At 43.5% G+C, this 230,686-nt stretch carries 195 protein-coding genes, 6 tRNA genes and 1 other RNA gene (1 of these 202 running past the window's edge); 133 read left to right on the top strand and 69 right to left on the bottom strand.

The window, feature by feature from the left end:
- The 14 genes from mraY to D6V41_RS04650 form a co-directional block, all read left to right on the top strand.
- On the top strand, positions 1–270 hold the end of the coding sequence (gene mraY / locus D6V41_RS04715; protein WP_136250328.1) for a phospho-N-acetylmuramoyl-pentapeptide-transferase. It extends 813 nt beyond the left edge of the window; only the last 270 of its 1,083 coding nucleotides appear in the window; its start codon lies off the left edge, out of view; its stop codon occupies positions 268–270.
- 10 nt (positions 271–280) lie between these two features.
- Positions 281–1,759, top strand: a complete 1,479-nt coding sequence (murD, locus tag D6V41_RS04710; RefSeq protein WP_136250327.1) for a UDP-N-acetylmuramoyl-L-alanine--D-glutamate ligase — start codon at positions 281–283, stop codon at positions 1,757–1,759.
- Positions 1,756–3,108, top strand: coding sequence for a cell division protein FtsW (gene ftsW, locus D6V41_RS04705; protein ID WP_136250326.1), 1,353 nt, complete (start codon positions 1,756–1,758; stop codon positions 3,106–3,108). Before murD ends, ftsW begins: the two co-directional genes overlap by 4 nt.
- A complete protein-coding gene (murG, locus tag D6V41_RS04700; RefSeq protein ID WP_136250325.1) occupies positions 3,101–4,264 on the top strand; it encodes an undecaprenyldiphospho-muramoylpentapeptide beta-N-acetylglucosaminyltransferase in 1,164 nt (387 codons plus the stop codon). Before ftsW ends, murG begins: the two co-directional genes overlap by 8 nt.
- Positions 4,261–5,841 (top strand): UDP-N-acetylmuramate--L-alanine ligase, encoded by a 1,581-nt coding sequence (gene murC / locus D6V41_RS04695; protein WP_136250324.1) that lies wholly within the window; start codon positions 4,261–4,263, stop codon positions 5,839–5,841. The genes murG and murC overlap by 4 nt, the downstream gene beginning before the upstream one ends.
- The gene (locus tag D6V41_RS04690) at positions 5,834–6,781 is read left to right on the top strand and encodes a D-alanine--D-alanine ligase (protein ID WP_136250323.1); all 948 of its coding nucleotides are present in this window, start codon (positions 5,834–5,836) and stop codon (positions 6,779–6,781) included. The genes murC and D6V41_RS04690 overlap by 8 nt, the downstream gene beginning before the upstream one ends.
- A 21-nt stretch (positions 6,782–6,802) precedes the next feature.
- Positions 6,803–7,636, top strand: a complete 834-nt coding sequence (locus D6V41_RS04685; protein WP_136250322.1) for a cell division protein FtsQ/DivIB — start codon at positions 6,803–6,805, stop codon at positions 7,634–7,636.
- Between the two features lie 14 nt (positions 7,637–7,650).
- Positions 7,651–8,880: a cell division protein FtsA gene (gene ftsA / locus D6V41_RS04680; protein WP_136250321.1), complete on the top strand. Its 1,230-nt coding sequence runs from the start codon at positions 7,651–7,653 to the stop codon at positions 8,878–8,880.
- A 69-nt stretch (positions 8,881–8,949) separates the two neighbouring features.
- Entirely contained in the window at positions 8,950–10,080 is a 1,131-nt protein-coding gene (ftsZ, locus tag D6V41_RS04675; RefSeq protein WP_136250320.1) for a cell division protein FtsZ, read from the top strand.
- 121 nt (positions 10,081–10,201) lie between these two features.
- Entirely contained in the window at positions 10,202–11,131 is a 930-nt protein-coding gene (lpxC, locus tag D6V41_RS04670) for a UDP-3-O-acyl-N-acetylglucosamine deacetylase (protein WP_136250319.1), read from the top strand.
- Positions 11,132–11,486: 355 nt separating this feature from the next.
- On the top strand, positions 11,487–12,359 hold the full coding sequence (locus D6V41_RS04665) for a M23 family metallopeptidase (RefSeq protein ID WP_136250318.1): 873 nt from the start codon (positions 11,487–11,489) through the stop codon (positions 12,357–12,359).
- 219 nt (positions 12,360–12,578) lie between these two features.
- Positions 12,579–15,293 carry a preprotein translocase subunit SecA gene (gene secA, locus D6V41_RS04660; protein ID WP_136250317.1) on the top strand — a complete coding sequence of 905 codons (2,715 nt, stop codon included), beginning with the start codon at positions 12,579–12,581 and terminating at the stop codon, positions 15,291–15,293.
- A 217-nt stretch (positions 15,294–15,510) separates the two neighbouring features.
- Positions 15,511–15,909, top strand: a complete 399-nt coding sequence (gene mutT / locus D6V41_RS04655) for an 8-oxo-dGTP diphosphatase MutT (RefSeq protein ID WP_136250316.1) — start codon at positions 15,511–15,513, stop codon at positions 15,907–15,909.
- A gap of 50 nt (positions 15,910–15,959) precedes the next feature.
- Positions 15,960–16,679 (top strand): aspartate/glutamate racemase family protein, encoded by a 720-nt coding sequence (locus D6V41_RS04650; protein ID WP_136250315.1) that lies wholly within the window; start codon positions 15,960–15,962, stop codon positions 16,677–16,679.
- 9 nt (positions 16,680–16,688) lie between these two features.
- Here D6V41_RS04650 and D6V41_RS04645 read toward each other — a convergent pair whose 3' ends face one another.
- The 7 genes from D6V41_RS04645 to D6V41_RS04615 form a co-directional block, all read right to left on the bottom strand.
- The gene (locus D6V41_RS04645; RefSeq protein ID WP_136250314.1) at positions 16,689–16,976 is read right to left on the bottom strand and encodes a type II toxin-antitoxin system RelE/ParE family toxin; all 288 of its coding nucleotides are present in this window, start codon (positions 16,974–16,976) and stop codon (positions 16,689–16,691) included.
- Positions 16,966–17,214, bottom strand: a complete 249-nt coding sequence (locus tag D6V41_RS04640; protein ID WP_136250313.1) for a ribbon-helix-helix domain-containing protein — start codon at positions 17,212–17,214, stop codon at positions 16,966–16,968. Before D6V41_RS04640 ends, D6V41_RS04645 begins: the two co-directional genes overlap by 11 nt.
- Positions 17,215–17,284: 70 nt before the next feature.
- Positions 17,285–18,202: an aspartoacylase gene (locus D6V41_RS04635; protein WP_136250312.1), complete on the bottom strand. Its 918-nt coding sequence runs from the start codon at positions 18,200–18,202 to the stop codon at positions 17,285–17,287.
- Entirely contained in the window at positions 18,199–18,459 is a 261-nt protein-coding gene (yacG, locus tag D6V41_RS04630; RefSeq protein ID WP_136250311.1) for a DNA gyrase inhibitor YacG, read from the bottom strand. The genes D6V41_RS04635 and yacG overlap by 4 nt, the downstream gene beginning before the upstream one ends.
- A 150-nt stretch (positions 18,460–18,609) precedes the next feature.
- Positions 18,610–19,362, bottom strand: a complete 753-nt coding sequence (gene zapD / locus D6V41_RS04625) for a cell division protein ZapD (protein WP_136250310.1) — start codon at positions 19,360–19,362, stop codon at positions 18,610–18,612.
- A gap of 19 nt (positions 19,363–19,381) precedes the next feature.
- Positions 19,382–20,032 carry a dephospho-CoA kinase gene (gene coaE / locus D6V41_RS04620; RefSeq protein ID WP_136250309.1) on the bottom strand — a complete coding sequence of 217 codons (651 nt, stop codon included), beginning with the start codon at positions 20,030–20,032 and terminating at the stop codon, positions 19,382–19,384.
- 78 nt (positions 20,033–20,110) lie between these two features.
- Positions 20,111–20,986: a prepilin peptidase gene (locus D6V41_RS04615; protein ID WP_136250308.1), complete on the bottom strand. Its 876-nt coding sequence runs from the start codon at positions 20,984–20,986 to the stop codon at positions 20,111–20,113.
- Positions 20,987–21,244: 258 nt separating this feature from the next.
- Between D6V41_RS04615 and D6V41_RS04610 the strand changes: the two genes are divergently transcribed.
- Positions 21,245–21,658 carry an Ohr family peroxiredoxin gene (locus tag D6V41_RS04610; RefSeq protein ID WP_136250307.1) on the top strand — a complete coding sequence of 138 codons (414 nt, stop codon included), beginning with the start codon at positions 21,245–21,247 and terminating at the stop codon, positions 21,656–21,658.
- A gap of 81 nt (positions 21,659–21,739) precedes the next feature.
- Here D6V41_RS04610 and D6V41_RS04605 read toward each other — a convergent pair whose 3' ends face one another.
- From D6V41_RS04605 to nadC, 4 genes are all read right to left on the bottom strand, one after another.
- Positions 21,740–22,630, bottom strand: a complete 891-nt coding sequence (locus D6V41_RS04605) for a DMT family transporter (RefSeq protein ID WP_136250306.1) — start codon at positions 22,628–22,630, stop codon at positions 21,740–21,742.
- A gap of 391 nt (positions 22,631–23,021) precedes the next feature.
- Positions 23,022–24,233 carry a type II secretion system F family protein gene (locus D6V41_RS04600; protein ID WP_136250305.1) on the bottom strand — a complete coding sequence of 404 codons (1,212 nt, stop codon included), beginning with the start codon at positions 24,231–24,233 and terminating at the stop codon, positions 23,022–23,024.
- 70 nt (positions 24,234–24,303) lie between these two features.
- Positions 24,304–24,729, bottom strand: coding sequence for a pilin (locus D6V41_RS04595; RefSeq protein WP_136250304.1), 426 nt, complete (start codon positions 24,727–24,729; stop codon positions 24,304–24,306).
- Between the two features lie 251 nt (positions 24,730–24,980).
- Positions 24,981–25,841 carry a carboxylating nicotinate-nucleotide diphosphorylase gene (gene nadC / locus D6V41_RS04590; RefSeq protein ID WP_136250303.1) on the bottom strand — a complete coding sequence of 287 codons (861 nt, stop codon included), beginning with the start codon at positions 25,839–25,841 and terminating at the stop codon, positions 24,981–24,983.
- A gap of 199 nt (positions 25,842–26,040) precedes the next feature.
- Here nadC and ampE point away from each other — a divergent pair, with 199 nt between their 5' ends.
- The 5 genes from ampE to lpdA all read left to right on the top strand — a co-directional run bounded on the left by ampE (position 26,041) and on the right by lpdA (position 35,123).
- Positions 26,041–27,042 (top strand): regulatory signaling modulator protein AmpE, encoded by a 1,002-nt coding sequence (ampE, locus tag D6V41_RS04585; RefSeq protein WP_136250302.1) that lies wholly within the window; start codon positions 26,041–26,043, stop codon positions 27,040–27,042.
- A 112-nt stretch (positions 27,043–27,154) separates the two neighbouring features.
- Positions 27,155–27,937 (top strand): GntR family transcriptional regulator, encoded by a 783-nt coding sequence (locus D6V41_RS04580; RefSeq protein WP_136250301.1) that lies wholly within the window; start codon positions 27,155–27,157, stop codon positions 27,935–27,937.
- 402 nt (positions 27,938–28,339) lie between these two features.
- Positions 28,340–31,036 carry a pyruvate dehydrogenase (acetyl-transferring), homodimeric type gene (gene aceE, locus D6V41_RS04575; RefSeq protein WP_136250300.1) on the top strand — a complete coding sequence of 899 codons (2,697 nt, stop codon included), beginning with the start codon at positions 28,340–28,342 and terminating at the stop codon, positions 31,034–31,036.
- A gap of 12 nt (positions 31,037–31,048) precedes the next feature.
- Positions 31,049–33,130: a dihydrolipoyllysine-residue acetyltransferase gene (gene aceF / locus D6V41_RS04570; RefSeq protein WP_136250299.1), complete on the top strand. Its 2,082-nt coding sequence runs from the start codon at positions 31,049–31,051 to the stop codon at positions 33,128–33,130.
- A 571-nt stretch (positions 33,131–33,701) separates the two neighbouring features.
- The gene (lpdA, locus tag D6V41_RS04565; RefSeq protein WP_136250298.1) at positions 33,702–35,123 is read left to right on the top strand and encodes a dihydrolipoyl dehydrogenase; all 1,422 of its coding nucleotides are present in this window, start codon (positions 33,702–33,704) and stop codon (positions 35,121–35,123) included.
- Positions 35,124–35,191: 68 nt separating this feature from the next.
- Here lpdA and D6V41_RS04560 read toward each other — a convergent pair whose 3' ends face one another.
- Entirely contained in the window at positions 35,192–36,430 is a 1,239-nt protein-coding gene (locus D6V41_RS04560; RefSeq protein ID WP_136250297.1) for a DEAD/DEAH box helicase, read from the bottom strand.
- Between the two features lie 202 nt (positions 36,431–36,632).
- Here D6V41_RS04560 and rnpB point away from each other — a divergent pair.
- The 15 genes from rnpB to D6V41_RS04485 all read left to right on the top strand — a co-directional run bounded on the left by rnpB (position 36,633) and on the right by D6V41_RS04485 (position 52,683).
- Positions 36,633–37,002: RNase P RNA component class A (gene rnpB / locus D6V41_RS04555), an RNA gene on the top strand.
- A gap of 116 nt (positions 37,003–37,118) precedes the next feature.
- Positions 37,119–37,958, top strand: coding sequence for a PEP-CTERM/exosortase system-associated acyltransferase (locus D6V41_RS04550; RefSeq protein ID WP_136250296.1), 840 nt, complete (start codon positions 37,119–37,121; stop codon positions 37,956–37,958).
- 105 nt (positions 37,959–38,063) lie between these two features.
- Positions 38,064–38,924 (top strand): crotonase/enoyl-CoA hydratase family protein, encoded by an 861-nt coding sequence (locus D6V41_RS04545; protein ID WP_136250295.1) that lies wholly within the window; start codon positions 38,064–38,066, stop codon positions 38,922–38,924.
- 2 nt (positions 38,925–38,926) lie between these two features.
- Positions 38,927–39,514: a gamma-glutamylcyclotransferase gene (locus D6V41_RS04540; RefSeq protein ID WP_136250294.1), complete on the top strand. Its 588-nt coding sequence runs from the start codon at positions 38,927–38,929 to the stop codon at positions 39,512–39,514.
- Positions 39,515–39,616: 102 nt separating this feature from the next.
- Entirely contained in the window at positions 39,617–41,176 is a 1,560-nt protein-coding gene (locus D6V41_RS04535; protein WP_136250293.1) for a bifunctional GNAT family N-acetyltransferase/carbon-nitrogen hydrolase family protein, read from the top strand.
- Between the two features lie 84 nt (positions 41,177–41,260).
- Positions 41,261–41,497, top strand: coding sequence for a type II toxin-antitoxin system Phd/YefM family antitoxin (locus D6V41_RS04530; protein WP_136250292.1), 237 nt, complete (start codon positions 41,261–41,263; stop codon positions 41,495–41,497).
- Positions 41,484–41,840 (top strand): type II toxin-antitoxin system RelE/ParE family toxin, encoded by a 357-nt coding sequence (locus D6V41_RS04525; RefSeq protein ID WP_136250291.1) that lies wholly within the window; start codon positions 41,484–41,486, stop codon positions 41,838–41,840. Before D6V41_RS04530 ends, D6V41_RS04525 begins: the two co-directional genes overlap by 14 nt.
- 313 nt (positions 41,841–42,153) lie before the next feature.
- A complete protein-coding gene (locus D6V41_RS04520; RefSeq protein WP_136250290.1) occupies positions 42,154–42,684 on the top strand; it encodes a polysaccharide biosynthesis/export family protein in 531 nt (176 codons plus the stop codon).
- A 22-nt stretch (positions 42,685–42,706) separates the two neighbouring features.
- Entirely contained in the window at positions 42,707–45,037 is a 2,331-nt protein-coding gene (locus D6V41_RS04515; RefSeq protein ID WP_136250289.1) for a GumC family protein, read from the top strand.
- Between the two features lie 287 nt (positions 45,038–45,324).
- Positions 45,325–46,581 carry an efflux RND transporter periplasmic adaptor subunit gene (locus D6V41_RS04510; RefSeq protein WP_136250288.1) on the top strand — a complete coding sequence of 419 codons (1,257 nt, stop codon included), beginning with the start codon at positions 45,325–45,327 and terminating at the stop codon, positions 46,579–46,581.
- Between the two features lie 88 nt (positions 46,582–46,669).
- Positions 46,670–47,392 carry an ABC transporter ATP-binding protein gene (locus tag D6V41_RS04505; protein ID WP_136250287.1) on the top strand — a complete coding sequence of 241 codons (723 nt, stop codon included), beginning with the start codon at positions 46,670–46,672 and terminating at the stop codon, positions 47,390–47,392.
- Positions 47,393–47,400: 8 nt separating this feature from the next.
- Positions 47,401–48,714, top strand: a complete 1,314-nt coding sequence (locus D6V41_RS04500; RefSeq protein ID WP_136250286.1) for an ABC transporter permease — start codon at positions 47,401–47,403, stop codon at positions 48,712–48,714.
- A 9-nt stretch (positions 48,715–48,723) separates the two neighbouring features.
- On the top strand, positions 48,724–49,929 hold the full coding sequence (locus D6V41_RS04495) for an ABC transporter permease (RefSeq protein ID WP_136250285.1): 1,206 nt from the start codon (positions 48,724–48,726) through the stop codon (positions 49,927–49,929).
- Between the two features lie 67 nt (positions 49,930–49,996).
- Positions 49,997–51,337 (top strand): sigma-54-dependent transcriptional regulator, encoded by a 1,341-nt coding sequence (locus D6V41_RS04490; protein ID WP_136250284.1) that lies wholly within the window; start codon positions 49,997–49,999, stop codon positions 51,335–51,337.
- On the top strand, positions 51,337–52,683 hold the full coding sequence (locus D6V41_RS04485) for a sensor histidine kinase (RefSeq protein WP_136250283.1): 1,347 nt from the start codon (positions 51,337–51,339) through the stop codon (positions 52,681–52,683). The genes D6V41_RS04490 and D6V41_RS04485 overlap by 1 nt, the downstream gene beginning before the upstream one ends.
- 12 nt (positions 52,684–52,695) lie before the next feature.
- On the opposite strand, the gene D6V41_RS04480 is transcribed toward D6V41_RS04485, so the two are convergent.
- Together D6V41_RS04480 and D6V41_RS04475 are read right to left on the bottom strand one after the other, a co-directional pair.
- Positions 52,696–53,340, bottom strand: a complete 645-nt coding sequence (locus D6V41_RS04480) for a response regulator (protein ID WP_136250282.1) — start codon at positions 53,338–53,340, stop codon at positions 52,696–52,698.
- Positions 53,333–54,463 (bottom strand): sensor histidine kinase, encoded by a 1,131-nt coding sequence (locus D6V41_RS04475; RefSeq protein WP_136250281.1) that lies wholly within the window; start codon positions 54,461–54,463, stop codon positions 53,333–53,335. Before D6V41_RS04475 ends, D6V41_RS04480 begins: the two co-directional genes overlap by 8 nt.
- A gap of 211 nt (positions 54,464–54,674) precedes the next feature.
- Between D6V41_RS04475 and D6V41_RS04470 the strand changes: the two genes are divergently transcribed.
- Positions 54,675–55,436: a hypothetical protein gene (locus tag D6V41_RS04470; RefSeq protein ID WP_136250280.1), complete on the top strand. Its 762-nt coding sequence runs from the start codon at positions 54,675–54,677 to the stop codon at positions 55,434–55,436.
- Between the two features lie 131 nt (positions 55,437–55,567).
- On the opposite strand, the gene D6V41_RS04465 is transcribed toward D6V41_RS04470, so the two are convergent.
- From D6V41_RS04465 to D6V41_RS04450, 4 genes are all read right to left on the bottom strand, one after another.
- Complete coding sequence (locus tag D6V41_RS04465; protein ID WP_241664425.1) at positions 55,568–55,972, bottom strand: TerB family tellurite resistance protein; 405 nt, start codon at positions 55,970–55,972, stop codon at positions 55,568–55,570.
- Between the two features lie 85 nt (positions 55,973–56,057).
- Positions 56,058–56,981 carry a WYL domain-containing protein gene (locus tag D6V41_RS04460; protein ID WP_136250279.1) on the bottom strand — a complete coding sequence of 308 codons (924 nt, stop codon included), beginning with the start codon at positions 56,979–56,981 and terminating at the stop codon, positions 56,058–56,060.
- A 107-nt stretch (positions 56,982–57,088) separates the two neighbouring features.
- Positions 57,089–57,994: a histone deacetylase family protein gene (locus D6V41_RS04455; protein WP_136250278.1), complete on the bottom strand. Its 906-nt coding sequence runs from the start codon at positions 57,992–57,994 to the stop codon at positions 57,089–57,091.
- Positions 57,995–58,145: 151 nt separating this feature from the next.
- Positions 58,146–59,570 carry an undecaprenyl-phosphate glucose phosphotransferase gene (locus D6V41_RS04450; RefSeq protein WP_136250277.1) on the bottom strand — a complete coding sequence of 475 codons (1,425 nt, stop codon included), beginning with the start codon at positions 59,568–59,570 and terminating at the stop codon, positions 58,146–58,148.
- Between the two features lie 724 nt (positions 59,571–60,294).
- On the opposite strand from D6V41_RS04450, the gene D6V41_RS04445 reads away from it, so the two are divergent.
- The 5 genes from D6V41_RS04445 (at position 60,295) to D6V41_RS04425 (ending at position 65,936) form a co-directional block, all read left to right on the top strand.
- Positions 60,295–61,506: an outer membrane beta-barrel protein gene (locus D6V41_RS04445; RefSeq protein WP_136250276.1), complete on the top strand. Its 1,212-nt coding sequence runs from the start codon at positions 60,295–60,297 to the stop codon at positions 61,504–61,506.
- Between the two features lie 27 nt (positions 61,507–61,533).
- Positions 61,534–62,088 carry a polysaccharide biosynthesis/export family protein gene (locus D6V41_RS04440; protein ID WP_136250275.1) on the top strand — a complete coding sequence of 185 codons (555 nt, stop codon included), beginning with the start codon at positions 61,534–61,536 and terminating at the stop codon, positions 62,086–62,088.
- A 73-nt stretch (positions 62,089–62,161) separates the two neighbouring features.
- Positions 62,162–64,417, top strand: coding sequence for a GumC family protein (locus D6V41_RS04435; RefSeq protein WP_136250274.1), 2,256 nt, complete (start codon positions 62,162–62,164; stop codon positions 64,415–64,417).
- On the top strand, positions 64,414–65,142 hold the full coding sequence (locus D6V41_RS04430) for a tyrosine-protein phosphatase (protein ID WP_136250273.1): 729 nt from the start codon (positions 64,414–64,416) through the stop codon (positions 65,140–65,142). The genes D6V41_RS04435 and D6V41_RS04430 overlap by 4 nt, the downstream gene beginning before the upstream one ends.
- A gap of 68 nt (positions 65,143–65,210) precedes the next feature.
- The gene (locus D6V41_RS04425; protein ID WP_136250272.1) at positions 65,211–65,936 is read left to right on the top strand and encodes a VpsP family polysaccharide biosynthesis protein; all 726 of its coding nucleotides are present in this window, start codon (positions 65,211–65,213) and stop codon (positions 65,934–65,936) included.
- Here D6V41_RS04425 and D6V41_RS04420 read toward each other — a convergent pair.
- The 4 genes from D6V41_RS04420 to D6V41_RS04405 all read right to left on the bottom strand — a co-directional run bounded on the left by D6V41_RS04420 (position 65,903) and on the right by D6V41_RS04405 (position 70,806).
- Complete coding sequence (locus D6V41_RS04420) at positions 65,903–67,366, bottom strand: O-antigen ligase family protein (RefSeq protein ID WP_136250271.1); 1,464 nt, start codon at positions 67,364–67,366, stop codon at positions 65,903–65,905. The genes D6V41_RS04425 and D6V41_RS04420 overlap by 34 nt on opposite strands.
- A 79-nt stretch (positions 67,367–67,445) precedes the next feature.
- On the bottom strand, positions 67,446–68,063 hold the full coding sequence (locus D6V41_RS04415) for a hypothetical protein (protein WP_136250270.1): 618 nt from the start codon (positions 68,061–68,063) through the stop codon (positions 67,446–67,448).
- A gap of 91 nt (positions 68,064–68,154) precedes the next feature.
- Positions 68,155–70,104 carry an EAL domain-containing protein gene (locus D6V41_RS04410; protein ID WP_136250269.1) on the bottom strand — a complete coding sequence of 650 codons (1,950 nt, stop codon included), beginning with the start codon at positions 70,102–70,104 and terminating at the stop codon, positions 68,155–68,157.
- Positions 70,105–70,155: 51 nt separating this feature from the next.
- Positions 70,156–70,806 (bottom strand): transglutaminase-like cysteine peptidase, encoded by a 651-nt coding sequence (locus D6V41_RS04405; RefSeq protein WP_136250268.1) that lies wholly within the window; start codon positions 70,804–70,806, stop codon positions 70,156–70,158.
- Between the two features lie 247 nt (positions 70,807–71,053).
- Between D6V41_RS04405 and D6V41_RS04400 the strand changes: the two genes are divergently transcribed.
- The 8 genes from D6V41_RS04400 to D6V41_RS04365 all read left to right on the top strand — a co-directional run bounded on the left by D6V41_RS04400 (position 71,054) and on the right by D6V41_RS04365 (position 80,108).
- On the top strand, positions 71,054–71,836 hold the full coding sequence (locus D6V41_RS04400; RefSeq protein WP_136250267.1) for a WecB/TagA/CpsF family glycosyltransferase: 783 nt from the start codon (positions 71,054–71,056) through the stop codon (positions 71,834–71,836).
- Positions 71,837–71,839: 3 nt separating this feature from the next.
- Positions 71,840–72,946 (top strand): glycosyltransferase, encoded by a 1,107-nt coding sequence (locus D6V41_RS04395; RefSeq protein ID WP_136250266.1) that lies wholly within the window; start codon positions 71,840–71,842, stop codon positions 72,944–72,946.
- Positions 72,939–74,039 carry a glycosyltransferase gene (locus D6V41_RS04390; protein ID WP_136250265.1) on the top strand — a complete coding sequence of 367 codons (1,101 nt, stop codon included), beginning with the start codon at positions 72,939–72,941 and terminating at the stop codon, positions 74,037–74,039. The genes D6V41_RS04395 and D6V41_RS04390 overlap by 8 nt, the downstream gene beginning before the upstream one ends.
- On the top strand, positions 74,036–75,277 hold the full coding sequence (locus D6V41_RS04385) for an O-antigen ligase family protein (RefSeq protein WP_136250264.1): 1,242 nt from the start codon (positions 74,036–74,038) through the stop codon (positions 75,275–75,277). Before D6V41_RS04390 ends, D6V41_RS04385 begins: the two co-directional genes overlap by 4 nt.
- Complete coding sequence (locus D6V41_RS04380; RefSeq protein ID WP_136250263.1) at positions 75,274–76,287, top strand: glycosyltransferase; 1,014 nt, start codon at positions 75,274–75,276, stop codon at positions 76,285–76,287. The genes D6V41_RS04385 and D6V41_RS04380 overlap by 4 nt, the downstream gene beginning before the upstream one ends.
- Positions 76,287–77,564 (top strand): UDP-N-acetylglucosamine 1-carboxyvinyltransferase, encoded by a 1,278-nt coding sequence (locus D6V41_RS04375; protein WP_136250262.1) that lies wholly within the window; start codon positions 76,287–76,289, stop codon positions 77,562–77,564. The genes D6V41_RS04380 and D6V41_RS04375 overlap by 1 nt, the downstream gene beginning before the upstream one ends.
- Before the next feature lie 2 nt (positions 77,565–77,566).
- A complete protein-coding gene (murB, locus tag D6V41_RS04370) occupies positions 77,567–78,535 on the top strand; it encodes a UDP-N-acetylmuramate dehydrogenase (RefSeq protein ID WP_136250261.1) in 969 nt (322 codons plus the stop codon).
- A 223-nt stretch (positions 78,536–78,758) separates the two neighbouring features.
- Positions 78,759–80,108 (top strand): asparagine synthase-related protein, encoded by a 1,350-nt coding sequence (locus D6V41_RS04365; protein ID WP_136250260.1) that lies wholly within the window; start codon positions 78,759–78,761, stop codon positions 80,106–80,108.
- Positions 80,109–80,205: 97 nt separating this feature from the next.
- On the opposite strand, the gene D6V41_RS04360 is transcribed toward D6V41_RS04365, so the two are convergent.
- The 8 genes from D6V41_RS04360 to D6V41_RS04325 all read right to left on the bottom strand — a co-directional run bounded on the left by D6V41_RS04360 (position 80,206) and on the right by D6V41_RS04325 (position 91,234).
- Complete coding sequence (locus D6V41_RS04360) at positions 80,206–81,051, bottom strand: sulfotransferase domain-containing protein (RefSeq protein ID WP_136250259.1); 846 nt, start codon at positions 81,049–81,051, stop codon at positions 80,206–80,208.
- Between the two features lie 66 nt (positions 81,052–81,117).
- On the bottom strand, positions 81,118–82,551 hold the full coding sequence (locus D6V41_RS04355) for an oligosaccharide flippase family protein (RefSeq protein WP_136250258.1): 1,434 nt from the start codon (positions 82,549–82,551) through the stop codon (positions 81,118–81,120).
- A gap of 161 nt (positions 82,552–82,712) precedes the next feature.
- A complete protein-coding gene (locus D6V41_RS04350) occupies positions 82,713–83,318 on the bottom strand; it encodes a hypothetical protein (RefSeq protein ID WP_136250257.1) in 606 nt (201 codons plus the stop codon).
- A gap of 169 nt (positions 83,319–83,487) precedes the next feature.
- On the bottom strand, positions 83,488–84,192 hold the full coding sequence (locus tag D6V41_RS04345) for a sulfotransferase family 2 domain-containing protein (RefSeq protein WP_136250256.1): 705 nt from the start codon (positions 84,190–84,192) through the stop codon (positions 83,488–83,490).
- 16 nt (positions 84,193–84,208) lie between these two features.
- Positions 84,209–86,311 (bottom strand): right-handed parallel beta-helix repeat-containing protein, encoded by a 2,103-nt coding sequence (locus D6V41_RS04340; protein WP_136250255.1) that lies wholly within the window; start codon positions 86,309–86,311, stop codon positions 84,209–84,211.
- A gap of 135 nt (positions 86,312–86,446) precedes the next feature.
- Positions 86,447–87,097 (bottom strand): hypothetical protein, encoded by a 651-nt coding sequence (locus tag D6V41_RS04335; protein WP_136250254.1) that lies wholly within the window; start codon positions 87,095–87,097, stop codon positions 86,447–86,449.
- A gap of 188 nt (positions 87,098–87,285) precedes the next feature.
- The gene (locus D6V41_RS04330; RefSeq protein ID WP_136250636.1) at positions 87,286–88,713 is read right to left on the bottom strand and encodes a mannose-1-phosphate guanylyltransferase/mannose-6-phosphate isomerase; all 1,428 of its coding nucleotides are present in this window, start codon (positions 88,711–88,713) and stop codon (positions 87,286–87,288) included.
- Between the two features lie 136 nt (positions 88,714–88,849).
- Complete coding sequence (locus D6V41_RS04325; RefSeq protein WP_136250253.1) at positions 88,850–91,234, bottom strand: bifunctional diguanylate cyclase/phosphodiesterase; 2,385 nt, start codon at positions 91,232–91,234, stop codon at positions 88,850–88,852.
- A gap of 274 nt (positions 91,235–91,508) precedes the next feature.
- On the opposite strand from D6V41_RS04325, the gene D6V41_RS04320 reads away from it, so the two are divergent.
- From D6V41_RS04320 to D6V41_RS04275, 10 genes are all read left to right on the top strand, one after another.
- On the top strand, positions 91,509–92,066 hold the full coding sequence (locus tag D6V41_RS04320) for a heme NO-binding domain-containing protein (RefSeq protein ID WP_136250252.1): 558 nt from the start codon (positions 91,509–91,511) through the stop codon (positions 92,064–92,066).
- Positions 92,067–92,088: 22 nt separating this feature from the next.
- Positions 92,089–94,059: a response regulator gene (locus tag D6V41_RS04315; RefSeq protein WP_136250251.1), complete on the top strand. Its 1,971-nt coding sequence runs from the start codon at positions 92,089–92,091 to the stop codon at positions 94,057–94,059.
- Positions 94,053–95,288 (top strand): response regulator, encoded by a 1,236-nt coding sequence (locus tag D6V41_RS04310; protein WP_136250250.1) that lies wholly within the window; start codon positions 94,053–94,055, stop codon positions 95,286–95,288. The genes D6V41_RS04315 and D6V41_RS04310 overlap by 7 nt, the downstream gene beginning before the upstream one ends.
- 151 nt (positions 95,289–95,439) lie before the next feature.
- Positions 95,440–95,922, top strand: coding sequence for a GbsR/MarR family transcriptional regulator (locus tag D6V41_RS04305; protein WP_241664423.1), 483 nt, complete (start codon positions 95,440–95,442; stop codon positions 95,920–95,922).
- Positions 95,923–95,933: 11 nt separating this feature from the next.
- A complete protein-coding gene (locus tag D6V41_RS04300) occupies positions 95,934–97,067 on the top strand; it encodes an efflux RND transporter periplasmic adaptor subunit (protein ID WP_136250249.1) in 1,134 nt (377 codons plus the stop codon).
- A gap of 1 nt (position 97,068) precedes the next feature.
- On the top strand, positions 97,069–100,230 hold the full coding sequence (locus D6V41_RS04295) for an efflux RND transporter permease subunit (protein ID WP_136250248.1): 3,162 nt from the start codon (positions 97,069–97,071) through the stop codon (positions 100,228–100,230).
- Positions 100,231–100,416: 186 nt separating this feature from the next.
- Positions 100,417–101,241 (top strand): phytanoyl-CoA dioxygenase family protein, encoded by an 825-nt coding sequence (locus tag D6V41_RS04290; RefSeq protein WP_136250247.1) that lies wholly within the window; start codon positions 100,417–100,419, stop codon positions 101,239–101,241.
- Between the two features lie 133 nt (positions 101,242–101,374).
- Positions 101,375–103,294, top strand: a complete 1,920-nt coding sequence (locus D6V41_RS04285; RefSeq protein WP_136250246.1) for an endo-1,4-beta-xylanase — start codon at positions 101,375–101,377, stop codon at positions 103,292–103,294.
- A 437-nt stretch (positions 103,295–103,731) separates the two neighbouring features.
- A complete protein-coding gene (locus D6V41_RS04280; protein WP_136250245.1) occupies positions 103,732–106,941 on the top strand; it encodes a S8 family serine peptidase in 3,210 nt (1,069 codons plus the stop codon).
- Positions 106,942–106,997: 56 nt separating this feature from the next.
- Positions 106,998–107,534, top strand: coding sequence for a PEP-CTERM sorting domain-containing protein (locus D6V41_RS04275; RefSeq protein WP_136250244.1), 537 nt, complete (start codon positions 106,998–107,000; stop codon positions 107,532–107,534).
- A 76-nt stretch (positions 107,535–107,610) separates the two neighbouring features.
- On the opposite strand, the gene D6V41_RS04270 is transcribed toward D6V41_RS04275, so the two are convergent.
- Positions 107,611–110,496: an ATP-binding protein gene (locus D6V41_RS04270; RefSeq protein WP_136250243.1), complete on the bottom strand. Its 2,886-nt coding sequence runs from the start codon at positions 110,494–110,496 to the stop codon at positions 107,611–107,613.
- Positions 110,497–110,783: 287 nt separating this feature from the next.
- Positions 110,784–110,860 (bottom strand) — tRNA-Ile (locus tag D6V41_RS04265).
- 228 nt (positions 110,861–111,088) lie between these two features.
- Here D6V41_RS04265 and D6V41_RS04260 point away from each other — a divergent pair.
- From D6V41_RS04260 to D6V41_RS04230, 7 genes are all read left to right on the top strand, one after another.
- The gene (locus D6V41_RS04260; protein WP_136250242.1) at positions 111,089–111,418 is read left to right on the top strand and encodes a hypothetical protein; all 330 of its coding nucleotides are present in this window, start codon (positions 111,089–111,091) and stop codon (positions 111,416–111,418) included.
- Between the two features lies 1 nt (position 111,419).
- Positions 111,420–111,812, top strand: coding sequence for a CidA/LrgA family protein (locus D6V41_RS04255; RefSeq protein ID WP_206663234.1), 393 nt, complete (start codon positions 111,420–111,422; stop codon positions 111,810–111,812).
- Positions 111,802–112,518 carry an LrgB family protein gene (locus D6V41_RS04250; RefSeq protein WP_136250240.1) on the top strand — a complete coding sequence of 239 codons (717 nt, stop codon included), beginning with the start codon at positions 111,802–111,804 and terminating at the stop codon, positions 112,516–112,518. Before D6V41_RS04255 ends, D6V41_RS04250 begins: the two co-directional genes overlap by 11 nt.
- 130 nt (positions 112,519–112,648) lie before the next feature.
- The gene (locus D6V41_RS04245) at positions 112,649–113,641 is read left to right on the top strand and encodes a response regulator (RefSeq protein ID WP_136250239.1); all 993 of its coding nucleotides are present in this window, start codon (positions 112,649–112,651) and stop codon (positions 113,639–113,641) included.
- A 2-nt stretch (positions 113,642–113,643) separates the two neighbouring features.
- The gene (locus D6V41_RS04240) at positions 113,644–114,144 is read left to right on the top strand and encodes a hypothetical protein (RefSeq protein WP_136250238.1); all 501 of its coding nucleotides are present in this window, start codon (positions 113,644–113,646) and stop codon (positions 114,142–114,144) included.
- Between the two features lie 50 nt (positions 114,145–114,194).
- Positions 114,195–116,036, top strand: a complete 1,842-nt coding sequence (locus tag D6V41_RS04235; protein WP_136250237.1) for an Lcl C-terminal domain-containing protein — start codon at positions 114,195–114,197, stop codon at positions 116,034–116,036.
- A gap of 11 nt (positions 116,037–116,047) precedes the next feature.
- Positions 116,048–116,581: an Lcl C-terminal domain-containing protein gene (locus D6V41_RS04230; protein WP_168710964.1), complete on the top strand. Its 534-nt coding sequence runs from the start codon at positions 116,048–116,050 to the stop codon at positions 116,579–116,581.
- Here D6V41_RS04230 and D6V41_RS04225 read toward each other — a convergent pair.
- From D6V41_RS04225 to D6V41_RS04190, 8 genes are all read right to left on the bottom strand, one after another.
- Entirely contained in the window at positions 116,564–117,151 is a 588-nt protein-coding gene (locus tag D6V41_RS04225) for a PqiC family protein (protein ID WP_136250235.1), read from the bottom strand. The genes D6V41_RS04230 and D6V41_RS04225 overlap by 18 nt on opposite strands.
- Positions 117,151–118,767, bottom strand: a complete 1,617-nt coding sequence (gene pqiB, locus D6V41_RS04220) for an intermembrane transport protein PqiB (RefSeq protein WP_136250234.1) — start codon at positions 118,765–118,767, stop codon at positions 117,151–117,153. The genes D6V41_RS04225 and pqiB overlap by 1 nt, the downstream gene beginning before the upstream one ends.
- Positions 118,768–118,770: 3 nt before the next feature.
- A complete protein-coding gene (locus D6V41_RS04215) occupies positions 118,771–119,514 on the bottom strand; it encodes a paraquat-inducible protein A (protein ID WP_136250233.1) in 744 nt (247 codons plus the stop codon).
- Positions 119,504–120,229, bottom strand: coding sequence for a paraquat-inducible protein A (locus D6V41_RS04210; RefSeq protein ID WP_136250232.1), 726 nt, complete (start codon positions 120,227–120,229; stop codon positions 119,504–119,506). The genes D6V41_RS04215 and D6V41_RS04210 overlap by 11 nt, the downstream gene beginning before the upstream one ends.
- Positions 120,230–120,291: 62 nt before the next feature.
- Entirely contained in the window at positions 120,292–121,443 is a 1,152-nt protein-coding gene (gene hemW / locus D6V41_RS04205; protein ID WP_136250231.1) for a radical SAM family heme chaperone HemW, read from the bottom strand.
- A gap of 54 nt (positions 121,444–121,497) precedes the next feature.
- A complete protein-coding gene (rdgB, locus tag D6V41_RS04200) occupies positions 121,498–122,106 on the bottom strand; it encodes an RdgB/HAM1 family non-canonical purine NTP pyrophosphatase (protein WP_136250230.1) in 609 nt (202 codons plus the stop codon).
- The gene (srmB, locus tag D6V41_RS04195; RefSeq protein ID WP_136250229.1) at positions 122,103–123,326 is read right to left on the bottom strand and encodes an ATP-dependent RNA helicase SrmB; all 1,224 of its coding nucleotides are present in this window, start codon (positions 123,324–123,326) and stop codon (positions 122,103–122,105) included. Before srmB ends, rdgB begins: the two co-directional genes overlap by 4 nt.
- Before the next feature lie 80 nt (positions 123,327–123,406).
- On the bottom strand, positions 123,407–124,624 hold the full coding sequence (locus D6V41_RS04190) for a multifunctional CCA addition/repair protein (protein ID WP_136250228.1): 1,218 nt from the start codon (positions 124,622–124,624) through the stop codon (positions 123,407–123,409).
- Between the two features lie 170 nt (positions 124,625–124,794).
- Between D6V41_RS04190 and D6V41_RS04185 the strand changes: the two genes are divergently transcribed.
- Positions 124,795–125,706 (top strand): ExeA family protein, encoded by a 912-nt coding sequence (locus tag D6V41_RS04185; RefSeq protein WP_136250227.1) that lies wholly within the window; start codon positions 124,795–124,797, stop codon positions 125,704–125,706.
- Positions 125,699–127,075, top strand: coding sequence for a general secretion pathway protein GspB (locus D6V41_RS04180; RefSeq protein ID WP_241664422.1), 1,377 nt, complete (start codon positions 125,699–125,701; stop codon positions 127,073–127,075). Before D6V41_RS04185 ends, D6V41_RS04180 begins: the two co-directional genes overlap by 8 nt.
- A 12-nt stretch (positions 127,076–127,087) precedes the next feature.
- On the opposite strand, the gene D6V41_RS04175 is transcribed toward D6V41_RS04180, so the two are convergent.
- The 9 genes from D6V41_RS04175 to D6V41_RS04135 all read right to left on the bottom strand — a co-directional run bounded on the left by D6V41_RS04175 (position 127,088) and on the right by D6V41_RS04135 (position 139,538).
- Positions 127,088–128,305, bottom strand: coding sequence for an HD-GYP domain-containing protein (locus D6V41_RS04175; protein ID WP_136250226.1), 1,218 nt, complete (start codon positions 128,303–128,305; stop codon positions 127,088–127,090).
- An 88-nt stretch (positions 128,306–128,393) separates the two neighbouring features.
- A complete protein-coding gene (leuD, locus tag D6V41_RS04170) occupies positions 128,394–128,993 on the bottom strand; it encodes a 3-isopropylmalate dehydratase small subunit (RefSeq protein ID WP_136250225.1) in 600 nt (199 codons plus the stop codon).
- A 125-nt stretch (positions 128,994–129,118) separates the two neighbouring features.
- The gene (gene leuC / locus D6V41_RS04165) at positions 129,119–130,519 is read right to left on the bottom strand and encodes a 3-isopropylmalate dehydratase large subunit (RefSeq protein WP_136250224.1); all 1,401 of its coding nucleotides are present in this window, start codon (positions 130,517–130,519) and stop codon (positions 129,119–129,121) included.
- An 89-nt stretch (positions 130,520–130,608) separates the two neighbouring features.
- On the bottom strand, positions 130,609–131,697 hold the full coding sequence (gene leuB, locus D6V41_RS04160; RefSeq protein WP_136250223.1) for a 3-isopropylmalate dehydrogenase: 1,089 nt from the start codon (positions 131,695–131,697) through the stop codon (positions 130,609–130,611).
- Between the two features lie 2 nt (positions 131,698–131,699).
- Positions 131,700–133,250 carry a 2-isopropylmalate synthase gene (gene leuA / locus D6V41_RS04155; protein ID WP_136250222.1) on the bottom strand — a complete coding sequence of 517 codons (1,551 nt, stop codon included), beginning with the start codon at positions 133,248–133,250 and terminating at the stop codon, positions 131,700–131,702.
- Between the two features lie 310 nt (positions 133,251–133,560).
- Entirely contained in the window at positions 133,561–134,121 is a 561-nt protein-coding gene (locus D6V41_RS04150) for a CHRD domain-containing protein (protein ID WP_136250221.1), read from the bottom strand.
- A gap of 189 nt (positions 134,122–134,310) precedes the next feature.
- Positions 134,311–136,527 carry a malate synthase G gene (locus D6V41_RS04145; protein WP_136250220.1) on the bottom strand — a complete coding sequence of 739 codons (2,217 nt, stop codon included), beginning with the start codon at positions 136,525–136,527 and terminating at the stop codon, positions 134,311–134,313.
- Between the two features lie 155 nt (positions 136,528–136,682).
- Positions 136,683–137,630 carry a LysR family transcriptional regulator gene (locus D6V41_RS04140; RefSeq protein ID WP_136250219.1) on the bottom strand — a complete coding sequence of 316 codons (948 nt, stop codon included), beginning with the start codon at positions 137,628–137,630 and terminating at the stop codon, positions 136,683–136,685.
- Positions 137,631–137,936: 306 nt separating this feature from the next.
- On the bottom strand, positions 137,937–139,538 hold the full coding sequence (locus tag D6V41_RS04135; RefSeq protein ID WP_136250218.1) for an isocitrate lyase: 1,602 nt from the start codon (positions 139,536–139,538) through the stop codon (positions 137,937–137,939).
- 624 nt (positions 139,539–140,162) lie between these two features.
- On the opposite strand from D6V41_RS04135, the gene D6V41_RS04130 reads away from it, so the two are divergent.
- The gene (locus D6V41_RS04130; protein ID WP_241664421.1) at positions 140,163–141,620 is read left to right on the top strand and encodes an alkaline phosphatase; all 1,458 of its coding nucleotides are present in this window, start codon (positions 140,163–140,165) and stop codon (positions 141,618–141,620) included.
- A 37-nt stretch (positions 141,621–141,657) separates the two neighbouring features.
- Here the strand turns inward: D6V41_RS04130 and D6V41_RS04125 are convergent, their stop codons facing one another.
- The 5 genes from D6V41_RS04125 to D6V41_RS04105 form a co-directional block, all read right to left on the bottom strand.
- Entirely contained in the window at positions 141,658–142,365 is a 708-nt protein-coding gene (locus D6V41_RS04125; protein WP_136250217.1) for a VC0807 family protein, read from the bottom strand.
- Between the two features lie 186 nt (positions 142,366–142,551).
- Positions 142,552–143,841 carry a glutathionylspermidine synthase family protein gene (locus D6V41_RS04120; RefSeq protein ID WP_136250216.1) on the bottom strand — a complete coding sequence of 430 codons (1,290 nt, stop codon included), beginning with the start codon at positions 143,839–143,841 and terminating at the stop codon, positions 142,552–142,554.
- A 20-nt stretch (positions 143,842–143,861) separates the two neighbouring features.
- Entirely contained in the window at positions 143,862–144,455 is a 594-nt protein-coding gene (locus tag D6V41_RS04115; protein WP_136250215.1) for a DUF1190 domain-containing protein, read from the bottom strand.
- 33 nt (positions 144,456–144,488) lie between these two features.
- Positions 144,489–144,905 (bottom strand): DUF350 domain-containing protein, encoded by a 417-nt coding sequence (locus tag D6V41_RS04110; protein WP_136250214.1) that lies wholly within the window; start codon positions 144,903–144,905, stop codon positions 144,489–144,491.
- A gap of 24 nt (positions 144,906–144,929) precedes the next feature.
- On the bottom strand, positions 144,930–145,985 hold the full coding sequence (locus D6V41_RS04105; protein WP_136250213.1) for an ion channel: 1,056 nt from the start codon (positions 145,983–145,985) through the stop codon (positions 144,930–144,932).
- Between the two features lie 313 nt (positions 145,986–146,298).
- Here D6V41_RS04105 and queA point away from each other — a divergent pair, with 313 nt between their 5' ends.
- A complete protein-coding gene (queA, locus tag D6V41_RS04100) occupies positions 146,299–147,336 on the top strand; it encodes a tRNA preQ1(34) S-adenosylmethionine ribosyltransferase-isomerase QueA (protein WP_136250212.1) in 1,038 nt (345 codons plus the stop codon).
- Between the two features lie 173 nt (positions 147,337–147,509).
- On the opposite strand, the gene D6V41_RS18135 is transcribed toward queA, so the two are convergent.
- Positions 147,510–147,656 carry a hypothetical protein gene (locus D6V41_RS18135; RefSeq protein WP_168710963.1) on the bottom strand — a complete coding sequence of 49 codons (147 nt, stop codon included), beginning with the start codon at positions 147,654–147,656 and terminating at the stop codon, positions 147,510–147,512.
- 259 nt (positions 147,657–147,915) lie between these two features.
- On the opposite strand from D6V41_RS18135, the gene D6V41_RS04095 reads away from it, so the two are divergent.
- The 9 genes from D6V41_RS04095 to D6V41_RS04055 all read left to right on the top strand — a co-directional run bounded on the left by D6V41_RS04095 (position 147,916) and on the right by D6V41_RS04055 (position 156,873).
- Positions 147,916–149,631, top strand: a complete 1,716-nt coding sequence (locus D6V41_RS04095; RefSeq protein WP_136250211.1) for a hypothetical protein — start codon at positions 147,916–147,918, stop codon at positions 149,629–149,631.
- A gap of 87 nt (positions 149,632–149,718) precedes the next feature.
- On the top strand, positions 149,719–150,825 hold the full coding sequence (tgt, locus tag D6V41_RS04090; RefSeq protein ID WP_136250210.1) for a tRNA guanosine(34) transglycosylase Tgt: 1,107 nt from the start codon (positions 149,719–149,721) through the stop codon (positions 150,823–150,825).
- 119 nt (positions 150,826–150,944) lie between these two features.
- The gene (yajC, locus tag D6V41_RS04085) at positions 150,945–151,286 is read left to right on the top strand and encodes a preprotein translocase subunit YajC (protein WP_136250209.1); all 342 of its coding nucleotides are present in this window, start codon (positions 150,945–150,947) and stop codon (positions 151,284–151,286) included.
- Positions 151,287–151,355: 69 nt separating this feature from the next.
- Positions 151,356–153,200 carry a protein translocase subunit SecD gene (secD, locus tag D6V41_RS04080; RefSeq protein WP_136250208.1) on the top strand — a complete coding sequence of 615 codons (1,845 nt, stop codon included), beginning with the start codon at positions 151,356–151,358 and terminating at the stop codon, positions 153,198–153,200.
- A gap of 10 nt (positions 153,201–153,210) precedes the next feature.
- Positions 153,211–154,155: a protein translocase subunit SecF gene (secF, locus tag D6V41_RS04075; protein WP_136250207.1), complete on the top strand. Its 945-nt coding sequence runs from the start codon at positions 153,211–153,213 to the stop codon at positions 154,153–154,155.
- A 151-nt stretch (positions 154,156–154,306) separates the two neighbouring features.
- On the top strand, positions 154,307–155,047 hold the full coding sequence (locus D6V41_RS04070; protein WP_136250206.1) for a tellurite resistance TerB family protein: 741 nt from the start codon (positions 154,307–154,309) through the stop codon (positions 155,045–155,047).
- 65 nt (positions 155,048–155,112) lie between these two features.
- On the top strand, positions 155,113–155,742 hold the full coding sequence (locus D6V41_RS04065) for a YceI family protein (RefSeq protein ID WP_136250205.1): 630 nt from the start codon (positions 155,113–155,115) through the stop codon (positions 155,740–155,742).
- Between the two features lie 5 nt (positions 155,743–155,747).
- Positions 155,748–156,329 (top strand): cytochrome b, encoded by a 582-nt coding sequence (locus tag D6V41_RS04060; protein WP_136250204.1) that lies wholly within the window; start codon positions 155,748–155,750, stop codon positions 156,327–156,329.
- Positions 156,330–156,345: 16 nt separating this feature from the next.
- The gene (locus D6V41_RS04055; RefSeq protein WP_136250203.1) at positions 156,346–156,873 is read left to right on the top strand and encodes a YceI family protein; all 528 of its coding nucleotides are present in this window, start codon (positions 156,346–156,348) and stop codon (positions 156,871–156,873) included.
- A 56-nt stretch (positions 156,874–156,929) separates the two neighbouring features.
- On the opposite strand, the gene D6V41_RS04050 is transcribed toward D6V41_RS04055, so the two are convergent.
- Positions 156,930–157,730: an inositol monophosphatase family protein gene (locus D6V41_RS04050; protein WP_136250202.1), complete on the bottom strand. Its 801-nt coding sequence runs from the start codon at positions 157,728–157,730 to the stop codon at positions 156,930–156,932.
- Positions 157,731–157,866: 136 nt separating this feature from the next.
- Here D6V41_RS04050 and trmJ point away from each other — a divergent pair, with 136 nt between their 5' ends.
- The 19 genes from trmJ to D6V41_RS03955 all read left to right on the top strand — a co-directional run bounded on the left by trmJ (position 157,867) and on the right by D6V41_RS03955 (position 176,168).
- The gene (gene trmJ, locus D6V41_RS04045; RefSeq protein WP_136250201.1) at positions 157,867–158,697 is read left to right on the top strand and encodes a tRNA (cytosine(32)/uridine(32)-2'-O)-methyltransferase TrmJ; all 831 of its coding nucleotides are present in this window, start codon (positions 157,867–157,869) and stop codon (positions 158,695–158,697) included.
- 3 nt (positions 158,698–158,700) lie between these two features.
- Positions 158,701–159,528 (top strand): serine O-acetyltransferase, encoded by an 828-nt coding sequence (gene cysE / locus D6V41_RS04040; protein ID WP_136250200.1) that lies wholly within the window; start codon positions 158,701–158,703, stop codon positions 159,526–159,528.
- Positions 159,529–159,698: 170 nt separating this feature from the next.
- A complete protein-coding gene (gene iscR, locus D6V41_RS04035; RefSeq protein WP_136250199.1) occupies positions 159,699–160,178 on the top strand; it encodes a Fe-S cluster assembly transcriptional regulator IscR in 480 nt (159 codons plus the stop codon).
- Between the two features lie 12 nt (positions 160,179–160,190).
- Positions 160,191–161,414 (top strand): IscS subfamily cysteine desulfurase, encoded by a 1,224-nt coding sequence (locus tag D6V41_RS04030; protein WP_136250198.1) that lies wholly within the window; start codon positions 160,191–160,193, stop codon positions 161,412–161,414.
- A gap of 56 nt (positions 161,415–161,470) precedes the next feature.
- Positions 161,471–161,851 carry a Fe-S cluster assembly scaffold IscU gene (gene iscU / locus D6V41_RS04025; protein WP_136250197.1) on the top strand — a complete coding sequence of 127 codons (381 nt, stop codon included), beginning with the start codon at positions 161,471–161,473 and terminating at the stop codon, positions 161,849–161,851.
- Positions 161,852–161,912: 61 nt separating this feature from the next.
- Entirely contained in the window at positions 161,913–162,236 is a 324-nt protein-coding gene (gene iscA, locus D6V41_RS04020; protein ID WP_136250196.1) for an iron-sulfur cluster assembly protein IscA, read from the top strand.
- A gap of 121 nt (positions 162,237–162,357) precedes the next feature.
- Complete coding sequence (hscB, locus tag D6V41_RS04015; protein WP_241664420.1) at positions 162,358–162,882, top strand: Fe-S protein assembly co-chaperone HscB; 525 nt, start codon at positions 162,358–162,360, stop codon at positions 162,880–162,882.
- A 51-nt stretch (positions 162,883–162,933) separates the two neighbouring features.
- Complete coding sequence (gene hscA, locus D6V41_RS04010; protein ID WP_136250195.1) at positions 162,934–164,811, top strand: Fe-S protein assembly chaperone HscA; 1,878 nt, start codon at positions 162,934–162,936, stop codon at positions 164,809–164,811.
- Positions 164,812–164,826: 15 nt separating this feature from the next.
- Positions 164,827–165,165, top strand: a complete 339-nt coding sequence (gene fdx / locus D6V41_RS04005; RefSeq protein ID WP_136250194.1) for an ISC system 2Fe-2S type ferredoxin — start codon at positions 164,827–164,829, stop codon at positions 165,163–165,165.
- Between the two features lie 152 nt (positions 165,166–165,317).
- Complete coding sequence (gene ndk / locus D6V41_RS04000) at positions 165,318–165,749, top strand: nucleoside-diphosphate kinase (protein WP_136250193.1); 432 nt, start codon at positions 165,318–165,320, stop codon at positions 165,747–165,749.
- Between the two features lie 178 nt (positions 165,750–165,927).
- Positions 165,928–167,121, top strand: a complete 1,194-nt coding sequence (gene rlmN, locus D6V41_RS03995) for a dual-specificity RNA methyltransferase RlmN (RefSeq protein ID WP_136250192.1) — start codon at positions 165,928–165,930, stop codon at positions 167,119–167,121.
- A 56-nt stretch (positions 167,122–167,177) separates the two neighbouring features.
- Positions 167,178–168,530, top strand: coding sequence for a type IV pilus biogenesis/stability protein PilW (pilW, locus tag D6V41_RS03990; RefSeq protein ID WP_136250191.1), 1,353 nt, complete (start codon positions 167,178–167,180; stop codon positions 168,528–168,530).
- The gene (locus D6V41_RS03985) at positions 168,523–169,686 is read left to right on the top strand and encodes a RodZ domain-containing protein (protein ID WP_136250190.1); all 1,164 of its coding nucleotides are present in this window, start codon (positions 168,523–168,525) and stop codon (positions 169,684–169,686) included. Before pilW ends, D6V41_RS03985 begins: the two co-directional genes overlap by 8 nt.
- Positions 169,687–169,732: 46 nt before the next feature.
- Positions 169,733–170,863, top strand: coding sequence for a flavodoxin-dependent (E)-4-hydroxy-3-methylbut-2-enyl-diphosphate synthase (gene ispG, locus D6V41_RS03980; protein ID WP_136250189.1), 1,131 nt, complete (start codon positions 169,733–169,735; stop codon positions 170,861–170,863).
- 123 nt (positions 170,864–170,986) lie between these two features.
- Entirely contained in the window at positions 170,987–172,258 is a 1,272-nt protein-coding gene (hisS, locus tag D6V41_RS03975; RefSeq protein ID WP_136250188.1) for a histidine--tRNA ligase, read from the top strand.
- Positions 172,259–172,446: 188 nt separating this feature from the next.
- Complete coding sequence (locus tag D6V41_RS03970; protein ID WP_136250187.1) at positions 172,447–173,085, top strand: YfgM family protein; 639 nt, start codon at positions 172,447–172,449, stop codon at positions 173,083–173,085.
- Positions 173,075–174,298 (top strand): outer membrane protein assembly factor BamB, encoded by a 1,224-nt coding sequence (gene bamB / locus D6V41_RS03965; protein WP_241664419.1) that lies wholly within the window; start codon positions 173,075–173,077, stop codon positions 174,296–174,298. The genes D6V41_RS03970 and bamB overlap by 11 nt, the downstream gene beginning before the upstream one ends.
- 9 nt (positions 174,299–174,307) lie before the next feature.
- Positions 174,308–175,753 (top strand): ribosome biogenesis GTPase Der, encoded by a 1,446-nt coding sequence (gene der / locus D6V41_RS03960; protein WP_136250186.1) that lies wholly within the window; start codon positions 174,308–174,310, stop codon positions 175,751–175,753.
- A 40-nt stretch (positions 175,754–175,793) separates the two neighbouring features.
- Positions 175,794–176,168 (top strand): PH domain-containing protein, encoded by a 375-nt coding sequence (locus D6V41_RS03955; protein ID WP_136250185.1) that lies wholly within the window; start codon positions 175,794–175,796, stop codon positions 176,166–176,168.
- A 76-nt stretch (positions 176,169–176,244) separates the two neighbouring features.
- Here D6V41_RS03955 and D6V41_RS03950 read toward each other — a convergent pair whose 3' ends face one another.
- Together D6V41_RS03950 and xseA are read right to left on the bottom strand one after the other, a co-directional pair.
- Complete coding sequence (locus D6V41_RS03950) at positions 176,245–177,423, bottom strand: hypothetical protein (RefSeq protein WP_136250184.1); 1,179 nt, start codon at positions 177,421–177,423, stop codon at positions 176,245–176,247.
- Between the two features lie 145 nt (positions 177,424–177,568).
- Complete coding sequence (xseA, locus tag D6V41_RS03945; protein ID WP_136250183.1) at positions 177,569–178,978, bottom strand: exodeoxyribonuclease VII large subunit; 1,410 nt, start codon at positions 178,976–178,978, stop codon at positions 177,569–177,571.
- Positions 178,979–179,097: 119 nt separating this feature from the next.
- Here xseA and guaB point away from each other — a divergent pair, with 119 nt between their 5' ends.
- The 5 genes from guaB to D6V41_RS03920 all read left to right on the top strand — a co-directional run bounded on the left by guaB (position 179,098) and on the right by D6V41_RS03920 (position 189,024).
- On the top strand, positions 179,098–180,567 hold the full coding sequence (gene guaB / locus D6V41_RS03940; RefSeq protein WP_136250182.1) for an IMP dehydrogenase: 1,470 nt from the start codon (positions 179,098–179,100) through the stop codon (positions 180,565–180,567).
- Positions 180,568–180,689: 122 nt separating this feature from the next.
- A complete protein-coding gene (guaA, locus tag D6V41_RS03935) occupies positions 180,690–182,267 on the top strand; it encodes a glutamine-hydrolyzing GMP synthase (protein WP_136250181.1) in 1,578 nt (525 codons plus the stop codon).
- 161 nt (positions 182,268–182,428) lie between these two features.
- A complete protein-coding gene (locus tag D6V41_RS03930) occupies positions 182,429–186,538 on the top strand; it encodes a hypothetical protein (RefSeq protein ID WP_136250180.1) in 4,110 nt (1,369 codons plus the stop codon).
- 158 nt (positions 186,539–186,696) lie between these two features.
- The gene (locus D6V41_RS03925; protein WP_168710962.1) at positions 186,697–187,941 is read left to right on the top strand and encodes a YjgN family protein; all 1,245 of its coding nucleotides are present in this window, start codon (positions 186,697–186,699) and stop codon (positions 187,939–187,941) included.
- Between the two features lie 3 nt (positions 187,942–187,944).
- Positions 187,945–189,024 (top strand): M48 family metallopeptidase, encoded by a 1,080-nt coding sequence (locus D6V41_RS03920; RefSeq protein WP_136250178.1) that lies wholly within the window; start codon positions 187,945–187,947, stop codon positions 189,022–189,024.
- A 16-nt stretch (positions 189,025–189,040) separates the two neighbouring features.
- On the opposite strand, the gene D6V41_RS03915 is transcribed toward D6V41_RS03920, so the two are convergent.
- From D6V41_RS03915 to folD, 6 genes are all read right to left on the bottom strand, one after another.
- Positions 189,041–190,030, bottom strand: a complete 990-nt coding sequence (locus D6V41_RS03915; RefSeq protein WP_136250177.1) for a phospholipase A — start codon at positions 190,028–190,030, stop codon at positions 189,041–189,043.
- Between the two features lie 22 nt (positions 190,031–190,052).
- On the bottom strand, positions 190,053–190,892 hold the full coding sequence (locus D6V41_RS03910; protein WP_136250176.1) for an MBL fold metallo-hydrolase: 840 nt from the start codon (positions 190,890–190,892) through the stop codon (positions 190,053–190,055).
- An 8-nt stretch (positions 190,893–190,900) separates the two neighbouring features.
- Positions 190,901–192,607: a proline--tRNA ligase gene (locus D6V41_RS03905; RefSeq protein WP_136250175.1), complete on the bottom strand. Its 1,707-nt coding sequence runs from the start codon at positions 192,605–192,607 to the stop codon at positions 190,901–190,903.
- 235 nt (positions 192,608–192,842) lie between these two features.
- Positions 192,843–193,538 (bottom strand): tRNA (N6-threonylcarbamoyladenosine(37)-N6)-methyltransferase TrmO, encoded by a 696-nt coding sequence (gene tsaA, locus D6V41_RS03900; RefSeq protein ID WP_136250174.1) that lies wholly within the window; start codon positions 193,536–193,538, stop codon positions 192,843–192,845.
- Positions 193,539–193,615: 77 nt separating this feature from the next.
- The gene (locus D6V41_RS03895) at positions 193,616–194,167 is read right to left on the bottom strand and encodes a DUF1415 domain-containing protein (RefSeq protein WP_136250173.1); all 552 of its coding nucleotides are present in this window, start codon (positions 194,165–194,167) and stop codon (positions 193,616–193,618) included.
- A gap of 3 nt (positions 194,168–194,170) precedes the next feature.
- A complete protein-coding gene (gene folD, locus D6V41_RS03890) occupies positions 194,171–195,046 on the bottom strand; it encodes a bifunctional methylenetetrahydrofolate dehydrogenase/methenyltetrahydrofolate cyclohydrolase FolD (protein WP_136250172.1) in 876 nt (291 codons plus the stop codon).
- Positions 195,047–195,365: 319 nt separating this feature from the next.
- Between folD and D6V41_RS03885 the strand changes: the two genes are divergently transcribed.
- The 12 genes from D6V41_RS03885 (at position 195,366) to D6V41_RS03830 (ending at position 204,924) form a co-directional block, all read left to right on the top strand.
- Positions 195,366–195,442, top strand: a tRNA-Pro gene (locus D6V41_RS03885).
- 26 nt (positions 195,443–195,468) lie between these two features.
- Positions 195,469–195,545: transfer RNA gene (locus D6V41_RS03880), tRNA-Arg, on the top strand.
- Positions 195,546–195,585: 40 nt separating this feature from the next.
- Positions 195,586–195,661 (top strand) — tRNA-His (locus D6V41_RS03875).
- Between the two features lie 26 nt (positions 195,662–195,687).
- Positions 195,688–195,772, top strand: a tRNA-Leu gene (locus D6V41_RS03870).
- Positions 195,773–195,787: 15 nt separating this feature from the next.
- Positions 195,788–195,864 (top strand) — tRNA-Pro (locus D6V41_RS03865).
- An 85-nt stretch (positions 195,865–195,949) separates the two neighbouring features.
- Entirely contained in the window at positions 195,950–196,168 is a 219-nt protein-coding gene (locus D6V41_RS03860) for a hypothetical protein (RefSeq protein ID WP_136250171.1), read from the top strand.
- Positions 196,169–196,449: 281 nt separating this feature from the next.
- Positions 196,450–197,754, top strand: coding sequence for a trigger factor (tig, locus tag D6V41_RS03855; protein WP_136250170.1), 1,305 nt, complete (start codon positions 196,450–196,452; stop codon positions 197,752–197,754).
- 87 nt (positions 197,755–197,841) lie between these two features.
- Positions 197,842–198,465: an ATP-dependent Clp endopeptidase proteolytic subunit ClpP gene (gene clpP, locus D6V41_RS03850; protein ID WP_136250169.1), complete on the top strand. Its 624-nt coding sequence runs from the start codon at positions 197,842–197,844 to the stop codon at positions 198,463–198,465.
- 40 nt (positions 198,466–198,505) lie between these two features.
- Positions 198,506–199,786 carry an ATP-dependent protease ATP-binding subunit ClpX gene (gene clpX / locus D6V41_RS03845; RefSeq protein ID WP_136250168.1) on the top strand — a complete coding sequence of 427 codons (1,281 nt, stop codon included), beginning with the start codon at positions 198,506–198,508 and terminating at the stop codon, positions 199,784–199,786.
- A gap of 115 nt (positions 199,787–199,901) precedes the next feature.
- On the top strand, positions 199,902–202,247 hold the full coding sequence (lon, locus tag D6V41_RS03840; RefSeq protein WP_136250167.1) for an endopeptidase La: 2,346 nt from the start codon (positions 199,902–199,904) through the stop codon (positions 202,245–202,247).
- Positions 202,248–202,521: 274 nt separating this feature from the next.
- Complete coding sequence (gene hupB / locus D6V41_RS03835; RefSeq protein WP_136250166.1) at positions 202,522–202,794, top strand: nucleoid-associated protein HU-beta; 273 nt, start codon at positions 202,522–202,524, stop codon at positions 202,792–202,794.
- 243 nt (positions 202,795–203,037) lie between these two features.
- Positions 203,038–204,924, top strand: coding sequence for a SurA N-terminal domain-containing protein (locus D6V41_RS03830; protein WP_136250165.1), 1,887 nt, complete (start codon positions 203,038–203,040; stop codon positions 204,922–204,924).
- Between the two features lie 453 nt (positions 204,925–205,377).
- Here the strand turns inward: D6V41_RS03830 and rpsT are convergent, their stop codons facing one another.
- Positions 205,378–205,641: a 30S ribosomal protein S20 gene (gene rpsT / locus D6V41_RS03825; protein ID WP_136250164.1), complete on the bottom strand. Its 264-nt coding sequence runs from the start codon at positions 205,639–205,641 to the stop codon at positions 205,378–205,380.
- A 279-nt stretch (positions 205,642–205,920) separates the two neighbouring features.
- Between rpsT and murJ the strand changes: the two genes are divergently transcribed.
- From murJ to D6V41_RS03770, 11 genes are all read left to right on the top strand, one after another.
- Positions 205,921–207,480, top strand: a complete 1,560-nt coding sequence (gene murJ / locus D6V41_RS03820; RefSeq protein WP_136250163.1) for a murein biosynthesis integral membrane protein MurJ — start codon at positions 205,921–205,923, stop codon at positions 207,478–207,480.
- Between the two features lie 155 nt (positions 207,481–207,635).
- Positions 207,636–208,589, top strand: coding sequence for a bifunctional riboflavin kinase/FAD synthetase (ribF, locus tag D6V41_RS03815; protein ID WP_136250162.1), 954 nt, complete (start codon positions 207,636–207,638; stop codon positions 208,587–208,589).
- A complete protein-coding gene (gene ileS, locus D6V41_RS03810; RefSeq protein WP_136250161.1) occupies positions 208,582–211,422 on the top strand; it encodes an isoleucine--tRNA ligase in 2,841 nt (946 codons plus the stop codon). Before ribF ends, ileS begins: the two co-directional genes overlap by 8 nt.
- Positions 211,415–211,924 (top strand): signal peptidase II, encoded by a 510-nt coding sequence (gene lspA, locus D6V41_RS03805; RefSeq protein ID WP_136250160.1) that lies wholly within the window; start codon positions 211,415–211,417, stop codon positions 211,922–211,924. Before ileS ends, lspA begins: the two co-directional genes overlap by 8 nt.
- The gene (gene fkpB / locus D6V41_RS03800) at positions 211,917–212,360 is read left to right on the top strand and encodes an FKBP-type peptidyl-prolyl cis-trans isomerase (protein ID WP_136250159.1); all 444 of its coding nucleotides are present in this window, start codon (positions 211,917–211,919) and stop codon (positions 212,358–212,360) included. The genes lspA and fkpB overlap by 8 nt, the downstream gene beginning before the upstream one ends.
- 18 nt (positions 212,361–212,378) lie before the next feature.
- Positions 212,379–213,323: a 4-hydroxy-3-methylbut-2-enyl diphosphate reductase gene (gene ispH, locus D6V41_RS03795; RefSeq protein ID WP_136250158.1), complete on the top strand. Its 945-nt coding sequence runs from the start codon at positions 212,379–212,381 to the stop codon at positions 213,321–213,323.
- 169 nt (positions 213,324–213,492) lie between these two features.
- A complete protein-coding gene (pilV, locus tag D6V41_RS03790; RefSeq protein ID WP_277750965.1) occupies positions 213,493–214,131 on the top strand; it encodes a type IV pilus modification protein PilV in 639 nt (212 codons plus the stop codon).
- Positions 214,131–215,000, top strand: coding sequence for a PilW family protein (locus tag D6V41_RS03785; protein WP_136250156.1), 870 nt, complete (start codon positions 214,131–214,133; stop codon positions 214,998–215,000). The genes pilV and D6V41_RS03785 overlap by 1 nt, the downstream gene beginning before the upstream one ends.
- Positions 214,997–215,560 (top strand): pilus assembly PilX family protein, encoded by a 564-nt coding sequence (locus D6V41_RS03780; protein ID WP_136250155.1) that lies wholly within the window; start codon positions 214,997–214,999, stop codon positions 215,558–215,560. Before D6V41_RS03785 ends, D6V41_RS03780 begins: the two co-directional genes overlap by 4 nt.
- 14 nt (positions 215,561–215,574) lie before the next feature.
- The gene (locus D6V41_RS03775) at positions 215,575–219,711 is read left to right on the top strand and encodes a PilC/PilY family type IV pilus protein (RefSeq protein ID WP_241664418.1); all 4,137 of its coding nucleotides are present in this window, start codon (positions 215,575–215,577) and stop codon (positions 219,709–219,711) included.
- A gap of 64 nt (positions 219,712–219,775) precedes the next feature.
- Complete coding sequence (locus tag D6V41_RS03770; RefSeq protein ID WP_179952537.1) at positions 219,776–220,234, top strand: type IV pilin protein; 459 nt, start codon at positions 219,776–219,778, stop codon at positions 220,232–220,234.
- Between the two features lie 520 nt (positions 220,235–220,754).
- On the opposite strand, the gene D6V41_RS03765 is transcribed toward D6V41_RS03770, so the two are convergent.
- Entirely contained in the window at positions 220,755–221,318 is a 564-nt protein-coding gene (locus D6V41_RS03765; RefSeq protein ID WP_136250154.1) for a GspH/FimT family pseudopilin, read from the bottom strand.
- A gap of 135 nt (positions 221,319–221,453) precedes the next feature.
- On the opposite strand from D6V41_RS03765, the gene nadE reads away from it, so the two are divergent.
- The 3 genes from nadE to D6V41_RS03750 all read left to right on the top strand — a co-directional run bounded on the left by nadE (position 221,454) and on the right by D6V41_RS03750 (position 223,684).
- Complete coding sequence (nadE, locus tag D6V41_RS03760) at positions 221,454–222,287, top strand: ammonia-dependent NAD(+) synthetase (RefSeq protein ID WP_136250153.1); 834 nt, start codon at positions 221,454–221,456, stop codon at positions 222,285–222,287.
- Positions 222,288–222,629, top strand: coding sequence for a P-II family nitrogen regulator (locus D6V41_RS03755; protein WP_136250152.1), 342 nt, complete (start codon positions 222,288–222,290; stop codon positions 222,627–222,629).
- 356 nt (positions 222,630–222,985) lie between these two features.
- Complete coding sequence (locus D6V41_RS03750) at positions 222,986–223,684, top strand: hypothetical protein (RefSeq protein ID WP_136250151.1); 699 nt, start codon at positions 222,986–222,988, stop codon at positions 223,682–223,684.
- A gap of 283 nt (positions 223,685–223,967) precedes the next feature.
- On the opposite strand, the gene D6V41_RS03745 is transcribed toward D6V41_RS03750, so the two are convergent.
- Positions 223,968–224,453 (bottom strand): FKBP-type peptidyl-prolyl cis-trans isomerase, encoded by a 486-nt coding sequence (locus tag D6V41_RS03745; protein WP_136250150.1) that lies wholly within the window; start codon positions 224,451–224,453, stop codon positions 223,968–223,970.
- 19 nt (positions 224,454–224,472) lie between these two features.
- Positions 224,473–225,435 (bottom strand): tRNA-modifying protein YgfZ, encoded by a 963-nt coding sequence (gene ygfZ, locus D6V41_RS03740; RefSeq protein ID WP_136250149.1) that lies wholly within the window; start codon positions 225,433–225,435, stop codon positions 224,473–224,475.
- Positions 225,436–225,608: 173 nt separating this feature from the next.
- Between ygfZ and D6V41_RS03735 the strand changes: the two genes are divergently transcribed.
- Positions 225,609–225,869 (top strand): FAD assembly factor SdhE, encoded by a 261-nt coding sequence (locus D6V41_RS03735; protein WP_136250148.1) that lies wholly within the window; start codon positions 225,609–225,611, stop codon positions 225,867–225,869.
- Positions 225,870–226,438: 569 nt separating this feature from the next.
- On the top strand, positions 226,439–227,362 hold the full coding sequence (locus tag D6V41_RS03730) for a MaoC family dehydratase (RefSeq protein ID WP_136250147.1): 924 nt from the start codon (positions 226,439–226,441) through the stop codon (positions 227,360–227,362).
- Between the two features lie 47 nt (positions 227,363–227,409).
- On the opposite strand, the gene nadB is transcribed toward D6V41_RS03730, so the two are convergent.
- Complete coding sequence (nadB, locus tag D6V41_RS03725; protein WP_136250146.1) at positions 227,410–229,023, bottom strand: L-aspartate oxidase; 1,614 nt, start codon at positions 229,021–229,023, stop codon at positions 227,410–227,412.
- A gap of 189 nt (positions 229,024–229,212) precedes the next feature.
- Between nadB and rpoE the strand changes: the two genes are divergently transcribed.
- Together rpoE and D6V41_RS03715 are read left to right on the top strand one after the other, a co-directional pair.
- Entirely contained in the window at positions 229,213–229,791 is a 579-nt protein-coding gene (gene rpoE, locus D6V41_RS03720) for an RNA polymerase sigma factor RpoE (protein WP_136250145.1), read from the top strand.
- A 292-nt stretch (positions 229,792–230,083) separates the two neighbouring features.
- A complete protein-coding gene (locus D6V41_RS03715) occupies positions 230,084–230,683 on the top strand; it encodes a sigma-E factor negative regulatory protein (protein WP_136250144.1) in 600 nt (199 codons plus the stop codon).
- Positions 230,684–230,686 lie beyond the last annotated feature (3 nt).

Here is a 230,686-nt window from a genome sequence, read left to right as displayed (position 1 = left end):
GCGCTTGGCGGTACTTTAGGTGTATTAGCCGTTTTAGTTAGGCAGGAAATTGTCTTAATTATTATGGGCGGCATTTTTGTGGCCGAAACGCTATCGGTCATTTTACAAGTAGGCAGTTTTAAAATGCGTGGAAAGCGTATTTTCAGGATGGCACCGATCCATCACCATTACGAACTAAAAGGATGGCCCGAGCCCCGTGTGATTGTTCGTTTCTGGATTATTTCACTAATTCTTGTGTTGGTTGGCTTAGCCACACTAAAACTGCGATAGGCAAACAACAATGACCGCGCTCGCTGAATCCAGCTCTTTAAACACTCAATATCATGGCCGCCATTTCGCCTTGGTAGGAATGGGTGTGAGCGGAAAAGCCAGCGCCAGGTTTTTACTTAGCCAAGGCGCAAAAGTGACAGTTTTTGATAAACAGGCTTTAAACCGCGAAATCCTCATCAAAGAGCTTTCAATCGGGCAAGCGAAAGAAAACGCTTTTCACTGCGAACTACTTTTGCCCAACAGTCAATTAGCTGACTATGATCACATTGTATTAAGTCCGGGTATCGATCCAAAGCAAGCGCCACTTTCCCAGTTCATCGCCACTGAAAAACTAATAAGCGATTTGGATTTATTTGCAGCTCACAATCATCTGCCCTGCATTGGTATAACTGGCTCAAATGGCAAAAGCACCGTGGTTGATATGTTGCGCTGTACGTTAAATGCCTGCGGTTTAAACGTTGCCCTGGGAGGTAACTTTGGGGTTGCCGCCCTGGATTTACTGAATCAGGACGCAGACGTTGTAGTATTAGAATTATCCAGTTTTCAGTTGGAAATTACGCAATCACTACCCTTGAATGTGGCGTGTATTTTAAATGTCACGGAAGATCACATCGACAGACATCAAAGCCTTGAAAATTACGCCAAAGCCAAGCAGCGTATTTTTGAGCACGCGCAAAAATGCATTGTAAATCGCGATGACCACTTAACGTTCCCTCATCATTCATCCGAGAGTGCAGTGAGTATTTTACCAAGCTCAACGAAGTCACGCGGGAATTCAATGAATTCAGAAATTTGTGTGAGCGTTTCGCAAATAAACACAGAAGAATACGACAGTGACTTTGCTGACTCGGGGCATTTTTACCAAGACGCACAAGGTATCTATTTAAATCACACCAAATTAATTGATGCTTCAAGTTTACACTTACCTTTGCCCCACCTGATGTTTAACATGCAGGTGGTACTTGCTGTTCACTATGCCATGCAGTTGCCCATAGCCCCTGCGCTTGCTGCCTTAAAAGCTTATAAAGGCTTGCCTCACCGATTTGAGTTGATTGGGGAAAATGCTGAACTTCGATTTGTAAACGACTCAAAAGCAACAAATCCCGGTGCATGTGCCGTTGCGCTTAAATGTGTTGAGGCATTAAATTGGCCGACTATTTTAATCGCAGGAGGAGATGCAAAAGGTGCGGATTTGCAATCTTTAAAAAGCCTGTTTGAAAGCGCACTCAGTGCATGCATTGTGTTTGGCAAAGATGCGAATAAGCTCATCGATATTTATCCTGAAGCGCACAAGGTAAAGGATTTAAATGAGTCATTCGCCCTGGCCCTTAGCCTTGTGCGCCAGATGTCAGAAACAAACAGTTCACATGCACAGCAGCAACAACCGTATACGATTTTGTTGTCTCCTGCTTGCGCCAGTACGGATATGTTCCGCAATTACGAGCAGCGCGGTGAGCTGTTTAGACAGCTTGCTCTGGGGGTGTTATGAAATCGGATACTTCCACTTTAGCAAAGCTTTTTTCGCAAAAACACGATGGGTCAGATGTTTCATCTCCAAGAGCTTATCATTTGCCGCTTGTTTTGATTGCGGTAGCACTTTTCTCAATTGGTTTTGTGATTGTAACGTCAGCTTCAATGCCTATCGCAGACCGCTTGCATGATAACCCCTTTCACTTTGCCATAAGGCACTTGGTCTACATCACCATTGCGATTATTTCTGGCATGATTGTGCTAAACATTCCCATGCAGTTTTGGCGCGTAGCCAACCCTTATTTGCTATTTGTGGCGATTGGCCTACTCATTGCTGTTTTATTAATTGGGCGCAATGTCAACGGAGCAACCCGTTGGATTGTTGTGGGTCCAATCACGGTGCAGGCCGCAGAGCCCGCCAAGCTGTTCTTTTTTTGCTATTTAGCAGGATATCTGGTGAGGCGTTACGAGCAGGTCACCGAAACGATAAAAGGATTTGGAAAACCGCTCTTGGTATTTTTCCTGTTTGCCACCTTGCTATTGTTTCAACCTGATCTTGGCACCGTGATTGTTATGTTTGCCACCACGCTTGCATTACTGTTCTTGGCTGGCGCCAAGCTTTGGCAGTTTTTTGCCATCGCCTTCGCAGGCTTATCAGCGGTTGTAACACTCATTGTATTTTCTGAATATCGTATGCGCCGTATCACCGCATTTTTAGATCCATGGGCAGACCCCTTCGGTACTGGATATCAGCTCACGCAGTCTCTAATGGCTTTTGGTCGCGGTTCCTGGTTTGGGCAAGGGCTTGGCAACAGCGTACAAAAACTCGAGTTCTTACCTGAAGCGCATACCGACTTTATTATGGCCATCCTCGCTGAAGAACTTGGTTTTTTTGGTGTACTTCTTGTTTTGTTACTCATTCTGGCGATGGTGATATTTTCTCTCAGAATTGGCAGCAAAGCCTTGGCTAATGAGCGGCCTTTTGACGGATTTATCGCCTACGGTATTGGTATTTGGTTCAGTTTTCAGACCGCGGTCAATATTGGCGCCAGTTCAGGGATATTGCCCACTAAGGGCCTAACGCTTCCGCTTGTAAGCTACGGCGGCTCCTCAATTATTATTATGACCATTGCCCTTGCAATTCTGATCCGGATAGATTTTGAAATGCGAGTGGATGGTGTGCAGGCAATATCGCAGAAAAAGCGCGGCAATAAAAACAGCAGTAAGCGAGCGCGCCTGGCTTTGAAACGTGCAAAAGCGGAAAAGACCGCAGAAACGCACGCTGAATTTATGGATGAAGCTGATTCAGATTCACATACGGGTTTACGTGCAGGTTTAAATGCAGAGAACGGAGCGAGTTATGGCTGATAAAGCTACGGTCGCTTCAAAGGCGAATGCCACGCAAAGAACACAAAATAAAACTATTGTCATAATGGCAGGGGGGACGGGTGGACATGTCTTTCCTGGCTTGGCAGTTGCAGATGAACTCAGCGCTCGAGGGTGGCAAATCGAATGGTTTGGTACTGAGGATAAAATGGAAGCACAAGCGGTTCCTAAACATGGCTATCGCATTCACTTTTTACCCATCAGTGGTTTGCGAGGAAAAGGGATTGTTCGCAAATTAATCATGCCTTTTATGCTATTAAAAGCAGTGTTAAAAGCTCGCCAGATTTTAAAGCAACTCAAGGCAGACTTAGTACTTGGCATGGGTGGATACGCAAGCGGCCCGGGTGGCATAGCGGCTTATACCCTGCGCTTACCGCTGGTATTGCATGAGCAAAATGCTGTGTTTGGAATGACAAATCGTTACCTTTCAAAAATAGCTGACGAAGTTCTCTGTGGCTTTGATGTGAGTATCAATCAAGCGCAGTCAAAAGCACCAAAACGCTGTCGCTTTGTTGGCAATCCCATTCGTGCCTCTTTCTCAGAAGTGTCAGAATTATCAATTCGTAAACACACGTCGCGCAAGCCTGTAAATATACTGGTAGTTGGCGGAAGTTTGGGTGCACTTGCACTTAACGAACAGTTGCCTCAAATATTTACAGATCAACATGCGCACACACCCTTGGCCATCAAGCATCAAAGCGGTAAAGGAAAGTCTCAGGCACTTATTGAACGTTATCAATCACTCGGTCTTGATGCAGAGGTACTTGAGTTCATTGAAGATGTTCAAGCAGCTTACGACTGGGCAGATCTTGTCATCTGTCGTGCTGGCGCCCTTACGGTGGCTGAAGTAGCTGCGGCCGGACGACCTGCCATTTTTGTGCCTTTACCGATTGCTGTGGATGATCATCAAAGTATGAATGCAAATTATCTTGTGATGCAAGAAGCCGCATTTGTTGTGCAGCAAAAGCAGTTAAAGCAAGAGCTGCCAATGCATTTAAAAATACTTTGTGAAAATGAAGCACTGCGCAACGATATGGCTAAAAAAGCACGGAGCCTGGCGAAAATGGACGCAGCAAAACATGTTGCAGACCTTTGTGAATCTCTTGCTGAACAAGATACTAAGGAGGGCAGTCAATGAGTGTAAAAGCCTTGTCAAATACTGCGCTTGAGGCTGCCAGGCATAAAATGCGCTCCGTTGACACCATTCACTTTGTTGGCATTGGCGGTGCGGGAATGGGCGGAATTGCCGAAGTCATGTTAAATCTGGGATATCATGTTACAGGATCAGACGCCGTTCACAGCAATATGACTAAACGCCTCTCAGGTTTGGGTGCCAGCATTTTCTTTGAACATAAGGCAAGTCATGTTGAAAACTGTGATTTAGTGGTTGTATCCAGTGCGATAAAAGCAGATAACCCCGAAGTGTTAAGAGCCAGCGAGCTTCGTATACCCGTTATTCGCCGGGCGCAAATGCTGGCCGAGTTAATGCGTTTTCGCTACGGCATTGCTGTTGCCGGCACGCACGGAAAAACGACCACCACCAGTTTACTGGCTACCATTTATTCGCAGGCTGAGCTTGATCCTACATTTGTAATAGGCGGTTTGCTCAATAGTGCAGGCACTAATGCAAAGTTAGGCTCAAGCAAATACCTGATCGCCGAAGCAGACGAATCAGATGCGTCGTTTTTACACTTACAGCCAACCGTTTCCATTGTAACCAATATAGAAGCCGATCACCTTGAAGCATACGAAGGCGACTTTACTAAAATGCAGCAGGCCTATATTGAATTTTTGCATAACCTACCGTTTTATGGGCTGGCCGTCTTATGCGGAGACGATCCTGTTATTCAGGAGCTGCTACCTAAAATTGAGCGCAAATATATTACTTATGGCTTGGAGCCTCACAATGATATTGTGATCAGCGACATTGTTTATGGGGTGAATAGAAGCCAGTTCACGGTACAGAGAAAAAACACGCAAGCTCCTCCTTTGCGCGTAAAGCTGAGTCTTCCTGGCGTCCATAATGTATTAAATGCCACAGCTGCCATAGCCGTGGCGAGCGATGAAGGTATTGCAGATCAAGACATGCTTGCTGCTTTAGCCTCATTTGGTGGTATCGGACGACGTTTTCAGCATTTAGGCGACTTTAGTTTAAATATCGGTTCTGCCAATCAGTTACAAAGTCCATTGTCTGCTACAGAGCAAAATGTTGAGAGCACTATACAAGTCACATTAATGGATGATTATGGACATCACCCAACCGAGGTGGCAATGACTATCGCCGCTGCAAGGAGTAACTGGCCTGAAAGACGATTGCTTATGGTTTATCAGCCTCATCGATATACCCGTACACGCGACCTATATGAGGAATTTGTAGAAGTGCTATCTGATGTGGACGTTTTATTGTTATTGGATATTTACGCAGCCAGTGAGAATCCTATCGACGGTATTGATAGCAAAACCTTATGTCGGTCTATTCGACAGCGCGGAAAAGTTGATCCTGTTTATGTAGGTGAACCTGAACATTTGTATACAGTGCTGCCCGACTTGTTGCATGATCAGGATGTGCTGTTTATGCAAGGTGCAGGTAACATCGGTACGCTAGCTCAAGGGCTGGCAAGCGCATTCAGCAGAATGGAAACTCGTCATGACGATTTATCCGGATTAACACAATTTGCAGAGCAAAAGCTTAAGAGAGACAAGCGCGATGATTGAAATGCACGATGCGAGCGTTTATGGAAAAGTGGCCGTTTTACTGGGTGGTGACTCAGCGGAACGAGAAGTCAGTCTCGCGTCTGGCCGGGCGGTGTTAAGCGCGCTTTTAGAAGCCGGCATTGATGCCCATCCCTTTGACCCCGCAGAGCGCTCAATCCATGAATTGCTTAGCGATAATTTTGAGCGGGCCTTTATTATTTTACACGGCCGCGGCGGTGAAGATGGCGTGATGCAAGGCGCTTTGGAACAGCTAGATATCCCATATACGGGAACGGGCGTACTGGGCTCAGCGCTTGCGATGGATAAAGTCTTATCTAAACTGGTTTGGTCTGCTCGCGATCTGCCAACCGCCGACTATCGAGTGCTCGATAAACAAACCTTCAATGCAAACGAATGTGCCCAAATCCTCGAGGATTTAGGCGGTAGCGTCATGGTCAAGCCCTCACATGAAGGCTCAAGCATCGGCATGGCAAAAGCTAATAATGCCGAACAATTGGCTCGCGCCGTAGAGGATGCCTTTAGCTACGATGACAACGTGCTGGTTGAAGCCTACATTAACGGGCCCGAATACACTGTCGCAATTCTTAATGGACAGGCGTTGCCTTCCATTCGCATGACATCGCCAAATGTATTTTATGATTATGAAGCCAAGTATCAGACCAACACAACGCAGTATTTTTGTCCATCGGGCTTACCTATGGCGCAAGAGCAACAGTTAGCGCGCCTTGCACTTACCGCGTTTGAAGCACTTTCTGGTAAGGGCTGGGGAAGAGTGGATGTAATGCGTGATAATAACGGTAATTTTTTTCTGCTCGAATCAAACACCGTTCCGGGCATGACAGAAAAGTCACTTGTGCCAAAAGCGGCGAAGCAGGCGGGGATCAGTTTCACGCAATTGGTGATCAACATTTTAAATGAAACGCTTGAGAATCAAAAATAACCAGCAAGGCAAATTGAACGAATGGCAAATGAGCTAAGCGTAAATACAAACACACAGCAGTATGAGGAGGACAAAGTATCTCTCCCTGTAGGCCTGACTGTGTTTGTTATTGTTATTGCTTTGCTGATATACGGCGCCTACAAAGCTTATGAGTGGCTGCAGGATGAGCAGCAATTACCTGTGCAGTCTATTGTATTTACGGGAGAGCTGAGCATGATTTCGCCCGACTGGTTAGAAACCTTAATCAGAGAAAGCAATAGTGGCAGTTTTTTTGCTATAGATGTTAATGAAGTGCACCAACTGGTTGAATCACAAGCGTGGGTGTACAGCGCATCAATTAGAAAGCGCTGGCCAAGTAGCCTGTATATTCACATAGTGGAGCAAAAGGCGGTTGCTCAGTGGAACGATGACATGCTTTTGAATAAATATGGTGAATCGTTTGACGGAATATCGGCACTTAAACAACAGATTAATGCTGCCTCAGAACAGGAGGAATCTCAACTGGAGATTCGTCTGCCGAAGTTATTTGGGCCAGGCGGAAGTGAAAAAACAGCTCTGACTGGATATCAGCATATGCGAGCGCTTTTACGTGCCAGTGGACAAAAAATTAAGATGTTAAATTTGAGCGAACGATTTGCCTGGACGGTGAAACTCGAGAACGGCATCACGCTCAATTTAGGCAGACAGGAATATATTAAGCGATTACAAAGATTTATCGATGTATTTCCGCTACTAAAAGATGAAAAAAAAGCAATAAATTATATAGATTTGCGGTATGATACAGGACTGGCAGTGGGATGGGCAGATGCCTTCCCGATTTCTGCAGCTGATACCGATAACAATACGAACAATTAAGGTGGTTATTCAGCGTGTCTAAGGCGTTAGAAAGAGATCTCATAGTCGGACTCGACATTGGCACAAGCATGGTCAAAGCTGTGGTAGGTGAAATCCTGCCTGACGGTCATTTGAGCATTGTTGGCGTGGGTGAGCATAAATCCCGTGGCATGGAAAAGGGCGGCGTAAACGACCTTAACCTGGTCGTTCAATCCGTTCGTAATGCAATTGAGCAAATGGAGTTGATGGCCGATTGCCATGTATCAAGCGTATTTATGTCCATAAGCGGTCGCCATGTGCAGTGTCAAAATGAGACGGGCATGGTGCCTATCAACAATCAGGAAGTTACGCAAGATGATGTGGATAACGTTATTCACGCGGCACGTTCGGTACCAATGGCTGCAGAGCGAAAACTGCTGCATGTATTACCACAGGAATTTGTGATTGATGTACAGGAGGGAATTAAAAATCCCATCGGCATGTCGGGCGTGAGAATGGTAGCAGCCGCACATATTATTACTTGTGCGGACGATATGGCAAAAAATATGGTGAAATGTATTGAAAATTGTGATCTCATAGTAGATCAGACCATCTTCAGTGCGTTAGCCTCGTCGTACGCAGTGTTGACGGACGATGAAAAAGAACTCGGTGTATGTGTTGCGGATATTGGTGGTGGGACCATTGATATCGTGATTTACACAGACGGTGCGATTCGTCATACTGCGGTAATACCGCTTGGTGGCAATCAAATCACAGGCGATATTGCGAAAATATTTCGCACGCCAATGAATAACGCCGAGCAGATAAAAGTGAATTATGCTTGTGCGCTAAAAGATATGGTAAGCATGGAGGAGACCATTGAAGTCCCTAGTGTGGGCGGACGCCCATCTAGAGGAATGTCTCGCCATACCTTGGCCGAAGTCATCGAGCCGAGATACCATGAATTACTTGAAATTGCGTATGAGCAAATCAAAGCCAGTGGATTTGAAGATCAAATCGCCGCTGGTTTAGTTATAACCGGTGGTACTGCCAAAATGGAAGGGGCAGTGGAGTTTGCAGAAGAAGTGTTTCAAATGCCAGTAAGAGTAGGAAAACCACATTCTGTTAAAGGGCTTGCTGAATATGTTGACGATCCAAGTTACGCCACAGCAGTAGGTCTTTTACAATATGGAAAACAAAATTCTAATAATAAGAAAGCACCATCAAAAAATGGTGACGAGAGCGTGTTAAAGCGCATACAAAGTTGGTTTAAAGGTGAGTTTTAGGGGACCTTTAAGCGCTAAATCAATATAAAACCTGTGCGCACAGGTTTTTAAAGGTATCGGAGAATTATAATGTTCGAACTGATGGATAATCCAAGCGACGAAGCCGTCATCAAAGTTGTTGGTGTTGGCGGAGGCGGCGGCAATGCTGTTGAGTACATGGTATCGCAAGTCATAGAAGGTGTTGACTTTATTGCCATGAATACTGACGCGCAAGCCTTAAAAAATTCTACTGCATCAGTCAAACTGCAAATAGGCAATGAACTCACCAAAGGCCTGGGTGCAGGTGCAGATCCAAATGTTGGCCGCGAGGCCGCACAAGAAGACAGAGAAAAGATTCGTCAAACCCTTGAGGGGGCTGATATGGTCTTTATCACTGCAGGTATGGGCGGTGGCACAGGTACAGGTGCTGCGCCAGAGGTCGCGAAACTTGCTAAAGACATGGGTATTTTAACGGTTGCAGTTGTTACCAAACCTTTCCCGTTTGAAGGGAAAAAACGTGCCGAATTTGCTAACCAAGGGATCGCCGAATTATCTAAATATGTCGATTCTTTGATTACCATTCCAAACGAAAAGCTGCTCAAAGTCATGGGCCGTGGTACGCCATTGCTTCAAGCGTTTAGTGCAGCTAACGATGTACTTCGTGGTTCTGTTCAGGGTATTGCAGAGCTTATCACCCGCACCGGTCTTGTTAACGTTGACTTTGCCGATGTTAAAACCGTTATGTCAGAGATGGGCACAGCGATGATGGGAAGCGGTATCGGAAAAGGCGAAGACCGAGCAGAGGAAGCGGCTGAAGCTGCGATTGCCTGTCCACTACTTGAAGACATCGATTTGTCTGGCGCGCGCGGTATTTTGGTAAATATCACAGCGGGAATGGACTTTGCGATCGATGAGTACGAAACCATTGGTAATGCAGTTAAGGCCTTTGCTTCTGAGAACGCAACCGTTGTAGTTGGAACCGTAATTGATCCTGAAATGACAGACGAGGTGCGAGTAACGGTAGTCGCAACAGGTATAGGTGCTGAACGAAAGCCTGATATCACGCTTGTGGACAATGATCGAACGCCGCAGCGTGCAACAGGAACTGATAGCGCTTCGCCAATTAGTGCGCCTAGAGGTCAAAAAGCAGAAGAAGAGTCACCATCAGGTGAGCTTGAATATCTTGATATTCCTGCATTTTTGAGAAGACAGGCAGACTAACTGGTCTGAACAGACTAAAATATCGTACAAAGTGCTTGAAAAATAAAAAACCCTTTGTGTTCAAGGGGTTTTTTGTTACACTTTTATGAATTTATCAAATTAATTACGAAAAATTACTAAAATGCTCAAACAGCGAACCATCAAAACCGCCGTTACGGAAACCGGCATAGGTTTGCACAAGGGACGCAAAGTGCGCATGACATTACGACCTGCACCGGCTAATACTGGTGTTGTCTTTCGTCGCATCGATTTAGATCCGGTTGTTGATATTCACGCAAACGCCCGAGACGTCGCAGATACTACATTGTGTACCTGCATCACCAACGAGGCCGGCCACTCTATTCACACGGTTGAGCATTTGGCTTCGGCATTGTCAGGTCTTGGTATAGATAACATTATTGTTGAAGTTGACAGTCATGAACTCCCTATACTTGATGGTAGCGCTAGTCCTTTCATTTTCTTGCTTCAAAGCGCAGGCATTGAAGAACTAGATGCGCCAAAACGATTTATTAAAATCAAACGAACGATTCGCGTCGAAGATGGTGATAAATGGGCAGAATTTAGACCGTACAATGGCTTCAAGGTTGATTTTGCTATTGATTTTGATCATCCGGCTATTTCTCAAACGCGTCAGCATTGCGTATTAGATTTTTCTAAAGATTCTTATGTGGATGAGGTGAGCCGAGCAAGAACCTTTGGCTTTATGCGCGACTTGGAACTGATGAATTCTATGAATCTGGCGCTTGGCGGCAGTATGGATAATGCAGTGGCGCTTGATGAGTATCGCGTACTTAATCCGGAAGGCTTGCGTTATTCCGATGAATTTTTAAAACATAAAATTCTTGATGCAGTAGGCGATTTGTTTTTAGGCGGTCACAATTTAATTGGTGAGTTAGTGGCTTATAAAACCGGTCATGGCCTTAACAACAAACTACTTAATGCTATTCTGGATGCAGAAGACGCCTGGGAATATGTTGAATTTGAGAATGAAGACAGCCTGCCAATCAAATATATAGAATCTGGCTCTTCCTTTGGAATGAAGTTTGCTTAATTTTGCTTAATAGTTAGACAATTTAAAAAAGCGTCTTTTTAGTGGCGCTTTTTTTATGGTATTTTTCGACGCACTAAAACTTCATCATCTAAGGCGTCGATAATAATTAACTATATGAAAATTCTGACAAAAATATTTGAGCTTCATACATTTGTGTATGCGCCGATATAAGTAAGATATAAAAAGACACTTTGATTTTATATTTTTGCTGTTTAGTATAGGCGCCGATATAAATCGTAAGGGCTTTATTAAATTTTTGAATTTGACGTAGTAGCGCGCTAGTGGCTATGGCACTGGATTAGCGCCGCTAGAGTTCGGGTTTAATAGATAACACATTTCGATAGGCAGTTAATGAATGAACATCACTATCCTCGTTAAAGGAAAGCGCACCCGTATCGCTAAGCGACTTTCGCTTCGCCGCGTGGTTAGTGCCTTTGTGCTTCTATCGCTTGTTTTGCTCGTTTCCAGTCGAAGCACAGAATCGGTATACGAAAATCAAATTCGCCTGAATGTGGTTAAAACCGGACTTGAGCAACAAATCGCTCGTGTTTCGCAGTTAGAAAACGCAACGCATGAGCAAGTTGCAGAGCTTGTTCAGCAAATAGCTGGTATGCGAGCAAAAATTGATTACTTAGACACCGTCAGCCACAGTATTGCTGAAAAAAACGGCCTAACGACTGACGACTTTACCCTGCCGGAAGAAATAAAATCACCATTGGACGCACCTGAATCGTTAAGTGCTGCCATGCACGATATGCAACAAGCGCTGGAATTTAAAGTTCAGCAAATAGAAGCCCTTGAAACTATTCTTATTGGACTCAATATAGAACAAGAGAGTAAGTTAGCGGGCCGACCTGTTGCCAAGGGTTGGTTGTCATCTTATTACGGTATGCGAAAAGACCCGTTTTCAGGTCGACCTGCCATGCACAAAGGGGTCGATTTTGCGGGTAAAACGGGTTCTGGTGTTATTGCAACGGGCGCAGGGATTGTGACGTGGGCGGGAGAACGCTCTGGCTATGGCAATCTTGTTGAAATTGACCATGGTAATGGTCTTAAAACGCGATACGGGCATAACGATGTTATCCAGGTCTCGATGGGAGACGTGGTCACCAAAGGTCAGGTGATTGCACTTATGGGCAGTACGGGTCGCTCAACAGGCGCCCATGTTCATTACGAAGTGTTAAAAAACGGAAAACAAGTTGACCCTTTGCCCTACGTGTACCGCTAGTTATCTGCGCTTAGGTTGCTGTAATAGCCTTATATGCGTGAGTTCTTTCCTTACTCTCCCTAGTTTCTTGTCAGCTTTTAAATACCTAGCACAGTAAATGCCTCGGGTGTGACGAAAAGCAACTTTTTATCAAGAACGATAAGCACTTGTGTTTTTTGGTAAGCTTTTTTGTTACCATGACGCGTTTTTTAAATACACGAATTTGGATGTTCCATAAGCATGTTTGCAAGTATCTTTAAAAAAGTTTTTGGCACGCACAACGATCGCCTGCTGAAAAAAATGCAAAAGTCTGTTGTCGCGATTAACGCCCTAGAATCAGAATTTGAAGCCCTAAGCGATGAAGCATTAAAAGCGAAAACCGATGAGTTTAAGCAGCGCATTGCTGATGGTGCTAAACTCGACAGCCTGATTATCGAAGCTTTTGCAGTGGTTAGAGAAGCAAGTAAACGCGTATATGGTATGCGTCACTTTGATGTGCAAATGCTCGGTGGTTTAGTGTTGCACCAAGGTAAAATTGCAGAAATGCGTACCGGTGAAGGAAAAACCCTGACCGCGACTTTACCCACCTATTTAAATGCACTTACTGGGAACGGTGTTCATGTTATCACCGTCAACGATTATCTTGCCAGGCGAGATGCGGACTGGAGCCGGAGCTTATTTGAATTTTTAGGCCTAAGCGTAGGGTGTAACGTCCCGGGTATGCAGCAGCAAGAAAAGCGTGAAGCCTACAATGCGGATGTGACCTACGGAACAAATAACGAATTTGGCTTTGACTATCTGCGCGATAATATGGCCTTTAGTCCACAAGATAGAGTGCAGCGACCGCTAAGCTATGCAGTAATCGATGAAGTTGACTCTATCCTGATTGATGAAGCTCGAACCCCTCTGATTATTTCAGGCGCTGCCGAAGATAGCTCAGAGCTATACAAAAAAATAAATACCATCATTCCGCATTTAAACCAGCAAGAAAAAGAAGACGAAGAAGACAATCACGGCGAAGGTCACTTTACGGTAGATGAAAAAGGGAAACAGGTTCACTTAACCGAAAATGGTCAGCTATTTGTTGAAGAGTTGCTGCAAAAAGAAGGGCTTTTGCCTGACGGTGAATCTTTATTTGCCGCCGCTAATATTCCACTTCTTCACCATGTGAATGCGGCTTTGCGTGCCCACAAGTTATTTACCAAAGATGTCGATTATATTGTTAAAGATGGCAAAGAAATTGTCATTGTTGATGAGCATACAGGACGCACAATGGAAGGGCGGCGCTGGTCAGAAGGTTTACACCAGGCGGTTGAAGCAAAAGAAGGCGTAAATATTCAAAATGAAAACCAAACGCTAGCATCTATTACCTTCCAAAATTACTTCCGCCTTTATGACAAACTTGCCGGTATGACCGGTACAGCAGATACAGAAGCCTTTGAATTTAATCACATCTACGGCCTTGAAACGGTTGTCATTCCAACCAACAAGCCCATGATCCGCAAAGACTTTGCTGATCGCATCTATTTAACTGCGCAGGAAAAATACGAAGCGATAGTTGAAGATATCAAAGATTGTGTTGAGCGTGGCCAGCCGGTATTGGTAGGAACAGTATCCATTGAAAACTCTGAGTTACTGTCCAAGATACTTAAAAAAGAGAAAATCAAACATAAAGTACTGAACGCGAAGTTTCATGCTCAAGAGGCTGAAATTGTGGCGCAAGCCGGGATGCCTGGCGCTGTAACCATTGCGACCAACATGGCAGGTCGGGGAACCGATATTGTTCTAGGTGGTAATTTACAGGTTGAACTTGAGGCGAAAAACGATCCTAAGCCAGAGACAATCGAAAAACTCAAAAAGCAATGGCAGGAGCGTCACGATGCAGTGCTCGAAGCTGGCGGTTTACACATTATCGGTACAGAACGTCACGAATCTCGCCGAATAGATAACCAGCTTCGTGGTCGTTCAGGCCGTCAGGGAGATGCGGGCTCCTCTCGTTTCTATTTATCTTTAGAAGACCCATTAATGCGTATTTTCGCTTCTGAGAAAATGGGCGCAATGATGAAGCGTTTAGGTATGGAGAGAGGCGAGCCTATTGAGCATCCATGGGTATCTCGCGCGATAGAAAATGCACAGCGCAAAGTGGAAGGCCGTAATTTCGACATTCGTAAGCAATTGCTTGAATACGACGATGTTGCCAACGATCAACGTCGTGTAATTTATGAACAGCGCAACGAACTCTTAGACGAAGGTGATATAGGCAAAACCATTGTTAACGTTCGTAAAGACGTAATGGATACCGTTATTAGTCAGTATATTCCGCCGCAGTCTCTGGAAGAAATGTGGGATGTTGAAGGGCTTGAAGAACGCCTTAAAGGTGACTTTAGCCTGGATTTACCGCTTCGTAAAATGCTGGATGAAGATGACAAACTTTATGAAGAAAAGCTTCGCGAGTTTATCCTTGAAAAAGCAGAGCAAGCTTACAACGCGAAAGAGCAAACGGTTGGCGCACAGGTGCTGCGCCAGTTTGAAAAAGCAGTGATGTTGCAAACGCTTGATACGCATTGGAAAGAGCATTTAGCGTCGATGGATTATTTGCGTCAGGGTATACACTTGCGCTCTTTTGCACAAAAAAATCCGAAGCAAGAATACAAGCGTGAGTCGTTTGAGTTGTTTTCAACTATGTTAGATAACCTCAAAATTGAAGTGATCAGTATTTTGTCTCGCGTTCAGGTTCAAGAGCAAAAAGACGTTGAAGCGGTTGAGGCGCAGCGTCGCCGACAGGAAGCAGAGCAAATTGCTGAACACAAGGCCGCTCCATCGCAAACTGGACAAGGCGAGCAACCTGAAAAACCACAAACGGTACAAAGACAAGGACCGAAAGTAGGGCGCAACGATCCATGCCCATGTGGCTCAGGCAAAAAATACAAACAATGTCACGGTAAATTAAAATAAGGGCACACACGCAGGCTTGTTCGCGGCTGTTCAAATAAAGAAGAGGGGGGTGAGCTGTCAAAGACGCTTTTCGCCATCCATGGCCGCTTGACCAAAGGCGTCCATGCCTTTGGACACTTTGACAGCTCACCCCCCTCTTTTTTATTAAAACAGCCGCTAAGTAATTTCTCAGATTGTTTTAAACCATGCTAGTTATAGTCAGAAATAGGGTGTTTAAGTGAAGTATATTGATGTGGCGGTTGGTGTAATTTACCGAAACCGCCATTTTTTTATCTGTAAACGTAATGCCGAGCAGCATCAAGGCAATAAATGGGAATTTCCCGGTGGCAAGGTCGATGCCGGAGAGTCCCCTGAGCAAGCATTGCAACGAGAGTTGGAAGAGGAAGTTGCGATACAGACTACCGATTTTGAAACCTTAATTAATTTGGAATTCGAATATCCCGACAAACAAGTGCGTTTACATGTATTTTTAGTGAAAGATTTTAACGGCACTGCAAAAGGTGCAGAAGGACAGGAGGCTGGATGGGTCTCGGCTGAGCACTTGGCAAACTATGATTTTCCAGAGGCTAATGTTTTAATTTTGGATAAACTCCGGGAAGTCAATCTGATTGATTGATTTTCTTTTATAAGCCTGTTGTAGACTTTTTTTACTATGAGCAACTTACTATGAGAAGTGCACGCCCAACAAAAATGAAAACCATTGGTATTTTAGGTGGAATGAGCGATAAAGCCACGATGGAATACTATAGGTTTATTAATGCTCAGGTAAACGAGCGACTTGGGGCTTGGGAAATTGCTGAAACGCTTATCTGCGGTGTTAATTTTGGTAACATTGAATACTATGTGCGTAACAATGCCTGGGAAGAGGCGCGTTCGTATATAGAATCGAAAGCCATGCAGCTTGCTAATGCGGGAGCTGATGTGATTGTCTGCGTCTCAAATACTATGCATAAAGTGCTTGATAATATTGAAGCGCAAACAGGAGTTCCATTTATCCATATCGCCAAACCTACTGTAGAGGCCATTCAGGCGCAGCGTTTGAAAAAAATCATTTTGCTTGGCACGCAACCTGTCATGAAAGCTGATTATGTCAAACAGGAATATCATCAAGCGGGTATTGAAATTGTAGTACCGGGGGAAGCTCAGCAAACTGACATTGACCGGATTATTTTTGACGAACTCGTTAAAGGCAGATTACTTGAGAGTTCAAAGCAGTTTTACATCGATACCTGTTTGTCGTTACAAAAGTCCACTGGCGCGCAAGGCGTGATTTTAGGTTGTACTGAAATATTGTTACTTATTAGTCAAAGCGATTTTGCAGAATTGGCTGTTTTCAATACCACCGAACTGCACGCCAATGCGGCGGTAGATTTTGCCCTTTCCTAAAAACAAAAACTAGGGCCTATTTTCGTATTTCACAAGAGCCATAATCTCGACTGTTTTATCGACGATGCGATAATAAATGGCGTGCTTTCCGCAAACGCTTCGCCTATAGCCTGCTTTTATTTCATCAACCGACCTGAATAAATATGGGTTTTCTGATAAAAGCTGAAAGTGTTTTAAAAGTGAGTCAAAGTATTGGTCTGCTTGCTTTTCACCCCACTTGTAAAAGCCCTCGATGTAAATAGCATCTAGATCTTGATCAGCCTCATTGGAAAGAACACATTGATACTTATCCTTCATTCTGATTCAAGCGCCGTTTGGCTTCCCTTCGTACTTCATCGGGACTACGACTGCTAAACCCACTTTTTTCAGCTTTTGCTAATTTTGCTCGCAATAACTCCAATTCCTCCTGCTCTTTTCGTGCCTTGCGAATAAGATCATTTATCACCTCGCTCTTGGAGCTAAATTCTTGGCTGGATACTTGCGCTTTCAGCCATTCGTCATTTGGTGAAGAGAGTGTGATGCTTTGACGAGACATTTTGAAACCTTAAAAGAGTTGATGTTGATGCAATCATGCACCAACATCGCATCAGCATCAAGGATAAACACTAAAACAAGATCTTATCGGCAGTAGCAAACGCTAAATTTAGCCTGTCGTAGGCAGCTTCGCCAATAAAGTGTGGGTAGACCGTCTCGCCATCCCAGAGCACTTCTGACTCGTCTAAATGCAAAAAGCAAGGCTTACCCTTGTTTAAGGGTCTAAAGTCTCTAGCGTCTAGAGCTGGGTGGATCATCGCATTTCGCTGGCCAGAATCATCAACAGGATAAGGCATTTCACCTGTTAATTTAAATGCCTCGACTTGAGCTAAACCTGACAGCAATTCCTTTTGTTCACTCTCTTTCTTTCTACTCTCAGTGAAAAGCGCAATAAATTTAAGCACATGTTCTGTCATTTCAAGCGTTTGCTGATAAACCTCGCCTCTTAAAGTGCCTTGAGGTTGAGGTCCTACTTCAATCATCACGCTTTTTTTAGCAAGCGTGCAAAAGTAAGGATGGGCAAGATAGTCAACATGGTCTTCCACCAAAATAACGGCGCTTGGCATTTCCTTTTTCACATAGCGTGCTAGCTGGCGGTTAAAATCATCGCTTTCAAGCACGATGAGTGTAGGTCCCATATTGCTTGTGGTGTTATGAATATCAATCAAAAAATCGATTTTTGGTGTTTGTTTTGGGCCAAAGCGCTGGTTAAGCGTTTGCGCGAGTGCATGTTCATGCAGTGTAGTCTCATTCGATTGCTTTTGATAAATAGCAAGCTTTTCCAGCGAAAACTGACGATTGAAATCTTCGTCAATGAAGCGAACCCGTTTTTCGATGGCCAGCTCATTGACCAGTAAAAAATCCAGAGAGAAGCTTTCTGCATGTTGCTTTAGCTTACTATCGTCCTGCATCCAGTGTTTAACTGCATACACACCCGATAATTCGTTGCCATGCGTGCCGCCACAAACTAAAACCGACTGAATATTCATGATTTAAAAAAGTCATCCTCTTGCTGTGAAAGCATCGCCTCAATATTTTCAATGTCGTCAGCACTCAAACCAAATTCGGTTTCAGCATTGCTGTCTTTACCCGCCGGAATTGCATTTTCTTCATTGGCCCACTGACCTAAATCAATCAGTTGACATCGTTTAGAACAAAAAGGGCGGTAGGGAGATTTTGCATCCCAGATGACTTTTGATTTACAGGTGGGGCAGGTAACCTGTGTTGCTGATTTACTTGTTGTCATTATAAACCTGAACTCAAGATGTTTTTTAAGATACCTATTTCAAGATAACTCTTTCAAGATAACTAGTTCAAGAAACCTGTTTCAAGATAACTGTTTCATGATAACTCTAAAATATCTTACGTGTAGAATAAAAGAGAGCGAAAGCTCAAACTAACAGCATGCAATTTCAAATTCAATTTTGTCTGCAAGTGCGCCTGTGCTGCCTTCTTCAGGAAATAAGGCCATAAATTTAATGCCATAGCGATATTTATTGCCGCTTAATACCGGATAATAGCCTTGCGTATTATCGCATTTGATGCGTATCAGTTCGATTTTATCTTCCACGTTCCCCTGATAAAAACCGTTTTTAGCTTCAACGGTGCTGTAGCGCCCGCGTTCACGCAAAAATGACAGCAGCATTTGCACGCTGTGCTCAACAAGCTGCAAATGCGCCCGCCACTGCTGTACGTTTTTATGCTTAATTTCGTCAGCTTGCTTTAGCCAGCAAAATAAACTGGGTAAATCAAAGGTAGTGGCACCGCCGGGGATGGCAAAACGCTGACGAATATTATTCAAAAACTTTTCTTCGCGGATGCCCGAGCCGAGTTTTTTGTTTGTTTTAATTTCAGCCGCTAATCGATGAATGGTTTGTAAGGCTTGCTCAAGCGCAGAGCTATCAATATCAGGATGCTGTGACCAATAAACCAGGTTCTTTTCCTGCAAATCAAGATCGCGCACAAAATCGGTGCGTAAATCCAAACGCTCAATGAGATCAATGAGGTCAAATAGAACTTCAAAAAAGTGTAGGTACTGAAACTCATTTTTAGCGTTTTCAACTTCATTAAGTTGCTTGAACAATTGCTCTAAACGTAAGTAGTTTCGCACCTTCTCGCAAAGTGGAAATTCGTATTTTGCAATCGTCATTTAGCTCTCCTGAATATTATTATTTTTGTTTTACGTGCTGTGCGAGATTGACGTAAAGATTATGTAAGTTTTCCACTTGCTCAACAAGTGCCAGTTCGTTGCCATTATTGTTGACCACATCGTCGGCAACTGCAAGCCTCTGCTGCCTGCTTGCCTGATTCTTCATAATAGCTTGGATGGTATTTTTAATCGCTTGTTCATTTTCAGTTGAAAGAGACTTGGATTTTACCTTATCGCGCTGGCTGGCTCGTTCAAGTTGAATTTGCTCATCCACATCCACCACAAGCACTCTATCTACCAGATGTTGCAACTGATTTTCAACAAGTAAGGGGATGGAAAGAATCGAGTAGATTGAAGATGCCGCCTGGGTTTGCGATATCATTTCGTCGCGGATAAGCGGATGCAGCAGGCTATCTAAAAAGCGTTTATCAGCAGGGTGAGAAAACACCCGCGTGCGTAGGGCATTGCGATCTAAAGTGCCATCTACCAGTAAAATCTCTTCGCCAAAGCGGTCTACTATTGCATCAAGACCCTTGGTTCCTGGCGCGACGACTTCTCTTGCTATCACATCAGCATCAACGACAACAATGCCTTTTTGGGCAAATAAATCGGTTACCGTGGTTTTACCAGAACCGATACCGCCTGTGACGCCAACTACAAACTGACTCATTTAAATCAATACTTAATGAATGAATAAGCATAATCATACTGAGTAAACGCGCCAACTGCGAGGATTTAAATTTATGCTTTAAATCAAAGTATTCAAATACCAAGCGGCAATGTCATTTCCGTATAGCACGGTTAAATAACCCGCTGCAGCAAGATAAGGCCCAAACGGAATGGCCAAAGACGTGCCTTTTCGCTGTGCGATCATCAAACCTATCCCCACAACCGCGCCAACCACTGAAGAAAGCAAAATAACAATAGGTAAATGCTGCCAGCCAACCCAAGCGCCTATAGCTGCCAAAAGTTTAAAGTCGCCAAAGCCCATGCCTTCTTTACCCGTGGCAAGCTTGAATAACCAGTACACGGTGAAAAGCGATAAATAGCCGGCTACTGCACCATAAACCGCGTCTACTAACTGAGTGGGCTCAAATACCGCAATAACCAGCAGGCCAAGCCATAAAAAGCTCAAGGTGAGCGTGTCGGGTAAAAGCATTTCATCTATGTCGATAAATGTCATTGCCACTAAGAGCCATGTTCCAAAAATAAAGGCCAGAGTGAATGGCGAGTAACCCAGTTGATAAGCGGCAAGGGCACTTAATACGGCGGTTAATAATTCAATGGCAGGATATCGAAATGAAATAAGCGCCTTGCAAGCGCTGCATTTGCCGCCTAAAAACAACCAGCTTAATACGGGAATATTTTCCCACGCGCGAATTTTGTGATTGCATTTAGGGCATCGCGAGTCTGGTTTGATGAGATTAAAGGTCTCGTGTTTTTGGGATTCAGCCTGTTCGCCTTTGGCATCGCTTTGATATGCCTGAACCTCAGCTTCCCATTCTCGCTTCATCATCACAGGTAGTCGATAAATAACTACATTTAAAAAGCTACCTACTAAAAGACTGAGCACAAAGGTAAAGCCTATAAAGAAAGTAGGTGACTGTTGAATGAGTTCGATCATGTTAATCCTGTGATGGCCTTGTAAGAAAATCTCGTTCTTATATTAACGGCAAATCAAAGCGATAGTGTAGTCCACATTCATTTTAAATCCCTCAACTTAGCGCTTTGCGCATTTAAGCTTTCATGTGGTGATAAATTGAGAACAGGAAAATTTCAGCGCATTGCGAGTCATTTAAATGCTCGAGCAGTTCAACAAGGATCTTTACGGAGTAAACCACAGTATGAAACCTTAACGTTCAAAATAAAAATCGGAGAGTTAATGAAAACTTTATATTCAACCACATCGACAATCACCGGTGGCCGTGCCGGCAAGGCAAGCTTAAGCGATAGCGATTTAAAAATTGATATGGCACCACCCGGTGGAGGTGGCAAAGGGAACAATCCAGAGCAATTATTAGCAATTGGCTATGGAGCCTGCTTTGACAGCGCGCTTGGTGTTGTAAAAAAAATTGAAAAGGCCTCCTTTACCTCGCGCACGCAAGCAACAGTTGAGCTGCTTCAGGGCGACGAACATGAATATAAACTTGGCATAAAAATTCACGTTATTGGCCAAAATACGGATTTATCTGCAGATGAGTTTCAGGCGATTGTTGAGAAAGCGCACGAAGTATGTCCGTACTCAAAAGCGACACGCAACAATATCGACATTGAAGTGAGTTCAGAAATTGAGTGAGAAGCGCAATTAGAAGCCAAAATGGTCAGCATGGACAGTTTAGCCTGCTGACCTTGTATCTAAAGCTATAGGCCGAAATTTTTAAGCCTTTCTCAACAACAACAATACTGAAATAAGCACGAGAACAAATCCACTCCATTGAAGCAGATCAAGTTCGAGGCTGAGTAAAGAAACTTCTAAAACCAGTGTAAGAAGGGGCGCAAGCGCAATCAGGCTTGCGGCCACCGTTGCAAGGGTGCGGTCAAACACCTGATACAGCGCAACGGCAAAGACCCCCATACATGCGCCAGCCACTAAAACCCATAGCCAGGTTTGCCACTCAGTTGTTGCTATGCTGGTAAACATCCATGGGACTAGCAGAAAAAGAACCAATACACCGCCTAGGGCACGACCAAATGCGATAATTTCAGGCTGTAAATCTGATAATGCTTTTTTGGCAATGACGTCGCTAATGCCTATAAGTGGTAAGGTTGCCAAAAGCGGCCAAAATGTCCAGTTGAGTGAAGCAAGGCCAGCATCAGGCTGAACATTCACAAGCAATAATCCAATAAAAATTAAGCCAATCCATAGGTAGCTCAATACATTTAAGCGCTCATGCAAAATCAACCTTGCAGCGATTGCTGTTGCAACCGGATAGGCTGATTGAAATAAAGCGCGATTAGATGCGCTCGCCTCGATCATGGCGATAATACCCAATAAGGGCACAAGACCAGAACCTAGCGCGCCAACCACCAATACCGCACGCCAATCTTTTTTTGATAGACGCTTTAAATCAACAAGCTGCTTTTTTGCAGTAAGCCATATAAATACAAGCACACCTGAAATAAGCGTAGTGGAAAACGCAATTAACAACGCAATTGACAAAGCAGCGTCGCCCTCATCAAGCGCCATTTTTTTAGCTAATGGCGTGATGCCAAGCGCAAGCACTGCAGCAAGTAGCCAAAAAATTAATGTGACAAGTCGAGCGCTCATAAAACAATCCTGTTAAGTTTATGAATATTCGTCGTTTTCACGAGGCACATTAAAAAAAAAGGGATTATTATCGTGTAAATAAGATGCAGTCAAAATACCCCTCCGAGTTTATTTAAATATCAGCCCTTTACCGGCTATTCACTAAAGTGCTTATTCATAGTATAGCAGTATCAGATTATTACGTATTTGCCACAAACGCTGACTTAATCAAAGTGATGCTTGTGTTATCGTGAGGTAATAAACATAGAATAATTCAGCTTTTGGAGCTTAGGTTATTTTTAAGATGCTTAAAAAAACGAGGTGTGTAATTTAGCAACCCGCTTAGTTAAGCGGGTTGCTTGTATTAATAAAGATATGAGTTGCCAGCTGGGCTAAATTTTGATTTGGTAATTTAAACAACCGCGCCCATTTGGAAGATAGGTAAGTACATGGCGATAATTAAACCACCAATGACCACACCTAAAACCGCCATAATCATTGGTTCTAAAAGAGCGGTTAAGCCATCAACCATATCGTCTACTTCAGCTTCATAAATGGTGGCGATTTTGCTCAGCATCTCATCTACCGAGCCTGATTCTTCACCAATGGCAACCATTTGTGTCACCATATCAGGAAAAACCGCCGTTGCGCGCATAGCCACATTCATTTGAATACCGCCCGCAACCTCTTTACGAATATATTGAATGGCATCACGATAAACCGCATTACCAGATGCTCCTGCGGCCGAATCGAGTGCGCCAATTAACGGAACACCCGCAGCAAAGGTGGTAGATAGAGTTCGGGTAAAGCGAGCAATTGAGGCTTTTTTCAGTATTTCACCAATGACCGGGATTTTAAGTACATAGGTATCAACCCCGTCTCGCAGTTTTTGTGAGTTGCGGTGGGCTCGCACAAAAAGAAAGCCTGCTGCCCCCATACCTGCACCGATATAAATGCCATAGCTTTGCACAAAGTCAGAAATATTTAGAACAAATTGAGTAAATGCTGGCAATTCAGCGCCAAAACCTGCAAATATGCTTTCGAATTGCGGTACAACATAGATAAGCAGGATGATAGTAACGATAAAAGCGACTACCAATACTGCTATTGGATAAAACATCGCTTTTTTAATTTTAGATTTAAGAGCTTCTGCTTTTTCTTTGTAGGTAGCTATTCGGTCATAAACTGTCTCAAGTGAACCTGATTGCTCACCGGTTTCTACGAGATCACAATATAAATCATCGAATTGAAGAGGATATTTTCTGAGTGTGGTATTCAGTGGATTGCCGGATTTTACTTCTCCAGTGATATCAGCCATCATCTTTCGCACAGCGGGTTTATTATGGCCCTGTCCAATCATTTCAAGGCTTTGAATTAGCGTAACACCTGCATTGAGCATGGTAGCGATTTGGCGAGAAATAATTGAAATATCTTGGGCACTCGCCTTTTTATCGCCGAGCTTAAAAAGTGGCTTAGGTTGTTTCCGGACCGATTTTGCTGAAATACCTTGGCGTCTTAATAAATTTTTTGCCTCAATTACGTTTGTAGCAGATATTTCGCCTTTCGTTTTTTTACCGTTTCGGTCGGAACCTTGCCATACAAATGTTTCTGCAACTTTAGCCATTGTTTACCCTCATTCAACATGGGAGATAAAAAAGCCCAGCGAGCTGGGCTTTGTAGAAGATAAGCTTTAATTAATCGCACTGAGTTGCAGGCACACAGGTTTCAGCCCATGTAAGCTCGCCAGTTGCAGCTGTGTAAGTAGGCGTAAGTGTGTAGGTTGGGTCTTCTCCACCAATTTTATTGTTTGTGCGGCCTGTTATGCTGATCACGCCATTCTCAACGTCAACGCCAACCACGTCGTCGCTAGCAGTAGTAGTTCCAGGGATTGATTCTTCACCAGAATCACAAAGGTCAATATCAGCCGTCAACTGAACACAAATTGTAACAGCAGAACGAGCAGAAGTTGACGCTGTTTTTAGTTCAGAGAACTTAGCACGGTCTGTGTAGTTCTGATAAGCTGGCAATGCGATTGCAGCAAGAATACCGATGATTGCAACAACAATCATTAGTTCGATTAAGGTAAAACCTTTTTGAGCAGATTTGTTAAATTTAGACATGGTGTACATTCCTCATAGTGCGTTGCTAACGCGTCAATTTCAAAGTTAAATTACTTAAACTAAGCAAGTTATTACTAGCTACGAAATAATGGCTGCAAAAGACAAGTCGTGAACAACACTCTCTCCTCAACCTCGGAAACGATTATAAAACCATCAACCAAGTTGTGAAGTATGCAAGCGCATACTTAAGTGTATGTTTTCAAACAAGCGTTTCGTGTTGCTTAGCGCCTTTATAATTTAAGTGTTTGAAATTACTCAATTAAAAGCGATAAGTCTAATGCCTTAACATGCTTTGTTATTGCACCAGACGACACGTAATCCACTCCAGTACTTGCTAATTCCAGCAGTCTTTCGTCAGTAATATTGCCTGAAACTTCAAGTTTACAACGCCCGTTGGCAATAGAAACTGCCTCTTTTACTTGTTCGTTGTTGAAATTATCAAGCATTACTATATCGGCGCCTGCTGAAATAGCTTGATGAAGTTCATCAAGATTTTCTACTTCAACTTCAATAGGTTTACTTGGGTTCATAGCGCGTGCTTTATTCACAGCATTGCTTATGCTGCCGCAGGCCTTTATATGATTTTCTTTTAATAAGTATGCATCATATAGCCCTATGCGGTGATTTTTTCCGCCGCCACAAACTACTGCATATTTTTGGGCTTGTCTATAACCCGGTATGGTTTTTCGCGTGTCGAGCAAAGAAGTTCTACTTTCGGCTAGTATAGCGGCATAGCGCTTGGTTGTGCTTGCCGTTCCGCTTAAAAATTGCAGGAAGTTAAGTGCGGTTCGCTCAGCGCTTAATATTGCTCTTGCTTTGCCTTTTATTTTAACTAATACATCATTAGTTGACAGTTCATCGCCATCCTGTTTCAGCCATTCAAGTTCGATGGCTTCGTCTATTTGTTTAAATGCTTCGGTGGCCCAGGCAACGCCGCAAAGCACGCCTGCTTCACGAGTTATAATATAAGCGTGGGCAAAACTTGTTTCGTCAATCAGCATCGCGGTAATATCATTGAGCGGATTGACATAGCCGCCCAAGTCTTCTGAAAGGGCGGCACGCACGTCGTCAGCAATGTTTAAATCATAATTTGAAAGCATCGTAGAAGGCATATACAAACTTACTCAGTAAAATTTTGCGAAGAGTTTACATGACTAGCTTGCTGAGCTTAAGTTTCTTTTACTATAAAAACGCAATTCTTGCTTGAACCCCGGCACCTTGAGTGCGATGCTCAGCGATAAGCATTGATCAAATGCGCATAGCACATATACTTAAGGCTACGTGTGTTGACTAACATAAGTTGAGTAAACCTTGACCTTATTTGCCTTATTAATAGTAATGGCGCTAGAGCGCGTTACCACAAAGTCCAAGCAATTTCACATTGCAAGCTTGGCTGAGTCCTATTTTAGTTTTTTGCAGGAAAAAAACTGGATAAAGGCTAACGCCGGCCTAGTCTCGGTGATCCTAGTTGCAGCAGTTCCTCCCTTTATTGCCTGGTTGTTAGTGGAATACTTACCTGCATTAATCGTTTTCTTCCTTTACTTAGTAGTACTTTGGGTTTGCCTCGGATGTCCGGTCACCCGCAAAACCTATAAACGCTATTTAGAGGCGGCACATCGAGAAGACTTTCAGGCTTGTCAGCTTCATAGCATGGAATTTGGAAATGAAGGCGGTGAGCTTACCAATGTAGGTAAACAGTTGGTGCTGGTCAATTATCGTCAATATGCATCGGTCATCTTGTTTTTCATATTTTTGGGTATTCCCGGCGTAATTTTTTATTCCCTGGTAAAAGAGTGGGTATTTTTTAACAAGCGCATGGCAAACGTTAGTGCGCAAAACGCAGCTACGTATGATGAGAAAGTACATGATGAGACGGCGCATGATAAGAAAGTGCACGATGAGCAAGCATGCGCCGTAGGTGAGTCTGCGCACAGTAGCGAGTTTAATAAACCGGTTGAAGAGGATATTGATATAGACAGAGCAGAGGTTGAAGTTGTGCAGGTAAATCAGGAACATACTGATGCGGCAAAGTTACTTTTTGTTCTTGACTGGATACCGGTACGAATTACGGCCTTTGGATTTTTAGTGGTTGGGCATTTCTCAAACGCGCTTTCTGCCTGGTTTGAGATAATGACCGATGCCTCTGTTTCTGCCTACGATGCTTTGGCGCGCGTGTCAAAAGCGGCTGAAGATGTGGGTGATTGCGATGCGCATTTAAATGAACCGCTGCAATTGGTGAAACTGGTTAAGCGAAACATAGTGTTTATATTAGTTGCCTTATCTTTACTCACAATGGTCGGAGTAGTTGCCTAAACGCTTTACGTTTAGATAAAACTTGCCTACAATGCTTTGGTTAATTGGTATTACCAATATTCTGAATTTGCATTCGGGTCTGAAAATTCAACTTTAATTTTAAGGTAAGTGAATGATTAAGCAGGCAAAAATATCTGACATGATCACCGAGCGTCTTGAATCGATGATCTTGGACGGCACGCTGACCGCCGGCGAAAAGCTATTGCCTGAACGTATGCTCGCTGAAAAATTTCAAGTATCACGCCCATCTCTTCGCGAAGCCATCCAAAATCTTACTGCAAAAGGCTTGATTGAACGCAAGCAGGGCGGCGGCACCTTTGTTACGAAAAGTTTAAATAAAGCAATGACCGATCCGCTGATGGAATTGGTTGCCACTCGACCCGAAACGCAATTTGATTTATTAGAGTTCAGGCACGCACTAGAAGGCATGGCAGCTTACTATGCGGCACTACGTGGGCAGGAAGATGATTACAAAGCGATAACCGACTCTCTGTATGCTTTGCAAACGCTGAGCGGAGAATCGAGTGAGGTTGAAGCTGCTGAGATTAAAGCCACCAGGGAAGCAACAGCGCTATCTGATTTTTATCTGACGATGGCGAAGGCATCGCATAATATGGTGCTGCTGCATGTTATGCGCACGATGCAACCTATGTTGGTTGACAATATCCAGCGAAACTTTGCGATGCTGCGAGCTGGCGCTGAAGATATCAACAGCGTAGAGCAAAAAATACAGCAGCAAAGAAAGGATATTGTTGATGCTATTGTAAAGCGCGACCCGATAATGGCACGCTCTGCATCGCATAAGCATTTGGAATATATTGAGAAAACTTTGTTGGACATTAATCAACGCAACGCGAATGTTCAACGAAGCTTAAGAAGACTAATAAACGAATAAAAACCGTTTTAACGGTTGTAAGTGCTGTAAAGATTTAAGGGAGAGGAAGTACTGCGGTTAAAAAGTCGCTTGAACCCATCCATGGGGCGCTCGACTGCCGACATCCATGTCGGCAGACGCTTTTTAACCGCAGTACTTCCTCTCTTAACTTAAATCTTCGCAGCATTATATTTAAAACACGGTTTGATTGGAGGTAGTGGTTAGCTCAGGTTAAGTACATTGTATAAAGAGGGTAGTGATTCGCTTAAAAAAGCCTCGTCGGCAAGGATGCCGACGTGGAGCCCCATGGATGGGTTTATGCGTCTTTTTTAAGCGAATCACTGCCCTCTACAATGTATTTAACCTGAGCTAAACCAAACCAGAGCCAAAACAAACCCTTGAACAAGAGAATAGGACATAACTATGGCTGACAACGGCAACAACATTGGGGCAGGTAGCACTCGTCAAGATATTGACCCGCAAGAAACCAATGAATGGTTAGACGCACTTGAGGCGGTGCTTGAAGAAGAGGGCGTGGATAGAGCGCACTTTTTACTCGAGTCGCTGATTGAAAAAGCACGACGCAATGGCGCTCATTTGCCGTATGACGCAACGACCGCTTATATAAATACTATTCCGGCAGGCCAAGAACCAACCATGCCTGGCGATCAAACCATTGAAACGAAAATTCGCAACGCTATCCGCTGGAATGCGATCATGATGGTACTGCGCGGTTCGAAAAAAGACCTAGAGCTTGGTGGGCATATTTCCAGTTTTGCCTCCTCAGCCATGCTTTACGATGTTGGCTTTAATCATTTTTTCCGAGCGCCAACTGAAGATAACGGCGGCGATTATTTGTTTGTACAAGGTCATGCATCGCCAGGCATCTATTCTCGTGCATATATTGAAGGGCGCTTGACTCAGGAACAGCTCGATATGTTCCGTCAGGAAGTGGATGGTAAAGGTTTATCTTCTTACCCTCACCCTAAATTAATGCCCGACTTCTGGCAATTCCCTACTGTATCGATGGGCCTGGGCCCTATGCAGGCAATTTATCTTGCACGCTTTTTAAAATATTTGACCAACCGTGGATTGAAAGATTGCTCCAATCAGCGCGTATGGTGCTTTATGGGAGATGGCGAGGTAGACGAGCCAGAAAGCTTGGGTGCAATTGGTTTAGCCTCGCGTGAGAACCTCGATAACCTTACCTTTGTTATTAACTGTAACCTGCAGCGTCTTGATGGTCCTGTTCGTGGTAACGGCAAAATCATACAGGAGCTCGAGGGCGTATTCCGCGGCGCTGGCTGGGAAGTGATCAAAGTGATTTGGGGTCGTTACTGGGATCCATTGCTCGCACGCGACACATCAGGCAAATTACTTGATGTAATGAATGAGACCGTTGACGGCGAGTATCAAAACTACAAAGCCAAAGGCGGAAACTACACGCGCGAGAACTTCTTTGGCAAATATCCGGAACTTAAAGACATGGTCGCCAATATGTCTGATGAAGACATTTGGCGCTTGAACCGTGGTGGTCATGATCCGGTTAAAGTCTATGCGGCTTACAAACGCGCAACCGAAACTCAGGGGCGTCCGCAAGTTATCCTGGCTAAAACCGTAAAAGGGTATGGCTTAGGCGCAGCCGGTGAAGGTAAAAACATCGCGCACAACGTTAAGAAAATGGATATCGAGTCGGTCAAAGCGTATCGTGACCGCTTTAACATTCCCTTATCAGATGCAGAATGCGAAGACTTAAAATACTTCAAATTTGATGAAGACAGCCCCGAATATAAATATTTGAAAGAAAAGCGAGAAGCCTTAAAGGGCTACATGCCAGTACGTCGCCCTAAATCAAGCGAAGAGCTACCGGCTCCACCTTTAAAAGCCTTTGAAGCCATCACCAAAGGTTCAGGAGATAGAGAAATCTCTACTACGATGGCCTTTGTGCGCGTACTTACTGTAATGCTTAAAGACAAGCAAATGGGCGACCGTGTCGTGCCAATTATTCCGGATGAAGCACGTACCTTTGGTATGGAAGGCTTGTTCCGCCAGGTGGGTATTTATTCCAACTCGGGTCAAAAATACGTGCCGCAAGATAAAGACCAGGTGGCCTATTACCGGGAAGATAAAAAAGGGCAAGTTCTTCAGGAAGGCATTAATGAGTTAGGTGCAATGTCATCGTTTGTGGCGGCAGGTACCTCATACTCGCTTAACGACCTTCCTATGTTGCCGGTGTATATCTATTACTCCATGTTTGGTTTTCAGCGAGTTGGCGATATGGCCTGGGCCGCGGGCGATTCACAGTGTCGCGGCTTTTTAGTGGGCGGTACCGCAGGACGCACTACGCTAAACGGTGAAGGTTTGCAGCACCAGGACGGTCACAGCCACATTCAGGCAGGGCTTATTCCAAATTGCGTCAGCTATGACCCAACTTACGGATATGAAGTTGCTGTTATTGTGCAAGATGGTATTCGCCGCATGCTCAGTGAGCAGGAAAATGTGTTCTTCTATCTTACTGTAATGAATGAAAACTACATTCAGCCAGAAATGCCAAAAGGCTGTGAAGACGGTATTCTCAAAGGCATTTATCTTTTGGATAAAGTCGGTACAGCCAAGTCCAAGAAAAAGGTAAAACTCTTGGGAAGCGGAACCATTTTAGTGCAAGTGCGCAAGGCGGCCGAATTACTGCACGATAAATATGGTGTGGCTTGCGAGGTATACAGCGCCACTTCATTCAATGAGTTAGGACGAGACGGTATAGATTGCGACAGACACAACATGCGCAACCCTAAAGCGAAAGCAAAAGTACCTTATATTACTGAAGTGCTCAACGATGGTTTTGATGGACCAACGATTGCGGCAACCGACTACATCAAGGCATATGCAGAGCAGGTTCGTCCGTTTGTTCCAGGTTCTTACCGCGTCTTAGGCACCGACGGATTTGGCCGCTCAGACAGCCGCGAAAATTTGCGTCGTCATTTTGAGGTTGATGCAAACCATGTTGCATATGCTGCACTTTATGAACTATTTAAACAGGGTGATTTAAGTGAGAAAGATTTGATGTCTGCTCACAAAGAGTTAGAAATTGACCCTGATAAAATTAACCCACTTTACGCGTAAGGAGACATAACAATGGCAAATTTAGTTGATGTAGTCGTACCTGACGTAGGCGAAGATGAGGTTGAAGTTATTGAGCTTTGTGTTGAAGTAGGGCAAGACGTTGAAGCAGAAGATGCGTTTGTTACCGTTGAAAGCGACAAAGCCAGTATGGATATCCCTATTCCCTTTGCTGGCACAGTAAAGGAAATATCTGTCAAAGTAGGCGATAAAATTAAACAGGGTGACGTTCTCGGTAAAGTGGAAGAAGCGGGTTCAGGCGACTCTGAATCTGACTCTGCTGAATCTAACTCAAACAACGCCGATGAATCGACGAGCAGTAGTAGCGCATCTGAGAACACGTCTGAAAAAACAGCAGAAAGCGCTCCACAAGCGTCGGAAGCATCAGGCTCAAACTCAGGTTCTAAAGGCTCCGGTGGCAGCTCGACTATCGAAGTCACCGTTCCCGATATTGGTGATGCCACAGACGTTGAAATTATTGACGTACTGGTGAAAGAAGGTGACAGCGTTGCAGAAGAAGATGGCCTTATCACGCTTGAAACCGACAAAGCAACAATGGATGTGCCTTGTCCTCAAGCAGGTAAAGTCAAAGAGCTCAAAGTAAAAACTGGGGATAAAGTCTCTGAGGGCTCATTGGTGCTAATTCTCGAAGTAGAGGGTGCTGATTCTGGCTCTGCTGAGCGTTCAGATTCGTCACAAGCTGAATCTTCGGATAAACAAGACTCCGGGCAAGAGGCAAGCGCTGAAAATAAACCTTCAAATGCCGGTGGCGGCGCTAAAGTAATTGATGTCACCGTCCCTGACATCGGCGATGCCACAGATGTGGATGTAATTGATGTGCTCGTTAAAGCAGGCGATAAGGTTGAAGCAGAAGACGGCTTGATTACTCTTGAGACAGACAAAGCCACAATGGATGTACCTGCCCCTGAAGCCGGAACGGTGAAAGAAGTGAAGCTTAAAACGGGTGATAAAGTCTCAGAGGGTTCGCTTGTTTTAACGCTTGAAGTAGCTGGTAGCTCTGATAATGCTGAGCAAGCCGCTGAGGATAAAGAAGCGCCAAAGCAGGCTGAGTCATCGTCAACATCGACTGATTCTCAAAAACAGGAAAGTGCGCAAAAAGCGCCTCCTGTGCCGCATCATCCATCGGCAGGCACAAAAGAAAAAACAGGTGTTGTGCATGCATCACCCTCTGTACGTCGCCTGGCGCGCGAGTTTGGTGTAGACCTTACCCAGGTTCAAGGCTCTGGCCGTAAAAATCGTATCTTGAAAGAAGATGTTCAGTCTTATGTGAAGTACGAACTATCGCGACCTAAAGTCACTGCTGGCGCAACTGCTGCACAAGGCGCAGGAGGCTTGCAAGTCATTGCGCCACCTAAGGTTGATTTTAGTAAATTTGGTGAAGTGGAAGTTAAGCCGCTTACGCGTATTCAAAAGCTCTCAGGGCCTAACCTGCATCGTAACTGGGTGACAATACCGCACGTAACGCAGTTTGAAGAAGCTGACATCACTGAACTGGAAGCGTTTAGAAAAGAACAAAACGCAATCGCAGATAAGCGCAAGTTGGGCGTAAAAATCACGCCACTGGTGTTTATGATGAAGGCGGTTGCTGATGCGCTTAAACATTACCCAACATTTAACTCGTCCTTGTCGGAAGATGGCGAATCTTTGGTAATGAAAAAGTACTATCACATTGGTATTGCGGTAGACACACCAAATGGATTGGTTGTGCCGGTAGTGCGCGATGTTGATAAAAAAGGCGTGATGGATATATCAAAAGAGCTAATGGACATCAGTGCAAAAGCGCGAGATGGCAAGTTAAAGTCTGCGGATATGCAAGGCAGTTGCTTTACTATTTCAAGCTTGGGCGGTATTGGCGGTACAGCATTTACGCCAATTGTGAATGCGCCAGACGTGGCAATTTTGGGTGTCTCGAAGTCTGAGATAAAACCAAAGTGGGATGGTAAGGAGTTCCAACCTCGATTAATGTTGCCACTGTCTTTAAGCTACGATCATCGCGTAATTGATGGTGCATTAGCAGCAAGATTTGCGGTACACCTAGGCGAGTGCCTGGCAGATATCCGCCGCATTTTGCTTTAACGCTGGGCTGGGTTTTCGGAGGCTTTAGACCGAAGCGAGGGCCGGTATTTTCGCAAGACGCTTCGAGCCCATCCGTGGGACGCTTAACCACAGGCATCCATGCCTGTGGATACTTGCGAAAATACCGGCCCTCGCTTCGGTAGCGCTCCGAAAGCCAGCCACGATCAGCGATTTCTCGGCGATGAATTGCGCTGGATAGAAGAGGTTTGGGAACTTATAAGCGTCCAGAGGCGAGGGTACGTTTGAATTACACAGGGAATGTGAGGGATTGCATTTTAAAGCGCCTGAACGTATGCGTGTGAATTGCGCAGGGAAAGAGAGGCTTTGCATTTTGTAAGCGTCCAAAGGCAAGGATGCCTTTGGTCGAGCGACCCATGGATGGGTTCAAGCGCCTTACAAAATGCAAAGCCTTTCTTTCACAAAAAAGCAATTCACCAGCACTACAGCAAAAAGCGATGAAGTTTTGGCGTAAACGGGTTCAAAGTTAGTATCGAAATGCCGTACAATAGGCGGCATTGCAACCGCAGTGACATGATGCGTGCGGAAATATAAACAAAAAATTGAGGTCATAATGAGCGAGATAAAAACGCAATTAGTGGTACTTGGTGCAGGTCCTGGCGGATATTCAGCCGCGTTTAGAGCTGCTGATTTGGGCATTGAAGCCGTAATTGTGGATGCAAGAGAAACCCTTGGTGGTGTTTGCTTAAACGTCGGTTGTATTCCATCAAAAGCATTATTGCATGTTGCAAAAGTCATTCAAGAAGCAAAACACCTGTCAAAGCACGGCGTTTCATTTGGCGAGCCAAGCTTCGACCTTGATAAAATACGCGATTACAAAGATGGTGTTGTTGGTCAACTTACCAAAGGCTTATCTGGCATGTCAAAAATGCGCAAAGTTAAGCATGTAGTCGGCTATGGAAAATTCACAGGCGCAAACACCCTTGAAGTTGAAGGTAAAGACGGTAAAACGACCATCACCTTTGATAACGCGATTATTGCCGCAGGTTCAGAGCCAGTTACCTTGCCCTTTATTCCTCATGACGACGAGCGCGTAATTGACTCTACCGGCGCGCTTAAAATGAAAGACATTCCTGAAAAAATGCTGGTGCTCGGTGGCGGCATTATCGGCTTGGAAATGGGAACGGTTTATCATGCACTGGGCTCCAAAATCGATGTGGTTGAGTTTTTAGACCAGCTTATGCCTGCGGCTGATAAAGACATTGTCAAAGTTTACATGAAAACCATTAAAGACAAGTTCAACACCATGCTTGAGACCAAAGTGACAAATGTCGAAGCCAAAAAAGATGGTTTATATGTCACCTTTGAAGGAAAACAAGCGCCTAAAGAACCTGTACGCTACGATCGCGTGTTAGTTGCGGTTGGCCGTAAGCCAAATGGTAGCCTGGTTGCAGCTGAAAAAGCGGGTGTAAAAGTTGATGAGCGAGGCTTTATCAATGTAGATAAGCAAATGCGTACCAACGTTAATCATATCTACGCCATTGGTGATTTGGTTGGACAACCCATGCTTGCGCACAAAGCGGTTCATGAAGGTCACGTGGCCGCAGAAGTGATTGCCGGTAAGAAGCATTACTTTGATCCTAAGTGCATTCCTTCAGTAGCTTACACTGAGCCAGAAGTTGCCTGGGTAGGCTTAACTGAAAAAGAAGCAAAAGAACAAGGCGTGAGCTATGAAACTGCCACCTTCCCTTGGGCAGCTTCAGGTCGTGCGATTGCCTCTGATGCTACCGACGGTATGACAAAACTGATTTTTGATAAAGACTCCGGTCGCGTGATTGGTGGCGCATTAGTGGGAACTAACGCAGGAGAAATGCTGGGTGAGATTGGCCTGGCTATCGAAATGGGTGCAGATGCTGAAGATGTTGCATTAACCATTCATGCACACCCGACTTTAAATGAATCAATTGGTCTTGCTGCTGAAATTTTCGAAGGCAGCATTACCGACATGCCAAATCCAAAGGCTAAGAAAAAGTAACACACGCTAGCTACACTCAAAACCCCTGCATTCGCAGGGGTTTTAAAATTCAAGTTTTGCAACTTCACTTACATAGACCGTTTGACATGCTCTCCAGCTCTTAGCCGTTTAGGCTTTCTAGGCTTTTTAGGTCGTTTCGGTTTGGTTTTGAGTTTAACATCAGGCAAGGCCTGTGAGGCTGGAAATGCATCAAGCGTTTTCTTCTCAATCTTTAAGTTTATCAAACGCTCAATACTTGCCAGTTGTTTCGCTTCATCAGCGCTGACTAAAGAAATCGCTAAACCAGACTTGCCAGCCCGACCTGTTCGGCCAATGCGATGGACATAATCTTCTGCAACATGCGGTAGGTCAAAATTGACTACATGCGGTAACTGCACAATATCAATGCCTCGCGCCGCTATGTCGGTGGCAACAAGCACCTGGATTTTATCCGCTTTAAAATCTGCAAGGGCTCGCGTTCTGACATTTTGACTTTTGTTGCCATGAATGGCAGCCGCTGTAATGCCTTTTTTGTTCAGTTGAGTGGTAAGACGATTTGCACCGTGTTTGGTGCGACAAAACACCAAAACCTGAAACCACTTTTCTTGCTGAATAAGATGAATAAGCGCTTTAGTCTTGCTGGTTTTATCAAGCGTATAAACTAACTGGTCGATGCGCTCAACAGTTGTATTTGGAGGCGTAACGGAGATCTCAACGGGATCGTTTAGCAAGCCCCGAGCAAGACTTCTAATATCTTCTGAAAACGTGGCTGAAAAGAGCAAGTTTTGTCTCGTCTTTGGTAACAAGGCCAGAATGCGTTTGATGTCTTTGATAAAGCCCATATCGAGCATTCTATCGGCTTCATCAAGCACCAGTATTTCAATTTGCTCAAAGCGGATAGCATTTTGCTGGTGTAAATCCAGCAATCGCCCGGGAGTGGCAATAAGCACATCGGTGCCGCGTCGAAGCTTCATCATTTGCGGATTGATTTTTACGCCGCCAAACACGAGATTGTAATTTAGCTTTAACTCTCCCCCGTAATTTTCTACGCTTTGAGCGACTTGAGCAGCAAGTTCTCGAGTGGGGGTAAGCACGAGCGCTCGTGCGCAGTTTGGCCGCGCTTTATTTGCGCTTTTTGTAAGACGTTGTAATAAAGGAAGCGAAAAGCCGGCAGTTTTGCCTGTTCCGGTTTGCGCAGCTGCCATCACGTCTTTTCCCTCAAGGATGGGGCGTATAACCTTTTCCTGAATGGGCGTGGGTGTCGAATAACCTTGTTTTTCAAGGGCGTTTAATAAGGTTGGAATTAATCCAAGATGTGCGAATGTCATGTTTATAGGTATCTAAAGAGAAGCAAGAGAAGAGTTTGGCAAATAGCGTTTTTTTTTAAAAAGCAACTTAACGCAACTATCTACCATAACTAAAGAGACGCGAGCATACAGTAAATTCTTGTTTTTAGCTATACATCGCTAAAAAAGCTGAAAATAGAAATAAATCAAGAAAGCACTCACACTTTGTTTTATACTCATGCGAAGAGTCAGCCAGACAGTCGCTGCTTGTGCATGCTTGCATGCACAAGGGGAGGAAAGTCCGGGCTCCATAGGGCAGGGTGCCAGATAACGTCTGGGCGGCGTGAGCCGACGACAAGTGCAGCAGAGAGGAGACCGCCTGTGGCAACACAGGTAAGGGTGAAAGGGTGCGGTAAGAGCGCACCGCGTTTCTGGTAACAGTAAACGGCAAGGTAAACTCCACCCGGAGCAAGACCAAATAGGTTCTCATATGGCGCGGCCCGCGTTGAGAACGGGTAGGTTGCTTGAGCCAGTGAGCGATTGCTGGCCTAGACGAATGATTGTCATTCTTTGCAAAAAGAATACAGAACCCGGCTTACCGGCTGACTCTAATTTTTATTCAAAGTGAACGCTTACTCGCAATTTGCGTCATATCTTATAATAGTCGCTTAATTTCTATCACTAGCAACGAGCACGAACCAGGTTGCTTTACTTGACTCTCAGGTGAATCATGGACTATGCGAATACTGAATTTCCATCACAAAAAATGGCGTTTAAAAAGCCCGCGCAATCGCTGAAACGCGTCTTAAAACCGATAAAGTTTTATATAAAATCCAGAACGGTCGCAAAAACGTTTTTCAATTATTTTGACGTTCGCTCTGAACTTTCTGAATCAGAGAAAGAAGCAATGTACGCGCTTAGGCACAAGGTTTATTGTGAAGAGCTTGGGTTCAGGTTTGCATCACATGCTAATAAAGAATCGGATATTTACGATAATCATTCCAGGTTTTGCATTGTAAAACACACTAAAAGTAAAAAGTTAGTTGGGGCAGTCAGGCTAGTTGAAAGCTTTAAGGCGTCAGAGAAACTGCCTATTGAAGATACATGTAATACCTTTTATGACGATTGTCATTGTTTACCTCACCATTTTAAAAGAGAGGAAATTGCTGAGGTTTCTCGACTAGTTGTCACGCCCGAGTATCGCAAAAATACTTTTAAAAATCGCGCGAGTGCAAAACACTTAGCAAATATTTCCAGTTTTGGCGATCTTGATGCCGGAGAATTTACTGACAAGCATGAATTACGAAATTTTAAGTATATAGCTGTAGCGTTGTACTTAGGTGCCATGGTCTTATCACAGCGCACAAAACGTAAGCATTTATTTATTATCACTACGCCAAAATTGGCACAAAGCCTTGCCTGTTTTGGGATCCAATTAACGAGAATCGGTTATGCCTTTGAATATCAGGGCTACAGAGCGCCGTATTACATTGATGTCTCGAAAACCGAAAAACGCATTCACGGCGGGTTTAAGCGCTTGCTTAGGGTTATTCAAACATCCATGCTATGACTACCCTTTAACACCTAAAAAAATAATTCACTATTTATAAACTTAATTGGCACTTATGCGAAGGCTCTCTATGATGGGTATAGTCCCAATTGTAGGAGCCTGTTTATGTCTACTTTAAAAAAAGCGCAGTACAAGTGCTTTGAACTAAGCGTTGAAAATCAGATTGCGCATATTAAATTGAGTCGTCCAGAGCAACTCAATTCAATGATTCCTGAGTTTTGGACGGAGTTACCCCAACTCGTTCGCGAACTGGATGATTCTGGTGAAGTGCGGGTGATTGTGATTTCGAGCACTGGTAAACACTTCAGTGCAGGCATGGACTTGTCGGTGTTCACTAATATGGCAAAAGATTTTAAAGGGGAGCCTGCAAGGCGCGCAGAAAAAATGCGTCGCTCTGTTTTGGCACTTCAAGATGCCTTTAATGCATTAGAGCAAGCCCGCATGCCGGTGTTATGTGCCATTCAAGGTGGCGCAATTGGCGGTGCCGTAGATATGATAAGCGCTGCTGATTGCCGTTATTGTACAAAGGATGCATTTTTTACTATCAAAGAAACGCAGATCGGGATGACCGCAGATGTTGGTACCTTACAAAGACTGCCGCACTTAATTCCTCAGGGTTTAATGCGAGAGTTGGCGTTCACGGGGCGCAACTGGCAAGCTCACGAAGCACTCGAATGCGGTTTTGTCAATCAAGTGTACGAAGATGCCTCATCGATGCTTGAGGGCGTGATGGAAGTCGCTAAGGTAATTGCGGGACACTCCCCAATGGCAGTGTCTGGTTGCAAGCAAATGATTAACTACACGCGCGATCACAGTGTTACAGACAGTTTAGAGTATATGGCAACGTGGCAAAGTGGTATGTTCCAAATGCCTGATATTATGGAAGCTATGCAAGCGCAGCAAGAAAAGCGCGGACCAAGATATGATGATTTGCTGCCTAGAAATACCTTACTTTCAAACGATTGAATATGTCGTCTCTTTATTCAACTAAACACATAAACAAGCAGCGCTTAAAGCTGGATAAGCAAAAACCAGTGTGGTTATTCGGATATGGGTCAATTATTTTTAAAGTTGACTTTGCCTATATAAAGTCATCAAGAGCCTATCTATCAGGCTGGCAGAGGCGTTTTTGGATGGCAAGCCAAGATCACAGGGGAACGCCTACCGCTCCCGGACGAGTACTAACGCTTGAGCCAAGTCCGCGAGCACGATGCTTTGGCATGGCGTACCAAATTGAACATGATGTGCTGGAGGCGCTCGATCATCGAGAGCAGAATGGATACCTGAGGCATCATAAAAATATCGAGCTTGAATCGGGTGAACAGGTTAATGCTCTGGTGTATCTTGGCGATCCTGAAAGTCCGGTCTATAAAGAAGAGCATGATTTGAGCAAACTCGCTGAGCACATCTGTAAAAGCAAAGGTCCAAGTGGTGAAAACAAAGACTATGTATATGAGTTGGCACAGGCGCTTCGCATGCATGGCGAAAATGACAGCTATGTATTTGAGCTGGAGCAAAACCTTAAGATTTTAGACGCCTCAGATGAGTATCACTAGCGTTTACTTGTTTCATACTTTTTGGGATAGTAGCGCTTCTGTTGTTTTGAAACTGTACGACCCAAAATCACCTTACTAAAATTTCGTCATCAGGAGAACTGTGTGAGCGACGACAAATCGTCTAATAATATTGAAGATACCGAACACCATTTAGAATTACGCCACCTTACGCTTGAAGATTTTGACGCGATAAAAGCCTTAATGAATATCGTTTACAAGAATGATGGCGGAGCCTTCACCAAAAAGCGATATCAGGCGCAGATCAATACCTTCGCAGACGGGCAAATTTGTATCGAAGATAAAGGCAAAATTGTGGCAGCTGCCTTTTCGGTGATTGTTGATTATGAAAAGTTTGGCGATAAACACACTTATGAGGAGATTACTGGTGATGCCTACATCACCACGCATGATCCAAAAGGAGACGTGTTATACGGCGTAGACTTTTTTGTCGACCCGGCATATCGAGGGCTTCGCTTAGGTCGACGACTATATGAAGCTCGTAAAGAGCTTTGCCGAAATTTAAATCTTAAAAGCATCATGGCCGGTGGCCGTATTCCTAACTACTCACGCTATGCGCAAGAGATGAGCCCTTACGAGTACATTGAAAAAGTTAAAGAGCGAGAGATTTACGACCCTACACTGTCGTTTCAAATGAATAATGGCTTTGAAGTTAAACAGGTACTCAAAGCCTATTTACCCGAAGATAACGCTTCGCTTGGCTATGCCACGTTATTGCAATGGCATAATATGTACTACGATGCCGAGCAGCCATCTTTGCTTGAAAGCAAGTATTCAAGCGCTCGTATCGGCTTGGTGCAATGGCAAATGCGGTATTTCAACAATGTGGCGGAGCTGCTTCAGCAGGTTGAATACTTCGTTGATGCCTTATCTGATTACAAGTGTGATTTGGCGGTTTTACCGGAGTTTTTTAATGCTCCGCTGATGGGCTTGAGTGAATCTGAAGCCCCCATCGACGCCATCTGGCATTTAGCAGAATATACCGAAGAGTTACTTAGCGCCATTTCTGAGATGGCTATCAGCTACAACATCAATATTGTTGCCGGCTCTATGCCTTTAATAGAAGATGATGAGCTCTTTAATGTTGCTTATTTATGTCATCGTGATGGCCGCGTTGAGAGTCAATATAAACTTCACCCCACGCCATATGAGAAAAATGGCTGGCTGATGAAAGGCGGCGATAAGCTTACGGCGTTTGAAACTGACTTTGGCAAAATTGGCATTTTGATTTGCTACGACGTGGAGTTTCCGGAACTTTCTCGCTTGTTGTCAGAAGAAGAGATTCAAATTCTGTGTGTACCTTTCTGGACTGATACTAAAAATGGCTATCTTCGAGTCAGACGCTGCGCTCAGGCTCGCGCGATAGAAAACGAGTGCTATGTTGCTATTGCAGGTAGTGTGGGCAATCTTCCAAAAGTAGACAATGTGGATATCCAGTACGGACAAACCGCCGTGTTTTCACCTTCAGATTTTGCCTTTCCGCATGATGCGATTGTGTCAGAAACTACTCCCAATACGGAAATGATGCTAATTGTGGATTTAGATCTGGATAAGCTTACAGAGCTCAAAAATGAAGGATCGGTACGCAACTATTTAGATAAGCGACGAGATTTATATCGGGTTCAATGGATTGGTGAAAAGTAGCGGTTTTGTTGACAGGGCTTAATTTGGTGCTATATTCGGTCTTTACATGTTCAGTGCTAGACTGGTCAATATGAAAGGTGAATAGTGAAAACAACAACGGTCACTTATTTAAAGGAAAATGCGAACAATTTAGGAGTAGAGGAGCCTTTGATGATTACAAAAAATGGAAAGCCTGCGTATGTAATCCAAAGTGCCAGTGACTACAACTATCAACAAGACCGCCTAGCCCTGCTGAAGCTACTTATGCTTTCTGAAAAATCCGGAAAAGAAAAGGGATATCTATTGCACGAGGAAGTGTTTAAACGCAATGAGCAAGGATAAACAAGCTTTAAGTAGCTTCAAGCTTGTCTATACGCCTTTATTTGTAAACACATTAGCAAAGCTACAGTATTTTCTCAGCGCCAATTATTCTGAAGAATTAGCTTTAAATACACTAAACGAAATAGAGCAGAAAATTAGAGAAGTATTGCATCCTAATCCATTTTTAGGCGCTGTTATTCCGGAGCTTCAAGAAATAGGTATATGCAGCTATAGGAAATTTATAATCGATAAACACAATGTGCTCTTTTATAAATTGGAAGATAAGTCTCTAATTATATTAGCTATTATGGATATGAGACAGAATATAAATGACGTTTTGTATGATGCGCTTATTGCTTATTAATTGCGACAGCTCATTTTTACCCAATCTTGATAGTCAGTGAAATCATTCATCCTGCCTGCCTGTCTGCCAGCTTAAAATCCATAATAATCATAGTCTTGTGACCCAGGCGAACACCTGCTTAAATCAAGCCTTTCATATTTACGACATTGTCGTTAGTATATTCACTAACACGGAGTGTGGTATCCAAGTATGCGTTATTGTGCGCTATTTTGCGTAAGTCGCCGTTTGGATTCTGTGTAGTTTACGTTTAATGCTTCAGGCACTGTCTGTGGCGAATTTCTAACCTACACATGCTACAAAAGAGGGAGATTCAGTGGAAAGCTATAAGACAGCGGTCTTTATCTTGCTATTTTGCTTAAACGCAATGAGCGTTAACCTAGCTGGTGCACAAGAACAAAAAAAGCTTACACTGTCTTACGGTGACATCGTCTCAGTAAAGGTTATCGATGAACCAGAGTTAACGGTAAACAAATATCCTATATCTGAATGGGGCACAATCGAAGTGCCGCTCTTAGGATCAGTTGATTTAAAAGGTAAAACGGCCGCAGAAGCCGAAACGCTAATTACAGAGCGCTTTTTAGCGGATTATTTAAAACAGCCTGAAGTCGAATTTACTGTAAACCAGTATCGCCCTTTTTTCGTGGTGGGGGCAGTGCAACAACCTGGCAGTTATCCTTACGTTGAAGGAATGACCGTGCAAGCTGCAATTAACACAGCTGGCGGATTCACTGAAAACGCAACTCGCAATGCAATCTCGTTACTGACTGAAACCAGCCTCACTGGGCCGGTTCAAGCAGGCTTAAACGATGATGTGCTACCCGGTGATGTAATCACTATCGAGTAAACGTTTTATATGGAAATTAACAGTGAACACAGAATTAAACGCGATGCGCGCGCACAGACCATTTCATACATCGCGCAAGCAAACAAACAAAGTTGGCGGCTTTACACAGACACTTAAAGACGCAAAATGGTTGGTTTCCCTTTCAGTTTTAGTGATAGGGGGTTTGGGTATTGGTTTAGCTTTGTATTCAACGCCAAGCTACAAAGCTAGCGCAAAGCTAGTGGTAGTCGAGCCTATTACCGTTGCTACGGTCTCGTCACCAAGCGAAACAGAAGCGCTTGATAGTGCGTTTTACAATACACAGCTCGAAATTCTGCGCTCCAAAGGCGTACTTTTAGATGTAATTAAAGCCTTGTCGCTCACAGAGCGGTTTAAAAATAATACAGATTTATTAGACGCTTACCCGCCTTTAATTCCTGAGCAGATAAGCAAGCACCGACTTGTTGCTTCTATTCTTCAATCAAAACTTGAACATGTAACATCAGGGCTCACTGTTGCAGAACTGCAAAATCATATTGTTGATAAACTTAGAAATAGTCTTAGCCTTGAATGGGAAGAGGGCAGTCAGGTCATTTCGCTTCAGTTCCAGTCAAAGGATGCGCAGTTTGCGAGCGAGTTTATTACCGCTTTGGTGCGCGTCTATTCAGAGTTTGGCTTAAACGCGAGCTTGCAAGAAATCGAAAATACAGAGACTTGGCGACGTAATCGAATTGAGGAGTTACGTCTTCAACTCGAAAACGCCAAACGCAGATTAGCCATCGTAGAGGAGCAACAGGCGCAGCTGTCGCTAGAGTCGCCAGAAACGCCAGAAACGCCAGAAACGCCAGAAGCAACCGCTAGAGCACAATCAATAGTCGCGGCAGAATCTGCAAGTGATCAAGGCAGTGATACTGGTATTTCTCAAGGCGACTTCGAGAGGCTGAATCAGCGCTTTGAAGCTTTACAAGCGGGCGATCTTTTTGTAGAAGAATTCTACGCTTTGGCTCCTATAAGCGATGATCCGGTTGTTTCTCCTTTGCTTTTAGAACGCAAAGCCCTTGAAGATACCCTTGAGTTGTACTTTCCAAGATACAAAGAAAAGCATCCAAAAATGATCGAACTTCGCAATGCGTTTGAAAAAATTGACCGGCAGCTTATCGACGCAAGCAGCGATTATTTAGCAAGAGTACAGGCGAAAATTCAGCCTGAACAAGCTGTGGCCGACGATTTAAGTGAAGGGGCTGAAACACCAGATGAGTCTGCAATAAGAGATTCAAGCGCAGCCGCACCATCAGCCGATTTTATTGAACAAACGATTAGAGAGTTGCAGGATGAAGTCGCTTCAAATCAACGCTTGTACGACAGTTTTCTTAAGCAATCTGAAACACTCAATTTGAGCAAGGAAGCTTCAGCGCCAAGCGTGAAAGTGATTGAAAGTGGCGAGGTACCTCAGGCAAGTAGCATCAATAAACCAATCATTGCCCTTTTGTTTATTGGTCTTGGATTAATTTTCGGCGTTTTCTTAGCTTACTTAAAGGCGCAATTTTTCTATCGCCTGAAATCTGACAAACAAGTGAAAAGTAAGCTCGGATTGCAAAACTTGGGTCAATTGGGCTTGCGACGATCAAAAGACAGCGCCGCTTTGCCGGAGCTTAATTATTTGATTAAGCCACACTCAAGCTTTGCTAAAAGCATAGACAGCATACGCTCAAAATTACTAAGTGACGATATTGATAATCCGCCCAAAGTCATGCTGATAAGTTCTGCCAATCCAGGCGAGGGCAAATCTACGCTCGCTTTAAATTTAGCTGCATCTCTGGGCCAGGTAGGCAGAACCCTGCTGATAGAAGTAAATTTGCGCGCGCCGTGTATTAGCGATGTATTAAAAACGCCACCCTATTCAGGCTTGACAGATGTACTCACAAATACCATTGATTCACAAGAGGCAATATTTAAAGTATTGGGGCCAAGTGATATCAGCATTTTAAGCTGTGGCTCCCTGCCTGATGAACCTTTGAATATCATCAAATCAGCAAAATTTGCCACACTGCTAGATCATTTCAGAAACGAGTTTGACTTTATTCTGTTAGACGGCCCAGCCGCGCTTTCCTTTTCAGATGTAGACTATCTGCTCCCTTACGCAGACGGCATTATTTTAACTGCTTTTAGTGGTCAAACACTGATTAAAGACAGTAAGCGAGTGGTTGAGCACTTCAAGCAGCATCATGGAAAAATACTCGGCTGCGTATTAATGCATCTACTTAAGAAAAACGGTGTTAACCGAAAACGTTCGACAAGAGCGCATCCAACACGAACACACGCTGCAAATCCACAATGGCAAAACAAATCAGGCCCGCTTAACGCTCAGCAGTAAGCTCAATTACTACTGTCCGCTTCGGACACTTAAAGTGTCCGGGGACAAGCTTGATATACCACGTTTTTTAGAAATTATATAAAAATCAATTGATTATAAATTGGCACGATTGTGGCAATAACCTTTTTTACATAATTGGCGACTTAACTATGTCGGCTTTAACTAAAAAGGATGTTCACTATGCTTGCACTATTTTTCTTAGCTTCTCCCATCACTGTTTTTCTCCTTGGCGCGCTTCTCTCGCGATTCGAATCGATATTACAGTCTAAAGCTTAAGAGATAAGAAGATGATACGCGATACCAGTGCGACAGACACAGTTGTTGAACCTAAACACACCAAGAAATCCCTCGTCATTCTGAGCATAGTTGTTTTATTGCTTGCGTTTGTTTCAGCTAATGCTTTTTTCAGCTCTGAAGGAGCAAGTTTGTCTGTTGATAAAAATCGCCTTCAAATTGCTACATTGGAGGTGGGAGACCTGACCCGAGACGTTCTGGCAACGGGTAAAATTGTTGCTGCCAGCGCACCTCAACTTTACAGTCCCGAACAGGGTTTTGTAACGCTGCATGTGAGAGCAGGAGATACCGTTGAAAAAGGACAGCTAGTGGCCGAGGTTGAAAGTCCAGAGCTAAACAGTCTTTTGGAGCAGGAAAATGCTGAAATGCTGCGTCTTGAGGGTGAATTAGCCAGAGAGGAACTCACCGCAAGAAGGCAGACTCTAGAGCTGACTAAGCTGATGGATTTAGCTGAGGTTGACTTGCAGGCGGCTAAACGCGAAGAACGTCGAGCTAAAGCCTCTATAGTAAATAATGTCATTAGCCAAATTGACCTTGAAAAAGCGATTGATGATCTAGCCAGAGCCAAGCTTAACCATAAACATGCCGAGCAAGAGGTCTCTCTTGCAAAAGATACACTCGCCTTTGAACTTGAAAATGCCCGACAAAAATTTCAGCGCCAAGTGTTAATTGTCCAAGAGCTGAAGCGTAAAGTCGAAAATCTCAGTATTGTCGCAAGCGTTGACGGTGTGGTGGGTAATCTACTGATTCAGGAGCGTGCTCTGGTGAACAAAAACGCTCCTTTGATGACTCTTGTCGATTTATCTGCCTATGAAGCACAACTGCAAGTGCCTGAAAGTTATGCAAACGAGTTGGGTCTTGGAATGGAGGTTGAAGTTAGCGTACAAGGACAGACCAAAATCGGCAAGTTAGTCGGTATTTCGCCCGAAGTAAGCAATCGAGAGGTGACTGCCCGAGTCAGATTTAATGAAGAAGATGTATCTGGGCTTCGTCAAAATCAGCAAATATCGGCGCGCGTTTTACTGGAAAATAAATCACAGGTTTTAAAGGTGCGTCGAGGCAGCTTCATGCAGGCGGGTGGTTTTGTGGCTTACAAAGTAGAAGGCGATATCGCGCAAAAAGTCAGTATTCAAACCGGTGCTTCAAGTATGCGAGAAATTGAAATACTTAGCGGCTTAGCGGCAGACGACCAAATTATTATTTCTAATTACGAAAACTTTATCAACGAAGACAGAATTTATCTCAACTAAAAACAACCGCGAGCGGATTTGTTGACGCAGTTGAACAGACACAGTTAAACAGACCATTTAAACAAATTAGTTAAACGAAGGAATCGACATGTTATCCATGAAAAATATCAACAAGGTTTACCAGACAGAAAAGGTGCAAACACATGCTTTGCGAGACTTTGATTTAGAAGTGAGCGAAGGGGAGTTCATTGCAGTTACAGGGCCATCTGGCTCGGGTAAAACAACATTTTTGAATATTGCCGGCATGCTTGAAAGCTACAGCAGTGGTGATTATCTGCTCGACGACATCAACGTAGGAAAACTAAGCGATAACGCAAAAGCAGACTTACGAAATCAAAAAATAGGATTTATTTTTCAAGGCTTTAACCTTATACCCGATTTGAATCTTTATGAAAATGTCGAAGTGCCTTTGCGTTACCGCGGCATAAAAAGCGCGCAGCGCAAGCAGCGTATCATGGATTGTTTAGAGCAGGTAGGTCTTGCAAGTCGAGCTAAGCACCTACCCCAGCAATTATCAGGCGGGCAACAGCAGCGTGTGGCAATAGCAAGAGCCTTAGCAGGAAAACCCAGATTTTTGCTGGCAGACGAGCCTACAGGAAACCTGGACAGCTTAATGGCACGACAAGTAATGGATTTACTCGAACAAATCAATCGTGATGGAGCCACTATCATTATGGTGACACACGACCCAGAGCTGGCAAGGCGCGCACCTCGCAATATTCAAGTGGTGGATGGGCAGTTGGCAGATTTCACTTTGTATCAGGGAGCGCCCGACATGCATGTAAGCTCTCATGCTGCCGCGCAAGTTTAGGAGGACTTATGTTTTTCTATTATATCGATTTAGCGTGGCGCAGCTTTAAACGCACTCCATTTGTGTCGATGTTGATGGTGCTTGCTATCGCTGTTGGCATTGGTATCACTATGACGAGTTTATCGGTTTATTACATGATGGCGATGAACCCCATCCCGGATAAAAGCGACAGACTGCATGTCGTTCAGTTAAATACGATGGATGAGGGGCAAAGTCAGGGTTCAAGCGATAACTTGCCACAGCAGCTTACCTATCGTGATGCCATGGCATTATATCAACAGGACTTTCCAGAAAATAAAGTGATCCATATGCGCTCCGGTTTTGCCGTGCACTTGGGCGATAGCAGTATCAAGCCGTTTTTGGAAGCAACGCGTATGGCCGGGCGAGACTTTTTTTCAATGTTTAATCTTGAATTTCAGTATGGAGGTGCATGGAGTGTTGAACAGGAACAAAACGCTGCGCAAGTGGCCGTTATAAGTCAGTCTTTAAATGAAAAATTATTTGGTTCTGAGAATTCTCTGGGCAAAACATTTTATTTAGATGATAAAGTCTTTCAAGTTGTTGGCGTGCTAGACGAATGGAATTTGCATACCCGTTTTTATGATATCACCACTGGCGCTTTTTCGCGCACCGAAAACATCTTTATTCCCTTTTCACTTGTCCCTGTGCTTGAAGTGCCATCGTGGGGAAATACCAACGGTTGGAAATATCAGGAAATAAATAACTATCAAGACCGTCTCAATGCAGAAATATTCTGGGTCCAATTGTGGGTTGAGCTACCCAATGAGCAGGCAAAAGCGCAATACGGTCAGTTTTTGCAAGCTTATTTAAGCGAGCAGGAGGCATTAGGTCGCTTTGAGCGAGAGACTCCTCAATATGCACTTAGAAATGTAATGGAGTGGCTCGATTATTCGAATGTGGTATCAGACGACAATCGGGTTTTGGTTGGCTTAAGCTTTATGTTTTTAATTGTGTGTTTAGCCAATATTTTAGGTCTGTTACTAGGAAAATTCTTAAAACGTGCTCCTGAAATTGGTGTAAGACGAGCTTTAGGTGCCAGAAAACGTCAGGTATTTGCCCAACACATCGTTGAGGTTTCGCTTTTGGGACTTTTTGGCGGCCTGCTTGGAATAGGGATCGCGCAGCTTGGTTTATGGGGCGTAAGAGCAACAGAAAACTATTACTCAGCGCTTGCCACCATGGATTTGAGTATGCTTCTCGCAGCGCCATCCATTTCAATTATTGCCTGCATAATCGCAGGGCTTTATCCAGCATGGCTTGTTTGTAAAACGGCCCCGGCCATTTACCTTAAAACGCAATAGGAGTGCGACATGTTTGAATGTAAACCTATTTTCAATTCTTTACTTCGTTCCAAAGCCGGCGCAATGATGTTGCTTGTGCAAATTGCCATCACAGTCGCCATTGTGAGCAATGCCAGCTTCATCATTTACGACCGCGTTCAATATCTGAAACAGGAAACAGGCTACCCAGAAGAAAGTATTTTTAGCTTTTCAATTACAAGTTTTGTCGAAGATTTTGATCAGCTTCAACAAATTGAAATTGACGAAAGTGTATTGCGCGGTATTCCCGGCGTAATAAACGCGGTTAATCTGTCAGAAATTCCGCTATCCGGAAGTGGTTCAGCATCATCTATCCATACCGCGCCACCTCCGGATACAGGTCGAGGAGTGAGAGCAGCTTATGTATTAGGAGATGAGAATTCTGTTGATACATTGGGAGTAAAGATTATCGCAGGACGCAACTTCAACCAGGAAGATGTGGTGATTCAGCGCTCACCCGATCAAGTGGCAACGGTCGCCATTGCGTCTAAAAGCTTTGTAGAAGAAATGTTTCCAGATGGAGATGGCTTGGGAAATACAGTATTTATGGGGCCTTATCCTGTGCAGATTATCGGCGTAGTAGAAAAGATGATGGGGCCTTGGCTAAAAGATCGTAAAGCTGACAATTTTATTATTTTTCCGATGGTAGTGGAGTCAACGTTTCAAAAAATGTTAGTAAGAACTGAGCCCAGTGAACGCGCAAGTGTGATGAAGCAAGTTGAGGCCCTCATGCTTGAAAATAACGGTGACAGAGTGGTGAGCAATGTAATAGGCATGGATGACGATAAAGCGCTTTATAACGCGGGAGATATGTTAATGCTAAGAATGCTGCTAGTGCTTATTGTTGTATTGGTCTTGATTACAGCACTGGGTATTTATGGCTTAACCATGTTCAATATCAGTAAACGTACCAAGCAAATCGGAACTCGCAGAGCATTAGGAGCAAGAAAGTCGGCCATAGTGCGATATTTCTTGATTGAAAATAGTATGGTGTGCAGCGCGGGCCTGCTAATTGGTATTGTGGGAGCCATCTATTTAGGTGATGCGCTGCTTAAAGCATATTCATTACCTGCACTGGATATTATGTATGTTGTCGTCACCGCAATTGTTGTCTTTTGCATTAGTGTGTTGTCAGTTATTATTCCTGCCAATCGAGCGGCCAATATTTCGCCAAGTATCGCAACCCGCAGCGTGTAATCTCAATGACCCGGAAAAGGGATCATAAAAAGAACAATCATAAAAAGAAAAGATGGTATAAAAAGAGATGGATAAAATCTTAGTTGTAGATGACACAAATGCGGTGCTTGAGGCCCTCTCACTTTTGTTGGAGCTTCACAATTATGAAGTTCTCACTGCCAATACTCCTAAATCGGCTTTAGAGTTAGTTAACAAGCATGATGTGTCGCTCGTTATTCAGGATATGAATTTTACGGGTGACACAACCTCTGGAGAGGAGGGGATTGCACTGTTTCACGCGCTCAGAGCTCTGGTGGCAGATATGCCCATTATATTAATCACTGCCTGGACAGATTTGGCTCAGGCTATCGAACTGGTAAAAGCCGGAGCAGCAGATTACATTGCTAAACCCTGGGACGACCAAAAATTAATCACTACCGTGGGCAACTTACTTGAGCTTGGCAAAACCAAGCGCGAAGCTGCGCGGTTAAGGCGGGCATCGAAAGAGCATGAAACGAGTCGCCTTGCGGCAAACAAAATTGGATTGGTTTACAACAGTGCCAGTATGCAAAAGCTGGTCGATATGGCCTTGCAAGTAGCAAAGTCTGATGTGTCTGTTTTTATCAGTGGTCCCAATGGTTCGGGTAAAGAGAAAGTGGCTGAACTGATCCAATCTAATTCTGCTTTTGCCAATAAACCTTTTGTGAGAGTCAACTGCGGCGCATTACCTTCCGACCTCATCGAAGCAGAATTATTCGGAGCAGAGTCGGGCGCTTACACAGGCGCGACAAAACGCAGGATAGGCCGATTTGAGGCAGCAGACGGCGGCACGCTGTTTTTGGATGAAATCGGTAACTTATCTTACGAAGGACAAACAAAACTACTTAGAGTTTTACAAACCGGCGAATTTGAGCGCTTAGGTTCAGTGGATACTATCAGGGTAAACGTTCGCTTAATTTCTGCAACCAATGCAGATCTTCAGGAAATGATAAACGATGGAAGTTTCCGTGAAGATTTATACTATCGATTAAATGTTATTGAATTGAAAATTACGCCGCTTGCTCAACGCCCCGATGATATTGCACCGCTAATCGCGCACTTTTTACCCGACAGGCTTGTGTCCAAAGACGCGATGAATAAACTCGAAAGTTATGAGTGGCCTGGCAACATCAGAGAGCTTGAAAACGCCTGCAAGCGCGTTTCTGTGCTATACCCTGATGGATTGCTCGAGTTTGATGATTTTAATCTTGCGATGCCTGGCGATAAATCGCGCTCTTCCAGTCAAATACGGTCTAACGAGCCGAGCAAAGATGAGCTAATGAAAGCAATGAAAGACTTTGAGGGGGTCATCGCTAAAGTTGCCAGGCACTTCAACCTTAGTCGGCAGGCTCTATATCGTCGGCTTAACAAGTTTGAAATAGACTATTAATGAAGCTTAGTATCTCAAATCGGATAGTCTTTATTGTTATGCTCTTGGCCGTTGTGGCCGCGGCTCCTGTATTTTTTTTGCCTGATTGGACTTTGACGAAAAAGCTGTTTATTTGCGCGCTTATCATCGTTGTTTTTGGCCTTATTGCCCGGTTTTTGTTTAGCGATCTTAAAGAAGGGCTTTCGGCGCTGGAGCTGGGATTATTGAATTTGAAAGATAAACAGTATTCGGCCACCTTGTCTTACAATAAGCAGGATGAAATTGGCGATCTGTGTCGACTGTATAACCAAACGATTGATGCGCTAAGGCAAGAAAAACGCTGGTTGTATCAGCGCGAATTATTATTGGATAAAATCACACAAAGTTCTCCTGAAGTCCTTTTTCTGGTTAATAGCAGAGGACAAATTGTATTTGGTAATCTGGCCGCCCAACGTTTTTTTAATTTCAATGAGCGCATCGAGGGGCATTTGCTCGAAAATATTCTGGAGGTTAGCTCCGGTGCGGTAAGAGATGCCATCTTACAGAAAAAAGAAGGCTTGTTTACCTACAACAATCAAGCAGATTCAGAGACTAAACATACTTACAAAGACAAGCCGACAGACGAAGGGGCCATGCAAACCTGGCACATAGCGATAGGCGAATTTTTACTGAATAACGAGTCTCATCAACTATACATCCTAAAGCAGCTCACACGCGAAATCAGCCGTCAGGAGGTAAGCGTATGGAAAAAGGTGATACGGGTGATCAGTCACGAGTTAAACAATAGCCTCGGACCAATTTCGTCAATGCTGCATAGCGGCCGTCTGATAGGCGTGCAATTATCCGATAATCGCCTGGTAAGAGTTTTTGCGACAATAGATGAACGTATAAAACATTTGAGTGAATTTGTGCAAGGTTACGGTAAATTTGCCAAAATACCCGAGCCAAATTTGCAAGTTATTAACAGTCAAGTTTTACTGGCAAAACTCTCTCAGCAATGGCGCTTTACTTACGACACGCAGCAGTCGTATCAAATTCTTGCTGATGAAACACAGCTAGAACAGCTTTTGATAAATCTATTAAAAAATGCGCATGAATCCGGCTCAAGCCCAGAGCATATTTCCATCGATATACAAACGCGAGCCAGCCGACAACAGACCTTAATCAGCGTAACAGACAAAGGTAAGGGAATGAGCGAGACCTCACTGCAAAACGCACTGATTCCTTTTTATTCGACCAAATCGAATGGGAGTGGCTTAGGTTTGGCCTTGTGTCGAGAAATTGTAGACGCGCACCATGGACATATCTCTTTGAGCAATATAAAAGGAGGCGGATTGCAGGTTCGCGTGATTTTACCTGCAGCATAGGAGCCTAACGCCTTAAATCATACCTAACTCAATGGCCTTGAGTACCGCGCGGGTGCGGTCGCGGACGCCTAGTTTGGCAAGAATGCTGGATACCTGATTTTTTATAGTGCCTTCGGAGCGAAACAGGCTTTCAGCCATTTCTTTGTTCGAGCAACCGGCTGCCATTAAACGCAAAATTTCGGTTTCTCGCTGGCTTAATGCTTCAGGTAAATCAGCTGATTCAAATTCGGACTTTTTGCCTTGCAAGCCTGAAATGAGGCGCTCTGTAATGGCGGGCTGTATCAGCGTTTTGCCTTGATGAACCGTTTCGATGCTTTCTACCAGCGTATCTAAAGAGACATCTTTTAATAAATACCCCTTTGCGCCTGCTTTTATAGCTTGCATAACCGATTCATGGTCATCAAAAGTGGTAAGCATAATAACAGGTGGCGCTGTATTCAGTGTCTGCATCGCTTTTAAGGTTTCAATGCCGTTTTTAACTGGCATGCGAATGTCCATCAACACTACATCAACACTTTTACATTGCTCCAAAGCATCGAGGGCTTGCTGACCATTTTCAGCCTGCGCCACAACTTCTACTTTGCTTGATAAGGCCAACAGGCTGTTAATGCCCTGTCTGACAAGCGTTTGGTCATCTACAATAAGCAGTTTAATCATTTGTCACCATGGGAATTTCAATTTGCGTTTTAAAGCTATTTTTTTGCGTATAGAAGGCTATCTTCCCACTTAATAATTCAATGCGTTCTTTCATGCCTGTAAGTCCGTTTCCAATCTTTAAGATCTTGTTCACCTCGCCATCGTTTGTAATATCCAAGACTAATGAGCCTCCAGATGCAGATAAGTCGATGTCCAGGTGCTTGCCCCTGGCGTGACGTAAAGTATTCGTGATGGATTCCTGAATGCATTTAATGATGGTGTCGGCTATGTGTATATCTTCAATGTGTAGTTCCTTTGCTATATTCACATCCACCTCTAGATTTGGAACCTGCTCGACAATGCTGTGAATTGCTGTTTTGAGGTCAACTTCCCCTTTGTTTCGAATATCGCTTACCGCTTCTCTTACATCACTTAACAAAAGTTTTGCCAGGCCGTGACACTTTTCGATGTTGGCTTTGACCTCTCCCTCGCTTTGCAGGCTGGCAACCTGCAAATTGATGCTTAGTGCTGTTAGGTGATGTCCCAATAGGTCATGAATATTGCGCGCAATACGCACACGTTCACTTTGTTTGCTCGCTTCGTTCAGCAGCGCCTGCATACTAACTAATTGACGATTACTCTCTTCCGCTTTTTCCTTTGCTTGCTGCTCTTTGAGGGTTGTGTGGATCATGGTTATCGCAAACATGTTAAAGGTCCAAAACAGCAATGCCGTCACAAACATATGTTCGTCGTTCCAATAAAATCGGAACACAAAATACAAAGGCAGCGACCACAGCGAACCTATTATCAGCGCAGTGCGAATAGTGAATAGATAGGGCAGAGCACCGCATAAAATCCCCATCAATATACTATTGAACGAGAGTGGAACCGCAAAATAAATCCCGATAACAACACAGAACATCACCACGGTTGCAACGCTTTTTGCACGTTTTAACTTTTGTGAACTATCGTCACTTACTAAAAGAAGCCACAAGCTGACATAGATGAGGTATAGACAGGCAGCAATCCCAATCGCTTGTAGTGAGAAATCGTTATTCAACATCACGTTTATGCTTAAGCCTGAAACGACTAGCCAGGTTATAAAACCCGACAAAACTGGCAGGCTATAAAGGTGTTTGGGCATATTGCTATCTCGTAGTTTTTGGTGGGCCTGTAAATGATTAAAAGACTAACAGTTTTTATCTGGTTTGGCCTATAGGTAAAAAGTCATATTAAATTAAGTGACCTTTGGCACTGATAAGCAATTAATGCATTTTCTATGATGAGCTTGGTTGAAGAAGCGCATTCGCTTCCATCATCAAGGTTTCTATACAAGAGATACAAGAGAGAATGCTATGAGTACGATACATACTGTTATGTTTGCCTTTCACATCTTATTCGGTACGGCCGCCCTTGCGCTTTTTTGGGTGCCCATTTTCACGAGAAAAGGTCAATTAAATCACATCAAGTTTGGCCGCTTTTATAAAATCACCATGTATTTGGTGGCGGGAACGGGAGCTATCATGGCAACTATGACCTTTGCCTTTCCTCTCACCATTCGGCCTGAACATGCATCTGAACCTTATGCTGAACAATTTGTTGAACAGTCTCGGTCTTTAGCTGGCTTTCTGTTTTATTTGGCTATTTTAAGCTTCACCAGTACCCGGCATGGTATTGCGGTATTAAAGGCTAAGTCTGATAGAGTAATGCTTAATACATTAAATTATTTGCTGCCGATATGGGCTTTGTTTTTTGGCGGCTTTATTTTGCTCGCAGCAGGAATGATGAGAGGGGCAGCTTTATATATCATATTCGCTGCACTTGGGATCGCGGTTGCCAGTACAATGCTTAGGTATAGCCTGCGAAAAGAAGTAGCTAAAAATCAATGGGTGCTTGAGCATATTGGAGGCATGATTGGCTCTGGGATTGGGGCATATACTGCGTTTTTGGCCTTTGGAGGGCGTACTTTATTTACTGACTTGGGCGAATGGCAAATTGTGTTTTGGGTCGCGCCGGGCGTAATAGGTTCGATTGCTTCCTACATTGTTTGTAAAAAATACGAGCGGATTTTTCAAGTGCAAAAGCCAAGAGGCAGTTCTCAGGTTAGATTAGACTAATTGAGAACTACTATTTTAACGAAAGGCAATCTAAAGCAGAACAGTCATAGCACACTAAAAGGCTCAGTATGTCAGAGTTGAAAATAAACACCGCCCACCGCGCTTAGTTATTTCTATTAAGCTTGTGCATCTTAGGCAACAAGGCCTCTGGCAAGCACGCGATTTGACAATAAAGAAAGTAATTCAAGTTCTTCGTCGCTTCGCTTGCCATCTACCGCGGTAATATCCATGGCGACTTCAAAGGCTCTTGCCGGGTCAATGTTCAGGTCGTCGCCGAGGTTGCGAAGATACTCACGCTCCTGACCTTGCGCTATCGCTTCTCGGGCTTCATGAATTGCCTGGCTAAGAAATGCAGGTAAAACCGTCCCAGATGTCCACTTTAACTTATTCGTAAGTTCTTCAAAGTAGTCTTGCTCTGTTAAGGTGATTTTGCCATCAATTTGGTAGAGCAAAACCGTCATTTTAACAAGTGCTTCGTTAAATTTTTGAGTCTGGCTCTGAATGTTGTTTAGGTGATGCTCTGCATTTTCACTCATTGTTCTTCCCTTGATTCACGCAATAGATGCTGATTTTTGCTGTAAGAAACCAACATTTGAGACCAACGCTTGGGTGTCAGGTTCATTAATTTTGCAAAAAATTAACACGATTTACATACCCTGGAACTAACTGCGGGTTTTCTATGTTTTCAAGCACGCTTAAGTTTTTCAATGCTAATTGACAACCTTGATTAATTATCCGGGCATCTTGCGAGCAATCGACTTGCCACTGCCTTAGAATATACGCAGCCAGTGCCGCTCGAACCCGCATTTTTTTGCGACCATCCTGCATGGCATAATCCATTTCAATGGCTTTTGCATTCTTTATACCTGGATGGGGCACGAGAATAAGCTCAACCATGCTATTAAATTGCGTATCGGCATCCGCCAATTCGCTTTTATCACTTACATCTCCGAGCTCCTGTACCTCAGTAAATCGCGTGCACACAAAATCTCTAAAGGATTGGCTTTTGCCGTCAAAGGCGCGTACATGCCAACGATGACCATTGTTGATAATGGCATGTGGCACAATTCTTCTCTGGCTTTCTCCGGAGCTGACCGAAACATATCGCACCATGCAAGCTTGCTGATTATGAATGGCGCGCATCAATGTGGCGATAATGTCCAATTCCGGGTGGATAAGCTGAACCGCTTCAAAACAGTGTTCCGAAGGCTGTGTATCGCTGGTAATGCCATCACTAAAGCCTTTGCTTACCGATTGCAAAATGGTGTCTGCCGAGAACGAAAACAAAGGTTTGAAGTGGGAAGTGCGATAATATTGTTTGGTCGAATGATCAAGTGTGAGATTGTCGGGCGCTAGATCACGATATGCTGCAAAATCTCTCGTGCTGGCGGCAAGTCCGGTCTTGAAACGTTGGATGATATCGCTTCTCGACACTTTTCCAAAAAACTGTAAATTAAAATCAATAAAGGCTAAACGTTCGCGCTGAGATAGTGAAAGCTCTGCTAGTCTTTGCTCAATAAGTCCATGTGTTGCCGCAAGCGTCATTTTTAATCTCTTATACTGATAATTTGTACAGATTGTACTGGATGAAAAATCAGTATGCAATCAATTTGATTAGATTAATCAGATAACATAAAGCGACTTTGGAAACGTTAAGCGACCACGCCTGCTGCTCTGAATAATTGCAAATGCACATCAACCAAGGCATCAATATCTCTTTGGTACCCACCGCCTATAACCGCAGCGATGGGCAAATTGAGTCTCTCGCATGTGTCAAAAACAAACTTGTCACGCGCATAGACGCCGTCTGTGCTGATGTCCAAATGCCCCAGATCGTCGTTAATATGCACATCTACACCCGCATCGTAAATTACCGCATCGGGCTGTGCGTAGGTAATTGCCATTGACAAGGCCTCTTGCACGGTTGCTAAAAACAATGCGTCCGACGTTCCTTTTACAAGCGGAAAGTCTAAATCCGAATACTGTTTTCGATAAGGAAAGTTTTTCTCTCCGTGAATAGACACGGTATATACGTGAGGGTTATTTTCAGCCAACTTTGCGGTGCCATCTCCCTGATGCACGTCGCAGTCAAATACTAATACTTTGTCTATATGCTCATGATTAAGCATGGCAAGAGCGGCCAAATACAAATCATTGACCATACAAAACCCGGAGCCAAAATTAGAAAAAGCGTGATGATAGCCGCCAGTGAGATTAAGTGCTTTGCCATGTTTTAAGGCAAGCTCTGCAGTGAGTACCGTGCCTGCCGCAGCCGTAAAGGTACGTTTTACCAGTTGTTCAGACCAGGGAAAGCCAATACGACGCATTGCTTTAGGGTCGAGCGTTCCGGTAGCGAGTGCTTCGATATAATTAGGATCGTAAACGGTCTTTACTTTCGCTAAATCTAAAGCTTCTGGCTCAATAAACTGCTCTTCAGGCACCCCTAGCTGGCGTAAGCGATCTTTTATGCCCTGATATTTTTCAATGGGGAAGCGATGTCGTTCGGGCAAATCAAGCTGGCTATAGATAGGATGAAATACAAGCGGAATCGACTGCATAAAAAAGACTAGGTTACCTAAATCACGAATGCTTGTTTGTACTTGTCAGAGTCTTGATGAGTTCAGGGCGAGCAGATATTTGCTGCAAATCAGTTCGAGCAAATTTAACCCTTAATGTATATTGCGTCCTTGCAAGCGGCCCAAACACGCTTTAATACGCGTTTTTATTTACAAAACCTTTGAACACGGTAGCAATGATAATTTTTACGTCAAGCCAAACCGACCAGCGATGAATGTATTCCAAATCGTACTCTACACGCTTCACCATTTTGTTCACGGTTTCGGTTTCGCCCCTAAAGCCATTTATTTGCGCCCAGCCGGTAATTCCAGGTTTGACTTTATGACGAAGCATATAGCCTTCAATCAACTTACGGTACTGCTCATTGTGCGCAACAGCATGAGGGCGAGGGCCGACAATTGACATTCTGCCCTGCAGCACATTGATAAACTGTGGTAGCTCATCAAGCGATGTACGCCTTAAAAATGCACCAAAAGGCGTAATTCGATTATCATCTTTTGTGGCCTGTTTTACTTCGTGACCATTGTCTTGCACTGTCATGGTGCGAAACTTGTAGACTTTGATCTTTTTACCATCCAGACCATAGCGGTCCTGTTTAAATATGATGGGGCCAGGAGACGTAAATTTAATCCCAAGAGCAATGAAAAACATGGGGATAGTAATGAGCGATAATATCAATGACCCAAATACGATATCTTCAATGCGTTTAAGCACGTTATTTGCGCCTTGAAATGGCGTGTCAAACACGCTCAAAGTTTGTACCGAACCAACAGACTGCCAACGTGCGTTCAATAAGTTGTAAATAAAGAAATTGGGGATAATGTAAACATTACAGGTTGTATCGCTACATTGATTCAGTATTTCCATAATGCGGTTTTCGGCGCTCATGGGCATGGCAACGTAAATATAATCGACTTTACCTTCTCTGGCAGCTTGCAGTGCATCGTTTATATTGCCTGCTACCTGATTTTGAAACTCATGCGGCAAACGGGTTAAAGCGCGATCGTCGTATAAACCTTGCAGTTTTATACCCAAGTGCTCATTATCAATGATTTGAAGTGCCAGATTGTATCCCTGTGCGGTTGCACCAATAACGGCAGCTGTTCGCGAATTGCGACCTTGTTTGCGAACGTAAAAGAGTAATTCCCTAAATATCATTCTCCATGAAGTTAAAGCGGGAAAGCCAACTGCTAGCCACAACAACAAGGTTCTGTCAGGCACGTTTAGCGCCATAGGGAAGAAATAGCCAAAGATGATCAACACAATACAGGTAACTAACCAGGTTACAGCTGTAACCTTTAGCATGGTAGTGGAAGACTCAGTCCGCCATGAGCGGTAGAGGTCGATCCCTTCTGCACAAATATTAAAAGTGATTATTCCTACTAAAAGCGCGATTGCAGTAACTGCAGAAATTTCTACATTGTCGTACACCAAAGCAGTGAGATAAAAAACGGTAAGAATTACAAGATCAATCAAACGATAAAGCGTAGAGAAACTGCTTTTATTCGATTGAATAATTCCGCCTCTAGAGCCTTTGTTGACTGATTGTTTACTCACTGATTCGCATCCTTGTTAGAAAATAGGGTTTGTAGAAATATAAATATTATTCAGACCTTCAACTGCACGCATCAGGCATGATGCGCTTTTGTAAATACGGACATGCATTCACTATGCCGCTTAGCAAGGTTTTCATAAAAAATTTTGCATAAATTTAGGTCAACTACGACAAAAGTTTGGCATCGCGTCCAAATATCTGACTAATAAGAGTACAGCAAACCTGATATTTCGTTAATAGTGTGCTGCCAACAGGCCAATAAAAGCAAGCTTTGCGTGAACTTAATTGCAAAAATTCACTAAATTGTCACAAATTAAAGTAAAAGGGTCGTTTTAGCAGGTTTTACTGTATCCAATTTGCAACAATAATTGACCATCATCTCTCTGAATACACTGATTTAAAACACAACGCAACATAATGTGTACATTGAAAGCAAAGCTCGATAAACTAGCAAAAAACAAAAAGTCTTAATTGTCCTGATTTTCTTGCCGTAACTAACATAAGTACTTTCTCGCGTATATAGAGAGTTTTGGCATGTATTCAGACAATATTAGAAAAGATAGAACAAAAGATAGATTAAAATATGAGCAATAGGCGTAGTGTTTGCATAGATATAGTGCGTTTTGCTTCTATTGCTTGTGTTTTTACGAAATAGCCTGTTACTGAACAGCAACTCGCCGCGACGCATTTGCAACATCATTGAAGAACAATTTAAAAAGGACATCTATGAAAACCCTCGCTATTGTAAGTTTATCAATTGCTTTGAGCTTGTCGGGAAGCGCCTTAGCCCAACAGTTTGAGGACGCTGCATCGATAGAGTTCGGAAGCTTTGATTTGACACCGACCCTCGATTTAGGATTGAGATACGACGATAACATCACGCGCGCTGATTCGGATGAAATATCAAGCTGGTCGAGAATCGTTTCACCACAAGTGAGCATGGAGAGCGCTCTTGGTGCAAGTCAGGTTACTTTGGCGTACAGATTACGAAATGAAGATTTTTTCAGTAGCTCTGAAGACGATTACACTGATCATTTTTTCCTGGCTCAGTCAGACATGGAGTTTAATTCCAGAAATCGATTAATCGCTACCTATAATTTTGAAGATGGTCATGACGCGCGTGGTAGTAACTTTTCAATCGGTACCGGTGCTCAGCTAACAGAGCCGGATCAATACAAGCAAAGCGAGTTTGACCTGTTATATTCGTATGGTGCTTTTAATGCTGACGGACGAATTGACATAAATCTTGATTTGACTGACCTGGATTACGATATTAATACACCAGTGTATCTTGCAAGAGACAGGCGCTTCGCCAGTGCAGCGGCAACGTTTTTCTATCGCATCGGCGCTGCTACAGACGCCGTATTTGAAGTCGACTTTACCAGCGTAGATTACAAGTTTGCGCTAGACCCACTTAATAAACTTGATAGTAACCAGATTTCGTATTTGGTCGGTGTGGTATGGGAAGCAACAGCGCAAACTTCCGGGCGCGCAAAAATCGGTTATCAGGAAAAAGACTTTGAATCTCCTTTACGTCAAGATTTTTATGGGGTTGACTGGGAATTGGGCGTGTTGTGGGAGCCAGTGGAATACTCCAGTTTAGAATTAATTACGCGCTCTGATACAAACGAAACAAACGGCGAAGGAAACTTTATCCGCGGTGAAACATTTAGCGCTATTTGGCGTCATGAATGGCTAGAGCGTTTACGTTCACGCGTAAGTGTATCAGTAGGTAACGACCGCTACGAAGGTCAGTTGATTGATGATTTGACAATACGCTCCGACGACAATCGCCGCTTCCAGGCTTCTTTGTATTATCAATTCAGACGTCACATTAACTTTGAAGTGGGTTATGTGTATGATGAACGCGAAAGTAATCGGGAAAGTATCGACTTCGGACGGAACCAATTTATTATAAACGCACTCATTACTTTGTAATCTTATAAACGTGGTAAGTAGTTAATTATGAAAGTATGGAATGTCGTTTACAAAGTGCTTGCGCTTGTAGCGCTGTTGTCTTTTTTGCAGCTCAATGTTAATGCCTACGCACAAGACCAGGAGAGCGAGTACACCTTGGGCTCTGGTGATATGGTGCGTATCACGGTTTTTGGACAGGATGACCTCACCGTTGAAACCCGCTTGTCTAATATCGGTATTATTCGCTATCCCTTTTTGGGCGACATTCAGTTAGTTGGTAAAACGGTTAACCAGGTTGAATTGCTCATAGACGAAGGTTTACGTGGAGACTATTTGGTAGACCCGTCTGTTTCTGTTACCGTATTGGAATATCGACCGTTTTTTATCTCTGGTGAAGTTCGAAAACCTGGCGGATATCCTTTTCAGCCAGGTTTAACCATTGAAAAAGCAGCCGCGCTAGCGGGTGGTTATACAGAGCGGGCATCAAAAAGTGTCGTTGAAGTGCGACGCAGTATTGGAGGTAATGAGCAAACCATTGAAATGGCGACTAGCGAAATTGTTATGCCCGGTGATATTATTACCGTTCAGCAGCGCTTTTTCTGATTGTTAAAAGCCCGATACCAAGGTTAGGTATCTCATTACCTGTACACTTACAACTAATGGAATATTGAAGTAGATGGCAAAATCGAGCCAAGAACAAATTGAAGCAAAATTGTTTGATTCAGACATCATCGATTTTGGCCAGTACATCAAAACGATAAAGCGCTATATCTGGAGAATTCTCGGTTTGGCGTTTTTTCTGACGCTTTTAGTTGCGCTCATTGTTTTGTCTTTAACCCCGCAATACACAGCAAAAGTATCCATATTGATTGAAGCCGAGCAAACCAATGTGCTTTCCATTGAAGAAGTGTACGGACTCGATTCAAGTCGAAAAGAATACTTTGAAACGCAATACCAAATTCTGCGCTCACGGCAAATTGCAGAAAAAGTAGTTGAGCGCATGCAACTGCAAGACAATCCTTTTTTTGATAGAGACGTAGCCGAAGCTGAAAAAAGCGGTATTTCGGCCTTTATGGATGGTGCTAAAGAAAGCATAAAAGGTGCGCTGCCTTTTTTACCCCAAGAACCTGAAGTCATTCGTACTGAAGAAGAGATACTCGCTTCCAAAAAAGGCTATGCGGTCAATCAGCTTCTGCAAAGCACAACCGTTGTGCCTGTCAAAAATACACAAGTGGTTGAGGTAATGGTAGAAACGCCTAGCCCGGGATTAAGCGCCAACATTGCAAACACTTTGGCCGATGTCTATATCGAAAGTTACCTTGAGGCCAAACTTGAAATGACGGAAAAAGCGACCTCATGGCTAAATGAAAGTTTGCAAGGTTTGCAGACCAAATTAAACACCGCCGAAGCGGCGCTTGCCGATTTTTACGAGCGCGAACAATTGGTAGATATTGATGGCGTAGTGGGGCTTGCATCAGAAGAGCTTTCACAATTAAGTGATCAGTTAATTGAAGCGCAGGTGGCACTTCAGCGTAATCAAGCCATTTTCCAGCAAGTGAATCAACAGGGCTTATCAATTGATGAGCTTACCAGTGTGCCTGAGGTGCTTAATCACCCCTCTGTTCAATCGGTTAAAAGAGAAGAGATAGTGGCACAGAGCAAGGTGTCTGAACTTCGAGAAGTATATGGGCCCAAGCACCCGGTAATGATTGCAGCCAATGCTGAACTTGCTTCAATACGGCAAAGTTTAAGAGATCAGGTAAGAAGCCTGGTTTCCGGTATTACTAACGAATACAGAACCACGCAGGCTAAAGTGGCTGCATTAGAGCGTGAAGTCGAGCAAGCCAAATCTGAATTCAGAAAGCTTTCTAATCTGGAAAGTACGCGTCGTGCCCTGCAGCGAGATGTGGATATTAATCAGCAGCTTTACGATTCATTTTTTACGCGTTTAAAAGAAACCGACCAGCTTGGCGGGTTTGAGTCTGCACACGCACGAATACTGGATGAGGCCAAGCCACCTAGTGCGCCTTCAAAACCCAAAAAAGGCCTTATTGTTGCCGCAGCCTTTGTGTTAAGTACAGGCTTTGGCGTATTTCTGGCTCTTTCTCTTGAAGCGCTAAATAGCGGAATTCGGTCGGTTGAAGACGTAGAAAGAAAGTTGTCTCAGCGGATGCTTGGGCTTATTCCATGGCAACCGCATAGCAAAAAAGAGAATCTTGCCTTACGGCACTTCTTTGACCCAAAACATCATATGTTCAGCGAGTCGGTGCGAACGCTGAGAACCAGCTTGCAATTATTGAATATTGATAAGCCGTCTCAAGTTATGCTGGTTACTTCAAGCGTACCGAAAGAAGGAAAAAGCACAGTTTCGGTGAATTTGTCTTTTGCCATTGGCCAACTAAGTAAAGTCCTCTTGCTTGAAACCGATTTGCGCAAACCTACAATTGGCCGCTTATTTTCTTTACCAGGCTTTCAGCCAGGCTTGGCAAACGTGATTTCAGGCTCTCACGCACTTGACGAGTGTATTGTGCATGATGACCAATCGCATATCGATATTTTATGTGCAGGTACACTTCCACCTAATCCGCAGGAGCTGTTGGCATCAGACAGATTCGCAAAGCTTATGAGAAAGCTCCGTGAAGACTATGAATATATTGTTGTTGATAGTGCGCCTACACAAGCTGTGAGCGATGCGATTGTGGTGTCAAAGCATTGTGATTCTCTCATTTATGTGGTGCGTGCAGATAGCACGAGCGACAAAATGATAAATAATGGATTGTCGCGATTTGTAGAAATTGGACACAGGATAGACGGTATTGTGCTTAACCAGGTTGACTTGAGAAAAGCAAAACGCACGGGTGAATACTCTGGCTTCTACGATCAATATGGTTACAATAGCTATCAAGCGGCGAGCAATGAAAAAACAAGTTGATAGACTTACACAGCCATATACTACCCGCCATCGATGATGGCGCCAGACACTTAGATGATACCCTTCTTCTTGCAAAACAAGCAGTAGAGCAGGGGGTTACTCACATGGTTTGTACGCCTCATGTGCATGTGGGACGCTTTGATAATTCCAGGGAAATCATTGCAAACGCCTTCAACGACACGCTAGAGTGTTTACAGGCGCAAAACGTCAATCTTAAACTAAGTTATGCATCAGAAGTGCGCACATGCATTGAAATCACTCAATGGCATCAAAGTGGCGCGCTTTGCTATTTAGGGCAATGGAAGGATAAAAAGGCGCTTCTTTTGGAAATGCCGCATAGCCATGTTCCTACTGGAATTGAACGTCTTATTCATTGGTTGTTACAACAAAATGTTCAGCCAATCATTCCTCATCCTGAACGAAACCGGGATATACTCGCACAGCCTGATAAAGCGCTCTGGCTAAAGCGCATGGGAGTGGTTTTTCAAGCCACTGCCGGTGCATTTACAGGCACTTTTGGCGAGCAAGTCGAGCATTTGGCCTGGCAGATGCTGGAAGAAAATTTAATAGCTTACGTAGCCTCAGATATGCATAATCTAAATAAGCGGCCGAATGAAATGGCACAAGCCTACAAAATCATTGCCGAAAAGCATAGTGAGCATCGTGCCACAGACCTATTCGTGACTACGCCTTTACACATTACACGCGACACCCTTTGGCAATAAAAGGGCTGAAATGAGCGCTTAAATAGCGAATAGTTATAGAATGTGGCAGTAAATAACGGAAATACAAAATGGATCTTGTCCAATTAAAAAAGCGTCTGAAAGTTGAGTTCTCTGGCAAAAGGCGTTTAGTCTTATTCGTGATGCTGCTTTGTGTAGTAGGCGTTTGGAACGCATTCAAGTTTGGTATGGCAAGTCTTGATTATTACGTCGTTCGTAATGAAATTTCGCGTTGGCAGCAAACAGGCAGCGTACAAACCGAAGAGGACTTTTTACGGGCAAAGCGCGCCATAGAAGCGGCGCAGGCTAAACATCACTCTCATCCGCTTTACGCTGATTTAGCAGGACAGATTGAGGAGTGGGGAGTCGTAGCAGGCTATTCAGATGAATCTCAGCTAAAAGCGGCTAAATCACATTATCTGCGAGCTACAGAGCTAAGGCCAGCCTGGCCTGTCACTTGGGCGTCTCTCGCCCTGATAAAATGGCGTATGCAAGAATTTGACGACGAGTTGTTGGGCTTTTTAAACAATGCGGATCGCTTTGGAAAGCAAACACCTGAAGTACATATTCTGTTTTTAGAGCTTGGCCTGGCGCTCTACAACGCGAATCATCCCTTCTACATACAAATTCGCGAACAAGTGCAAGAACGTCTGATAAAAGCAATGGAAAATACACAAAGCCGAACGCGAGCAAGAGAAATCATCAAGAATGCTCAAGCGCACGAAACGGTGTGTAACTGGTCTCGTCCGCTTGATGAGAAAGTTTATATGATACTGCTAAAATGCGATGAAGATTGAAGATGAAAATCATCGCCCAATGCGTCGATGCGTTTTTTTGGCTTTATCCCTTTTAGCTTGACGCTACTTGCTACCGTTGCAAGAGCAATAAATACCACAAAGTAACACGCGTTTGCGTAGGCCTGAAGTGGAAAATCGACCGTCATATGAATACACATTGCCAAAATTGCCATGGCACAAGCAAAGCCAGTCCCTTTTAAAATCGAATTCCTACGCGTATACATAGCGCGCAAAGACTTATAAAAAGCAAACAGCAATATCGTAAGCAAAATAAATACGCCAATCAGTCCATATTCAATGGTAAATTGCAGGTACTCGTTGTGCGCATGGTCGTAGAATAAAAAAACATCGAGATTTTGATAGCCAGGGAAAGTACTATAAAAACTGCCGCCGCCACTGCCAAATAGCGGAAAATCAGAGATGATCGGGAAGGCATCTAAAATCACTTCGTCGCGTGTTTCTGAATCAAGGCTCGTTTGCTCCAAACGCTCTTTTACCCTCGCCAGGCCAAAATAAGCGCTAACAATCAATAGATCGATAATGAACATGCTTACTACAAACACAAACAAGCCATTACTTCGGTTTCGAATTAAAAAGAGCGCTAACAAACCAATGATCGCCACCGATGCAAAAAAGGCCGTATTGCCCATTCTTGAGCGCGACATCACCAAGCCAATTACCATGATAGCCAAACATATTCGGACGATTGTTTTACTGCCTAAAAGCGTGCTGGCGAGCGAGCGCAGTCGGTCTTTTGGGCTTTTGAATTTGTCTTTTTCAAGGGAGGTCACAATTAGCCCAACACCCGCGCTCAAACACAGCACCAAAAAGTTGGCAAAATGGTTTTTGTAGACAAAACTGCCGGTGGCTGACTCACTTACATCAAGACCAAAAACCAAACTGCTTTGCGCTCCAAGTAGCAGCTCCAGCGAGCCATAAATCGCCTGAAAAGTGCCACTGGCCAGCATCGTCAAAAACAACAAACGAATACGCTCTTCACTGTCCATAAGCTTCATGGTGAGCAGCATTAAACAAAACAAACTCAACAGTTTAATGAAGTTAATCATGCTTTGACCATGATCTACGCTTAAGTAAAAGCTAGATGCGTTTGCCATGGAGTAAAGGCTAGCCGAGCTGGGAGAGAGAAGCTCTACCAGTATTTTAGGAAGCGGAATAATTTGAATGCAGGCAAAAACAATAAAGCAAATCCAAAGAACGAGCATGCTTGAATATTTTACCAAGCCAAGATCTTTTTTAGCACGATTTCGAAAGGCAACAAAAAGCGTTAAACCAAAAATTGCGACTTCAAAAAAGCTCCAGGCCCACGGTCGATTTGCACCAAGCGGTATGGGTAGCAAAAAGAGAATGGCTAAAAAAAAGTAAAACGGCCCATTATTTACTTGTTGTGTGTTTGTTGCGTAGCTTGTCACAGATACATTCTTATTGTTTTGAAACGTTTTTCACAAAAAAGCCCCTATAATAAAGGGGCTCCTTAGGATAAGGTCTTGCTTAGTTAGTGGACGCAGTGGTGTCGCCACCGCCTGTGCCGCCTGCGCCAATTCCCGCGCCAATAGGCGTAACGGTTGCTGTGACCGGACCACCAGCAGTTGCACCTGCTGCAGTTGCATCAGAAAACTGCGTTGGGTCTGCGCCGGCTTGCAACATAGCGACTGTGATATCGTCTGGTGCCAGAACGCCAGCTAGTGCTGCGCCATCATAAATTTCCTGAGCGTGATTTGGATACAATACTACGCCTAAGGTAATAGAATGAACGGCTTTTTCCGGTGAGCCTTCAACTAAACGCTTCATCGTTTCTATCAGACTGTTGTGCTCGGTCATATGCACAAAAAACTGAGAAGCGTGGGGCATATCAAAGGCTACAACGCTTTTACCTTCACCACCTAAAATCGTTGCATCTTCTTCTAAAGAAAATTCAATTGCTTTATTGATAGCCGTGGCAGGATCGTCACCTGCAGTATAATTTTGCACAATAATGCTGTGAAGTCGCTTACCCGGTTGGTCGCCGTCACCGAATAAATTTTCTGTTTCGTTAATTTGCGCAAATAAAGATGACGATACCAACACAGTTAGCGCAACAAGCGTTTTTGCAATTGAGGCAAGTTTCATAATTAATCCTTTATAAATTTGAGTAGACTGCAGACTTACTCACAATGCTAATTTTACGTCCTGTTCAATACTTAATCAATAAAGTATTACATTAATTTGTTGTCACAACCTTAATCTCTTTAGGCTGAGCAACCAAATACCCCTGCACGCCATCTATACCCGCATCCATAAGCCAACCGAGTTCTTTATCGTTTTCGACCATTTCTGCCAGTACGCGAATATCCAGACCGTGCGCAATGTTAATAAGCGACTTAACGAACAATTGATTATCAACGTGAGCGTTGATATCTCTGATAAACCGACCGTCTATTTTCAGGTAATCGGGCATTAGCTTGCGTAAATGGGTGATTCCCGCTAGCTGAGCACCAAAGTGTTCAACACAGATATCTATGCCGTAAGACTTTACTGTTTTCGCAAATTCTGCAAGCGAATCGATATCGTGCACGAGCGCGCGCTCAGGGATCTCAAGCACAATTAAGGGGCAGGTGGACCGATAAACGTCTAATTTATCGATAAACCATTTTATAAAGTGCTTATCGAAAATAGAGATGCGGTTAAGGTTTAAACCAACCTTTTGTCCCATTTGTGAGGCACTTACAAACATATTCTGAACAATCAGCTTATCGAGCGCAATGGCATAGTCTAAGCGCATAGATGCCGGAACAATCTGCGACATTGGCAGTGATTCCTGCGTTTTTTTATCGGTCAGGCGAGCAAACCATTCGGAATATAAGGTGTTGCCTGTTTTACTGATAATTGCCTGCGATACAAAATCCGCTTTGCCCACCTCAATAACTTGTTCCAGCGTGCTGCGCCATTCTTCGTTTGAATGGGCAAGTTCACCCTCGCTTGCCAGTTGCCAGCGTTGCTCCGATTGTTCGGCGCTAATAAGCGCAGAGTCGACACGTTGCATCAATTCTTTGTAATTAAGCTCTACATTGAACTGTGAGGCGCCAATAAACGCAACACCGTCGGTGTGTTCCGATTTTTCAATGCGTTTTGTGTAAATAGATAGTAAGCGGCCCATTGCTTTAGCGTGCGCAGGGCGAATATTCTCGATAATAAGCGCAAAATCACTTCCGTTAAGCCTGAAAATAGAAAAGTGTTCATACTCAGCCGCTGCGGCGTCTTTTACTGCCTGACAAACTGACTTGAGGTAGTTATCGCCCGCTTGTCCTCCGTGCTCATTGTGAATCGTTTTCAGACTGGCAGCGCGAATTAAAAACAAATAGCCCTCAGTGCTTTCGTTTCGATTCGACAAAAGCTGGTTTATCGCCAGCTCAAATGCACGGCGGTTGCCCACACCGGTGACTAAATCTGCATAGGCAAAGCGTCTGTATTCTTCCGACTGATTAGTAAGCTTTTTGAACATAAGGAAAAGCTTTTCAGACATCGTGTTGATTGACTGGACAAAGGTACGAAGTTCGGTGGTGCTTGGAATTTCGTCTATTTGTTCAAACTGTTTTTTGCTGATGGCTTTGGCCTGCTGCACCACACGGTTGATAGGTTGTGATATAACGCGCTTTACCAAAAACCAAACAAAAATAAGCGCAATAATAAATGCACTTACCGTTACGATGAACGATTGCACTGCAACCGTCCAAAGCTGCTGATAGCCCGGCACAGGGTTGCTCACAACATTAAGCGAACCTTGCATTGCCCAGCCATCGTTAAGTTCGGTGCTTGCGCTAGGGGCGTTTATGGGAAATAAATCAACAAACCAGGCAGGGATTTCTTTAGTGTTGGTGCTGCGCTTTTTTTCGATTAAGACCTGGTTGTTAATATCGCGCAGCGTAATAGCCTGATAATCGCCGCGATCAAAAATCGCATTAATCATGGTTTCGATTACGGGCAAATCTTCTTCATTGCCAACATAGGGGGTAATGGATAAACCAAGGGATGTTGCTGTGTCTTGTGCATGAGACGATAATTGCTGTTGCAAAAATGCACGGGTATTTTGGGTATTCATCCATAACGAACCCACAAATACAATCAACAATACGAAGAAAAACCCGAGCCCAAGTTGTTTTGATAACGACATTTTACAAACTCCTCCTTGACTCTAAAGTCTTATATAACATAAGTTTACTCATTAAAAGCCCTGTTGCATTCTTTTGTTTAATTCTTGCCATAAAGCATTGTTGTTTTTGCCTTGCATTTGTCTGCCACGGCCTTGTGATTTTGCAAGCCATAAGCCATCACCGTTAAAACTGTAAACGGGTAAAAGGTCTCTTCGTTTTGATGCGGGTAATATACGTTTATTAATATTATCGAGCACCAAAGGAATAGAAGTGGGCGTTTCGTAATAAGCTAATACCATGTGCGCTTGCCGAGGACGGGTTGCGGTTACATACATTAATCGCAACTTTTCAGACGGAATGCCCAATTCTCGTAAAGAAAAATATTTTGCGATGGTAAAATCTTCACAGTCTCCGCCATTGGTTCCTAAAAACTCAACAGGGGTTGCCCAATAATCCTTCTCTCCCCAATGTTCTATATCGTCAACAAAGCGGATTTGATTAAAAAATTGGTTTACTTTGTAAAGCTGATCTTCGACAGGATCTGACTTTGCATCGCCTAATAGCTGTTGCCAATCGCGCACACGCTTTACCGCATCTGTATTGTAGCGGCGTTCAACAGACTGATATAGCTTGTCGGAAAAGCTGATGTCTGATAGCGCTGTGGTTTGTAGCATCAGTAAAAAGATGAACAAACCTGTGGGCAAAATGCGACAGAATTTCATTAGTGTGGCGACGATTTACAGCAAAATTGGAATTGGATATATAGGTAATCGAACAAATGTCATTAAACCTTAATTATTTGTTGGATAATGTTTGCTGTAAACAGAAGTGGTGTAGCCACTTTGTGCGGTAGTTTGTTATACAATCGTATTCAGGGTGTTGCTGAATTTTACCCCCTCACAATAGTGGTATTATATTTGCGTAATTAAATGCGCAAACTGCTCAATCAATTGAAAGGAAGTCACTTATATGAGAATAGAAGATGTTGTTTTCACAAATGTTGGGGGGCTGAAAACAGCATGCATCACGCGCAAAGAGTTAGTTGAGTTGATGGCTCAGCGCGTGACCGATTTTCGAGATCCGTCTTCTGATTACTTCGAAAAGCCTATGACCATCTATTCTACTAACGGTCACAGTATATCAATTGCCAATTCTGATCGCGGAATGCGCAATATTCTTAACCAAGCTGATATCCTGCATGCAGACGGTCAAAGTGTCGTGTTTTTTTCTAAACATTTTTCAAAGCATCAAATTCCCGAAAGGAGTGCCACTACAGACACTATTCATGACTTCCCTAAAATGGTGCACGGGACATATAAACATTACTTATTGGGTGCAACTGAAACTGTTATAAAGAAAGCCAGCAATAAAATGGGCGAACAATATTCCAACTTTGCAGTTAGCGGATATCGTGATGGCTATTTCGACGAAACACAGGTCACCGAAGTAATAAAAGAGATTAATCAAAGTGGTGCTGATGTCCTTTGGGTAGGCCTAGGTAAACCGAAAGAGCAAGAATTCATTCATCATTATAAATCCAGTTTAAAAGTTCCCGTCATCATCTCATGCGGGGGGTGCTATAATTTTATAACCGGTGACTATTCGCGAGCGCCAGAATGGATGCAGAAATACGGGCTGGAATGGCTTCATAGAGCCGCAACTCAGCCTCGTAAACTTTTATGGCGCTATTTAACAACCAATCCACATTCGATTTACTGTGCTGCTAAGCATCACTATTTTAGTAAAGGGTAATTTGTGCAACATATTCTATTTTTAGAGAAGTGGCACTCCCACAATGGCGGAATACAGAAGGTAAATACAAATTTAGCTTCTGCTATGCGTTCGCAGTCAATAATGACAACATTTTATGTATATAAGACAAGTGGGCCGCATCGCGAGGGGTTTGACAAGCTTAAATCGACGTTTAATGCAGTCACTCCTCCTCAAGAGACAGGTTTTTTGAACAAGTTAATGCATCTTTATTCCACAATTAAGTCGCAGAACGTAACATGTATTGTAGCTGCCACCGAAACGGCAAATATTCTTGCTGCACTCTGTGTACTGCGTTACCCAAAGCTGAATGTCATTTATACGCGACACTGCGCATTTGACGTTGATGGTCAAAAACTATCGCCTAAAAAAATCAAATTGCTTTATAACCTATACGCCCTTACAAACAAGCGCATTGGTGCAGTTTCGGAGTCTTTGGCACAGGAAATCAGGTCTCATTTGCTCATTAATAAATCTTGTGTTCATTTTCTCCCAAATGCGGTGGTTAATGCCGAAATCGATTGTTTAGCAGATAAAGAACAAGACAATCCTTATATAGGAACTTCTTATTTTTGTGCTGTAGGAAGACTGACAGAACAAAAAGGTTTTGATTTACTGCTGGAGTCTTACGCGATAGCGCTTTCCAAGAGCAAGGAAGGAACTTTGCCCAATTTAGTTATTGTGGGCGACGGTGAGCTCAAACCAGAACTTACTAAGCTGGCAAAATCGCTTAACATTCAAGACAAGGTCATATTTCATGGCTTTACGCCCAACCCTTACGCCATTATCAAAGGCGCGCAAGCGTTTCTTCTCTCTTCACGTCACGAGGGGATGCCAACGGTAATTATTGAATCGATGTTTATAGGCACGCCAGTTGTAAGTTTTGATTGTCCGACGGGCCCTCGAGAACTTATTGAAGATGGGGTAAACGGTATTCTTGTTGAAAATGGGAATGTTGCCGCATTTGCAAACGTCCTAACTACCGAATCATGGCGAACGCTGCATTGTGAAAAGAGCTTTGTTAACCAATTTGAAAATAATCATGCTGCAAGTCTTTATTTAAACCATTTGTCTGGTGCAGCTCATGGCTAAAATAACGATAGTTTTACATGATTTGCGAGGGGGTGGCGCTGAAAAAATGATGGTGCGCCTGGCCAATCAATTGGCTACCGATGGAGACGAGGTTAGTATGATACTCATATCTAAAGGCGGCGTTAACAAGCCCTATCTTTCAGATAAGGTGAATCTATTTGAACTTAAGTGCAAGCGAACACTTTCAGCTTTTGGACCACTGAGACGCCAACTCAAAACGATAAACCCCGATGGCATCTTGGCTGTGCTTACCCATATAAACGTGATTACAGCAGTCGTTGCTTTTTCTCTTGGTTGGATTAAAAAGCTTAGCGTAAGTGAAAGGAATGCATTTTCGCTAGATAAAAAGGTGAACAGCAATTTTGTGATGAAAACAGCGTATGGCCTTGCTCCATTTGTTTATCGCTTTTTACCAAAACCAGTCATTGCGGTTTCGCAAGGTGTAGCAAAAGACTTAGTTGATACAACCGTAGTAAAACAGAAGAACGTTATAACTGCTCCAAATCCTGTAATTACAGAAGAATTAAAACGACTGGCACTTGAGCCTGCATCGCATCCATGGTTGCTAAACAAAAAAGCGCCAGTAATTGTTGCTATCGGGCGGCTGAGTTATCAAAAAGGCTTCGATATGCTTCTTGATGCATTTTACAAAGTAAGAAAGCAAATCGAGTGTCGATTAGTTATTTTCGGGGAAGGTGATCTTCGTCAAAAACTAAATGAGCAAATAAGGTCATTAAACCTAGAAAGCGATGTTAGTTTGCCGGGATATTCTGAAAACGTGATTGCAGAGCTGAATTATTGCGATTTGTATGTTCTCTCATCACGGTTTGAAGGAAGCCCCAATGCAATTGTTGAAGCAATGGCGGTAGGAACAAAAGTAGTTGCCTTTGATTGCCCCCACGGAGCCAGAGATATTCTTCATCACGGCAAATTAGACTACTTAGTTACTTATTTAGATGTGGACAAACTTGCAGGCGCGATGGTGGATGCGCTAAATCAGAAAGATTTTAATAAAGAGGCGCAAATTGATGCAGTGAAGTGTTTTGAAGCCAGCAATTCTGCGCAGGTTTATAGAGAGTTGATTTTGTCATGAGAATTGCAGAAAACGATATTTTCAAAGGATTGTTAATTCTCTCTCTTGGATTTTATCTTTCTATCATTGGGTTTGGCGAAAACTTGCTTACCGGTGGTGGCGGTGGAATCGAAAGCTCTAAGTCGGGTAGCATCGTTAATCAAATAACGGGTTTATCTCTTCTGGGCATTTGTGGAATTCTCGTCTGGAAAAGCAGACGTTTGTCTATCAAAAATCTTATTAAGATTGGCTGGCCAATCTGGATTCTAATTACCTATTTTATTCTTTCACTGCAGTGGTCGTACGCTCCAGCAATTTCATTGCGAAGAGTTGTTGCATTGTCCACTATGGTAGTGACTTGCTTATTACTAGTGCGATTATTTGAACCTGTTAGCCTACTGAGAATTTTATCAAATGCGATCGTTTTAACTGTGATATTGGGATTGGTTTATTCAATTGTTGTTGGTGCAAATATTTCAATCGGGTTGACAGACAGAGCATCAGGATTCAGAGGAATATTTAACGATAAAAATGCTGCGGCTAGAATCTATTCTTATGGCGTTTTGCTGTTTGTTGGTTTAGGTCGTTACAAAACTAAGTTTGATATTTTTTGTTTACTGCTGCTTGTATTTGCCGTGGCGGCATCGCAATCTGCAACCGCTGTTGTTATGTCAGTATTTGGTAGCGGTTTAATCATCTTATTCAAAATGTTCAAAGGTAAAAACATACAAAACAACTTACTGCGCTTTGTGCTCCTTATTGTTGTCCTATGTATCGGTTCATACATCGTGAATATAGCTTACGAATATATTTTAGGTCTATTAGGAAGAGATCCCTCATTGACTAACAGATCTATCATCTGGAGTTTAATCGACCCACTGATCGATAACGAATATCTCTTAGGCTATGGCTACGGTGCATTTTGGGTAAGTGAAGGCGCGGTTCCCTTTATCGAAAGATGGGGTTTTATTGGGAACGCGCATAGTGGTTATAAAGAAATAATGCTGCATGGCGGTATTATTGGTACCTGCATCCTTTTGTTTATATTAGGCTATCAAATTAGCAAGGCCATTCGTGTTTATATCTCGCCCTATCACTCTGAATTGTCGTCCTTTTTATTGATGATGGTACTGATGCAAACCGTAGTAAACTATATCGCCTACATCATTATTAATCATAATAGTGTTGATATGTTTCTTTATCTGATTTGCTTTTTTATGATTTGCTATCAGTCCCAACAAAGCGGGCGTGAAAGATGACCCAATCAACGAAAGTGTCGATATGTGTGGCGCAGTATAATCGAGCAGATCGAATAAAAAGTTCGATAGGATCATTACTAAATCAAGCGTTTGATGATTTTGAGGTAATTGTGGTAGACGATGGCAGCCCAGATCCTGCCGTGCAAGTAGAGCTTCAAAAACTATCGCACGAACGATTAACTGTTGTAAGGCAAGAAAATACAGGTTTTGTAGGTGCAATGAACCATGCGATTCGCCTTGCGAAAGGCGAATATATTGCGATTCACGGCGCTGGAGATATTTCCTTGCCGCTTCGTATAAAAACACAGTCCGAATTTTTGGATAAACACAGCGACGTAGGTTTAGTTTCGTGCTTGTTTGATAACGTTGTAATGGACGGCAAATATGCCGGAAAACGAAACTCTAGGCCAAAACCTCATGTTGTAACAAAGGACCACTTACTTGCTTTTGACAACCCATTCAGCCAGGGCGAAGTAATGTTCAGAAAGGTTTTGTTTGATAAGGTTGGTGGTTACCGAGAATATTTTAAGTACGCGCAAGACAGAGATCTCTGGTTACGGATGATTGACCACACAAAAATGCGTATCATCCAGGAAAAACTGTATGAGCGTGGCATTTTTGTCACTGATGGCGTGGCTGCCAGCATTGAGAAAACGATGCTGCAGAAATACCTGGCTTCGTTAGCACGCGACTGTTACGAACAAAAACTTTCGGGTAAAGGAGATTTAGTCGAAAAATATGATGTTCATGCAGCGTTTTATCGCTCGCCCGATCCTTTGTTAGCAAAATATTTTGCAAGGCAAGCTGTGGAAACAATGCTACGAGACAATATGCCAGATGCGCTTGTTCAAGCTAATTATGCCATCCGTGAAAGGAAAACAGTCTATAGCGTATTGGCTGTAATTGTAATAAACATCTGCAGAGTAACAATAGTGCGCAAAATTATACAGCGTGGCATTGTGACAATTTACCCCAATAGCGCTAAAAAACACAAACTTGAGGATAATTGATGAAAGCAATAATTGAAGGTGGACAAATTCCGCATGGAAAGATAAATGTGAGTGGAGCAAAAAACTCTGCCACTCGACTGCTAGCAGCATCAATTATTTCAGACGGTGAAGTTGTGCTTAAAAACTTCCCTACACAATTAGTTGACGCAAAACATAAAATACGTTTTTTAAAAAACTTAGGCGCCGAGATTACGGTGGATGAAAACGAGGAATCGCTTACCATTAATTCGCTTTCTCTCAAATGTAAAGAGTTAGATGACTATGATTATCCAATAAGAACAACTTACCTGCTTGTTGCTGGCCAAATCAAGCGTAGCGGTGAAGCGCTCATTCCTTACCCAGGTGGCTGTAAAATAGGCAGTCGAGGATACGATCTTCACATCATGGTATGGGAAGCTTTAGGGGCTGTAGTGAAAGAAGAGCCTAATTTCATCCGTGTAAAAGCTAATGAATTTAAGGGAGGAAAAATTCGCTTTCCGATTTCCACTGTAGGTGGTACAGAGAACGCGCTTATTTGTGCATCGATGGCGAGTGGTACGACTGAAATTATAAATGCTTACATTACGCCAGAGATTGAAGATTTAATCGACTTTTTACAGCGGATGGGCGCTGAAATTACCGTAACCGGCAATAGTCATATTACCGTTATGGGCGTTACTCAAAGACTTAAAGGCGTAATTAAGTCAGTAATGTACGATCGAATTGAAGCGCTTACCTGGCTAGTATATGCGGTAATGGCGAAAGGGACGCTGATAATAAACAATGTGCCCTTTGATTCAATGGAAGTACCGCTACTACACTTAAAAAAGGCGGGCATCGATTTTATGGCTAATTCTAATAGTATCTACTACAGCCCAGACTGTTTAATTAACGAAAGAGTTCAGCCTTTTGAATTAGCCTGCGGTGCGCACCCGGGCATCATTTCAGATATGCAGTCTTTTTATACTTTGCTTGGCATTATTGCCGACGGGGACTCGCGTATTTTTGATTACCGATATCCTGAGCGGATTGCATACGCGCAAGAGCTTAATAAGCTACTCGCTACGGATATTATCGAAGCAGAAAAAGGCAAAATTACTACGAGAGGGCCGGGTGTATTTTCTGCAGGCAAGGTCGTTTCAACAGACTTACGCGGAAGCATGGCACTTGTTATGGCTGCATTGTGTGCAAGTGGTACATCTGAAGTAGAAAATGTTGAAATGGCCTTGCGTGGCTATAATAACTTGCAGAAAAAGCTTTCATCCATTGGTGTAAATATAACCGTGGTAGATGAATAGCCATGTTAAATAAGGCGATCCAATTATTTCAGCAGAAATTAGGGCATATATGTTCACAAAATGTGCCTTGCAAAACTTTTAGTTACTGGAAAATTGGCGGACCGGCCGCGCTCTTGGTTGAACCTGAATCTATTAACGAACTTGCCACTGCAATAAAGCTGGCGAATACATTTGAAGAGGTGCCTTACCTTGTAATAGGTGACGGTTCAAACATGCTCTACGATTCAGAGGGATTTGACGGTATTTTAATTAAGATTGGCAATAAGCTTTCCCGAATGGATATTAAAGGCACTACAGTAATTTGCGAGGCGGGTGTTTGGGTGCCCGAGATAACCTATCGTTGCAGTCATTATGGCTTAACTGGAATTGAACACATTTGCGGAATACCCGGCAGAATAGGTGGGCTCATTTATATGAACGGTGGCGCTAGCAGACGTTCTATTCTGGAAAATACCGAAAGTATCGATTTAATTAACAAGCACGGTGAAATAGAAACCGTTACTAAAGATGATTTAATCTTTTCTTACCGAACATCCCCCTTTCAAAACGATCCGAGGATTATTGCCAGAGCAACATTTAAGCTTTCACAATCTACACGCAAGGCTGTTCGCTCGGAAATTAGAAAGATATTAGCATCCCGCAGAAGTAGATTCCCTCGAAAGTTACCAAATTGCGGCTCGGTCTTTTTATCGAATCCCAATATGTATGAAACAATTGGACCGCCCGGCTTAGCTATTGAAAGAGAAGGATTAAAAGGCACCCGTAAAGGAGATGCCCAAATATCTCCTCAGCATGCTAACTTTATTGTTAATTTAGGAAACGCAACAAGTGATGACGTGCTTTATTTAATAGCGCTCTGTCGACACAAAGTGTATGAGTCAACAGGCTTCAAAATGGATTGTGAAGTAAGGTATTTGTCAAAACGCGGCGAATTGATGCAGGCGCACCAGCAAGCAGAAAATAGCCTCTAAATTGATGAACTTTCGATAATTCACATAATTAAGTGCTTAACGTAGGTAACATAAAAGTTTTTAACTAAAATTGATATTTAAAATGATTTTCTTTTTAGAATTGGGGCTAAACACACAACATCTTTAGCCAACAAAGGTGACTACTTATCTCAATCAGATTGATTATGGAGATCGAGCGGTTGAGAAAGTGTTACTAAACCATTTAGTTGGGATTAAGAGTAAAATGGACACAATAAAAACATTCGAGAGTGTGAATTCTTCCACACTTTCTGAAGCAGACTATGCGAGTTTCTTGGTAAACGGACAACTGGCAGAAGGACATCAGTTACCAAATGAGTTTATTAAATATAAACTAGAGGATTTTAGCCCCAGAATTGAGGCAAGTAATTCGAGCGATATCTTGATTGATAAATTATGGTCTACTCTAGAAGAAACGGTTACGCAAGCATATGAAGGAAGAAACATCATCTTGCCCCTGTCAGGTGGATATGATTCTGCTTGTCTACTTGGCTTACTCTTAAAACGAAAGTCAGGTCAGATTTTCTGTTTTTCATTTGATTCAAGGGAAACGAGGCCAGGCTCAGATGCCGACATAGCGAAAAAGCAGGCGGAAAAAATGGAAGTTGAACACAGGACTTTCTTTTTCGAAGATCATTCGTTGTTAGACATCATTCGAGCAAATGCCGCGGCAGGTCCCTGTCTGCGGGATGTAAGTTATGAGATTCACGCGTATAAAAAGGCATTTGAATATGCTGAAAAAAAATTTGAGAACCCTATAGCATTATTTGGAGATGAGGCAATGGGGTGGGTTTCGATGAAATTGCAATCTAACAACGATGTATTAGGTTCAATCGGGTTAAGATCGAGTAAAGCATTAAGTAAGCTTAATGTCTTGTCTGATGCGCACAAACACACTTTAATACATGCTTTAGACCGGTCTTATGAAAGTATTATCGAATCGAGCGAACATATCTCTAATAACGATTGTAAAAAAGACTTTTTGTATCAGAAGGTTCGTCTTCCCTATAACTTATTGCCATTGCGCAAGCAAATTACTGGTCCTATTATTCCTTACGCAATGCCACTTTTAGATAAACAGGCTTTGAATGTTATTGAAGAGTGTGGGGTAGAAGAGCGCTTAGATAAAAGCTTATATGTAAAAATGCTCAATAGGAAGTTACCAGCAATTTTTTCTATTCCTAGAACAAATCAGTCCCAAGCTACTCTAAATGTCAGACAAAAACTTATAGATGAAGCTAGTAGTATCAAAACGTTTATACTCGAGCAGAAACTTTGCGTTCCGAATCTTCTCTCAAATGAACAACTCGTTTCGTGGCTTTCACAGTTGCTATCCGACAATGATGAAGAATTAAAAAAGGGTTCAAAGTCTGCCTTAAAACCTATATTTCGCTCGAAAATTGTAGAGATTCTAAATGGCAGATTTGTTCCTAGAATTCTAACTACAAAGCTCCGGCAACGACTGTATAACCCATTTAACTCAGGCCCAGATGAGTACACAATGTTTTTGCGAGCTTTGGTGATGGCGATTACATGGGATCGCCAAATAGAATAGCTATAGCCCGTTAAGTGCTTTCGCAACTATAACTTAACGAGCTGATCTTATTAAATAAGATCGGTAAGTTACATCATGGCGATTTATAGAGATTGAATCACGGTAGAAATGATGAACATTCGTGTTTATTAGCCCATGCAAGTTGCGCCTCCTCATAGCCAAAATAACGATTTATCTCTATTAATTCCGGGTGCATGGCCAAAGCTTGCTCGACGGTGTCAGCGTCTTGCTTATTAATCTTCCATTTAGAATCGTGTTTAGTAATTCCGCTGTACTCATGGCCTTTGGAAATGTTATCACTTGAGGAATAGGGTAGTGATTTTGATTTAGAGTAATCAGCAGGAGATCTGGTGACTTTTAATTCAAAGTTTTCCAAATAATCTTTTATAAAACTGGGATCGTCTGTTAATTCTTCATATTTAATTAGCTGCAGCGTAATGTTGTCGGGTGTATTTTCTAGCACCTTTCGTATTTGATCATAAAATGCCTTTATGCCGTTACTTTGAAGCTTGCCGTTACTCGAATCTAATTTCCAATCGTATCCCATGTAATATTTATCAGGTAGCATTTGATGTTTAGATACCAGTAAATCACGGACATCCCTTACACAAATAAAAACGAGAATCTTCTTTTTTCGCGGATTGTTATCACTGACTTTTTGAACATTAAATATATCTTTGGGTAACTTTGTAACAAAGTCCCCTTTTTTTAATATGACCTTTAAAAAACTCGCTTCTTTGGAAAAATGATTTTTGTGTCCGGTATATGGCTCGAGCTCAGGACATATGCCTGAAACTATATTAAACAAAAGAGAAGTCCCAGATCTTGGGAGTCCGCAGATTATTAGTTGCTTATCTTTAGCAGTGCTTGGTTTTATATTAAATACAACACGAAGCCAAAAACATTTAATTTTCCATGCCCATCGCTTCAACATTAATTTCATAGTAATGAATAGCTTGCGAATGAGAGGGTACTTATATTTATAGCTTACGATAGGCTCATATACAATTTATGACGAAATAAAACCTTTTAACTGCCGAATTAATTTCGATTCCATGAGAAGAATAGCAACCGTATAGATAAACGCGCCTACAATTATTAGCGTCAATAAATTCAAAAGGGAACTTTGCGTAAAAGTGATATAAGGCTTTCCAAAATAAATTACCAGAAACATAAGAAACGAGGCAAAACTACTGGGAAACAAGACTTTAAAAAGCGCTGTAAAGGAATTTGGATAGATACGATCGACCGCTGTTAAATTTGCTAATGAAAGACCGATTACTCTCAGCGCAAGCGCTACAATAACTGCTAACAAACCAAGCTTTGGTGCTAAGAAATACAAGCAAATCAACGCGACAGCAGTTGATACCAATTGCCCCCTAAGTGCGAACTTGGTTTTACCGTAGGCCACAAGCACGCTAGGAAGAAAAAGAAAATACAGGTTGATAACAGTAAGTAATGCTATACCGATTAAAATGGGAGTCGAAGGCGCCCATTTGTCACCAAATAGAATAAATAACAATTCGTCTGCTACTGCTGCAAGGCCAACAAAAAATGGCGCAATAAAAATTAAGCCAAGTTTTGTGCTTTGTAAAAAAAACTCTTTCAAATCGTGGCCAGCATGAAAACGTTGAGAGTAAACCGGATTTGCATACCCCATTAACGCCGTTACTATAGCACTTCTTGGTAGCTCAACTAGTCTATTTGCAAAGTTGTAAAAACCCACTGCGGCAGTACCTAGCGTACCTTCGATAATTAGTATCGTACCTTTTGTGTACAAACTGGTATTCAATACTTTTAGCGACGCTGGTATCCCTATTCGGAGTTGTTCATGTAGCCAGTCTTTTTCAAAAGAGAAGGGAAGTGATCGCTTCTCGATTATGAGTAAAAGCAGTGTAGAGCTAAACGCCATGGCAACGGCTTGAGAAACAATTGCAAATTCGCCGTATCCTTTAACCGCAAGGGTTATTCCCACAATCATCCCAACTATTTTGCCCAGTATGGTTCTATTTGCTAATGAGCGGAATTTCTTTTTCCGACGCAGGTGGACTATATGCACACGGCTGGCTGACTGAAGAGGAATTAAAAAAACAGCAACCAAACCCGCTAAAATAACGATGTTTTCATCAAAATACGCGTAATAGGCTAAAAAGATAAGAACAGAAAAGATACCGCTAACAAGTAATAGCGTCCAAAAAGCAGTGCCATCTTGTTCCTGCGTAATAGCGTCGAGCCTAATCATTGAACTGTCTACTACAGCTATCAGGAACTTTGAAATAAATTCCACAACCGTGAGAAGTAAAACGCCTATACCTAGCTGAGTGGGAGTAAGATATTTAGCGTAGATTAAAAATGAGATTATCGATAAAAATACAAGGCCAAACTTTTCAAAAAACACCCAAAAAAGGCGAATAAATCGATTTTTAACAAGCGTGTTCGGCATTAAATTTTCACAGTGAGTAAGTTAAGAAAGGCTCTTGGGAGCAAATCATCATCCATAAATTAGTGCTTTTATATTACATGGTTTTTTGATTGCTAACTACGAAATAGCGGGTTAAGGCAAAAAAAAACCAGCCGAAGCTGGTTTTTCAAAGTGCTTGATAATTATTTTCTTCTTAAAAATCCTAGAGCAAGAATTAAGCTTAGCAATCCGCCTAAAGCAGGTGCACTAACAGCTTGCATTTGCTTTGTTCCCGTCATTACTAATTCTCTGATTTCAACGTTAGTATTTTGCAATCCTGTGATGTCAATTTGGAAACCAATTGCATCTACAAAACTACCTGTCCATAAATCAATTGTTGCGAAGGAGCCCGTTACTAAACCAGAAAAGAACAATGAAGTTGAGCCACCCATATCATCAAACAACGTTAGCGTTAGCGATTCAATTTGCTGTTCAAACTTAGAACCCCAATCGGTAGCAATACCGAATGATTCTACTGTAAACAAATCATCAAAAGACGCGCTGATGGTAATCGGGTCACTGGGTGATACGCCTGGACCAATACCTGTAAAACGTTCCATTGCAACTGTTGTGCTAAAATTACCGTCTAAAAGTGCGTCAATATTGTTAAAAGCATAGCCACTTGGCCCAGCAACAGTGACTCCACTTACACCCCCAGCAATATCGTCAAACGAAATCACTGCAGCGTTAGCACCAAAGGCTGAGACTGAAAGTGCAACAGAGGCGATAAAAGCCTTAATGCGATTCATATTTATCCTTATTGTTTGAATATGTAAATTAATGTGTACCTAACCAAAATTATGCAAAAATCATGCTTATATTTAACTGACTGATTTTATTGGTAAAAATATACTATAGGCAGTTTTGTGTAAATTATCTCGACACTAAACTAAATAAAGTCGCTTGGCTTAAAACGAGTCAGCGACAAACCAGGCTACAGTGCTCCTCAAAGCGATAGTTAAATAATGCGATTTCTTCTTGATAATAATTGTCGATAAATGCTTTGGCCTTAAGGCTGATTGACTTTTTTGGGGCCTCATTCTCAGACGATTTAATTTCATGTGGTAGTTTTTTATCAGAAACATTCAATCGCTCACAAATTGTTATAAAGTCTTGATTAAGTGACTCGAATTTTCCTATAAAGTCCATATCGATAGCGCCACTATAGTTTTTCAACCAGTACGTCTGAGGTCTTAAATAACCTGTTCCTGCAAACTGTTCAATAAATGTTTCAAAGTCTATTCCCGCAGGAATTTGATAATTTTTTTGATGGATCTCATCTCTCATCGCATTCTTGTACCACGAAAAAGCTCTGTCCCACGGATTTCTAACAATTGTAAACTTGAAGTAGTTTTTATACTGCGCTTTGCTGACGGTTAATGCATTATTCGGATTGCTTTGCGTTCGTGTATATTCTCTAAACCTGCGAATTGTATCTTTTAGGTTGTCCGAAGAGCTAAATGCTTTAAAAATGGGAAAAGGTTTTTGAATCATTCTTACGCTTCGATGATCTTGTCGGCCGCGAGAATGGCTTGCATCAAAGTGTTCAAAGGCGCTTTCGATACTCGTTCCTGCGCATTTTGGTATGTGAATAAAAATACATTGATACTTATGAGAAATCATTTTTGTCCTTACGTCGCTAATTCTCTTTTTGGGCCTGATAAGCTCCCACCAAAAGCTTTTGAATATCCTTTTGCTCTGAATTTTTTAAAGGAGACTTTATTAAGGCTCGTTCTGAAAAATTTGGAATAAGTTCTTGTTTCTCAATTTTGAGAATTTTAGGATTCGTATCTTCTTCATTTGCTAGCATAGCATTATTTATACCTAGCGGAACCTCTCTGCTCTCAAGAGACTCAGAAAAATACATACGTTTTTTACTTTTATGGTTGATAACTAAATCCTGCATGTACTCATTCAAAGAGAATTCGCTTCTATCAAAAATCGCGTATCCTCTTTTAGACGATCGAAAATGATTAAGCACAAAAATATTATGTTTAGTATTTACCCAAAACGTGCTGTCTCCTCTTATCCCGCCCGTGGCAATCCCATTTGAATTAACATCAATATAATTTTGAAAAATATGTGATTGCCCCGCTGGAGCAGAAAACAACCCGCCCATTTTAAAGGCTGCCCAATGACTGCCTCTCTCATCTCCTAAATCCACGATACTATTATTGAAGATAAAATTTGGACCGCGCATATTGGGCGCAAGGCTTATTCCACAATATCCCTGCCGAAGCACATTGTCGTACACCAAAATATTTGCCTGAGAGCCATCAAGCTCAAGCAGATCATCATTGGCATACTCAAGCAGATTGCCATAAATTGCAGAATCGCGGATGAATCCGCCTAAGGGCCTAACATTTGCTCTGGTTTCGATTACATCATTAAATCGCTGATCTGGCGCGCCATAAAAGTGATTATTTCTGATGATGTATTGCCCCTGAAGCTTTTTGTCTGGGTGATTTGCGCTTATTAGCATTGCGCTAGCACCCCTTGGATGACCATGTCCCCAATGATTTGCAGCTACGCGGGGTGAATGAATCTTACAATTTTCAATTGTGACAACACCGCTTTTAATTAAAAAAATGCCAGCGTCATAGTTAATTGGCTTATCATCTTTAGTTGAGGCATAACTTTGTCCTTTGATAACTACCGAAGCTTCTCTCCCAAAATCACTAATATCGCAGCCGTCGATCCAGATATGATGCGCTTCGTTAGCGCTGATCCCATATCTTTTGCCACCTTTGACCGTAATATTTTTCAAGATAATATGACTCTGGCTCCCTAAAAATAAAGCTGCATCAGCTTGCTCATTTGCAATGACTGGAACATCGCCTATGATTTTTATCCATTCTCCCTCTTCTCGCTTGAAGGTAACTTGAGAGAGATCTAAATCGCCTCCCTCATAGATATCGCTTAATAATATTGTGTTTTTGGGTTTAACGTGAATTTGAGTTGCTCGTGTCTTAAAAGAGCTTATTGCCGGGATCTTATTTGGTATTTTATTTGATTTTTTATTCGAGAAAGTATCGCTCAATTCAAAGTGAAAACGCACTTCATAACTCGAATTAGCATCAAGATTGACAAGACTCGTGCTATACGAACCCGAGACAGGATCATGTCGTAAAGGGTAGCCGCGTCTCCATTCATCAGAGTGCAGCGGCCTAAAATCGATTTTGATTGCCTTTGATGCCTTGATCCCCTGCAAGCGAACTGTCGCTGAATGAATAAGAGGGACAATCTCGATGTTCGCGACGGGAGAGGTTTTTTCTAACAGAAAAAGCTTAGGATCTAGTTTTGTAAGTTTAAAGGCAGATTTAAAGTCTTCAGAAAATTCCTCAGTGTTAACTTGCCTGAGGATTGTGAATTTTTCCAAAGGAAACAGCCCCATTGCTAAGCCAACAATCGTTGCTCGTTTTTCAGTTGCTTGATTGTGTAAATAGTCTTTAAAGGTGTCAGGATTTTTAGATACAGACAAATGTGCTATCAGATGATTAGTAATATCGATATTTTGAAGAGCCAGCAATCTAGTTCCTTCAAACACTCTGGATTGAGGAATAAATGCTTTAATTTGTTCATTGCTGAGGTGTTTATACGCTTTGTACTGAGTAATTAGTAAATTGCCCGGAGAAGAGCTTAATTTGCTTTCAGGAGATTCAAATATCGCGCAAGATTGCATTAGGCTTAAAAAAGCGATTATTAACAATAAGGAGACGCGACTTTTTCCCCAGTTAAACATTTGCGGCGGCTCATTAAGCGATATTTAATAGACAATATAGTATTTAAATGGTGAAAGCTAAAGCAAAAAAAAACTACCGACAATTGCGGTAGTTTTTTGTACTTATTTAAAAAGCGTAAAGAGTGTTAAAACTGACTACTTGCGTCTAAGACGAATGGTGGCAAAAAGCGCTAACCCTAAAAGCGAGGCAATTGCAGGCGCGTTTACGTTTGCCGTTCCCGATACAAGGTTAGACGTGCTCAGCGCAATGTCAGGCATAGTGGCAAACTTTAATTCTCTGATTTCAAAATTCACTTTATTCACACCACGCACATCTACCGTAATTTTATTTACACCGGCAAACAAAACGTCTGAGAACAAAAATATTTCGTCCCAGGTATTCACGTCAAGTCCGAAATACTCATAGGTTACCGCATATCGTCTTGTACCATCATGGCCGTCAAATCTTACCGCCAAGTCCATGACTTGCTGGTCAAGGTGATAACCCCAATCATTGAAAAATGAGAAGCCTACGACATTTGTCGGAGCAGTAAGGTTCGCAATGATTTGTAGTGGATTAGCAGCAGAGAGTGCGTCTCCATCATTTCTGTATCCAATAAACCGGGTACTTTTACGCTTTCTTGTAATTCCGTCGAATAGCGCATCTTCGTTAACTGCTGTCCAACCTTCAGGAGTTTGTACAGATATTGAATCAATATCGTCGGCTCCAATAAATGCGGCATTCGCATACAAACTTAATGAAGCAAAGCTTCCAACCAAGACTACTTTAACCAAGGTTTTTAACATATACATCTCCAAACTGAACTTCCGTGTGTTACGTGTCGCAATTTCGCTACACTTCTTAATCGATTTACCAGCAAAAATCGTACCTAAATCATAACTACATGTTTAGTATAACGTTTATACAGAGTTTTGGAGTAAAGTTTGAGCGAAATCGTTAAATTGTAAAAAAAATCGACACGTCAGACCTCTGTCTAGTTAGCCCGCCCATACCGATCTGAAAACCGCACAATATCATCTTCACCCAAGTAAGATCCTGATTGCACTTCAATCAAATCCAAGGGGATTTTACCTGGATTTTCTAGTGCGTGAACCGCACCAATTGGAATGTAAACTGACTCATTTTCGGTAATAAGCTGCGTCTCATCGTTGATGGTGACATTGGCTGAACCGCTCACTACTATCCAGTGCTCAGCTCGATGATGATGCATTTGCACAGAAAGTTTTTCACCCGGTTTTACTGTGATCCGCTTAACCTGGTATCTTGCGCCGTTATCGATAGAATCGTAACTGCCCCAGGGTCTAAACACTTCCCGATGAAACTCAAACTCGGGGCGCTTTTCAGCCTTGAGTTTATTCACCACATTTTTAATATCTTGTACTTTGTTGCGGTTAGCCACCATAACCGCATCTTTTGTTTCAACTACCACGACATCATTTAGGCCAATCACCGAAACCAGTCTTTGCTCTGCGTTGATATAACTGCCCTTAACATCTTCTAGCATCACATCGCCAATGCACACATTATCATTTTCGTCTCTTGATGAGGTGGTATCCCATAAAGAACTCCAACTGCCCACGTCGTTCCAGCCCGCATCGAGACTTACCATGCAAGCATGCTTGGTTTTCTCCATCACGGCATAGTCAATCGAATCGTCAGGACACTGAGCAAAGGCATCTGCATTAATGCGTAAAAAGTCCATGTCGGCTTGAGTTTCAGCCACTGCTGCCTCACAGGCCTTATAAATGTTGGGGCTATGTATTTTTAGCTCCTCTAGATAAACGCTGGCTTTGAACATAAACATGCCCGAATTCCAGAAATATTTGCCCGATTCAAGATATTTCTGAGCGGTTGCCAAATCGGGTTTTTCTACAAATTGAGCAACGTGCTTACCTAGGCCTTGTTCATCGGTATTTTCGCCGGCCTGAATGTATCCGTACCCTGTGTGAGCCTCTGTAGGCACAATACCGAAAGTAACGAGTTTGTTTTGCTTGGCAAGCGCCTGCGCTTTATCAATGGCTTGTGCAAACGCTTTGTGGTCTTCAATGAGATGATCGGCAGCCAGTATGAACAGAATAGGGTCTTCAGCATCTTGCTGAGCCCCTTTTATCGCTAATAAGGCAGCAAGGGCGATTGCAGGTGCGGTATTACGGCCGAATGGCTCCAGCAATATACCTTCGTGATTAATGTTGGCTCTCAGGAGTTGTTCGGCGGCTAAAAAACGATGATCTTCGTTACAGATCACTAAAGGAGAAGACACGCTTTCTTGCGGTAAGCGCAAGATGGTGTCTTGCAACATAGTGTTGCTCGATGTGAGTGCTAAAAATTGCTTGGGTAATGCAGCGCGCGACTTTGGCCAAAGTCTGCTTCCTGTGCCGCCTGCTAAAACAACGGGCTTAATCATTAATTATGCTTCCTTGAGTCTGATGATTCATCGACTTAAATCATAACAAGGAATGCTTGTAAGAGGTAGGCTAAATACGCACTTTACTGTGTGTAAAAGCCTATACCAGTGCTTACCAGAGAACCGTGAGCGCCTATGCAGGCGTTTGCTTAAGCTGCAAACCTTTTTCGCAATAAGATTCTATCCATTCAGCAGCTTGTTTGCGATTTACTGGTCTGCAAATCAGATAGCCTTGCCCCCAATCACAGCCGAGCTCTGCCAATAATGCCAGGCTTTGCGCGTCTTCTACGCCTTCTGCTACCACTTCCATTTCAAAGTTTGTTGCAAGCGCTAAAATGGTTTTACATATTGCCTGATTTTCTTTCGATTCGGCTAATTGATAAATAAACGAGCGGTCTATTTTCAGCGTATCGATGGGAAGTTTGGTTAAGTACGAAAGTGAAGAATAACCTGTCCCAAAGTCATCTATCGCAATTTTAAAACCGGCATCTTGCAATACTCTGAGATGTCTAACCGCGTTGTCAGGGTTTTTTACAATCACTCGTTCAGTTAGCTCTAACAAAATGGAAGTGGCTTGAATATCATGCTCAACCAGCTGTTGCGCTAAAAAGCTGGGAAGTGAGCTATCAACTACATCGTCAGCACTGATATTAAGCGCAAGTTTAATGTCCGCTTTTACATGGTCAAAAGTTTTAAGGTCACTGAATGCCTGTTTAACAAGCCAACGGGTAAACAGTTCAATAAATCCGGCATGTTCTGCAATACTGATAAATTCATCTGGTCGCACATCGCCGAGGGCAGGGTGGCGCCATCTTGCAAGGGCCTCTAACTGTATGCCGGGTTTGCCATCGAGGCGAATTTTAGGTTGGTAAACGAGCGAAAGCTGTTCGCTATTGCTTTCAAGGGCCTGTTTTAATTCAGTAATGACTTGCAAGCGTCGAAAGTATTTTTGCTCTTGAGCCGCTTCAAATCCCAGTAATAATTTACGCGTAATTTGCGCTTCATCAATTACAATATTGAGTCGTTTAAATACTTCTTCTGAGGTGATAGCGTCGTCGGGGCAATGCAAAATACCCACTGCAGTTTTCAATTGTATGCATATTCCTTCAAACTCTACGCTTTCTTCAATGTGTTCTTTAATGGCTCTGATAGCTTCAACGCTCAATGGAGATTCGGGTATCCATATAATTTCACCGCCAGTCACTCTTGCGGTAATGCCGGGCTTTTCTGAGATGCGCTTCGCCAATTGCTTTAAGCACTCGTCGCCATATTCATAGCCGAATACGTCGTTAATGCCTCTAAAGCCATGAATATTAATTCCAATTACCTGAAATCGCTTGTTTTCAGCTAAATAATCATCAATCACACTGGCAATATGGCTGCGATTATATATGCCGGTTAAGGCATCAATTTGTGCTTGCTTTGTGATGGTTGCTTCACGCTCTTCTACAGCCTTTTTCATAGATGTAAATGCTGAAAATAAGGTGTTTACTTCTTGTGTGTAAGCGCCATGTTCCAGCGAGTGCTGATAATCGCCTTTGGCAATCGCGTTGGCATCGAGAGCGAGTTTACGCAAAGGTTTAGTAATACGGGTTGCCAAATAAAAACCAAGCAAAATTGATAAAGCCACGCCAACTAAACTTATCAATGCGATGCTTCGCTGTAGCGCAATAAAGTTTTCAGATACGCGCTTTGCATTAATTGCCAGATAACTCGTAACTTGCGTCGAACCGGGTGCATCCAGTGCAACGTTTTGGGTATAAAGGTCCTGCGCCCCAAATATCACGCGGTGATTAAACAAATGCCAATAGTTATCGGTGACCTGCCATTTGCGCAGTTGTTCGGCGCTAATGGCATCATCGCGCGAATACACCAGCTCACTTTGTTCATCTCCATACACAAAGGCCAGGCGCATACCCAGCGCATCGCTTAAGGAAGACAAGCGTTTAAGGTCAAAAAGGTAACTGACAAACAGGCCTGGCAAGTTCATATCCGTTTGTTCATCTATAGACAGCTTAACTTGGCTGACGGGCAACGATACAGGTTGAATAAATCCCCAATAGAGTTGCTCGTTTAGAATATAGAAGCTGTTTTGTGAATCGAGAACATTCGACGCATTTGAATCTAAAAAGGCTTGTAGATGTGCGCTAAAGGTAACGCTTGCGTCATCCTTAACAAGGGAATCAGGCGCATCCGGAAAAAATAAACCAATCTGGCTAGCTTCCAATTCCAACAAAATCGATTGCAGTTCTGTCTGAAAAGTGTTGTGCGGATGGTTGTTGTCAAAAATAGCGATGTTCGCATTTTCGAACAGCAGTAATGCCTGCTCGATGCGTTCATTTTGAAAGCTGGAGAGTTCTTTTTTAAAACCATATTCTGCGCCTTTCAGCCCAGAGGATATATTTTTATGAACGGTCTGACTTAAATTGTTCCACACCACTGCCAGAATAATAACAGCGGTTGCTAGCACAATAAGCGCTATCAACTTCGCAAATTTAGCGTGAAGTGTGTTTATCATAAAATTTTATTTATCCGTCCTGGTTCGAGTAAAACGCACGATTTGTATCTACATAAAAATTTAAGCATTAGTTTATGGTTGCTACAACGAAAGTGCTCACTTACAAACCCGAGTTTGCATTTGTATCACAGGCGTGATGCTAAAAAAAGCAAAAGCAATTAAATGTAAGCCCTTGCCTGTAAATAGAACAAAAAACCTAAACTGCTTAATTAATATTAACTATCGCCGATATTTGAAATAAGTTGAATAAAAGTTGAACAATTTGGCAGATTGAATGAAAGGCTTAGTTTTCACCGAGTTTATGGAGATGGTCGAAAGTAAGTTTGACATGGATATGGTCGATACCTTGATTGATAACACATCGCCTGCATCAGGCGGGTGCTATACTGCGGTTGGCTCTTACGATTTCCAGGAACTTGAGAACATGCTTATCGAACTGTCCAGGCAAACTGGACTCGGTCGTGCGCAGTTGATGGAAACGTTTGGCAGACATCTTGCGAGTGTGTTTACAGAAAAATATGCCGGTTTTTTCATTGAAGCGGGAAGTTCTCTGGCGCTTTTTAAACAGATTGACAAACACATTCACGTTGAAGTGAAAAAGCTTTATCCCGATGCCGAATTGCCCGAATTCTCCTATGAGGAAGCAAATGAGTGCGCTCCCTTTAAACTTCACTACCGCTCACAGCGCGACCTTTCAATGCTCGCGTTTGGACTAATAAACGCGACCATTGAGTATTATAGCGAGAGCTTTGATGTTTACATGCAGCAGGGTAAGGACGGCGATAAGCATATTTGCACCTTCACTTTAACACCATGCGCTTATGCGGCTTAAAGCATGGTAGAAAAGGGTTAATATGGAATTAGAAAAATATCAGCGGCGAATAGAGCGTGAACGCATTGCGCGCAAAGAAGCTGAGCGCTTGCTGGAAGAAAAAGCAGCAGAGCTTTACGAAAAGAACCTTGAACTATTCGCGCTAAGCGAAAGCCTTGAGAAGCTGGTTGCTGACAGAACCGCGCAAATGCAAAAAGCACGGGACGACGCCTTGGCTGCACTTAAAGTAAAAACCGATTTTATCGCCAATATGAGTCATGAGCTGCGAACGCCATTAAACGGCGTGCTTGGTGTGCTCATGCTTTTGCAAAATGAAAGCTTAAATGAACAACAGCATGAATTATTAGATGTGGCCGAATCGTCAGGCAGGCATCTGCTTGAGGTTATTAACGACATACTGGATTTTACCAAAATTGAGGCGAATAAAGTGCAGATTGAAATGGCGCCGATTGATATTCGCCCCTTTTTCAAAAACGCGATTGCTCCCTTTATTTTGCAGGCAAAGCAAAAAGGCATACAGCTGAGCTTTCATTGTGCCAAGGAAGTTGACGCATGCCTTTTGAGCGACAAATTACGCTTAACGCAAATACTCACCAATCTATTATCCAATGCCTTGAAATTTACTACTGAAGGTGAGGTCAGCGTCAGCTTTCATAAGTCAGGCGAGAATATGTATCAATTAGCCGTTGCCGATAGCGGTATTGGTATTAGTCAGAAAAATCTTCAGGCGGTATTTTCGGCGTTTGAACAAGCCGATACCAGCATCACACGGGAATTTGGTGGCACTGGCCTGGGTATGAATATCACCAAACGTCTTGTGGATATGCTAGGAGGAAGTATCGACATTGAAAGTCAGCTTGGGGTAGGTACCACATTTTATGTTGATATTCCCATGAAAGCAGGTGAAAAAGCAGGTGAAAAAGCGGCTAAAGCGCTTTCAACTGACGTAGCCGGGGTTTCGGGCAAGACACAAGCGAATGCTGCCACGCTTATGCTGGTAGAGGATCATAAGGTCAATCAGATGATTGCCAAAAAGCTGCTTGAATCCTGGGGCTTTACGATCATTTTGGCAGAAAATGGCAAACAGGCACTTGAGCTTTTAGGTACTCTTGAAGTTGATGCAGTATTAATGGACCTACAAATGCCGATTATGGGAGGAATAGAAGCCTCAAAGCGAATACGTAAAGAAGGTTTAATACCCTCATCAACTCCCATTATCGCAATGACAGCGCACAGCACCCGTGCGCACATCGACGAATGTTTACAGGCCGGTATGCAAGCGCATATTTCAAAGCCGTTGGATAAAGATATTTTGTATCAGGTGCTACAGCGTCAGTTAGACGCTAAATTCAATGAGCAGCAAAATAAGATTCCTGTTGCTGCAAGCTTGCCAGATATTGAGATTGCATACGTAAACCTTAAAGACAGCCTGCTTCGAGTGAACGGAGACTGGCCAACGCTGTTTACTTTATTAAGCCGTTTTTTGACCGAATTTAACGATATAAAAGCGCAATTGAGCCACGCCGAGCAAAACAATGACATAGATGCAGCAAAAGCGATATTGCACAAACTTAAAGGCAGCGGAGGGAATTTAGGCTTAAATTCGCTATCTGCGCTTGCCGGAAAGTGCGAAAACGCTTTGCTAGAAGGCACTTGGCCAGATGAGCAAAGCATTGAGCAGCTTGAGCATATCCTGCATGGAGCACTCGAATCACTTTATCAGCAGCAGGATCCCAATCATGCCAAAACGCAATTGCCAAAAGTACAAGTTGATGCCGCTCAGGTTTTACAACAAATAGAGCAAATACAAAGTAGTTTAAAACAGGACATTTTTGCTGCTGAAGATGCATTTAAAACGCTGTTGACCTATGCATTTGATGATGAAATAGGTGAATTGCTTAATCAGGCAGAATTTGCCATGCAAGCCTTTGATATCGAGCGTGTTTCACTTGCACTTGCAAAAATAAAACAACGAGTAAAAACAACATGTTAGATCTTGACGAAAATACAGGTTTAGATGCAACAGCGCATAAGCACCGCATTCTGTTAGTTGACGATTCGCCGAATGAATTGCGTATTTTAATGGAAGTATTAAAGCATAAATACGCGATTGTAGTGGCAACCTCAGGCGAGCAAGCCATCAATATGGTGCAAGAAGATAAAGATATTGAATTAGTCTTGCTCGATGTGAATATGCCATTGAAGGATGGTTACCAAACCTGCGCAGACATTCTTAAGATCTCGCCGGAAATGCCAGTGGTGTTTGTGTCGGCCAATGATTCAACAGAAGAAATTCTTAAAGGATTTGATGTGGGCGGCGTGGATTATTTGACCAAACCTATTGATACCAATGTGGTTGCTCGAAAAGTAGACGTGATTGTGCACGACCGTGAGCTTTTGCACCGATTACAGGATGAGAATAAGAGTACATCGGATATGGTGATGTCGGTGATCGCTAGCGCAGGGCACTTGGGAACAGTGCTTGGCTTTTTGCGAAGTGGTCTCAAAATCAAGACTCATGATGGCCTAATTAGTGCGCTTTTTGATGTGTTCGACAGTTTAAACATGGATGTATGCGTTCAGCTTAAAACACCGCAAGGTACTATATATCGATCGTCTCGTTCTTCTCGCTCCTCTTGCTCCACTCATAACGACAACGCAAACATCACACCGCTTGAAGAGGATTTGCTTGAACGCGCCAGCCGCATGCAGGGCCGCTTTTTAGAGCGGGGAAGCCGTTACATTGTAAATTTTGAAAGTGTGGCAATTATTGTAAAAAATATGCCTACCGATGATGAAAATTTGCGCGGCGATTTGCGCGACAATTTAATGATGATTTTAGAAGATACAGACGCGCTCAACAAAAAATTATCAAGCGATTCCAAAGCTGCTGTAAGCACCCATCATCCCGCGCGACAAGGCAGTCTTGAAACTACTCAAATTAAAGAGATGTTACAGGATATTGTCTCTACCATGCATATGCTTTCCAAACAGTACAAAGTTGATAAAGCCTCAGTGGTAAACCTGATTGAAGATTTAAACAGCGAGTTTGAAAACGCATTTTTTAAATTGGGTTTGCTTGAACAACAAGAAGATGAACTTACCTCAATTATTGCGTCTAAAACCGAACAATTTAATATGTACATGGATAAGAGTTTAGATACGGAAGAGGCGATATTCTCGATTGAGGAGCAGCTCGAAGTACTTTTATCCAAGTTATAAAAGCAGGCAGATACCAACAGACCCTAATAGCTCAAACACTGGCTTTACAATTCTTTACACTTTTAGGCCTTATTACCCTTTAAAATAGAAAGATTGTTCATATTGTTTAGTTTATACTGAACAATATGAAAGTTACTGCGGTTAAGGCATCATGAAAAAAAGCGTGCAAGACTCTAATACGATTGCTTCGTCAATGGATGAAGCAACGGCTCATACCATAGAGCACTTTATTGAAAAAATGGGCTTAATTGCTCAAGCTGATGGCCTGCCTAGAATAGCGGGTCGCATACTGGCAGTGCTGGTCATTTACGATGAGCCGCATAGTTTTACTGATTTGACTGAAAAATTAGCCGTCAGTCGAGGCAGTATATCAACGAATACGCGTTTACTGGTGAATCTTGGCTTAATCGAGCGAAGCACTAAAAAAGGAGAGCGTCAGGACTATTTTGTCTTGCGAGAGAATCCATATACAAGCCTGATGCAGGGAATTGAAGCTCGCACTCAGGAGGCTCGTGCTTTATTGAAAGCAACAAAATCAGACCTGCCCGATGTGCTCGAAGGTGCGCAAACACGCCTTTCTCAAATGCTTGATTTTTACAACAAGTTTTCTGAAGCAGTTAAATCGCTCACTTAAAGGTCACTGGAATGCGTAAATCTTATCTTATTGCTATTACAATCGCTGTTCTGTTTGTATTGTGGATGGCATCCGGTGTGCTTTTTTCAAGCGACAATACCACTGGCAAATCTCAAAACGTGGCTCAAGCCGAAGAGGCCTTATTTAAAGTGGCGGTGCAAAGCATGCGCGCTGAACCCATCGACATATTTGTGAGCAGTAACGGACAGGTTGAACCAAACAAAGTGGTAGAAGTACGTGCGCAAACGCAGGGGCAAGTTATGAGCACCCCTGCTAAAGAAGGCGAGCCGGTTAAAGAGGGGGAGTTGCTTGTTCAACTGGCAATGGAAGACCGTCAGCTACAGTTAGACGAACAAAAAGCCTTATTGGAATCACGTAGCAAAACGCTTGAACGATTAGCGCGTTTGGCAAAACAAAACTATCAGTCTGAAAGTGAGTTGGAGCGCGCGCGCGCCGATGTAAAAGCGGTAGAAGCTGCCATTGCGCGCATTGAACTTGATATTGCTCGCACTCGCATCACTGCCCCCTTTAGTGGAATTTTGGAATCGCGCCTTGTCGAGGCGGGCGATTATGTGCAAACGAATAAGGCCATAGCCATATTAATTGAGCCAACACCGCTGATTGTTAGTGTGCCTGTTGGTCAGCATCATATCAATCGTGTTGCTTTAGGTAGCAAGGTGGATGTTGCGCTTTCAACAGGTGAACAGGTAAGCGGCACTGTGCGCTATATTTCGCCTCGTGCTAACAGCAGCACTCGCACGTTTGAGGTCGAAATAGAAATCGATAATAGCGACTCAAAGCTTAAAAGCGGAATGAGTGCAAAAGCAAAAATCGCCATTGATACGGTAGATGCGCACTATATATCTCCAGCACTTTTTTCATTGAGCGCTGAAGGCGAGATAGGCGTTAAAACGGTAGATGATTCTGATACTGTGAGGTTTCATGAAGTCAATATTTTACAAAGCGATACAGGTGGCGCATGGGTGAGTGGTTTGCCAGATACAGCCCGGGTGATAGTAGCAGGGCAAGGCTTTGTGGAAGATGGGATGAAAGTACGGACCACTCCCTCTGAAAATAGACGTGACAACACACTCAACGATTCGCCTATCGATGTCGCAAGCAACATGATAAGCGCGAGGCGCTAATATGCATACCATTATTGATACTGCCTTTTCGCGTTCCCGAACCATTGCTTTGGTATTTATAATGCTGGTGCTTGCCGGTGCCAGCGCTTATTTTTCCATTCCTAAAGAAGCCGAGCCAGATGTCACTATTCCTATTGTGTATGTATCGGTGGTTTACGATGGCATATCCCCGGAAGATGCAGAGCGCTTGCTTATTCGGCCATTAGAAAAAGAGCTTCAAACTATTGAGGGACTAAAAGAAATGTCTGCAACAGGTTCGCAGGGTTTCGCTTCAGTGACCTTGGAGTTTGATGCCGGATTTGATGCCGATCAGGCGCTTCAGGATGTGCGCGAAAAAGTCGATATCGCAAAAGCCGAAATTCCCGCCGGTAGCGAAGAGCCGCGCGTGACCGAGGTTAATATTTCCCTGTTTCCTGTTTTAACCGTTGTGCTCTCAGGAGATGTGCCAGAGCGCACCTTGCTGAGCATTTCTAAAGACCTAAAAGACAGAATTGAAGCGCTTGCGGGCGTACTTGAAGTGGAAATTGGCGGAGAGCGAGAAGAGCTACTTGAAGTTGTGGTTGACCCTATCGCGCTTGAAACCTATAACCTCTCGTTTACCGATGTATTTAATTTTGTAAGCAGCAATAATCGACTGGTTGCCGCAGGTGCGCTAGACACAGGCGCTGGTCGCATGGTGTTTAAAGTGCCCGGTGTAATTGAAACCATGGAAGATTTATCCACCCTTCCGGTAAAGCGCGTGGGCGATACGATTGTGACCTTTTCTGATGTAGCCAGCATTCGCCGAACATTTAAAGACCCGTCTACCTTTGCGCGCATTCAAGGTGAGCCTTCACTTGCTTTAGAGGTATCGAAGCGCACTGGCGCAAATATTATTGAAACGGTTGCACAGGTGCGAGCCATCGTTGAACAAGCGCAAAGCGCATGGCCAAGCACGATAAAAGTCAATTATTTACAAGATAAGTCTGACGAAATTAAAACCATGTTGGGTGATTTAGAAAACAATGTGATCACCGCAATTGTGCTTGTGATGATTGTTGTGGTGGCCGCGCTTGGTGTTCGCCCTGCTATTTTGGTGGGTTTGGCAATTCCGGGCTCATTTTTAAGTGCCATGCTTGTTATTAGCTTTTTTGGTTACACACTCAATATTGTTGTTCTGTTTAGTTTGATTTTAGTAGTAGGCATGCTGGTGGACGGTGCTATTGTTACCATTGAGCTTGCAGATCGCTACATACAAGACGGTGAGTCGCCAGCTACTGCCTTTGCGTCAGCGGCCAAGCGGATGTCTTGGCCGATTATTGCATCTACCGCGACAACGCTGGCTGTGTTTACGCCGCTGTTGGTATGGCCGGGCCTGGTGGGTGAGTTTATGAAGTTTTTGCCCATTACGGTAATCATCACACTAATCGCTTCGCTGTTTATGGCCCTAGTTTTTATTCCTGTACTTGGCGGACTGATTTCCGGTAAAAAATCCATTGATGAAACGCAAAGTACCCTGTCAAATTCTACAAAGGATATTCGCGCAGCCGAAAATGGCGATCTGAATTCAATTGGCGGCTGGGTAGGCTCCTATTTACGCTTGCTAAATACTTTGTTAAATCATCCTGGAAAAAGCGCAGGTACTGCTGTTGTTGCATTGTTCGTAGCGTATATCGCGTATTTCGCTATGGGTAAAGGTGTTGAGTTTTTCCCTGAAATAGAGCCCGAGTTTTTACAGGTACAAGTTCAGGCGCGTGGCGACTTATCGATTACTGAGCGCGATGCGCTGGTGCGAAAAGTAGAGAGCATTTTACTTAACCAAGATCACATAGATGCGGTTTATGCTAAAACGATGGGAGCAGGGGTGCAGCCGCAATCAGAAATGCCGGAAGATACCATTGGCGTTATCCAGTTAGACTTGGCCGATTGGCAAACACGCCCTGATGCAAACACGCTGATTGAGCGAATGCGTGAGCAAATCAAGGATATTGCAGGCATTAAGGTGCAAATTCGTGAGCAACAGGCGGGGCCAGGTGCGGGCAAACCTATTGAAATTGATGTCAGCGCGAATAATCCTGATGATTTGGCTCCGGCTGTGGCGCATATTCGCGGATTAATGGACGAAATTGGCGGTTTTGTTGATATTGAAGATTCAAGACCATTGCCAAGTATTGAATGGCGATTAAAAGTTAACCGTGAGCTGGCCGCTAAATTCAATGTCGATGTTTCTCTTTTGGGTAATGCGGTTACGCTGATTACCAATGGTGCCTTGTTGGCAGAGTATCGACCAGACGATGTGGAAGATGAAGTTGAAATTCGCCTGCGATTTCCAACAGAAAGCCGTAATTTGGAACAACTCTACGATCTGAAAATACCCACGAGTGATGGCTTGGTTCCTATTCGCAATTTTGTAAGCTTTGAGCCGGCGCAAAAATTAAGCCGCATTGTTCGTACCGATGCAGAGCGCACTATGTCGATTAAATCGGCCGTCAGAGAAGATTTGTTAGCCGATGCACAAAGTCAGAAATTACGACAGGCCTTGGCTGAAAACCCCCTGCCTACCGGGACTAAAGCAACTTTTAAAGGACAGGATGAAGACTCGCAGGAAGCCATGACCTTTTTAAGTAACGCGTTTATTGTGGCTATCTTTTTAATGCTGGTGATTTTGATCACGCAGTTCAACAGTTTTTATCAGGCCTTTATTGTGCTTAGCGCTATTATTTTCTCCACGGCTGGGGTCTTGCTGGGATTGCTCGCCACAGGACAAGCCTTTGGTATTGTGATGGGTGGCATTGGCGTTATCGCGCTTGCAGGCATTGTGGTGAATAACAATATCGTATTAATTGATACCTACAACGACTTGAAGAAAAAAGGCATGGATACAAAAGAAGCCATTTTGCGCACATCAGCGCAAAGGATAAGGCCTGTATTGCTTACCTCTGTAACAACCGTTTTAGGGCTATTGCCCATGGTATTTGCCTTAACCATTGATATTTTAGGGCGCAATATATCCATCGGTGCGCCATCTGCGCAATGGTGGACCACGCTTGCAAGCACGATTGCAGGTGGGTTAGCCTTTGCTACCTTGTTAACGCTTTTGATTACACCAAGCCTCTTAATGCTGGAAGATAAACTTAAGCGAGTTAAACAAAAATTCACCCGCCAAGAGGCATTACCTTCGTGATTTAGTGCTTTCGTGGTTTTTGTGATACGGACAATACAATAAATCTGAATCTTGAAAGTTAAAAATAAGTAAAAACCTGAACGATAAAACATAAAACCCTTGCGCATTTTGACAATAGTTTTCGCTGTTTCATTTAAATGCGCTTTGATAATTTAACGGCATCTTAACTTTTTAAGAGGTGCTGCTTTGAATTATTTAGATACAACCATAGCGCTTGCTGCGTCTGATATTGAGTATTATCGAACAAACGGACACGTAAAGCTGTCGCAGGTTTGTGATGCTGCGCATATTGGCGAATTCAGAGAACAGGTTAATGCATCCGTTGAAGAGCGAAAACGCAACATTGCTTTACTGCCATTTGATCAGCGCGATACTTACGGCAAAGCCTTTTTACAAATAATGAATTTATGGGTAGAAAACCCAGCTCTTGCAAAGTGGGTTTTAAGCAAGCGATTTGCCAGCGTGGCTGCGCAGCTTATGGGCGTAGACCATGTCAGAATCTATCATGATCAGGCGCTTTTCAAAGAGCCTCATGGTGGTATCACGCCTTGGCATCAAGATCAGCATTATTGGCCGCTTGTAACCGACAATTGCATCACCATGTGGATGCCGCTGATGGATATTACTACTGCAATGGGCACGCTTAACTTTGCGTCGGGTACCTCGAGTGTTGGATATTTAGGGGATATGCCAATATCCGATGATTCCGAGGCTTACTTAAGCAATATGTGCAAAGAGCGCGGTTTTGATATTGTTAATCATGGCGACATGTCAGCAGGAGACGCTACCTTTCATTCAGGGTGGTGTTTGCATGGTGCGCCTGGCAATCAAACCGACACCTTACGCGAAGTCATGACGATTATTTGGTATGAGGACAATACCAGGGTAATTGAAAAACCCGATCCGAAGAACCGTTGGAATAAATCACGAGAAAACGATTTAGCAACATGGCTGCCTGGATGCAAGCCGGGAGAACTGGCGGCCAGTCCGATAAATCCCAAGGTACTTTAATACGAATTTTCATAATTCGTTTGCTTAAGTCTGGCTTTGCGCGCCATGCTTTTCTTGTGACATGCTTTGTTTGAATGACTTTATTGCTTTTCCGTAACAGGATTCAGACTACTAATAAAGAATTGGAGCGGGCATGGACAATCTTTTTTTAAACAAAAACAAAAACCAAAGCAAAATCAGAAACAATGATAAGAAAAACAGGAAAAACGAGAGAATCAAAAAAACCTTACTGCTGAGCGCTATGACTTTTGTTCTGGCGCTTTTTCAAGTGGCTACAAAAGCCGAAGAATCCCTCTCAACATTATATGACCACATCCCGCCAGATACTGAGCTTCGAATTTTTATTGACGAAACTTCAGCAGATAGCCTGAGCATCAATGGCGAAGATTCGATGGTCGAATATGAGTGGCTCAGTCAACAAGAGGGTAAGTTTTCAGATTTTGTCCGTATTCACGTAAAAGCCGTGGGAGAAAATCCTTGGTCTGTTACCTTAAAATCACAGGCAAATAGTTCGGCCATTAAAAAAGACGAATGGGTTTATGCAGGCTATTTTGTAAGAGCCGCGCCGGGTAGTTCGCAAGTCAATATTCGTGGTTTCATTGAACGTGCAACACCAAGGTGGATGCTGGTATCCGATGCAAGTGTTGCCACTGGGTCAGAATGGACACGCGTGGTTGCAGTTGGCAGAGCGCCTCAAGATTTTGAAGCAGGCTCTGTTCACCTATCGCTGCATTTAGCGGCTCAGGAACAAAAGCTTGATGTAGCGGATCTGCTGTTTCTGACGATTGATCATGAGCTGGATGCGGCCAGCTTTCCTGCAACTGAGCTCAAATATGCTGGCATGGATAAAGATGCTCCATGGAGAGAGCAGGCTCAGAAAATGATTGATCAATATCGGACAGACGAGTTCACGCTTTATGTAGTGGATGTGAACGGACAGCCAGTCAAGGATGCCGTAGTTGCCGTATCAAGAGAAGATATTGATTTTGAGCTTGGCAGTATGGCGCACGGTTTACTTGTTGAAGACAGCGAGCTTGGCGAGCAGTATCGCTTGTGGTTTGATCAATTTTTTAATTACGCAACGGCAACCATTTACTGGGCGGATTGGGGATGGGAAGACCCAGCAAAACGAGAAGAATACCTTAATAAAATGGCGTACTTCGAGCAAGAGAATATCCCCATGCGTGGTCATGTACTATTGTATCCGGCCTTTCGTTTCAGCCCTGAAGTATTAAATCGCTTAGCCGACGACCGTGAAGCATTTATCGCTCGTGTCAATCAGCACATCGACGAAATGGTGCCTATTTTAAGGGCGCATGGTATGAACGAATATGATGTTATAAACGAGCTTAGGGCCGAAAAAGAGTGGCTTGATATAGTCGGTCTGGATACGGTTGTTGACTGGTACAAGCGCGTGCACGCCTTGCACCCTGAGGCCGTGCTTTACATTAACGAAAACTCGATTTTGACAGACGGCGGAGACAATACTGCGCAAAAAGATCATTACTTTAATCTGATCACCGAGTTGCTTGAAAAAGGCGCACCTATTCATGGTATCGGCATGCAAGGGCATTTTAATGGTATTGCTACGCCCGTTGAAAAGATGTGGGAAATTTTAGACCGTTTCGCCAGCTTTAACTTGCCGATACGAATTACTGAATATGACACAGACACGCGCGATCTTGAAGGGCAAGCGCAGTACGATACGGATTTTTATCAGGCGATGTATGCTCATCCAAACGTAGTGGGAATTACCCGTTGGGGTTTTTACGAGCCGGTCATGTGGCGCCCGGCAGGCGCATTGATAAATCCGCAAAACGAATTGAAACCGAATGCTTTGTCTTATCTATCGTGGCTTGAAAACTTGCGAGACTTTGAAGCTATTTATAAAAGCGATGAGAATGGCATGATTCAATATAAGAGCTTGTACGGAGTCTATCGTGTTGAAGTAAATGGAGAAACATTTAGTTGTAAGTTTACACAACCTGCTTACAACGCCAAAAAACAAAAGCGTTCAGAAGTACCGGCTTGTACCCTGAGAATGAATCAATAATTCCCAAGCTAAGCCAATAGTTACGGCACTGTCAGAAAATTTTACAGTTTTTTGTTTCTGTAGCTTTACACTGCAGTGTCGCTTGCTAAAATTTACTTTAAATATAAAACTTTCGTGAAAATGACCCGTGTCGGGTTTCTTTACATTCCATTAACTTTTATCAGGTGTTTTATCGCGCCTCGACTGCCATTCTCCCCACAGATAACCTGTACTAGGGGCTTGCTTATTTGGTCTGAAGCTTGCACTGCGTGTTTCTGATGCTTTCCTCAAAGGTAGAAGTGTTGAGTCGTCTTGGCTGTTATAGCGCCTCGTCAATTAGGTTTGCTTACCTTTGCGTTCGTTGATTGGATTTTCATAAGTTTCCCAATTTTGGGACATCTTTGCTAATTTCTGGTGCAGCGAGTCAAATAAAATAAAAATATCATCGGGAGATGTACATGAAGTTTAATAAATACCTACTAGGGGTTGCCGTCTCTAGTGCACTCGCCAGTTGCTATGCAACTGCAGGCGATGCAGTGCTAGGCCATGATGGCAATCAGTTTCAGGAAGTTGGTCCTGCACCCGTTGTGAATCAGCAACAGTCGACGGGTTCTTACATAGTTAAGATGCGTGGAGCAACCGCCATTGCAAAAGCAAAAAGCGTTGGCGAATTAACGACAGACAGCAGGTTTACCATTAAAACCGGTAACCAATATAATCCAAATACCCCAACCATTGAGCAATACGTGCAAACCGTTAAAGCTCGTCAGCAAGCTGTTGCTGCTGATATCGGCGTTGACAACATTGCGTATAATTACGCTCACACCTTTAATGGTTTTTCAGCTCGTTTATCAGATGCGCAAGTAGAAGCACTTCGCAACCATCCTGATGTAGCTGCAGTATATGAAGACAAGCCCTTCCAACTTCAAACTTCAAATACACCCAAGTTTCTTGGCTTAACTGAACCAGGTGGTCAGCATACGCTAGGTATTAAGGGTGAAGATGTTATCGTAGGTATCCTTGACTCAGGTATATCTCCCGATAACCCTTCTTTTGGTGAAGATCCGTCTGTAGAAGAATTGGCTTATGGTCCGGCACCTGAGCGTTGGGCAGGTTCTTGTAATACAGGTTCTGTAGGCTCCTTTGTTAATGCAGATGGCGTTGTTGTATACGATGATGAAACCGTAGCACCTGACGATGACTTCAGCTGTAACAATAAATTAATTGGTGCACAATACTTCGGCTCAACCTTTTCAAGTGTTTATGAAATTCAGTTTGGTTTGGGTGAATTCGCTTCTCCACGTGATGCGGATGGTCACGGAAGCCACACAGCATCAACTGCTGCGGGTAATGCTGGCGTGACGGCAACGCTTTCTGGCGTTGACGTTGGAACAGTATCGGGTATCGCCCCACGCGCTCGAGTCGCAGCTTACAAAGTATGTTGGAACTCAGGCTACGTAAGCCCGTCTGGCGTAAACGAGCGAGGCTGTTTCTTCGGTGACAGTATGGCGGCAATTGAAAAGGCCGTTCTAGACGGTGTTGATGTGCTCAACTATTCAATTGGTAACGTTACCGCTATCGATAGCCCTGTTTACAACGCAGCGCTAAAAGCATCTGATGCAGGTGTATTCTTTGCTGCTTCTGCCGGAAACGGCGGACCTGGTGCTGAGACGGTGAGCAATATTGCTCCTTGGATCACAACTGTTGGTGCATCCACTTACGACGGCGAATCAGCTCTAATTGGTAATGCCTTGAAAGTTAACTCAGGTGACCTTGCAGGTGAAGATTTATTCTCTATTCCTGCATCAATTGGTACCGCAATTCCAGAAGAAGGCTTCACCGGTGATTTAGCCTTGGCTGACGATATTCTGGCGTGTGAACCATTAACATCAGATTTAACCGGTAAGATTGCCCTCATTTCTCGAGGCGTATGTGCTTTCACCATCAAAATGTCTAATGCGGAAGCAGCAGGTGCGGTAGGTGTGGTTGTTTACACAGATGATCGTCCTCCTATTGCGATGGGTGCGGGTGCCGGTGATACTACCGTTATCAACATTCCAGGTGTGATGGTGACTCAAGAAGCAGGCTTGGCATTACAAGATAGCGTAATTGCAAGCACAACAAATGTCACAATGAGTAATGAAGGTGCGTCGCGCACTCAAGTAGAAGTCGGTAACATCATGGCAGGCTTCTCTTCTCGCGGCCAAAACCCTCAAACAACCGATATTATCAAGCCTGATATCACCGCTCCAGGTGTGAGAATTCTTGCTGCAACCAGCCCAGATCAATTAGATATTCTTGGCAACGTTGACGGTGAAGACTTTGCTTACTTGCAAGGTACCTCAATGTCTAGCCCGCATATTGCTGGTATGGCTGCCTTGCTGATGGGCCAGTATCCAGATTGGACACCTTCTCAGGTGAAATCGGCGCTTATGACCACAGCCTACCAAGGCGTGACAAAAGAAGATGGAGCAACACCAGCCGATCCGTTTGATTTTGGTGGCGGCCATGCAAACCCGGTAGAAGCAATGAACCCAGGTTTGGTTTATTCAATTGACACCGATGAATACCTTGCATTCCTTTGTGGTCAAGGCGAAGAAGATGTTGTGCTTGATACAAACGGTGGCGAGAGAGACTGCGCGTCATTGGCAGAAGAGTATTCGTTTGACCCAAGCCAATTGAACTATCCATCAATTGCAATTGGTACTCTGGAAGACCCTGAAACTATCGTTCGTACTGTGACTGATGTAACAGGATTGGGCGGTACATATTCAGTTAACGTTGAAGCACCTGAAGGTGTGGAAGTAACAGTAGATACCGGCTCTGAAGATGGCTTATTGGTGGTACCAGCGAATGGCGAAGCAAGTTACTCACTTACCTTTACTCGCACTGACGACGTAATTCCAGAATTGTGGGCATTTGGTTCAGTCACACTTGAAGGTGATAACGGTACTAGCGTTCGCAGTCCAATCGCAGTGAATCCTCTGCCTACTATCAAAATTGATGTACCTCCTGCAGTAAGCCTTGACTTGAATCGCGGTCGTGGTGTGTTCCCTGTACAGATGTTCTACACAGGGCCTACCAGCATGGACTACGCAGGGCTTGTACCAGCGACTCCACTTTCTAACTTTGTAAATGACGAAAGTGGCGGTTTTGATTTTGGTGCAGGTGTTCCAACTTCATGGTTTATTACTACTACTGACGATACTAAGGTGCTTCGCTTTAGACTGTCTCAGGAAGATGTAGTGCAGCCAGAAGGAACCGATGGAACGGTCAACATTGATTTGATTCTTTATGAATGCTTAGGCTTTAGCTGCCGCTTTGTAACAGAATCTCGCAATGCGGATTCTAATGAAGACATCATTCTTGTGAATCCTTCACCAAGAACAAGCTCTGCAGCCGGTAACATCTATCTGCTGTTTGTTCACGGTGCAGACACGCTAGGTGCACCTACTGTGGATTATACGCTTGACTGGTTCGCCGTAGACAACGTGAAAGAGAGCACAACTCGCATGTCTTCTTCACGTCGTGCTATTAACGGTCGCTTTAACAACGTAAGTGTCAGAACTCGCGGACTTGAAGAGGGTGTAACCTATATGGGCTCTGCAACTTTCTTTGATGAAGATGGCGAAGAGCAAGGCACAACGGTTATTGAAGCTAATAACTAAAAGATGGACGCCGAGGCGAAAGCCTCGGCATATTTTAATAAAAGAGGAAGTAGTAAATGAAATCTCTAAAAGGTTTTTTTGTTAAAAGTATTGCGGCGTTTAGTTTAATCTTTGCGGCGTCATTTAGTTCAAATGCGGTGTTAATTACTCAAGACATTTTTGCAGGCGGTATTAACATTGGTACAGTTTCGGTAGAATTTTCTGAAAGCTTGATTGGTACGGGCGAAATCGACACAGATTTTGATGGCGAACCTGTTCTAACTTCTTTAGAATTTTTCGGATTTTTCCCAGCTGCAGGCGTTTTTGATTTTTTTGCAGTTGTCGACACTGACAACATGTACGCTGGTATTCAGTTGTTGGGCTTTGACGCTAATGATAATGACCCTACTTTACCTTGGTCTTATCAGGTCTATATCGACACAGCTTTCCCTGAAGACAACGTTGTAGATATCTTTAACGATGCTGACGCTTTAGTATTATTTGCTTTCGGCGAGGATGTATTTTTAGGACAAGCAACGGTTGTTAGTGCACCAGCAGTTATCGCACTGTTTTCACTTGCTATTGGCGGGTTACTTTTACGTCGCCGTGCTTAAACTTTAAAATTTTTATTTATAAAACTGTGCAATCTATGATTGCGCAGTTTTTTTATGTTTGCCTCACTCTTTAACTTTATTTAACTACCGACGTGTATTCACTGGATGTAAGTAAATACCGATGTAAAAGCGAGTACAATTCTTCAATAACGATGGGTTTTCCCAAGTGACTATTAAAGCCTGCGGCCTCATAAGCCTCCACGTTATCGGAAATAAGATCTGCGGTAAGAGCAATCACCGGCTTATCTGGATATTCGTTTTTAATTTTTCTGCAAGCCTCAAAGCCGTCCATTACAGGCATGTGTATATCCATAAGCACTAAATCACAATTGAACTGACGCGCTTTTTCAACGCCTATCTTCCCGTTGTCTGCAATGTACACGCTAGCATGCGTTTCAGACAGCATTGACCCTAATATTGTTTGGTTAATGTCGTTATCTTCAACAATTAAAATCGATTTTCCGTTTAATTTAGGGATGCTTAATGTTTCATTTTTTGACTGCTCATCCATGTTTTTTGCGTGTTGAAGCGGCAGGTTAACAACAAATTGAGTGCCAGCGTTTAATTTGCTGGCGACCTTAATTTCACCTTCCATTAGTTCAACAAGATTGTAGGTGATTGCCATTCCCAATCCAGTACCACCATACTGCCGTGTGGTAGATGAGTCGGCTTGTGTAAAGCGCTCAAATATTGATTTTACTGCCTCTGGTGACATACCAATGCCGGAATCTTTAACGATAATTTGCAAAACACTTTCGCATTGATTTTGCTTCTCTTTGATTTTGATATCAACGCCGCCTTCATTGGTAAACTTTACCGCGTTCGACACAATATTTATCAGTATTTGTCTTATTCTAATTTGATCGCCTACCCAGCGATCATGGAGATCCTCATCTATCTGTCGTTTGATAGTTATTGCTTTGGCTGATGCAACGGGAAGTAAGTCTGAACAAACTGCTTCAAGCAATTGACGGATGGAAAAGTCGCTATTTTCAATATGCAGCATGTTGGCTTCTATTTTCGACAAATCCAGTATGTCATCGATAATAGTAAGAAGAGATTTTGAAGAGATAAGTGCGTTGTCTATCAGTCGCTTTGCTTTTAGATCTTCAACTCTTAGCTGAAGTAACTGCAGTGCCCCTAAAATTCCATTCATCGGCGTGCGAATTTCATGACTCATATTCGCCAAAAATTCGCTTTTAGACTGACTGGCCTGAAGGGCTTTTAAGCGCTCTTCTTCTAAGTCTTTCTGATACGCGATCATTTTGGTTGTATCGCGAATGAGGCCAATAAAATGCAGTTTTTCATTGAGCTCAACGCTCGTCACTACTATTGCAATAGGAAAGCTCTCACCGTTTTTTCGAATGCCTTCTAACTGACGTGTTTTGCCTAAAACCGATTGAGATTGTTGTGTGTCGAAATGGCGCAAAAAATCATCATGCTGCTGCGCAACGTTGTCTGGCATCAGCATTTTAAGATTTCTACCAATTGCTTCATCTTTTGAATAACCAAAAAGACGCTGTGCTGCTGAGGTGAATTCCTTAATCCGTCCGCTAGAGTCGGTAACAACAACCGCTTCTCCAAGCTTTTCCATGAACGCCTTTTGAACTAACAGACTTTCTGTTATTTGCGTTTGCCGTTTTTTGAGCTCTTTGATGTTGAGTTTATTTTCACGCCAATAATGCAAAATAATGCCTATAAGCGTTGAAATAATAAGACCAATCACCAAGATAAATTCAGGAATGCTGGTTCTGAACGATTGCATGAATTCAGGTTTTGTGCGAATGCTCAAACGGTAATCTTCTAAAAATAAGGTGTCGGCATGCACACTGCCTCTAAAATACAAAGAACTGTCATTTGACTCATATATCAGGCTATCGTTTTGATACAAAAACACACTAAAATTTTGCGCATAGTCTTGCTCGACTATTTGGTCAAACATTTGTTTTATTTGAAAGGCGCCGACAATATAGCCATCAAAATTGCCGTTTTGATTAAACAGCGGAGAGACTGCAAGCATACCCACCTTACCGTTCACCAGTGTGATAGGCTTAAAGAAAACCGTCGTGTTTTTGATTCGTGCTTGCTCAAGCGCATCCGCCCTGTCTTTTTGCTGATTAAGCGATATACCAATCACGTTTGGATTAGCCTCTTCTGGTACAAGCCACTGTATTACGCTATTTTTATCTGCCCACGCAATGGCCTGATACCAAGGCTGATCGATTGTGTAATTAAGTGCATCGGCGGTCCAGTTCTGCTTTTCTGTTCCGTTGGTCGCTTCCCAGCGTGATGCCATGCGTTCGAGATCTTGCGCCGTGTTTGCGAAATGATTGGCAAGTGCTGCCCTCAAATTGCGCAGTTGATCTTGTGTGTAGGTGGATGCGTTATTTACCTCATAAAGAATAAAGGCCTGCCAAGTGATAACTGATGCAAGAGAGCAAAGCACCACGTAATAAAATTTGGGCTTAATGAAGCCTTTGAGGGGGGCAATATTTTCACGATAGCAAAAGGCGATGCTTAGTAACAAAAAGCAAAGTGAGGTGGGAATAGACATTCTGGCCGTATGTCCTTCACTTAATGATATTTCTAATCCCAATAAATACCCAAGCACCGAGAATGTCGCTAGTGTTAAAGGAATAGTCAGCAAGGAAAAGGACACTGATTGCACCACTTTACTCGGTTGTTTCACGTAAAGTTCAATAAGGGTAATTGAGCTTACGGCAACAAAACTAACGGCGGTATTCGGCGCCATTCTGCCGGGGAATAGCATGTTGGTGTCATTTGGCTGGAAAAACAAGGTATCGAGCCCAAAGTCTACGTGTATCAGGTACTCAAATAAGGTCAGTACAGCAATGGAAAAGCAAATAAATACGGGTACTAAGGCAACTCTGGCACTGATTGCTACTTTAATAATGCCGGCCATCCCTAAAAGCGCGAAGCAAAGCGCAGTATTAAACTGCATCTTTGGATATTCCTGAACATAGTTAGTTAAAAGACTGATGTCGCTTAACCAACCAAACAGTGTTAATGCACTCAGCAGTAAAACAGTAAACTCAAAAAAGCCGGTGGCCGTGATCTTGTAAATGGTGAATGCCTTTTTATGCTACGAGTATGCGCTTAGCAATAAGATAGTGCTTTGTATCAAATATTGCAATTGGGCTCTTCATCATTAACATTGTGGCGGCGTTGTAGCAGTGATTTTCGTGAGGGAGCCAATTGTTTCTTTAGTTGTGATTGGTGATGAGGAAATGGTGGCCCGACCCTGACTTGAACAGGGGACCTGCCGATTATGAGTCGGATGCTCTAACCAACTGAGCTATCGGGCCATTTACTTAAGCGGGGCGAAGTATAAAGATTTTTTAGTTTTATGTCACCAAAGGTACTCAATTTTTTTGCAATATTTGTGTTTTTTGGTGATTTCATGGCCTGTTCTGCGGTTAACTAATTGCAATTGTTAAAGTTTACAGAGTTTCTGCCGTCAACTATGTGCAAGAACCATGAATTTTTGCTATGTTTCGTTTACATAGCATTGCGCATTATATTGGAGAGTGCGGATGAAAGAGGCAGCGTATTTGCTCAGCGGACGCAATACGATCATTCACAAACAGCGTAAGGTTGACTTGCTCGTCGTTAACAGTCGACAAGACCCGGTGCTGTTAGTTGTTCATAACGGTATTGAGATTTATACAGGTAAGGTCCCTGAGAATAAACTGGAAGCCAAACGGATGGATGTGGCTAAAGTAGACATCTCATCACCTGAAAATTTTGGTGATTATCGCAGTCTGCTATTTGTTCAAACCTTAAATAACAAAGAGTACAAAGTTGACTACTCCAAAAAAGGTAGCGATTACTTTATCACCGTACATCAAGAAAGTACGTTCTAGATTGTTTCTTTTGGCCCGGTGCTTACTGGGCTTTGCCTTACTAATAGGCATCTTTCTGGTTTCCGATTTTATTACTCAGGCACTTGAAATCACCCTACCTCCTGCCTTGCTTGGCATATTTATTTTGTTATTAATTTGCCTGATTTTTCGGCAAGTTCCCTCAATTATTTTGTTGGCTGCAAAGCCACTTTTAACTCACATGGTACTCTTTTTTATTCCTGCAACGGTTGGCATCATGGCATATGCGACCCTTATTCTTGAGTTTCCCCTCGCGCTATTTTTAGCAATCGTGGTATCCACAGTTGTGAGTATGTTTATTAGTGCCTTGATTAGTCAGCGTTTTCTAGGTTCAAACACACTCAATCGAGCTGGCGAGAAAAGCGATGCCGATTGAAGCGCTTGTAAGCTATTTCAATGATGCTTACTTAAACAGCCACATCGTTTGGCTGGGAGTAACTCTAATCACTTATGCACTTGCGCGTAAAGTGTACGTAATGGCGTCGCACTCGCCCTTGTTTCACCCAATCCTTGTTAGTGCTTTGCTTATCATTTCACTGTTGATTGCTTTCGATGTGAGCCAAGAGCAATATCAAAAAGCGGCACTGCCTGTTGCTTTTTTATTAGGCCCTGCAACCATTGCGCTTGCCATTCCTTTATATAAGCAGCTAACTACGCTCATTAGAATGGGCTGGCGCGTGGTGCTACCCGTACTATTTGGGGGAGTGCTCGCGCCCACACTTGCCTGGTTGAGCATCTATTTTTTTAATACGCCTATAAATCTGCAAATGACAATGCTGGTAAAGTCGATTACCACTCCTCTCGCCATGGGCACAGCTGAAGCCATTGGTGGTATCGCATCGCTTGCAGCGGTGTTTGTGATTATTACCGGGATTGTAGGCGCTATATTTGCTCCGCTTGTATTTCGCCTGAGTCAAACTGACTGCGAAATGGCACAAGGGGTTGTGCTTGGCACCATTGCTCATGCGGTGGGCACTTCAAAAGCGATAAGTATCTCTGAAACCTGCGCCGCTTTTGCCACGCTGTCGGTATGTTTGAACGGGATTGTTACTGCCATTTTGCTTCCACTTCTCTTTGCCTGAAAACATTTTTGTTGTTACAGCAAATACTTGTATAAATTTAAACCAAGATTAGATAAAGAATATCGTTTTTGTACCGATGATAAGTATTGACGTTTATTTTTTTAATCCGTAATTCTCTTAGGCGAAATTTATGCTTTCAGTGCTCATTTGTGACGATTCTCTGGTCGCTCGCAAACAAGTTGCCAAATGTTTACCACAAGACTTGGAAAGTCGTATTCACTTTGCAAAGCACGGTGAAGAGGCGCTAGATGCCATTTGCGAAAACAAAGGCGATTTACTGCTGCTGGATTTAAACATGCCAGTGATGGACGGTTACGAAACACTGTCGCACATCAAACAGCAGGACTTGCCGACCAAAACAATCGTCATTTCAGGCGATATTCAACCTGAAGCGAAACAGCGTGTGCTGAATCTTGGCGCCATTGATTTTATTCAAAAGCCGGTAAACGCTGATGAACTTAGAAGCGTGCTTGAAAAACACCAGTTTTTAAAATCCGATGCAAGCATAAAAGATGAGCCGGAAGCTTTAGATGAAACACTTCGTGATTGTTATCAGGAAGTAGCAAATGTAGCGATGGGGCAAGCCGGTGACCACCTGGCGCGTATCATGAATGTATTTGTGAAATTACCTATTCCCAATGTAAATCTGATTGAAGTGTCGGAGTTACATATGATGCTCTCTGATGTAGACGCTCATGAAAGCACATCAGGCGTTTGTCAGGGCTTTTTAGGCGATGGAATAAGCGGAGAGGCACTTTGTGTGCTTAGCGACTCAAGTTTTAGCGATATGGCTAAAATTATGCAAGTTAAGGGCAAAATCGATGATCAAATGCAGTTGGAGCTGCTCATGGATGTTGCCAGCATTTTAATTGGTACTTGCCTGCGAGGACTCGCTAATCAACTTGATATGCAGTTTCGACAAGGTCACCCCGTTGTTTTAGGTCAACACCAAAGCGTTCAGGAGCTTATTAGTGCAAATAAGAGTGCGTGGCGGAAAACACTTGCCATCGAATTAAGCTACGGTTTAGAGGGGTTTAACGTGCAGTGTGATTTGGTTTTACTGTTCACTGAAGACTCAATGGAAATGATGAACGCTAAACTCGCGCATTTATTAGAGGAATAAGTATGACAATTCAAGCCGCCAGAAATGAAGCCTTAGACGAACTTCTCGAGTTTCACTGGATGATGGATATGATCCAGACCGTCGACGTTGGTATTGTCGTATTCAATCGAAATTTTGAAATCAAGGTATGGAATGGTTTTATGGAAGCGCATTCTGGCTTGCTTCCGTCAGATGTCAGAGATCAGCGACTTTTTGACCTCTTTCCCGATATATCAGAGCCCTGGTTAACGCAAAAGGTAAAAAGTGTATTTGACTTGCGCACTCGCGCGTTTTTAACGTGGGAGCAACGCCCCTATCTGTTTAAATTTAGAAATTACCGTCCAATTACCAGCACTGCCCCCTTTATGTATCAAAATATTGTATTTTCACCGCTTAATTCTGCCACAGGCGCGGTTGATCATGTGTGCATGATGATTTATGACATGACGGATGCAGCCTCTGCAAAAAAACAGCTCTTGTCTTTTCAGGTTAAAGAAGCAGAACAAGAGCAAGTAAAGCCGTAAATCATTACTCAGCTCAAGTTTGCTAATTGTTTTTTCTTATAAAACGAGAAATGAAACGAGAAACTGGTCTGTGTTTTGCTCTGTATTTTTCATCTTTCACTATCCGACGTAAATTTGCCATGTTTACACGCTACTTGTTCATGCTCTTGTCCTTGCTCGTTGTTTGCTTAAGTATTAGCGCTTGTGGCGGTGGCGGCGCATCCGATGATGCGCCACCTTCAAGCAGACAAGCCATACTGGTAAATGCGGGGACAGATATTTCCCTTAACGAGCTAGGCAGCGCGGAGCTGAGCGGGGCGGCAAGTGGCGGCAGTGGTATCTACACATTTGAGTGGCAAGTCCCTGCCTCCATTACAATTGAACAAGCCAGCACAGACAGTGCAAGCGCTATTGTTACCGCGCCAGTCGTAGCTGAAGAAACAAGCTATACGCTTTCACTCATCGCTACCGATGAAAATGGTCAAACCGGTCAACGCTCCATCACATTGACGGTGCTACCTGTCAATGAGCTGCCGACAGTCGTGATAAATGTCAATCAGCTAGAGAACTACGCTCCATTTGCTTTTCCGGTGAATGCTGAAGTGGTGTTAGATGCTTCTCAAAGCTTTGACCTGGATCCCCAGTCTGAAGAAGAAGCGCCGCTAAGCTACGAATGGCAACAAGTTGCAGGTACTTTTGCGCTTAATGGCGTTGCGACAAACGAAAGTCAATTGCGATTTATGACACCTGTGATTACGCGAGCTGAAACCGCACAATTTATGCTGAGCGTGCGAGATCAGGAAGGCGGCGTGGCCACCGCACGCCAAACCATTGAGTTTGTAGGTGAAGAAGGCACGCTTGCAGTAGTTGATGCCGGCACTGCGATTTCAGTCTTTTCCGGAGAGATAGTCAGCTTATTTGGCAGCGTGTTAAATGACGCGCCAAATGCGGGCCCCTATACTTTTGCATGGGAAGTGCTGAATAATTCAGGTGTGAGAGTTGAACAGCAGCTTCGTGAGACGCAAAGTTGGCAGTCTCAGCAAGTGGATGCGCATTTTGTTGCGCCAAACGTAGCAATAGATCAAGTGTTGTCTGTAGAACTAAGCGTTGTAGACAGGTTTGGAAAAACCGTCACGGACACAGTCGAAATAACCGTTTACCCTAAACAAAAGTTTCTGATTAATGACACAGGCGTCAGTACTTTTGCATCTTCGGGGCAGCTCAGCAACATCTATCAAAGTGCCTATCCAGGCCAGGATGCGCAATATGGCGCGGATGCGCTTGCAGCGGCAAACGTTGATATCAAAACCGGGCGAGGGGACGAAGGCTTTGATTTTACCCGCCTGAACGAAAACGGCGACCCTGTTGATGATCAAGTGAATAACAACAGCCAACAAGCAGCTTGCTTGCGAGACAATATCACCGGGTTGATTTGGGAATTAAAGTCTTCTGATACAAACGCTATCAATTACACCGCTCAGGCTTATACCTGGTATCAAGAAGAAGATAACGGTAACGATGCTGGCGCGATAAATGAATCAGGCGATAGTTGCAATCTATCTGGCACTCGCTGCAACACGCAAGCTTATATTGATGCGATAAATGCGCTTGGGCTATGCGGATTTTCCGACTGGCGCTTGCCCAATCACTACGAATTGCAATCTATTATTCATTACGGTCGCGCGCAATCCCCAAGCGTTGACATAGCGTATTTCCCAAATACAGGCAGTGCTGACGAATATACCGCTCAGGTGCCTTTGTGGTATTGGACAAGGCAAAGTAGCGCAGATGGTGTGAGTAACGATATCGCAAGAAATGCATGGGCGATTGATTTTGCCAATGGACTTGATAATCAGCTTCAAAAAACAAGTGAGCGTAAGGTACGTCTAGTCAGAGCAGGTAGAGGTAATTGATGAGACAATTGATGATTAAACGTTGGTTGTGGGTAAGTCTATGGGCGGTACTTGCGTTTATCAGCTATAGGTCCGAGGCAGAATCATTGTGTCCTGCCGCTATTCCAGAAACGGCTAACGGAAACCTTTATGAAGAGCTTGGCGAGGGAGAAATCCTTCATTTGCCCAGCGATTTAGTATTTATGCGCTGCTCCCTAGGACAAACATGGCAAAACGGAGCGTGTATTGGCGAGGCAGACACCTTTACCTGGCAAGAGGCTCTACAAATAAGCATCGGCTATGATTATGCAGATTCACAAAACTGGCGCCTGCCAAATGTTAAAGAATTAAGCGTGATAGCAGAGCGTGCCTGCGTTCGCCCTGCCATAAATGAAGAAGCGTTTCCAAGTACACCCGCAGATGATTTTTGGACATCTACTGTGTCTGTGCAAACGCAAAGCGGACAAAGTGCAAACGGCGCTTGGTCGGTTGCGTTTTTCAATGGAACTACATCGCTTCGCAATGTAGAGCGCAATTTGCACGTGCGTTTAGTGCGCACTCGCTAAACTTTCGCTGATTTGTCCACTAAGTTGAAGCAGTAAAGCACGCATTTCCTTGACCGCTGAAGCATAGCCGCCTGCTTCCATTTCGCCGGCGTAACTAAAGCGAATGCGCTGCTTTTCTTTGTTCAGGCCTGAGTATTCGAAGTGGCCAACAAGAAATACATCACCTTGTGACGTGGGGTAAAAATGTTCTATGTGCAGAGCAATATCCTGACATGCCACACAGTCATCGGCCCATTCTTTTCCCGCCACTTGTTCATTCACTTCAAAAGCAACTATACTTGCAATACTGTCTGACAGCCGGTTTGCCCAAGCATGGTAACGTGCGAGAACCATTTGATGATCTTCTGTCTGCATAACCAGATTATTCGTATTGAGATAATCGGGAATGGATGCAATGCGCACATCTACTTTTTGTACCTTTGCGGTCATGGCGAGCCTGTCTGCTGCTGAATCCAGAATATAATGTTGCATTTGTGGAGCGGGTGCACTGGAAGTGCATCCGCTTGCTGCGATTGCAGAGGCAATATATATTGCGATGGCTGTTATGTTCCGTTTTCTGCTAATGGTCATTATCGCGCCTTTCCTTCAGGTTGCTCATCAGCTTGTGGCTGTTCGCTAAAAATCAGTAAGTTTGGTTTTTCACTTATTCGCTGGATAAAGGGTTGTAAGTCATCCATCGTTTTCTGCATCTGTATCAAATTTAACTGGAGCTCTTTATACAACGTTGAGTCAGGGCTAATCCCTTTTAATGCCTCTTGCGCATCAATCATCGTATCGTTAACGCTTTGAATCACCGACTGTGTGCTTAAAATGGCGTCATTAGCGGCGCCTAATGTGCGATCAGCGCTTTGCATGGTTTGTTTTGTTGATTCAATGATAGACTCAATATCCAGTGCGTTAAGTTTTGCAAGCAAACGGTCGGTTTTTTCCAAAATACCAGCAAAGCTCGAATCACCAATAGGGATGATTGTGTAATCCCCAAAATATTCAATGTTGCCGCTCGCTTCATTGCTCATATCCAATGTGACTTTCATCGCACCTGTCAGGTAATTTGCACTTTCGATATTCGCACCTAACCCGGTTTTTATCCAATGCTGAAATTGCTTATCAAACCAATCCAGACTGTAGCTTGACTCTTCCGTCAGTCGTCTGGGCTCGATATGGATCACCACAGGAATGCGCTCTTCTTCGGGGTCAATCTGGTTGGTCTGGTGAAAACCCAGATAAGGCTTCGCAACTCGACCAATGCGAATCCCTCGATATTCAACGGGCGTGCCGACTTGAAGGCCTGCAACTGAATCTTCAACCAGCAAGACATACTCCAGATATTCGTATTTTCTATCTTCGGTAACGCTGGTTTTATTTGGATACAATTTAAAGCTTCGTGATTCCGTTACGCGCTCTCCTAAACCTAAATCTTCCGGCACATCAAATTCTACGCCACCAGATATAAAGGTTTCCAGAGATGAAAAGTCTACCGATACACCTTGAGGCCCGGTGGTGAATCCAAAACCGCTCACATTCCAAAAGAAAGTATTGCTTGTAATAAGATTATGATAAGGCGCATTGATAAAGATATCGTAGCTTAGTTCACGAGATTCAATATCAAAGTCAATGGCTTGAACGGCGCCAACCTCGAAACCACGATATAAAATCGGATTTCCCACTCTCAGCATTTTTCCACCGGTAGAAATTAACGATAGCCTTAATCCTTCATCGTTTGGGGACGCTACGGGTGGTGATTCCAGGCCCACAAAATTCAGGCTGATAGAGTCGCTTATTCCAGCCTCCATTGAAATATATGCGCCTGATAACAAAGTGCTCACACCGCTTACCCCATCAGAACCGATACGAGGTCTTACCACCCAAAAAACACTGTCTGAGCGTAAAAAGCGCGTCATTTCACGGTCGATAATCACCTTGGCAATAATCCCATCGCCTTGTTCATTAAACTCTATAGACTCAAGCGTTCCGATGTTCACGTTTTTAAATTTTACTTTTGTCTTTTTTTCCTCCAGACCATTAGCATTTTCAAACGCTATCTCTATCATTTGGCCGCGGTCTTGCCACTCTTGGTAGAACATGCCAACGCCAATGATCAATGCGATAATGGGTAAAATCCAAATAGGGCTGATTCGGCTCTTTTGTTTAATAACGGGGGCGGTTTGGCTTAATTCGTCAGTCATTGATCATTCTTTACGGTGGTTGGCTAAATGGGATTCCTGATTGGAAACTGTGTTCGGCGTTTTTGGGATATCAACTTGTGCAGGCTGACTATCTTTGTTTTGAGCGATATTATCCCAGATAAGTCGAATATCAAATTGTTGTGCCGCCAGCATGGTAAGTATGACAACAGTGGCAAAAGCCTGAGCTGCTAGTCCGGGGTGAATGGCCATAATTCCAGTGATTTGAACTAATGCCACAAGAATGGCTACAACAAATACATCCACCATTGACCATTTGCCAATAAATTCAGTGATTTGATACATCACAGCCATTTGGTGAATTTTCATACCTTCCTGTTTTCTGACCATATGGCATAGCCATAATATAATCATCATTTTGGCAATAGGTATGAAAATACTCGCGGTGAAAATAACAATTGCGATGAAGTACGACTCGTGCTCCAGGAAAAGCAAAACCCCGCCCATAATCGTTGACGGGATTTCCTGACCAAGCAGGGTTGTGCTCATTATTGGGTAGATATTCGCCGGAATATAGAACAGCATGGCGGTAAAAACCAGCGCTAGAGTACGCTGAATGCTATGCTTATTGCGAAGGTGTGTACGCTTACCGCACAATCGACAGTGTTGTTCAGATACCGGTGTCAAACTTAAACAACGTGTGCAGCTCGAAAGACCCAGTTGCGCTGCACTTACAAATTTGGCCATCTTGGCAAATTTTGTCGACGTTTCTCTGGCTTTAGTTTGCATTGGCTTTACCCGCGTTAACTACCCAAAACCAAAGCTGTCGTTTACTAACAATCGTGTTGATTCCAATAAACACGGCGGCAAAAGCAATATAGGCCCAAAATGCAGTACCCAAGATGATATCAGCCGTTTCTATTAATTTAATTAGCGCTACCAATACGCCTATTACAAACACATCGACCATTATCCAGGGGAGCATGCCGTCAATCAGCTTGGCGTAGACTAAACTAGCTCTTGCAGATTTGCCTCTAAAAAGTGGGATCAGGAGTAAAAGCAAACAAAGCAGGTAAGCTGCCGGGAGGGCGATCACACATAACATCACTATCGTAGCTATCATGCCATAACCCTCATTAAACAGGGTCAGTGGCGATTGCACGAGAGAAATACTGTTTTCTATACCGCTTGCTTCAATGCGCAAGAACGGGAAGCTTACAGCAATGCTTAACAACACCAAGGCCGTTAGGGCATAGGCTAAGGTTTTATCAATCGGTGACTTTCTTACGGTAAACTGCTTGGCGCTGCAGCGAGGACAGCAAACTTGTGTATATACATCTAAGCGTTCGGGTAAGTGTATAAGCAAATCGCACTCATGACAGGCAATATATCTAGAGAGGTCGTAGTCTGTTAAGTCGGGCAGGGATGGCTCGTTTTTCTGCATGTCTTGCACTTTCCGCCCATTTTGAACATCGTTACGCGGCAATTTACTGGTATCTCTCAATCTAAATGCCTGAATATTGTTGGTATATTATACACATGTTCGTGCGAGTGCTAAGTTTTTGCTTAAACAAACTCTGACAATAAGGAATTAAGATAGCGTCTTCCCAGCTCGCTTACTTGCCAAACATCATTGTCTTCAAGCAAAAGGCCTTTATCGACAGCGATATTAATGCGCTTTTGCTCTTCATCATTAAGCCTACGACCCGTGCATTTCTCAAATTCATTGACCGGGCAGGGCTCCAGCAGTCGAAAGCGGTTCATAAAGAACTCAAAGGCCAGATCGTCATCGGCCACCTGGTGTTTTTTATACATATAGGGTTTGCTTAAATCCATGTAGCCTTTTGGATGTTTCACTTTTTCAGTACGCAGAATGGAACTGTCACTCGTATCAGTGATTTTACCATGAGCACCACAGCCTATGCCCAGATAATCGCCAAAGCGCCAGTAATTCAGATTGTGCTGTGACTGATGTCCCGTTTTTGCATAGGCTGATATTTCGTATTGCTCATAACCGTTTTCGGCAAGTAGTTGAGCACCTGCGATTTGTATATCCCAAAGCACGTCGTCTTCAGGAAGTTTTGGCGGCTTTGAATGAAAGAGCGTGTTCGGCTCAATGGTGAGTTGGTACCATGAAATATGCGGCGCTTGTGCTGAGATGCTATGACGAAGGTCGCTTAGAGCATTTTCAAGACTTTGCTCAGGCAAACCGTGCATAATGTCGGTATTAAACGAACGCAAGTTTAGGTCTTTTGCATAAGCGATAGCGCTACTTGCCTGCTGTGCATCGTGAATGCGCCCCAGTATTTTCAAGTGTTGCGGCTGAAAGCTTTGAACGCCGATCGAAATTCGATTGACTCCCGCTTGTTTGAACCCCGAAAAGCGCTCAGATTCAACGGTACCGGGGTTAGCCTCCATGGTTATTTCAGCGTCCTGTGCAAGCGGTACACGCGCTTTTACGCCATCTAGCAATGTGCGCATGGCATAAGGACTTAATAAGGAGGGCGTGCCACCCCCGATAAAAATACTTTGTATGGTGCGTAGTTTAGGGCCATCGCTGATAAGTGGGATATCGGCCTCTAAATCGTCAAGCAGATGAGCAACATACTCAGCTTCGGGAATACCGCCCTTTAATTGATGAGAGTTAAAATCGCAATAAGGACACTTTTGCACGCACCATGGCACATGAATGTATAAGGAAAGGGGGATGGCAGTCACGGCGTAGCGCTCATTAAATTTGCGTTGTGCAATCAGACAAAAGTAACATGAGCCTTAGATAAGCGTTTCAACAGCTTGCATAAGCTGTTTTAGCGCTTTACCTCTGTGGCTTTCTGCATTTTTTGTGGCTTTATCAAGTTCAGCAGCGCTGCAGTTATGTTCGGGTAAGAAAAATATCGGATCGTAGCCAAAACCACCGTCTCCACTTGGGGCCTGTGCAATTTCGCCCTGCCATTCTCCCAGGCATAGAATGGGAGTTGGATCTTTTGCATGGCGCATAAACGCAAGGGCGCAAACAAACTTCGCTTTGCGGTTTTTTACGCCGCTTAACTCATCAAGCACTTTTTGATAATTGCCTACATCATCCCCGTGTTTACCACTATACCGTGCGCTGAAAATACCTGGCGCGCCGTGCAGAGCATCAATCACAAGTCCGCTATCGTCAGCAATTGCCGGAAGCTTGGTTTCTTGTGATGCATGTCGCGCTTTAATAATGGCATTTTCAACAAAAGTGGTACCGGTTTCAGCCACGTCTGACACTAAAAATTCAGATTGCGGACTAACTTTAATGCTGTACTGCTCAAATAAAGAAGCAAATTCAGCGACTTTGCCTTTATTGCCGGTGGCTAAGACAATTTGTTGTACAGGAAGGGAAAACCTCATTTTTTGCTACGCTTTTTGCTTGTATCTTTGCTCTTCTTACGCTTTGCCTTGTTTTTAGGTTTGCTCTTTTTTACTAACTTTGGTGCTTTATGTTTGGGACGCAATCCATCAACCACTCGTGCTTTAAACGATTCACCTGTGTAGCGTTCAATTTTTCCTACCCAGATATAGTCATGCGCTTCAATCAAGGAAATCGCGGTGCCTTTTGCGCCAGCACGGCCAGTTCGGCCTATGCGATGTACGTAAACGTCTGCGCCGCGAGGCATATCATAGTTAATTACATGACTCACATTGGGAACATCAATGCCGCGGGCAGCAACATCGGTGGCAAGTAAAATCTTTGCTTCGCCCGACTTGAATTTTGCCAATGCTGCGTTGCGTTTATCTTGTGGCATCTCACCTTGTAAATAGACCAGTCCATATTTATTCATCAATTTATCTTTAAGCGCATGTAAACGCTCTCGCGTTTTTATAAACACGATACATGACTCAATACTGTGCTGTAAGTGATGCTCTAAAAGCGCGTCTTTGTGCGCTAAATCGTCACACAGGTGAAACCACTGTAGCGTTTTGGCTTTTTCCTTGCGAGAAGGACTGGCATTGAACTCTTTCGGTTCATTCAGCAATTCCTGGGCAAAGGTTCGTACGCCTCGCCCTTCAAGAGTGGCAGAAAACAGCATACTCTGTTTACGCCACCTGGCCTCAGCCGCAATTTGATTAACTACCGCAGAAAATCCCATATCCAGCATACGGTCTGCTTCATCAAGCACTAAAGATTCAATATCTCTGCAATCAAAGCTTTCTTTTTCAATATGCTCAAATAAGCGCCCGGGTGTGGCAACAAGAATATCCGGCTTTTGTTCAAAAATGGCTTTATCAGTACCGTAGTTAATACCGCCAGTTATCACATCGCATCGAAGCCCGGCAAATTTGATAATTTTATTTGCCTGCTCAGCTACCTGAATAGCGAGTTCTCGCGTTGGCACAAGGACCAGCGCTCGTGCGCTTCCGTTTATACGCTTTGGGTGATCGAGTAAATATTGCGCAACCGGCAATATGTAAGCGGCGGTTTTACCGGTACCGGTGGGCGCGCTGGCAAGAATATCAAAGCCTTCCATTGCATCGGGGATCACCATTGCCTGAATACTCGTTGGCTGGGTATAACCCATTTCAGCCACGCCGCGACAAAGCGCGTCATCTAATTCGAGTTCTTCAAACATGCAATAATCTCCAGTTCACTGAGGTGATTTTTAAAGGTAAAACGGGGGGGTAGAAAAAATTGGCTGAAGTGTACACTAGTTTATGGGCTTTGTTTAGCAATCACTTCTAATCGGGCCTGATGAAGCATCTGTTTTATTTCAGGTCCTTTCGCGCCGTTTTGCACAAACTGCTGTACATCAATTTTGCCTAAGTCTACAAGTAGCTTGCGCCAGTATTCATATTGCGGATAAGGGCGATTAGCAAAATGCTTACGCCCTAAAAAATCGCATTTACAGGTTAATAAAAGCTGTTCAAAGCGCTGCGGTCTTCGCCATGCATCAGCCTTGTTCAGCACATTAAGAATATCTTCAGGTGAATTTTCAAACACGCGATGGATCACAGAATGATGCTGACTAACCAATAAAGCTAAATCCCGACATTGATTAGGTACTCCAAGCCGCTTACAGAAGTTTTCAATGGCACTTAGTCCCAAATCGTCATGACCATGATGAGACGGCCAGTTGGTCACATCGGTAAGGGCTTTGCCCAAGTCATGCACTAAAGCAGCAAAGCGAACGCTAAGTTCGTTACTTAAGGCAACGGCTTGCTGCAGTACCATCATGGTATGCACGCCAGTGTCAATTTCGGGATGCCAGTCAGACGGATTGGGAATGCCCCAGAGCTTGTCCAGTTCTGCAAACCAATGTTTGAGGGCATCAACCGATTTTAATGTGGTGAAATACACCTCTGGATGCGACTCGCTGAGCGCCTTTTCCGTTTCTTGCCAAACTCGCGGCGCGCTTAAATCCGCTAATTCGCCGCTTTGAGAAAGTTGGCGCATTAAATCCAGCGTGCTGCTGTGAACATAAAAACCGTATTCATGATAGCGCGCTGCAAAACGAGCCACGCGAAGCACACGCAAAGGGTCTTCAACAAAGGCATCGCTTACGTGTCGCAAAATACGCTTGTTTAAATCTGCCTGACCATTGAATGGATCTATAATCTTCCCATCTGAGTCCATGGCCATTGCATTAACGCTCAAGTCTCGGCGCATAAGATCCTGCTCAAGCGTGATATCAGGTGAAGCATCGCATTCAAAGCCAGTATAGCCTCTACCTTTCTTACGTTCTGTGCGCGCGAGGGCGTATTCTTCTTTTGTTTTTGGATGCAAGAATACAGGAAAGTCTTTACCGACTTGCGTAAAGCCTTTATCAAGCATTTGCTGTGGCGTCGCCCCAACAACCACATAATCGCGCTCTGTGACTTTGCGATTAAGCAAGGTGTCGCGCACCGCGCCGCCAACCAAGTATATCTGCATACTGAATATCGTCTAATAAAGTGTTGCCAATAAAAGCGGCGATTAAAAAAACTGACGCTTAAAATATCATAATAACCCGGGTGTCGCGAAGAAATACTATATTGACTCATGTCCGGTATCTGCTAACGTACGCGCAAGGACTTTTTGTACGAACAACCGAGTATCAAAGCGTGTATTTAAATTATTATGGATTAACGGATAATCCTTTCTCAATCGCACCTAATCCCGATTATTTGTTTATGAGCACGCGACATAAGCAGGCATTAGCGCATCTTACCTTTGGATTGCAGGAATCCGGTGGCTTTGTGATGTTAACGGGTGAGGTTGGCACCGGTAAAACCACCGTCTCGCGCAAATTAATGCAGGACTTGTCAGACGATACTCAAACCGCAGTGATCCTTAACCCAACCCTGTCAGCTCTGGAGTTACTTGCCACGGTTTGCGATGAACTGGGTATTGATTACGACGAATCAAAAGCATCACTTAAAACCTACACCGACAGCATTTTAGGTAAGCTTGAAGATAATCATCAGCGGGGAATGAATACCGTTTTGATCATCGATGAAGCGCAGCATCTCTTGCCAGAAGTGCTTGAACAACTGCGTTTGCTCACTAATCTGGAAACCAATCGTGAAAAGCTGTTAAAAGTGGTTTTGATCGGACAGCCCGAATTGCAACATCTACTGCGACGAAACGAGCTTAGACAATTGGCACAGCGTGTAACGGCGCGCTACCATCTTTTACCGCTAACTCAAGATGAAGTAAGCACATATATTGAACATCGACTTAGCGTGGCTGATTCTGCGCAAAGTCCGTTTACAAAAGCAGCTTGCGAACTGATATTTAGCATATCTGGCGGTATTCCCCGTGTAATAAACTTGCTTTGCGACAGGGCCTTGAGCCTTGGCTATTCCCTGCAGCGCCCTTTTATTGATCATCAAGTTATGATGTCTGCGAGTTATCAGGTGCTTGGTGAAGATATCGTCATGCAAAGACAGCAGAGCAAGTGGCGAAAACGATATGTTATCGGCTTTATTGCGGCATTAATCGGTGGTTTAGTGATTGGAGGGATCTATGCCTGACAAGCACGAAAATTCCTCTGTTAAAGTGCTTTTAGTTTCCGAGCTCAAGCCGGGCATGATGGTGACTCAAGTGCTAGAGCAAAACGGCCCTGTGAAGATTCGTCGGGTCGGGATGATTAAATCTGAAGCCATGGTAAAGGGCTTAACCGAAATGGGTGTTTTGCGCGTCGAAGTGGATGACGCCCAGAGTTTTGTTCTCGAACAAGAGAGTACAGAGCAAAGCAACATTAGTACTGATAAGCCTGGAATCACCGTTAAAACGCCCACCGCAACACAGCGCTTAATGGCTCGAGACAAGCAAGCGTCAGCCGTTGACAGGCAGCTTTCCCAACAATTCCACCGTTCGTTATTTATGCCTGCCATAGACGAAATGCCGTCTAAATGGCGCTTGTATGGGCTGCCATACTCTCTTTTATTGGGTGCTATTGTTATTGGGTTTGGGCTTGGGTTTTCAATTATGCAAGTACCCTCGTGGCTTTCGAAAACGCCACAGGAAGTGGTGTCACAAACAAAGGGCAGCCAGAATAGCACTGCTGCGCTTACCGGTCATTTAAATGAAGCAAAAGAAGCCACCCCTGGCTCAAACGGAAAAAATCAAAATGAAAATGAAGATAAAGATAAAGACAATATAGGTGAAATACCACCCGTGCTCGATTCACAAGATACTGAAACCGCACAATCGCTGACACGAGGATTAAATGAAGCGACAGATGAAGCAGCAGAGCAAACGCCTGAGCAAATGCCTGAGCAAACGCTAAGGGCTGAAGATAAGAGCAATCAACGCATTGTTAACGGTATTGTGCTAAATGAAGGTGAGACATTATTAGGATTTGGTGCCACCGATGAAAGTGAGCCGACAAATCAAATAGAAGAAGGTATTAACAGCAGGGCAGGCGAGGGCGCTGCAAGTTCACAAGATCTTCTCCGGCGAGTGCAGCAAGCTGCCGCAGAGCTTGAGGCAGAAGGTAGCGAGCAGGACGATGAACAAATACCGGGTTTTACTGAGAATCCCTATGAATCTGCTCTTGAACAAAACAATCTGGACGACATCATTACCGATAGCGGTGTGTTGCGCGCACCCGCGCGGCCGGTGGGACAATCCCGAAATCCGTCTGGTCAAGACAGGCAGAGCCTACAACGCATTGACCAGTTGTCACCAGCCATACTCACTCAAATACCGGCAATGAGTTTTAGTGCTCATATGTATGCTTCTAATCCACAAGATAGATGGGTGCGTGTTAATGGATTGCGTTTGTCAGAAGGCGATGCAATCGCTCAGGACCTATCGATAGTTGAGATTGAACCTGAGCGCATTATTCTCGACTTCAGGGGAACCACATTTTCAATGAATGCGCTATCGGATTGGTAAAATTAGAGTGACTTAAGAGCGAAATACCTTTTTGAAAAACTGAGGCAAATTAAGGTCAAATTCCTCAGGTCGCACTACACTTTTGATTTTATCGCTTGATTTACTTAAGTCAGTTAACTTCACTTCTGTGTGCATTTTATTTCGAATGCTATAAAAACTCATTACTTTCGGTTTAAGTGGGTATTTAGGGTGCTTTTGCACCACAATGGCAAGTTTGCCACTGCTTAAATGCACTAAAGCGCCTACCGGGTACAAACCTATTGCTGCAATAAATGCTTCAACCAGCTCCGAGTCAAAAGAGGCGTCTGTTTCCAATTTCTCAAGAACATCTTGTGCTGTTCTTGATGAGCGGAACTTACGATCAGTGATCATGGCGTCATAGGTATCAACCAAGCCCGCCATTTGGGCATAAATTGATACCGCCTCTCCCGATTTTTGCTTAGGATATCCGCTACCATCAACGCGCTCATGATGATTTAGGATGACCTCTCTAACCATAGGCGGCAAATCCGCATAGCGTTCCACAATCTCTGCGCCAATATCGACGTGAGAGCGCATTAGCGTAAGGTCTGCTTGAGAGTATTCGTCTTGTCGCGCGGCAAGCTCATCGGGCAGTAATGCCATGCCTAAATCCATCAAAAGACCGGATAAAGTCAGATCTTCTATTTCTGCTTGTGTCATACCTCGATGGGTCGCAAACATGCTTAATAAAATGGCGCAATTTAGCGAATGCTCTACCAGGTAGTCGCTGGTGTCTTTTAGCATAACGAGGCAGCTAAGCGCTTCGTTATTTTCAAACACAGAGTCTATGACATCCTGGCACATGGCATTCAGTACATCAAAATCCGGGGCATCCCCGCTTCTGAGCTGCTTAATAAATCGCGACTGCAAGGCACGCGCTTGTGTATAAAGCTTATCTGCTTTGGCAAGGTGCTCCTGATGCTTTGCAAAATCCAATATTTGCGGTGACAAAGCAGGTTTGTGCTCAACACTTACATCGTTTTCTTTCGACAGCTTGGTGATATCGGTTTGTGATTTGACGTGAGATGCATGCACACTTTTGTCTGCATCGATAATAATACTTTTAACGCCTCTGCGTTTGAGACTCTCTATGGTCGCTGTAGACTTAATCAATCCCTGACTTTTTACTTGCAAATTGGTTTCGCATTCATGAAGGCTTACGAGGTACATCCCCACCTTTACTTCATCTATTCCAATGCTTTGATTCATGCTGATTCTTTTTACGCTATCGTGATTGAAGGAGCCGATGCCAAAACTGGCTTTGCTGTGTAAACGCTATCGGCCAACTTCACGATTTTTAAAGCCAAATTTGCCGTTTTCCTTCAAATGCACTAATTTTGCTATCTAGCTCCAAAGTTTGCCCAATCGCATCCAAGCCTTTGATTAAATTATGTTTATGATGTTCCGCTATATCGAAATTGAATGATGTGTCGTCAAAATTGATGGTCTGCTCGGGCAAATCAATACTTATTTCAAGATCGGGTGAGGCGCTTACCGCTTCAAATAGCGCTTGTACTTGTGCACTTGAAAGCGCAATCGGTAACAACTGGTTATTGATGCAGTTGCCATAGAAAATGTCAGCAAAGCTAACAGCGATGATGGCTTCAAATCCATAGTCGGCAAGCGCCCATGGAGCATGCTCTCGGCTTGATCCACAGCCAAAGTTTTCACGGGTAAGTAAAATAGTTGCCCCTTTATGTACCCCTTGGTTTAGCGAAAAATCGGGGTTAAGGACGCTTTCGTTTTTATCCAGATAGCGCCAGTCGTGAAAAAGGTGTTTTCCGTAGCCGCTACGTGTAACGCCAGTCAAAAATTGCTTGGGGATGATTTGATCTGTATCGACGTTAGCTTGATCAAGAGGGGCTGCTCTTCCGCTTATTTGTGATATTCCGCTCATTATGGGTCTCTATCTTTTTAAATTTGCTGTAATGAATGACTTATTTAACGCGTTTTTGCATATTGTGCTTATTGCTGTGTATTTTTCATTGATCTGACACTTTGACCTCGCGCTTTGACTAGGCACTATGATTTAAAGCGACGTGCATCCGTAAAACGACCTTCTATTGCAGCCGCCGCTGCCATCTCAGGGCTAACTAAATGCGTACGAGCACCACGGCCTTGCCTGCCTTCAAAATTTCGATTGCTGGTGGATGCACAGCGGTCGCCTTCATTAAGCACATCATCATTCATACCTAAACACATTGAACAACCCGGCAGGCGCCATTCAAAGCCGGCATCAATAAATATTTTATCGAGCGCTTCAGCTTCAGCCTGTTCTTTTACCGCCACTGAGCCTGGAACAACAATCGCGGTAACGGAGTCTTTGACCTTTCCCTGTTTGGCAACAGCAGCGGCAGCTCGTAAATCCTCAATGCGGCTATTGGTGCAAGAGCCGATGAATACGTGAGAAACATCCACATCAGTAAGTTTTTGCCCGGGCTCAAGGGCCATGTATTTTAGCGCTTTTATTGCTGATGCTTTTACGATTGGGTCGGCAAAATCATCAGGTGAGGGAACCGCTTCAGTTACTGCAACAACCTGTCCGGGATTGGTGCCCCAAGTAATTTGAGGTGCAATATCTTCGGCCTTAAGCTTAACGAGCGTATCAAACTTTGCGTCATCATCTGAAAAAAGTGTGTGCCAAAAGCTAAGCGCCTTATCCCAGTTCTCGCCAGAAGGCGCAAATTCCTTGCCCTTTATGTAGGCATATGTTGTTTCATCTGGCGCAATGAGGCCCGCTTTTGCGCCTGCCTCGATGCTCATGTTGCAAACCGTCATGCGCTCTTCCATTGAAAGCGAACGAATGGCGCTGCCTGCATATTCTATAACGTGTCCGGTGGCACCAGCGTGCCCAATTTTTCCAATAATGGCGAGAATAATATCCTTTGCGGTAACACCTAGGCCCAGTTTTCCCTCAATGCTTACGCGCATATTTTTCGCACGGGACTGTTTAAGCGTTTGCGTGGCAAGTACATGCTCTACCTGAGAGGTACCTATGCCAAAAGCAAGTGCACCAAAGGCACCATGAGTCGCGGTGTGAGAGTCACCACAAACAACAGTCATACCTGGCTGAATAAGTCCTAATTGTGGGCCAATAACATGGACAATGCCTTGATTTTTGTGCCCTACAGGATAAAGCTCGATTCCGTGTCTGGCGCAATTTACGGCAAGGGTATTTAGCTGTAATGCGTTTTGCGGCCCGCAGGCATCCAGTGCCAGCGAACGTGTCGATATACTGTGATCCATCGTGCCAAAGGTTAAATCGGGTCTTCGCACTTTACGATTTTTCTCATCCAGCCCGGCGAAGGCTTGCGGCGTCGTAACTTCATGTATGAGGTGACGATCAATATATAGGAGTAAATCCTCGCCAATGCTATCGACTAAGTGCGCATCAACGATTTTTTCATAAAGTGTTTTGCCCATATGGCGTTTCCTTTCAATCAATTCTGTAAGTATGTTCTACTGGCCAACGAAGGCGTCTGTTTATCTGAGTTGAGCTGGCAACCCAAAATTCAGCGACATAAATTTGCGATAAAGTCGCCTACCTCGCTGGTGCTTTTCGCCGTTTCGCGTTTGTCTTTTGGTAATAGCTCTGCGGTAAGCATACCTTGCGAAAGTGCAGTCACCACGGCCGATTCTATCTTATCTGCGGCAGCTTCTTCGTTAAGGGAAAATCTCAGCATCATAGCGGCAGACAAGATCTGCGCAATAGGATTGGCAATGCCTTTTCCGGCAATATCCGGAGCTGAGCCTCCAGCGGGTTCGTACATGCCAAAGCCGTCCGCATTGATACTGGCAGAGGCTAATAAACCCATAGAGCCTGTGATCATGGCACATTCGTCAGATAAGATATCACCGAAGAGATTGGAGCAAAGCAGCACATCAAATTGAGCTGGATTCACAATCAGTTGCATGGTCGCATTATCAATATAAATATGTTCAAGGGTAACCTGCGGATACTCCTGAGCAACTTCTTCGACCACTTCTCGCCACAGGCGACTGGTCACCAGCACGTTGGCTTTATCAACTGAAGTGACCTTGTTATTACGTTTGCTGGCCGCCTGAAAGGCCGAATGCGCAATACGGCGTATTTCAGCGCGGGAATAGCGCATGGTATCAAACGCATTTTGTGACTCACCTTCGCCCTCTACGCCTTTTGGCTGGCCAAAATAAATTCCCGACGTCAGCTCTCTTACTACTAGCACATCGACGCCGCTTGCAGCAATGTCTTTTCGAAGTGGGGATAGGTCTTCCAGGCCTTGATAAATGCGAGCAGGACGTAAGTTACTAAACAAATCAAAATGACTGCGCAGGGTCAACAAGGCCGCTCGTTCCGGGCGCTTCTCAAGGGGAAGGCTATCCCATTTAGGTCCGCCTATTGAACCGAATAAAATGGCATCGCTTTGTTCACACGCTTTAAGAGTAGATGCTGGCAGTGCTTCACCGCAAGTATCAATTGCATAGCCGCCAACCGGATGCGCTTCTCGCGATAAGGTAAATCCAAACGATTGCGATACCGCATCCAGTACCTTATTAGCTTCTTTCATGACCTCCGGGCCAATGCCATCCCCCGCTAGCACCGCAATTTTGTGTTCCCTCATGCTTACACTCCTACAATTTTTTGTTTTTGTTGATCTATTTGATCGGCTAAATGCATGTTATTAAGCACAAATATTAAGGCTTTAACGCCAGCTTCAACAATGTCTGTGGCGAGTCCGATACCGTTAAACCGGCGATGATTGTACTCAACTATCACACTCACTTGCGCCAAGGCATCGGCACCTTCACCTTTGGAATCAAGTTTAAAGTCAACAATATCTAAGTCGTGTCCTTCGATAGCTGAAATAATAGCATTAAACGCGGCATCAACCGGGCCATTGCCTGTTGCCGATTTGGTAAGGCTTTTTTCTCCGAGCTCCAAACTTACCGTTGCCGATGGGATAATATTATGCCCCGATGTCGCATGCAGGTATGTAAGCTTATAGTAGGCATCTTCATGTTTTTGTTGATTAAAAAACAGAAGCGCCTCCAAATCGTAGTCAAATACCTGGCCTTTTTTGTCAGCCAGCTTTAAAAAGGCCGTATAGACTTCATCCAAATCATATTCGTCGCTTTTGTAACCTAGCTCACCTAAGCGATGCTTAATAACGTGCCGACCAGAGCGTGAAGTCAGGTTTAAATTGTTTTTATTTATGCCTACGCTTTCAGGCGTCATAATTTCGTAGGTATTTTGGCCTTTTAGTACGCCATCCTGATGGATACCCGAGCTATGGCTAAAAGCGTTTGCACCAACAATGGCTTTGTTTGCCTGTACGGGCATATTGCATAATTGACTGACAAGTTTAGACGCTTTACTGATTTCCTGAGAGCGAATGTTGGTTTGCAAACCGAGCATCTGTTCGCGGGTTTTAAGCGTCATGACAATTTCTTCAAGCGAACAGTTTCCTGCGCGTTCACCAATGCCATTCACGGTACATTCTACTTGTCTGGCTCCTGCTTGCACTGCCGCCAGCGAATTGGCCACTGCCAAACCTAAATCATTATGGCAATGCACCGAAATTACGGCTTTATCAATGTTGGGCACGCGATCGAACAATGATGAGATTATGCCGCCAAACTCAGAAGGAATAGTGTAGCCCACTGTATCAGGAATGTTCACTGTGCTAGCGCCTGCAGATATAGCGGCTTCGACCATGCGGCAAAGGTAGTCGATATGCGTGCGTCCTGCATCTTCACAGGAAAACTCTACATCATCAGTGTATTTTCTGGCGTGTTGAATAGCTTTGATGGCCATTTCGACCACTTCATCCTGGGATTTGCGCAGTTTAGTGTCTACATGAATATCAGACGTTGCAATAAAAGTATGGATGCGAAATTGCTCTGCGACGCTTAAAGCCTCGCCACAGGCGTCTATGTCTTTTTCCAATGCTCTTGAAAGGCCACACACTCTGGCATTTTTAACTTCGCGCGCAATCATTTGAACCGACGTGAAATCGCCCGGTGAGGAGACAGGAAAGCCAGCTTCGATAACATCAACGCCGAGACGCTCTAGCATAAGAGCGATTTGCAGTTTTTCGCGAGCACTTAAACTAGCGGGTAAGGCTTGCTCACCGTCTCGTAGCGTGGTATCGAAGATAATAACTTGCTTTTCCATATGTTCACCTTCTTTAATAATTTGCTGATATCTTACTTGTATCTTTTATCCAACATAGCCACAGAAGTTAGCAGCCATAAAAAAACCCGTGCTTTACACGGGTTCTGAAAATTTTAATACAGGCTACCCGTGCGCCTAATTCGCCAGACCGAGTAGAAGTAAAATGATTATTGCGTTATTTTTCACTTTTTAAAACAAACCTTTCTTTAAAATCATCTTTTCCTGTATTTAGGCTTATGAATGTAATCGTCTTTAGACACTGGGTCAACCGTAAAATGTCAGTTTTACGCATTTCATTCATAAATTGCGCTTAGTTTCGACGGAGTATGAGAATTAAGGCGACGAAAAAGATAAATCCAGCAATCGCAGGTGCGTTAACAGCTGCAAGTTGTCCTCGTATTTCACCGCTTCCATAATCGAGAGTATGTAAATTGAGATAGAGTCCGCCGGCATATAAGTTGGTAATGAGTGCGCTGTCAAAACTAATGCCTGTTGCCATAACACTGATACCCGTTGCCGTTTCACTAAAATAGCTAGCAAGACTAAAAGGCACCACTATCGGGCCATTTTCACCTGCAAAGCCATTATGAATATGAAACGGTCCAGCGTTACCAAAGGCTAAGCCTCCATCAGGAAAGGTAACGTCCGCAAGGCTGATCCCGGTAATTTCTGCCATAATATCGACGGTAGACGTATCGGTATTGAACATCAAGGTAGCCATACCTGAGGCATCGCTGGGCGTGGGATTACTTGGCGCCACTTCTTGACCATAGTCCAGCATTGCTGTGGCTTTAATGATGGCCGCTTGAGTTAGCAAAGAAAAACTGACTAAAAATCCTGCTAAAAGCGCCTTATTGAGTGATTTGTACATACTTGCTCCTTGTAAACCGTTATTAACCAGTATTAACCGGTATTAAGAGTACGAGTTAACCGAGCTTTTAATGTACGTCTACGACGCTCGAATGTTTGCCAGGATATGTTCATTCGCAAATCAAGTTATTGTAATTTAGCGAAAATATATCCTTCAATGCAGACTAGACCTCTTTTTACAAATAAGCAATTATTTATCTGCTAACAGTGCTTTCATTTCCTTTCGACGCTGATGCAAAAGCGGCTCTGTGTAACCGTTTGGCTGAACCTTGCCTAAAAATATAAGGTCCTTGGCCGCCTGAAAACCGATACTATTCTCCAAATCTGGCAACATTGTAATATACTCGGGATCTGCCTGATTTTGCTTATCTACAAGCGCTGCCATTCGATTTAGCGATTCATTGACCTGCTGTGCATCCACCAGTCCGTGCTCAAGCCAATTGGCGATGTGCTGACTTGAGATACGCAAGGTCGCCCGGTCTTCCATTAATCCAACGTTGTTAATATCGGGGACTTTCGAGCAACCTATCCCTTGATGCACCCAGCGAACCACATAGCCTAATATGCCTTGCACATTATTATCCAATTCACGCTGAATTTCGGCAGCGCTCAACTTGCGGTCCTTTTCAAGCAGGGGAATATCTAAAATTGTATCGATGCCATCAAATTCCTGCGCTTTAATCACTTGCTGTAAAGCAAATACATCAACTTGATGATAGTGCAATGCATGTAATGTAGCAGCAGTGGGCGAGGGCACCCAGGCTGTGCTTGCCCCTGCCTTTGGATGATTAATTTTTGCTTCCATCATTGCATGCATTTGATCAGGAATTGGCCACATCCCTTTGCCTATTTGCGCTTTTCCGGATAAGCCGCATTTCAGGCCAGTAGACACATTGGCTGTCTCGTAAGCTTGCAACCATGGGCGAGCTTTCAGTTCACCTTTTGGTGCAAAGGGACCTTTTAACATAGAGGTATGAATTTCATCCCCGGTTCTATCTAAAAATCCGGTATTAATAAAAACTACGCGCTCTTTAGCCGCTGCGATACATTCGCTTAGTTGCAAGCTGGTTCGCCGCTCTTCATCCATTATGCCGACTTTTAGGGTAAAACGTTCCAGACCAAGCATATCCTCAATCATGGCGAATAAAGTGTTCGTAAATGCAACTTCTTCGCTGCCATGCATTTTAGGTTTTACAATATAAACACTGCCTTTTTTACTGTTCTCAAAGGGGCTGTTTTTAAGTAAGTCGTGCTTGGCAATCAAGCTGGTAATCACACCGTCCATGATGCCTTCAAAAATGGGTTGCTCATCTAATAAAATGGCGTCGTTTTGCATTAGATGACCCACGTTTCTGACAAACATTAAGCTTCTTCCGCTTAAAATCAAGGTGCCACTGTCGAGCGTGTTATAAATCCGGTCGGCATGCATTTTACGGGTTATGGATTTTCCATTCTTTTGCATACTAATGCTTAAATTCCCCTGCATCAGACCTAGCCAGTTATTGTAAACCAGCGTTTTATCCTCTGCATCAACTGCAGCGACAGAATCCTCACAGTCCATGATTGTGGTAATGGCCGACTCTAACAAGATGTCTTTGAGGGCTGCTGGGTCGGTCTTTCCTATGGCGTGATTGGCATCAAACTGTAATTCAGCGTGCAGGCCATTATGTCGAATTAAAATCGCTGTAGGCGAGTTGATGTGGCCTTGGTAGCCGACAAATTGTTCCGCTTGTTTTAGCGTTGTGCGCGTGCTGTCTTTGAGTGTGACGCTTAAGAATCCGTCCTCAATGCTATAGTGTGTGCTATCGATGTGACTGCCCTGTTGCAGCGGGGCAATAATATCCAGGTATTTTCGGGCAGCGTGAATAACTTGTTCACCGCGTTTGGGATTATATTCACCTGTATTTTTTGTTGCCTCTGACGTACTTTCGGTAAGATCTAAGGCATCTGTTCCATAAAGCGCGTCATACAAACTTCCCCAGCGAGCGTTCACCGCATTTAATGCGTAACGTGCATTGTTTATAGGGACAACCAGTTGCGGACCAGCCATTGTTGCCACTTCATCATCAACATTTGCAGTACTAATGACACTTGTGCTTTCGCTGGCAGGCGCATCATCATTATTAAGCAGGTAGCCAATATCAAGCAAAAAGCGTTTATATTCCTCAAAGCTCTCTTCTTTATTTTGTGAACGATTTTGCGTATGAAACTCGTCAATGGCGGTTTGCAGTTGTGTTCGCTTATCAAGCAATGCCTGATTTGTTTCACTCAATTCAAGGAGTATTTTTTCAAAGCCTTGCCAGAAGGCTTTTTCATCCACTTGGGTACCAGGTATAGCATCTTGCTTAATAAAGTCATAAAGCGTCTTATCTACGCGCAATCGTCCAATGCTTATATAATCTGACACGAGTTTCTCCCGTTGATGCCTGTATCTGTACCTTGACTCAGTGTAAGAAAACAAAGACCTAATGTTTAGTTTATGAATGATATATTAAGCATAAATTTCATGAATGAAGTGTGGCGCACGTGTTTAAGTACCGCCACGCCTCGTTTTTGTGCTGCTTATGCTTGTTGGGTCATTTCCTGAGCTACTTCGTTAATTAAGCGTCGTAGCCATATATGGCCGGCATCGTGATGCAATAATGCACTCCATGCCATCTTCAGGGCAATCGGCGGAATGTCAAAAGGCGGCGGAACCACTTTAATAGCCGGGTCATCTTTAAATATCTTTGCAGCTTTGCTTGGAAGCGTTGCAATCAGGTTTTGCGTTTTGGCGAGTTGCAAAGCGGCGTGATAGTGGCGAGTAAAAACACGAATATCGCGCTGCTTACCCAGTTTAATAAGCTCTGCATCTACCCATCCAAGCTTTTGAACTTCCGTTGGATCGATACCTACGCCGACACCAAATCCTGTTTTACTTACCCATATATGTTGGCCGCTCAGGTAGGCATCCAAATCAAACTTGTTTGCACTTGGGTGGTCAGCACCAATTACGCAGGCAAAGGTATCGTACCAAATCACTTTTTGATGGAAAGAAAGAGGAAGCTCGTCAAAGCGATTGATTGCCATATCGACTTTGCCTTGCTCAACGTCATGAAAGGTCACATCTGACGGGGTGATAAGGTCGAGTGTAATATTAGGTGCGAGCTTGGATAAGCGCCCAATAAGTTCAAGCAAAAGTGTCGATTCAGCGTAATCACTGGTCATGATCCTAAAGGTCCGAATAGACGAGGCTGGCTCAAATTCAACTTCTGGCTGTATTGAAGATTCCAAACGGCTCAGTACATCACGAATAACAGGTCGCAATTCTAATGCACGTTTGGTGGGTGTCATACCGTCACTGGTGCGAACAAGTAAAGGATCTTTAAATAAGTCTCTGAGTCTTTTGAGGCCATTGCTCATGGCTGGCTGGGTGATGCTTAACTGATTAGCGGCTTTTGTAACGCTGCCTTCCCGAAGTAATACATCTAAGTAAACAAGTAAATTTAAATCTACCTTTGCTATGTTCAACGCATTTTCCTTGGCTGTAACTGATATAACGCTTAAAGATAACACTATCATAAGGCATTATTGGCGTGAATATGCACAAAGTTTGCGCTAAATCAAAAAAATGCTTGGCTATACTATATTGAAAGCATCCTGTTGAAGAAGAGAGTGAGCAGAGCTATCCATCAAATTAAAGCGATTCAACATGATGCTTTCAATATTGTATTCCCATAAAAAAACGCCCCGAAGGGCGCTGAACAAGAGTCTCGACTCATTTAAGTTGTCTGGCATCACGTGGTAGTGATGCTGCGATCTACACCGTATCTTGTGCTAGGCTACAACATCAAACTGATTCATGGTGTTGTCTTCACCAGAGGCTTTTAGGGCTTGCTCACCAGAGAAATACTCTTTATGTGTATCGCCTAAATCAGAACCCGCCATGGCCTGGTGCTTAACGCAGGCTAGTCCCTGCCGGATTTCCTGACGCTGCACGCCTTTGACATAAGCCAGCATGCCTTCTTCACCAAAGTAGCCTTTTGCCAGGTTGTCAGTAGACAATGCTGCTGTATGATAAGTTGGCAAGGTAATTAAATGATGGAAAATACCTGCTTCGCGTGCTGCATCGGCCTGGAAGGTTTGAATTTTTGCGTCCGCTTCTTGCGCTAGCTCAGAATCATCATAAACTGCAGACATCAATGCATTTCTATCGTAGCCGGTAGTGTCTTTCCCTTGCTCTTCCCATAAATCAAAGATTTGCTGACGGAAGTTAAGTGTCCAGTTAAACGAAGGACTATTGTTATAGACCAGTTTAGCGTTGGGCACCTCTTCACGAATCGCGTTGACCATTGCGGCAATCTGCCCAACGTGCGGTTTTTCTGTTTCAATCCAAAGCAAATCGGCACCGTTTTGCAAACTGGTAATGCAGTCAAGTACTACGCGATCAAACCCGGTATTTTCTTTAAATTTGTATAAACCGTTTGGCAAACGAACCGGCTTTTTAAGCTTACCGTCGAGTTTCATCACGGTGTCGCCTTCGCCCAGGTCATCAACCGAGTTGACGTCAGTGATTTCTAAAAACGCGTTATATTGTGCGGCCAAGTCGCCCTTGCTTTGAGATACAGGGATTTTTTGTGTAAGGCCTGCACCCAGTGAGTCGGTTCGGGCAACAATTACACCATCGTCGACACCTAACTCCAAAAAGGCATAGCGCACGGCATTAATTTTTGCCAGAAAATCCTCATGCGGCACGGTCACTTTGCCATCTTGGTGACCACATTGCTTGGCATCAGACACCTGGTTTTCGATTTGAATGCAACAAGCTCCTGCCTCAATCATTTTTTTCGCCAGTAAATACGTGGCCTCTTCATTTCCAAAACCTGCGTCGATATCTGCGATGATCGGCACTACATGGGTTTCAAAATTGTCGATTTTATTCTGAATATCGGCTGTATCGCCGCCTTCAGCTTTTGCTTTATCGAGCTCGTTGAACAGGTTGCCAAGCTCTCTGGCGTCGGCTTGTCTTAAAAAGGTATATAGTTCTTCAATCAAGGCCGGGACCGACGTTTTCTCATGCATGGACTGGTCAGGCAGAGGACCGAATTCAGAGCGCAGCGCAGCCACCATCCAACCTGAGAGGTACAAGTAGCTTTTGTTCGTTGTACCCTGATGCTTTTTGACTGCAAGCATTTTTTGCTGACCAATAAAACCGTGCCAGCAACCTAAAGACTGAGTGTATTGCGAGCAGTCCGCATCGTACTCAGCCATGTCTTTGCGCATAATTGCCGCTGTATATCGGGCGATATCAAGTCCGGTTTTAAAACGGTTTTGTATCTTCATGCGCGCAGCGTACTCGGGACTTATCGCGTTCCAGGCGCTACCTTGTGCTTGTTTTAAATTGGCGAAATGTTGAATGTCTTGTTGATAGTTTGACATGATTGCTTCCTCTAGGTTTGCCGATGGCATTGAGGGCATTTAACGTGATAACTTGCGATTTCGCTGTGAGCTTTCTCTGTTTGAGATAACGCCTCAATTTGAGATAAGGAAATCAAAAATTATTGGGTTAAGGCCCTTGACCGTTAATTCATCCTAGAGCGCATGAGCTGATAAAAAAAATATATAATTTTCATTTTGATTATTTATTTTATGAATGATTATTGGTCTCGATTTCGCAGGTGCAGCATTTTTGACTGGGTTTTTGCAACGAAGTGATGTGCAATTCTAGTAGCGCTGAGCGACGTTCTTAAACCGGATTCAGGTTATTTAGTATGTAGGCAAGCAAGCCCATGCGATATATTTGCAAGCTTATGAAATACTAAGGCTTATTCGATATAGTGACCTCACTGCCATTTTTCCATGTTTATAATGAAAATGGTCACAAACTTTTCAAGTGAAAGCGATATTCGGTGTATAATTTTGCGTTAGCTCACAAATGCTTTAAGTCAAACGCTTCAAGCTCTGGGGCCAATGCTCGTACTTAAATGAAAAATGCTCGTACTTAAACGAAATATATATCCAGAAATAAAGCGAAAGTGTCAGTCACTTTAAATTAGGACAGATATGAAACAAAATATAGAAAACGCGACAAATAAAAAAGCCTCACCACTGACGCGCTTAATTAATTTATCTAAAAGCGTCGCGCCAATAAGCGCAGGTGCACTGCTGATGTTTAGTGCCATGGCTTACAGTCAGACAGAAGCACTTGCTACGGCTCCCCTTGCTACAAGCCAAAGCGAACAGGTCGCTTCTGTCAACAGTCTAAGGATTGAAAATCAAGACGTCCCCAAAAATATTGTTATGGTGATTGCCGATGGTATGGGGCCAGCCTATGTTTCAGCTTATCGATATTTTAAAGATGATCCCTCAACAGAAGCGGTTGAAACCACTATTTTTGATGACATTTTGTTAGGTACTCAACGCACTTATCCTCATGCTGAATCTGGGTATGTGACAGACTCCGCTGCAAGCGCTACGGCTTTAGCTACCGGATTCAAAACTTACAACGGCGCCATTGGGGTGAATGTAAACAAAGAACCTTTGGAAACGGTGCTTCATGCAGCGAGAAAGCAAGGTATGAAAACGGGTTTGGCCGTAACATCCACAATTGTGCACGCAACGCCAGCCTCATACATGGTTGCAAATGAACAAAGACGCAACTACGAGCAAATAGCCGATAGCTTCTTTGACGATCGAATTAATGGTCAGTTTCTCGCAGATGTCATGTTGGGAGCGGGGCAAACCCATTTTATACGAGAAGATCGGAATCTGGTGGCTGCGTTTGAAGAAAATGGCTATCAGTATTTGTCGGATTATTCTCAGTTGGAAGATGTTGATTTAAGCAAGCCGATGATTGGTCTGTTTGGTGCAAACAGTTTGCCTTGGGCTTTGGATGATACGAACCCTCATCGCTTATCAGCGCTCACTTCAACCGCTTTAAATGCGCTAAACAACGAAGCAGGTTTCTTTTTATTGGTTGAAGCAAGTCAAGTTGATTGGGCAGGGCATGCAAATGAAATTGCATCTGCTATGGCCGAGATGGATGATTTAGCGGTAGCCATGCAGGTACTTGAAAAATTTGCAGTTGAGCACCCGGATACCCTCGTACTGCTAACTGCGGATCACAGTACAGGCGGACTCACAGTGGCTGGCGCAGATGGGTATCGCTGGGACCCTAAGTGGCTTAGCAATTTTAAAGCCTCAGTTGTTACAATTGCCAAAGAAATGATGCAGCACGAAGATCGTAAAGGCTATGTAGAGGCACAGTTTGGTTTTGAGCTAACTGAGGATGAAGTTGCCATTATCGATTCTGCCAACAGTGAAATGGAATCTCGTCAAATTGAGAATTTATTAAAAGGGATTGTCAACGAACGGACTAATACTGGCTGGACCACAAACGGACATACTGCGGTAGATGTGAATATTTATGGCTACGGACCGGGAGCCAGGCACTTCAGTGGCAACTTAAACAATACCGATATTGCCGAACGATTGTTTAAACTCATCAAAGCGCGCCAATAGGCGCGTTTTTACTATCACTATCTTTTTTAACCCGGACTTATTGATTCAGAAAGGTTTCAATCGGCTCACCTGTGCAGTGGCTGATTTGTTTAAAAAGATAAATCAAAGCGGTAATGAGCAAAACCATGCTTGGAACGACGATAACAGGATAACTTAGGGCCGTCATTCTGCCTAATTCTTCGGTGTATGCCGTTGTGCCGGGCTCTGAGACCAAGATGTATTTCGCCAGGCCATAATTTAAGGCCGATGATAAGAAAAACGAGCTAGCGACAATGTAAGAGCTTACTGCAACTTTCTTGTTAAAGTCGGTATGCGCCTGTTTTTCATCGAGGCTGGCATTGAGCTTATCCCAGTTAATAATTTGGTCATTTAATATCAGCATTTTAACCAAAGGCTTATGCCCAAACTGGGTAAACAGTACCGCTAAACCAATAATAGCGGGAATGGCCGCTTCTTTAATTGCCATGTATTCGGCCGGCAGTTTTAAAAGGCTAATACCGCCAGTCAGCAATACACTAATGATCCCCAAAACAGAAAACCCATTCACTTTTTTGGTTTTTTTAAGGTCAAAAAGTCCAAAACACAAAGGAAAGGCAAGGGCAACTACCACACTCCATGCCGGGCCTAAATATTCTTCTGAACTCAGGTAACTCATTACGAGCACAGGAATAATAATGTTAAAGACAAGATTGCCGAAAAAGCCACCTTGCTGCTTGGGTTTTTGTGTACTGTTTTGTGATGTCATTTACTGCTTACTCAAATTGCGAGTGCGCTATTCTACAAAAATATAATCAATATGATAGTTAAAAGGACGAGGAATTTGTAACAAGGTTCAGTAGTACTGTGTAAGCGTTTGTTTTTTAGTTGTTAAAATTTACAGCAAAGGTCAACACTCGCCAGTATATCTTCATCGTAATTTTTTATAAATCTGCTACAAGATGACATGAGGTACAAAGCGAGATAGGTCCTGAGTAATGAGGTCCTTATCTTCTCTTAATGATATTCCCGCTGCTTTATTGTCGACGAGCCATGAACCTATTAAGGTATGATTGTCGCCAAATTTAGGCAAGGGATGATACGCTTGATACACAAAGCCCTCTTCGCCATAGGGGCCGTCACTTTCATGCAATACTGTTTTTTGGCGAGCTCGAGTTTCTCTCTTTTTAGCCCGCGCGTTTTGTGACTGCTCTAGTGACTGCTCTTGGGGCTGACAGGTATCAACCAGATTTTCTAGAATGCTTATATTGGCACCTTCTCTTGAATAAAGCGGCTTTCTTACCCACTTGTTATTTAGTGATAAGTCAGCAATAGCCTTGGCCGTTTTAGCCTTAGCGATATTTTCAATGTCGCTGGCAAAGTAAGCAGGTAGCAAGTTAGGGTGTCCTTCAAAGCTTTCCCAAAGTAGCGCCAGAAGACCTTTATTCGACAGCACAGATTTCCAGAGAGGCTCTACCCACTTAATATCTTGATTTACTGCGTATTGACCAAATTCTTCTCGCTGCATGAACTCCCAAGGGTAGAGCTTAAAACATAATGAAATTGGCTGATCGTTTAAATCGGTCAATTGAAGATGTTCGTTAAGGCCAATATCTTCAACAAACACGAACTCTGTATAAATTCGTGCTTCGGCTGCACAATCCTGCAAATATTGTATCGTGCCTCTATCCTCTACCGTGTCTTTGCAACATGTCACATGCATAAAATCTGTTTGATAATGGCGTGCGATTTTTGCCAGTTGGGCAATCAGTTTTTCCTGAAGCGAATTAAATTGATCAGCCCCGCGAGACAAGCCACCGGTGTCGACTTTCTGCTCTAGCCACAGCCATTGCCAAAACCCGGTTTCGTATAGGCTGGTGGGAGTGTCGGCATTGTTTTCCAAAAGTTTTGCTGGCGACTTGCCATCATAACTAAAATCCAGACGTGAATAGAGAGAAGGGTCTTTTGCATGCCACGAATCAGCAATGCTTTGCCAATATGCAGAAGGGATAGCCAGTTTTTCGAGCAGAACTTCATTATTAACAACCTTGTCGACGATGTGCAGACACATCTGATGAATTTCTTGTGTTGGCGCCTCCAGGTCATTTTCAATTTGTGCAAGACTAAACTGATAATAGGCACTTTCATCCCAGTAAGGCTCGCCATACATGGTATGAAAGTGAAATCCGTACTCGTGCGCCAAGGATCGCCAGTGAGACCGCTCTTGTGTGGGAATTTTAAACATCAGCGGCTAATAACAAGGGTTTAGCCACCCCAGCCACGGCTGCTCGGGCGGTACGAAGACGAAGACTTGGCCATTTGCCCAAAGCCGCCACGTTTAAGCGTACTGGTGTTAAATGGGCGCTTATCAAAAATACTGCGCTTGACTTTAAAATTGCGTTTTCTGATATCACCAAGGTCAAGGCCATCGGGCGTAAACCAGCGATTTCTTAGCGGACTGTAGCGACTGTAAGAGGTATACATGGGCTGGTAGAAAGGGCGTCTTGATACCATGTTGCCAACCAGATAGCCAGCCATTAGAGGCATGTAAAAACTGCCGAATATCGTATTTTCCTCACGACATTGATTCGGACCAAAATCGTACTCACAATCGTATTCTGTATCGTACTTTGGGCCTGTTTCTTCGGCGTCTTTTAGCGCCTGCTGATAGGTGGTAGTACATACATCGCGCAAACCGGGGTAACCGTTTGTGCAATCATCAATGCTTGTAAAAAGCTGAGCGTCATCTCGATTATCCGCACAACCACTTAAAAAGATGCCTGCCAAGCCTAAACTAAGCGGTGCAAGCGAAACCGATTTGCGCATACGCGATAAATTAATCCGGCATGAACGCTTCATTAATTTCTCCCCTCTGATATGACAAATGTATTGTTAGTAGGTCATGCATGCAGCATTAATCAAACCAATCGCAATCGACACGCAGGCTAAAATAATACCAGCAGACACTTCGTTGTTCGCAATTCGCTCTGCAATTTTTGGCATAAAAGTAAAACGCAAAATGAGAAAAGCAAGAATTTGCGCAAACGTTGCAATAAGTGCCCAAATGGCGTAATCAAGCAAAAATTCAGAATTGGAGATTGCGCCTGCTAGTGCAATAGCAAAGCCGATCATTGCACCGCCAAAACCTATCGCAGCCGCGATATTTTGCTCATCTCTTACCAACTGCCACTCATCATGCGGAGTGACAAAGGCATACACAATTTTAAATACAAAAAATGCCACAATGGATATAACGAAGTAAAGTGCAAAACTGCTTAAGCCTGCCAGCGAATCGTATAATGCGTCCATAATTTCCCTTACTAAATCTGCAAGTTAAGAATGATTGAAGCTCGCCCAGTCTATATCGTTGATTCGACTATCGGCGATGTAAAAAATTTTATCTCCCGCTACAAGTGTTTCTGAAAGGTCGGGATTGACACTGATATTATGAATATCGTGATGTTTGGCAAAGCCAATAAACGTTGCGTTGTAGCGTTTTTTGAGCGCTAAAAACATTTTTTCAATGACTACCTGCTCAGTATTTTCGGGGATAGTGGCAGAAAACTGCGCTTGCCCTTCATATACATCCAGAAGATCGTGATGAAGCAAACTCGAACCGGGATCAAAGGCAGATTTTGCCAGCATTTCAACGGCTACACTGGGAGTGCATTCAATTTCAGGGCAGTGCTTTTGCAATAAAGGCACTAAACTCTCATCATCAAAATACGCCACCTTGTGCGCTTTTTGGTTACGTTTTGAGCAGTATAGCGCCGTGGTCATTGTCATATCATCCTGGGGATTATCAATTACAATGGTGGCTGCTGTTTCGATACAGGCTCTGTCCATGTCTTCGTCATTATTAAAGGATGAAACCTTAACAAAGTCGATTCTGGAAGGCATTGGATTCTCAATATCGGCTCGCACGCAAAGCACGATATCAGGATTGTGTGAGGAGTTGGCTTTTTCAATCAGCAATAGCTTTAGTAATTGCATGGTACGTTTACCGTTCCAGCCAATGATCAATACATGATTTGTCACGTTCAACTGGTTCAAACCTTTTGCTCCTTTTTGCCATTGTTTTGCTACCCAGTTTGCGATCCTGCCTAACAAGAGCGCAAAAATACTCAAGCCCATTGGAATAATGTAAAGCGCGACCACCGATTTGCCCATCTCGCTGGTTGGCGACATATCGCCGTAGCCTACCGTTGAGCCAGTAACAACCAGATAATAAGTAAAGTCGACAGGATTGAGCAGCGCTGTTTCGCCCGCTATAAAAAGCAATAAATAACTGGAAGCGACATAAAAAAGCGTAAACATGACAATAATGTACCAGCGCATTTCGCTTAAGTACTTTGACATGATTCGCTTCACTTTAATCCACGTTGTCATACTGTTGTTATTATTTAAGTAAGAGATAAGACCAAGCCAAGGTAAATGATGTATCCACAGGCGAGAAATTATTATAAAGAATGCATGTTTACACAAGGTTTATGCGTTAAGAAAAAACAAACCCAGCGTTAAAGCTGGGTCAAACACACAACAAACATTGGGAGATGTCTAAAATATGTACAACCAATATTAGTGAATACGCGTATAATGTGCGACCTTTTTAGGGTATGAGGGCTGATTGATAAGTATAGACTTATATAACTTTAGCTATTCGACCGCATTCGTGATTTTGTAAACGCATTTTGTGAGCTGTATGAAAATAACCGATTTTGATTTTGAATTACCCGAACACCTTATCGCCAAGTATCCTGCAAAAGAACGCAGCGCAAGCAGAATGCTTCGTCTCAATGGCAATACCGGAGAGGTAAAACACGGACAGTTTACCGATATACTATCGATTCTTGAGCCAGGCGATTTACTCATTTTTAATAATACTCGCGTGATCCCTGCCCGTCTTTTTGGGCAAAAATCTTCAGGCGGTAAAGTCGAAATATTGCTTGAACGCGTTTTAAGCGACAATACCGCGATGGCGCATATCAAAGCCAGTAAAGCACCGAAAGCAGGCGCCCGCTTGAATATGGAAGGTAATTTAAATGTTGAGGTCTTGGGTCGTCAGGATGCACTTTTTCATATTCGCTTTGATGCAGATGAAAATGTGTTTGACTTACTGGAAGCCCATGGGCATATGCCGCTTCCACCCTATATAGACAGGCCAGATGAAGAAAGTGACAAAGAGCGCTATCAAACGGTGTATAACGAAAAGCCAGGCGCGGTGGCTGCACCAACAGCCGGTTTACATTTTGACGAAAAGCTGCTCGAAAAAATCAGAGAGAAGGGCGTAGATTCTGCTTTTGTAACCTTGCATGTAGGCGCTGGAACCTTCCAACCTGTTCGCGTGGAAAATATTGAAGACCATATTATGCATGCTGAATATGCAGAGGTGACTGACGAAGTAGTAGAAAAAATACTCGCCACCAAAGCGGCGGGTAAGCGAGTCATTGCGGTGGGAACCACATCAGTGCGTTCAGTAGAATCTGCAGCACACCAACAAAACGACAAACTGATTGCGCCGTTTTTATCTGACACCAGTATTTTTATCTATCCGGGTTTTAACTTTAAAGTTATTGACGCGATGATCACTAATTTTCACCTTCCTCAGTCTACCTTAATGATGCTTATAAGCGCATTTGCAGGACGAGATGAAGTGATGCATGCTTATGCACAGGCAATTAAGCAAGAATATCGTTTTTTCAGCTATGGCGATGCCATGTTCATAGAAAAGAAACAGTAAATATAGAAAAACAGAAAAACAGAAAAACAGAAAAACAGAAAAACAGTAAATGCTTGAGAAGCGGCTTGGCCATTTCGGGCCCGGTCGCTTCAAGCTAGTTATTGTTTGTACTGGATTTTTCAGTACTGAATCTGTTTAAACTAAATCTTTTTATCCTGCGCTCGTACAATAAATTAATCGTTCCTTTCTTCTGACGAATCTTCTGGCGAATCTTCTGACGCCTGCTCTTGGGGTGGAGGACTTGCCGGTGTATTCTCATCCGTATCTGCCTGAGCGGGAGTTTCAACTTCATCTAAACGCACATTTTCATTCTTGGACATAAAGTCATCCTAAAGTTAATTGACGCATTGAGTATAGTTCACCTTTGTAAACAAGCGAGCGATTTGTGCAATAGCATTGCTTATTTATTGCACAGGCAAAGTTATTAGTGCTAAGTTATTGCTTAAAAATAAAAAACAAACTCATTTGTTGTACTTCGCGAGCTTTATTGGCTGAGTTTTAGTTTACTTTTAGTTTACTTTTAGTTTACTTTTCGTTTAGTTATGGGCTCGCTAGGGTGAGTGGCATTGGCGTTCACTAATGAAAAATACAAAACAGGATTCTGTTCTCGCAAGCTTTGGGTCTGCTTGTCTGGCGAAGGTGCCAGCGGTAGCCTATTTCAGTGTGCTGTTTTTTACCGTGCTTTTTTACATCTATGGATTAAGCGCAGCGGCCAATTTGAACGGCAAGCAAGAAACTCGCTTTCTTGAATATGGCGCTTCTGTTTATAAATATCCCTTTCTAAATCGTTATTTAATAGTTGCACCTTCAGAGTCGCCTCTTATTAAACAAGGCCTTCATAGAGGTAGATTAATTGCAATCGACAATTGTGAAGCGCATTTACATGCATCATTAGCATCGCTATACGAATGCGCTAACGTTGGCGAAGCAGAATCGCTCGATATATTAGTGCTGAAAAAAGGTCAAATTCAGACCTTTGTTGGTGAAAGAAGTCAATTGAGTGAGCGTATTGAGCAGGTCAAAATCGATTTAGGCCGTCTGGCACTTGATGGGCTTTTTTCCCTGCTCTCACTGGCCTTGTCACTTTTACTGTTTTGCAAAGCGCGGCACTGTCTTTCAGGATTGCTGTTGAGTTTTACACTGCTATTTAATGTGTTTGAAAGCCAGTTTATTTACTTGGGAAGCAATATAATCAGCGATACCGCAATCGAAAGTATCCGAATTACTTTAGCGGCAATTATTGGGCCTCTAGCAATGTACTATTTCCCCAATATGCCCGTGGTCAGATCTTTTAAAAGCCCATGGTTGTGGGCGATTATTTTAGGCATTGTACTTGTGATTAGTTTCTATCATTTGGGGATGTCCGGCAGTATTGCAAGTTTTGCCGCATTTCATTATTCAGTGGCTTTTGCGCTCGCGCTTGTTTTAGCGCATTTTATATTTAAGTACAAAACAGCCGTAAATATTCGTCAACGTAAACAAATACTCACTTTGACATACTGTATAGGTGTTGGTTTAGTCCTTTATTTACCTTTAATGTTAATTGGAGGTGTCTACGGTTTTTTAGTGGGGCGATTTATTATACCCATCAGCATCGGATTAGGTGTGTTCTTCGCTCTTATGCGCTATGGTCTGTGGCAAGTGGAATCTCTCATCTCAAAATCTGCCACGCTAAGTGTGCTCTCCGTGGTCGCGTTTTCGGTGTGGGCAGGTATCGATCAGGGCTTACAAGCGCTTTTAAATCAAACCCTGGGTTTAAGCAACAAGACCTTCACCGCTTTTTTGGCCGCCGTGATCAGCTCTTTATTTGCTGTACCAGCCTATAACTTTGTGTCTAAATCCTGCGATGCGTTTTTCAATAAAAACCTGCATCAACTTAAGCGCTTTTTATCCAAAGATTTATTAGTGCTGGCAGAAACACAAACACTCGGTACTTTTATACAACATTTAGGCGATAAACTTCTCAAATTAAGCGGCGCGTATAAGATTCACCTCGAATTTGCTGATCACCAACGTTTGGCTGAGCCCATTGAATATGAAAGTTTAGGTAGTGCCGCCATTGATGAGCACCCTGTTCTAAAAACAGAGCAATTTAGCTATGAAGTCAAAGACGTGCTGTCTATTGTCATTAAGCTGACTTTTGCTGACAGGCGAATAAACAAAGAAATAAAAGAAGAGCTGGAGGAGGGGACCGATGAAATGGCGCGCGCTTTAGCCTCCTGTTCTCGCTGGAATTATTTGGAAAGTAAAGACCCGTCTATGCGGGCGATGCGTCCCATGCACCTGCCAAGTTGAATATCTTGATGGCGATAGTTAATGCCAACGGGGCGGAGTTTTTGCTATACTCCCGCGCTATATTTTAAGCAAGAATTGTTGTTATTAATGAAATTTAATTTATTAAATACCGATGGCCTTGCCCGTCGCGGGCAATTGGTGTTTGAGCGAGGTGTGGTTGAAACGCCAGCCTTTATGCCGGTTGGCACCTACGGCACAGTAAAAGGCATGACTCCGGAAGAGTTAGATGCTTCGGGTGCGCATATCTGTTTGGGCAATACCTTTCATTTGATGTTGCGTCCCGGTACGCAAATCATTCAGCAGCATGGCGACCTTCATGACTTTATGCACTGGGATAAGCCAATTTTAACTGACTCAGGGGGCTTTCAGGTCTTCTCTTTGGGCGATTTACGCAAAATTGACGAAGAAGGCGTCACATTCCGCTCGCCCATAAATGGTGAAAAAATATTGCTTACGCCCGAAAAGTCCATGCAAGTACAGCGTGAGCTAGGCTCAGATATTGTTATGATTTTTGATGAGTGCACGCCATATCCTGCCACAGAAGAGGAAGCAGAAAGCTCCATGCAGCTTTCGTTGAGATGGGCAAAGCGCAGTAAAGACGCCCACGCTGATAATCCATCTGCGCTATTTGGCATTGTGCAGGGTGGTATGTATGAGTCGCTGCGCGATACCTCATTGGCGGGCTTGGAAGCAATTGATTTTGATGGTTATGCCATAGGCGGCCTTTCTGTGGGTGAGCCTAAAGAAGATATGCTGCGCATTGTTAAACACACCGCTCCTAAAATTCCTGCGCACAAGCCTCGATATTTGATGGGAGTCGGCAAACCCGAGGATATAGTAGAATCGGTGCGCCGCGGAATCGATATGTTTGATTGCGTTATGCCAACGCGCAATGCGCGCAATGGTCACTTGTTTGTGACCGAAGGCGTTATTAAAATCCGCAATGCCAAACACAAGACCGACACCGGGCCATTGGACGAAAATTGCGATTGTTACACTTGTAAAAATTACAGTCGGTCATACTTACACCACTTAGACAAGTGTAATGAGATACTGGGCGCGCGTTTAAATACCATCCATAACTTACGTTATTATCAAATTGTGATGGAAGGATTAAGAGAGGCTATCTCAAATAATGCGCTAGAGGATTTTGTTGCCGATTTTTACGCCAAAAAAGGCATGGAAGCACCCTAACTGTAAGTGCGTAAAGCACAAAGAGCTACAAAGAAGTACAAAGAGATTCGATTAAACAGTTGGTTGTACAACTACTTATTTAAAATAAAAATAGCAAAATAAAATAGAAGGATATCAATATGAGTTTGTTTATATCAGATGCACACGCAGCAGGCGCAGGCGGCGCAGCCCCGGGATTCGGCTTTGAACCCTTGATCATGCTGGCGGTGTTCGGGTTGATTTTTTACTTTTTACTTTATCGTCCACAGGCCAAGCGCGTAAAAGAACACAAAAATCTGGTGTCTTCTTTGGCTAAGGGTGATGAAGTGCTTACTCAAGGTGGTATCGTGGGTAAGATTACAAAAGTCGCAGACGACAAAGATTTCATTGAAATTGCGCTAAATGACAATAATCACATTTTAGTGCAAAAAACAGCAGTAAGCGCCGTCTTGCCAAAAGGCACGCTTAAAACTTTAAATTAAGAGATTAAAGCCGCGTATTGCAAGGTGCTTTTTCAAGCGCTTGCTTCTGCGGCTTTTTAGGATGTCATTGTGTTAAATCAAACTCCTATATGGAAATACATTCTGGTCATATTCATGCTTGGCCTCTGCGGCTTGTATGCATTGCCGAATTTGTATGGTGAAGACCATGCAGTACAAATATCCTCAGGTCGGGATACCACGGTCAGTCAAAGTTTAGCTGACGACGTAAAACAAAGCCTCGACCAGGCAAATATAAATTATAAGAACGTAGAGTTTGAAGATGAGCGAATTCTTGTTCGTTTGCCTGACTCTGACACTCAACTTGTTGTGCGTGAAAAGCTCGATGATAAGTTAGGGGATGACTATTTTGTTGCCATGAACCTCGCGCCAGATACGCCCGATTGGCTTGACGAACTAGGTGGTACGCCTATGAAGCTGGGCTTGGATTTGCGTGGCGGTGTTCACTTTCTTATGGAAGTAGACATGAATAGCGCCATCGATACATCTGTTGGCGGTATTGTTGATGAGTTTAGAGATCGTCTGCGCGAAGAAAAGCTTCGCTATCGCACAGTGCGCCAGGCCGGACAAGCAGTTGATATCATATTCCGTGATGCTGAAGTGCTTGATAGTGCTCAATTCTTTTTGCGTAATAACTATCCGGATATGAGCTTCGATGAGCGTGACGATTTAACCCTAAGAGCGACATTCAGCGAGCAGCGCCTGGCCGAAATTCGTGATTATGCAGTTAAGCAAAATATTACGATTATTCGAAATCGTGTTAATCAGCTAGGTGTGGCTGAACCTTTGGTACAAAAACAAGGGCAAGACCGCATCGTTGTTCAGCTTCCAGGTATTCAGGACACTGCCAAAGCAAAAGAAATTCTAAACGCCACTGCGACGCTGAACTTCCGTTTGGTGGATCAGGACGGGGACGTTCGAGATGCCTTAAGCGGACGTATACCGGCAGGCTCTGAGCTACTTTACTCGCGCGATGGTCAGCCGGTGCTTCTTAAAAAGCAAATCATGCTTGAAGGTAGCCATATTATTGATGCTTCGAACAGTCTTGATGAAAACGGCTTTCCGCAGGTAAATATAAACCTTGATGGCAAAGGCGGCAGCAAAATGTCCAACGTCAGTAAAGAAAACGTTGGTAAGCCCATGGCGACCGTTTTTATCGAGTATAAAGCCACTGATGAGCGAGGTCCTGATGGCAAACTGATTTTTGAGAAAAAAGAAGAAGTCATTAACGTTGCGACCATCCAAACGCAGTTGGGAAGTTCATTTCGCATTACCGGTATCGATTCAGCCGGTGAGGCGCGTGATTTAGCGCTCTTGTTAAGAGCCGGTGCACTCATCGCGCCTATCCAGATTGTTGAAGAACGAACCGTTGGTCCAAGCTTGGGTAAAGAAAATATAGAGCTAGGTATGCAGGCAATTACCTATGGCTTGATTGCCGTGCTTTTGTTTATGCTGGTGTACTACCGCGTTTTTGGTATTGTGGCCAATGTCGCGCTTATCGCCAACGTTGTGATGATAGTGGGCGTAATGTCAATGATACCGGGGGCCACTTTGACCTTACCCGGCATGGCTGGGATAGTCTTAACGGTTGGTATGGCCGTGGATGCGAATGTGTTAATTTTTGAGCGGATACGCGAAGAAATTCGAGATGGGCGAAGTCCGCAGCAGGCAATTCATTTTGGTTACGACAACGCATTTTCAACCATTTTAGATGCCAATATAACCACTTTCATAGCAGGCATGATTTTGTTTGCAGTGGGGACTGGGCCGATTAAGGGCTTCTCAATTACGTTAATGATTGGGATTGTGACATCTATGTTTACGGCCATTATTGTCACGCGCGTACTTGTAAACCTCATTTGGGGTGGCAAACGCGTGAAGAAGTTAGCGATTTAGGAGAGTCAACATGGCATTTCAGATATTAAAGCTCGACGAAACCGTAAACTTCATGAAGTTGCGTATACCTGCAATGGTATTTTCTACCATATTAATTTTTGGCTCGATTGCGTCACTTGCAGTGAATCAATTGAACTGGGGTCTGGATTTTACTGGGGGAACTGTCATACAAGTCAGTTACCCCGATGGTGCGAATCTAGAGCTGGTTAGAGACGAACTCACCGCGGCTGATTTTCCAGATGCAGTTGTGCAGAATTTTGGTAGCAGTCAGGAAGTATTAATTCGTGTTGCACCGCGGGATGATTTGCAAGCCGAAATCATCGGCGATATGGTTATGGCTGCATTGAGAGAAGGCACTGCGAACGTAGAAATGCAGCGCATTGAGTTTGTGGGGCCAAATGTGGGTGAGGAATTAACAGAGCAAGGCGGCCTGGCTATGCTTGTTGCTCTCATCTGTATTCTGATCTACGTTGCCATGCGTTTTGAATACCGTTTTGCCTTAGGCTCTGTTGGCGCACTTGCTCACGATGTGATCATCACACTCGGTCTATTTAGCGTATTACAGCTTGAGTTTGATTTAACCGTACTTGCTGCTTTGTTGGCGGTTATCGGTTATTCACTTAACGATACCATTGTAGTTAGTGACCGCATTAGAGAAAATTTCAGAAAGGTGAGAAAGAGCGACCCTGAAGAAATCATCAACATCTCGCTTACACAAACTTTAAACAGAACCATTGTGACCTCTTTGACCACGATTTTAGTGTTACTGGCACTTTTCTTTAAAGGTGGCGCACTTATTCACGGTTTTGCGACAGCCTTGCTGTTTGGGGTATTCATCGGTACTTACTCATCTGTTTATATCGCATCTTCAGTCGCATTATTCTTAGGAGTAAGTAAAGAAGACTTGATGCCGCCAGAGGTTGAAAAAGAGGGTGAAGATTTAGAGCCTTTGTAGGTCTCATAAACACGCGCTAAACATCTTAAAAACCTGCTTGTTAGCAGGTTTTTATTTGCCATCAGTTTTTTAATGACGACCTTTCGTTTTCCAAGAACAACTTTTTATTTATTTAGTCAGTATAAATGATGTATTTCGTTTGGAGACGTATATGGACTTATCAAAATTAGTAGGTGGTTTAAGCAAATCTGGTGCGCTTTCAGGTTTTATGGGCGGCGTGGCCGGGGGTGGTTTAACTAGTATGATTGCCAGCAAAAAAGGCCGTAAAGTCGGCAAGGGTGCACTCAAGGTAGGTGCCTTGGCTGCGGTTGGCGGCCTGGCATGGAAAGCTTACCAGCAATATTCTGCGAATAAAGAAGGGCAGGGTGTTAACGCCAATCAGACTCAATATTCCGCTCAGGGACAAATACCTGGCCATGCCACTGGGGCAAATACTTATGGTGCGCAAGGACAAATGCAAAGTGTTCAAGGTGCACGATTTGACTTCAAACCTGCGGCCATTCCCCAGCAAGCGTTTGAAGAAGTGGTAGAAGAAAGCAATGAACAAGGTCAGCTTATTTTAATGCGCGCAATGATCACAGCCGCTTATGCAGATGGGCATATTGATGAGTCTGAACGTCAGCGTATTTTTGCACAGGTTGAAACCATGGATTTAAGTATGCAGGAAAAGGCGATGTTATTTGATGAATTACGCCGTCCTTTAAGCTTACCAGAGCTCGTGCAGCAAGTGCCAAATGCGCAAACGGGCATTGAAGTTTATGCAGCAAGCGCCAGTGCGATAGACCAAAATGCACCTGAATCGCGAGCATTTTTGCAGGAATTATCAAATCAGCTATGCATTCCAAGAGAGCTGGTTCACAACATTCATGAACAACTTGCAAGCTACTCTTAGCTCGCTATTTAAAAAACAAACAATTACAAAAGATCAGTCAATCACAAATAACGAAAGAGGATGCCATGAAATCGATAAAAATAATTGCCTTTGTCAGCGCGCTATTGCTGGCGAGCTGCGTTTCCTGGGTGTTTGCAAAAAGCCCGTTTAATGATATGCCTGAAGGAACATATGAATTGGATTTAAGTCACGCCAGTGTGGTATGGAAAGTATCCCATCTGGGCTTGTCTGATTATGTAGCGCGATTTGCAAACTTTGATGCGAGTATCGATTTTGACCCTAACGACATTGAAAACAGTAAAGTCAGCGCAACTATTGACCCAATGTCTATTCAAACGGCTTATCCTAATGCGGAAGAAAAAGACTTTAATAACATTTTGGCGACCGATAAAGACTGGTTTAATGCAGGCGTATTCCCCGCTATAACATTTGAATCAACGAGTATTGATATGACCGGCGAAAATACCGCCAAGATGCAGGGTAATCTCAGCTTTTTAGGCACAAGCTTGCCGGTTACACTGGATGTCATTTTCAACGGTGCCATGCAGCGTCAGCCTTTCAGTGGTAAACCAACGATGGGATTTTCGGCAAGCACTACTATTGAGCGCTCCAAGTGGGGCATGACTAAATACGTGCCGAATATTGGCGATGAAGTAGAAGTGATGATTGAAGGCGAGTTCGCTTTAGCGGATTAAGATTCTTGTTTACCGATAATCGTTATCCTGACAAACGCTATCACAGCTTAAGCGTTTTGCTGCATTGGCTCATTGCCGGTGGACTGCTATTCATGTTCGCCAGTGGTCTTTATATGGTCAATGCAGAGATGCCAAAGGCAGACCAATACAAGCTTTTTCAAATTCACAAAGCATCTGGAGTGATTATGCTGTGGGCCATTGCGTTGCGACTTTTAACTCGCTGGCTCACACATCAACCTCCCTTACCGAGCGAGTTGAGTGTTAAAGAGCAAAAGCTGGCCAAACTTGGACATCTTGCTTTGTACATTGGCCTCTGTGTAATGCCTCTAAGTGGTTGGTTGATGGTATCGGCAAGCCCCTTTGGCTTACCAACCTTCGTGTTTGTTGATTGGATAAAATGGCCACATATTCCGTTTGTTGAGAGAAATAAAACCATTGAAAGCCTGGCCCGAAATACCCACTGGATTGTCGCAAGTGGCCTGCTTTTAATAATTATTGGCCACATCGCTGCGGTAATAATGCATAAGAAAAAACAGAATATACAATTGCTTAAACGCATGTGGTGGTTTAAAAATGACCAGAACTAATTTTTAGAGGAACAATATGCATTATCTTCGCTTTTTTGCTTTAGCTTGTTTACTCTGCGCAAGCACCTTTGTGTTTTCGAAGAGCAATATAGATAATACACAAGGCATTGTAGGCTTTGCCGGAGAGCACGCAGGTATGGCATTTTCAGGTGAATTTACCCGGTGGAACGCAAAAATTTCTCTTCCACCAGAAGCTTCTCCATCAATTGAAGCTGAATTTCAGCTTGCCTCAGCTCGCACGGGTGATGCCATCTATGACGAAACCCTGCCGGAAGGCGACTGGTTTGACGTGAAAAACCACCCGGTGGGAAAATTCACCAGCTCAAATATTGAAGCGGTAGACAATGGTTATTTGGTAGAAGGCACGCTGAGACTTAGAGGTAAAACGCTACCGGTCAGTTTTAAATTAAATGAAAATGGAGAACGACTTCAGTCACGCTTTGCAATTGACCGACTGGAATATGGCATAGGGTTGGATTCAGATCCTGAAGCGGATTGGGTTAGCCGTGAAATTCAGATGACTTTGGATATTCCAAAGCCTTAAGCGTCTATTCGCTTAAGGCTTTAATTTATCGTTTTACGGTTTAGCCCTTTAACTGCTTATCCCTTTAACTGCTTAACAATATGCTGAACCACACGTGGATTGCCAGCAACAAGACCGTTTGCGCTGCCTGGCGCTTTTAATTCAGCGTAAAGAGGATCGTTGTTACCCGCATAATCGGTAATTAATCCGCCTGCCTCTTTTACCAAAAGTTCGCCCGCCGCCATGTCCCAGGCTTTAAGTCCCTTTTCCCAGTAGCCGTCGTAGCGACCTGCAGCAACGTAAGCTAAGTCAAGGGCAGCAGAGCCACATCTTCTCACATCTCCAACCTGTGAGAAAATACGTGTAAATTGGCTAAGCGACTCTTGCAAGCGCGCTTTGTCTCTAAAAGGAAAGGCGGTCGCTAAAATAGTGGAAGATATATCTTTGCCTTTGGTAGCGCGAATACGGTAACCGTTTAACTGTGCACCGCTGCCTTTACTGGCGGTAAATAGTTCGCCGCGAATAGGATCAAATACAACTGCCTGGTCTAGTTTGCCTTTGTATAATAGTGCGATGCTCACAGCAAAGTGCGGAATGCCTTTAATAAAGTTGCTGGTGCCATCTAAAGGGTCGATTACCCAGGTAAAGTCAGGATTATTATTGATGCTTCCGCCTTCTTCTCCCACAAAGCTGTGGTCGGGGAAAGCACTTTGAATTTTTGAAATGATGGCTTTTTCTGCTTCCTTATCTATTTTTGTTACGAAGTCGTTGTTTCCTTTTGCTTCTACGTTGAGGTCGTCGAGGTTTTCAAAGCCACGAGCGATGATTGAGCCAGCTGCACGCGCGGCGCGCACTGCGATATTGAGCATAGGATGCATAGTTAAACCACCAAATTGTAAAAAGAACGGGATAAAAACGCGCGAAGTGTATCAGACAAGCACTCTACATGCTATATTATGCGCCGTTTTTTCGAAGTCATTTAATGAATAATCAAATTTTTACGAGGAAGGCTTGATGCTAGATGCTATCCGTATTGTGCTGGTTAGTACCTCACATACCGGAAATATTGGTTCGACCGCTCGCGCAATGAAAACCATGGGGCTTTCTTCTTTATATCTGGTGTCGCCAAAATCACCACCTGATGGCAAATCCAGCGCGCTGGCAGCAGGTGCAGGTGATGTTTTAGCCAATGTCACAATTGTGGACAGTTTAGATGAAGCCATTGGTGATTGCGGTTTGGTTATTGGCACATCAATGCGCACTAAAACCTTATCCTGGCCGATGCTAAGCACTCGTGAAACGGCTTTTAAAGCTTGCGAAGAGGCAACAAAACATTCTGTTGCATTGGTGTTTGGCCGAGAAAGTAACGGTTTGAGCAATGATGAACTCAGAAAATGTGACTTTCATACCTTTATTCCGGCGAATCCTGAGTATAGCTCCTTGAATCTGGCACAAGCCGTTCAGACCTTTTGTTATGAAATCCGAATGCGTTTTCTTGACATTCAAAATGAATCTCTCCCTCAAACACCTGTTGCAGACTATCCACTAGCTGAGGATTTGGCTCGGTTCTACGAGCATTTGGAGTCTAGCCTTTTAAAAACGCGCTTTATCCGAAAGAATCACCCGGGAGCAGTCATGGATAAACTTATCAGACTGTTTAATCGTGCTCGCCCAGAAGCGCTTGAATTAAATATTTTGCGAGGCATATTAGCGTCAATCGATAAACAGCACGCAAAAATGACAAAGTTTGAGCGCCAACTTAAAGCTTCATCTCAAGCAGTTTCATCTCAAGCAGTTTCATCTCAAGTAGTAAGTATCAAACCACATAAAGACCCAAAAGGTTAATCTATGTTTGCACGCATGCAAGAAGATATTAAAAGCGTATTCCATCGTGATCCGGCAGCCCGCAATACTTTGGAGGTTTTGTTCAATTATCCGGGCTTGCACGCAATCTGGATCCATCGATTTGCGCACTGGCTGTGGGAGATAAAGCTATCTTGGCTTGCCAGATTTATATCCAATATCAATCGCTTTCTCACAGGAATTGAGATTCACCCGGGTGCTACGCTTGGCCGGCGCGTATTTATTGATCACGGCATGGGCGTTGTGATTGGCGAAACGGCCGTTATCGGGGATGATGTGACGCTTTATCACTCAGTTACCCTGGGTGGCACCAGTTGGCAAGCAGGAAAGCGCCATCCCACCCTTGCCAACAATGTTGTCGTAGGCGCTGGTGCTAAGATACTTGGTCCAATTACGATTGGCGAACACGCTCGGGTTGGTTCAAATTCAGTTGTGGTAAAAGATGTACCGCCGGGAGCAACATGTATAGGCATTCCGGGCCGAAACATTATGCCAAAAGCGAATCAGGCAGCTACCAATAGCGACGATGGTGCATTTAAAAAACGTCAAGCAATTGCGGCAAAATATGGATTCGACGCTTATGCGGTGTCTGAAGATAATCCAGACCCAGTCGCCAATGCCTTGGGACTTATGCTGGAGCACGTGCATCTTATGGATACAAAAGTCGAAGAGATGTGCAAGGTTATTCAGGCATTAGGCGGAGATGTATGCACCGACTCCATACCTAAGCTTAAGGCCGAGGATTTTGCGTCAACAGGTATTTCGCCTACCTTGAAAAAAGCAGCTGCGGAGGCTTTTGATCCTCATATTTGATGGCGAAATTTGCATTAAAGGCCTGATAAGAAAAGCTTTGTGTAAAGACAAGATGTCACTTTAAGTAAAGCGCTTTGGAATAACCTACTAAAATAGTCAAGTAAATACTTGACAAAATTACTCAGGTAATTAGACTTTACATTAATAAAGTCACAAAGGGTTTTGTCGCGATGAAGTTAACATCAAAAGGCAGATACGCGGTTACCGCTATGTTGGATGTTGCGTTACATTCCGACGCCGGGCCGGTGTCCTTGGCAGATATATCGGAACGGCAGGCGATTTCCTTATCCTACCTTGAGCAACTTTTTGCAAGGCTTAGAAAGCAAAAGCTGGTATCAAGTGTAAGAGGGCCAGGCGGTGGATATCAATTGGGCAGAGATGCCTCAACGATTGCCATTGGCGAAGTAATTCGAGCCGTTGATGAGTCTGTAGACGCAACGCGTTGTCAGGGTAATTCAGACTGTCAGGGCGGGGAAAGATGTCTTACCCATAGCCTATGGCAGGATTTAAGTGACAGAATTAGCAGTTTTTTAAACGATATCACGCTTGGTGAATTAATGAGCAAAGGTGACGTAAGAGCCGTCGCTGGTCGTCAAGATAAAAATACGAAACAAATGATTCGTGATATTGAAATTAGTATGCAACTTTAAGCGGAGTAACTGATGAGCAATTTACATTTACCAATCTATCTCGACTATTCGTCTACCACGCCGGTAGACCCGCGTGTTGCTGAAAAAATGAAAGAGTGCCTCACGCATGAAGGTAACTTTGGTAACCCGGCATCACGTTCGCATAAATTCGGTTGGGTGGCAGAAGAAGCAGTTGATATTGCCCGAAACCAAATCGCGGATTTAGTCAACGCTGACCCACGTGAAATCGTATTCACGTCTGGTGCAACCGAGTCTAACAACTTGGCCATTAAAGGCGCGGCACATTTTTACAAAAACCGTGGTAAACATATTATTACGCTCAAAACCGAGCATAAAGCGGTACTTGATACCACACGTCAACTTGAGCGCGAAGGCTACGATGTAACTTACATGCAGCCAGAGCCAAACGGCATTTTGGATCTTGAGAAGTTCAAAGCAGAATTGCGCGACGACACGGTTTTAGTGAGCATCATGCATGTGAATAACGAAATAGGCGTTATTCAGGACATTGAAGCCATTGGTGAAATATGTCGTGAACGAAAAATCGTGTTTCATGTAGATGCGGCTCAGAGCACTGGCAAGGTACCAATTGACTTACAGACCTTGAAAGTTGACTTGATGTCTTTTTCTGCGCATAAAACATACGGCCCGAAGGGTATTGGTGCACTTTATGTGCGACGTAAGCCGCGTATCCGCATCGAGTCTCAAATTCACGGCGGTGGTCACGAGCGTGGCATGCGTTCAGGTACTTTGGCAACGCATCAAATCGTTGGTATGGGTGAAGCGTTCAGAATTGCAAAAGAAGAAATGGCAACTGAAAACGAGCGCATCCGCCGCTTGCGCGACAAGCTTTGGAACGGTATCAAAGACATTGAAGAAGTCTATTTAAACGGTGACCTCGAGCAGCGTGTTGCTCATAACCTGAATGTAAGCTTTAACTTTGTTGAAGGTGAATCCCTGATCATGGCTTTAAAAGACATGGCGGTTTCCTCAGGTTCGGCCTGCACTTCAGCAAGTTTAGAACCGTCTTATGTATTGCGTGCACTTGGGTTGAACGATGAGCTCGCTCATAGCTCAATTCGCTTTAGTATCGGTCGCTTTACCACTGAGGAAGAGATTGACTACGTTGTGAGCGTTATTCAAAACGCCATTGAGAAATTACGCGAAATGTCACCGCTTTGGGATATGTTCAAAGAAGGTATTGATTTAGATTCTGTTGAATGGGCGCATCATTAATTTGATGTTGCTCAGGCAACTGGCATAGACACAAGAATTTTACAGAGGGTAACAACATGGCCTACAGCGAAAAAGTAATCGACCATTATGAAAATCCGCGCAACGTGGGGGCATTTGACAAAAATGATCCTAGCATTGCCACTGGTATGGTAGGGGCACCCGCTTGCGGTGACGTTATGCGTCTACAGCTTAAAGTCAACGACGATGGTATTATTGAAGACGCCAAGTTTAAAACCTATGGTTGTGGTTCTGCCATTGCGTCAAGTTCATTAGTAACTGAATGGGTGAAAGGGAAATCCATTGACGAAGCAACTAGTATTAAAAATACTGATATTGCACAAGAACTGGCTTTACCGCCAGTGAAGATTCATTGCTCAATTTTGGCTGAGGATGCCATTAAAGCAGCAGTAGAAGATTACAAAAGCAAGCGTAAGTAATAAATATCAGTACCTGGTCAGGCGAACCTAGGTTCGCCTGCGTCGTATGTAGGAGATAATAGTGAGTATTACCGTAACTGAATCAGCAGCGCAGCGCGCCCGAACCTTTCTTCAGAACAGAGGAAAAGGCCTGGGTATTCGTTTAGGCGTCAAAACAACGGGCTGTTCAGGGCTGGCTTACGTACTTGAGTTTGTTGATGAACTCAACCCTGATGACACCGTGTTTGAAGATAACGGTGTAAAAGTCATTGTAGACGGTAAAAGTTTGGCCTATTTAGACGGCACAGAACTTGATTTTGCGAAAGAGGGTCTGAATGAAGGCTTTCAGTTCAAAAACCCTAACGTCAATGGCGAGTGCGGCTGTGGCGAGAGCTTTACTGTTTAACAGCAAGTAATTTTCCAAACGCTATTGCTTAGCTCTGCGTGACTCACGTTCTGTAGTTTTTAATAGATTAATAGCGATATCCTGTTTATTTTCATAATTTAAACGAAAAGGGCTAAACGAAGTGATCACGAATTATTTTGATTTGTTCAATTTACCTGAGCAATTCGACATTGATTTACAAAAACTCAAAGCCCAATATCAATTGCTTCAAAAAATTACTCATCCAGACCGCTTCGTTAACGCCAGCGATCAGGAAAAGCGACTCTATCTGCAGAAGAACGCGCAGGTTAATGATGCCTATTCTGTGTTGCAATCACCGGTTAAACGTGGAGAGCACTTACTTAGTTTACGCGCTTATAAATTAGCGGATGAACAACAAACCATGGGAGATACCGATTTTTTGATGCAACAGATGCAGCTCAGAGAGCAACTGGCCGAGGCAGAATCGTCCAGTGACTTTGCGGCACTTGAATCTGACATAAACGACCTCACAACACATTACATTGAACAAGTTAGAAGTCAGCTTGCTACGCAAACAGATGATGCAAACCATCAAGCTGCACAAACGCTTACAAAGCTTAAGTTTTTACTTAAATTAGAGTCGGAAGCGCAACTTAGAAAAGAACAAGTTTTAGAAGATGACTGAGCGCTTAAATCGATCAAATCACGCATTAAACGAATAAATAAAGGGTAAGTCATGGCATTACTGCAAATTGCAGAACCTGGACAAAGCGCAGCACCGCACGAACGAAAAATAGGTATAGGTATCGATTTGGGTACTACCAACTCTTTAGTGTCGGTTGTGCAAAGCGGCGAAGCAAAAACCATTGTTGATGAAAACGGTCAGCATCTATTGCCCTCGGTCGTGCGTTATTTGCCTGATGCAGTGCAAGTTGGTTCGCTAGCCACTGCAGCTGCAGTAAAAGATCCACAAAATACAATTGTGTCGGTGAAGCGCTTCATGGGTCGAAGTGTGCAAGATGTAATAAGCACCTGGAACGAGTTGCCTTACGAATTTGAGAATCAAAGCGGTAATCCGATATTTAAAACGGCGCAAGGCGCTAAAAATCCCGTTCAAATTTCTTCTGATATTCTCAAAGCGCTGAAAGATCGCGCCGAAGCCGCACTAAATGATGACATTACCGGCGCGGTTATTACTGTTCCTGCCTATTTTGATGATGCGCAAAGACAAAGTACAAAAGATGCCGCTCAGCTTGCCGGATTAACGGTACTTCGCCTGTTGAATGAACCAACAGCCGCTGCCATCGCTTACGGATTAGATTCAAAAGAGAATACCGATGATAAGCAAGGTAGTATCGCTGTCTTTGATTTAGGGGGCGGCACGTTTGACGTATCCATCCTTACTTTAAATAAAGGCGTATTTGAAGTATTGGCCACCGCGGGTGATACTGCGCTAGGTGGTGATGATTTTGACTTGGCAATTGTAAAAGATATAGTTGAGCGCTTGTCGCTAAGTGAAAAAGACAGTAAAGCTCACCATCGTGCCTTAATGGATGCAGCAAAACAGATAAAAGAGCATCTTAGCGATAACGACAGCTTTGAAAAGCAGTTAGCGCTTGGCGATAAAACGCACGCCTATTCTCTGACAAAAAAACAATTTGACGCCTTAATAGACGCCTTAGTTGAGAAAACCATCAAAACCTGTAAGCGCGCCTTAAAAGATGCAAAGCTGAATATTGATGACATTAGCGAAGTGGTAATGGTAGGTGGTTCAACGCGCGTTCCTCTAGTGCGTCAAAAGGTTGGTGCGTTTTTTCAAAGCGATCCGCTTACCAGTATTGACCCGGATAAAGTCGTCGCCATAGGGGCTGGCATTCAGGCGGATATTTTGGTAGGCAATAAACCTGAGTCCGATATGCTTTTGTTGGACGTGCTGCCTTTGTCTCTAGGCATTGAAACCATGGGCGGACTAGTGGAGAAAATCATTCCCCGAAACACCACTATCCCCGTTGCTAAAGCCCAGGAATTTACAACGTTTAAGGATGGGCAGACGGCAATGATGGTGCACGTGCTTCAAGGCGAGCGTGAGCTCGTTGAACATTGCCGGTCTTTGGCCAAATTTGACTTGACTGATATTCCTCCCATGGCAGCTGGAGCGGCCCACATTCGGGTGACGTTTCAGGTTGATGCAGATGGCTTGCTAAGCGTAACTGCTATGGAAAAATCCAGCGGCCAGCAGGCACATATTGAAGTAAAACCCTCATACGGCTTGGAAGAAGCCGAAATTCTTGACATGCTTTCTTCTTCGATGGCCAATGCGCAGGAGGATATGCAAACACGCATGCTCAAAGAGCAGCAGGTGGAGGCTCAGCGGGTGTTAGAAGGAATGCAAAGCGCACTAAAGGCTGATGGGGATGAGCTCTTATCAAAAGATGAACGAGCTGCTATTGACTTTAGCTTGCAGCAGTTGGAAAAACTGATGCAAAGCGATGATACACAAGCAATAAAATCGCAAATTGAGAAAGTAGATGCCATCAGCCAGGCTTTTGCAGCAAGGCGCATGGATAAATCTATTCGAGAAGCATTATCAGGTCAGTCTGTATCTGACCTTTAAAATTGGGACTTGCATATGCCACAAATAATATTTTTGCCACATCCTGAACTCTGCCCAGACGGAGCGGTATTAGAAGGTGAAACCGGCACAAGTGTATTAGACACCGCGCTTAAAAACGGTATTGGCATTGAACATGCCTGCGAAAAAGTGTGTGCTTGCACAACGTGTCATGTCATTGTCAGAGAGGGTTTTGATTCGCTGGATGAATCTGATGAGTTAGAGGATGACTTATTAGATAAAGCCTGGGGGTTGGAGCCTGAGTCACGCTTAAGTTGTCAGGCAATTATCAAAGACGAAGATTTGGTGGTAGAAATACCGAAATATTCAATTAATCATGCTTCTGAGCAGCATTGATAAAAATTTGATTGGGCTTTTGCCGCGAAAGTGCATATAATCGCGCGCCTACTTTTTGTTAAATAAAGCACAGCGAACAGCTGAAGCTTTCTTCAACAAACAAAACGAATTTAAATAACTGATTTAAACAACTTAAACGACAGGATTTGATTATGGCTTTAGAACGCACGTTTTCAATTATCAAACCAGATGCAGTTGCTAAAAACGCAATCGGCGCAATTTATAATCGCTTCGAGAGCGCTGGCTTGCGTATCGTTGCGTCTAAAATGCTTCACCTAAGCAGAGAAAAAGCGGAAGGTTTTTACGCGGAACACAAAGAGCGTCCTTTTTTTGGTGCACTCGTTGACTTTATGACATCTGGCCCGGTAATGGTTCAGGTGCTTGAAGGTGAAAATGCAGTGGTTAAAAATCGCGAAATTATGGGTGCAACTAACCCAAAAGAAGCTGCAGCCGGAACGCTTCGTTCTGATTATGCCGAGTCAATTGATGAAAATGCGGTTCATGGCTCTGATGCGCCAGAATCCGCTGCGCGAGAAATAGCGTATTTCTTTTCAGATGAAGAGATTTGTCCGCGCACTCGATAAAAATTTAGGTGCGTCACTACGTTTTGTAGTTAAGGGAGCAATTGCTCCCTTTTTTTGCTATATTTTTGTAGGTTTTGTTGGCCACTTTTGCCTCTCAATACCTGAAAATTATATTTTGCCGCTGTAACAAGCTTGGTGTCTATTTTTAAAGCGTCACCATTAAAAAAAGGTAACGAACATGACTGCTGTAACAATCACTCCTGCCAACGACGTACAAGCGTCTGACAGTCCTTCACAATTAAACGCGAATAAAACAAAAAAAATCAACCTGCTGAACTTTAATCGTGAGGGTTTGAGAGACTACTTTGCCTCAATTGGTGAGAAGCCTTTTCGCGCCGATCAACTGATGAAGTGGATTTATCAGGCAGGGGAGTCAGATTTTAATAAGATGACAAACCTCAACAAAGTTTTGCGGGCAAAATTAAACGAGCATTGTGAAATCAGAGCACCCGAAATAAGCGAGTTTCAGCAGGCTAGCGATGGCACAATCAAATTTGCCATTATGCTAGATGGCGGGCAAGAAGTAGAAACGGTGTGGATCCCCGAAACTGATCGCGCAACCTTGTGTGTTTCGTCACAGGTAGGATGTGCGCTTGAGTGCACTTTCTGCTCAACCGCACAGCAAGGATTTAATCGAAATCTAACCGTAGCGGAAATCATTGGGCAGGTTTGGCGCGTCGCTACCTTTATTGGCATGTCTAACGATACCAGTAAACGACCCATTACCAATGTTGTAATGATGGGTATGGGTGAACCCTTATTAAATTTGAAAAACGTCGTCCCTGCCATGGATATCATGTTAGATGATTTTGGCTTTGGTCTGTCAAAGCGACGAGTGACACTATCCACATCAGGTGTAGTGCCTGCCCTTGATAAATTGGGCGATCAAATTGATGTTGCTCTGGCGATTTCCTTACATGCACCCGACAACAAACTTCGCGATGAAATTGTACCGGTCAATAAGAAATATCCCATTGAAGAGTTTTTGGCCGCTGTGCGTCGATATTTAGCGAAATCTCGCGCTAATCAAGGTAAGGTTACTGTTGAGTACGTAATGCTCAGCCACATTAATGATAGTACAGAGCAGGCGCATGAATTGGCGAAGGTGTTAAAAGATACGCCGAGCAAAATTAATTTAATTCCATTTAATCCATATCCCGGCTCGCCCTACACCTGTTCAAGTAATTCGCGCATCGACAGATTCGCAAAAGTCTTAATGAACTATGGCTTTACGGTGGTAGTCAGAAAAACGCGTGGTGATGACATTGACGCCGCTTGTGGTCAATTAGTAGGTGATGTTGTTGACCGGACAAAACGTTTGTTAAAAAAACAAATGCAAGGTCAGCCAATTTCAGTCAAAATGACTGAATAATATAAAAAAAATGCCGATACGCTATCTGATATTGAGTGTTTAAGGAGCGAGTTTCCATGTTGAGGGTTTTAATTCTTGCGATAGCGCTGCTTGGTTTGAGCGCCTGTGTGTCTGAGCCAAAGGATCCTTCCTTTATAGGCGCACGCGCATTTGATCCGGACGAGGCAGCGAAAACACGAGTCAGTCTTGGTCTTACCTATTTAAAAAACGGTAATTTTAGCCAGGCAAAATTTAATTTGGACAAAGCGCTGGAGTTTGCACCACGAAGCGGGCAGGCACATTACGCTATGGCATTTTACTATCAGCAGGTAGAAGAAACCGCTCGTGCTGAAGAAAGTTACGAGCAAGCGTTGCGTTATTCTAAAAACGACCCTGACGTATTAAACAGCTACGGTGCTTTTTTATGTCAACAAAGTAAATATGAAGAAGCAAAAGGCTACTTTCTCAAGGCAGTGAATGACCGAAACTACGTCTCTACAGCGGAAACATACGAAAATCTGGCAATTTGCAGCCAATCACAAGGCCAAATCGACGAAGCTATTCAATATTTTAACAGCGCTCTAAATCACCAGCCCACCCGTCCAAAAAGTTTGTTTTTGCTAGCCAACTTATACGCTTCCGAAGAACGATGGGAAGATGCCAAACGCACCTTATTTAAGTATGAGCGAAATAATCAGGTGTCTCCCGAAACCTTGTATTTGCAAATCCAGATTGCACAGGGCATGAATGATACGAAAACGGCAGTAGGTTACGGGGAAATATTAAAATCGATGTACCCTGACCATCCAAACACCAAAGCTTATTTAGCAAATATGGGTAAATTTAAGCCAGCCAGCACAATCACTCGAAAGCAGCGTGAATTCCAAGTAGCACCTGCCGAGCAGATGAAAGAAGAAGAAAAGTTACTCGAAACGCTCTCTAAAACCGAAGCGCAAGTTGAGGGTTCTGTTGAAGCTGAGAGCGTTGCTGAAGTTGAGGACTCTATTGAAGTTGAAGACTCTACTAAAGTTGAAGACTCTGTGGAAGACGCCGCAATAGTTGCAGAAGAACTCAGTGCTGATACTTTGGCTGAAAAGACTCAGGAGCAATTTGAGGATGCAGCGCCAGAATTTAAAGAAACAGCGCCTGAGTTAGATGACGTATCAGAATCCGACGCTTATGAGAATGTGGTGAGCGAAGCGAGTACGCAAGAGGCGGAAGCAGACAACGCTGTTTTAGAATTGAGTATGAATCAAGAAGCGGAAGATGATGCCTTTCACATCGTTCAACCAAAAGAGAATTTGTATCGTATTTCAATACAGTACAACGTTAAGATGGATAAAATAAAAGAATGGAACGGTTTGGGTGAAGATGATTCCATCATAATCGGACAAAGATTGAGGGTAAGGGCCCCTGACGCAGATGAATGAACAAGAAGTAGAAGCTAGCGAAAAAGGTGCTGACGCAAATACTGCGTCAAATACACCTGGCACAATACTCAAGCGTACCAGAGAAGCGCAAGGGCTGACTCAGCAACAGGTCGCTGACAGGCTTCATTTGCGCCTAAGTAGCGTTCAGGCAATCGAAAGTGATGGGGTCGAACAAGGCGTTTCGATAACGTTTACGAAAGGCTACGTGCGACTGTATGCAAAAATGCTTGGGCTTGAATACGAACCCTTGCTGCGGGAATTTGATAAAATTCATCAGCGAGACCAGGCCCCGGCCAATTTGCAGAGCTTCTCGAAGCGAGTGGCACGCGAAGCTAACGATTCTCGATGGAATTTAGTGACATATGTCATTGTTTTACTGGTGATTGGCTCGGTTGTTTTATGGTGGATTGATTACTCTAATTTTGACTTCAGCTCTTCAGATAATGGGATGAGTCAGGACAACGCGCAAATAGACATTCCTGAAAGCAGTGTAAGTGAAAGAGATGAGGGACAGTCTCTGCTTAATAATCTATCCGGCAACGCAAGCGGCGAAGTTAATGGGAATTTAGAAAGTAATGCCGCCCCCGCTATCACTGAAGATCAAGCACGAAGAATCGATGAATTAAACGCAGATGCTGGTCAATCCATTGACGGGCAGGAAGGCGATATCATTAATCAGGCTGGGCGCATTGTCGAAGATACTGAGCAGGCATTAGATGATGTCAATGACGATATGAACCAATTGCTCGAGCCCCCAAGCTCTGTTATTGCGGATAATGACTCTAGTAATAATACTGCAAATAGCGCTAGCGCGCTAAACGATAGCGCGAATTCAGACGCAGAAGGCAGCGAAAGTCGGCGGAATAACTTTGTACCCGATCCAAACGCCCCTTACACAATAAATAGCGATGGCACGGTAAATATGGTCTTCACATTTGAGGATGATGTGTGGGTGAGCGTAAAAGACGCAGATGATGAAACCATCGCAATTGGCGTAAAAGTGAAGGGACGAGTAATGGAAGTATCAGGTTTTCCTCCCATTAAAGTTATTTTGGGTAAGCCGCAATTTGTTTCCGTGAATTTTGGTGGGCAAGAAATTGACATGACTCAATTTCCTGAAGGCCGGTCTGCTAATTTTGAACTACCACTTGAATGATATGCAAGTATTCAATTACAAGAGATGATGCAAGAGATATTTAACGATGTTTGCTGAAAATCCAATTAAGCGACGAAAGTCAACGCGCATTAATGTTGGAACGGTGCCAATTGGTGATGGTGCACCCATTGCTGTTCAGTCTATGACAAATACCAATACCATCGATGTTGATGCAACCGTTGCCCAAATTAAACGTATTCAAGCCGTAGGCGGCGAAATCGTGCGTGTGTCTGTTCCTACAATGGATGCCGCTGAAGCGTTCAGGCAAATTAAGCAACAGGTGACGGTGCCACTAGTCGCCGATATTCATTTTGATTATCGAATTGCGCTCAAAGTTGCTGAATACGGTGTTGATTGCTTGCGAATAAATCCAGGTAATATCGGCAATATGGAGCGTGTCAGGTCCGTAGTAGATTGTGCAAAAGACAAAAATATTCCTATCCGAATAGGCGTGAATGGCGGCTCGCTTGAGCGTGATTTACAGGAAAAATATGGTGAGCCAACGCCTGAAGCTCTGGTTGAATCAGCCATGCGCCATGTAGATATATTGGATAAATTAAACTTTGATCAGTTTAAGGTTTCGGTGAAAGCCTCGGATGTCTTTTTAGCGGTTGGGGCTTATCGTTTGCTGGCTTCTAAAATTGATCAGCCATTGCATTTAGGTATTACCGAAGCTGGTGGAATGCGCTCAGGCTCCGTCAAAAGTGCAGTAGGCTTAGGGATGCTTTTAGCTGAAGGGATTGGTGATACCATCCGCATATCTTTGGCTGCCGATCCGGTCGAAGAAATTAAGGTGGGTTTTGATATTTTAAAATCACTGCGTATTCGATCGCGTGGTATTAACTTTATTGCCTGCCCAAGCTGCTCACGGCAAGAGTTTGATGTGATTGCTACCGTTAATGCGCTGGAACAGCGCTTAGAGGATATTATTACCCCCTTGGATGTTTCAATTATTGGCTGTGTAGTAAATGGGCCTGGTGAGGCTGAAGTATCTGATTTGGGCCTGACAGGGGCGCGTAATATGAGTGGATATTATCTGGACGGCAAACGCCAGAAAGAGCGCTTATCAAATGATGATTTAGTCGACCAGCTTGAAAAACGGATCCGCGCCAAGGCAGCTGCAAAAGCCGCTTTGATGAACGAAGAAAATCAAATAAAAGTGCAAGACCTGAGCTGAGTGCTCGCAAAAATGATAATCACCTATTCTGGTTTGCACGCTCTGACCTTGCATTTACCTGCGCGACAAAATCCTTATAATGGCGCGCTTTGTTTATCCTAATTAGAAAAGACTGAGATATCCGTGGCTAAAACGATTCAAGCAATTCGAGGAATGAATGATTGCCTGCCTGCGCAAAGCGGTATTTGGCAATTTGTTGAGCAGCATATTCGCGATCTGACCAAAAGCTATCATTATCAGGAAATTCGCACCCCAATTGTTGAAAGCACAGACCTGTTTAAACGCTCAATAGGTGAAGTGACAGATATCGTTGAAAAAGAGATGTATACTTTTGATGATCGCAATGGCGACAGTCTCACCTTGCGGCCGGAGGGCACTGCGTGTGCGGTTCGTGCAGGCAATCAACACGGTCTTCTTTATAATCAGCAGCAGCGACTATGGTACATGGGGCCGATGTTTCGACACGAACGCCCTCAAAAGGGGCGTTATCGGCAGTTCCATCAATTCGGTGTAGAGGCTTATGGGTTTGACGGGCCTGATATTGATATTGAAGTTATTCTAATGGGCGCTCGCTTGTGGAAAGCGTTTGGCATCGCAGACAAAGTCACCTTGCAAATAAATTCCCTGGGTAGCAACGAAGCTCGGGCAGCTTACAAAGAAAAATTAGTTAGCTTTTTAAAAAGTGTTGAAGACAAACTAGATGATGATTCCAAACGCCGTTTAAGTTCGAATCCTTTAAGAGTATTAGACAGCAAAAATCCCGATACGCAATCTGCGATTAAAGACGCCCCTCGCTTACTTGATCATCTTGATGAAGCGTCAAAACAGCATTTTGATATCTTATGTGAAAGACTTCAGAATTTAGGTATCGCATTTGAAGTTAACCCTTCTCTTGTCAGAGGTCTGGATTATTATAATCGTACTGTGTTTGAGTGGGTGACAGATATGCTTGGGGCGCAAGGTACCGTTTGCGCAGGTGGGCGCTACGACGGTCTGGTTGAGCAACTTGGCGGCAAGGCTACCCCGGCCGTAGGCTTTGCGATGGGGCTTGAGCGTTTGGTGTTGTTGATTGAAAGCATCAGCGATGACGCAAAATTTGAACCACGCGCAGACGTTTACATTACTGCTTTAGGCGATGCTTCCCAATGCAAAGCAATGGAGTTGGCTGAAACACTTAGAAGCGCTTGTCCCGGCGTCTCAATCCAGTTGCATTGTGGCGCTGGCAATATGAAAAAGCAGATGAAAAAAGCGGACGCATCCGGTGCAAAAGTGGCTGTTATCATTGGTGAGTCGGAGCTGCAAAATAATGCCTTTGGCGTGAAATATCTTCGCGAGGATAAGCCACAAAGTTCATTGGATAAAAACGCGCTGATTGCCTTGTTAAACGCTTTTTAAAAGCTTTTTAAAACCAAGTGCTGATGATAACAAACGATTTATCGCAATCTTTTATTTATTGATTAAAAATCGCAAGATCACTGGCCGCAAATACGATATACTTTGCGCCAATTTTTGCTCATTCCTTTTTGCAAAAATGTTTTGCAGAACAAAATAAGAAACGCGCACAGCGAGATGTAGAGGAATCAATGGAACGCTACGAAACTGAAGAACAACAAATCGAAGCCATAAAACGTTTCTGGAAAGAAAACGGCATGGTGATCATTTTAGGCGCAGTTATTGGCCTTGGTGGATTGTGGGGATGGCGCTGGTATAACGATAGCGTGATCAGTGCTAAAGAGGAAGCATCAAAAGCTTATCAGGCAAGTGTTGAACAATTTGCCGAAAGCGAAAGTACCGATGCCCTAATCGCATTCGTTGAAGAGAATAAAGATACTGCTTATGCCAAGCTTGCCTCGCTAATCGCTGCACAACAAGCGGTGGAAGCGGAAGATTTTGAACAGGCAAAATCGCATTTAAGTCTTGCTGCCGACGGCTCTAGCGAAGTTGCTGATGTTGCAAAACTGCGTTTAGCCAAAGTTCAGTTGCAGCTTGAAGAATATGACAGTGCAATCAGCACGCTTGAAAGCGTTAATGCAAGTGCGTTTGCCGACCAGGTGCAAGAGCTTAAGGGTGATATTTATTATATTCAAGGTAAATACGAACAAGCGCAAAGTGCTTACAATCAAGCGCTTGTTGAACTTCCTGGTGATCAAAGCATCCAAATGAAACTTGATAATATCGCTTATGCGAAAACGCAATCAGTGAGCAGTGATAGTGAAGAATAGCGTTACAATATTAGTGGCCATTTTATTGTTAAGTGGCTGCACCACGGTTTCGAATTGGTTTAAAGATGAAGAAGAAATCGAAATTCAGACTTTGCCCCCTCTACAGAACCAGTTCGAAAGCAAAGTTTTATGGGATGAGGAAGTTGGAGACGGCATCGATAATTACTTTTCCCGACTCCGCCCCGCGGTAGGATTCGGAAAAGTATTTGCAGCAGACCGTGAAGGTATCATAACTGCTCTGGATCCGGAAACCGGTGATACCATTTGGGAAATTGATGTGAGTACGAGAAGTACTCGTAGCTATATCGGAAATTTATACGGCTTATTTCCTGGTCGCGTTTCTGCGAAAGTCTCCGGTGGTTTAACCCTTGCTTCAAACACGCTTTATGTTGGAACAGAAAATGGCTTGGTTTACGCAATAAATCAGGAAGATGGTGAAATCAAATGGGTGGCTGACGTGCCAAGCGAGGTTATTTCAGCACCAGCGGTTGATGCAGGTATCGTCGTGGTTAATACCGTTGCAGGTATTCTCTTAGGCTTGGACTCTACTGACGGTAGCATCCTTTGGCAAACCGAATCAGACGTACCGCCATTAACCTTACGAGGCGCATCAGCGCCAGCCGCTGCAAACGGTGGAGCAATTGTAGGGCTTGCCTCAGGTCGACTTCGCGTCAGTATCATTGATAGTGGTTTGACAGCCTGGGAACAAGTTATCGCCAAGCCTGCCGGAGCCACTGAGTTAGAGCGTATCGTGGACGTTGACAGTGCGCCGGTAATTTTTGGTGGCAACATCTATGTTGTCAGTTACGGTGGTGCCTTATCCTCCGTTGAGCTACGAACTGGTCAAGTTGTCTGGTCGAGAGAATACGCAAGCTATCGAAATGTAACCATTTTCGGTAATCGTTTGTTTGTTACTGATAATAATTCCAATATTTACGCAATTGATCGTCGAAACGGTGTTGAGCTATGGTCATTTAGCGAGCTACGTCGTCGTAATCTGACTTCTGCTACTCCGGTAGGCGAATATATTGTTGTGGGCGACAAATTTGGCTTTTTACACTGGTTCACCCAAAGTGAAGGCGAATATGTATCGCGACTTGCCATAGGTGACGATGATCAGGACGAAGGGATTTACGTTGAGCCGGTTTATCAGGATGGCGTGCTGATTGTGCAAACGAGAGATGGCGTTATCAGTCGAGTTTCAGTCCCATAAAGGACATTTATGTTACCTGTTATTGCCCTGGTAGGGCGTCCTAATGTTGGAAAATCAACGCTGTTCAATCGACTCACACATTCGCGTGATGCATTGGTTGCAGATTTTCCAGGTCTCACGCGTGACAGAAAATACGGCCAGGCTAAGTACGAAGGTCGGCAGTTTATTGTAGTTGATACCGGTGGTATCACTGGAGATGAAGAGGGAATAGATGCTGCAATGGCTCAGCAGTCGCTTTTCGCGATAGATGAGGCGCACGTAGTACTCTTTTTAGTTGATGCAAGAGCTGGACTGACCCCCGCCGATATTGGCATAGCCAATCATTTGCGAAAGCAAAACAAAAGTATTCATGTGATAGCCAACAAAGTAGATGGTATTGATGGCGACAGTGAATCTGCAGACTTTTATTCGTTAGGATTTGAAAGTCTTTTTCAGATAGCCGCTTCGCAAGGGCGCGGTATTGCGCAGATGCTTGATGAACTGTTATCACCCCTGGCTCAAGACTTTCCCAACATGCTGCTTTCTGAAGAAGAAACGCATAATGAGGAAGATGCCGAGGCTAAACTGGCGCGCCTTCAAAGCCTTCCCATCAAACTTGCAATAGTGGGAAAGCCCAACGTGGGCAAATCCACGCTTACCAATCGCATTTTAGGTGAAGAGCGGGTTGTGGTGTACGACCTGCCTGGCACCACAAGAGACAGTATTTTTATTCCGATGCAACGAGATGATAGAGAGTATATTCTCATTGACACTGCAGGCGTGCGAAAGCGTAAGAAAGTATCTGACGCAATTGAAAAGTTCTCTATCGTAAAAACGCTACAAGCCATTGAAGAAGCGAACGTTGTTCTGTTGGTCATTGACGCCCGTGAAGGACTATCTGACCAAGACCTAAGTTTATTAGGCTATGTACTGAATTCAGGTCGCTCTTTGGTGCTAGCGGTGAATAAGTGGGACAATCTTCACAGCGACGTTAAAGATGACATCAAGCGAGAGTTAGACAGACGCTTGGGTTTTGTTGACTTTGCCCGTTTACACTTTATTTCTGCTCTTCATGGTACAGGCGTGGGGCATTTGTTTGAGTCAGTTCAAGAGGCCTACGCAAGTGCGACGCAGCGTATAAATACGTCTATGCTTACCGATATTATGGAAATGGCGCAAGCAGATCATCAGCCGCCACTTGTTCGCGGTCGACGAGTTAAGATGAAATACGCGCATGCAGGCGGATATAACCCCCCGGTTATCGTTATTCATGGAAACCAGGTTCACGACTTACCCGATTCATACAAGCGTTATTTGATGAATTACTATCGCAAAGCCCTTAAGATTATGGGAACACCTATCAAAATTGAGTTCAGGGAAGGGGCGAATCCTTTTGAAGGGAAAAAGAATCAGCTTACACTAGCCCAAGAGCGCAAACGCAAACGTCTCCTTTCTTTTCACAAAAAGAAAAAGTAAGATTTAGTTTGGCAATCATTATCCCAAAAAGGAAAGTACCATGGGTTTATTAGACGCTGTATTAGGCAACGCAAGTGAAGTTGACGTTAACGAAGTAGGTGCAGAACTGGCTCCTATTTTAGCCGACAATGAAAGCGTGACCAAAGCATACAAAATGGTTCGTGATTTGACGGTCTTTACTACCAAGCGGCTTATTTTCATTGACAAGCAGGGAATGACGGGTAAAAAAATTGATTATCTGAGTATTCCCTACAAATCCATTACGACTTTCAATATTCAAACAGCAGGCCGCTTTGATACCGACTGCGAGTTAAAGATATGGACCTCAGGCCGCGACCAGCCGATTGAATTAGAAGTGGCTGCTCGATACGCGCAAGACATGCAAAAATCCTTGGCAAACAATCTGTTTGCATAATACTTTTTGCGTAATCGTGTTTCCGTAATAGTGCATTGAGTCATGCTGTTAGCTTATTCAAAGCGCTATTGCTGTTTTATTTTTGTCGCATAGCACGCATAAATTCGCTTTCATCCGGCACTTCAATATCTGATAAGGAATCCTGGACTAATGCTAGCATCATCGATTTGGGCAAATTACCCGTTAATTTGACGAATTTATCGTGTTGAGTAAACAGAAATTGGGTGCTGTAAACAGGGTCAATGCTTGTTTCCAGCGCCACTTCCATCGCAAGCGCAGGTAATTGTCTATTGCCTAAATTTAATTTCGTGGTTTGAATATCTGAGATCATAAAGTCCTTAATATTGGCGTGCTCTATCAAGGCTTGTATTTGTGATTTTTCAATTAGCATTTCGTTAGTAACGCTATCCTCAAGGCTTTTCTCGCGGTGAACGAAAGGTGAAACCGGATAAACAGAAATATCCACTATGGCGTCTTCGTAGTCTGGGTGCACGTATCGAGTAATGCTTCCTTGCATCGGATCGTGATATAGCCCTTGTTCAAATTTCACAAAATCGCCAATTCGCTCAGGTAATTTTAGTTGTTCAAAATAGTTGCTGGCGCCCAGCTGCGCGTAGATCTTTTCAGCGGCTAAGATATCCTCTTCCTTTGCTCTGTCAATCCACTGACTAAGCATTATAAATGCAGTGTTTGTCAAAGCGTTAGTTTGTTCGGCGCTATAGTCTTGCCCTGAGATGCTTTGCTCAATATTAAAATCGTCAATTGGGATACCGCGCCAACTTGTGGTGATTTCCAAGCGAAGGATACTTGATGCTTCCTGCTCAAGGGTATCTTTGCTTAGAGACGGATAGGAAGAAAACAGGACTGCACTACTTATTAATACTTCGTATTCAGACAGCGCCAACGCTTCTTTAAGATCCAGAGCGAGATCGTGTTCAGACATTAAGCTGACTAAGGTGTTTGCATCTATAACATTCATATGACACTTATTTGATTGACAGTGCGCGAGTATGTCATCGCTCAACTGTGCGGCAAAGACGGGCCATTGATCTTCTAAAACGTCAGTTTCAAGTTCTTCAGATTTCGATGTGCCGGAGATAAATACAATTAAAAACAATAAGATAAAAGGCGAGCTTAGAGAATGTCTTATAGAAAAAGGAGAATGTGTAGACTGCTGACTTGCCTGCATGAAGCTAAAAATAGTAAACACCATATGTACTACGTCCACTGTAAATTTATTGTTATTCGTTAACATCAGGTTAGCATCGTCAAAAATACGACACAAATTTTACAAAATCAGCCAAATCAGGTGCTTACAAAATTGTGCGAAAATTTACGCTTATTTAATTTAATACCTTTGAGGGGACCATCAGCGGTTTTTCAAAAAGCGCTTTTGCGAGCTACTGGCGAGAGATTACTTTTGACCTAACTTCACCCTGATGAAATTTAGTCGTAATTATGTCGTTAGCTTTAAGCATATCTGCATCCCGAACGATTTCACCGTTTTGATAAGTAATGCTATAGCCACGAGATAGCGTTGCAAGTGGACTCACCGAATTGAGTAAATCAGCTTTAGAGGCAAGCTGCTCGGCATATTTGTCTATTAGAGCCTGCTGATATTTGTTTAGCTGTTTAAGCTTTTCATCCAATGTCGATTGCTTTGCTATTAAACTGGTACTTATATCTATTCGTTGAAATCGTTTGTCGATGGTGGCAAAGGCTAGCGTCTTTTCTTTTATTTCACTGGTCAGGGCTTTATTTAAGCGCTCGTTCAGTTGACTTAACTGCGACTTGGCCTGAGTGATGCGATGTTCTGGATGACTCAGCTTTAGGCGCCTTGATAAATTTAACAAAGCGTGTTGATGCTGGGAAAGAGAGCGCTGTGGATTGACGCGATTGAAATTAGCGAGAGCAATATCTAAGCGCTGGGCATTATGTCGGCCAAGTTGTTTGACAGATTGAAGCAAACGCTGCTTTAAAAGAGTAATGTTGCGTTTTAAAGCTTCGCTGTCTTTGCTTAGTGTTTCAGCCGCAGCGCTTGGCGTGGGTGCGCGCATATCAGCTACGAAGTCACAAATGGTCACATCCACTTCGTGTCCCACCGCAGAAACAATTGGCAAGTGAGAAGCGTAAACCGCCCGCGCCAGAATTTCTTCATTAAAAGGCCACAAATCTTCCAGAGACCCACCACCACGTCCAACAATCAATACATCGACTTCATTTCGCGCATTCGCTAGCTGTATCTGAGCAGCAATTGATGCCCCAGCACTTTCTCCTTGTACTATTGAGGGATAAAGAATCACTTCAATAGCCGGGTTTCTTCTGGCAAGCACATGTAATATATCGTGAATGGCTGCGCCTGTTGGAGAGGTCACGACACCTATTTTATTGACGTGTTCAGGGATCGGCTTTTTACGAGCCTGCTCGAATAAACCCTCTTGTTGAAGCTGGGCTTTAAGCGCCTCAAAGGCTTGCTTTAACTGACCAAGTCCTTCTGGCTCAATATGCTGCACAATTAGCTGATAATCACCTCTTGGCTCATATAGACTAATGTTGGCTCTTACCACTACTTTGTCGCCAGCCTTCGGTCTGAAGCTGGCGCGCTGATTCGCCCCTTTGAACATGGCTGATTTCACCTGAGCCTGGCTGTCTTTTAGCGTAAAATACCAATGTCCTGAGGCGGCTGCGACAAAATTACTGATTTCACCTGTCACCCAGACCAGGCCAATTTCGCTCTCCAAAACGCGTTTCGCGAAGCGGTTCAACTTACTGACGCTTAGAATACTGACTTGATTTGGTGTCGCAAACATCTCTTACCTAATCTTTTGAACATTTTCTTAAATCAATTTGTTGATTGTAGTTTACCCAGATATAAAAAAACACTACAATTGCACCGCAATTAAACCCCGACTAACACAGGTAAAATTGCATGTTGCGCATCGAAAAAGAAGCACTCACCTTCGACGACGTATTATTAGTGCCCGGGCACTCTACCGTTCTTCCTCATACTGCCAGTTTAAACACTAAACTTACGCGTAAAATTACACTTAATATGCCCTTAATGTCGGCAGCAATGGATACTGTGACAGAAGCCCCCTTGGCTATCGCATTAGCTCAGGAAGGCGGCATTGGCTTCATTCATAAAAACATGACCGCTCAGGCGCAAGCTGAGCACGTACTGCGCGTGAAAAAGTATGAGTCGGGCGTGGTACAAGACCCGGTGACTGTCAGGCAGGAAGCAACGATAGGCGACACGATCGCCATGAGTAAAAAACTGGGTTATAGCGGTTTTCCGGTTGTAGATGATAACAATAACTTGATTGGCCTGGTGACAGGACGTGACTTACGGTTTGAAAACAGGTTAGAAGAGCCGGTTCAAAAAGTGATGACGCCAAAAGAAAAGTTGGTAACGGTCACAGCCGATGCAAGTCCAGATGAAGTTATGGAGCTTATGCATGAACATCGTATCGAAAAAATCCTGGTTGTAGATGAAGATTTTAGACTAACGGGACTTATCACCGTAAAAGACTTTCAAAAAGCAAAAAATAAACCAAATGCATGCAAAGATTCAAAAGGGCGCTTGCGCGTGGGTGCAGCAGTGGGTGTTGGCGCAGGTACTGACGAGCGCATACGTCTGTTAGTCGAAGCGGGTGTTGACGTGTTACTGATCGACACATCCCACGGTCATTCTCAGGGCGTAATTGATAGAGTTACAGCCGTACGTAAAGAATATCCTGATTTACAGCTGATTGCCGGTAATGTCGCCACAGCAGAGGGTGCGAAAGCCTTAGCAGATGCCGGTGTAGACGCGGTAAAGGTGGGGATTGGTCCAGGGTCGATTTGTACCACGCGCATAGTTACCGGGTGCGGCGTACCGCAAATCACGGCTATTTCAGATGCCGTTTCTGCAGTTGATGATCTTGGTATTCCGGTTATTGCCGATGGTGGAATTCGTTTTTCCGGAGATATTGCCAAAGCAATAGCGGCAGGCGCAAGTTCAGTGATGGTTGGCAGTATGTTTGCCGGGACGGAAGAAGCGCCAGGAGACGTAGAGCTCTATCAGGGGCGTTATTACAAATCCTACCGTGGGATGGGTTCACTAGGCGCAATGAACCAAAGTCATGGTTCGTCAGACCGATATTTTCAAGATAGTAACAACGCGGAAAAGTTAGTGCCCGAGGGGATTGAAGGGCGCGTAGCCTATAAAGGCCCAATCGCGAATATCATTCATCAACAGCTTGGAGGTTTGCGCTCGGCCATGGGCTTGACAGGGTGTGCGAATATCGACGAAATGCGCAGCAAGGCAAAATTTGTCAAAGTGACCTCAGCGGGCATGGGCGAATCTCATGTTCACGATGTAAGCATTACGAAAGAAGCGCCAAACTACCGACTTGGTTAAGTCAGGCTAGAATCAGTTAAACGAAGTGAAAAGGCCAAGCCTGCTTGGCCTTTTATTTTTTGCTCAAGGTCTTTTTGCCTTCAGCTTGGTACGAGTTTTATTTATTTACTGGGAACACATACATGTCGGCGAATATTCATAGCCAAAAAATTCTTATTCTTGATTTTGGATCGCAATACACGCAGTTAATTGCCAGAAGGGTTCGCGAAATTGGCGTGTACTGCGAATTATGGGCCTGGGATGTGAGTGAAGAGCAAATTAAAGGTTTTGCGCCCGACGGTATTATATTGTCTGGTGGCCCAGAGTCAGTGCCTGAAGCAAACTCACCGCGCGCGCCGCAGTATGTTTTTGAAGCAGGCGTACCAGTGCTTGGTATATGTTATGGCATGCAAACCATGGCGTTTCAGCTTGGCGGAGCCGTTCAGGGTTCAGATTTGCGAGAATTTGGCTATGCACAGGTTGAGCTATTAACGGCAACCGCGCTTTTTGACAAAATCGAAGATGAGATTGGTGCAAATGGCAATGCTTATCTTGATGTTTGGATGAGCCATGGTGATAAAGTGAGTCAAATACCACCGGGCTTTAGCACTATTGCGCAAACGCCAAATTGCCCTCATGCAGCCATGGCAAACACTGAAAAGCACTTCTACGGTGTTCAGTTTCATCCGGAAGTGACGCACACCAAGCAAGGGAAGCGTATGCTTGAGCATTTTGTCATGCAAATTTGCGCTTGTGAAAAATTATGGACGCCAGGTGCCATTATCGAAGATGCGGTTGCTCGTATTAAAGAGCAGGTGGGAGACGATGAAGTTGTGCTTGGCCTCTCAGGTGGAGTTGACTCCTCGGTTACCGCGATGCTTCTGCATCAAGCTATTGGTGAACAACTTACATGCGTCTTTGTCGATAATGGTCTATTACGTTTGAACGAAGGTGAGCAGGTGATGGAGATGTTTGGTGATCACTTTGGCTTAAACATCATAAAAATCGACGCGGAAGCGCGATTTTTAAAGGCGCTAGCAGGAGAGGCAGACCCTGAGAAAAAGCGTAAAATCATCGGCAATGAGTTTGTAAAAGTCTTTGATGAAGAATCGTCAAAGCTCACTAATGCAAAGTGGCTGGCGCAAGGAACTATTTACCCAGACGTCATTGAGTCAGCTGGCTCTGCTACGGGTAAAGCTCATGTCATTAAATCTCATCACAATGTGGGGGGCTTACCGGAGGACATGAATTTGGGCCTGGTAGAGCCGCTACGCGAACTATTTAAAGACGAAGTGCGTAAAATCGGGCTCGAGTTAGGTTTACCTTACGATATGCTCTATCGTCATCCTTTCCCCGGGCCTGGATTAGGCGTGAGAGTTCTTGGCGAAATTAAAAAGGAATACTGCGATCTACTGAGACGCGCCGATGCTATTTTTATTGAAGAGCTGCATAAAGCAGAGCTTTATCATAAGGTCAGTCAGGCATTTACGGTGTTTTTGCCGGTTCGTTCGGTTGGCGTGATGGGCGACATGCGAAAATATGATTGGGTGGTTTCGCTTCGGGCCGTCGAAACCATTGATTTTATGACGGCACATTGGGCGCATTTACCCTACGACTTTTTAGGAAAAGTATCTAACCGAATCATTAATGAAGTCGATGGTATTTCTCGTGTGGTTTATGACGTTTCGGGCAAGCCGCCGGCAACCATTGAATGGGAGTAGGGGACACACCTCAGGCTTTTGACGCTTGATAAATATAAAGGCGTTGAGGGCGAATTTATAAAACTTGAGCGACAAGCAAATTCACGGACTTACTAAGACTGTGAGTTTGTTCGTTTTTTGTGCTATGTTTTTAAAAACACATCAACAAAAACAGCTCGTGCATGCAGTTAACTGATCAGGAAAAAGAAGCTTTATCACTGCTTTGTGCAGGGCAACCGGTAGTTGGTTCAAAAACAAGCGATAAAGAAAAAGCTTTCCATATTCGTTCGTCGTTTTTTCGAACCTTGTTACTGCAACTTCCCATAGAAGGAAAAGTTTATAGTCTTCCCAGGTGCGGTATAAAACTGGAAAATGTTTTTTTCCAAGGCAGACTGCAGCTCGATGAAATGACTGGAGTTGGGCATGATGCTTTAACTTCGCTCACCTTTAAACGCTGCTGGTTCGAAGGTGGCCTTTCTGCTAATAATACAAATTTACAGAGTTTACGGCTTCACCATTCCTGTTTTAATACTCCGAAGTCATCAATTCCCTCCATATGTCTAGATAATTCAAATATAAAAGGCACCTGTAATCTATCTAACATTTCAGGCTTCGATTCACAGCAATACTGTCGTGTAAGCGCCAGAAACTGCAAGATTGATGGCAGCTTACTGCTGACTGACTCTCATCTTTTAAGCGAGTTTAGAGAACATAAGCCCACCAAAGCATCTTTTTACTATGCTTTAAATCTCTCAAATGCAGAAATAAAAGGCGATATTGAAAGTAAGCTGGGTTTATGGGCCAATGGCGGTATATCCTTGAAAAATGCAAAGATAGGTGGTGACATTTGGTTATTAGGTGCACGACTTGATGCTCGCGAAGAATATGCGTTAAATCTTCAAGGAATGCACTGCAAGGGAAGTTTAGTAATAAGGCCGGTATATGAACGGGAAAAAAACTTTTCTTTTTATTCATATCTACACGGTCCCATTCATGCTTACTCTATGAAGGTCGATGGCGGATGCTATATAGAAGGTGTTTACCTTGGTAAGCACCCCTTTGCAGCTGTAAGAAATCAAAAACGTTTTTCTATTGGGGCGAGCAAGAGCGTAATTGGCGATTCACTTGTTATCGCTCATTATTTTTTACCTAACGCTAAAATCGTTCGGACTGTCATTGAAGAAAATGCGATTTTTGAGTCTGCGACAGTGAATGGATTGGTAAATTTTATCGGTGTTAAAGTCAATGCTTCCATAAATATGAGCAAGTGTAGCATCGGTGGAAAAGTGACTTTCACTGGGGTAAAAGGTGATGAGTATTTTATGTCTGAGATTTCTGGCGGCATGCACTTAAATTCAAGTGTTTTATCCGCTACCTTATCTCTTTTTGGTGTATCAATAGAACAAGATTTGGATTTAGTAGACTCCTACGTAAAGGGCTATATATTAATTAGAGGGCTGTTTTTTGATAATGACGAAAAACCTTATTTTCCATCCCTTATTAACAGAAACCTGCTCCTATCTCGTGCGTGCATCAATAGTTATGTCAGTCTATTGGGGGTAATAGTAAAGAAGCGTTTCAGTGCTTATTATGCAGAGATTAAAGGCAACATAGAGTGTGGTAGTGAACTTACTATTTCTCTTGAAAACAACAGTATAAATAACTACTGCTTTTTCAGTGAAGATGTATTTCTCGATAATGCGGTGGTAGATGGCTCTCTTATTTTTGAGAGTATTCGCGTTCAGGGAAGCTTAACAGCAAATTATTCGAAAATTTGCAAAAACGTCGTATTTTCCAGTAAAAGTACGCAGATCAATGAACGCAGCGAAATTGGCGGGGGACTGTTTTTAGGCGCGGCAAAGATAGGTGGCTGCGTATCGCTAAATGGATTAACAGTTGATATTAACGAGCATCCAAGTAAACGAGGCATCTATCTGAAAATGTCTGAGGTCGAAGGATATGTAGAGCTCGTAAATATCAGTTTAAAAACGCAATTTGATGCCAGCTACGCAAAAGTTGGCAGCGATATCACTATCTCTCTTGCTACAGAGCGCAATAGCTTCATTGAAAGTGATTACCCTAATTTGTTGCTGAAATACATGGTTGTTCAAGGACATCTTAAAATCATGGCATCTGCCCATTTGATTGATATCGAATTGAGCGAAGTAGCAAAGAATGTTCAAATTCTGGGCGAGGTAAGAGACAAATTAATAGGAAAAGGGAGCACAATAGGTGGAGATTTTGAGTTAAACAGGATTGCAGTAAAACCCAAACAACAACAGGAACTTGAAGCTGATTCAGAAGGCAACAGACATATATTTAATCTATCAAATATGAATATAAACGGCGCTTTAAAAGTGCTCAAACGACAAGTCGCAAAAACAGAACAAGAAATCCCGGTTAAATCCTGGTTTAAAGCTCTGGATTGTTACCCAGATTACTTTTATGTCGAAACGCTGTTAAACCGTCCCGATGGTGGCTGGACAGTATCATTTTTAGTATCGCGTGATGCTTTTAATGACCATTTGTTGAATTCAACTATTCAACAAAACACGTATTTATTTAATACGCACTCGATTATTTTCCACGAATTGAACGCAGATGGGAAATTAGATATTAGTTCGAAGAGAAATGCGCAAGAATACATTAGATTGTTTTGTGGCAGTGTTTGGGGAGATGAAGGCGCATTTACCGTTGTCGAATCGTTAGATGAGTTACCATTACAGCACTTGGTAAAACATTCAAATATGCGACCAGAAAACATCATTGTTCATCCACTCAAGAATGTTGAATTAGATAGCCCTTTAGCTTCAGGTGCTAACCGTATCATTGGTCCGGAAGATAAGTTTTTATTTCGAGGTTTTATTTTTTATGGTTGCAGGCTATTTGAAAGTTTGATTTTATTAAAAAATAACGGAAACATCGAAATAGTTGAAGATATTCACCGAATGACTTTCGAAGAGGAAGTGTGCCCTCAGTTTTTGGTGCCTTTACGTGAATATAGAAAAGATTTAACAAAAAATTCAAACTTTGTGATATCTCCGGAAAACGATTTATCGGAGCTAAGCGCTGAGCAACAATTGCGTTTTCACCCTGTTGCTTTAAAACGTCTGGTTGACGCGCTTGCAAACAATGGACTAGCTAGCGCCGCTGTCGATTTATCAAACACAAAATGTAAAAACCTGGACGATAATGCAGGGCGAGATTGGGGAGCTAAGGTAAGTTTCAAACTGAGAAATTTTACATATGATAGCTTTGTACTAAGACAGGTAGGCACGCATAGAACATTTCTGCACCGAATAAGACAACATTCAATATGGCGAGCTAAATTTTTTCGGGCCAAAGTACTGCGATTTTCAGGCAAGTTGTTGTCACAACGCCAATCAGCAAAAATAAACAATTTAGGTAAGAAAATTCTGGAACACTCATGGTCTACCACTCCTATAAAGCCTCGATATGCGTCTGAACAAAACAAAAAAAGAATAAAGAGTCGCATCCATTGGCTGATGCGACAATTTGAGCTGAAGAAAAAGCCGAAAGTCGTTCGGATGATATTACAACTTTTAAATTTCATTCCGTTTATTAGCTTTTCGCTATATAAACGCCATGTAAACAGTGCCAATTTTTCCATTCAACCATTTAATGCCGCTTCAGCTGCGTTCCGGCGGGAAGGTGTGAAGGAGCTTGCAAGAGAAATTGATGTTGTTGCCAGATATTATGCTGGAATGACAAACGCGTCTGATTCTGGGGGCTTTGCTATTCTTCGCTATCCTCTGCATATTTTATATGGGCTCAGCTCAAAATTCGGACTTTCACCTATTTTAGTCTTTGTATGGATTTCTCTTATGATTCTCGTTGGCGGGATCATGACAAGCGTAGCTGCACACAAAGGTCTGTTGCAATCGCAAGTCCATAACTACTCTGCTTATGACAAATCTCAATCCGAGACAGTCTTAAATTATCAGAAGGTGAATGATGCGATGGGTGAATATTGTAGAGACAATTTATCACCTACCCTTTACGCTGCTGATAAGTTCATTCCTCTTATTAATTTGGGGCAGACTGACAGGTGTGCGATTTATCCGATAAAAATTAAGTCATCTATAATAAACATAGCCCCCCAAAGGCACAGCATTTTTGTTGATAGGATCAGTGCTTTTGTACCCAGTACAACGCGCTTCTGGGCTTGGTTTTATGCGGCTTATGTTTTATTGGGATGGGTTATGCTTTCGCTTTTTATTTTTACATTGAGTTACCGATTGATGAGCTACCGTTCTGAATCAAAGGACTGATTAAAACGTATTATTTCTTCTATATGAAGTAAGAGAAATTCGGAATATTATTGAAAGTAAGAGTCTGAATAAGTTATTCTGCATCAATGATACTGTCTCAAAGTATTCTGTTAAAAAATCTGAGGCAGGTTTGTTGTACACTAATAAAGGAATTAATCATGTCTTACACGGACGAACAACCTAATTATTCAAGCTATTCTCTTGACGAATTAACGGATGCGCTTAAGCACATCGATAAAGAAAGCTATCCTGAGCGCGTAAAGCAAATCGAATCTTTAATTGCCGAAAAAGGCGGACCCGGCTATTTAAATCAGAGGGTTTCAACTGCTGCTCCAACGGATGATGCGGGATTTGTAAAAACGGTTCAGCCGCATTTTCTAGGCAGCGGGAAAGAGTATTTTTCCATTTGGATCGTTAATCTACTATTGAGTATTGTGACGCTTGGTATCTACTCGGCATGGGCCACCGTAAGAAATAAGCGCTATCTTTACTCTAATGTAGAACTTGATGGTCATCGTTTTTCGTTTTTGGCTCAACCCATTCAAATATTAATTGGCAGAGCCATTGGGGTAGGATTGTTCGCGCTTTATTACGTGCTTAGCGTGATGAGTCCAGCACTTTCTGGTCTGTTTATCCTGGCCTTATTTGTTCTCACTCCGGTACTGGTTTGTTTGGCTGTGCGTTTTCGCATGCGCATGACAGGCTATCGAAATGTGCGCTTTGGCTTTGATGGCAGCTATGGTAGAGCATTTGTCGTGTTTGTTGCCTATTCGCTTTTAGCGGTCTTTACTTTTGGTCTTTGCTACCCGCTTTTGTTCAAAAAGATTGACGAATTTCTGTACGAAAATATGCGCTACGGAAACAGCCAGTTCAGCACCGATTTATCTACCTCAGAGTATTATGTTGCTTCGCTTGCGGCAGGCGGCATTGCTATGGTTGTAGGTTTTATTTTCGGTTTACTTGGTGCAGGCGCAATGGCAGGCCTTTTTGCTATTTCTTCTGTTGATGCTGAACAAGGAGGCGCTATTGCATCTGGGATGGCCATTGTGGGTGTGTTGATTATGTATGTTGCTGTATTTGCAATCGCGCAAGCGGTATATCAAACCTTTATCAGAAATCATGTTTTCGCGCAGACACAAATCAATCAGGTCGCCCGATTTACTTCGCAAGTAAAAGTGGGCTCCTTATTGTGGTTACGTGTTTCTAACCTTTTGCTCTTAGTCGGCACGCTGGGGTTTGCCATGCCATGGGTCAAAGTGCGTACCATTGAATACTTCGCAGCCTGCACGCAAGTGCATCTTCTTGAAGGCTATGAGAACGTTCTGGCCAATGCGGAAGATTCTGCCAGCGCGATCGCGGATGAAACATCAAACATTTTTGATGTTGATATCGCAATTGGTTAATCCATGATTAAACTTGATGCAAGATTATATCCGCAAGGGACTTCAAGCTGCCAGAATGTAAGCCTAAGCTTATATTCCGGCGGCTTAATGCAGCTTGTAGATGAGAGCGAGCAACTCATTTGTAGTACCCAGCGAGATGACGTTAACATCACACCCAAGCTTGGAAACATCCCCAGAGAAGTCGCCATTAAAAACATCGGCATGCTTACTTTTGAGTCTAATAGCGAAGTTGACAGATGGTTAGCGGGTAAAGACGAGATGAACCCGAACGGCGCCAACGCGGTTGATATTGCCAAATTGGAAAGTTCACGAACAGGCATACTTCTCAGTATACTTTTGGTGCCGATTACACTTTGGCTATTATTTAAATATGCTATTCCGTATGCTGCAATTGTCTTTGCTGACGCTGTTCCTGACGCTGCGGTTGAACTTGCTTCTTCGCAAACCCTGAAAACGCTGGACTATACCCTGTTGGATCCAAGCGAGCTTAAGCCAGAACTGCGCGAAGACCTGCTTGCATATTGGCAAACGCTCATCGAGAGATTTGAAGATGTAGACGCCAAGCAGTCCTTTAACATTCAATTCAGAGCATCGGAAAAAATGGGGGCCAATGCCTTTGCCCTGCCTGATGGAACGATTGTATTTACTGATGAACTGGTGATTCTTCTTCAGGGAGATAAATCCTTACTGACTTCGGTACTCCTTCATGAAATGGGGCATGTGTACCATGAGCATTCCATGCGCCTTATTGCCGAGACGCTGGTTACCACGGTTGCCTTAAGTTATTTTTTTGGCGATGTGAGTGGTATTCTAGAATTCGCAGGTGGTGTGACAAATACCGTTGTACAGAATCAGTTTACGCAAGATTTAGAATGGGAAGCCGATAATTTTGCTTTAGCGCATGCAAAAAAGGCGGGCATTAGTGAAAACGATTTTGCTCAGGCCTTAAGTAAGCTTGCTGAAACAATCGGACAGGAAAATGAGTTTGTAGGCGTTCTACAGTCTCATCCACTTATGCAAGAGCGCATAGAAAATGCGATTAATGCGGGTAAAATTTCGAGTGATAAAAGCGCTGTGGATTAATACCATAGCGCTTTTATCAAATAGAACGCAACGAGATGCCTAAGCTAAAGCGCTGGAGATGGCGATTGTAATCAATCAAGGAATCTCCATAGCCATTAAAGTATTGAAACATAATATCGAAGCGCTCGCTAATTGGATAAAATACATTTAGCTCAAGGCCACTTCGATTGTCTGAAAAAGACAAGTTATTGCGCAATTTAGCCATGACGTTTACCGGTCCAAAATCGTAAACCATACCAAATTCGGCTCTTCCATAAAAATCAAGAATATCAGGGTTATCGTCACCGGTTGGATCTAAGGGATCGCTTTTATCATTTTCAGGAATGCGATACCAGGTGCGTAAATAATACGCCGAGTCTTCACTACTGAATGCGGCTGTTGCAATAATGCGGTTCCATGAGCGAGACTTGAGCAAGTCCTGCCCATTAGACATATGATTAAACCCAATTTGCGCGCCATTAAATCGGATGCCGAATACATCCCAGTTTGGTGCCCATTGATAAAATATTTCGGGCTCATAGTTAGTTTCCCGAAACGGTTTTGAAGCCTCTGAATTGTATACCTGCCAGAATGAGGTTGTGGTAAAACCGAAAAATACCCCCGTGTTGTCTTCATCCTCTTGCAAATAGAGGGGAAGCTGCACGCTAACTTGAAATTTAGCCTCGTATCGATCGATATTGGCGTCGTTTAAACCATCTGAGGTAATCGTATTCTCTGAGGTGTTATAGCTAACAGGTAAGATGTAATTAAGACGATGCTGAGTGATTGCAAATGGGTTTTGATTAGCAAGTGAATCGGCTTCCTGCTTTTCATCTAATAAGGAGTCAGAGCGGGGATTGGTATCAATATTTCGCTCAACCGCCTTTTCTACCTGCTCTGTAATTGGTGTATCTTCTGATGGTGGCGGATTTTCTGGCTCAGTTTGTTCCAAAGCGTGAGCAAGTTGAATACTACTTGCTGCAGCAGCTAGTGTAAGGGTTAAGCGCTTCCAACATGGTCTTGTCATTATCTTTCCTTGGGATCTCTTTTTAAATTTTGATTGTTTGCCCCTCATAAGCGCCAAAACATTCCGCTTCTGCACCGCCAATTTCTATAATCTCAGCGGCATGGGAAACAATTTCGTCTATATCTTTGTCAGTCCGCTCCGGGTCATGGCTGTATAATGCCAGCCGTTTTGCGAAACTCGCAAGGGCTAATTTTACGGCCTCTTCTGCAACTGAATGTCCCCAGCCCAACTTAGCAGGCATATCTTGTACGACATATTGCGCATCGTGTATCAACAAGTCGGCGTTTTTTGCAAAATTAACGAACTCTAAAAAGTCTGTATCTTTTTTATAAGGAGGATAAAGTTCGTTGTCGGTTATATAGGCTAGCTTACTTTCACCTTCTTGGATAGTGTAACAACTTCCACCTCCCGGGTGATTCATAGGGTGACGTCGTATCGTTGCAGAGCCAAGCTGCCATTCAGTGATATCGTAAGATAGTCGTTTAATTAAAATGTTTGACTGTAAAACCTCTTTACTGACAGGAAAATACGAGCCAGACATTTGTTTGACAACGGCTTCAGGCTGTTCGAGTTTTGTCATACCGGGCGTGATGTTGATTTCTCGCCCTGGTTGATAAATTGGAATAAAAAACGGGAAACCTTGAATGTGGTCCCAATGGTTATGACTGAGCAATAGATGAATAGGGCTCTTTTTCGCAGCAAGCTTTTTGCCAAGCAAACGAATACCCGTACCTGCATCTAAAATGATGTCGGTGCCGTCTTCTAACTCTACATGTACACAGGCAGTATTGCCGCCGTACTTCATATACTCAGGGCCTGGCGTAGGGATTGACCCTCTCACGCCATAAAACGTCACCTGCACCTAATACCTCACTGATTGGTTACGAAAGCAAGCACCTCATCAATATTGATAAGCGTCTTCTCTCCGGTCAAACGATTCTTATATTCAACCTGATTGTTATCTAAGTTCCGCTCACCAATCACAATGCTGTGAGGGATACCAATCAATTCCATGTCATTAAACATCACACCTGGGCGTTCTTTCCTGTCATCAAAAAGTACTTCAACATTTTCTGCAATAAAATCTGCATATAATTTTAAAGCAGTTTCCATGATGCGATGTGATTTGTGCATATTCATAGGTATGATTGCGACTTCAAATGGAGCGATGGCTTGAGGCCATTTAATGCCATAGTCATCATGGTTTTGCTCAATAGCAGCAGCCACAATCCGCGTGACGCCAATCCCATAGCAACCCATTTTCAAAATCTGATGTTTACCCGATTCATCTAATACGCCGCAGCCCATCGCTTTTGAATACTTGTCTCCCAACTGAAAAATATGCCCCACTTCAATACCTTTTCGTATTTGAAGTGTACCTTTTCCATCAGGTGAGGCATCGCCAGCAATGACTTTTCGCAAATCCACAACTTCAAAGTCAGAGACATCTCGCTCCCAATTTGCACCAACATAGTGAAAATCATCTTCATTTGCGCCGCAAATAAAATCAGCACAAGTTGCAGCGCTTCGATCAACCAGGATGGGTAAATCCAAACCAACCGGACCAATCGAACCAAACTTACAGCCAAGCGTCTTTTCCACCGCTTGTTCATCTGCCATTTGAAATGGGCTTGCCACAAGTGGATGCTTAACTGCTTTTATATCGTTTAGTTGATGATCGCCTCGAAGAACGATAGCAACAAAATCATACTCGCTTTCTTCATCGGCCTTAACAATTAAAGTTTTAACACATTTTGTTTGATTGACTTTTAATTGCTCGGCAACGCTTTCGATGGTTTTAGCGTCAGGGGTGGCCACCTTTTCCAGCGCCTGAGTCGCGCCAGGGCGTGCATCAGTACAAATGGCTTCAGCCAGTTCCACGTTTGCCGCATAATCTGATGCGTCTGAAAATGCAATATCATCTTCGCCCGAATCTGCCAGTACATGAAATTCATGCGATACCGCTCCGCCTATTGAACCGCTATCGGCTATAACAGGTCGATATTCCAGACCAATACGCTCAAAAATATTGCAATAAGCCTGATGCATGCGCTGGTAAGTCTGTTCCAGTGATTCATCGCCTAAATGAAATGAGTAGGCATCTTTCATCACAAACTCACGAGAGCGCATGATCCCGAAGCGAGGCCGAACTTCATCCCTAAATTTTGTCTGTATTTGATAAAGATTCAACGGCAAATGTTTATAGCTACTCACTTCATTTTTAATTAGAGCAGTAATAACTTCTTCGTGAGTTGGCCCCAACACAAAGTCGCGCTCGTGGCGATCCTTGATGCGCAGTAACTCCGGACCGTATTCTTCCCAGCGCCCGGACTCCTGCCACAAGTCAGCGGGTTGTACTACGGGCATGGAAATCTCGATTGCGCCGGCCTTGTTCATTTCATCGCGTACTATGGCTGCGACTTTGTTTAAAACGCGCAGGCCGCTTGGCAACCATGTATAAAGGCCTGAGGCTAATTTACGGACAAGTCCTGCCCGAATCATAAGCTTATGGCTGATGATTTCTGCTTCTGCAGGCGACTCTTTTTGCGTGGCAAGTAAATATTCTGTTGTGCGCATAGCTACCTAAATCTTATATGTTTTTTTCAGTCAATCGGTAAATTCTATCAGCGCTTGTCGCGCGACTAAAGCCTATTTATAGTTTTTCTGTGAATTTGATGAAAAGCCTTACGGCTGGATGGTTTAGACTTAAGAAATTATGTTGAAACGCTTATCGAGGCGAACTGTATCACAATCCAACTGTATCGCAATCGTCGTGGTGCTGAGCGCCATTTCTTAAACAGGATTCAGCTTATTAGGTAATATTATTAACATAGGCGCTCGACTCTCGAACAATAAAATGGAATTCCACTTCATATAGCCTCAGGTGATAAACTTTGTCATCTTGCTTCGCGGCTTTATAGGCGGGACGCGGGTCATAGCTAATAATGTCTTCGGCTAGTTCGACAATACCGGGATGTCTTGTTTCAATCTCGTTAAGAATGTGGTTTAGGTGTTCATCAAATTTAACCTGTAAACGTATTTCAGGGGGCACTTGAGCATAGTCACTTGTTGCATCAGGCAGACTGTCTGAATACACAATATAGGGTTTGATATCGATAATGGGTGTATGGGTAAGCAAATCGATACCTTGAACATATAAGATATTGTTTTCCAGCTTAAGCACTTTGACCAGACTCATCCCAATACGATTCGGTCGAAAACTTGAACGACTGGCAAACACCCCTATCTTTTTATTGCCGCCCAAGCGCGGGGGGCGTACTTGCAGATGTTTGCTTCTGTTTTCTGAATTTACAGGGCGATGGGCGTGAAATTCAAATAAAAGCCAACAGTGAGAAAACTGCATTAATCCATCACAGGCAAGTATCGGGTCAATATCTTTTGCAAAGTGAATTTCGCCCCTAGCTTTGCTCAAACCGGCGCCTTGACGAGGAATGCCAAATTTTTGAGAAAAAGGCGTTTTTGCAAATGCTATAGGTTCCAAATACATCTTATTTACGCTCTTATCAATTTATTTACGCTCTTATCAATATAATAATAAGTAGTGCATTAATTAACGCGCATCGTCTATGACAGCAGCTTTAAAAAAAAACCTGCGCCAAGTGATTTGGCATGCTCAATATTCCGCGTTGGAATGTTCTCTGGTTTTGAAAATCCTTCGAGCGCCTTAGTAATGCTATCTTCTCTTAAAATATGTAGCATGGGGTAGGGCGAGCGGTTGGTATAGTGACTGGCGCAATCTTCAGGAGCGCCCTCAAATACATAGTTGGGATGAAAGCTGGCAAGTTGAAGTTTGCCCTCAAAACCGGCGCTTGCAATCAGCTCATTCGCCATATCCAAAAAATCCAGATAGTCGTCAAAGTCTTTCAGTGAATTTGTATAAATAAGCAAACTGGTTTCAATCCGCTCGTGAGCGAGAAGGTTTTCACACTCGCTGACAACTTGACGCAACAACGAAGAAATATCGCTTTGTTGCTGCACAGAAATATGTATCCTGTTTTGCTCTCTCACCGCTTTGGCAAAGGGGCAGAAATTTTCAGCAATGACTACTTTATCAAGCCATGCAAAGGTTCGCTCAATGATCTTTGTAATGTCCGTACTTGGATGATCGTTTTGCATAGTTCAGGTAATCGACTTGTTTGGAGTACTATGATATTTCACATACGCTTCCAGGGTGTTTTCAATAAGGCTCGCTACTGTCATGGGGCCAACACCACCGGGAACCGGAGTTATCCAGCCTGCTCTTTCCTTGGCGGTCTCGTATTCAACATCACCAGTTAATGAGCCATCGTCTAATCGATTAATTCCAACATCGATAACAATGGCACCAGGTTTAACCCACTCACCCGGTATAAAATGCGGTTTGCCTACTGCAACAACCAGTAAATCGGCTCGTTTGACGTGGCTCGCTAAATCTTGAGTAAATTTATGACATGTGGTGACAGTGCATCCGGCTAACAACAGCTCAAGCCCCATTGGACGTCCAACAATATTTGAGGCACCTACTATCACAGCATGGAGGCCCTTTATGGGCTTTTTGGTAGACTCTATCATGGTCATGATGCCTTTAGGCGTGCAGGGGCGTAAAGCTGGCATGCGTTGCGCTAATCTACCGATGTTGTAAGGATGAAAGCCATCAACATCCTTATTAGGATGAATGCGTTCCAGAATTTCTTCTGCGTGTAAGCCGGCTGGCAAAGGCAGTTGAACCAGTATTCCATCAATTTCTGGGTCCTGATTGAGTTCGTCAACCAACTCAATTAGTTCGAGCTGTGTGATAGTTGGGGCCAATTTATATTCCTTTGATACAAACCCCACTTCTTCACAAGCTTTCGTTTTATTTGCCACATATACTTGCGAAGCAGGATTGCTTCCAACCAAAACGACTGCAAGCCCTGGTAAGCGTTTGTCAGCTTCTGCAAGTGTTTCAACGTGAGCTGCAACCGTTTGTCTTACGTGTTTGGCAATTTTTTTACCATCAATGAGTTGAGCGCGCATAATTAGAGCATAGTTCTCTTGTAAGGTTCTGATGACGGGATTGTATCTGAAGGTGCAAGCAAATTCACGACCCTTGTCACAAGGCAGGCATATTTAAGCGAGAACTCGCACATTAAAGCTTCAAATTTTCTAGCAAAAATAAAAAACAAATCTGCTTTAAAAAAGAGCGGACTTTGAGCGTATTTTAAACGCCCTTAAAAAAAGCAGGGTTTATGCTAAAAAATGTTTGACGATATACCCTCAACTCGGTAATATGCGCCCCCCGTAGCGATGCTCCTTTTGAGTAATAAGTTTACTCATTTTTGTATCAATACGCTGTCGGTGAGTGGCGCAGCTTGGTAGCGCACTTGGTTTGGGTCCAAGGGGTCGTAGGTTCAAATCCTATCTCACCGACCACTTTTGCTTTGCATGTGATTCGACGAGCGTCCGTAGCTCAGCTGGATAGAGCAACGGCCTTCTAAGCCGTGGGTCGCAGGTTCGAATCCTGCCGGACGCGCCATGTTTCGGAAGGAGCAAAGCAAAGCATCAAAAAGACAGTGGTGGGCGTAGCTCAGTTGGTAGAGCCCCGGATTGTGATTCCGGTTGTCGTGGGTTCAAGTCCCATCGTCCACCCCACTTTCTTTTCACAACATTTTCTTTAAGCGGAAGTGGTGGAATTGGTAGACACGCTGGATTTAGGTTCCAGTGCTTCACGGCGTGAGAGTTCAAGTCTCTCCTTCCGCACCATCAATAAAGTATCTCCGGTGAGTGGCGCAGCTTGGTAGCGCACTTGGTTTGGGTCCAAGGGGTCGTAGGTTCAAATCCTATCTCACCGACCATTTTGTCTTGGTAAGCTAAGCAATTAAATTGAATTACTCTTGGCTCATGTTGTCACAACATTTCAGCGAGTAATAAGAGTAACTTATGTATTTTGATTTTGCCGTAATTGGCGTGCTCATTTTGATGAATGCGATACTGATGGCAACATTAAGTTATAAGTCAGCGAAAAATAAGACCGAACGTCAGACTTCCGTTGTGCTACAGTCTTTCATTCTGTCTGTTTTATTTTTTCCTGCGGGCTGGATACACTGTTGGTACTGGGGACGTCGTCTACCTGACAAAGGATATATCAAGCTAGATTAGTTCATGATAGCAACGATGCTCAGAATCTGATCAACACGCATATTTCTGCAAAATTTCTCCCCCTTTCGTTCTGATGAATAAAAAATAACGAATAAGGCCCTTAAAGCGCTCGACTCATTCGGCCTGACTCTGTATAATCTGGCGTCCTTTTTTAACGCGGGCGCGTGTCAATACTAGTAAATTAGGCTTGATTCATTGCGCTTACTATTTGTACAAAGCTTTGTAGCTTTGGTTACAGAGATTTCACAACGCGCAGCATAGCGCATAGTTGAGGTAGAAGAATGCAAGTGTCTGTAGAGACGACTCAAGGGTTAGAACGCCGTCTTACTATTACCGTTCCTGCCGAATCTGTCGATTCAGCGGTTAAAGCACGTTTACAACAATTAGCAAAAACACAACGTATAAACGGTTTTCGTCCAGGTAAAGTACCTGTAAGTGTAATCAAAAAGCGCTTTGGTAAGGCAGTTCGTCAGGAAGTAGCAGGCGATGTAATGCAGCGTCATTTTTACGAAGCCATCATGCAGGAAAAAATAAATCCTGCGGGCATGCCCAGCTTTGACTTAACCAAAGATGAAGACGGTCAGGATTTAGAGTTTGCCGCTACCTTTGAAATTTACCCAGAGATTGAAGTTAAAGGCGTCAGTGAAATTGAAGTTGAAAAGCCAGTTGTAGAGATTAAGGCAAAAGACCTTAACGATATGATGAAAACCCTTCAAAAGCAGCACGCCACGTTTAAAGAAGTGAAGCGTAAAGCGAAAGAAGGAGACAAGGTAACGATTGACTTTGTAGGCACAATAGACGGTGAAGAGTTTGACGGTGGTAAAGCTGAAGATTTCCCTCTTGAGCTAGGCAAAGGACAGATGATCCCTGGATTTGAAGATCCACTTGTTGGTGCAAAAACAGGCGATGAAGTTGTTGCTAAAGTGACCTTTCCGGAAGACTATCATGCTGAAGCCCTAAAAGGGAAAGACGCTGAATTTAAAATCACTGTGAAAAAGGTCGATGGCTTAGACCTACCTAAAGTTGATGATGAATTTGCCAAACTTTTCGGTGTTGAAGAGGGCGGTGTTGAAGCACTTAAAGAAGAAGTGAAAAAGAACATGCAGCGAGAGCTTGACCAGACATTAAAGTCAAAGCTTAAAGAAAATGTGATCGCTGGTTTGCTTGAAAAGAATTCACTCGATTTGCCTGCTGCTTTAGTTGAACAGGAAGTTAACGCACTTCGAGAGCAAGCAAAACAACGTTTTGCACAACAGGGGCAACAGGCGAACATGCCTGAGTTACCAGCAGACTTGTTTACTGACAACGCTAAGCGTCGAGTCAGTGTTGGCTTGCTTTTAGGTGAGATCATCAAGCAAAAAGAACTAAAAGTTGACGAAGCTCGCGTAGATGCCTTGATCGAACAAACGGCCTCTGCGTATGAAGATCCAAGTGAAGTAATCGAATATTACAAAAATAATCAGGAACTACTTCAGCAAATTCAAAACTTGGCCCTTGAAGAGCAGGCAATTGACGCCATATTAGAAGAAGCAAACGTCACTGAAGTGAAAAAATCTTTTGACGAAGTTATGAACAAAAAGGCGTAAATTGTCGTCTAGTGATTGACTTAAGCAGTTATCAACTGATTAAATGCTCGGACTATCCGGGCATTTTTTTTACACATAAGAGATAAGATGACTAATACGACTCCAGATATATCTAACGCACTTGTGCCAATGGTGGTAGAGCAAACCTCTCGTGGAGAGCGCTCTTTCGATATTTACTCACGTTTATTAAAAGAAAACGTGATATTTTTAGTTGGACAAGTGGAAGACCATATGGCTAACTTAATCGTGGCCCAAATGCTATTTTTAGAAGCGGAAAATCCCGAAAAAGATATTTTCTTGTACATCAATTCCCCAGGCGGTTCTGTCACCGCTGGAATGGCAATTTATGATACGATGAACTTCATAAAACCAGACGTGAGTACTGTTTGCATGGGGCAGGCAGCAAGCATGGGATCGTTTTTGTTAAGTGCAGGCGCAAAAGGAAAGCGCTATTGCCTGCCAAACTCTAGAGTGATGATCCATCAGCCGCTATATGGCTTTCAGGGACAAGCTTCAGACTTTGAAATACATGCTAAAGAATTGCTGTCTATGAAGGAAAAATTAAATAGACTATTAGCATCGCACACTGGTCAAGATTATGAAAAAGTCGCTAAAGATACTGATAGAGATAACTTTCTTAGCCCTGAAGAAGCGGTAGACTACGGTTTAGTTGATAGCGTATTGACCAGTAGAGAAGATGTAGGTAAGTAAATCGGGTCAATCTATACCCAAAGTAATAAAGGCAATAATTATGAGTGATGACCATAACAAAGAAGGCGACAATAAATTATTGTACTGCTCTTTTTGTGGTAAAAGCCAACATGAAGTACGCAAGCTAATTGCGGGACCTTCCGTATTCATTTGTGATGAATGCGTTGAATTATGCAACGACATAATTCGAGAAGAAATAAAAGAGATATCACCGAAGCAGAAGACAGATGCTTTACCTACTCCCAGTGAGATTCATAAGCATCTTGATGATTATGTTATTGGTCAGGAGCATGCCAAAAAAGTATTGGCGGTAGCTGTCTACAATCACTATAAACGACTACGGAATGGTGATGTGCATGATGGCGTTGAATTAGGTAAAAGTAATATCCTGTTGATTGGCCCCACGGGTTCAGGGAAAACGTTATTGGCAGAAACCTTGGCTCGTTTATTAGACGTTCCTTTTACCATGGCTGATGCAACAACCCTGACTGAAGCGGGTTATGTAGGGGAAGATGTAGAAAACATCATTCAAAAGCTGCTGCAAAAATGTGATTACGATCCTGAAAAAGCGCAGCGTGGTATCGTATATATTGATGAAATTGACAAAATTTCCCGTAAGTCTGACAACCCATCGATTACCAGAGACGTATCAGGTGAGGGGGTGCAGCAAGCTTTATTGAAGCTAATTGAAGGTACGATAGCTTCTGTCCCTCCCCAGGGCGGCAGAAAGCATCCTCAGCAAGAATTTTTGCAGGTAGATACTTCAAAGATCCTATTCATTTGTGGTGGTGCGTTTGCTGGCCTTGATAAGATTATTGAGCAGCGCAGCGCAAAAGGGACGGGCATCGGCTTTGGTGCTGAAGTGAAAACCACTAAAGAGAAAAAGGGCTTATCTACTCTGTTCAAAGAGGTGGAGCCAGAAGATTTAGTGAAGTACGGTCTTATTCCTGAGTTTATTGGTCGACTTCCTGTGGTGACGAGCTTGGAAGAATTAAGTGAAGATGCCTTAATCCAAATCTTAAAAGAGCCCAAAAACGCGATTACTAAACAATACGCTGCTCTATTTGCGCTAGAAGATACCGAGCTTGAATTCAGAGAAGATGCCTTGCGCGCGATTGCTCAAAAAGCAATGGCACGTAAAACCGGAGCAAGGGGCTTGCGTTCTATCGTTGAGGCTGTATTGCTTGAGACGATGTATGATTTGCCGTCCAAGCCAGAAGTGGCTAAAGTGGTCATTGATGAAACAGTCATCAAAGGGGAATCGAGCCCGCTGCTGATTTATCAAAGTGGGAATGAGAAGAAAGCAGCTTCTTCCGAATAAGTTCAATGTTAATAAAGGATCGCATGCGGTCCTTTTTTATTGTTTTTTAACTTCCCTTTGAACTTTGCATTTCAATCCCCATATAAACAAGCACGTTAGTAAATAAGAGAGAAAGATGACTGAGAGTACTTTGCTCAGAAGCATGCCTGTACTGGCATTGAGAGATGTAGTGGTATATCCACACATGGTGATCCCCTTGTTTGTCGGAAGGGAGAAGTCCATTCAGTGCCTTGAAGCTGCCATGGACAATGACAAAAAAGTATTTTTAGTGGCGCAGAAAGACGCCAGTATCGACGAGCCTGACACGCAAGATGTATTTGAAGTCGGGACGCTTGCAACCATCCTGCAGTTGCTCAAATTACCCGATGGTACGGTTAAAGTGCTGGTTGAGGGTGGCGTGAGAGGCAAAGTCAGCGAATTTACAGACACTGAGCCATTCTTTGTTGGCGACGTGGATATCCTTGATGATGACGCAATTGATGATGCCGAACAGGAAGTGCTTATTCGATCTGCCATTTCCCAATTTGAAGGCTATGTAAAACTAAATAAAAAAATCCCACCCGAAGTATTAACTTCGCTGAATGGAATTGAAGACGCAGCTCGTCTTGCGGATACCATGGCTGCCCACATGCCACTTAAACTTGCTGAAAAACAAAAAGTGCTTGAAATGCGAAGCGTGACGGAGCGCTTGGAATTTTTAATGGCGCTTATGGAGGGCGAAATCGACTTATTGCAGGTTGAGAAGAAAATCCGCACCCGTGTGAAAAAGCAAATGGAGAAAAGTCAGCGCGAGTATTATTTGAATGAGCAAATGAAAGCCATTCAAAAAGAACTTGGAGAGCTTGACGATGCGCCAGATGAGTTTGAAGCTTTAAATAAAAAAATTACTGAAGCGCGCATGCCCGAAGAAGCGCAAGAAAAAGCAAAAGCTGAACTGAATAAACTTAAAATGATGTCGCCAATGTCAGCAGAAGCAACAGTTGTGCGCTCATATATTGACTGGCTAGTCTCTGTTCCGTGGTACAAGCGAAGTGCTGTTAAGCGCGATTTAGGCAGAGCAGAAAATGTCCTCGATAGCGATCATTATGGTTTGGAAAAAGTAAAAGAGCGCATTTTGGAGTATTTAGCGGTTCAGCAGCGCGTGAAGAAGCTAAAAGGCCCAATTCTCTGTTTAGTCGGTCCACCCGGGGTAGGTAAAACATCGTTGGGTCAATCAATAGCGAAAGCGACAGGGCGAAAATATGTAAGAATGGCCTTAGGTGGCGTGCGTGATGAAGCTGAAATTCGAGGTCATAGACGCACTTATATTGGTTCTTTACCCGGCAAGCTTATTCAGAAAATGTCTAAAGTTGGGGTGAAGAACCCGCTATTTTTGTTAGACGAAATAGACAAAATGTCGTCAGATATGCGCGGCGATCCTGCTTCTGCCTTACTTGAGGTGCTTGATCCCGAACAAAATTCGACATTTTCAGATCATTATCTAGAAATTGATTATGATTTGTCGGACGTTATGTTCGTGGCAACGTCAAATAGCATGAACATCCCCGGCCCCCTGTTAGATAGAATGGAAGTAATTCGTTTATCTGGCTATACCGAGGATGAAAAGCTCAATATCGCGCAGCGCCATTTGATTGCAAAGCAAATGTCCCGAAATGGATTAAAGAAAAAAGAGCTGAATATCGAAGAGTCGGCGATTATCGGTATCATTCGTTACTACACACGTGAAGCAGGCGTGCGCTCACTCGAACGGGAAATTTCGAAAATCTGTCGTAAGGCGGTGAAAAACATCTTGCTTAAAAAAGAGAAATCGCCTGTTGTTGTCAATCAGGATAACCTTAAAGACTATTTGGGTGTTCAACGCTTTGATTACGGCAAAGCGGATAAAAACAACCAGATTGGTCAGGTGACCGGTCTTGCATGGACAGAAGTTGGCGGAGACTTATTAACGATTGAAACCAGCGTGGTACCTGGAAAAGGCAAAACGACAGCTACCGGCTCCTTGGGTGATGTGATGCAAGAATCCATAAAAGCCGCGCAAACAGTCGTTCGTTCTCGCGCTGAAAAACTACGTATTAATCCTGATTTTTATGAGAAACGTGACATCCATATTCATGTGCCAGAAGGAGCAACACCTAAAGATGGTCCAAGCGCAGGGATTGGAATGTGTACAGCTCTGGTGTCATCTTTGACAGGGAATCCGGTCAGATGTGATGTTGCAATGACGGGTGAAATAACCTTGCGCGGCGAAGTGCTCGCCATTGGTGGTTTAAAAGAGAAATTACTGGCTGCTCACAGAGGCGGTATAAAAACGGTCATCATTCCTTACGAAAATGAACGTGATTTAGAAGAAATACCCGATAATGTGAAAGGTGATTTAGATATTCACCCGGTTAAATGGATAGACGAGGTGCTCGATTTAGCACTCGAAAGACCGATTGAGGCGGTACAGGTTGCTTCATAATGAGGCAATCTGTCCTACTTTCGGCTGATTTGAGCAAAAAAGTGACAAAAAATCACAAAAAATTTAAGTTTTTTTAAAATTAGGGTATTCACATCGACACAAGTTGTGCTACCTTATTAGCAATTCGCTTGAAGCCTTGTATACAAAGGGATAGAAAGCGTTTTTAGCAAAACTGTTTAGCCTTAAGCGTCATTAATGGAATAAAATGTGATAGCAAGGCAATTAACGTTAATTTTCTTAAAAGCAATATAATAACAACGAAGGGGATCATATTGTGAACAAGTCTCAACTTATCGATCAAATCGCTGCTGGCGCAGACATTTCTAAAGCTGCTGCAGGTCGTGCTCTAGATTCATTTACCGACGCAGTAACTGAAGCGCTAAAAAGCGGTGACCAAGTTGCACTAGTTGGTTTCGGTACTTTCTCAGTACGTGAGCGCGCTGCTCGCAGTGGTCGTAATCCACAAACTGGCGAAACTATCCAAATCTCTGCTGCTAAAGTACCTTCTTTCAAAGCAGGTAAAGCGCTTAAAGACGCTTGCAACTAAGATAAGTTTTACAAAATTCGAAAGGCGATGCTACCATCGCCTTTTTTTATGCCTGTAGATCTCGCCTATTGATGCGTGTGCAGGTATAATTTGCGCCCATTATTTGACTAAACAGATATTTCGAAACGTAACCTAAAGCATCGCTTTGATGCAAGTAGCTATCAGTATTTGCAGTATCTGTGATCAACAAACAAGTGGCTGAGTATCTTGTCCGGCTACTACAAAAAAAGGTTGTAAAAAGCAATGTTAGAGAGAATCAGAGACGGCATACAGGGACCTTGGGCAATGGCGATTGTTGCGCTTATTGTCGTAAGCTTTGTTTTTACAGGTGTTGGGGGCTATTTGTCTTCAAGCGCGAGTACTGCTGCGGCCGTTGTAAATGACAAAGAAATTGCTGCATCTTCTTTAGATTTGGCTTATCAAAACGAAAGAGCACGAATGGAGTCCCAGTTCGGAGATGCTATTTCCAGCCTTTTTGCTAACGAGACTTATTTGGCTGACTTTAGAAAGAGTGTGCTTGACCGTCTAATTAACGATGAACTAATCGCCCAAAAAGCCGCAGAACTGGGTTTAAGAGTGAGCGATGAGCAAATTCGACAAACCATCGTTCAATTACCTGAATTTCAATTAGGTGGTCAGTTTAACAATGATGTTTACAGCACAGCACTTGCTCGTGCCGGGTATACTCCAAGTTCATTTGCCGAATACATGCGTACGCAGATGACTCGCCAACAGCTCGTTCAGGCACTTAATGGGTCAACGTTTGACGTGGGTGCACTCGTTGCCAATACTTTGAAAGTGCAAGAGCAGACTCGGGACGTGTCGGTTTTAGAAGTTTCGGCAGACACTTATCTTGATGAAGTCACACTGACTGATGAAGAAATCCAGGCCTATTACAACGAGAACATCGATCGCTATGACACTCAGGAGCAAGTTAAATTAGCTTATGTCAGTTTATCTCTTGATGATTTAAAGCCCCGCGTAAGTGTTACTGACGAAGAAGTAGCTAATCAGTACGAAGAACAGAAAGGCTTTTACAGAACGCCAGAATCGCGTTCAGTGTCTCACATACTTATTGAGATAGAAGACGACGAAGACGCCGCAAGGAGCGAAGCTCAAACGGTGATAGATGAGCTAAATGCTGGTCAGGAGTTTGCGCAATTAGCGGAACAATATTCTGACGATATTGTAAGTGCCGAAATTGGAGGTAGCTTAGGTGAAGTGAATCCTGGTGATTATCCTGAAGATTTTGAAGAAGCGGTGTTTGCGTTGACACAAGAAGGTCAAATCAGTGGAATAGTCGAAACTGAATTTGGGTTTCATATCATTAAACTCGATGAGCTCACAGAGTCAGTAACTACCCCCTTTGAAGATGTCAAAGATGAAATCAGAGATGATCTGATTCTCAGTAAAGCCACAGATTTGTTTTTTGAGCTTCAAGGTCAGATGGAGCGTTTGGCTTTTGAAGTACCCGATACACTCGAAGAAGTTGCCTTGGCAGTTGATAGACCTGTATTTGAAACTGTATTCTTTTCAGAGAATCGTTATCCTTCTGCGGTAAATTATCCGCAGATAGAAAACGTGGCCTTTTCTTCTGAGCTTATCGACGATGCGGTTAACAGTGAACTGCTTCAGGTTAGTGACGAAAAAGTCATGGTTGTGCGAATGGCGGATTACAAACCTCAGCGTACCAAATCTCTTGATGAGGTCAAAACTGAAATAGAAACGGCGCTCAAAGCCGAAAAAGCGCAGCAAAATGCCTTGGCATGGGCGCAAAATCTGCAAACAAAGTTGTTTTCTGGTGAAGATGTGTCTGCGATGCTCGACGAGAAGTCTCTTAGCTGGCGCGACATTGAGGCTTTAGCGAGAACAAGCAATCAGGCGGCGCCTTCAATTGTTGAAGCTGCATTTAAACTCAGTCCCGATCCGGCCAATAATTCTTCGGTAGTGACGCTTAATAATGGAAATGTAGGGATTGTTAAGTTAAACGCCGTTAATCAGGCTGATTTGCCCGATGAAGACGCACTTGCATCAGCTCAACAACAAATGATGGGTCAATATGCACAGCGTACCTATCAGAATTTTATTGAGGCATTAAGAGCAAATGCGGAAATTGAAATAATTAACTAATTTCGCCCGCTAAGGCTTTGAAAAACCCCGAACGACTTAAGGCGTTTCGGGGTTTTTTATATCTATTTCACGGTTAATTTTATTTCGTGAGTACGGTCATTTTGTTAACAAGAGTGCTGCGGTAAATAAAACAATGATGAAGGTTGATACCACTATGATATATAAAAAGCCTTGCTTGCCTTGCGCCAGTGTATATCCTCGAGCGTTCAGATAGCCGTACCAAAGTACACACAAGACCACTGGAATAAGAAAAAGAAACTTGAGCATGACTATTGCAACCTTTGATAAATGTTTTTATGAGAATTATTACTCTTATCTACGTATTTTCAATAAAAAAAGCTTAAGCGCTTTTTCACGCATCTTTTCGTAGGATAATCTCTTGCTAACATGAAAGTGCAGACAATAAAAAACCGGCAAAAGCCGGTCTCTTAAATAGTAAGGTCTAACGTCTTGTTACGCTAGCGCTTGAATTTGCGCATTCAAACGGCTCTTGTGACGTGCTGCTTTGTTTTTATGGATCAAGCCTTTAGTCGCCATGCGGTCAAGTACTGGTACCGCTGCTGCATACGCAGTTTGAGCTTCTTCTTTGTTACCAGCTTCAATAGCAGCAACGACTTTCTTCAAACAAGTGCGGGTCATGGAGCGACGGCTGGCGTTATGCTGGCGACGCTTTTCAGCCTGAATTGCACGTTTCTTAGCAGACTTTATGTTAGCCAAGGTGTAACTCCTAAATTAAATTCATGTCAAAATCGAGGGTGCGGATTATCTAAGGATTTGCCATCATTGTCAATGAATAGCGAGAAATAATTGTCGTTTCACCAAGATAAAAGCAAATGTGCTGAAAAAACGTTAAAGATAGTTCCAATAAGGCACTTTTTTAAAGTATTCTTCATCGTTAATATCGTACTATCATGCTGACGCTTTTTAATTCCCAACGGCGGTCAGTATTCTCTTTACGCATGCTAAATCTCAAATTACCAGGTAGAAGGAAGCACTTTGGCAAAAAAATTACTTAGGGCCGGTATTGTTGTTAGCGCGATGACCATGCTATCGCGCGTGCTTGGACTTGTAAGAGACATTGTAGTGGCCAATTTCATGGGAGCGGGGGCGGGCGCTGACGTATTCTTTTTCGCCAATAAAATTCCTAACTTTTTGCGTCGCCTTTTTGCAGAAGGAGCATTTGCGCAAGCTTTCATACCGGTGCTAACAGAGGTAAACGAGAAAGGCGACGAAGCGCAGTTAAAGGCCTTCGTTGCAAAAGTATCGGGAACCCTTGGTGTTATCGTCTTTTTTACAGCAATTGTGGGCGTATTAGGCTCTTCAGTGCTTGCCGGTCTTTTTGGCATGGGATGGTTTATCGACTATTTAAACGATAGGCCTGATGGCGCTAAATTTGAACTTGCCTCGCTAATGTTGAAGATCACCTTTCCCTACATTTTCTTCATCAGTTTAACAGGCTTTGCTGGCGCAATCTTAAACACACTTAATAAATTCGCAGTAGCAGCGTTTACACCTGTGCTGCTTAACATTTCGATCATCACTTGTGCGTATTTGCTATATGACTTCTTCGAACAAGGAGCGTTCGCGCTTGCCTGGGGAGTATTCATAGGTGGGGTAGTGCAACTGCTTTTCCAGCTTCCTTTTTTGTTTAGAGCAGGTTTGCTTGTTAAACCTCAGTGGGGATGGCGAGATCCCCACGTAACTAAAGTGCGAAAGTTGATGATACCTGCATTATTTGGCGTTTCTGTCAGTCAAATCAACTTGCTGTTGGATACGCTGATTGCCAGCTTTCTAATGACCGGTTCAATTTCGTGGCTGTATTACTCCGACCGATTACTTGAGTTTCCACTGGGCCTTTTCGGTATTGCTATCGCAACAGTTATCTTACCCACATTGTCTCGAAACCATGTTCATGCAGATAGCAAGGGGTTTTCCGCCAACATTGACTGGGCAGTAAGACTGGTGGCGGTTATGGGAATACCGGCTGCGACAGCACTTTTTGTATTATCCATGCCGCTTATGGTAGTGATGTTTCAGCGTGGTGAGTTCAGCGCAAATGATAGTTACATGGCCTCTTTAAGCTTAATGGCCTATGCATGCGGGCTTTTCTCTTTTATGTTAGTCAAAATTTTTGCACCCGCCTTTTACAGTCGTCAGGATACAAAAACGCCCGTGAAGTTTGGGATTATTACCATGATTGCCAATATGGTTTTTAACCTTATCCTGGCGATTCCTTTTAGCTATGTGGGGCTTGCTATGGCAACGGCAATATCTGGCACACTGAATGCACTTTTACTGTATTTACGCTTATCTAAACAAGGGGTATACACCATAAGTCGCCAAACCTGGTTATTTCTGCTGCGCGTGCTAATTGCCAGTGCCTCCATGGGGGGGCTCATTGCTTATCTGAGTGTACAAATCAGTTGGCAAAGTAGCCAGTTTATTGACCGAATTTGGTTTATGACGATGCTAGTTGTTTCAGGTTTGGTGGTTTATTTAATCATGTGTGTAGCACTTGGCCTTCGTCCTCGCCACTTTATTAGCGCAGCAAAATAGAAAATGCATTTCGCGCGTCGATGAGTGATGAGTTATTTAAGAACTTTTCATAAAGCAAAATAAAGCATGTAAATCCCATTGGTAATAAAGAATGAGTCGTTTATAATCGAGCGCTTTAAAGTAAGTGTACATAGAGAGTAAAGTAGAACGGGCTTGTGGAATTAATTCGGGGTATACACAATATAAAACATGCACATCATGGGTGTGTTTTAACGATAGGCAAGTTCGACGGTGTCCATTTAGGTCATCAGGCTGTTCTCGCTAATTTAGTTGCGAAAGCTAAAGCGCTGTCTTTGCCATCGGTTGTTATGGTTTTTGAACCTCAACCTGAAGAAGTGTTTGCACCACAGCAGGCTCCCGCAAGGCTCTCCAGATTGCGCGATAAATACAATGCGCTGAAGGCGGTAGGAATAGATCGTCTATTATGCGTTCACTTTTCGCATAAGTTTGCAGCTCAATCCCCCTCTCAATTTGTTCACGAATTGTTGTTAAATAAGTTGGGAGTGAGGTTTTTAGTTGTTGGCGACGATTTTCGCTTTGGCTTTAAACGCTCGGGTGATTTTGCCTATTTGCAAAAAGCAGCAGTAGAAGAGGGCTTTGATGTTGTCAGTACACAAAGCTTTCGAGTAGATAACTGTCGCATTAGCTCAACGGCGATAAGAGACGCTCTGGAGCGAGGTGATTTTAAGGCGGCTCAATCTATGCTCGGGCGGCCTTATAGTATTTCCGGGAAGGTAGTTCATGGCGAGAAAAATGGTCGCACCATAGGCTTTCCAACCGCTAATATTTTACTAAAACGTCATAAAGCGCCCTTGCACGGTGTGTTCGCTGTACACGTTTCAATTGACGGTGAACAATACAGGGGAGTAGCGAACTTGGGTAATCGGCCTACACTTTCAGGTTCACGCTTGCAGTTAGAAACACATATTTTTGACTTTCGAGGCGATTTGTACGGTAAACGCCTGAAAGTAGAGTTTATAGACAAACTAAGAAATGAATCCAGATTCGAAAACTTTGCAGCATTAAAGCAACAAATCTCTCGAGATGCAGAGCGAGCCAAAGCTGTTCTCGTCAATTACGATAAAAAGATGGAAGATATAAATGAGTGAATACAAATCAACGCTAAATTTGCCTGAAACTGCCTTCCCTATGCGCGGTAATTTGGCTCAGCGCGAGCCGCAAATGCTTAAAGACTGGTCAGCAAAAGATTTGTATCAAAAAATTAGAGAAGCACGTAAAGGCGCTAAACCTTTCATTCTTCACGATGGCCCTCCTTATGCAAATGGCGACATCCATATCGGCCATGCGGTCAATAAAATCCTGAAAGATATCATTGTGAAATCAAAAACCCTGTCAGGTTTTGATGCACCTTACGTACCGGGGTGGGATTGTCATGGTCTGCCCATTGAATTAATGGTGGAAAAAAAGGTAGGTAAACCCGGAAACAAAGTCACGGTTGCGGAATTTCGGGAAAAGTGCCGCGCCTATGCGCAGCGTCAAATTGACGGACAGTGCAAGGACTTCGTTCGATTAGGCGTTTTAGGTGAATGGAAAAAGCCCTATAAAACGATGGATTTTTCCTCAGAGGCTGACATTGTTCGTGCTTTGGCAAAAATTGTAAACTCTGGGCATCTTGAAAAAGGTTTTAAGCCGGTACACTGGTGCACTGACTGCGGTTCTGCGCTGGCTGAAGCCGAAGTAGAATATAAAGACAAAGTTTCGCCTGCCATTGATGTTGCTTTTAACTTGCTTGAAAGTGACAGTGAGATCAATAAAGTCGCCAAGGCCTTTAACCTGAATGCATCTGAACTTGCAGCAGGTGATTCGAATGTTCAGGTGCTGATTTGGACAACTACCCCTTGGACTATTCCTGCCAATAGAGCCATCAGTCTTCATCCTGAGCTTGAGTACGCACTGGTTCATGCAGAAAAAGAAGGAAAGCAACACAGCTTTATCTTGGCCTTGGATTTGGTCGAAAGCTGCATGAAACGCTATGATATTACGCGTTTTTCAGTTAAGGCACAGTGCCAGGGGAAAGCCTTGGAGCGGGTATTAGTCAAGCATCCTTTGCTCGATTTACAAGTGCCATTAATACTGGGTGAGCATGTTACCACTGAGTCAGGTACCGGTTGCGTGCATACTGCGCCTGCTCACGGTGTGGACGACTTTAACGTAGGTAAAGTCTACGATATTGAAGTATATAACCCCGTTGGCGCTAATGGTGTATACCTGGACAATACCCCGCACTTTGCCGGGCAACACGTTTTTAAAGCCAATCAATCGATTATTGAAGCGCTCAGTGAGGCAAATGCATTAGTGCTTAACGTCAAATATGAGCATAGCTATCCGCATTGCTGGCGGCACAAAACGCCCATTATATTTAGAGCAACACCACAGTGGTTTATCAGTATGGATAAACAAGGTTTGCGTGAACAGTCAATTGCTGAAATTGAAAAAACGCAGTGGATACCAGATTGGGGGCGCAGCCGCATCACCAGCATGGTAGAGGGGCGTCCTGACTGGTGTATTTCACGTCAGCGAACATGGGGCGTGCCAATTGCGCTATTTATCCACAAGCAAAGTGGCGAACTGCATCCAAACAGTGCTGAAATTATGGAAAAAGTTGCCAAAGCTATCGAACAAAAAGGGATCCAGGCATGGTGGGATCTGCCCGCAGAAGACTTGATTGGAAAGGATGCTTCAGAATACGAAAAAGTTAATGATACGCTGGATGTTTGGTTCGATTCAGGCGTCACGCATTTTTTTGTTGTAGATAGGCGAGACGATATTCCCGCATCTGCCGATTTATATTTGGAAGGTTCCGACCAGCATCGCGGCTGGTTTATGTCATCGTTGATGACCTCTGTTGCTATGCACGGTCATGCCCCCTACAAGCAAGTATTAACTCATGGCTTTACGGTGGATGCTTTAGGTAAAAAGATGTCTAAGTCGCTTGGTAACGTCATTGCACCTCAAGAAGTCACTAACAAGTTAGGGGCGGATATTTTAAGGCTCTGGACAGCGTCAACTGACTACCGCGGCGAGATGACGGTTAGCGATGAAATACTAAAGCGCGCTGCGGATGCTTATCGGCGTATACGTAATACCTGCCGCTTTTTGCTTGCTAATCTTAATGGTTTTGACCCTGATACAGATATGGTCGATGTTAAAGACATGGTTGCACTCGATGCCTGGATGGTTTCGCGCACCCGTGCCATCCAGGAACAAATCTTACAGGCTTATGAAAAATACGATATGCTGATTGTTTGCCAATCGTTGATGCAGTTTTGTTCCATTGAGCTAGGCAGTTTTTATCTGGATATCATTAAAGACAGACAGTACACCGCAAAAGCGGACAGTCACGCCAGGCGCTCATGTCAGACTGCGCTTTATCATATTGCTGAAGCGCTTGTTCGGTGGATGGCGCCCATCACCAGTTTTACCGCTCAGGAAGTTTGGGAAGCGATGCCAGGCAAGCGGGACGAATTTGTATTCACGGATGCCTGGTATAATAAACTGCCGGAAGTTGAAACGGCGATGGATGACGCATATTGGGAAAGCGTGATTGCGGTTAAGACAGAAGTCAACAATGCTTTGGAGCAGGCCAGAAACGAAAAAACGATTGGCTCTTCTCTTGAAGCAAAAGTAACCGTATTTGTTAACCCTGATGTAAAAAATACGCTTGCTAAACTTGGGGATGAACTGCGCTTCGTGCTGATTACCTCACAGGCTGATATTGACGATATTGGCAATCGCCCACCTGAGTCTAAACTCTCAAGCGATAAAACGATGGCAGTTTTAATTGAAAAAGCAGAGGGCACCAAGTGCACGCGATGCTGGCATGTAAAAAAAGAAGTCGGGGAAAATCCAAAACACCCTGAACTTTGTAATAGATGTGTCGAAAATGTCGATGGAGAGGGAGAAACTCGACACTATGCTTAAAACAACGCCTAGCTTAATAAAAGATACCGGCTTTCGTTTCTTATGGATAAGTCTTATTGGCGTTGTGCTTGACCAGTGGACCAAGCAAGCCGTAGTGAATAACATGGCGCTCTATCAAAGCATTGAAGTGCTGCCTTTTTTCAATTTGACCTATGTTCACAACTATGGTGCCGCGTTTTCTATTTTGTACGATGCAGGTGGTTGGCAACGCTACTTCCTATCTGCACTGGCACTGATTGTTAGTGCAGTCATATTGTGGTGGCTTAAACAAACAACGCGCCAGCAGGTACTCTTGCCGGTTGCTTTTTGCTTTATTCTGGGCGGCGCTTTGGGAAACGTAATCGATAGAATTTTTCATGGTTACGTCATTGATTTTTTAGATTTTTATTATGCAAGCTATCACTGGCCAGCCTTTAATATTGCGGATTCTTCGATCTTTATTGGCGCAGCGCTTTTGATAATTGATATGTTCAAAAATAAAGAGAGTGAAGATAATGACTGAGCAGGTAAAAACCATTACAGACAAAAGCCAGGTCATACTGCACTTTGATTTAAAGCTTAGCGATGGCTCAGCTGCCGACAGCACGCGAGTGAATAACAAACCGGCAAAAATGGTGATGGGCGACGGTAGCTTAACCCCAAATTTTGAAAAATGTTTGCTCGGATTGAAAGTTGGTGATAAAAAAGCCTTTGAAATTTCAGCAAATGATGCTTTCGGTTTGCCTAATCCGGATAATATTTATCATGTGGACAGAAGCAAATTCGCTGCTGACGAAGCGCTTAAAGAAGGTATGATAATGGGGTTTGCTCAACCGGATGGCAGTGAAATACCGGGTATAATTCGAAGCATAGCCGGGCATTCTGTGACAGTGGATTTTAATCATCCGCTTGCCGGGCAAGACGTGATTTTTGACGTTGAAATAATAGATATCAGATAGAATTAATCAGGAGAAAGCGTGCAGATTCATTTGGCTAACCCGAGAGGCTTTTGTGCAGGCGTTGACAGAGCTATCACAATAGTTGAGCGAGCCCTCGAAATTTTTGGACCGCCAATATATGTGCGCCATGAAGTAGTACACAACAAATTCGTCGTTGATGGTTTGCGCGAGAGGGGAGCCCACTTTGTTGACGAGCTTGAAGAAGTGCCTGATGACGCCATTGTGATATTCTCTGCTCATGGTGTTTCACAGCAAGTAAGAAAAGAGGCTGATGAACGCGGTTTAAAGGTATTTGACGCTACATGCCCGCTTGTGACTAAGGTGCATATGGAAGTCATGCGCGCCAGCAAGCGCGGGACAGAATGCATCTTGATTGGCCATCATGGTCATCCAGAAGTTGAAGGTACAATGGGCCAGTATAGTAATCCTAAAGGCGGAATTTACCTGGTAGAATCTATTGAGGATGTTGCTGCGCTAGAGGTTAATAACCCGGATGAATTGTATTATTGTAGTCAAACGACCTTATCTGTAGACGATACCGCAGAAGTTATTGAGGCGCTGCGAGAAAAGTTCCCAAAGATTGACGGACCTCGAAAAGATGATATTTGCTACGCAACGCAAAACCGGCAAGACGCGGTGCGAGAATTGGCGGGTGAGTGTGATGTGTTGCTAGTTGTTGGCGCACAAAATAGTTCAAACTCAAACCGTTTGCGAGAACTGGCAGAAAAGATGGGCGCACACGCTTACCTTATTGCCGATGGAGATTGTATTCAAAAAGAATGGCTCAAAAATGTTGAGCATGTCGGTGTGACAGCCGGTGCTTCAGCGCCTGAAGTGCTGGTCAAGGGAGTGGTTGATAAACTGATAGAATGGGGGGCCGTTGCTGCTACAGAGCGACCAGGCCGCCCAGAGAATATCGAGTTTGCGGTGCCAAAGGAATTGCGCGTCAAACAAGTATCCTAATTATATGTGACTTATTATGCGGCCTTAAAGCCGCATTTTCGTATTTCAATACTTGTATACAGTTCAGTTGCGATTTTAATACCTTAGACTCAATCAAAATAACCATATCTTGATAAATGCCGATAAAGTGTTGTCATGGAAATTTTGTAAGTGGTAGAAAGTGATAGAAATGTCAAGCGCAACGAATAAGTTAAACCACACATATCAAGGCCAACGAGGAGTGGGCATGATAGAGGTGTTGATCACACTCTTTATCTTGTCGATCGGACTGCTTGGCGTGGCGTCTATGCAATTTGTTGGTTCCTTTTCAAATAAAGACGCCCTTGCCCGAACACAAGCGGTATTAGTTGCCCAGCAAATGAGCGAGCGCCTTCGAGCAAGCACTGTCCATTCTCAGTTTACCGACGGTTTTGTGGTTGATAACGCCTATTTTGAGCCAAATAACTACAATTTTGTTGGCTTATCGTGCGCAGGTGGTACAACGCCATATTCGTGTTACTGCCTCGCTATCCCTGCCGGCGTTCCAGATTGTCAAACAAACACATGCAGCGCAGCAGAAGTTGCGCGATTCGATGCCTATCAAATGTCATGTGCAGCGGTAGAGTCTAACCCAGACGCTTCTATTGAAGTCGCTTGCGATGATAATAACATCGGCGACGCCGATCTATGCACCGCAGGCTCAATCCACAGAATAAACGTTAGTTGGCCAGCTGCTACATGGCAAGACAGTGATAGAGTCGCTAATCCCTTGTGTAATGACGATGGAAGCACAACCAACGACTGCGTTGTGCTGGAGGTAACCCTCTAATGATTCAAAAACGTTTCCGACAAAAAGGTTTAACGCTGGTGGAGTTAATGATTTCACTCGCTTTGGGGCTTGTAATTTCTGCGGCTGTTATACAGATACTGGTAAGTAACAGCGTTACTGACTCTTTAAACAGAGCGATAGCCAGCACTCAGGAAAATGGACGCTACTTAATGTCCAGATTAAGACAAGATCTGATGATGGTTGGATTTTATGACTCTTTGGATCCCAACCTTAGTACCTTTGTCGACATCACTGAGGAAGAGGCCTTTGTCAGAGCCCGGCCTGTCTTATTACCCGGCGACTTTGTCGCAGCTGCCCTTATGGGGTCTGAAGAAGGGGGGGCAGCCACGTCGAACGATACGCTAATGGTCGGTTTCCAAGGTGCCCGCGATTGCAGAGGACTTAAACTGGGTTATGCAGCCGATGAAGAATTTTACGTGGTAAATCAGTATTTTGTGGAAGATAACAAATTGAAATGCAGAGGTGCCGACGGGCGCGTGTTGCGAGGACAAAAAGCTGCGGTAGGAGATTCTGGAGGCGCGGCTATGACACTTCTTGATGAGGTGTACGGGTTCCAGGTTCTTTATGGCATCACCGATCCTACTGCGCCGGGCAATCGTGGCACGCCCGCTCGATATATTGATGCATCGAACCTGGAAGCTGCATATGACGCTAACTCGCAAGTTGTTGCTATTCGCTTGGCATTTTTGGTCAAAGGCGAAGGCGAGGCAACCATCAGTGAAGCTGCCAGTTTTAAATTATTAGATGAAGCTGCATTTACGGTCAGCGATAAGGGCTTATACAAAGCATTTGAAACAACAATTACATTGAGAAATATGAAAAATTTCTCTAGAGGGAGCGTGATATGAAGCAGCAAAGCGGATTAGTAATGGTATTTGCATTATTAGTATTACTGTCAGTCACTATTTTAGGCGTATCTGCAGTTTCAAGCAGTTTACTACAAACCAAAATGGCATCATCTTTAGAGCGTAAATCTTTGGCCTTTGATGCAGCAGAAGCTGCGATTGCGGGTGTCGTGTTTGAGTCCGAAGATGAGTCTGTTCTATCTGATCCTGGTATCAATGACCCTTTATCAGAGGCGAGACAAAATACCCCTATCGACCTCAATGTAGAGACTTTAAGCTGCTTCGATGATGATCGTATCAGAAGAGAAATGACGGCGGGGGGATTAACACGTGGAAGCATTCACAACGTTGCTGCTACTTACTCAGACCAAGGCGAAGTGGACAGTTGGTCTCAAACCGTGTTTATACGGGAGCAGTCTTGCCGCGGCTCAAGTAACGTTATTAGCGGTTCGAATATAAAGTGTCACGTGTTTCAGGTGAGAGGCTGCGGACAAGCTGAAGGAAGCAGTTATGCTGTTGCCAATACCCTTACGGCGTCGGTATTCGCGCCTGCCTCAAATTAATTAGGAGTCGTGCTATGTCGTTTAAAAGTATGTCGATTAAGCGCTTTTCAATAAGAAAAGCCTCAGTGAAAAAGTGCGGTGTTTCGTTTACTGCGCTATTTCTTAGTTTCTTTATTAATTTGAGCGCCTTTGGTGATGATCTGGAAATCTATACCGGCTCTGGAGACGTTGAAGCCGCATATAATCCTAATGTTCTTTTTATAATGGACACCTCTGGCAGTATGAGTGAAAAGGACGGAACCGACTTTTCACGGATGCAAAGAGTTCAAACAGCGTTGAATAAAGCCTTATCAGAAGCGACTAATGTAAACGCTGGCCTCATGCGTTTCTCAGATTATGGTGGGCCGGTATTGTTTCCTGTTACCAATATCGATCAACCCATCGCCTCTGAAATTATCGTCAATACCAAACGAAAAAATGATGACGCTCATGAAATAAGTGGAAGTGTAGATTTGGATGATGACGAAATTCGGCTTACCAATGGCACAAATACTGTTTATACCGGATTACATTTTGATGAAGTTAGCATTCCTCAGGGAGCAGTAGTAACAAAAGCCTTTATTCGTTTCACCAGTGCAACAATGAACTCAACTGATAGCAAACTGACGATTTTTGCTGAGAAGACTGGAAATGCTTCATCGTTTGAAAATGATTACGAAAACATATCAGATCGGACTCGAACATTTAATTCCAGAGTTTGGGAATCGGGTAATCAATTTCCAGTCTCTGACGAAACAATATTATCTGCGGATTTTACCAATGTAATTCAAGAGATTGTTGACCAAAGTGACTGGTGTGGCGGCAATTCGTTGAATATTATTATCAAAGGAGAATCAGTAAGTGGAAGCAGTAATCGACGCGCTTATACTGCTGATAAAGGAGACAGCCGTTCTCCTCAACTTGTATTGTCTTATGATGAAAGCTCAGCGACAGGTTGTGTGAGTGGAACGCGAAATTTTGCTGTAAGGTCACAAGCTGACAATGCTGAGGAAAATACAAAAGGTGAATATCAGACCGGAAGTCACTTGAACTTTCGCAGAAGCTCTAATAATTATGTGGGCTTGCGCTTTCAGGATATAAGTATCCCGCCAGGTGCTCGCATTAGCTCTGCCCGAATCAAATTTACCTCTGTAAATAATTATAATCATGACGATGGAAGAATGCGTATTCGCGGAGTGGCTCAGGACAATCCATCTGCATTCGATGAATCTCGAAAACACCAGCTAAGAGACAAGCCGAAAACTGGCGCAAGCGTTTGGTTTGAGGACTTTGGTGAATGGAAAAAAAATAATGAATACTATAGTCCAAATATCAAAGACGTTGTTCAGGAAATAATTAACAGGCCGGGCTGGAGCCAGGGCAATGCATTAATGCTGGTGCTCGATAGTTTTGACAACAAAGATATTGCGGCTTGGACGCACAAAGGAAGCGAAGGCAGGGCGGTAGAGTTAGAAATAACCTTTGAAGGTAATGCCACGCCGGGTTCGTCATCTACTGTACGCGATTATTTAATTAGTAAAGTTAATGAGCTGACCACTAATGGTTTTACACCTATTGTAGATACGCTCTATGAAGCGGCGCTCTATTACGGTGGGCTACAAATGGACTACGGTAGAAAACGTGGTGAACCTGGCGTATCTAATGCCGTCAGACGTTCCACACGCGTTAGTCATCGCATGTCGTATACCGGCGATGATGCAGTGCGCCCGGGCGGATGTACCGACCTTGATTTGAGTAACAGTAAATGTATTGATGAATTCATTCCAGCTGGCGCGACTTATATCTCTCCGGTTACCGACCTGCAGTGTCAGGTAAATAATCACATTGTTTTATTATCTGATGGTAGAGCCAACAATAATCACAGTGTCGGCAAAGTTCAGTCATTTCTTGGCACCACTTGCACTGGCAGTGGCGGTGAAAAGTGCGGCATCGAACTGGTGCAAAATTTAAAAGAGAAAGACACTTCAGTTATTGGTGCTCGCGTTAAAACTCATACGATTGGATTTGCCGCAGATACAGTCGCAAATGATTTCTTAAATCGGCTTGCTGCGCAAGGCGGCGGTGGTTTTTATACCGCTGAAGATAGCGATGGCTTGCTTGAGGTATTTAAAACGATATTCCGGCAAGTAAAAGATGTGAACACAACCTTCGTTTCGCCTGGGGTTGCAGTTAATCAACTTAACCGATTGACTCACAGAGATGAACTCTATTTTGCCCTGTTTCGTCCTGAAGAAGGTGCGCGCTGGCCTGGTAACTTGAAAAAATACAAAATCCGCGGAGATGAGGTTCTTGATGCGAACAACATTCCTGCGGTAGATAGCACAACCGGATTTTTCTCCAGTGAAGCGAAGAGCTACTGGTCGCTCAGAACCGACGGAAACGATGTGAGAGAGGGAGGCGCAGCGTCTAAACTTGACCTTGTGCGCAACCTATATTTCTTCGAAGACTCTCCAGGAATGATTTTCCGCTCTGGTAACGAGTTCAATGAAAGCAATACCAGTATTACAGCAGCAGACTTGGCGCTTACATCATTAAGCGATCCAGCTGAAACGCGTGAGCGAGTGCTAAAATGGGCACGTGGCGTTGACGTTGATGACTCTGATGGGGATGGTTCTACTACTGACGTACATCAATTTATGGGAGACCCTATCCACTCTCAACCTGTTATTGTCAATTACAGTGAAACAGACAGCGTTGTATTTGTTGCGACTAACCATGGATTCTTGCATGCCTTCGATGCTGAAACAGGCGAAGAGAACTACGCTATCATTCCAAAAGAACTGCTTAGTAATCTTTATGAGTTTTATCAGAATAATTCAACGCTCAATCACATCTATGGCTTGGACGGTGATATGGTGTATCGAGAGGCAGATGGTAAAAAATATCTCTACGTTGGTATGAGACGAGGCGGGAATAACTATTACGTATTTGATATTACCAGCAAGAGCAATCCTAAACTGGTCTTCACTATCGACGGCGGCGAAGGCGATTATGCCAACTTAGGCCAGTCGTGGTCACGCCCAATTCTGACGAAGATCGATATCGGCGGAACGGTTAAAGACGTCATGATTATTGGCGGGGGCTACGACGAAGAGCAGGATGATAAAACAACTAGCTCTCCTGACAGTGTGGGCAACAGCGTTTTTATTATTGATGCAAACAATGGCAATTTACTATGGTCTGCCAGTGATGAAGATGCGGATTTAATCTTATCTGATATGAAATACAGCATCCCTGCTCGAATTTCAGTTATTGACAGGGATAATGACGGCATTGCAGATCATATGTATGTTGCTGACATGGCTGGACAGCTATTTAGATTGGACATCTATAATGGAGAAGGCACAAGTAACCTGGTAAAAGGTGGCTTAATGGCTCAATTTGGCGGCGCGACTGCAGAAGAAAACCGTCGTTTTTATTACGGCCCTGATGTGTCTGAGGTGGTTTTAGGTGATGAGCACTATTATGCTGTTGCAATTGGATCCGGTTTCAGAGCTGGCCCGTTGAATGATGTCATCGAAGACAAATTCTATATGATCAAAGACGAGGGTGTCTTTAAGCGTGACGCCAGTTACAAATATGTATTGCCTGATTCTCCAATTACGCACGACAGTTTGTATGATGCAACTGACCATTTATTAACATCGTCTGACGAATCTGAGCGCGATGTTGCTGCAAGTGCCTTTGCGACAAAAGATGGCTGGTTTATTTCACTCAAGACCAAAGGTGAAAAAGTCTTATCAGCACCCTTTATTCTTGATTATCAAATATTCTTTACTACGTACGTACCAGCGAGCTCAAGCGAAAGTTTGTGCGCGCCTCCTACGGGGAATAGTCGCGCATATCTAGTCAATATGTTTAATGGTAATTCCGTTACTGATTTAAACAATAACAGTGTCAGAGATTCGGGAGATCGCTATGCCGAGCTTTCTCAAACAGGGATTGCACCTGACACGAAAATTCTGATTGAAAATATTACCAAGCCAGTTGTTTGCCTTGGCGCAGAATGTGCACCGGCTGTAATCGAAGTAGATGAGGATGGAAATGAAATTGCCTGTGGCTCGAATTTCGAGTGTTTGGCGAGAAACATATACGGTCGATTTGAGCGTGTCATCAAAGACACCTGGGAAACTGAAGTCGAACGTAATTAATCTGACAATCCGGCGCTTTGCGCCGGAATTTGTTTTTAATCGAGATATTTAGGTTGTGATTAAGATGAGAAGAAGCAAAGGATTTACCTTAATTGAGTTAATGATTGTCGTTGCAATCATTGGCATTATTGCAGCAATTGGTTACCCAAGTTATCAAGGCATGGTCAAAAGCAGTGCAAGGGCGGCAGCGCAAGCAGATCTAATGGCTTTTGCTAGCGCAATGGAGCGACACAGCGCTGCAAACTTCAATTATGCAGGCGCAGCAAGTGGGGGCGGTGACACCGGCGCACCGGCGATTTTTGCGACTCATTCGCCTGCGACTGAGTCCGTTGCCAGTAAAAAATATGACTTAAGCATTGCAGATATCGGTGCAGGTCGCACATTTGAACTTAGAGCCACTCCTGTATCAGGAAGTGTTGTAGAAGATGATGGTGTGATTTACCTTTACAGTGACGGCAGAAAAGCATGGGATCGCAATGACAACGGCACAGTCTCAAGTGACGAATTCTGCTGGGCTTGCTAAACCAGAATTATCAGGCAAGGATGCTTGAGATGCATACTTATTTCATATCTATTTTGCTATTGCTTAACTCCCTTTATTGATAGCCATCTTATTACTAGCCATCTGATCCTCGTTCCGTGTGTCCATATCACCTGCCCGGTTTTGAATACCACTTTGTATATGTCTCCTTTCTCATACTTCACTTTGAGTTCAGGAGTATTACAAAGCGTTTTTTTCGCGCTAAAAGTCGATGCTACCGTATGCGACAATACATATCTGTTTAATCCCTGTCTCTTGCCAGACGACGCAGTATTTCAAGATTAATTTTTACCAACATCGTAAACAGTGTTACTTAGGCAAACGTAGGCAAACATAGGGAAACAGTAGCAAATTGAAGTATGAGGAGTGGTTTTGAAGGCATGAGCAGTTTTAAAAATTAAGCAGCTTTAATTGAAAAGCCTTGCGCTTAACTTACAGCAGAGTTGCCCTTACCGATGCGCCTTCACATTTTGACGGTCGCGCTGTTAATTCTCAGTTGATGCTATGAACAAGATAAGTTACCGCTTGAATCGTTATGGATACCATCGTTTTCAGGATCAGTACTGAGTCTTGTTCTTCCCTGAGCAGTAATTTCAAGCGCGCGCGCGAATTTAGCGTCTTTAGAGTTAGGGCAGAGCTTTATATTTGCGGCCGTAAGCGCGCCGCCAGAATCGAGGAACTGCACTATATCTTCGCTTGCAGTCATTGTGTTAGTACTTGAAATAGATTGGGACACTAACAACAGCTCTTCACCAGCATCTCTTGCGCCATTGTTATTGTCGTCAATAAATACCATTTTCGGATCGTTCCAATTGGTTGTGCAGGAATCAAAGTTCGATGAAGGGCAAACAACGGTTAGCGCTTGCTCATCAATAGCGGTAAAACGTGCAAATTGAAATAAACCGCTCAGCTCATTAATTTCTGAGGTTATTTTGTTTTTTGTCAAAATAGATTGAACATTTGGCGCAACAACTGTCAGCAAAATTGCTGCAATCGCCAATGTGATTAACATTTCAAGTAATGTCACGCCTTGTTGACATTTTTTGCTTATCGTTTCATTTAACACTTCAAACCCCCATTTCTAGCGAGTACACTATACTTTATATACAAGCAAAGAAAGGTATGCTGCAACTCGAATACTTAGTTTAACTCATACCTAGCGTAAGTCACTAATTTTTATGGATTTAAAGGAGATGCAGACTTGAAACAAGCAATTATTGAAGAAATGCGCGTGTTGCCGCATATCGATCCAGCCTTTGAGATCGAGCGGCGGGTCGCGTTTATTAAAAAACAATTACTTGCCTCGGGTTTGCAAACGCTTGTTTTGGGAATAAGTGGCGGTATCGACAGTTGCACTCTAGGCAGACTTGCTCAGCTTGCTGTTAATGAGTTGAACCAAGGTGGAGCACACTACAAATTTATTGCTGTGCGACTACCATACGGCACTCAGGCTGATGAAGAAGATGCCAAAGCTTCAATTGATTTTATCGAGCCATCTGTTCAAGTAACGGCCAATGTTAAATCTGGTGCTGATGCAATTCATGCCACTGCCGTTGAAGCGCTATCTGCTGTAGGACAATATTCATGCGATGAAAGTCACGATGATTTTGTAAAAGGGAACACTAAAGCCAGAACGCGTATGGCGATCCAGTACGACATCGCTGGGCTCACAAAAGGTTTGGTCTTAGGGACTGATCATTCAGCAGAAAACATCACAGGGTTTTATACGAAATATGGCGATGGCGCATGCGACATGGCACCTTTGTTTGGTTTGAGCAAGCGCCAGGTAAGACAAATTGCCAGTTTTTTAGGAGCGCCAGAGAAAATTGTTACTAAAGCACCAACGGCCGACCTGGAGACCTTAAATCCTCAACTTGCAGATGAGCAAGCTTTAGGAGTATCTTATGACCAAATTGACGACTTCTTAGAAGGCAAAAGTCAGAATGATGAGGTAGATGATTTACTTGTTAATATTTATCAAAGAACTCAACATAAGCGCGTTCCTATTCCCACTATTTATGATGACGAGAATTAAATGAAAAAAGTTGAAGCAATTGTTAAACCCTTTAAGTTAGATGACGTCAGAGAATCACTTTCATCAATCGGTGTATCGGGATTAACCATTACTGAGGTAAAAGGTTTTGGACGGCAGAAAGGTCATACTGAACTTTACCGGGGTGCGGAGTACAAAGTTGATTTTTTGCCTAAAATAAAAATTGAAATTATTGTAGCGGATGAATTAGTTGATCGCGTGATAGAAGCAATCACTGAATCTGCGCGAACCGGTAAAATAGGGGATGGAAAGATATTTGTTCTGGATGTTCAACAAGCGGTGCGCATACGAACAGGTGAACAAGGGGATGATGCGCTGAGCTAGTACGAGTATAGCTAAAGTGTGGTAGCTTAAATCTAATCTGACATCTTTTATTTTGAGTTTCGATTCAACCTGACAGCAAGCAAAAGACAACTCCTTAATATTCGGGACCGATAAACTAAGCTGCAGGTTTGTTCGCATAGCGGACTCTCAGGCTTTTTGAAAATCCAAAAAAAACATTATTGAAATTTGGTTTGGTGTAGACCTTGAGTTCAATCAGCAGCAGAAATGCTTCAAGAGCAAAAATTAAAAAAATTTAACAGACCTGCACTGAGCTTTTTTACAAAAACTAACCTATAGTCATAAAAGTAAAAAGAACAGAACTTTGTTATGTATTTACAAAGAATAGAGACATTAAAATGAAAAACAACTCAGCTTCGTTATTGGTTTTAGCTATATTTACCATGTCAATTAACAATGCGATGGCGGAAGCGGGCGATATCGGTTTCACCTACATTGAGGGAGGAATTATCGGTGGCTTTGTCAACGACATAGAGACATCCGGAGCAATCACGGGAAACGGCCCTTTAGACCTAGAAAGCGATGCTGATGGTGGTGGATTCATTGGCGGTGCATGGAAATTTAATAATCAAATGCACTTTTTTGGTGAGTATGCATCTCTCGGCCAAGAGCTAGAAATCCTCGGCGATACCGACATTGTCACAGGTGAGTATGATGTGGTGCGTTGGCGCATTGGAGTTGGTTATCAATACAATGTATCAAAAACATTAGCTTACTATGGTCGGTTTAGCCTTGACCGGCTTGAGTTGACGGGTGCGCGCGTTGCTGGTTTTAACGTTGATATCGACTCTGACGATAGCGGCATCGGGTCGGAAATTGGTGTTATCTGGGCCGCAACTCCGACATTTCATTTTCAGGGTCATGCGCGTTACACCGCGGTCGGTGGTGTCGCCTCTAGTGATTCAGATCCCTTCGAAACAGACGTTCTGATTGGCGTGAACGGACGTTGGAACTTCCTTCCCAACATTGCACTGGTAACAGGCTACGAGTTCGGAAAAATCACAACGTTGAATGTAGGCCTTCGTATCGCTTTTTAATTGGCAAGCAAACCATCTTGACAAACCCGGTCTCGCTACTGACTCAGGTGCTTTTTAACCGTGCGGTATCGAGAAAGGAGCTGCTGTTTTGCTTTACTCACCGTTTAAGGGTGCCGAACTTCCCCTTTGTCTCATTAGCCGAAACTTGGTAATTGCAGAGTGGATAGCGGGTAAATTTACACAAGAGGCTGGCAGATTTTGTTCAGTTCTATGTCTGAAAGTGTCAGGTAAAGTGATAACTAATGCAGCTAAAGCTCAGCGTCAGTCATTTTTGATAAGACTTTTAATGGTCGTGTCCGCAACCACCTGCGCCATGGACATGACCATGTGCAATTTCATCCGCTGTTGCCTCACGTATATCTTCCACCGATACATCAAACACGAGCGTTTTTCCTGAAAGTGGATGATTTCCGTCTACCGTTACATGTTCTTCGTCTTTATCAACAATCATCACTGACTGTTCACCTTGTTCTGTTGTGGCTCTGAAGCTCATTCCGACTTCAACATCCATGCCTTCAAACATGTTTAAGGGAACTTTTTGCACTAATTGTTCGTGACGTTCGCCATATGCTTTTTCAGGCTCAACGGTAACCTCGAAAGAATCCCCCTTTTCTTTACCATAAAGCGCTTCTTCAAGCCCTGCTATCATGTATTGGCTACCCTGAATGAATGAGAGCGGTTCAGCGCCTCTCGACGAATCGATAGCTTGGCCATCTTCCGATTTTACCGTGTAATGAAGGGTAACTACGTGCTTGTCTTCTATTTGCATTTATCTGCCTTTTAGTCGTTTAAGCTTGCTCAAGCGCATATGGAAGCACTTGAACCTGAAATTCTTTTTCACTCTCTTTTAAGCGTAACACATCGCCAACTTCTGTGTCATTGCTCAGTACAGCTAAAATTCGGGTTGAACACGTCTCTGCTTTAGATTTTACTTGTGCGCTTCGCACGACTGTTCCGCCTCTGCGCCAATTGTCTCCAATTTGTTTTTCTAATATGGCGCCTGCAGGAACATCCGTATCTATCGCTGCTTTATCACTGGTGTCACTGGTCAAAAGGTAAAGCGCACGCTTGTTTTTGCCCAAAAATTTAGTCCGCGCCACCACTTCCTGCCCCATATAACAACCTTTATCGAAATCAATAGCATTGAGTGCATGAAGGTTCATCATTTGCGGTACAAATTCATTTATATTGGGAGATTGTAGAGAAGGGATAGCAGCATCAATCTCAAGTGCATTCCATATGTCAGCTTTGTCTACCCATAATTCTTCAGCTAATTCCTTAAGGTGGCTAACGCCTTTTTCACTTAACACCAGCAGATAACGCTGATTGGCATCGTTAAAACTGATGCACTGTCCAAACTCATTAGACTGCAGGCTCATATGGCTTGTATCTAATTGCGGAAATAATGCTTTAATAATCTTGGCCGCCTGCTCTCCATAGGCGCCAATACACCGAAGCTTTTCTTCTGTTTCGATGACAACTTTCGAAAATACACCGTATTTTTTTAACTCTCGCAAACTGGCTTGACTCGCATCTTTGTGTGCAATCAGATAAAAGGAGTCGTTTGCTTCAAATACATTAAATACTGACCACATTTTGCCTTTAAAGTCGCAATGCGCGCCCAGTCGTGCATGGCTAGTGTCAAATTGCTTTGTGTCAATGGTGAGTTGTCCATGCAAATAGTCTCTGCGTTGTTCGCCCTTAACGCTAATAATGTGCAAGTCTGCTAAGTCAACAAAAAAGCTCGTCATTACATTCCTAATTTATTTCAAGTATTGCAATAAAGATAAGGGCAACGCGCGCAAAAGCAAGTGATTTTGCACGAGTGTATAATTCACTACACAAAGGGCTTTTCAGACTAAAGGTGCAGTATGGTTTTAATACTGTTTTGTGATAGTCTTTGCGCTTCTTAAAAGGAGCCGATATGTTTGAACCTAAAAGACTTGCCAGATTAAAGTGGGCATGCCGCAGAGGCATGTTGGAGTTAGATGTGCTTTTGCTCCCTTTTGTCGAGCAGGCTTTCGATACACTTAGTTTTGAACAACAAGAGACCTTTGAGCGTTTGTTAACGAGTGATGACCCCGATTTGTTCGCGTGGTTTATGGGTCATCAAAAATGCGAAGATAAAGCGCTGGCAGAAATGGTACAAATCGTCTTAAGCAGGGTGAAGGTCCGCGCCGATTAGATATGCTGCTATCAATTCTGCCTTCCAGAATAGGAGCATACTTGCGGCTCGCGCTAGCGATTTTTTTTGTTGCCTGCTTTTTTTATATTTTTTTACCCACAACTGTGTTCGAAGTTTATGTGATGCTTACGCCATTTCTGGTTTACAAATGGTGGCCAAAACCCAAAAACCGACTACACTTAAACATAGAGCACAGCGGCAAATTTACTCTATTGGCACCGGATATGGTCGAGTTGAGTAAAACATCGGAGTGCAGCACACAATGCTGTCAGAAGATACAACCCGCATATGGGACCTATTCTTTAAGCAGGTACTCAAAAGTCAGTCCGTTTGGCTTTTATTTAATTTTGTTGCCACACGCTTTTTTCACTGACCTTTACAAACAACCATATTTGTTAGTGAGAGAGCATGAGCCTGTTAAGTTATTTATTGGCATATGGCAATTAAAAAAACGCGAGCGCGCAGCCATTGCAAGACTTGTGTATTGGTTTTCTGGTTAAATGACTATAGAACACTGGTAAATATAACTCGCTCGCATATATTAATCAAAAGCTATAAAAGGAAAAAAGATGTTAGCACTGCTTGCTAAAGCAGCTATATACCGGCCAGAAGCACAATCATTAGACATAGGTGCGCTTTCTCAAATGCTTGAGCGCGCCGAGGTGCCAGTATTGCCAAGTCATTACCATCGTTATCATTTCCTGGTTAAATGGCCTTCGCTCACATCAAGTCATTCTTCTGATGCCCCACTTGATACTATTCATCCCTGCTATGCTCAGGTGCTGAGCCTTCCTTTGCAGATGAAGCTAATGACTCGAGCCCCTTTTCCATTCAAAGCATTTGGCCTTATCCATATTGCCAATAAAATAAACGTGATTTCGTTGCCATTATCCAATCAGACTCTACAGCTTCATGCATATTTTGGACGTTTCTTTTCGCATCCTAAGGGAGTTGTTTTTGAGCTTAATACCGATTTGAGTGTTAAAGGCATACTCGCAGTCAAAGCAAGCAGCTATTATTTGGCGACGAATATTGACAGTGTAAACAAACAAGGCTTACCTGATTTTGCCGATTATAAAGACTTGCAAATTCATTTCAGCTTGAAAAATGAAAAGCAATATGACCCAGTACAGAGTGAACAAATCTTATCTTTTGATGATTCAATCGGACGAGACTATGCGAGAGCGTCGGGAGACTATAATCCCATTCATTTATGGCCAGCTACTGCAAAACTATTTGGCTTTAAGCGTGCAATTGCTCACGGCATGTATTCAAAAGCGCTGGTTCTCTCAAAGGTTCAGGAACAAAAAGCCATAAGCTTAAATCAGGGAATGAGTTTGGTCACCGTTTTCAAGCGTCCCGTCTTATTGCCTTCTCAAGCACACTTGCAGCTAACAGAGCAAAACGATGGCATGCTGTTTAAACTATCAAACAGACAAAACAAGCAAAGTAGTACACATATGATTGGCGCTATATCAAAACTCCAGTCTTAAATTAAAGCCAAATATTTAAGCGACCAAATACTGATTCAAAGCTTACATCACTTCATGGATTTTTGAATAATGCTAGGGCCGGATTTAGCCAACAAATCCGGATAATCCAGATTATAATGCAAACCTCGGCTTTCTTTGCGCTGCATTGCACATACTACAATCAGTTGAGCAATGCATACGAGGTTGCGCAGTTCCAGCATATTATTACTCACCTTGAAGTTGCTGTAGTATTCATCAATTTCTTGCTTTAAAAGATTAATGCGACGCATTGCCCGCTCCAGGCGTTTGTCTGTGCGCACAATACCTACATAATCCCACATAAACAGTCGAAGCTCATGCCAATTATGTTGAATAATTACGGCTTCATCCGAATCAATCACTCGGCTTTCGTCCCAGGGTTTTATATCCGTTTGATCAAAAGGCTCATCAAAATGCGCTAAAATATGGTTTGCGCAAGAATGAGCAAAAACGACACACTCTAAAAGCGAATTGGATGCCATACGATTTGCACCATGAAGGCCGGTATACGCAACCTCACCAATCGCATACACATTATCTAACGTGGTTTTCGCATCCAAATTTGTCATGACACCACCACAGCTATAGTGAGCTGCCGGTACAACAGGAATAGGTTGACGAGTAATATCGATGCCCAAAGAGCGACATTTGCGATAAATGTTTGGAAAATGCTTCACGATAAAATCGGTTGGCTTATGACTGATGTCCAAGTACATACAATCTTCGCCTAAACGTTTCATTTCGTAATCAATAGCACGCGCAACAATATCCCGAGGCGCTAAATCGCCACGTTCATCAAATTTGTGCATGAAAGGGGTGCCGTCGGCGTGACATAAAAATGCGCCTTCTCCTCTAAGCGCCTCAGAAATCAAGAAATTTCCTGCATCTGGATGATATAGGCAGGTTGGATGAAATTGATTAAATTCCATGTTGGCAATTTTACATCCCGCTCGCCACGCCATAGCAATCCCGTCACCGCTTGAGACATCAGGGTTTGACGTATATTGATACACCTTGCTTGCTCCGCCTGTTGCCAAGGTAATAAAGCGAGCACGAATAATTTCTACTCGTTCTTTCTTGCGATTCCACACGTAAGCGCCAATGCATCTATTGGCATTTTTTTCAGTTTTGATTAAATCGATAGCATTGTAGCGCTCAAATAAATGAATATTGGGATGATGTTTTACGTTGTCTGAAAGCGTGGTTTGAACAGCTTCACCTGTTGCATCAGCAGCGTGAAGAATTCGTCGGTGAGAGTGACCACCTTCGCGCGTTAAATGAAAACGCGTATTACCGTTTTCATCTTTTTCCTGATCAAATGGCACACCGCGGCTGATAAGCCATTGCATGCTTCGCTTGGCATTTTCAGCAGTAAATCGGACCACTTTCTCATCACAAATACCTGCGCCGGCATTTAATGTGTCAGCAATATGACTTTCAATACTGTCATCGTCATCAAAAACTGCGGCTATACCTCCTTGTGCATAGCGAGTACTTCCTTCGTTAATATCGCTTTTACTCAGCACAATAACATTACAATGCTCCGCCATTTTCAAGGCAAGGCTCAAACCGGCCGCGCCACTGCCAATCACGAGTAAATCGCAACGATGTTCAATTGTGTGTGATACAGAGGTGTTAGACATTTGAAATTACATCCGCAGTAAAGCTGTCTAATTGTCAGGGCCTTAAGTCTAATCTTTCGCCACAAAAATACAATGGCTCGATAAATTCAAAATAATCCATATAATAAAAGAACTTAATCGAATTGTGCTGGTCAATATGTGAACCTTGCCGAAGCCATGGTATTAAGCATATAAGGAGTAATGGCTTTAATGAGCGAGCAAAAAACAGATCAAGAGTTAGTTAAACTGGTTCAAAAAGGTAACAAGAACGCATTTAACTTACTGGTAGTAAGACATCAAAATAAAGTAATGAACATCGTCTCGCGTTATGTGAAAAACTCAGGCGATGTGGCAGATGTAGCGCAAGAAGCGTTTATCAAGGCATATCGTGCACTTCCAAATTTTAGAGGGGAGAGCGCGTTTTATACATGGCTTTACCGAATAGCAGTAAACAGTGCGAAGAATTATCTGACTTCACAATCCAGAAAGCCTCCAGCAAGTGACGTCGATGCGCAAGATGCTGATTATTTTGATGGCAGCGATGCATTAAGAGAAAACGCTTCTCCCGAGCGCACGCTTTTATCAGAAGAGCTCCAGAACAAGCTGTTTGCTACTATTGAATCTTTGCCAGATGATTTACGAGCGGCTATTACGCTTCGTGAAATCGAAGGTTTAAGCTATGAAGAGATTGCGGCGGTTATGGAGTGTCCCGTTGGGACCGTCCGTTCACGTATTTTCCGTGCGCGGGAGGCGATCGATAAGGTGATAACACCACTGACTCAAAATTAATGCTTAAGATAAACAACATGGTTTGATTAGTCGGTAAAATTTTTTGATTTAAATGCAACCTTATAAAAACTGAGTGGTCGTAAGGGATAGATAGGTGATGTTGCCAATGGCAGACACTCGTAGTACAACTTTACTCAAGCTCGCTTGAGATGAACAAAAAAAATGGCATAATGCAAATCAGTGCATAGTCAGCTTGGGCAAAACAGCTGCGCTCACGCAGTATAGATAAGTGATTGGGCTTTTTGCATTCAGCGAACAAACCAGCAGTTGCTCAAATAGCAGGAAACGGTGTATGACACAAGACGTAGAGAAATTATCAGCAATGGTCGACGGAGAGAGCGAAGATGCCTCTCTGGCGAATCAGGTGATTGATGATCCAATTCTGAAGCAAAAATGGAAAAACTACCATTTGACCCGAGATTTGCTTCGCAATGACATGTCCAGTGACCTCAAATTTGATGTCAGTGATGCAGTAGCAAAAGCTATTGAATCTGAATTGCCTATTGTCGCGCCCAAACGAACCTGGAAAGAACTTCCGGTGGTATCAGCGGTTATCCCAATTGTTAAGCAAAGTAGCCAGCTTGCCATGGTGGCCTGTGTTACCGCAATGGTGATTTTTGGATATCAAACGTATAACCAGCCAGAAGCGACACAGCCTTTCACGACCGCTCCACCTGTTATTGGTCCGCAAGGTGGCCTTGCTCCAGTGAGTTTGCAGCAAACGCGCGCAGTTGAGCAAGACCGTATGCAGCAATTAATGGAACAGAGGCGTCAAATAAATGCGCTGATTGAAGACCATCAACGACAGCTGAAATTAAAGCAAGCTGGCGTGGATAATAACTCTGAACAGAACAATAAGGGTGCAAGTCAGTCAGAAGATGGTCAGCCTTAACCT

The organism is Ningiella ruwaisensis (assembly GCF_004798935.1).
GTDB classification, from domain to species: Bacteria; Pseudomonadota; Gammaproteobacteria; order Enterobacterales; family Alteromonadaceae; genus Glaciecola; species Glaciecola ruwaisensis.
The sequence above is the reverse complement of the archived record's forward strand: the minus strand, read 5'-3'. Positions and strand labels throughout refer to the sequence as shown.

Coding starts and splice junctions, on each gene's coding strand:
- murD (WP_136250327.1), top strand. CDS start 281: ATGACCGCGCTCGCTGAATCCAGCTCTTTAAACACTCAATATCATGGC.
- ftsW (WP_136250326.1), top strand. CDS start 1,756: ATGAAATCGGATACTTCCACTTTAGCAAAGCTTTTTTCGCAAAAACAC.
- murG (WP_136250325.1), top strand. CDS start 3,101: ATGGCTGATAAAGCTACGGTCGCTTCAAAGGCGAATGCCACGCAAAGA.
- murC (WP_136250324.1), top strand. CDS start 4,261: ATGAGTGTAAAAGCCTTGTCAAATACTGCGCTTGAGGCTGCCAGGCAT.
- D6V41_RS04690 (WP_136250323.1), top strand. CDS start 5,834: ATGATTGAAATGCACGATGCGAGCGTTTATGGAAAAGTGGCCGTTTTA.
- D6V41_RS04685 (WP_136250322.1), top strand. CDS start 6,803: ATGGCAAATGAGCTAAGCGTAAATACAAACACACAGCAGTATGAGGAG.
- ftsZ (WP_136250320.1), top strand. CDS start 8,950: ATGTTCGAACTGATGGATAATCCAAGCGACGAAGCCGTCATCAAAGTT.
- lpxC (WP_136250319.1), top strand. CDS start 10,202: ATGCTCAAACAGCGAACCATCAAAACCGCCGTTACGGAAACCGGCATA.
- D6V41_RS04665 (WP_136250318.1), top strand. CDS start 11,487: ATGAACATCACTATCCTCGTTAAAGGAAAGCGCACCCGTATCGCTAAG.
- secA (WP_136250317.1), top strand. CDS start 12,579: ATGTTTGCAAGTATCTTTAAAAAAGTTTTTGGCACGCACAACGATCGC.
- D6V41_RS04650 (WP_136250315.1), top strand. CDS start 15,960: ATGAGAAGTGCACGCCCAACAAAAATGAAAACCATTGGTATTTTAGGT.
- D6V41_RS04645 (WP_136250314.1), bottom strand. CDS start 16,976: ATGAAGGATAAGTATCAATGTGTTCTTTCCAATGAGGCTGATCAAGAT.
- D6V41_RS04640 (WP_136250313.1), bottom strand. CDS start 17,214: ATGTCTCGTCAAAGCATCACACTCTCTTCACCAAATGACGAATGGCTG.
- D6V41_RS04635 (WP_136250312.1), bottom strand. CDS start 18,202: ATGAATATTCAGTCGGTTTTAGTTTGTGGCGGCACGCATGGCAACGAA.
- yacG (WP_136250311.1), bottom strand. CDS start 18,459: ATGACAACAAGTAAATCAGCAACACAGGTTACCTGCCCCACCTGTAAA.
- zapD (WP_136250310.1), bottom strand. CDS start 19,362: ATGACGATTGCAAAATACGAATTTCCACTTTGCGAGAAGGTGCGAAAC.
- coaE (WP_136250309.1), bottom strand. CDS start 20,032: ATGAGTCAGTTTGTAGTTGGCGTCACAGGCGGTATCGGTTCTGGTAAA.
- D6V41_RS04615 (WP_136250308.1), bottom strand. CDS start 20,986: ATGATCGAACTCATTCAACAGTCACCTACTTTCTTTATAGGCTTTACC.
- D6V41_RS04610 (WP_136250307.1), top strand. CDS start 21,245: ATGAAAACTTTATATTCAACCACATCGACAATCACCGGTGGCCGTGCC.
- D6V41_RS04605 (WP_136250306.1), bottom strand. CDS start 22,630: ATGAGCGCTCGACTTGTCACATTAATTTTTTGGCTACTTGCTGCAGTG.
- D6V41_RS04600 (WP_136250305.1), bottom strand. CDS start 24,233: ATGGCTAAAGTTGCAGAAACATTTGTATGGCAAGGTTCCGACCGAAAC.
- D6V41_RS04595 (WP_136250304.1), bottom strand. CDS start 24,729: ATGTCTAAATTTAACAAATCTGCTCAAAAAGGTTTTACCTTAATCGAA.
- nadC (WP_136250303.1), bottom strand. CDS start 25,841: ATGCCTTCTACGATGCTTTCAAATTATGATTTAAACATTGCTGACGAC.
- D6V41_RS04580 (WP_136250301.1), top strand. CDS start 27,155: ATGATTAAGCAGGCAAAAATATCTGACATGATCACCGAGCGTCTTGAA.
- aceE (WP_136250300.1), top strand. CDS start 28,340: ATGGCTGACAACGGCAACAACATTGGGGCAGGTAGCACTCGTCAAGAT.
- aceF (WP_136250299.1), top strand. CDS start 31,049: ATGGCAAATTTAGTTGATGTAGTCGTACCTGACGTAGGCGAAGATGAG.
- lpdA (WP_136250298.1), top strand. CDS start 33,702: ATGAGCGAGATAAAAACGCAATTAGTGGTACTTGGTGCAGGTCCTGGC.
- D6V41_RS04560 (WP_136250297.1), bottom strand. CDS start 36,430: ATGACATTCGCACATCTTGGATTAATTCCAACCTTATTAAACGCCCTT.
- D6V41_RS04550 (WP_136250296.1), top strand. CDS start 37,119: ATGGACTATGCGAATACTGAATTTCCATCACAAAAAATGGCGTTTAAA.
- D6V41_RS04545 (WP_136250295.1), top strand. CDS start 38,064: ATGTCTACTTTAAAAAAAGCGCAGTACAAGTGCTTTGAACTAAGCGTT.
- D6V41_RS04540 (WP_136250294.1), top strand. CDS start 38,927: ATGTCGTCTCTTTATTCAACTAAACACATAAACAAGCAGCGCTTAAAG.
- D6V41_RS04525 (WP_136250291.1), top strand. CDS start 41,484: ATGAGCAAGGATAAACAAGCTTTAAGTAGCTTCAAGCTTGTCTATACG.
- D6V41_RS04510 (WP_136250288.1), top strand. CDS start 45,325: ATGATACGCGATACCAGTGCGACAGACACAGTTGTTGAACCTAAACAC.
- D6V41_RS04505 (WP_136250287.1), top strand. CDS start 46,670: ATGTTATCCATGAAAAATATCAACAAGGTTTACCAGACAGAAAAGGTG.
- D6V41_RS04500 (WP_136250286.1), top strand. CDS start 47,401: ATGTTTTTCTATTATATCGATTTAGCGTGGCGCAGCTTTAAACGCACT.
- D6V41_RS04495 (WP_136250285.1), top strand. CDS start 48,724: ATGTTTGAATGTAAACCTATTTTCAATTCTTTACTTCGTTCCAAAGCC.
- D6V41_RS04490 (WP_136250284.1), top strand. CDS start 49,997: ATGGATAAAATCTTAGTTGTAGATGACACAAATGCGGTGCTTGAGGCC.
- D6V41_RS04485 (WP_136250283.1), top strand. CDS start 51,337: ATGAAGCTTAGTATCTCAAATCGGATAGTCTTTATTGTTATGCTCTTG.
- D6V41_RS04480 (WP_136250282.1), bottom strand. CDS start 53,340: ATGATTAAACTGCTTATTGTAGATGACCAAACGCTTGTCAGACAGGGC.
- D6V41_RS04475 (WP_136250281.1), bottom strand. CDS start 54,463: ATGCCCAAACACCTTTATAGCCTGCCAGTTTTGTCGGGTTTTATAACC.
- D6V41_RS04470 (WP_136250280.1), top strand. CDS start 54,675: ATGAGTACGATACATACTGTTATGTTTGCCTTTCACATCTTATTCGGT.
- D6V41_RS04465 (WP_241664425.1), bottom strand. CDS start 55,972: ATGAGTGAAAATGCAGAGCATCACCTAAACAACATTCAGAGCCAGACT.
- D6V41_RS04460 (WP_136250279.1), bottom strand. CDS start 56,981: ATGACGCTTGCGGCAACACATGGACTTATTGAGCAAAGACTAGCAGAG.
- D6V41_RS04455 (WP_136250278.1), bottom strand. CDS start 57,994: ATGCAGTCGATTCCGCTTGTATTTCATCCTATCTATAGCCAGCTTGAT.
- D6V41_RS04445 (WP_136250276.1), top strand. CDS start 60,295: ATGAAAACCCTCGCTATTGTAAGTTTATCAATTGCTTTGAGCTTGTCG.
- D6V41_RS04440 (WP_136250275.1), top strand. CDS start 61,534: ATGAAAGTATGGAATGTCGTTTACAAAGTGCTTGCGCTTGTAGCGCTG.
- D6V41_RS04435 (WP_136250274.1), top strand. CDS start 62,162: ATGGCAAAATCGAGCCAAGAACAAATTGAAGCAAAATTGTTTGATTCA.
- D6V41_RS04425 (WP_136250272.1), top strand. CDS start 65,211: ATGGATCTTGTCCAATTAAAAAAGCGTCTGAAAGTTGAGTTCTCTGGC.
- D6V41_RS04415 (WP_136250270.1), bottom strand. CDS start 68,063: ATGAAACTTGCCTCAATTGCAAAAACGCTTGTTGCGCTAACTGTGTTG.
- D6V41_RS04410 (WP_136250269.1), bottom strand. CDS start 70,104: ATGTCGTTATCAAAACAACTTGGGCTCGGGTTTTTCTTCGTATTGTTG.
- D6V41_RS04405 (WP_136250268.1), bottom strand. CDS start 70,806: ATGAAATTCTGTCGCATTTTGCCCACAGGTTTGTTCATCTTTTTACTG.
- D6V41_RS04400 (WP_136250267.1), top strand. CDS start 71,054: ATGAGAATAGAAGATGTTGTTTTCACAAATGTTGGGGGGCTGAAAACA.
- D6V41_RS04390 (WP_136250265.1), top strand. CDS start 72,939: ATGGCTAAAATAACGATAGTTTTACATGATTTGCGAGGGGGTGGCGCT.
- D6V41_RS04385 (WP_136250264.1), top strand. CDS start 74,036: ATGAGAATTGCAGAAAACGATATTTTCAAAGGATTGTTAATTCTCTCT.
- D6V41_RS04380 (WP_136250263.1), top strand. CDS start 75,274: ATGACCCAATCAACGAAAGTGTCGATATGTGTGGCGCAGTATAATCGA.
- D6V41_RS04375 (WP_136250262.1), top strand. CDS start 76,287: ATGAAAGCAATAATTGAAGGTGGACAAATTCCGCATGGAAAGATAAAT.
- murB (WP_136250261.1), top strand. CDS start 77,567: ATGTTAAATAAGGCGATCCAATTATTTCAGCAGAAATTAGGGCATATA.
- D6V41_RS04365 (WP_136250260.1), top strand. CDS start 78,759: ATGGACACAATAAAAACATTCGAGAGTGTGAATTCTTCCACACTTTCT.
- D6V41_RS04360 (WP_136250259.1), bottom strand. CDS start 81,051: ATGAAATTAATGTTGAAGCGATGGGCATGGAAAATTAAATGTTTTTGG.
- D6V41_RS04355 (WP_136250258.1), bottom strand. CDS start 82,551: ATGCCGAACACGCTTGTTAAAAATCGATTTATTCGCCTTTTTTGGGTG.
- D6V41_RS04350 (WP_136250257.1), bottom strand. CDS start 83,318: ATGAATCGCATTAAGGCTTTTATCGCCTCTGTTGCACTTTCAGTCTCA.
- D6V41_RS04345 (WP_136250256.1), bottom strand. CDS start 84,192: ATGATTTCTCATAAGTATCAATGTATTTTTATTCACATACCAAAATGC.
- D6V41_RS04340 (WP_136250255.1), bottom strand. CDS start 86,311: ATGTTTAACTGGGGAAAAAGTCGCGTCTCCTTATTGTTAATAATCGCT.
- D6V41_RS04335 (WP_136250254.1), bottom strand. CDS start 87,097: ATGTTAAAAACCTTGGTTAAAGTAGTCTTGGTTGGAAGCTTTGCTTCA.
- D6V41_RS04325 (WP_136250253.1), bottom strand. CDS start 91,234: ATGATAAACACACTTCACGCTAAATTTGCGAAGTTGATAGCGCTTATT.
- D6V41_RS04320 (WP_136250252.1), top strand. CDS start 91,509: ATGAAAGGCTTAGTTTTCACCGAGTTTATGGAGATGGTCGAAAGTAAG.
- D6V41_RS04315 (WP_136250251.1), top strand. CDS start 92,089: ATGGAATTAGAAAAATATCAGCGGCGAATAGAGCGTGAACGCATTGCG.
- D6V41_RS04310 (WP_136250250.1), top strand. CDS start 94,053: ATGTTAGATCTTGACGAAAATACAGGTTTAGATGCAACAGCGCATAAG.
- D6V41_RS04305 (WP_241664423.1), top strand. CDS start 95,440: ATGAAAAAAAGCGTGCAAGACTCTAATACGATTGCTTCGTCAATGGAT.
- D6V41_RS04300 (WP_136250249.1), top strand. CDS start 95,934: ATGCGTAAATCTTATCTTATTGCTATTACAATCGCTGTTCTGTTTGTA.
- D6V41_RS04295 (WP_136250248.1), top strand. CDS start 97,069: ATGCATACCATTATTGATACTGCCTTTTCGCGTTCCCGAACCATTGCT.
- D6V41_RS04285 (WP_136250246.1), top strand. CDS start 101,375: ATGGACAATCTTTTTTTAAACAAAAACAAAAACCAAAGCAAAATCAGA.
- D6V41_RS04280 (WP_136250245.1), top strand. CDS start 103,732: ATGAAGTTTAATAAATACCTACTAGGGGTTGCCGTCTCTAGTGCACTC.
- D6V41_RS04275 (WP_136250244.1), top strand. CDS start 106,998: ATGAAATCTCTAAAAGGTTTTTTTGTTAAAAGTATTGCGGCGTTTAGT.
- D6V41_RS04270 (WP_136250243.1), bottom strand. CDS start 110,496: ATGCAGTTTAATACTGCGCTTTGCTTCGCGCTTTTAGGGATGGCCGGC.
- D6V41_RS04260 (WP_136250242.1), top strand. CDS start 111,089: ATGAAAGAGGCAGCGTATTTGCTCAGCGGACGCAATACGATCATTCAC.
- D6V41_RS04250 (WP_136250240.1), top strand. CDS start 111,802: ATGCCGATTGAAGCGCTTGTAAGCTATTTCAATGATGCTTACTTAAAC.
- D6V41_RS04245 (WP_136250239.1), top strand. CDS start 112,649: ATGCTTTCAGTGCTCATTTGTGACGATTCTCTGGTCGCTCGCAAACAA.
- D6V41_RS04240 (WP_136250238.1), top strand. CDS start 113,644: ATGACAATTCAAGCCGCCAGAAATGAAGCCTTAGACGAACTTCTCGAG.
- D6V41_RS04235 (WP_136250237.1), top strand. CDS start 114,195: ATGAAACGAGAAACTGGTCTGTGTTTTGCTCTGTATTTTTCATCTTTC.
- D6V41_RS04230 (WP_168710964.1), top strand. CDS start 116,048: ATGATTAAACGTTGGTTGTGGGTAAGTCTATGGGCGGTACTTGCGTTT.
- D6V41_RS04225 (WP_136250235.1), bottom strand. CDS start 117,151: ATGACCATTAGCAGAAAACGGAACATAACAGCCATCGCAATATATATT.
- pqiB (WP_136250234.1), bottom strand. CDS start 118,767: ATGACTGACGAATTAAGCCAAACCGCCCCCGTTATTAAACAAAAGAGC.
- D6V41_RS04215 (WP_136250233.1), bottom strand. CDS start 119,514: ATGCAAACTAAAGCCAGAGAAACGTCGACAAAATTTGCCAAGATGGCC.
- rdgB (WP_136250230.1), bottom strand. CDS start 122,106: ATGAGGTTTTCCCTTCCTGTACAACAAATTGTCTTAGCCACCGGCAAT.
- srmB (WP_136250229.1), bottom strand. CDS start 123,326: ATGTTTGAAGAACTCGAATTAGATGACGCGCTTTGTCGCGGCGTGGCT.
- D6V41_RS04190 (WP_136250228.1), bottom strand. CDS start 124,624: ATGCAGATATACTTGGTTGGCGGCGCGGTGCGCGACACCTTGCTTAAT.
- D6V41_RS04180 (WP_241664422.1), top strand. CDS start 125,699: ATGCCTGACAAGCACGAAAATTCCTCTGTTAAAGTGCTTTTAGTTTCC.
- D6V41_RS04175 (WP_136250226.1), bottom strand. CDS start 128,305: ATGAATCAAAGCATTGGAATAGATGAAGTAAAGGTGGGGATGTACCTC.
- leuD (WP_136250225.1), bottom strand. CDS start 128,993: ATGAGCGGAATATCACAAATAAGCGGAAGAGCAGCCCCTCTTGATCAA.
- leuC (WP_136250224.1), bottom strand. CDS start 130,519: ATGGGCAAAACACTTTATGAAAAAATCGTTGATGCGCACTTAGTCGAT.
- leuB (WP_136250223.1), bottom strand. CDS start 131,697: ATGAGGGAACACAAAATTGCGGTGCTAGCGGGGGATGGCATTGGCCCG.
- leuA (WP_136250222.1), bottom strand. CDS start 133,250: ATGGAAAAGCAAGTTATTATCTTCGATACCACGCTACGAGACGGTGAG.
- D6V41_RS04150 (WP_136250221.1), bottom strand. CDS start 134,121: ATGTACAAATCACTCAATAAGGCGCTTTTAGCAGGATTTTTAGTCAGT.
- D6V41_RS04135 (WP_136250218.1), bottom strand. CDS start 139,538: ATGTCAAACTATCAACAAGACATTCAACATTTCGCCAATTTAAAACAA.
- D6V41_RS04130 (WP_241664421.1), top strand. CDS start 140,163: ATGAAACAAAATATAGAAAACGCGACAAATAAAAAAGCCTCACCACTG.
- D6V41_RS04125 (WP_136250217.1), bottom strand. CDS start 142,365: ATGACATCACAAAACAGTACACAAAAACCCAAGCAGCAAGGTGGCTTT.
- D6V41_RS04120 (WP_136250216.1), bottom strand. CDS start 143,841: ATGTTTAAAATTCCCACACAAGAGCGGTCTCACTGGCGATCCTTGGCG.
- D6V41_RS04115 (WP_136250215.1), bottom strand. CDS start 144,455: ATGAAGCGTTCATGCCGGATTAATTTATCGCGTATGCGCAAATCGGTT.
- D6V41_RS04110 (WP_136250214.1), bottom strand. CDS start 144,905: ATGGACGCATTATACGATTCGCTGGCAGGCTTAAGCAGTTTTGCACTT.
- D6V41_RS04105 (WP_136250213.1), bottom strand. CDS start 145,985: ATGACAACGTGGATTAAAGTGAAGCGAATCATGTCAAAGTACTTAAGC.
- queA (WP_136250212.1), top strand. CDS start 146,299: ATGAAAATAACCGATTTTGATTTTGAATTACCCGAACACCTTATCGCC.
- D6V41_RS18135 (WP_168710963.1), bottom strand. CDS start 147,656: ATGTCCAAGAATGAAAATGTGCGTTTAGATGAAGTTGAAACTCCCGCT.
- D6V41_RS04095 (WP_136250211.1), top strand. CDS start 147,916: ATGAAAAATACAAAACAGGATTCTGTTCTCGCAAGCTTTGGGTCTGCT.
- tgt (WP_136250210.1), top strand. CDS start 149,719: ATGAAATTTAATTTATTAAATACCGATGGCCTTGCCCGTCGCGGGCAA.
- yajC (WP_136250209.1), top strand. CDS start 150,945: ATGAGTTTGTTTATATCAGATGCACACGCAGCAGGCGCAGGCGGCGCA.
- secF (WP_136250207.1), top strand. CDS start 153,211: ATGGCATTTCAGATATTAAAGCTCGACGAAACCGTAAACTTCATGAAG.
- D6V41_RS04070 (WP_136250206.1), top strand. CDS start 154,307: ATGGACTTATCAAAATTAGTAGGTGGTTTAAGCAAATCTGGTGCGCTT.
- D6V41_RS04065 (WP_136250205.1), top strand. CDS start 155,113: ATGAAATCGATAAAAATAATTGCCTTTGTCAGCGCGCTATTGCTGGCG.
- D6V41_RS04055 (WP_136250203.1), top strand. CDS start 156,346: ATGCATTATCTTCGCTTTTTTGCTTTAGCTTGTTTACTCTGCGCAAGC.
- D6V41_RS04050 (WP_136250202.1), bottom strand. CDS start 157,730: ATGCATCCTATGCTCAATATCGCAGTGCGCGCCGCGCGTGCAGCTGGC.
- trmJ (WP_136250201.1), top strand. CDS start 157,867: ATGCTAGATGCTATCCGTATTGTGCTGGTTAGTACCTCACATACCGGA.
- cysE (WP_136250200.1), top strand. CDS start 158,701: ATGTTTGCACGCATGCAAGAAGATATTAAAAGCGTATTCCATCGTGAT.
- iscR (WP_136250199.1), top strand. CDS start 159,699: ATGAAGTTAACATCAAAAGGCAGATACGCGGTTACCGCTATGTTGGAT.
- D6V41_RS04030 (WP_136250198.1), top strand. CDS start 160,191: ATGAGCAATTTACATTTACCAATCTATCTCGACTATTCGTCTACCACG.
- iscU (WP_136250197.1), top strand. CDS start 161,471: ATGGCCTACAGCGAAAAAGTAATCGACCATTATGAAAATCCGCGCAAC.
- hscA (WP_136250195.1), top strand. CDS start 162,934: ATGGCATTACTGCAAATTGCAGAACCTGGACAAAGCGCAGCACCGCAC.
- fdx (WP_136250194.1), top strand. CDS start 164,827: ATGCCACAAATAATATTTTTGCCACATCCTGAACTCTGCCCAGACGGA.
- ndk (WP_136250193.1), top strand. CDS start 165,318: ATGGCTTTAGAACGCACGTTTTCAATTATCAAACCAGATGCAGTTGCT.
- rlmN (WP_136250192.1), top strand. CDS start 165,928: ATGACTGCTGTAACAATCACTCCTGCCAACGACGTACAAGCGTCTGAC.
- pilW (WP_136250191.1), top strand. CDS start 167,178: ATGTTGAGGGTTTTAATTCTTGCGATAGCGCTGCTTGGTTTGAGCGCC.
- D6V41_RS03985 (WP_136250190.1), top strand. CDS start 168,523: ATGAATGAACAAGAAGTAGAAGCTAGCGAAAAAGGTGCTGACGCAAAT.
- ispG (WP_136250189.1), top strand. CDS start 169,733: ATGTTTGCTGAAAATCCAATTAAGCGACGAAAGTCAACGCGCATTAAT.
- D6V41_RS03970 (WP_136250187.1), top strand. CDS start 172,447: ATGGAACGCTACGAAACTGAAGAACAACAAATCGAAGCCATAAAACGT.
- der (WP_136250186.1), top strand. CDS start 174,308: ATGTTACCTGTTATTGCCCTGGTAGGGCGTCCTAATGTTGGAAAATCA.
- D6V41_RS03955 (WP_136250185.1), top strand. CDS start 175,794: ATGGGTTTATTAGACGCTGTATTAGGCAACGCAAGTGAAGTTGACGTT.
- D6V41_RS03950 (WP_136250184.1), bottom strand. CDS start 177,423: ATGTTAACGAATAACAATAAATTTACAGTGGACGTAGTACATATGGTG.
- xseA (WP_136250183.1), bottom strand. CDS start 178,978: ATGTTTGCGACACCAAATCAAGTCAGTATTCTAAGCGTCAGTAAGTTG.
- guaB (WP_136250182.1), top strand. CDS start 179,098: ATGTTGCGCATCGAAAAAGAAGCACTCACCTTCGACGACGTATTATTA.
- guaA (WP_136250181.1), top strand. CDS start 180,690: ATGTCGGCGAATATTCATAGCCAAAAAATTCTTATTCTTGATTTTGGA.
- D6V41_RS03930 (WP_136250180.1), top strand. CDS start 182,429: ATGCAGTTAACTGATCAGGAAAAAGAAGCTTTATCACTGCTTTGTGCA.
- D6V41_RS03925 (WP_168710962.1), top strand. CDS start 186,697: ATGTCTTACACGGACGAACAACCTAATTATTCAAGCTATTCTCTTGAC.
- D6V41_RS03920 (WP_136250178.1), top strand. CDS start 187,945: ATGATTAAACTTGATGCAAGATTATATCCGCAAGGGACTTCAAGCTGC.
- D6V41_RS03915 (WP_136250177.1), bottom strand. CDS start 190,030: ATGACAAGACCATGTTGGAAGCGCTTAACCCTTACACTAGCTGCTGCA.
- D6V41_RS03905 (WP_136250175.1), bottom strand. CDS start 192,607: ATGCGCACAACAGAATATTTACTTGCCACGCAAAAAGAGTCGCCTGCA.
- tsaA (WP_136250174.1), bottom strand. CDS start 193,538: ATGTATTTGGAACCTATAGCATTTGCAAAAACGCCTTTTTCTCAAAAA.
- D6V41_RS03895 (WP_136250173.1), bottom strand. CDS start 194,167: ATGCAAAACGATCATCCAAGTACGGACATTACAAAGATCATTGAGCGA.
- folD (WP_136250172.1), bottom strand. CDS start 195,046: ATGCGCGCTCAACTCATTGATGGTAAAAAAATTGCCAAACACGTAAGA.
- D6V41_RS03860 (WP_136250171.1), top strand. CDS start 195,950: ATGTATTTTGATTTTGCCGTAATTGGCGTGCTCATTTTGATGAATGCG.
- tig (WP_136250170.1), top strand. CDS start 196,450: ATGCAAGTGTCTGTAGAGACGACTCAAGGGTTAGAACGCCGTCTTACT.
- clpP (WP_136250169.1), top strand. CDS start 197,842: ATGACTAATACGACTCCAGATATATCTAACGCACTTGTGCCAATGGTG.
- clpX (WP_136250168.1), top strand. CDS start 198,506: ATGAGTGATGACCATAACAAAGAAGGCGACAATAAATTATTGTACTGC.
- lon (WP_136250167.1), top strand. CDS start 199,902: ATGACTGAGAGTACTTTGCTCAGAAGCATGCCTGTACTGGCATTGAGA.
- D6V41_RS03830 (WP_136250165.1), top strand. CDS start 203,038: ATGTTAGAGAGAATCAGAGACGGCATACAGGGACCTTGGGCAATGGCG.
- ileS (WP_136250161.1), top strand. CDS start 208,582: ATGAGTGAATACAAATCAACGCTAAATTTGCCTGAAACTGCCTTCCCT.
- lspA (WP_136250160.1), top strand. CDS start 211,415: ATGCTTAAAACAACGCCTAGCTTAATAAAAGATACCGGCTTTCGTTTC.
- fkpB (WP_136250159.1), top strand. CDS start 211,917: ATGACTGAGCAGGTAAAAACCATTACAGACAAAAGCCAGGTCATACTG.
- pilV (WP_277750965.1), top strand. CDS start 213,493: ATGTCAAGCGCAACGAATAAGTTAAACCACACATATCAAGGCCAACGA.
- D6V41_RS03785 (WP_136250156.1), top strand. CDS start 214,131: ATGATTCAAAAACGTTTCCGACAAAAAGGTTTAACGCTGGTGGAGTTA.
- D6V41_RS03780 (WP_136250155.1), top strand. CDS start 214,997: ATGAAGCAGCAAAGCGGATTAGTAATGGTATTTGCATTATTAGTATTA.
- D6V41_RS03775 (WP_241664418.1), top strand. CDS start 215,575: ATGTCGTTTAAAAGTATGTCGATTAAGCGCTTTTCAATAAGAAAAGCC.
- D6V41_RS03770 (WP_179952537.1), top strand. CDS start 219,776: ATGAGAAGAAGCAAAGGATTTACCTTAATTGAGTTAATGATTGTCGTT.
- D6V41_RS03755 (WP_136250152.1), top strand. CDS start 222,288: ATGAAAAAAGTTGAAGCAATTGTTAAACCCTTTAAGTTAGATGACGTC.
- D6V41_RS03750 (WP_136250151.1), top strand. CDS start 222,986: ATGAAAAACAACTCAGCTTCGTTATTGGTTTTAGCTATATTTACCATG.
- D6V41_RS03745 (WP_136250150.1), bottom strand. CDS start 224,453: ATGCAAATAGAAGACAAGCACGTAGTTACCCTTCATTACACGGTAAAA.
- ygfZ (WP_136250149.1), bottom strand. CDS start 225,435: ATGACGAGCTTTTTTGTTGACTTAGCAGACTTGCACATTATTAGCGTT.
- D6V41_RS03735 (WP_136250148.1), top strand. CDS start 225,609: ATGTTTGAACCTAAAAGACTTGCCAGATTAAAGTGGGCATGCCGCAGA.
- D6V41_RS03730 (WP_136250147.1), top strand. CDS start 226,439: ATGTTAGCACTGCTTGCTAAAGCAGCTATATACCGGCCAGAAGCACAA.
- nadB (WP_136250146.1), bottom strand. CDS start 229,023: ATGTCTAACACCTCTGTATCACACACAATTGAACATCGTTGCGATTTA.
- rpoE (WP_136250145.1), top strand. CDS start 229,213: ATGAGCGAGCAAAAAACAGATCAAGAGTTAGTTAAACTGGTTCAAAAA.
- D6V41_RS03715 (WP_136250144.1), top strand. CDS start 230,084: ATGACACAAGACGTAGAGAAATTATCAGCAATGGTCGACGGAGAGAGC.